246 protein-coding genes and 3 tRNA genes (2 of these 249 running past the window's edge) are annotated in these 220,144 nt (G+C 68.4%); 120 read left to right on the forward strand and 129 right to left on the reverse strand.

Annotated features, from left to right (window positions below):
* On the forward strand, window positions 1-273 hold the 3' end of the coding sequence (locus HUG12_RS13885; RefSeq protein WP_179269342.1) for a M14 family metallopeptidase. It extends 537 nt beyond the left edge of the window; only the last 273 of its 810 coding nucleotides appear in the window; its start codon lies off the left edge, out of view; its stop codon occupies window positions 271-273.
* Between the two features lie 51 nt (window positions 274-324).
* On the opposite strand, the gene HUG12_RS13890 is transcribed toward HUG12_RS13885, so the two are convergent.
* The 4 genes from HUG12_RS13890 to HUG12_RS13905 all read right to left on the reverse strand — a co-directional run bounded on the left by HUG12_RS13890 (window position 325) and on the right by HUG12_RS13905 (window position 3,125).
* A complete protein-coding gene (locus HUG12_RS13890) occupies window positions 325-582 on the reverse strand; it encodes a hypothetical protein (protein ID WP_179269343.1) in 258 nt (85 codons plus the stop codon).
* Window positions 583-845: 263 nt separating this feature from the next.
* Window positions 846-1,130: a translation initiation factor eIF-1A gene (locus HUG12_RS13895; protein WP_179269344.1), complete on the reverse strand. Its 285-nt coding sequence runs from the start codon at window positions 1,128-1,130 to the stop codon at window positions 846-848.
* 113 nt (window positions 1,131-1,243) lie between these two features.
* On the reverse strand, window positions 1,244-2,281 hold the full coding sequence (gene trmB / locus HUG12_RS13900) for an HTH-type sugar sensing transcriptional regulator TrmB (protein ID WP_179269345.1): 1,038 nt from the start codon (window positions 2,279-2,281) through the stop codon (window positions 1,244-1,246).
* A gap of 88 nt (window positions 2,282-2,369) precedes the next feature.
* Window positions 2,370-3,125 (reverse strand): proteasome assembly chaperone family protein, encoded by a 756-nt coding sequence (locus HUG12_RS13905; protein WP_179269346.1) that lies wholly within the window; start codon window positions 3,123-3,125, stop codon window positions 2,370-2,372.
* 223 nt (window positions 3,126-3,348) lie between these two features.
* Here HUG12_RS13905 and HUG12_RS13910 point away from each other — a divergent pair, with 223 nt between their 5' ends.
* Window positions 3,349-4,332 (forward strand): mechanosensitive ion channel family protein, encoded by a 984-nt coding sequence (locus HUG12_RS13910; RefSeq protein WP_179269347.1) that lies wholly within the window; start codon window positions 3,349-3,351, stop codon window positions 4,330-4,332.
* A 74-nt stretch (window positions 4,333-4,406) separates the two neighbouring features.
* Here HUG12_RS13910 and HUG12_RS13915 read toward each other — a convergent pair whose 3' ends face one another.
* The 8 genes from HUG12_RS13915 to HUG12_RS13950 all read right to left on the reverse strand — a co-directional run bounded on the left by HUG12_RS13915 (window position 4,407) and on the right by HUG12_RS13950 (window position 9,895).
* On the reverse strand, window positions 4,407-4,607 hold the full coding sequence (locus HUG12_RS13915) for a dodecin (RefSeq protein WP_179270652.1): 201 nt from the start codon (window positions 4,605-4,607) through the stop codon (window positions 4,407-4,409).
* 140 nt (window positions 4,608-4,747) lie between these two features.
* On the reverse strand, window positions 4,748-5,476 hold the full coding sequence (locus tag HUG12_RS13920) for a hypothetical protein (protein WP_179269348.1): 729 nt from the start codon (window positions 5,474-5,476) through the stop codon (window positions 4,748-4,750).
* Between the two features lie 61 nt (window positions 5,477-5,537).
* Window positions 5,538-6,203, reverse strand: a complete 666-nt coding sequence (locus HUG12_RS13925) for a hypothetical protein (protein ID WP_179269349.1) — start codon at window positions 6,201-6,203, stop codon at window positions 5,538-5,540.
* Window positions 6,200-6,841, reverse strand: a complete 642-nt coding sequence (locus HUG12_RS13930; RefSeq protein ID WP_179269350.1) for a hypothetical protein — start codon at window positions 6,839-6,841, stop codon at window positions 6,200-6,202. The genes HUG12_RS13925 and HUG12_RS13930 overlap by 4 nt, the downstream gene beginning before the upstream one ends.
* A gap of 57 nt (window positions 6,842-6,898) precedes the next feature.
* The gene (locus HUG12_RS13935) at window positions 6,899-7,837 is read right to left on the reverse strand and encodes a metal-dependent hydrolase (RefSeq protein ID WP_179269351.1); all 939 of its coding nucleotides are present in this window, start codon (window positions 7,835-7,837) and stop codon (window positions 6,899-6,901) included.
* A 145-nt stretch (window positions 7,838-7,982) separates the two neighbouring features.
* On the reverse strand, window positions 7,983-8,528 hold the full coding sequence (locus tag HUG12_RS13940; protein WP_179269352.1) for a mechanosensitive ion channel domain-containing protein: 546 nt from the start codon (window positions 8,526-8,528) through the stop codon (window positions 7,983-7,985).
* Window positions 8,529-8,595: 67 nt separating this feature from the next.
* Window positions 8,596-8,838, reverse strand: a complete 243-nt coding sequence (locus HUG12_RS13945; protein ID WP_179269353.1) for a DUF5816 domain-containing protein — start codon at window positions 8,836-8,838, stop codon at window positions 8,596-8,598.
* Between the two features lie 127 nt (window positions 8,839-8,965).
* Window positions 8,966-9,895: a DMT family transporter gene (locus tag HUG12_RS13950; protein ID WP_179269354.1), complete on the reverse strand. Its 930-nt coding sequence runs from the start codon at window positions 9,893-9,895 to the stop codon at window positions 8,966-8,968.
* Between the two features lie 186 nt (window positions 9,896-10,081).
* Here HUG12_RS13950 and HUG12_RS13955 point away from each other — a divergent pair, with 186 nt between their 5' ends.
* The gene (locus HUG12_RS13955) at window positions 10,082-10,567 is read left to right on the forward strand and encodes an Lrp/AsnC family transcriptional regulator (RefSeq protein WP_179269355.1); all 486 of its coding nucleotides are present in this window, start codon (window positions 10,082-10,084) and stop codon (window positions 10,565-10,567) included.
* A 45-nt stretch (window positions 10,568-10,612) separates the two neighbouring features.
* Here HUG12_RS13955 and HUG12_RS13960 read toward each other — a convergent pair whose 3' ends face one another.
* The 4 genes from HUG12_RS13960 to HUG12_RS13975 form a co-directional block, all read right to left on the reverse strand.
* A complete protein-coding gene (locus HUG12_RS13960; RefSeq protein WP_179269356.1) occupies window positions 10,613-13,033 on the reverse strand; it encodes a GAF domain-containing protein in 2,421 nt (806 codons plus the stop codon).
* Between the two features lie 176 nt (window positions 13,034-13,209).
* The gene (locus HUG12_RS13965) at window positions 13,210-13,578 is read right to left on the reverse strand and encodes a HesB/IscA family protein (protein WP_179269357.1); all 369 of its coding nucleotides are present in this window, start codon (window positions 13,576-13,578) and stop codon (window positions 13,210-13,212) included.
* 82 nt (window positions 13,579-13,660) lie between these two features.
* Window positions 13,661-14,947, reverse strand: coding sequence for a histidinol dehydrogenase (gene hisD, locus HUG12_RS13970; RefSeq protein WP_179269358.1), 1,287 nt, complete (start codon window positions 14,945-14,947; stop codon window positions 13,661-13,663).
* Window positions 14,948-15,086: 139 nt separating this feature from the next.
* Window positions 15,087-15,824 carry a protein sorting system archaetidylserine synthase gene (locus HUG12_RS13975; RefSeq protein ID WP_179269359.1) on the reverse strand — a complete coding sequence of 246 codons (738 nt, stop codon included), beginning with the start codon at window positions 15,822-15,824 and terminating at the stop codon, window positions 15,087-15,089.
* A 127-nt stretch (window positions 15,825-15,951) separates the two neighbouring features.
* Between HUG12_RS13975 and HUG12_RS13980 the strand changes: the two genes are divergently transcribed.
* Window positions 15,952-16,365, forward strand: a complete 414-nt coding sequence (locus HUG12_RS13980; RefSeq protein ID WP_179269360.1) for a plastocyanin/azurin family copper-binding protein — start codon at window positions 15,952-15,954, stop codon at window positions 16,363-16,365.
* Between the two features lie 136 nt (window positions 16,366-16,501).
* Here HUG12_RS13980 and HUG12_RS13985 read toward each other — a convergent pair whose 3' ends face one another.
* The 4 genes from HUG12_RS13985 to HUG12_RS14000 are packed head-to-tail and all read right to left on the reverse strand — an operon-like array spanning window position 16,502 to window position 19,078.
* Entirely contained in the window at window positions 16,502-17,152 is a 651-nt protein-coding gene (locus tag HUG12_RS13985; protein WP_179269361.1) for a 30S ribosomal protein S3ae, read from the reverse strand.
* The gene (locus HUG12_RS13990; RefSeq protein WP_179269362.1) at window positions 17,145-17,471 is read right to left on the reverse strand and encodes a KEOPS complex subunit Pcc1; all 327 of its coding nucleotides are present in this window, start codon (window positions 17,469-17,471) and stop codon (window positions 17,145-17,147) included. The genes HUG12_RS13985 and HUG12_RS13990 overlap by 8 nt, the downstream gene beginning before the upstream one ends.
* Window positions 17,468-18,607 (reverse strand): exonuclease RecJ, encoded by a 1,140-nt coding sequence (locus HUG12_RS13995; protein WP_179269363.1) that lies wholly within the window; start codon window positions 18,605-18,607, stop codon window positions 17,468-17,470. The genes HUG12_RS13990 and HUG12_RS13995 overlap by 4 nt, the downstream gene beginning before the upstream one ends.
* Window positions 18,608-18,613: 6 nt before the next feature.
* Window positions 18,614-19,078, reverse strand: coding sequence for a 30S ribosomal protein S15 (locus HUG12_RS14000; protein ID WP_179269364.1), 465 nt, complete (start codon window positions 19,076-19,078; stop codon window positions 18,614-18,616).
* Between the two features lie 279 nt (window positions 19,079-19,357).
* Here HUG12_RS14000 and HUG12_RS14005 point away from each other — a divergent pair, with 279 nt between their 5' ends.
* The 4 genes from HUG12_RS14005 (at window position 19,358) to HUG12_RS14015 (ending at window position 23,300) form a co-directional block, all read left to right on the forward strand.
* Window positions 19,358-20,707: a hypothetical protein gene (locus HUG12_RS14005; protein WP_179269365.1), complete on the forward strand. Its 1,350-nt coding sequence runs from the start codon at window positions 19,358-19,360 to the stop codon at window positions 20,705-20,707.
* 104 nt (window positions 20,708-20,811) lie between these two features.
* Window positions 20,812-20,883: transfer RNA gene (locus HUG12_RS14010), tRNA-Ala, on the forward strand.
* Between the two features lie 741 nt (window positions 20,884-21,624).
* A complete protein-coding gene (locus tag HUG12_RS21740; protein WP_246308055.1) occupies window positions 21,625-22,317 on the forward strand; it encodes a hypothetical protein in 693 nt (230 codons plus the stop codon).
* Entirely contained in the window at window positions 22,317-23,300 is a 984-nt protein-coding gene (locus tag HUG12_RS14015) for a DNA polymerase domain-containing protein (RefSeq protein ID WP_246308207.1), read from the forward strand. The genes HUG12_RS21740 and HUG12_RS14015 overlap by 1 nt, the downstream gene beginning before the upstream one ends.
* 288 nt (window positions 23,301-23,588) lie before the next feature.
* Here HUG12_RS14015 and HUG12_RS14020 read toward each other — a convergent pair whose 3' ends face one another.
* Window positions 23,589-24,017, reverse strand: a complete 429-nt coding sequence (locus HUG12_RS14020; RefSeq protein ID WP_179269367.1) for a chemotaxis protein CheW — start codon at window positions 24,015-24,017, stop codon at window positions 23,589-23,591.
* A 6-nt stretch (window positions 24,018-24,023) separates the two neighbouring features.
* A complete protein-coding gene (locus tag HUG12_RS14025) occupies window positions 24,024-24,965 on the reverse strand; it encodes a methyl-accepting chemotaxis protein (RefSeq protein WP_179269368.1) in 942 nt (313 codons plus the stop codon).
* A gap of 428 nt (window positions 24,966-25,393) precedes the next feature.
* On the opposite strand from HUG12_RS14025, the gene HUG12_RS14030 reads away from it, so the two are divergent.
* Complete coding sequence (locus HUG12_RS14030; RefSeq protein ID WP_179269369.1) at window positions 25,394-25,819, forward strand: response regulator; 426 nt, start codon at window positions 25,394-25,396, stop codon at window positions 25,817-25,819.
* Window positions 25,820-25,858: 39 nt separating this feature from the next.
* Here the strand turns inward: HUG12_RS14030 and HUG12_RS14035 are convergent, their stop codons facing one another.
* The gene (locus HUG12_RS14035) at window positions 25,859-26,128 is read right to left on the reverse strand and encodes a transcriptional regulator (protein ID WP_179269370.1); all 270 of its coding nucleotides are present in this window, start codon (window positions 26,126-26,128) and stop codon (window positions 25,859-25,861) included.
* A 1,875-nt stretch (window positions 26,129-28,003) separates the two neighbouring features.
* On the opposite strand from HUG12_RS14035, the gene HUG12_RS14040 reads away from it, so the two are divergent.
* Together HUG12_RS14040 and HUG12_RS14045 are read left to right on the forward strand one after the other, a co-directional pair.
* A complete protein-coding gene (locus tag HUG12_RS14040; RefSeq protein WP_179269371.1) occupies window positions 28,004-28,603 on the forward strand; it encodes a hypothetical protein in 600 nt (199 codons plus the stop codon).
* A gap of 195 nt (window positions 28,604-28,798) precedes the next feature.
* Window positions 28,799-29,224, forward strand: coding sequence for a CBS domain-containing protein (locus tag HUG12_RS14045; RefSeq protein ID WP_179269372.1), 426 nt, complete (start codon window positions 28,799-28,801; stop codon window positions 29,222-29,224).
* A 167-nt stretch (window positions 29,225-29,391) separates the two neighbouring features.
* Here HUG12_RS14045 and HUG12_RS14050 read toward each other — a convergent pair whose 3' ends face one another.
* The 3 genes from HUG12_RS14050 to HUG12_RS14060 all read right to left on the reverse strand — a co-directional run bounded on the left by HUG12_RS14050 (window position 29,392) and on the right by HUG12_RS14060 (window position 32,343).
* Window positions 29,392-30,030 carry a phosphoribosyltransferase gene (locus HUG12_RS14050; RefSeq protein ID WP_179269373.1) on the reverse strand — a complete coding sequence of 213 codons (639 nt, stop codon included), beginning with the start codon at window positions 30,028-30,030 and terminating at the stop codon, window positions 29,392-29,394.
* A gap of 510 nt (window positions 30,031-30,540) precedes the next feature.
* On the reverse strand, window positions 30,541-30,894 hold the full coding sequence (locus tag HUG12_RS14055; RefSeq protein ID WP_218836323.1) for a hypothetical protein: 354 nt from the start codon (window positions 30,892-30,894) through the stop codon (window positions 30,541-30,543).
* A gap of 186 nt (window positions 30,895-31,080) precedes the next feature.
* Window positions 31,081-32,343, reverse strand: a complete 1,263-nt coding sequence (locus HUG12_RS14060; protein WP_179269375.1) for a cation:proton antiporter — start codon at window positions 32,341-32,343, stop codon at window positions 31,081-31,083.
* Between the two features lie 359 nt (window positions 32,344-32,702).
* Here HUG12_RS14060 and HUG12_RS14065 point away from each other — a divergent pair, with 359 nt between their 5' ends.
* Complete coding sequence (locus HUG12_RS14065) at window positions 32,703-32,876, forward strand: hypothetical protein (protein ID WP_179269376.1); 174 nt, start codon at window positions 32,703-32,705, stop codon at window positions 32,874-32,876.
* Between the two features lie 370 nt (window positions 32,877-33,246).
* On the opposite strand, the gene HUG12_RS14070 is transcribed toward HUG12_RS14065, so the two are convergent.
* From HUG12_RS14070 to HUG12_RS14080, 3 genes are all read right to left on the reverse strand, one after another.
* Window positions 33,247-33,762: an Lrp/AsnC family transcriptional regulator gene (locus HUG12_RS14070; RefSeq protein WP_179269377.1), complete on the reverse strand. Its 516-nt coding sequence runs from the start codon at window positions 33,760-33,762 to the stop codon at window positions 33,247-33,249.
* Between the two features lie 128 nt (window positions 33,763-33,890).
* Window positions 33,891-34,229, reverse strand: a complete 339-nt coding sequence (locus HUG12_RS14075) for a DUF7344 domain-containing protein (RefSeq protein WP_179269378.1) — start codon at window positions 34,227-34,229, stop codon at window positions 33,891-33,893.
* Between the two features lie 569 nt (window positions 34,230-34,798).
* Window positions 34,799-35,227 carry a DUF7539 family protein gene (locus HUG12_RS14080; protein ID WP_179269379.1) on the reverse strand — a complete coding sequence of 143 codons (429 nt, stop codon included), beginning with the start codon at window positions 35,225-35,227 and terminating at the stop codon, window positions 34,799-34,801.
* A gap of 384 nt (window positions 35,228-35,611) precedes the next feature.
* Between HUG12_RS14080 and HUG12_RS21745 the strand changes: the two genes are divergently transcribed.
* The 3 genes from HUG12_RS21745 to HUG12_RS14090 all read left to right on the forward strand — a co-directional run bounded on the left by HUG12_RS21745 (window position 35,612) and on the right by HUG12_RS14090 (window position 37,009).
* Window positions 35,612-36,085, forward strand: coding sequence for an AI-2E family transporter (locus tag HUG12_RS21745; protein WP_246308056.1), 474 nt, complete (start codon window positions 35,612-35,614; stop codon window positions 36,083-36,085).
* A 290-nt stretch (window positions 36,086-36,375) separates the two neighbouring features.
* Window positions 36,376-36,582: a hypothetical protein gene (locus tag HUG12_RS21750; protein WP_246308057.1), complete on the forward strand. Its 207-nt coding sequence runs from the start codon at window positions 36,376-36,378 to the stop codon at window positions 36,580-36,582.
* Window positions 36,583-36,697: 115 nt separating this feature from the next.
* On the forward strand, window positions 36,698-37,009 hold the full coding sequence (locus HUG12_RS14090; protein ID WP_246308058.1) for a DUF5789 family protein: 312 nt from the start codon (window positions 36,698-36,700) through the stop codon (window positions 37,007-37,009).
* 369 nt (window positions 37,010-37,378) lie between these two features.
* Here the strand turns inward: HUG12_RS14090 and HUG12_RS14095 are convergent, their stop codons facing one another.
* Entirely contained in the window at window positions 37,379-37,621 is a 243-nt protein-coding gene (locus HUG12_RS14095) for a hypothetical protein (protein ID WP_179269380.1), read from the reverse strand.
* A gap of 146 nt (window positions 37,622-37,767) precedes the next feature.
* Here HUG12_RS14095 and HUG12_RS14100 point away from each other — a divergent pair, with 146 nt between their 5' ends.
* Both HUG12_RS14100 and HUG12_RS14105 read left to right on the forward strand, forming a co-directional pair.
* A complete protein-coding gene (locus HUG12_RS14100) occupies window positions 37,768-38,532 on the forward strand; it encodes a competence/damage-inducible protein A (protein WP_179269381.1) in 765 nt (254 codons plus the stop codon).
* Window positions 38,533-38,600: 68 nt separating this feature from the next.
* Entirely contained in the window at window positions 38,601-39,371 is a 771-nt protein-coding gene (locus HUG12_RS14105; RefSeq protein WP_179269382.1) for a DUF7289 family protein, read from the forward strand.
* A 1-nt stretch (window position 39,372) separates the two neighbouring features.
* Here the strand turns inward: HUG12_RS14105 and HUG12_RS14110 are convergent, their stop codons facing one another.
* From HUG12_RS14110 to HUG12_RS14155, 10 genes are all read right to left on the reverse strand, one after another.
* On the reverse strand, window positions 39,373-40,854 hold the full coding sequence (locus HUG12_RS14110) for a DUF7289 family protein (RefSeq protein WP_179269383.1): 1,482 nt from the start codon (window positions 40,852-40,854) through the stop codon (window positions 39,373-39,375).
* 61 nt (window positions 40,855-40,915) lie between these two features.
* A complete protein-coding gene (locus HUG12_RS14115) occupies window positions 40,916-41,407 on the reverse strand; it encodes a DUF7266 family protein (protein ID WP_179269384.1) in 492 nt (163 codons plus the stop codon).
* On the reverse strand, window positions 41,404-42,339 hold the full coding sequence (locus tag HUG12_RS14120) for a hypothetical protein (protein ID WP_179269385.1): 936 nt from the start codon (window positions 42,337-42,339) through the stop codon (window positions 41,404-41,406). Before HUG12_RS14120 ends, HUG12_RS14115 begins: the two co-directional genes overlap by 4 nt.
* Window positions 42,327-42,917: a DUF7288 family protein gene (locus HUG12_RS14125; RefSeq protein ID WP_179269386.1), complete on the reverse strand. Its 591-nt coding sequence runs from the start codon at window positions 42,915-42,917 to the stop codon at window positions 42,327-42,329. The genes HUG12_RS14120 and HUG12_RS14125 overlap by 13 nt, the downstream gene beginning before the upstream one ends.
* Window position 42,918: 1 nt before the next feature.
* Window positions 42,919-43,455: a DUF7287 family protein gene (locus tag HUG12_RS14130; protein WP_179269387.1), complete on the reverse strand. Its 537-nt coding sequence runs from the start codon at window positions 43,453-43,455 to the stop codon at window positions 42,919-42,921.
* Window positions 43,452-45,485, reverse strand: a complete 2,034-nt coding sequence (locus HUG12_RS14135; RefSeq protein WP_179269388.1) for a type II secretion system F family protein — start codon at window positions 45,483-45,485, stop codon at window positions 43,452-43,454. The genes HUG12_RS14130 and HUG12_RS14135 overlap by 4 nt, the downstream gene beginning before the upstream one ends.
* Window positions 45,486-48,575 (reverse strand): type II/IV secretion system ATPase subunit, encoded by a 3,090-nt coding sequence (locus HUG12_RS14140; protein WP_179269389.1) that lies wholly within the window; start codon window positions 48,573-48,575, stop codon window positions 45,486-45,488.
* Window positions 48,576-48,769: 194 nt separating this feature from the next.
* Window positions 48,770-49,387 (reverse strand): HdeD family acid-resistance protein, encoded by a 618-nt coding sequence (locus HUG12_RS14145; RefSeq protein WP_179269390.1) that lies wholly within the window; start codon window positions 49,385-49,387, stop codon window positions 48,770-48,772.
* A 252-nt stretch (window positions 49,388-49,639) separates the two neighbouring features.
* Window positions 49,640-49,712 (reverse strand) — tRNA-Arg (locus HUG12_RS14150).
* Between the two features lie 54 nt (window positions 49,713-49,766).
* Entirely contained in the window at window positions 49,767-50,069 is a 303-nt protein-coding gene (locus HUG12_RS14155) for a Sec-independent protein translocase subunit TatA/TatB (protein WP_179269391.1), read from the reverse strand.
* Between the two features lie 147 nt (window positions 50,070-50,216).
* On the opposite strand from HUG12_RS14155, the gene HUG12_RS14160 reads away from it, so the two are divergent.
* The 27 genes from HUG12_RS14160 (at window position 50,217) to HUG12_RS14290 (ending at window position 66,435) form a co-directional block, all read left to right on the forward strand.
* Window positions 50,217-50,363 carry a hypothetical protein gene (locus HUG12_RS14160; RefSeq protein WP_179269392.1) on the forward strand — a complete coding sequence of 49 codons (147 nt, stop codon included), beginning with the start codon at window positions 50,217-50,219 and terminating at the stop codon, window positions 50,361-50,363.
* Window positions 50,356-50,823: a hypothetical protein gene (locus HUG12_RS14165; protein ID WP_179269393.1), complete on the forward strand. Its 468-nt coding sequence runs from the start codon at window positions 50,356-50,358 to the stop codon at window positions 50,821-50,823. The genes HUG12_RS14160 and HUG12_RS14165 overlap by 8 nt, the downstream gene beginning before the upstream one ends.
* A 176-nt stretch (window positions 50,824-50,999) precedes the next feature.
* Window positions 51,000-53,105, forward strand: a complete 2,106-nt coding sequence (locus HUG12_RS14170) for a minichromosome maintenance protein MCM (RefSeq protein ID WP_179269394.1) — start codon at window positions 51,000-51,002, stop codon at window positions 53,103-53,105.
* A 2-nt stretch (window positions 53,106-53,107) separates the two neighbouring features.
* Window positions 53,108-53,323 (forward strand): hypothetical protein, encoded by a 216-nt coding sequence (locus HUG12_RS14175; RefSeq protein WP_179269395.1) that lies wholly within the window; start codon window positions 53,108-53,110, stop codon window positions 53,321-53,323.
* Between the two features lie 3 nt (window positions 53,324-53,326).
* Complete coding sequence (locus tag HUG12_RS14180; RefSeq protein WP_179269396.1) at window positions 53,327-53,680, forward strand: hypothetical protein; 354 nt, start codon at window positions 53,327-53,329, stop codon at window positions 53,678-53,680.
* The gene (hjc, locus tag HUG12_RS14185) at window positions 53,680-54,144 is read left to right on the forward strand and encodes a Holliday junction resolvase Hjc (RefSeq protein ID WP_179269397.1); all 465 of its coding nucleotides are present in this window, start codon (window positions 53,680-53,682) and stop codon (window positions 54,142-54,144) included. Before HUG12_RS14180 ends, hjc begins: the two co-directional genes overlap by 1 nt.
* Window positions 54,141-54,458: a hypothetical protein gene (locus HUG12_RS14190; protein ID WP_179269398.1), complete on the forward strand. Its 318-nt coding sequence runs from the start codon at window positions 54,141-54,143 to the stop codon at window positions 54,456-54,458. Before hjc ends, HUG12_RS14190 begins: the two co-directional genes overlap by 4 nt.
* Window positions 54,455-54,688, forward strand: a complete 234-nt coding sequence (locus HUG12_RS14195; RefSeq protein WP_179269399.1) for a MarR family transcriptional regulator — start codon at window positions 54,455-54,457, stop codon at window positions 54,686-54,688. Before HUG12_RS14190 ends, HUG12_RS14195 begins: the two co-directional genes overlap by 4 nt.
* A 148-nt stretch (window positions 54,689-54,836) precedes the next feature.
* Window positions 54,837-55,409, forward strand: coding sequence for a hypothetical protein (locus HUG12_RS14200; RefSeq protein WP_179269400.1), 573 nt, complete (start codon window positions 54,837-54,839; stop codon window positions 55,407-55,409).
* A 106-nt stretch (window positions 55,410-55,515) separates the two neighbouring features.
* Window positions 55,516-55,686, forward strand: coding sequence for a hypothetical protein (locus HUG12_RS14205; RefSeq protein WP_179269401.1), 171 nt, complete (start codon window positions 55,516-55,518; stop codon window positions 55,684-55,686).
* Between the two features lie 332 nt (window positions 55,687-56,018).
* Window positions 56,019-56,234, forward strand: coding sequence for a hypothetical protein (locus HUG12_RS14210; RefSeq protein ID WP_179269402.1), 216 nt, complete (start codon window positions 56,019-56,021; stop codon window positions 56,232-56,234).
* Window positions 56,234-56,386, forward strand: a complete 153-nt coding sequence (locus HUG12_RS14215; RefSeq protein WP_179269403.1) for a hypothetical protein — start codon at window positions 56,234-56,236, stop codon at window positions 56,384-56,386. The genes HUG12_RS14210 and HUG12_RS14215 overlap by 1 nt, the downstream gene beginning before the upstream one ends.
* Before the next feature lie 3 nt (window positions 56,387-56,389).
* Window positions 56,390-56,917, forward strand: a complete 528-nt coding sequence (locus HUG12_RS14220) for a transposase (protein WP_179269404.1) — start codon at window positions 56,390-56,392, stop codon at window positions 56,915-56,917.
* 3 nt (window positions 56,918-56,920) lie between these two features.
* Window positions 56,921-58,249, forward strand: a complete 1,329-nt coding sequence (locus HUG12_RS14225) for a hypothetical protein (protein WP_179269405.1) — start codon at window positions 56,921-56,923, stop codon at window positions 58,247-58,249.
* The gene (locus HUG12_RS14230) at window positions 58,249-58,539 is read left to right on the forward strand and encodes a hypothetical protein (protein WP_179269406.1); all 291 of its coding nucleotides are present in this window, start codon (window positions 58,249-58,251) and stop codon (window positions 58,537-58,539) included. The genes HUG12_RS14225 and HUG12_RS14230 overlap by 1 nt, the downstream gene beginning before the upstream one ends.
* Window positions 58,536-60,425, forward strand: coding sequence for a hypothetical protein (locus tag HUG12_RS14235; RefSeq protein WP_179269407.1), 1,890 nt, complete (start codon window positions 58,536-58,538; stop codon window positions 60,423-60,425). Before HUG12_RS14230 ends, HUG12_RS14235 begins: the two co-directional genes overlap by 4 nt.
* A 78-nt stretch (window positions 60,426-60,503) precedes the next feature.
* Complete coding sequence (locus tag HUG12_RS14240) at window positions 60,504-61,715, forward strand: hypothetical protein (protein WP_179269408.1); 1,212 nt, start codon at window positions 60,504-60,506, stop codon at window positions 61,713-61,715.
* Between the two features lie 6 nt (window positions 61,716-61,721).
* Entirely contained in the window at window positions 61,722-62,108 is a 387-nt protein-coding gene (locus HUG12_RS14245) for a hypothetical protein (RefSeq protein WP_179269409.1), read from the forward strand.
* Window position 62,109: 1 nt separating this feature from the next.
* A complete protein-coding gene (locus tag HUG12_RS14250) occupies window positions 62,110-63,291 on the forward strand; it encodes a phage major capsid protein (protein WP_179269410.1) in 1,182 nt (393 codons plus the stop codon).
* Window positions 63,292-63,318: 27 nt separating this feature from the next.
* On the forward strand, window positions 63,319-63,606 hold the full coding sequence (locus HUG12_RS14255; protein WP_179269411.1) for a hypothetical protein: 288 nt from the start codon (window positions 63,319-63,321) through the stop codon (window positions 63,604-63,606).
* A complete protein-coding gene (locus tag HUG12_RS14260) occupies window positions 63,603-63,821 on the forward strand; it encodes a hypothetical protein (protein ID WP_179269412.1) in 219 nt (72 codons plus the stop codon). The genes HUG12_RS14255 and HUG12_RS14260 overlap by 4 nt, the downstream gene beginning before the upstream one ends.
* Before the next feature lie 98 nt (window positions 63,822-63,919).
* Window positions 63,920-64,285 carry a hypothetical protein gene (locus HUG12_RS14265; RefSeq protein ID WP_179269413.1) on the forward strand — a complete coding sequence of 122 codons (366 nt, stop codon included), beginning with the start codon at window positions 63,920-63,922 and terminating at the stop codon, window positions 64,283-64,285.
* A gap of 7 nt (window positions 64,286-64,292) precedes the next feature.
* Entirely contained in the window at window positions 64,293-64,736 is a 444-nt protein-coding gene (locus HUG12_RS14270; protein WP_179269414.1) for a hypothetical protein, read from the forward strand.
* Window positions 64,733-64,972, forward strand: a complete 240-nt coding sequence (locus tag HUG12_RS14275) for a hypothetical protein (protein ID WP_179269415.1) — start codon at window positions 64,733-64,735, stop codon at window positions 64,970-64,972. The genes HUG12_RS14270 and HUG12_RS14275 overlap by 4 nt, the downstream gene beginning before the upstream one ends.
* Window positions 64,969-65,436, forward strand: a complete 468-nt coding sequence (locus HUG12_RS14280; RefSeq protein ID WP_179269416.1) for a hypothetical protein — start codon at window positions 64,969-64,971, stop codon at window positions 65,434-65,436. The genes HUG12_RS14275 and HUG12_RS14280 overlap by 4 nt, the downstream gene beginning before the upstream one ends.
* Window positions 65,437-65,467: 31 nt before the next feature.
* Window positions 65,468-65,929, forward strand: coding sequence for a hypothetical protein (locus HUG12_RS14285; protein WP_179269417.1), 462 nt, complete (start codon window positions 65,468-65,470; stop codon window positions 65,927-65,929).
* A gap of 2 nt (window positions 65,930-65,931) precedes the next feature.
* The gene (locus HUG12_RS14290; RefSeq protein ID WP_179269418.1) at window positions 65,932-66,435 is read left to right on the forward strand and encodes a hypothetical protein; all 504 of its coding nucleotides are present in this window, start codon (window positions 65,932-65,934) and stop codon (window positions 66,433-66,435) included.
* A gap of 134 nt (window positions 66,436-66,569) precedes the next feature.
* Here HUG12_RS14290 and HUG12_RS14295 read toward each other — a convergent pair whose 3' ends face one another.
* On the reverse strand, window positions 66,570-66,893 hold the full coding sequence (locus tag HUG12_RS14295) for a hypothetical protein (RefSeq protein WP_179269419.1): 324 nt from the start codon (window positions 66,891-66,893) through the stop codon (window positions 66,570-66,572).
* Window positions 66,894-66,935: 42 nt separating this feature from the next.
* Between HUG12_RS14295 and HUG12_RS14300 the strand changes: the two genes are divergently transcribed.
* The 6 genes from HUG12_RS14300 to HUG12_RS14325 all read left to right on the forward strand — a co-directional run bounded on the left by HUG12_RS14300 (window position 66,936) and on the right by HUG12_RS14325 (window position 75,978).
* Window positions 66,936-68,045 (forward strand): hypothetical protein, encoded by a 1,110-nt coding sequence (locus HUG12_RS14300; RefSeq protein WP_179269420.1) that lies wholly within the window; start codon window positions 66,936-66,938, stop codon window positions 68,043-68,045.
* 3 nt (window positions 68,046-68,048) lie between these two features.
* Window positions 68,049-68,906, forward strand: a complete 858-nt coding sequence (locus HUG12_RS14305; RefSeq protein ID WP_179269421.1) for a hypothetical protein — start codon at window positions 68,049-68,051, stop codon at window positions 68,904-68,906.
* Window positions 68,903-71,803, forward strand: a complete 2,901-nt coding sequence (locus HUG12_RS14310) for a carbohydrate-binding protein (protein ID WP_179269422.1) — start codon at window positions 68,903-68,905, stop codon at window positions 71,801-71,803. The genes HUG12_RS14305 and HUG12_RS14310 overlap by 4 nt, the downstream gene beginning before the upstream one ends.
* 159 nt (window positions 71,804-71,962) lie before the next feature.
* On the forward strand, window positions 71,963-73,522 hold the full coding sequence (locus HUG12_RS14315; RefSeq protein ID WP_179269423.1) for a glycosyl hydrolase family 28-related protein: 1,560 nt from the start codon (window positions 71,963-71,965) through the stop codon (window positions 73,520-73,522).
* Window positions 73,523-73,785: 263 nt separating this feature from the next.
* The gene (locus tag HUG12_RS14320; RefSeq protein WP_179269424.1) at window positions 73,786-75,024 is read left to right on the forward strand and encodes a glycosyltransferase 87 family protein; all 1,239 of its coding nucleotides are present in this window, start codon (window positions 73,786-73,788) and stop codon (window positions 75,022-75,024) included.
* Between the two features lie 66 nt (window positions 75,025-75,090).
* On the forward strand, window positions 75,091-75,978 hold the full coding sequence (locus tag HUG12_RS14325; protein ID WP_179269425.1) for a sulfatase-like hydrolase/transferase: 888 nt from the start codon (window positions 75,091-75,093) through the stop codon (window positions 75,976-75,978).
* Between the two features lie 252 nt (window positions 75,979-76,230).
* On the opposite strand, the gene HUG12_RS14330 is transcribed toward HUG12_RS14325, so the two are convergent.
* From HUG12_RS14330 to HUG12_RS14350, 5 genes are all read right to left on the reverse strand, one after another.
* The gene (locus HUG12_RS14330; protein WP_179269426.1) at window positions 76,231-76,494 is read right to left on the reverse strand and encodes a hypothetical protein; all 264 of its coding nucleotides are present in this window, start codon (window positions 76,492-76,494) and stop codon (window positions 76,231-76,233) included.
* Between the two features lie 88 nt (window positions 76,495-76,582).
* On the reverse strand, window positions 76,583-76,873 hold the full coding sequence (locus HUG12_RS14335) for a hypothetical protein (RefSeq protein WP_179269427.1): 291 nt from the start codon (window positions 76,871-76,873) through the stop codon (window positions 76,583-76,585).
* Between the two features lie 613 nt (window positions 76,874-77,486).
* Window positions 77,487-77,759: a hypothetical protein gene (locus tag HUG12_RS14340; protein ID WP_179269428.1), complete on the reverse strand. Its 273-nt coding sequence runs from the start codon at window positions 77,757-77,759 to the stop codon at window positions 77,487-77,489.
* Window positions 77,747-77,926, reverse strand: a complete 180-nt coding sequence (locus HUG12_RS14345) for a hypothetical protein (protein ID WP_179269429.1) — start codon at window positions 77,924-77,926, stop codon at window positions 77,747-77,749. The genes HUG12_RS14340 and HUG12_RS14345 overlap by 13 nt, the downstream gene beginning before the upstream one ends.
* A gap of 523 nt (window positions 77,927-78,449) precedes the next feature.
* Window positions 78,450-78,734 (reverse strand): hypothetical protein, encoded by a 285-nt coding sequence (locus HUG12_RS14350; protein WP_179269430.1) that lies wholly within the window; start codon window positions 78,732-78,734, stop codon window positions 78,450-78,452.
* A gap of 152 nt (window positions 78,735-78,886) precedes the next feature.
* Here HUG12_RS14350 and HUG12_RS14355 point away from each other — a divergent pair, with 152 nt between their 5' ends.
* Window positions 78,887-79,063: a hypothetical protein gene (locus HUG12_RS14355; RefSeq protein ID WP_218836324.1), complete on the forward strand. Its 177-nt coding sequence runs from the start codon at window positions 78,887-78,889 to the stop codon at window positions 79,061-79,063.
* Between the two features lie 469 nt (window positions 79,064-79,532).
* Here the strand turns inward: HUG12_RS14355 and HUG12_RS14360 are convergent, their stop codons facing one another.
* The 9 genes from HUG12_RS14360 to HUG12_RS14400 all read right to left on the reverse strand — a co-directional run bounded on the left by HUG12_RS14360 (window position 79,533) and on the right by HUG12_RS14400 (window position 82,207).
* A complete protein-coding gene (locus tag HUG12_RS14360) occupies window positions 79,533-79,790 on the reverse strand; it encodes a hypothetical protein (RefSeq protein WP_179269431.1) in 258 nt (85 codons plus the stop codon).
* A 210-nt stretch (window positions 79,791-80,000) separates the two neighbouring features.
* On the reverse strand, window positions 80,001-80,138 hold the full coding sequence (locus HUG12_RS14365) for a hypothetical protein (protein ID WP_179269432.1): 138 nt from the start codon (window positions 80,136-80,138) through the stop codon (window positions 80,001-80,003).
* Window positions 80,135-80,548, reverse strand: coding sequence for a nucleotidyltransferase domain-containing protein (locus HUG12_RS14370; RefSeq protein WP_179269433.1), 414 nt, complete (start codon window positions 80,546-80,548; stop codon window positions 80,135-80,137). The genes HUG12_RS14365 and HUG12_RS14370 overlap by 4 nt, the downstream gene beginning before the upstream one ends.
* Before the next feature lie 166 nt (window positions 80,549-80,714).
* Window positions 80,715-80,873: a hypothetical protein gene (locus tag HUG12_RS14375; protein ID WP_179269434.1), complete on the reverse strand. Its 159-nt coding sequence runs from the start codon at window positions 80,871-80,873 to the stop codon at window positions 80,715-80,717.
* 2 nt (window positions 80,874-80,875) lie between these two features.
* Window positions 80,876-81,061 carry a hypothetical protein gene (locus tag HUG12_RS14380; protein ID WP_179269435.1) on the reverse strand — a complete coding sequence of 62 codons (186 nt, stop codon included), beginning with the start codon at window positions 81,059-81,061 and terminating at the stop codon, window positions 80,876-80,878.
* Window positions 81,058-81,336 carry a hypothetical protein gene (locus HUG12_RS14385; RefSeq protein ID WP_179269436.1) on the reverse strand — a complete coding sequence of 93 codons (279 nt, stop codon included), beginning with the start codon at window positions 81,334-81,336 and terminating at the stop codon, window positions 81,058-81,060. Before HUG12_RS14385 ends, HUG12_RS14380 begins: the two co-directional genes overlap by 4 nt.
* Window positions 81,329-81,658 carry a hypothetical protein gene (locus HUG12_RS14390; RefSeq protein WP_179269437.1) on the reverse strand — a complete coding sequence of 110 codons (330 nt, stop codon included), beginning with the start codon at window positions 81,656-81,658 and terminating at the stop codon, window positions 81,329-81,331. Before HUG12_RS14390 ends, HUG12_RS14385 begins: the two co-directional genes overlap by 8 nt.
* Window positions 81,655-82,005, reverse strand: coding sequence for a hypothetical protein (locus HUG12_RS14395; protein ID WP_179269438.1), 351 nt, complete (start codon window positions 82,003-82,005; stop codon window positions 81,655-81,657). The genes HUG12_RS14390 and HUG12_RS14395 overlap by 4 nt, the downstream gene beginning before the upstream one ends.
* Window positions 81,983-82,207 carry a helix-turn-helix domain-containing protein gene (locus HUG12_RS14400; RefSeq protein WP_179270654.1) on the reverse strand — a complete coding sequence of 75 codons (225 nt, stop codon included), beginning with the start codon at window positions 82,205-82,207 and terminating at the stop codon, window positions 81,983-81,985. Before HUG12_RS14400 ends, HUG12_RS14395 begins: the two co-directional genes overlap by 23 nt.
* Before the next feature lie 365 nt (window positions 82,208-82,572).
* Between HUG12_RS14400 and HUG12_RS14405 the strand changes: the two genes are divergently transcribed.
* From HUG12_RS14405 to HUG12_RS14420, 5 genes are all read left to right on the forward strand, one after another.
* Complete coding sequence (locus tag HUG12_RS14405) at window positions 82,573-82,731, forward strand: hypothetical protein (RefSeq protein WP_179269439.1); 159 nt, start codon at window positions 82,573-82,575, stop codon at window positions 82,729-82,731.
* Window positions 82,728-82,862 carry a hypothetical protein gene (locus HUG12_RS21895; protein ID WP_281362301.1) on the forward strand — a complete coding sequence of 45 codons (135 nt, stop codon included), beginning with the start codon at window positions 82,728-82,730 and terminating at the stop codon, window positions 82,860-82,862. The genes HUG12_RS14405 and HUG12_RS21895 overlap by 4 nt, the downstream gene beginning before the upstream one ends.
* A gap of 108 nt (window positions 82,863-82,970) precedes the next feature.
* On the forward strand, window positions 82,971-83,165 hold the full coding sequence (locus HUG12_RS14410) for a hypothetical protein (protein WP_179269440.1): 195 nt from the start codon (window positions 82,971-82,973) through the stop codon (window positions 83,163-83,165).
* Window positions 83,162-83,353 carry a hypothetical protein gene (locus tag HUG12_RS14415; protein WP_179269441.1) on the forward strand — a complete coding sequence of 64 codons (192 nt, stop codon included), beginning with the start codon at window positions 83,162-83,164 and terminating at the stop codon, window positions 83,351-83,353. Before HUG12_RS14410 ends, HUG12_RS14415 begins: the two co-directional genes overlap by 4 nt.
* Window positions 83,354-83,508: 155 nt before the next feature.
* On the forward strand, window positions 83,509-83,679 hold the full coding sequence (locus HUG12_RS14420) for a hypothetical protein (protein ID WP_179269442.1): 171 nt from the start codon (window positions 83,509-83,511) through the stop codon (window positions 83,677-83,679).
* Between the two features lie 4 nt (window positions 83,680-83,683).
* On the opposite strand, the gene HUG12_RS14425 is transcribed toward HUG12_RS14420, so the two are convergent.
* Entirely contained in the window at window positions 83,684-83,941 is a 258-nt protein-coding gene (locus HUG12_RS14425; RefSeq protein ID WP_179269443.1) for a type IV toxin-antitoxin system AbiEi family antitoxin domain-containing protein, read from the reverse strand.
* A 296-nt stretch (window positions 83,942-84,237) separates the two neighbouring features.
* Between HUG12_RS14425 and HUG12_RS14430 the strand changes: the two genes are divergently transcribed.
* From HUG12_RS14430 to HUG12_RS14465, 8 genes are all read left to right on the forward strand, one after another.
* Window positions 84,238-84,765 carry a DUF7344 domain-containing protein gene (locus HUG12_RS14430; protein WP_179269444.1) on the forward strand — a complete coding sequence of 176 codons (528 nt, stop codon included), beginning with the start codon at window positions 84,238-84,240 and terminating at the stop codon, window positions 84,763-84,765.
* A complete protein-coding gene (locus HUG12_RS14435) occupies window positions 84,762-84,908 on the forward strand; it encodes a hypothetical protein (RefSeq protein WP_179269445.1) in 147 nt (48 codons plus the stop codon). Before HUG12_RS14430 ends, HUG12_RS14435 begins: the two co-directional genes overlap by 4 nt.
* Complete coding sequence (locus HUG12_RS14440; protein ID WP_179269446.1) at window positions 84,905-85,684, forward strand: DNA polymerase sliding clamp; 780 nt, start codon at window positions 84,905-84,907, stop codon at window positions 85,682-85,684. Before HUG12_RS14435 ends, HUG12_RS14440 begins: the two co-directional genes overlap by 4 nt.
* 7 nt (window positions 85,685-85,691) lie before the next feature.
* Window positions 85,692-86,255 carry a hypothetical protein gene (locus HUG12_RS14445; protein WP_179269447.1) on the forward strand — a complete coding sequence of 188 codons (564 nt, stop codon included), beginning with the start codon at window positions 85,692-85,694 and terminating at the stop codon, window positions 86,253-86,255.
* Entirely contained in the window at window positions 86,256-86,399 is a 144-nt protein-coding gene (locus HUG12_RS14450) for a hypothetical protein (protein ID WP_179269448.1), read from the forward strand.
* Between the two features lie 88 nt (window positions 86,400-86,487).
* Window positions 86,488-86,754 carry a hypothetical protein gene (locus HUG12_RS14455; protein WP_179269449.1) on the forward strand — a complete coding sequence of 89 codons (267 nt, stop codon included), beginning with the start codon at window positions 86,488-86,490 and terminating at the stop codon, window positions 86,752-86,754.
* A complete protein-coding gene (locus HUG12_RS14460) occupies window positions 86,751-87,143 on the forward strand; it encodes a hypothetical protein (protein ID WP_179269450.1) in 393 nt (130 codons plus the stop codon). Before HUG12_RS14455 ends, HUG12_RS14460 begins: the two co-directional genes overlap by 4 nt.
* Window positions 87,140-87,307, forward strand: a complete 168-nt coding sequence (locus HUG12_RS14465; RefSeq protein WP_179269451.1) for a hypothetical protein — start codon at window positions 87,140-87,142, stop codon at window positions 87,305-87,307. The genes HUG12_RS14460 and HUG12_RS14465 overlap by 4 nt, the downstream gene beginning before the upstream one ends.
* Here the strand turns inward: HUG12_RS14465 and HUG12_RS14470 are convergent.
* A complete protein-coding gene (locus HUG12_RS14470; protein WP_179269452.1) occupies window positions 87,274-88,551 on the reverse strand; it encodes a site-specific integrase in 1,278 nt (425 codons plus the stop codon). The genes HUG12_RS14465 and HUG12_RS14470 overlap by 34 nt on opposite strands.
* A 614-nt stretch (window positions 88,552-89,165) precedes the next feature.
* Here HUG12_RS14470 and HUG12_RS14475 point away from each other — a divergent pair.
* The 3 genes from HUG12_RS14475 to HUG12_RS14485 all read left to right on the forward strand — a co-directional run bounded on the left by HUG12_RS14475 (window position 89,166) and on the right by HUG12_RS14485 (window position 92,860).
* Complete coding sequence (locus HUG12_RS14475; RefSeq protein WP_179269453.1) at window positions 89,166-89,999, forward strand: HD domain-containing protein; 834 nt, start codon at window positions 89,166-89,168, stop codon at window positions 89,997-89,999.
* A 153-nt stretch (window positions 90,000-90,152) separates the two neighbouring features.
* A complete protein-coding gene (locus HUG12_RS14480) occupies window positions 90,153-91,457 on the forward strand; it encodes an MFS transporter (protein WP_179269454.1) in 1,305 nt (434 codons plus the stop codon).
* 239 nt (window positions 91,458-91,696) lie between these two features.
* Complete coding sequence (locus tag HUG12_RS14485) at window positions 91,697-92,860, forward strand: glutathione-independent formaldehyde dehydrogenase (RefSeq protein ID WP_179269455.1); 1,164 nt, start codon at window positions 91,697-91,699, stop codon at window positions 92,858-92,860.
* Between the two features lie 59 nt (window positions 92,861-92,919).
* Here HUG12_RS14485 and HUG12_RS14490 read toward each other — a convergent pair.
* The 6 genes from HUG12_RS14490 to HUG12_RS14515 all read right to left on the reverse strand — a co-directional run bounded on the left by HUG12_RS14490 (window position 92,920) and on the right by HUG12_RS14515 (window position 99,540).
* A tRNA-Gly gene (locus HUG12_RS14490) sits at window positions 92,920-92,991 on the reverse strand.
* 113 nt (window positions 92,992-93,104) lie between these two features.
* Window positions 93,105-94,208 (reverse strand): NAD(P)/FAD-dependent oxidoreductase, encoded by a 1,104-nt coding sequence (locus HUG12_RS14495; RefSeq protein ID WP_179269456.1) that lies wholly within the window; start codon window positions 94,206-94,208, stop codon window positions 93,105-93,107.
* Window positions 94,209-94,232: 24 nt separating this feature from the next.
* Complete coding sequence (locus tag HUG12_RS14500; RefSeq protein ID WP_246308208.1) at window positions 94,233-94,874, reverse strand: class I SAM-dependent methyltransferase; 642 nt, start codon at window positions 94,872-94,874, stop codon at window positions 94,233-94,235.
* Window positions 94,875-94,984: 110 nt separating this feature from the next.
* The gene (locus tag HUG12_RS14505) at window positions 94,985-97,144 is read right to left on the reverse strand and encodes a type II secretion system F family protein (protein ID WP_179269458.1); all 2,160 of its coding nucleotides are present in this window, start codon (window positions 97,142-97,144) and stop codon (window positions 94,985-94,987) included.
* Between the two features lie 3 nt (window positions 97,145-97,147).
* A complete protein-coding gene (locus HUG12_RS14510) occupies window positions 97,148-98,896 on the reverse strand; it encodes a type II/IV secretion system ATPase subunit (protein ID WP_179269459.1) in 1,749 nt (582 codons plus the stop codon).
* Between the two features lie 113 nt (window positions 98,897-99,009).
* Window positions 99,010-99,540 carry a DUF7549 family protein gene (locus HUG12_RS14515; protein WP_179269460.1) on the reverse strand — a complete coding sequence of 177 codons (531 nt, stop codon included), beginning with the start codon at window positions 99,538-99,540 and terminating at the stop codon, window positions 99,010-99,012.
* Window positions 99,541-99,665: 125 nt separating this feature from the next.
* On the opposite strand from HUG12_RS14515, the gene HUG12_RS14520 reads away from it, so the two are divergent.
* From HUG12_RS14520 to HUG12_RS14535, 4 genes are all read left to right on the forward strand, one after another.
* A complete protein-coding gene (locus HUG12_RS14520; protein ID WP_179269461.1) occupies window positions 99,666-100,139 on the forward strand; it encodes a DUF5793 family protein in 474 nt (157 codons plus the stop codon).
* A gap of 96 nt (window positions 100,140-100,235) precedes the next feature.
* Window positions 100,236-100,865 (forward strand): uracil-DNA glycosylase family protein, encoded by a 630-nt coding sequence (locus HUG12_RS14525; RefSeq protein ID WP_179269462.1) that lies wholly within the window; start codon window positions 100,236-100,238, stop codon window positions 100,863-100,865.
* Window positions 100,866-101,161: 296 nt separating this feature from the next.
* Window positions 101,162-102,175: an MBL fold metallo-hydrolase gene (locus HUG12_RS14530; protein WP_179269463.1), complete on the forward strand. Its 1,014-nt coding sequence runs from the start codon at window positions 101,162-101,164 to the stop codon at window positions 102,173-102,175.
* Between the two features lie 26 nt (window positions 102,176-102,201).
* Window positions 102,202-102,498, forward strand: coding sequence for a DNA-directed RNA polymerase subunit L (locus HUG12_RS14535; RefSeq protein WP_179269464.1), 297 nt, complete (start codon window positions 102,202-102,204; stop codon window positions 102,496-102,498).
* 21 nt (window positions 102,499-102,519) lie between these two features.
* Here the strand turns inward: HUG12_RS14535 and HUG12_RS14540 are convergent, their stop codons facing one another.
* The 3 genes from HUG12_RS14540 to HUG12_RS14550 all read right to left on the reverse strand — a co-directional run bounded on the left by HUG12_RS14540 (window position 102,520) and on the right by HUG12_RS14550 (window position 105,439).
* Complete coding sequence (locus tag HUG12_RS14540) at window positions 102,520-103,071, reverse strand: DUF1684 domain-containing protein (protein WP_218836325.1); 552 nt, start codon at window positions 103,069-103,071, stop codon at window positions 102,520-102,522.
* Between the two features lie 107 nt (window positions 103,072-103,178).
* Window positions 103,179-103,994 carry an imidazole glycerol phosphate synthase subunit HisF gene (gene hisF, locus HUG12_RS14545; protein WP_179269466.1) on the reverse strand — a complete coding sequence of 272 codons (816 nt, stop codon included), beginning with the start codon at window positions 103,992-103,994 and terminating at the stop codon, window positions 103,179-103,181.
* A 173-nt stretch (window positions 103,995-104,167) separates the two neighbouring features.
* Window positions 104,168-105,439: a hypothetical protein gene (locus HUG12_RS14550; protein ID WP_179269467.1), complete on the reverse strand. Its 1,272-nt coding sequence runs from the start codon at window positions 105,437-105,439 to the stop codon at window positions 104,168-104,170.
* Window positions 105,440-105,640: 201 nt separating this feature from the next.
* On the opposite strand from HUG12_RS14550, the gene HUG12_RS14555 reads away from it, so the two are divergent.
* On the forward strand, window positions 105,641-105,796 hold the full coding sequence (locus HUG12_RS14555; RefSeq protein ID WP_179269468.1) for a DUF7550 family protein: 156 nt from the start codon (window positions 105,641-105,643) through the stop codon (window positions 105,794-105,796).
* Here the strand turns inward: HUG12_RS14555 and HUG12_RS14560 are convergent.
* The gene (locus HUG12_RS14560) at window positions 105,793-107,106 is read right to left on the reverse strand and encodes a hypothetical protein (protein ID WP_179269469.1); all 1,314 of its coding nucleotides are present in this window, start codon (window positions 107,104-107,106) and stop codon (window positions 105,793-105,795) included. The genes HUG12_RS14555 and HUG12_RS14560 overlap by 4 nt on opposite strands.
* A gap of 64 nt (window positions 107,107-107,170) precedes the next feature.
* Window positions 107,171-109,315, reverse strand: a complete 2,145-nt coding sequence (purL, locus tag HUG12_RS14565) for a phosphoribosylformylglycinamidine synthase subunit PurL (RefSeq protein ID WP_179269470.1) — start codon at window positions 109,313-109,315, stop codon at window positions 107,171-107,173.
* A 118-nt stretch (window positions 109,316-109,433) separates the two neighbouring features.
* On the opposite strand from purL, the gene HUG12_RS14570 reads away from it, so the two are divergent.
* Window positions 109,434-110,117, forward strand: a complete 684-nt coding sequence (locus HUG12_RS14570) for a PHP domain-containing protein (protein WP_179269471.1) — start codon at window positions 109,434-109,436, stop codon at window positions 110,115-110,117.
* 1 nt (window position 110,118) lies between these two features.
* Entirely contained in the window at window positions 110,119-111,201 is a 1,083-nt protein-coding gene (locus HUG12_RS14575) for an asparagine synthase C-terminal domain-containing protein (RefSeq protein ID WP_179269472.1), read from the forward strand.
* A 153-nt stretch (window positions 111,202-111,354) separates the two neighbouring features.
* On the opposite strand, the gene HUG12_RS14580 is transcribed toward HUG12_RS14575, so the two are convergent.
* Both HUG12_RS14580 and HUG12_RS14585 read right to left on the reverse strand, forming a co-directional pair.
* Complete coding sequence (locus HUG12_RS14580; RefSeq protein WP_179269473.1) at window positions 111,355-111,834, reverse strand: NUDIX domain-containing protein; 480 nt, start codon at window positions 111,832-111,834, stop codon at window positions 111,355-111,357.
* 113 nt (window positions 111,835-111,947) lie between these two features.
* Window positions 111,948-112,928, reverse strand: a complete 981-nt coding sequence (locus HUG12_RS14585; RefSeq protein WP_179269474.1) for a transcription initiation factor IIB — start codon at window positions 112,926-112,928, stop codon at window positions 111,948-111,950.
* A gap of 236 nt (window positions 112,929-113,164) precedes the next feature.
* Between HUG12_RS14585 and gatC the strand changes: the two genes are divergently transcribed.
* From gatC to HUG12_RS21900, 3 genes are all read left to right on the forward strand, one after another.
* A complete protein-coding gene (gene gatC / locus HUG12_RS14590) occupies window positions 113,165-113,467 on the forward strand; it encodes an Asp-tRNA(Asn)/Glu-tRNA(Gln) amidotransferase subunit GatC (RefSeq protein ID WP_179269475.1) in 303 nt (100 codons plus the stop codon).
* A complete protein-coding gene (gene gatA / locus HUG12_RS14595; protein ID WP_179269476.1) occupies window positions 113,468-114,739 on the forward strand; it encodes an Asp-tRNA(Asn)/Glu-tRNA(Gln) amidotransferase subunit GatA in 1,272 nt (423 codons plus the stop codon).
* Window positions 114,740-115,051: 312 nt separating this feature from the next.
* Window positions 115,052-115,183 (forward strand): DUF7503 family protein, encoded by a 132-nt coding sequence (locus tag HUG12_RS21900; RefSeq protein WP_281362302.1) that lies wholly within the window; start codon window positions 115,052-115,054, stop codon window positions 115,181-115,183.
* Here HUG12_RS21900 and HUG12_RS14600 read toward each other — a convergent pair whose 3' ends face one another.
* The 5 genes from HUG12_RS14600 to HUG12_RS14620 all read right to left on the reverse strand — a co-directional run bounded on the left by HUG12_RS14600 (window position 115,184) and on the right by HUG12_RS14620 (window position 122,636).
* A complete protein-coding gene (locus tag HUG12_RS14600; RefSeq protein ID WP_179269477.1) occupies window positions 115,184-117,238 on the reverse strand; it encodes a caspase family protein in 2,055 nt (684 codons plus the stop codon).
* Between the two features lie 150 nt (window positions 117,239-117,388).
* Entirely contained in the window at window positions 117,389-119,029 is a 1,641-nt protein-coding gene (locus HUG12_RS14605) for a TrkH family potassium uptake protein (protein ID WP_179269478.1), read from the reverse strand.
* A gap of 104 nt (window positions 119,030-119,133) precedes the next feature.
* Window positions 119,134-120,636, reverse strand: a complete 1,503-nt coding sequence (locus HUG12_RS14610) for a TrkH family potassium uptake protein (RefSeq protein ID WP_179269479.1) — start codon at window positions 120,634-120,636, stop codon at window positions 119,134-119,136.
* Window positions 120,633-121,970: a Trk system potassium transporter TrkA gene (gene trkA, locus HUG12_RS14615; RefSeq protein ID WP_179269480.1), complete on the reverse strand. Its 1,338-nt coding sequence runs from the start codon at window positions 121,968-121,970 to the stop codon at window positions 120,633-120,635. The genes HUG12_RS14610 and trkA overlap by 4 nt, the downstream gene beginning before the upstream one ends.
* Before the next feature lie 105 nt (window positions 121,971-122,075).
* A complete protein-coding gene (locus tag HUG12_RS14620) occupies window positions 122,076-122,636 on the reverse strand; it encodes an SRPBCC family protein (RefSeq protein ID WP_179269481.1) in 561 nt (186 codons plus the stop codon).
* 171 nt (window positions 122,637-122,807) lie between these two features.
* Between HUG12_RS14620 and HUG12_RS14625 the strand changes: the two genes are divergently transcribed.
* The 4 genes from HUG12_RS14625 to HUG12_RS14640 all read left to right on the forward strand — a co-directional run bounded on the left by HUG12_RS14625 (window position 122,808) and on the right by HUG12_RS14640 (window position 128,295).
* The gene (locus HUG12_RS14625; RefSeq protein ID WP_179269482.1) at window positions 122,808-123,968 is read left to right on the forward strand and encodes an ABC transporter substrate-binding protein; all 1,161 of its coding nucleotides are present in this window, start codon (window positions 122,808-122,810) and stop codon (window positions 123,966-123,968) included.
* A 94-nt stretch (window positions 123,969-124,062) separates the two neighbouring features.
* Window positions 124,063-125,214, forward strand: coding sequence for a FecCD family ABC transporter permease (locus HUG12_RS14630; RefSeq protein WP_179269483.1), 1,152 nt, complete (start codon window positions 124,063-124,065; stop codon window positions 125,212-125,214).
* Window positions 125,211-126,095 carry an ABC transporter ATP-binding protein gene (locus HUG12_RS14635; protein ID WP_179269484.1) on the forward strand — a complete coding sequence of 295 codons (885 nt, stop codon included), beginning with the start codon at window positions 125,211-125,213 and terminating at the stop codon, window positions 126,093-126,095. The genes HUG12_RS14630 and HUG12_RS14635 overlap by 4 nt, the downstream gene beginning before the upstream one ends.
* A gap of 118 nt (window positions 126,096-126,213) precedes the next feature.
* Window positions 126,214-128,295 carry an ABC transporter ATP-binding protein gene (locus HUG12_RS14640; RefSeq protein WP_179269485.1) on the forward strand — a complete coding sequence of 694 codons (2,082 nt, stop codon included), beginning with the start codon at window positions 126,214-126,216 and terminating at the stop codon, window positions 128,293-128,295.
* An 83-nt stretch (window positions 128,296-128,378) separates the two neighbouring features.
* On the opposite strand, the gene HUG12_RS14645 is transcribed toward HUG12_RS14640, so the two are convergent.
* From HUG12_RS14645 to HUG12_RS14660, 4 genes are all read right to left on the reverse strand, one after another.
* The gene (locus tag HUG12_RS14645; protein ID WP_179269486.1) at window positions 128,379-128,666 is read right to left on the reverse strand and encodes a GYD domain-containing protein; all 288 of its coding nucleotides are present in this window, start codon (window positions 128,664-128,666) and stop codon (window positions 128,379-128,381) included.
* A gap of 133 nt (window positions 128,667-128,799) precedes the next feature.
* Complete coding sequence (locus HUG12_RS14650; RefSeq protein ID WP_179269487.1) at window positions 128,800-130,122, reverse strand: hypothetical protein; 1,323 nt, start codon at window positions 130,120-130,122, stop codon at window positions 128,800-128,802.
* Complete coding sequence (locus HUG12_RS14655; protein WP_179269488.1) at window positions 130,119-131,930, reverse strand: S8 family serine peptidase; 1,812 nt, start codon at window positions 131,928-131,930, stop codon at window positions 130,119-130,121. The genes HUG12_RS14650 and HUG12_RS14655 overlap by 4 nt, the downstream gene beginning before the upstream one ends.
* A gap of 21 nt (window positions 131,931-131,951) precedes the next feature.
* Window positions 131,952-133,565: an LVIVD repeat-containing protein gene (locus HUG12_RS14660; protein ID WP_179269489.1), complete on the reverse strand. Its 1,614-nt coding sequence runs from the start codon at window positions 133,563-133,565 to the stop codon at window positions 131,952-131,954.
* 373 nt (window positions 133,566-133,938) lie between these two features.
* Between HUG12_RS14660 and HUG12_RS14665 the strand changes: the two genes are divergently transcribed.
* Window positions 133,939-134,736: an FAD-dependent oxidoreductase gene (locus HUG12_RS14665; RefSeq protein ID WP_179269490.1), complete on the forward strand. Its 798-nt coding sequence runs from the start codon at window positions 133,939-133,941 to the stop codon at window positions 134,734-134,736.
* A 172-nt stretch (window positions 134,737-134,908) separates the two neighbouring features.
* Complete coding sequence (locus tag HUG12_RS14670; protein ID WP_179269491.1) at window positions 134,909-135,115, forward strand: cold-shock protein; 207 nt, start codon at window positions 134,909-134,911, stop codon at window positions 135,113-135,115.
* A 231-nt stretch (window positions 135,116-135,346) separates the two neighbouring features.
* Here HUG12_RS14670 and HUG12_RS14675 read toward each other — a convergent pair whose 3' ends face one another.
* On the reverse strand, window positions 135,347-135,616 hold the full coding sequence (locus tag HUG12_RS14675; protein ID WP_179269492.1) for a DUF7571 family protein: 270 nt from the start codon (window positions 135,614-135,616) through the stop codon (window positions 135,347-135,349).
* A 235-nt stretch (window positions 135,617-135,851) separates the two neighbouring features.
* Here HUG12_RS14675 and coaBC point away from each other — a divergent pair, with 235 nt between their 5' ends.
* From coaBC to HUG12_RS14745, 14 genes are all read left to right on the forward strand, one after another.
* Window positions 135,852-137,027: a bifunctional phosphopantothenoylcysteine decarboxylase/phosphopantothenate--cysteine ligase CoaBC gene (gene coaBC, locus HUG12_RS14680; protein WP_179269493.1), complete on the forward strand. Its 1,176-nt coding sequence runs from the start codon at window positions 135,852-135,854 to the stop codon at window positions 137,025-137,027.
* A gap of 126 nt (window positions 137,028-137,153) precedes the next feature.
* Entirely contained in the window at window positions 137,154-138,194 is a 1,041-nt protein-coding gene (locus HUG12_RS14685; protein ID WP_246308059.1) for a monovalent cation/H+ antiporter subunit E, read from the forward strand.
* 3 nt (window positions 138,195-138,197) lie between these two features.
* A complete protein-coding gene (locus HUG12_RS14690; protein ID WP_179269494.1) occupies window positions 138,198-138,473 on the forward strand; it encodes a cation:proton antiporter in 276 nt (91 codons plus the stop codon).
* Window positions 138,474-138,854, forward strand: a complete 381-nt coding sequence (mnhG, locus tag HUG12_RS14695) for a monovalent cation/H(+) antiporter subunit G (RefSeq protein ID WP_179269495.1) — start codon at window positions 138,474-138,476, stop codon at window positions 138,852-138,854.
* Complete coding sequence (locus HUG12_RS14700) at window positions 138,851-139,384, forward strand: DUF4040 domain-containing protein (protein ID WP_179269496.1); 534 nt, start codon at window positions 138,851-138,853, stop codon at window positions 139,382-139,384. The genes mnhG and HUG12_RS14700 overlap by 4 nt, the downstream gene beginning before the upstream one ends.
* Window positions 139,381-139,875 (forward strand): MnhB domain-containing protein, encoded by a 495-nt coding sequence (locus tag HUG12_RS14705; RefSeq protein WP_179269497.1) that lies wholly within the window; start codon window positions 139,381-139,383, stop codon window positions 139,873-139,875. The genes HUG12_RS14700 and HUG12_RS14705 overlap by 4 nt, the downstream gene beginning before the upstream one ends.
* Window positions 139,872-140,228, forward strand: coding sequence for a cation:proton antiporter subunit C (locus HUG12_RS14710; RefSeq protein WP_179269498.1), 357 nt, complete (start codon window positions 139,872-139,874; stop codon window positions 140,226-140,228). Before HUG12_RS14705 ends, HUG12_RS14710 begins: the two co-directional genes overlap by 4 nt.
* On the forward strand, window positions 140,221-141,693 hold the full coding sequence (locus HUG12_RS14715; RefSeq protein WP_218836326.1) for a proton-conducting transporter transmembrane domain-containing protein: 1,473 nt from the start codon (window positions 140,221-140,223) through the stop codon (window positions 141,691-141,693). Before HUG12_RS14710 ends, HUG12_RS14715 begins: the two co-directional genes overlap by 8 nt.
* A complete protein-coding gene (locus HUG12_RS14720) occupies window positions 141,690-143,435 on the forward strand; it encodes a cation:proton antiporter (protein WP_179269499.1) in 1,746 nt (581 codons plus the stop codon). The genes HUG12_RS14715 and HUG12_RS14720 overlap by 4 nt, the downstream gene beginning before the upstream one ends.
* Entirely contained in the window at window positions 143,432-145,177 is a 1,746-nt protein-coding gene (locus HUG12_RS14725; protein WP_179269500.1) for a Na(+)/H(+) antiporter subunit D, read from the forward strand. Before HUG12_RS14720 ends, HUG12_RS14725 begins: the two co-directional genes overlap by 4 nt.
* 116 nt (window positions 145,178-145,293) lie before the next feature.
* Entirely contained in the window at window positions 145,294-145,860 is a 567-nt protein-coding gene (gene hpt, locus HUG12_RS14730; protein ID WP_179269501.1) for a hypoxanthine/guanine phosphoribosyltransferase, read from the forward strand.
* A gap of 102 nt (window positions 145,861-145,962) precedes the next feature.
* Window positions 145,963-146,409 carry a hypothetical protein gene (locus HUG12_RS14735; RefSeq protein ID WP_179269502.1) on the forward strand — a complete coding sequence of 149 codons (447 nt, stop codon included), beginning with the start codon at window positions 145,963-145,965 and terminating at the stop codon, window positions 146,407-146,409.
* 49 nt (window positions 146,410-146,458) lie between these two features.
* Window positions 146,459-146,704, forward strand: a complete 246-nt coding sequence (locus HUG12_RS14740) for a hypothetical protein (protein WP_179269503.1) — start codon at window positions 146,459-146,461, stop codon at window positions 146,702-146,704.
* On the forward strand, window positions 146,704-147,243 hold the full coding sequence (locus tag HUG12_RS14745) for a hypothetical protein (RefSeq protein WP_179269504.1): 540 nt from the start codon (window positions 146,704-146,706) through the stop codon (window positions 147,241-147,243). The genes HUG12_RS14740 and HUG12_RS14745 overlap by 1 nt, the downstream gene beginning before the upstream one ends.
* Window positions 147,244-147,318: 75 nt before the next feature.
* Here the strand turns inward: HUG12_RS14745 and HUG12_RS14750 are convergent, their stop codons facing one another.
* The 10 genes from HUG12_RS14750 to HUG12_RS14795 form a co-directional block, all read right to left on the reverse strand.
* Window positions 147,319-147,579, reverse strand: a complete 261-nt coding sequence (locus HUG12_RS14750; protein WP_179269505.1) for a hypothetical protein — start codon at window positions 147,577-147,579, stop codon at window positions 147,319-147,321.
* 74 nt (window positions 147,580-147,653) lie between these two features.
* Window positions 147,654-148,118 carry a hypothetical protein gene (locus HUG12_RS14755; protein ID WP_179269506.1) on the reverse strand — a complete coding sequence of 155 codons (465 nt, stop codon included), beginning with the start codon at window positions 148,116-148,118 and terminating at the stop codon, window positions 147,654-147,656.
* Window positions 148,108-148,587 carry a hypothetical protein gene (locus tag HUG12_RS14760; protein WP_179269507.1) on the reverse strand — a complete coding sequence of 160 codons (480 nt, stop codon included), beginning with the start codon at window positions 148,585-148,587 and terminating at the stop codon, window positions 148,108-148,110. The genes HUG12_RS14755 and HUG12_RS14760 overlap by 11 nt, the downstream gene beginning before the upstream one ends.
* A 3-nt stretch (window positions 148,588-148,590) precedes the next feature.
* Window positions 148,591-149,991, reverse strand: a complete 1,401-nt coding sequence (locus HUG12_RS14765) for an ABC transporter ATP-binding protein (protein WP_179269508.1) — start codon at window positions 149,989-149,991, stop codon at window positions 148,591-148,593.
* Entirely contained in the window at window positions 149,961-151,118 is a 1,158-nt protein-coding gene (locus HUG12_RS14770; protein ID WP_179269509.1) for an ABC transporter ATP-binding protein, read from the reverse strand. The genes HUG12_RS14765 and HUG12_RS14770 overlap by 31 nt, the downstream gene beginning before the upstream one ends.
* Before the next feature lies 1 nt (window position 151,119).
* Entirely contained in the window at window positions 151,120-152,079 is a 960-nt protein-coding gene (locus HUG12_RS14775; RefSeq protein WP_179269510.1) for an ABC transporter permease, read from the reverse strand.
* A 2-nt stretch (window positions 152,080-152,081) separates the two neighbouring features.
* Window positions 152,082-153,071, reverse strand: a complete 990-nt coding sequence (locus tag HUG12_RS14780; RefSeq protein WP_218836327.1) for an ABC transporter permease — start codon at window positions 153,069-153,071, stop codon at window positions 152,082-152,084.
* A gap of 107 nt (window positions 153,072-153,178) precedes the next feature.
* Window positions 153,179-155,215 carry an ABC transporter substrate-binding protein gene (locus tag HUG12_RS14785; protein ID WP_179269511.1) on the reverse strand — a complete coding sequence of 679 codons (2,037 nt, stop codon included), beginning with the start codon at window positions 155,213-155,215 and terminating at the stop codon, window positions 153,179-153,181.
* Between the two features lie 144 nt (window positions 155,216-155,359).
* Entirely contained in the window at window positions 155,360-155,641 is a 282-nt protein-coding gene (locus tag HUG12_RS14790; RefSeq protein WP_179269512.1) for a hypothetical protein, read from the reverse strand.
* Between the two features lie 132 nt (window positions 155,642-155,773).
* Window positions 155,774-156,052 (reverse strand): transcriptional regulator, encoded by a 279-nt coding sequence (locus HUG12_RS14795; RefSeq protein WP_179269513.1) that lies wholly within the window; start codon window positions 156,050-156,052, stop codon window positions 155,774-155,776.
* A gap of 115 nt (window positions 156,053-156,167) precedes the next feature.
* Between HUG12_RS14795 and HUG12_RS14800 the strand changes: the two genes are divergently transcribed.
* Window positions 156,168-157,136, forward strand: a complete 969-nt coding sequence (locus HUG12_RS14800; protein ID WP_179269514.1) for a sugar phosphate nucleotidyltransferase — start codon at window positions 156,168-156,170, stop codon at window positions 157,134-157,136.
* A 100-nt stretch (window positions 157,137-157,236) separates the two neighbouring features.
* On the opposite strand, the gene HUG12_RS14805 is transcribed toward HUG12_RS14800, so the two are convergent.
* Entirely contained in the window at window positions 157,237-157,755 is a 519-nt protein-coding gene (locus HUG12_RS14805; protein ID WP_179269515.1) for a CNNM domain-containing protein, read from the reverse strand.
* Window positions 157,756-157,851: 96 nt separating this feature from the next.
* On the reverse strand, window positions 157,852-158,589 hold the full coding sequence (locus HUG12_RS14810) for a diphthine--ammonia ligase (RefSeq protein ID WP_179269516.1): 738 nt from the start codon (window positions 158,587-158,589) through the stop codon (window positions 157,852-157,854).
* A 109-nt stretch (window positions 158,590-158,698) separates the two neighbouring features.
* On the opposite strand from HUG12_RS14810, the gene HUG12_RS14815 reads away from it, so the two are divergent.
* The gene (locus tag HUG12_RS14815) at window positions 158,699-159,670 is read left to right on the forward strand and encodes a M48 family metallopeptidase (RefSeq protein WP_179269517.1); all 972 of its coding nucleotides are present in this window, start codon (window positions 158,699-158,701) and stop codon (window positions 159,668-159,670) included.
* A 188-nt stretch (window positions 159,671-159,858) separates the two neighbouring features.
* Window positions 159,859-160,341, forward strand: coding sequence for a hypothetical protein (locus HUG12_RS14820; RefSeq protein ID WP_179269518.1), 483 nt, complete (start codon window positions 159,859-159,861; stop codon window positions 160,339-160,341).
* A gap of 158 nt (window positions 160,342-160,499) precedes the next feature.
* Here HUG12_RS14820 and HUG12_RS14825 read toward each other — a convergent pair whose 3' ends face one another.
* The gene (locus HUG12_RS14825; protein ID WP_179269519.1) at window positions 160,500-161,468 is read right to left on the reverse strand and encodes a phosphoadenosine phosphosulfate reductase family protein; all 969 of its coding nucleotides are present in this window, start codon (window positions 161,466-161,468) and stop codon (window positions 160,500-160,502) included.
* Between the two features lie 240 nt (window positions 161,469-161,708).
* On the opposite strand from HUG12_RS14825, the gene HUG12_RS14830 reads away from it, so the two are divergent.
* The 4 genes from HUG12_RS14830 (at window position 161,709) to HUG12_RS14845 (ending at window position 163,624) form a co-directional block, all read left to right on the forward strand.
* Window positions 161,709-161,948, forward strand: a complete 240-nt coding sequence (locus tag HUG12_RS14830; protein ID WP_179269520.1) for a HalOD1 output domain-containing protein — start codon at window positions 161,709-161,711, stop codon at window positions 161,946-161,948.
* Between the two features lie 114 nt (window positions 161,949-162,062).
* A complete protein-coding gene (locus tag HUG12_RS14835) occupies window positions 162,063-162,413 on the forward strand; it encodes a TRAM domain-containing protein (RefSeq protein WP_179269521.1) in 351 nt (116 codons plus the stop codon).
* A gap of 119 nt (window positions 162,414-162,532) precedes the next feature.
* On the forward strand, window positions 162,533-162,829 hold the full coding sequence (locus tag HUG12_RS14840) for a hypothetical protein (protein ID WP_179269522.1): 297 nt from the start codon (window positions 162,533-162,535) through the stop codon (window positions 162,827-162,829).
* Between the two features lie 24 nt (window positions 162,830-162,853).
* Window positions 162,854-163,624: an SDR family NAD(P)-dependent oxidoreductase gene (locus HUG12_RS14845; protein ID WP_179269523.1), complete on the forward strand. Its 771-nt coding sequence runs from the start codon at window positions 162,854-162,856 to the stop codon at window positions 163,622-163,624.
* A gap of 32 nt (window positions 163,625-163,656) precedes the next feature.
* On the opposite strand, the gene hisD (HUG12_RS14850) is transcribed toward HUG12_RS14845, so the two are convergent.
* Together hisD (HUG12_RS14850) and HUG12_RS14855 are read right to left on the reverse strand one after the other, a co-directional pair.
* Window positions 163,657-164,937 carry a histidinol dehydrogenase gene (gene hisD, locus HUG12_RS14850; RefSeq protein ID WP_179269524.1) on the reverse strand — a complete coding sequence of 427 codons (1,281 nt, stop codon included), beginning with the start codon at window positions 164,935-164,937 and terminating at the stop codon, window positions 163,657-163,659.
* An 81-nt stretch (window positions 164,938-165,018) separates the two neighbouring features.
* Window positions 165,019-166,320 (reverse strand): amidase, encoded by a 1,302-nt coding sequence (locus tag HUG12_RS14855; protein ID WP_179269525.1) that lies wholly within the window; start codon window positions 166,318-166,320, stop codon window positions 165,019-165,021.
* Window positions 166,321-166,473: 153 nt separating this feature from the next.
* Between HUG12_RS14855 and HUG12_RS14860 the strand changes: the two genes are divergently transcribed.
* The gene (locus HUG12_RS14860; protein ID WP_179269526.1) at window positions 166,474-167,529 is read left to right on the forward strand and encodes a hypothetical protein; all 1,056 of its coding nucleotides are present in this window, start codon (window positions 166,474-166,476) and stop codon (window positions 167,527-167,529) included.
* Window positions 167,530-167,627: 98 nt separating this feature from the next.
* Here HUG12_RS14860 and HUG12_RS14865 read toward each other — a convergent pair whose 3' ends face one another.
* The 12 genes from HUG12_RS14865 to HUG12_RS14920 form a co-directional block, all read right to left on the reverse strand.
* A complete protein-coding gene (locus HUG12_RS14865; protein ID WP_179269527.1) occupies window positions 167,628-169,031 on the reverse strand; it encodes a short-chain fatty acid transporter in 1,404 nt (467 codons plus the stop codon).
* A gap of 252 nt (window positions 169,032-169,283) precedes the next feature.
* Window positions 169,284-169,850, reverse strand: coding sequence for a DUF7110 family protein (locus tag HUG12_RS14870; RefSeq protein ID WP_179269528.1), 567 nt, complete (start codon window positions 169,848-169,850; stop codon window positions 169,284-169,286).
* Between the two features lie 241 nt (window positions 169,851-170,091).
* Complete coding sequence (locus HUG12_RS14875; RefSeq protein ID WP_179269529.1) at window positions 170,092-170,439, reverse strand: glutaredoxin family protein; 348 nt, start codon at window positions 170,437-170,439, stop codon at window positions 170,092-170,094.
* A gap of 103 nt (window positions 170,440-170,542) precedes the next feature.
* Window positions 170,543-171,193 carry a transcriptional regulator GfcR gene (gfcR, locus tag HUG12_RS14880; protein WP_179269530.1) on the reverse strand — a complete coding sequence of 217 codons (651 nt, stop codon included), beginning with the start codon at window positions 171,191-171,193 and terminating at the stop codon, window positions 170,543-170,545.
* Window positions 171,190-172,251 carry a glucose 1-dehydrogenase gene (locus HUG12_RS14885; protein WP_179269531.1) on the reverse strand — a complete coding sequence of 354 codons (1,062 nt, stop codon included), beginning with the start codon at window positions 172,249-172,251 and terminating at the stop codon, window positions 171,190-171,192. Before HUG12_RS14885 ends, gfcR begins: the two co-directional genes overlap by 4 nt.
* A 104-nt stretch (window positions 172,252-172,355) precedes the next feature.
* A complete protein-coding gene (locus tag HUG12_RS14890; RefSeq protein ID WP_179269532.1) occupies window positions 172,356-172,808 on the reverse strand; it encodes a GNAT family N-acetyltransferase in 453 nt (150 codons plus the stop codon).
* A gap of 133 nt (window positions 172,809-172,941) precedes the next feature.
* A complete protein-coding gene (gene psmA, locus HUG12_RS14895; protein ID WP_179269533.1) occupies window positions 172,942-173,703 on the reverse strand; it encodes an archaeal proteasome endopeptidase complex subunit alpha in 762 nt (253 codons plus the stop codon).
* A 10-nt stretch (window positions 173,704-173,713) separates the two neighbouring features.
* Window positions 173,714-174,190 carry an Rpp14/Pop5 family protein gene (locus HUG12_RS14900; RefSeq protein WP_179269534.1) on the reverse strand — a complete coding sequence of 159 codons (477 nt, stop codon included), beginning with the start codon at window positions 174,188-174,190 and terminating at the stop codon, window positions 173,714-173,716.
* Window positions 174,187-174,909, reverse strand: a complete 723-nt coding sequence (locus HUG12_RS14905; protein WP_179269535.1) for a class I SAM-dependent methyltransferase — start codon at window positions 174,907-174,909, stop codon at window positions 174,187-174,189. Before HUG12_RS14905 ends, HUG12_RS14900 begins: the two co-directional genes overlap by 4 nt.
* On the reverse strand, window positions 174,881-175,603 hold the full coding sequence (locus tag HUG12_RS14910) for an RNase P subunit p30 family protein (RefSeq protein WP_179269536.1): 723 nt from the start codon (window positions 175,601-175,603) through the stop codon (window positions 174,881-174,883). The genes HUG12_RS14905 and HUG12_RS14910 overlap by 29 nt, the downstream gene beginning before the upstream one ends.
* A complete protein-coding gene (gene folP, locus HUG12_RS14915) occupies window positions 175,600-178,101 on the reverse strand; it encodes a dihydropteroate synthase (protein ID WP_179269537.1) in 2,502 nt (833 codons plus the stop codon). Before folP ends, HUG12_RS14910 begins: the two co-directional genes overlap by 4 nt.
* A gap of 86 nt (window positions 178,102-178,187) precedes the next feature.
* Window positions 178,188-179,171, reverse strand: coding sequence for a DMT family transporter (locus HUG12_RS14920; protein ID WP_179269538.1), 984 nt, complete (start codon window positions 179,169-179,171; stop codon window positions 178,188-178,190).
* A gap of 225 nt (window positions 179,172-179,396) precedes the next feature.
* Between HUG12_RS14920 and HUG12_RS14925 the strand changes: the two genes are divergently transcribed.
* Window positions 179,397-180,191 (forward strand): helix-turn-helix transcriptional regulator, encoded by a 795-nt coding sequence (locus HUG12_RS14925; protein WP_179269539.1) that lies wholly within the window; start codon window positions 179,397-179,399, stop codon window positions 180,189-180,191.
* A 98-nt stretch (window positions 180,192-180,289) separates the two neighbouring features.
* On the opposite strand, the gene purH is transcribed toward HUG12_RS14925, so the two are convergent.
* Window positions 180,290-181,879: a bifunctional phosphoribosylaminoimidazolecarboxamide formyltransferase/IMP cyclohydrolase gene (gene purH / locus HUG12_RS14930; RefSeq protein ID WP_179269540.1), complete on the reverse strand. Its 1,590-nt coding sequence runs from the start codon at window positions 181,877-181,879 to the stop codon at window positions 180,290-180,292.
* 168 nt (window positions 181,880-182,047) lie between these two features.
* Here purH and purB point away from each other — a divergent pair, with 168 nt between their 5' ends.
* On the forward strand, window positions 182,048-183,442 hold the full coding sequence (gene purB, locus HUG12_RS14935; protein ID WP_179269541.1) for an adenylosuccinate lyase: 1,395 nt from the start codon (window positions 182,048-182,050) through the stop codon (window positions 183,440-183,442).
* 187 nt (window positions 183,443-183,629) lie between these two features.
* Window positions 183,630-183,875, forward strand: a complete 246-nt coding sequence (locus tag HUG12_RS14940; RefSeq protein WP_179269542.1) for a hypothetical protein — start codon at window positions 183,630-183,632, stop codon at window positions 183,873-183,875.
* 213 nt (window positions 183,876-184,088) lie between these two features.
* Here HUG12_RS14940 and HUG12_RS14945 read toward each other — a convergent pair whose 3' ends face one another.
* From HUG12_RS14945 to dapA, 8 genes are all read right to left on the reverse strand, one after another.
* Entirely contained in the window at window positions 184,089-184,442 is a 354-nt protein-coding gene (locus tag HUG12_RS14945) for a helix-turn-helix transcriptional regulator (protein ID WP_179269543.1), read from the reverse strand.
* A 26-nt stretch (window positions 184,443-184,468) separates the two neighbouring features.
* On the reverse strand, window positions 184,469-185,230 hold the full coding sequence (locus HUG12_RS14950) for an NRDE family protein (protein ID WP_179269544.1): 762 nt from the start codon (window positions 185,228-185,230) through the stop codon (window positions 184,469-184,471).
* A 116-nt stretch (window positions 185,231-185,346) separates the two neighbouring features.
* Entirely contained in the window at window positions 185,347-186,492 is a 1,146-nt protein-coding gene (locus HUG12_RS14955) for a M20/M25/M40 family metallo-hydrolase (RefSeq protein ID WP_179269545.1), read from the reverse strand.
* Window positions 186,489-187,397, reverse strand: coding sequence for a diaminopimelate epimerase (gene dapF, locus HUG12_RS14960; protein WP_179269546.1), 909 nt, complete (start codon window positions 187,395-187,397; stop codon window positions 186,489-186,491). The genes HUG12_RS14955 and dapF overlap by 4 nt, the downstream gene beginning before the upstream one ends.
* Complete coding sequence (gene lysA, locus HUG12_RS14965; RefSeq protein WP_179269547.1) at window positions 187,394-188,629, reverse strand: diaminopimelate decarboxylase; 1,236 nt, start codon at window positions 188,627-188,629, stop codon at window positions 187,394-187,396. Before lysA ends, dapF begins: the two co-directional genes overlap by 4 nt.
* Window positions 188,626-189,465, reverse strand: coding sequence for a 2,3,4,5-tetrahydropyridine-2,6-dicarboxylate N-succinyltransferase (locus HUG12_RS14970; protein WP_179269548.1), 840 nt, complete (start codon window positions 189,463-189,465; stop codon window positions 188,626-188,628). The genes lysA and HUG12_RS14970 overlap by 4 nt, the downstream gene beginning before the upstream one ends.
* Window positions 189,462-190,226: a 4-hydroxy-tetrahydrodipicolinate reductase gene (dapB, locus tag HUG12_RS14975; RefSeq protein WP_179269549.1), complete on the reverse strand. Its 765-nt coding sequence runs from the start codon at window positions 190,224-190,226 to the stop codon at window positions 189,462-189,464. The genes HUG12_RS14970 and dapB overlap by 4 nt, the downstream gene beginning before the upstream one ends.
* The gene (gene dapA, locus HUG12_RS14980; RefSeq protein WP_179269550.1) at window positions 190,223-191,167 is read right to left on the reverse strand and encodes a 4-hydroxy-tetrahydrodipicolinate synthase; all 945 of its coding nucleotides are present in this window, start codon (window positions 191,165-191,167) and stop codon (window positions 190,223-190,225) included. Before dapA ends, dapB begins: the two co-directional genes overlap by 4 nt.
* A 432-nt stretch (window positions 191,168-191,599) precedes the next feature.
* On the opposite strand from dapA, the gene HUG12_RS14985 reads away from it, so the two are divergent.
* Together HUG12_RS14985 and HUG12_RS14990 are read left to right on the forward strand one after the other, a co-directional pair.
* Window positions 191,600-192,298 (forward strand): phosphoribosyltransferase, encoded by a 699-nt coding sequence (locus tag HUG12_RS14985; protein ID WP_179269551.1) that lies wholly within the window; start codon window positions 191,600-191,602, stop codon window positions 192,296-192,298.
* Window positions 192,299-192,319: 21 nt separating this feature from the next.
* Window positions 192,320-193,276, forward strand: coding sequence for an AEC family transporter (locus HUG12_RS14990; protein ID WP_179269552.1), 957 nt, complete (start codon window positions 192,320-192,322; stop codon window positions 193,274-193,276).
* Window positions 193,277-193,352: 76 nt separating this feature from the next.
* Here HUG12_RS14990 and HUG12_RS14995 read toward each other — a convergent pair whose 3' ends face one another.
* From HUG12_RS14995 to HUG12_RS15005, 3 genes are all read right to left on the reverse strand, one after another.
* Complete coding sequence (locus tag HUG12_RS14995) at window positions 193,353-194,777, reverse strand: MATE family efflux transporter (protein ID WP_246308060.1); 1,425 nt, start codon at window positions 194,775-194,777, stop codon at window positions 193,353-193,355.
* A 131-nt stretch (window positions 194,778-194,908) separates the two neighbouring features.
* On the reverse strand, window positions 194,909-195,697 hold the full coding sequence (locus HUG12_RS15000) for a formate/nitrite transporter family protein (RefSeq protein ID WP_179269553.1): 789 nt from the start codon (window positions 195,695-195,697) through the stop codon (window positions 194,909-194,911).
* A 156-nt stretch (window positions 195,698-195,853) separates the two neighbouring features.
* Window positions 195,854-197,149, reverse strand: coding sequence for a 5'-deoxyadenosine deaminase (locus tag HUG12_RS15005; RefSeq protein ID WP_179269554.1), 1,296 nt, complete (start codon window positions 197,147-197,149; stop codon window positions 195,854-195,856).
* Window positions 197,150-197,457: 308 nt separating this feature from the next.
* Here HUG12_RS15005 and HUG12_RS15010 point away from each other — a divergent pair, with 308 nt between their 5' ends.
* Both HUG12_RS15010 and mtnP read left to right on the forward strand, forming a co-directional pair.
* Window positions 197,458-199,083, forward strand: a complete 1,626-nt coding sequence (locus HUG12_RS15010; RefSeq protein WP_218836329.1) for a sensor histidine kinase — start codon at window positions 197,458-197,460, stop codon at window positions 199,081-199,083.
* Between the two features lie 161 nt (window positions 199,084-199,244).
* Window positions 199,245-200,108 carry an S-methyl-5'-thioadenosine phosphorylase gene (mtnP, locus tag HUG12_RS15015; RefSeq protein WP_179269555.1) on the forward strand — a complete coding sequence of 288 codons (864 nt, stop codon included), beginning with the start codon at window positions 199,245-199,247 and terminating at the stop codon, window positions 200,106-200,108.
* A 37-nt stretch (window positions 200,109-200,145) separates the two neighbouring features.
* Here mtnP and HUG12_RS15020 read toward each other — a convergent pair whose 3' ends face one another.
* The 3 genes from HUG12_RS15020 to HUG12_RS15030 all read right to left on the reverse strand — a co-directional run bounded on the left by HUG12_RS15020 (window position 200,146) and on the right by HUG12_RS15030 (window position 204,983).
* Complete coding sequence (locus HUG12_RS15020; RefSeq protein ID WP_179269556.1) at window positions 200,146-201,027, reverse strand: segregation and condensation protein A; 882 nt, start codon at window positions 201,025-201,027, stop codon at window positions 200,146-200,148.
* On the reverse strand, window positions 201,020-204,610 hold the full coding sequence (smc, locus tag HUG12_RS15025) for a chromosome segregation protein SMC (protein WP_179269557.1): 3,591 nt from the start codon (window positions 204,608-204,610) through the stop codon (window positions 201,020-201,022). The genes HUG12_RS15020 and smc overlap by 8 nt, the downstream gene beginning before the upstream one ends.
* Before the next feature lie 64 nt (window positions 204,611-204,674).
* On the reverse strand, window positions 204,675-204,983 hold the full coding sequence (locus HUG12_RS15030; RefSeq protein ID WP_179269558.1) for a DUF7518 family protein: 309 nt from the start codon (window positions 204,981-204,983) through the stop codon (window positions 204,675-204,677).
* A 247-nt stretch (window positions 204,984-205,230) separates the two neighbouring features.
* On the opposite strand from HUG12_RS15030, the gene HUG12_RS15035 reads away from it, so the two are divergent.
* Both HUG12_RS15035 and HUG12_RS15040 read left to right on the forward strand, forming a co-directional pair.
* Window positions 205,231-206,304, forward strand: coding sequence for a presenilin family intramembrane aspartyl protease PSH (locus HUG12_RS15035; protein ID WP_179269559.1), 1,074 nt, complete (start codon window positions 205,231-205,233; stop codon window positions 206,302-206,304).
* Entirely contained in the window at window positions 206,304-207,179 is an 876-nt protein-coding gene (locus HUG12_RS15040) for a presenilin family intramembrane aspartyl protease PSH (protein ID WP_179269560.1), read from the forward strand. Before HUG12_RS15035 ends, HUG12_RS15040 begins: the two co-directional genes overlap by 1 nt.
* 45 nt (window positions 207,180-207,224) lie before the next feature.
* Here the strand turns inward: HUG12_RS15040 and HUG12_RS15045 are convergent, their stop codons facing one another.
* Window positions 207,225-207,698 carry a PUA domain-containing protein gene (locus tag HUG12_RS15045; protein WP_179269561.1) on the reverse strand — a complete coding sequence of 158 codons (474 nt, stop codon included), beginning with the start codon at window positions 207,696-207,698 and terminating at the stop codon, window positions 207,225-207,227.
* Complete coding sequence (locus tag HUG12_RS15050; RefSeq protein ID WP_179269562.1) at window positions 207,695-208,192, reverse strand: LabA-like NYN domain-containing protein; 498 nt, start codon at window positions 208,190-208,192, stop codon at window positions 207,695-207,697. The genes HUG12_RS15045 and HUG12_RS15050 overlap by 4 nt, the downstream gene beginning before the upstream one ends.
* Window positions 208,193-208,251: 59 nt before the next feature.
* Between HUG12_RS15050 and HUG12_RS15055 the strand changes: the two genes are divergently transcribed.
* From HUG12_RS15055 to HUG12_RS15075, 5 genes are all read left to right on the forward strand, one after another.
* Window positions 208,252-208,518 carry a hypothetical protein gene (locus HUG12_RS15055; protein WP_179269563.1) on the forward strand — a complete coding sequence of 89 codons (267 nt, stop codon included), beginning with the start codon at window positions 208,252-208,254 and terminating at the stop codon, window positions 208,516-208,518.
* A 126-nt stretch (window positions 208,519-208,644) separates the two neighbouring features.
* Window positions 208,645-209,631, forward strand: coding sequence for a PhzF family phenazine biosynthesis protein (locus HUG12_RS15060; RefSeq protein WP_179269564.1), 987 nt, complete (start codon window positions 208,645-208,647; stop codon window positions 209,629-209,631).
* 184 nt (window positions 209,632-209,815) lie between these two features.
* Window positions 209,816-212,179: a phosphoenolpyruvate synthase gene (gene ppsA, locus HUG12_RS15065; protein WP_179269565.1), complete on the forward strand. Its 2,364-nt coding sequence runs from the start codon at window positions 209,816-209,818 to the stop codon at window positions 212,177-212,179.
* Between the two features lie 240 nt (window positions 212,180-212,419).
* The gene (mfnA, locus tag HUG12_RS15070; protein WP_179269566.1) at window positions 212,420-213,502 is read left to right on the forward strand and encodes a tyrosine decarboxylase MfnA; all 1,083 of its coding nucleotides are present in this window, start codon (window positions 212,420-212,422) and stop codon (window positions 213,500-213,502) included.
* 90 nt (window positions 213,503-213,592) lie between these two features.
* On the forward strand, window positions 213,593-214,147 hold the full coding sequence (locus tag HUG12_RS15075) for a YqaA family protein (RefSeq protein WP_179270660.1): 555 nt from the start codon (window positions 213,593-213,595) through the stop codon (window positions 214,145-214,147).
* Window positions 214,148-214,408: 261 nt separating this feature from the next.
* Here the strand turns inward: HUG12_RS15075 and HUG12_RS15080 are convergent, their stop codons facing one another.
* The 4 genes from HUG12_RS15080 to HUG12_RS15095 all read right to left on the reverse strand — a co-directional run bounded on the left by HUG12_RS15080 (window position 214,409) and on the right by HUG12_RS15095 (window position 216,717).
* Window positions 214,409-215,467, reverse strand: coding sequence for a DNA-methyltransferase (locus HUG12_RS15080; RefSeq protein WP_179269567.1), 1,059 nt, complete (start codon window positions 215,465-215,467; stop codon window positions 214,409-214,411).
* Between the two features lie 96 nt (window positions 215,468-215,563).
* Window positions 215,564-215,905 carry a winged helix-turn-helix transcriptional regulator gene (locus HUG12_RS15085; RefSeq protein WP_179269568.1) on the reverse strand — a complete coding sequence of 114 codons (342 nt, stop codon included), beginning with the start codon at window positions 215,903-215,905 and terminating at the stop codon, window positions 215,564-215,566.
* Between the two features lie 59 nt (window positions 215,906-215,964).
* On the reverse strand, window positions 215,965-216,234 hold the full coding sequence (locus HUG12_RS15090) for a hypothetical protein (RefSeq protein ID WP_179269569.1): 270 nt from the start codon (window positions 216,232-216,234) through the stop codon (window positions 215,965-215,967).
* A gap of 6 nt (window positions 216,235-216,240) precedes the next feature.
* Entirely contained in the window at window positions 216,241-216,717 is a 477-nt protein-coding gene (locus HUG12_RS15095) for a YbaK/EbsC family protein (RefSeq protein WP_179269570.1), read from the reverse strand.
* A 287-nt stretch (window positions 216,718-217,004) separates the two neighbouring features.
* On the opposite strand from HUG12_RS15095, the gene metG reads away from it, so the two are divergent.
* Window positions 217,005-219,107 (forward strand): methionine--tRNA ligase, encoded by a 2,103-nt coding sequence (metG, locus tag HUG12_RS15100; RefSeq protein WP_179269571.1) that lies wholly within the window; start codon window positions 217,005-217,007, stop codon window positions 219,105-219,107.
* 53 nt (window positions 219,108-219,160) lie between these two features.
* Here metG and HUG12_RS15105 read toward each other — a convergent pair whose 3' ends face one another.
* Window positions 219,161-220,144 carry the 3' portion of an acyl-CoA dehydrogenase family protein gene (locus tag HUG12_RS15105; protein ID WP_179269572.1) on the reverse strand. The gene runs 174 nt beyond the window's last position, so the window shows 984 of its 1,158 coding nt (coding positions 175-1,158); its start codon lies off the right edge, out of view — the gene reads right to left on this strand; it ends in the stop codon at window positions 219,161-219,163.

Below are 220,144 nucleotides of genomic sequence, written 5' to 3' on the forward strand. Positions count from 1 at the left end.
GCGCCGACCGTCGAGGAACCCGCCGGTGCCGCCGGCGCGGACCCGGGGGCGGTCGACGTCTTCCGACTCCGCCAGCCGGTCGGCAAGCCGCCGGCCGAGGAGTACGAGGTATTCGCACACAACTTCGAGCGCGTCGACGTCGGCGAGCGGTTCGCCGTCGCGGACGGCGAGACGTTCACCGCGGACGAGCCGTTCTACCCGGTGTTGATGTCCGCGCGCGGCTACGCGGACGCGTTCGGCTACGCGGCCGAGAAGGTCGGTACGATGGAGTAACCGTCCGCCGGCCGCCCGCCGCTCCGCCGGACCGGGTCCGAGCGGGACCGGTCAGGCCGGCATCTCGTCGAGCTCCTCGAGGTCCTCCATCTCACCGTCCCCCCTCCCGCCGAACTTCTTCACCCCGACGGCGAGCAACGCGAGCAGGACGAGGACGCCGAACGCCTTCATCCCCGTCCGGCCGCTCGAGCCGGACTCCTCGTCCGCGACCGTTTCGTCGTCGTCCCCGCCGGACCGGGAGCCGATGGAGCCGGTCGGGCTGAAGTCGAGGCCGTCGTTCACGTGGAGTTCCAGAAGGGTGACGTCCATGGAAAACCGTACGGCGACCAGTGGCTTATCCGTTGGGGCCGCTTCGCGTCCGGCCGGGCGTGCCGTCGGCCCCGAAGCGGCGACCGGCCGGGCACGAGGCCCCGGCCGTGAACGTTCGCGGCGGTCGTGATCGTTCGCGGCAGTCGTGAACTATCGCGGGCGGAACGTCACCTCGAACGGAGCGGGTGGTTGGTCGTGGCCGTCGCTCCTCGTTGCGTTCGTGTGACCGACGCGTAAAGTTCGCCCTCAGGCGGACCGGACGGTCATTCGATGTGCCCCTCCTCGCGGAGCTGCTGGGCGTCCTCCTCGGAGTACCGCCACTCGACGTTGGCCTTCTCGTCCTGCCAGTCCCACGGCTCGGCGATGACGACGTCCCCCTCGTTGATCCAGGTCCGGTACTTCATCCGGCCGGGAATCCGTCCCATCCTCGTCTTCCCGTCCACACATCGGAGTCGAACGTGGTTCCCCCCGAGGTGTTCGGTCACCACGGCGAACACCTGATCGCTGTCGGGCATCCGGAGGTTCCGGCGCCCAGATTCTTCACTCACGCCTAGTGGTTGGCGCGTAGGACGGATAAGTCATTGGAGTCTTCCGCTAACGTTTGACACGGGGTACGGAGGGGGACGACCCGGTGGTACCCGGGGTCCGTTCCGACCGGCGGTCAGGCCCGGTCGAGTCGTATCTCCTGGCCCTCGACGTCCTCCAGAGCCGCGACGAGGCCGCCGATGCTCACACGGCCGCCCTCCGGGTCCTCGACGGTGATGGAGGCGACCTGCTCGGACTCGTCGAACTGGTACTCCACGACCGGCCCCTCGACGCGGACCTCGTTGCCGGTCTCCACGTCGCGTCCCGTGATGACCGCGCGGAAGTTCCCGTCGAGCTCGTGGACGTCCTTCACCGCGCGGCGGATGGACGCGTACGTCCGGGGGAACGGCCGCCCCTCGCCGTCGGTCGCGATCCCCTCCGCGGTGCTCCACAGCACCGTGCCGAAGAAGCCCGACACCAGAAAGCCCAGCGCCGACCGGTTGAAGATGACGCCGTAGCGGTCGCGGTCGTCCCGCAGGGCGTCCTGGGTCGCGTACACCGAGTACTCGCCGTCGGCCACCGCGATGACCGGCGTCGTGATGCCGCGACGGCCGCGCACCTCGGTGGCGATCGCGTCGTACTCGAACTCCTCCGGGGAGGGTGCGCGCGAGGCGGGCGTCACGAGCAGTTCGATGGCGATGCCGTCGGCGATGCGCGTCGCGAGGGTCTCGCGGAAGCGGCGGAGCAGGTCCGGCGTGAGCGAGACGGTGAGTTCGTACTCCGCCTCCTCGATCACCTCCTCGATGTACCGGAGGATGGTCGAGCGGGACTTCACGAGCGACACCGCCTCGGTGTCCCGCGTCGGCGCGGTGTACCGCGCCTCGAGTTCGTCGACCATCTCGGCCAGCGACGACCGGATGTCCCCGAACGCCTCGCCGGGGTCGACCGCGACGATCTTCATCGGGCGCGACTCGCGCAGTTCCACGAGCCCCCTGTCCGAGAGGCTCCGGACGGTGTCGTACACCCGCGGCTGCGGGATGTCCGTCTCGCCGGCGATCTCGCTGGCGGTCAGTTCGCCACGTTCGAGCACGGCGAGGTAGGCGTCGATCTCGTACTCGCCGAGGTTGAACCGTTCCCCGACGCGCTCCATCGTCGAGCGCAGGTCGTCGGCCATACGCTATCCATCGACCGCTGGTATAAGGTATTTACTGACTCGCGAGTAGTACCTGTTTCCGAAACGTGGTCCTCCCGTTCCGGTCCCGTCACATGTACATCCGGTCGAGCGGCTGTTCCTCCTCGCTCTGCTCCTCGAACCTGTCGGCGAGGTTCTGGTAGTACTGCTGGACCTCCTCCGCGAACTCCTGTAACGGGTCGGTGTCGATCCCGAGCCCGTACACCGACTCGGCGGCGTCGAGCAGCCTGATGGTCGCCTCGACGTCCGGGGCCAGCGCGTGGACCGGCGTGACGTAGACGCCGACGCCGAGGTCCGACTCCATCCCCCGGGCCATGAGGGCGGCGTTCGTCCCGTCGAGGAAGCCGGCCCCCATCGGCGGCACGTCGGCCGCGGCGTCGCCGGAGAAGTGATCGGCCACGTAGTCGTCGCTGGCGACGTAGAACGCGCGGTGGTCGTTCGGCCCGTGGGGGAACGGCACGCCCGAGAGGACGGCGATCTCCTCGACCCCCTTCGACCCGGTCCAGTCGAGGATGGCGTTCGAGAACGGCTCCGCGATGGGGACGGGGACGAGCAGTTCGCCGACGAGCACGGTCACGTCGAGGTCCGACCGGGAGTAGAGCCGCGTCGGATAGCGCGGCTTCCCCTCCTGGAACGGGGTGATCGTCGGGAGCCCCTCCGCCCGGATGTGGCCGGTCTGCTCGAGTTCGAGGTGGTCGACGAGGTAGTCGACCGCCGTCAACCCCGCGAGCCCGAACCCGGAGAACCCGGCGAGCACCGTCGCCGCGGGTTCGGTTCGGGTGTCGACGTGGAAGGTCGCTCCGCCGTCGGTGCTGGGATCAGCCATGTCCCGTCGTACGACGCGTTCGGAGTTAGTGATACCGCCCGTCGCGACGCCGCCGGGTTCGATCGCGTTCGCCCCGGTTCGACCGCGTTCGCGCCCGAGGCCCGAGGGAGCCGTGGATCCTGAGGTCGACGGGGTTCCCGATCCGGTCGGCCGGTTGCCGTGCTCCGCCGACGGCCGCGTGCGGAGGGGAACGCTTTTTCGCCGGGCCGCCCTCGCCCGCCGTATGCAGGCTGGGACCGCGACGCCGACCCGGACCGAGGTTCCAGTCGACGGACCCGCCGGGTCGCTCCTCGGGTTCTACAACGAACTGCTCAACTTCCCAGGGGCGAGGGCCGCGGTCGTGCTGCTGTTCCTCGCATTCGGGGCGGTGGTCTCCCGCTACGCGATCAGGCTGCTCGGCCGACCCATCGCGCGCCGGTTCGTCAGACAGAGCGTCGCACAGACCGTCCTCCGCGGCGTCCACGTCGGCATCATCCTCCTGTTCGGCTTCGTCGGCCTGGGGGCGGCGGGGATCGAACTGGGGAACATCGTCCTCTCCGTCGGGGTGTTCTCCGCGGTGGTCGGTATCATCCTCGCGCCCATCGTCGGCTCCATCATCAACGGGCTGTTCGTCCTCGCGGATCAGCCGTTCGAGATCGGCGACATGATCGAACTGGCCGAGGGGACCACGGGGTTCGTCGACGACATCACCCTCCGGTACACGAAGGTGTTCACCATGGACAACACGTTCGCGGTCATCCCCAACTCCGTCATCCGTGACGACCTGGTGAAGAACTACTCGGCCGAGGACGAGCGCACCCGCCTCCAGGTGGACGTCGCGGTCACCTACGAGTCGGACGTCGAGACGGCCCGCCGCCTCATCGAGCGCGCCGCCGCCGACTGCGAGGACGTCATCGAGGGCGGCCCGGACATCCGCATCGGGACCGCGCGCTACCCGGCGAAGCCGACCTGTTACATCGACCAGTTCGGCGACCACGGCATCCACCTGCGGCTCCGCTACTGGGCGCGGCGCCCGTACAAACTGCTCACCGTCAGGTCGAAGGTCCAGACGGAGGTGTGGCGCCTGCTAAACGAGGAAGGGGTCGACGTGACCATCCCCTACCCGCACCAGCACCTCGTGTTCGACGAGACGAGCGGCGTCGCGGACGTCCGCGTGGACGCGAGTCAGGAGCCGAGCGACCGGTCGGGACCCGCCGACCGGAACTGAACGCCGACCGGAACCGAACGCCGCCGCGCTGCTCGCCCCGCTCGTTCGGCGCCCCTCGCGGTCACCCCGGCCGCTCACTCCTCCAGTTCGAAGGCGACCTCCACCTCCGCCTGGTACTCCCGTCCCTCGACGCTGGCGATCTCGACGCCGAACTCGGTCACCGTCGCCCAGTGGACGTTGTCCAGCGTCTCCTCCGCGCGGTCGAGCGCGTCGTCCACCGCGCCGTCGAAGCTCTCTGTACTCCGGCCGATGAGGTCGATCTTCTTGAACACCATCTCCTCGTGCACCCGGTTCCCCTTGGGCCGCTCGCGTCGTAAACGCTGGGTCGGAACCGAGCCCCCGTCGCCGAACTGTTGCCGCCCGTGGGTCGGTCGGTGCCGCGCCGGACGGGCCTCCCGGCTTCCCGGTCGGGACGCTACGGTTCGTCGACCTCGCTTCCGCTGCTCCCCCCGTCACCGTCCAGGACGAGCCTGTCGACGCCGACCATCGCGAGGACGATTCCGGCCGTCGCCAGGAGGTGGACGAGCACCACCCCGAACACGAACCCGACCACGACCGCGGCCGAGCGGTCGGGCCCGAGGACGAGGCTGCCGCCGTCCCACCCGAGGTACGCCCACACCGCCGTCGGGAGGAGCGAGAGGTACGGCGACTGCGGGAGGAGCCTGCGGAGTTCCGGGCCCCTCGTGAACCCCTCGTACTGCTCCTCCCTGGAGACGAACGCCCAGTAGACGAAGATGAGCGTGTACATGATGCCGGACGCGAGCACGTCGGCGACCTCGCCGGGGTATCTGGTCTCGATGATCCGGAATATCGACACCGTCAGGAAGAATAGCGCGTACATCAACAGCGCGTGGGGAAACACCCACAGCTTTGACTGGGCGTCCGGGTGGTGCAAGACCCGCTCGGTCGCCCTGTACGCCCGGACGACCCCCGCGACCGACGAGACGAGAAACAGCACGAGCGCGGCGCCGATCCCGAGCCTGACGGCCCCCGTGTCGGCGTCCGCCAGGTCCGAGAGGTACACCGACAGCGCGGCGAAGACGCTGATCATCGTGAACAGCCGGTAGTTCTCGTTCATGAACGCGGTGACGGTCACCGGCGGCCCCCGGTCGGCCCGGCCGTCACCCTCGTCCTCCCCAGTCACGTCCCCCGCTCGTCGCTTGAGACCTGTAGCCCTTCTCCCGGCACCGGCCGGGGCGTCCCGGTCAGGACCGGGACCGGCGCTCGTCGAGCCGTTCGGTGAGCGCCCCGGTGATGTCCGTGAGGTGGGCGGTTCCCCAGACGGCGACGATGATGCCCCCGATGGTGTCGAACACCAGATCCAGCAGCGTGTCCTCCAGCCCGTACTGGGTGAGCACGGACGTCGTGCCGAGCGCGAGCGCGATCTCGGCCAGGGCGAACTCGAGCACCTCCCAGAACACCCCGAACGCCAGCACGAACAGGAGGATGAACACGAACATGAACCGCGGGGGGAGCGAGACGGCGTCCGAGTGCTCCTCTATCGCCCGCGTGACGGTGTACCCGGTCGCGGCCACGACCGACGACGAGAGCGCGTGAGTGAGGTGGTCCCACCACGGGACGTTCCGGTAGAAGTTCTCCGAGGCGCCCGGCAGGCCGACGGTGCCGAGCGCGTGGAGGAATATGGCGCTCGTGATCCACAGGGTCAGCCCCGCGTCCATCGGGAGGTCGTACTCCCGTTCGAGCAGCGCCGGTAGGTACGAGACGGCGAGCGCGACGCTCGCGTTCACGATGATGCCCGTGCTCCCGCGCTCCAGTCCGATGAACAGCAACCCGACGAGCACGATCTGCATCAGCCGGGTGAGCCGTCGCTGGCGGGCCGGCGAGATGCGGAGGCGGTCGCGCAGCCTCACAGTTCGGACACCTCCACGTCGATCCGGGTGTCCGCGTTCGACTGCCGCCGGAAGTAGAACTCGAACAGGAACCCGGCGACGACGCCCGCCACCGTCGCGGCGACGAAGTCGAGCATGAGCGCCCGCTCGACGACCTCCTCCGGCCGCCCGTCCAGCAGGAACCCCGTTCCGATCAACGCGTCCGAGGCGTATCTGAGCACGGCCCAGACGCCCGACGCGGCCATCGTCGCGATGGTGACGAAGAAGACCGCGAACCCGTGACTCATCCTGACCGGCGTGAACACGTCGAGCTCGACCGCGACGATGAGCGCGACCGCCGCCACCGCGAGATACGTCGTCACCCGCCCGGAGAACGTGATCCCCGCGACCGTCTCCCCGGTAAGCAGTACCCTCCCGACGGCGGGGAGGCCCGCGAGAAGCAGCAGTTCCCACGGCAACATGGCGGTGGCGTCGCGGAACGCGACCGCCGGTACGACCGCGATCGCCACGACGAGCAGCACGAACACCCCCCAGACGGCCTCCCCGCCCGTGAGGAGTTCCCCCAGCGCGCCGACGGTCATGACCGACAGCAGGAGCCAGCCACCCCAGGCGTTGAGTCGCTGGTCCTCGAGGACATCGCGTAGCCTACGTGCCTCCATGCGGGGTCCTTGAGACGGATGTGACAAAAACCGTTCCGTCACCCCCTCGGCGGTCGGTCACCCGAAGAGCGAGACGTACGCCACCGCGTAGGCAGCCGCGGCGACGGTCACCGCCGACAGCCCGGTGTAGGCCGCCCGCTCCGGCGCCGGCCGTGCGAACTCCCGTCTCCGGATCCGGACCCGCGGCGCGACCCCGACGAGCCCGACCGCGAGGACGCTGAACACGAACGGGTACGACAGGTCGAGCGTGGGCGCAGGGATGAGGAACGCGCTGGCGGCGTACCCCGCGCCGGCGGCCGCTCGGGCGTCCACGCGCGGCAGCGACCGCCCCTCGCGCAGTCGGGTCCAGACGAGCAGCGCGGCCCAGACGGTCGCGAGTTCGAGGCCAAACGCCCCCAGCAGGTGGAGCGTCGGGTCGGGGTGGAGCGTGACGGTCTCGATCGACGGCGACGCGAACGGGTAGAACAGCGCCGGGGGCTCGCCCGTGAACACGTCGCCGAACGGGTGGCTCGCGAGGCCGACGAGCGCCAGCGCGAACGTCCCCCGGGGGCCGAGGTCCGCGCGGCGGAGAACGACCTCGGCCACCGCGAGACAGGCGAGCGCGAAGGCGATCGCCACCAGGCCGGCGAGCACGCCGGAGAGGACGGCGGTCGTCGCGACCAGCGCCCCCGTAACCGCGACGCCGAGCGCGCGCGCCGGCGTCCGCCCGTCGACCCACGCAGCCGCGGCGAGCGCGGCGACCGGCGCGACGACGAGCGAGTGGGTCATCCCGCGGTGGACGACGTTCCCCGTCTCCCAGAACGCGGACGCGAGCTCGAGCGGACCGCCGCCGAGCGCGCCGGCGAGGCCGACGACGGCGTAGCCGATGTCGACGTCGGGAACGGCGGCGAACGCGGCCGCCACGGCGCCGAACACGAGGGCCCGACGCGGCGACTCGAACCGTGTGGCCGCGCCGGCCACCAGCGCGAACGCGAGGAGGGCGTGCCCGACGAACATGGCCCGATTTCGGGGCGGGGGGAGATAAGCCTCGTGCCCCCACCCGGGGGTCGGGCTACGGGATACGGGACGGACGCAGCGGAGGCTCCGGACGCTCGGGCGGGCAGTTCCGCCCTTCCAGTCGCTCAGCGGGCGGTCGGGTGACCTACGCGTCGTCGGCCAGTTTCGTCCACTCCTGCTCGATCCGGGAGTTCCCGCGGACCACCGTATCCCCCTCGACCCGAAGCCGCGTCTTGCGGAGTTCGATGGACCGCACCTCGCCGACCGTCCCGTCGACGTCGACCCGGTCGCCCGGGTTGAAGTCGGGGTCGCGGAGGAGGTAGACGCCCGCGACCGCGTCCGCGATCATGTTCGACAGGGCGTACGAGACGCCGAGCGCGAGAAAACCCGCCGCCGTACCGAGCGACCGGGCGATGCCCTCGAGGCCGACGACCGAGAGGAACGAGAGCCCCACGGCGAACCAGAGGAACAGGCCGACCAACGTCGCGAGGAACTGGCGGTACACCGGCGACTCGCCAGGCAGCGCCCTGCGGAGGACGGCCCGGACGAGGGACAGCAGGAGTTTCACAGCGACGACGGCCAGCACGAGGAACACGACCCCCGCGATCAGTCGGGGGAGCGCGGCCTCTACGTCGGCGAGGAACGCCCGCAGCGCTTCGTCCACGACCCCGGCGACCGACAGCAGGAACATGGCCTGCCCTGCTCGCGGCTACCGCATAAATGCAGTCCCGGGCGTCTGCCCGATCCCGACGGAGCGACTACTCGTGGGCCGCGTCCCACTCCTCCGGCTTCCGGATGTTGCCACAGACGTTGCACTCGATGCGGCCCATCGAGTCCATCGCGTTGTCCACCGTCTCGCAGTTGCCGCAGAAGTACCCCCAGCGGGTCTCGCCCGCCGGGTCGGCGTAGACGTGGAAGAAGGGCGCCTCGGCGCCGCGCTCGCCCGCGGACCGGTCCACGTAGCGGTCGCCGTCCGGCGTCTCGATGACGGTCAGGTCCATGGTCCGGGATGCCGGTCGCCGCGGAAAACCGTTCCGGGGCGGTTCGAACGCGGGCCGGCGCGGACGGGTCGGTTCGAACCGGTTCGATCCTCCGGGTCGGACGGACCCCGCCGCGTTCGGCGCCGGCTCAGACGCCCGCGACGCGTCCGCGGACGCCGCCGAGCAGGCGCCGGAGTTGGACGTGTTTCACGAGCGCGAAGCCGCCGAGGATGCAGCCGAAGCCGGCGAGCGTCCGCGGGCCGACGACCTGCCCGAGCAGGACCCACGACAGCGCCGCGGCGACCAGCGGTTCGACGTAGCCGACGAGGTTCAGTTCCGTCGGGCCGACGGCCGCCAGCAGGTGGAAGTAGAGGAGGAACGCCACCGCGCCGGCGAGCACCGTGAGGTACGCGAAGGCGACGATGGCCTCGGGCGTCCAGGAGACGGACCCGATGGACTCGCCCCTGGCGAGCGCCCAGACGTGGAGCAGCGCGGAGCCGCCGAGCATGGCCCACCCCTCGGTCGTCCGCAGGGGGAGCGAGTCGCCCTCCGGCGCGAGCACGGTCCCGAGCGCGTACGCGACCGACCCCCCGAGCACGAGCAGGACGCCGCCGGTGTGGTTGCCGGCGAGGCCGGCGGGGCCGACGCCCGCGACGACGGCGACCCCGAGAAAGCCAAGCAGGACGCCGACGACCCGCGGCGCGTCGAACCCCTCGCCGCGGTGGAGCGCGGCCGCGAAGCCCGCGGTGAACACGGGCGTGAGCCCGATGAGCACCGCCGCGACCGCGCCGGAGACGTGCTGGATGCCGAGGAACAGCAGGCCGTGGTACGCGCCGATGACGAAGACGCCCGTGACGGCGACGGGGAGCCACTCCCGGCCCCGGGGGCGCCACCGGTCGACGGTCGCCGCGGCGTACGCCACGACGAGCAGTCCGGCGACGTCGTAGCGCAACGCGGCGAACGACAGCGGCGGGAAGTAGTCGAGTCCGACTTCGATCCAGACGAACGAGCCGCCCCACAGCGCCGCGAGGAGAGCGAACAGCGCCGCCGGGTGGACGGCGCGGAGGTCGTAGTTCATGTGAGAATCGAACGTGGCGTAGATTGTTAAACCTGACTACAATGATCGGCGGTGAAACTGAGTGGCACGCCCCCTACGTCCCATTCTTCACGATTTTACGGCTGCAATTCGTCGAATCGTTGGAGTTCGCTCCAACTCGGCGAGCCGGAGACTATTTGCCGCCCGGGCCGAGTGAGTCCGTAGCGAATGGACGAGCGCGACGTCACCCTCCTGAAGGCCATCGCGGACCTCGAGACCGGGAGCCCCGAGCGACTCCACGAGGAAACCGGCATCCCCGTCTCCACCATCCACTACCGTCTGAACAACCTGAAGGAGGACGGCATCATCGAGAACGACCTCTACGACTTCGACCTCGAGGCGGTGGGGCTCGGGGTGACGGTCGTGCTGGAGGTGCTGACCGACTACTCCGGGACCCACCACGACATCGGGGAGAAACTGGCGGACATCGAGGGGGTGACGCAGGTGTACTTCACGATGGGCGAGACGGACTTCATGGTCGTCGCCCACCTGTCGGGCCGGGAGATGGTCGAGCGACTCATCACCGACTTCGAGCGCCTGGAGGAGGTCGAACGGACGAACTCCACGTTCGTCGTCTCGACGGTCGCGGACGCGAACTCGGCGCTCCAGAGCTACGACCTGGAGACGCTCGTCGAGGAACTCGTCGACGAGTGACCGGCGACGCTCCCCGGTCTCCCGAGCGCGGTCGACGACACGCGACTACCCATCGAGAACGTCGACGCCGCTGATCTCGACGCGGACGCCGCCGTCGACCCCTTCCGTGACGGCGACCTCCCACCCGTGCGAGTCGGCGATCCGCTCCACGATCGGGAGCCCGAACCCGGTCCCGCCCTCGGCCGTCGAGTACCCCATGTCGAACACGTCGCCGCGCCGGTCGGGGGGGATGCCGGGTCCGTCGTCCTCGACGTAGAACCCGTCGTCCAGCCCCCCGACCCCGATCGTGACGGTCGGACCGGCGTGTTCGACGGCGTTGCGGACGAGGTTCTCCAGCAACTGCTGGAGCCGACCGGCGTCCGCGTGCACGACCAGGTCCGCGTCCGCGACGAGCGTCGCGTCCGCCGTGTCGACCGTCCGCCGACACGTCTCGACGGCGTCGCCGAGGTCGACGGGCCCCGTCTCGATGGCCGTCCGACCCTCCCGCGCGAGCGTGAGCAGATCGTCGATCAACGTCCCCATCCGGTCGTGGGCGCGGGCGACGTCGTCGAGGTGCTCGCTGTCGCAGTCCTCCCGAGCGAGCGACAGCCGTCCCCGTGCCACGTTCAGCGGGTTCCGTAGATCGTGGGAGACGACGCTCGCGAACTCGTCCAGCCGCTCGTTCTGTCGACGGAGCGTCCGTTCCTTCTCCAACTGGTCGAGCGCCTGCGCCGCGTGCGAGACGAGGAGCTCGGCGAGCTCCCGGTCGTCCGCGTCGAACGCGTCCGTCCGTTCGCTGACGGTCTGGAAGACCCCGTGGTCGCCGATCGGGATGCTGAGCGCCGCCCGGTACGGGCCCTGCGGGTTCGCCTCCTCGGCCTCCCGGACGTCGGCGAGGAGGATCGACTCGCCGGTCCGGTACGTCCTGCCGACGATCCCCTCCTCCACCGACATCGGCGTGACCCCGTCGGGCGGCATGCCCGACGAGATCGCCGCGATCGGGAGCATGCCGTCCTCCTCGAGGTTGATGACGCACCGGTCGAACTCCAGGAGCGTCTCCGCGACCCCGATCGTCCGCCGACAGACGTCCTCGGGGGTGTCGAACGTCGTGATGTCCGTCGCGATGTCGTGGAGCTCCTTGAGCGTCGACTCGTACTCGTTCCGTCGGGCGTTCGAGAGGAGACGCAGGACCTGGTCGGCGATCTCGCCGACGAACCTGCGTTCGTCGTCCCGCCACTCCCGGCGGTCGCCCACGTGTTCGTGGCAGACGACGCCGACGACCTCGCCGCCCGAACGGAGGGTCGCGTCGAGCAGCGATCGGATGCCGAGCGGCTCCAGGTACGGGTCGGAGAGTTCCGCAGTGCGCGGGTCGCGCCGCGCGTCGGCGGCCTCGATCGACCGATGCGTCTCGAGCGCGTCGAAGTAGTCCGGATGCTCACTGGCGACGAGTTCGCGCCCCGACTCGTGGGCGTCCGTCGACCGCTCGTACAGGTCGACGTTACGGAGGACGGCGTTGTCGTCCTCGAACAGCCAGATGCCGACGCGGTCGACGTCGAGCGTTTCGGCGGCCGCCTCCGTTATCGTGCGCGCGCCCTCCACGAGGCTCCCGCTCGTGATCGACTCGTCGACCGAGACGTCGACGATCGCCCGCCGCTGCTTTCGCGCTCGCTCCCGGCTGCGGTACCCGTCCGTGACGTCCCGGAAGACGATGACGACGCCGACGAGGTCGCCGTCCCCGTCCTCAATGGGGGCCGCGCTGTCGGCGACGTACCGTTCTGACCCGTCCCTGTCGATCAGGATCGTGCCGTTCGCGAGGCCGACGGTCTCGCCCCGCTCGATCACCCTCCGAGCGGGGTCCTCCTCGGGTTCGCGGTCCTCCTGGCCGACGATCTCGAAGACGTTCGGGAGCGGCCGGCCGACCGCCTCGGCCGTCGTCCACCCCGTGAGTTCCTCCGCGACGGGGTTCATCCTGGTGACCCGCCCCTCGACGTCGGTGGTGATGACGGCGTCGCCGATGGACTCGAGGACGATCCGGAGGTTCTCGTCGCGTCTGTGCAGCTGCCGTCTGGTGCGGTCGTGTTCGACCTCCTGTTCGATCGCCCGTGCGAGGGCGCCGTGCTGGGACGACGGGTCGCCCCCTTTCCGGACGTAGCGGTCCGCGCCGAGGTTGAGGGCGTCGATCGCCACCTCCCGTCGACCCTTCCCCGTGAACATGACGAACGGGACGTCGTCGCCGTGACGCGAGCGGATCGATTCGAGGACCGCGAGCCCGTCGAGTTCGGGCATCTGATAGTCGCAGACGACCGCGTCGAAGTCGCGCTCCTCCAGCATTCGGAGCCCCTCCCTCGGCGACGGGGTGGTTTCGACGTCGAACGCGGGCCTGCGGGACTCCAGGACGGACCGAGTCAGCTCGAGGAGCTCCCGGTCGTCGTCGATGTAGAGGCAGCGTACCGTCCGTTCCGACCCGTTGCTCCTCGAGGTCGTCATTCCTCAGTGCACTTCGATGAATCGACAAAAACGTTCCCCTAAATTACGCGACGCTTTCGGGGCAAGCCACGGAGAACGCCGTCGAACGCGGCGCCGGGAGTTCGCGGTACGTCGGGACGAACGGGGGTTCGATCCTACCGTCCGTTCCCGCCGCGGGGGGCCGACGTCGGCCGCCGTCACGTCCGGAACGACTCGCCGCAGCCGCACTCGCTCTCGACGTTCGGGTTCTCGACGTGGAAGCCGGCGGCCTGCAGGCCGGACTCGTAGTCCAGTTTCGCGCCGCCGACGTAGTTCATCGACGCCGGGTCGACGAACACCCGGAGCCCGTGCTGTTCGGTCACCTGGTCGTCCTCCTCGGGTTCGGTGTCGAACCGCATCCCGTAGGAGAGCCCCGCACAGCCCCCCTGCTGGACGAACAGCCGGAGCCCGCTCACGTCGGTGTCCATCCCTTCGCCCTCGAGGAGCGAGAGCGCCTCTCGGGCGGCGTCGGCGGTCACCGTCACCGGTACCCCCGTCGCCTCGCCGCCGGACGCGTCCGTGCTCATGCATGGTGCTATCGCACGGAGGGGGTTAACTGTGACGCCGATCCACCCGTTCCGAGGGTCCACTCCTCGGCGGTCGGCCGGTTCAGTCCTCCAGGCGCTCGCGGACGCTCGCGGCGTGGGCCTCCAGCCCCTCCGCCTCCGCGAGCGTCGTCACCGTCCCCGAGAGCTCCGCGAGCGCGTCCGCGGAGAGCCGCTGGACGGTCGAGGAGCGGAGGAACGTGTCCACCGAGAGCCCGCCGAACGCCTTGGCCCCGCCGTTCGTCGGGAGGACGTGGTTCGTCCCGGAGGCGTAATCGCCGGCGGCGACCGGCGTGTGCGGCCCGAGGAACGCCGATCCGACGTTCGTGATCCGGTCGAGCAGCGCCTCGTCGTCGGCCGCCTGGACCGAGAGGTGCTCCGGCGCGTACTCCTCGGCGAACAGCACCGCCTCGGACATCGAGCGCGCGTACAGCACGCCCGAGGCGTCGTTCGCGAGCGCCGCCTCGATGGCGTCGGCCCGCTCGCGCTCGGGGAACCGCTCGCGGACCGCGGCGACGACGTCGGCCGCGAGTCCCTCGTCGTCCGTCACGGCGACGACGCTCGCCTCCGGGTCGTGTTCGGCCTGCGCGAGCAGTTCCGCGGCGACGAATCGGGGCTCCGCCGTGTCGTCGGCGAGGACGAGCACCTCGGAGGGGCCGGCGAGGAAGTCGATCTCCACGTCGCCCCGGACCTCGGCCTTCGCCGCGGTGACCCACTTGTTCCCGGGGCCGACCACCTTGCGGACCGACGTGACGGTCTCGGTCCCGTACGCGAGCGCGGCGACGGCCTGCGCGCCGCCGACCGAGTAGACCGCGTCGGCGCCTGCCTCGTGGATGGCCGCGAGCGTGACCGGGTTCACCTCCTCGGCGGGCGGGGTCGCGACGGCGACGTGCTCGACGCCGGCGACCGTCGCGGGGACGACGCCCATGATGGCCGAGGAGGGGTAGGCCGCCGCGCCGCCGGGAACGTAGACGCCGATCCGGTCGAGCGGGCGGAACCGCCGGCCGAGCGTCCGCCCCTCGGAGAACTCCCTCGTCCAGTCCTCGGGGAGCTGTGCCTCGTGGAACTCCCGGACGTTCGCGATGGCCTCCCGGACCGCGGCCATCGTCCCGTCGTCCACCTCGGCGGCGGCGCGTTCGGCCTCGTCGGTCACCTCGAGGTTGCCGACCTCGACGCCGTCGAACTCGCGGGAGAACTCCCGGAGCGCGACGTCGCCCTCCTCGCGGACCTGCCCGACGACGTCCGCCACGTCGTCGCGGACGCCCGCCACCCCCGCGTCGCGATCGAAGAACGCCCGGCGCTCGTCGGGGGAGAGCTCCGCGACGGCGCGGGCTTCGAGGTTCGATGTCATGTCGTCGGCTCCGGTCCGCCGCGGAAAAGACGTTCCGGTCCCGCGAGCGGCCGTCTCACGCGGTCGGACGCCGCGCCGGCCGGCCGGCGGAGAGCCCGCGGGAAGCCGACGTCCGGGAGCCGTACCGAAGAGCCCGTTCCTACGCGCCGGTTTCGCCGTCCGTGTGCTCGGCGGCCGCCCCCTCCCCGCCCGCCTCCCGCCAGTAGAACCGCGGGCCGAGACTCATGTAGCCGAGCGCGAGGAACAGCAGCGCGAACGCGAACACGTCGCCGGGGCGGCCCGGGAGGAGGATCGCGCCGGCCTGCACGGCGCCCATGACGAGCGCGTCCCGCCAGTGGAGGTCCGGATACCGGATGGGCGTCACCATCAGGACGGCGAGTACCGTCGCGAGTCCGAGCAGCAACGTGGGCGAGCCCATCCCGGCCAGCGTTCCCGCGGCCACGATGGTGGCCGCGAGGGTCGTCTGTACGCCGTGGGTCGTCTTCTCCCCCTCGTCCTCCACGTTGTACACGCCGAGTCGGACGACCGCCATCGAGACGAACAGCGCCGGCACGACCGCGGAGGCGACGAACAGCGCCGGCGAGCCCGCCCACGTCCACTCGCCGGTGGCGACGACCGCGACCAGGACCGCCGGGGCGACGCCGAAGGAGGCGACGTCCGCGAGCGAGTCGAGGTGGGGCCCCACCGGCGTCCCGCCGTACTTCCGGGCGAGCACGCCATCGAGTCCGTCCGCGACGGCGGCGAGGAGGACGAGTCGAGCCGCCGTGGCCGGGTCGAACGTCGCGGCCAGCGCCGCCAGGAGCCCGAGCGCGGCGTTCCCGGTCGTGACGAGGTCGGCCACCCCCAGTCGCGAGACGAACCGCGGCCGCCGGGACATGTTCCCCCGGTGGATGAGGCCGGATTTACGTCTTTACATCCCGCGTGCCCGTTCGGCAGGCCCCGCGAGCCGCCCCGCACGCCCCGAAATCGGGGGCCATATATCCCGTCGGCACCGATCCCCGGCCATGCGACGACGACGGTTCCTGGCGACCGCCGGCGCGGCCGCGACGCTCGCCGTCTCGGGCTGTCTCGGCGACGCGCTCGCCGAGGACGACTACGACGTCGGCATGACCGCGGAGGCGTTCCGCCCGCGGGAGTTCACGACGACCGTCGGCGAGGAGGTCGTCTGGGCGAACACCTCCTCGCGCGCCCACTCGGTGACCGCCTACGAGGACACCCTCCCGGAGGGCGCCGACTACTTCGCCACGGGCGGGTTCGACTCCGAGGCCGCCGCCCGCGACGCCTGGGACGGGAACGACGGCGCCATCACGAGCGGGGAGACGTTCTCGCACGCGTTCGAGGTCGCCGGCGAGTACTCCTACCTCTGCATCCCGCACGAACGGGCGGGGATGGTCGGGACCGTCGTCGTCGAGGAGTAGACGCCCACGCGTTTCTACCGGATTGGAGCGGTTTCCACGCGGAAACCGTTCGGCAGCGACGGAGTCGCCGCTCGCGTCGTCTGCCGCCGAAAAACGTCGAAATCGAGTCGCTATGCGGTGGACGGCGTCCGTGGAGCTACGCCTCGTCGCCCTCGACGGCGACGTCCTCCTCGTCCACGTCGACGGCGGCCTCCTCCTCGGCGGCGACCTCCTCGGGCCGGGCCTCGAGCGAGAGCTTCTGGACCTCGACGCGGCGAAGCGGGTAGATGGTCTTCGCCTCGCCGTAGATGGCCGAGGAGAGTCGGCCCTCGACGACGGAGTCGACGAGCCCCTCGAACGTCCGGTCCGCGGCGGCCTCCTCGACGATGTCGGTCATCACCGAGCGGATGGCCTGCTCCTGGGAGCGGTCGGCCTTCTTCGTCGTGAACGCCGCGGGCTGGAGCCGGACGCGGTAGTCGTCGGTCGTGCGGACCGTGAGGACCGCGTCGACCTTCGAGGCGCCGCGGCGGACGAGCGAGCGCAGGTAGTCCCGCGCCAGTTCGTGCTCGATGAACTCGGTGTACGCCGAGTCCGAGCCGACGTCCGTGATCTTGAACGTCAGCTTCGTGTTGTTCTTGCTCTGGTCGTCGGTCAGGTCGCCGAGGGTCGTCTCGACGGTCCGTCCGATGACCTGGTTCGGTTCCTCGGCGATGGTCTCGCCGAGCTCGGCCCTGTCGAACTGCTCGGGCGCGAGCACGGTGTACCACCGCTTGCCCTGTCGCTGTCGTGAGACTGATCGTTCACTCATGTGTGTCGTTGTGTTCGCTAGATTCGCTGTGGTCGCTGCCGTCGCCGCGTTCGGTCCCGTCGTCCACGTCGCGAGCGCTCGCGACGACCGCGTCCGCCGCGGCGACGTTCACGAGGTAGTCGTCCGCGGAGGCGTGGAGCCCGCCGGTCGTGTCCCGTTCGATCCGCGTGCGGACGACGTCGCCGTCCGCCTCGGTGCGGATCTGCGGGGTGTTGTCCGGCGCGAGCGCGGCGGCCACGGTCCGCGCGGCCGCCGCGTCGGCGTGGCGCGTCTCGAACGTCGCGGTCCGGGGTTCCTCGGTCCGACTCCGTTCGCTCATAGCGCCCCCCTGAACCCGCCCACGAACGACTCGACGTCGCCGTCGAACCTCGCGTCGCCGAGCCGGGCGTCGCCACTGGCCGTGCCGTCCCCGGCCGCTTCCCGGAGTGCGGCCGTGACGTCCGTCGTCCCGTCGACGCCGGCCGCCGCGGCAGCGCCGTCGGCGACCACGAGCGCGACCGGCTCGGGCGACGCGAAGTCGCGCGCCAGCCGCGCCGCGGTCGCGAGGACGGCGTGGCCGTCCGACTCGCCGTCGATCCGGACGACGAAGGCGCCGTCGTAGCGGCTCGTCGACGGGTCGTCGAGCAGGCCGTGTGCGGCGGTCGCGTGCGAGCGCCAGGCGTCGAGCGCGGCCTCGCGGGCGACGTCGTTGCCGAGCGCGAGCGCGACGCCCAGCCCTGGCGCCTCCCGTGCGGTCGCCGAGAGCACGTCCGCGTACCCGCCGAGGGTCTCGAACGGGCCCTCCGGCGTCGCGTACGGGTGGAGCGCGCGGCCGACCGCCTCGGCCGCCCGCGGCGGCGCGTCGGCGGTCGCGTCGAGCGCGACCGCGGAGGCGAGCCGGCGTCGGTCGTCGTCGTCCGGTTCCGCCGGGTAGTCGAGGTCGGCCAGCAGCGCGCGCGCCGCCTCGGGGTCGCCGGAGAACGGCGCCCGGAACAGCGCCGAGCCCGCGAGCCCGTCGGCCGGGTCGGCGGTCGGCACGGCGACGCCGGGCCGACGCTCGACCGCGTCGCGACGCTCGGCCGACTCGAGGAGCGAGCCGCTCCCGTCCGCGCCCGGCGCCGACTCGGCGGCGACGACCCCCGCGAGCCCCACGACGGGGTCGGGGTCGGCGCCGAGTTCCGCCACGACCTCGGCCGCGACGACCGACACGGGCCGGTCGCCGGCCGGGACGAACGTCGCGTCGGGCGCAGTCCAGCCGAGGGCGACGGGCGTCCCGTCGCCGTCGGGGGCCGTCCCCGCGCGGGTCGTTCGGACGTGGAACGGCGTGCTGGCCGAGCGGAGCGCGCGTGCGAGCAGGCCGGCGGCCGCGAGCGCGTCGCCCGTCGGGCGGGCGCAGAGGCGGACGAACTCGGCCTCGCGCAGCGTCGCCGCTACCGCGTCGGGGGCTGGCGGGTCGGCCGCGCGGGACGTGGACATCGTGGTCTACTCGAGGAGCCGTTTCGCGGCGCCGTAGCTGTACTTGAAGTCCTCGTCGAGTTCGTCGCCCCGGTAGTAGTTCACCAGGCGACGGATCTTCGACTCCGTGTTCTGGAGCGCGCGCTTGTTCTGTGCGTCCTGCGCGTTCTCGTCCACGTGCTCGCGCAGGCGGACGGCGCGCTCGAGGAGGTTCCGCAGGTCCTCGGGGAGCTCCGGCGCGGCGTCGTTCTCCTCGAGGATCTCGGTGACCTTCTTGCCGGTCGCGAGCTTCACGTCGGGGACGGGCGTGCCCTTCACGCCCTCGTCGCGGAGCGCCAGGCCGATCCGGCTGGGGTCGTGCCCCTGCTCCGCGAGTTCGACGACGCGTTCCTCGACGTCCTCGGCGTCTACGTCGCTCCACTCCGGGGGTTCGTCTGCCACCGGGTGGTCCGAACCGGACGAACCGCGGCGGCGTGTGTGCATTCGTGCCATATTACTGGTTGGAACGCACGCACCGCAGAAGCGAGCCGCCGCCGGCACCTAGCGCGTCCGCACCGTCGCCGTGACGGCGCGGATACGGCTGGCCGACGGGGGCACCTCCGCAATCTCGAAGCCCACGGCGGGCGAGTCAGATTTGCGGCCGTGCTGTTCCCATCCGCACGTGCTCCCGCGACGGGTTAAACCGTTTCGGGTCGGTCGCGGCACGCGCCGGACGTCGGGTGCTGGTACCGCCAGTACGGTTTTCCTCCGCGGCGTCCTATGGTTTCGTACATGGTCACGACGCGACCGCTGGTGACGCTACGTGGACTCCGCGCCGAAGTCGCGTGGCTGCTCGTCGTCGTGCTCGTCGCTTGCGCGGTTCGGTTCCTGACGCTCGGGGAACTGGACTGGGCCGTGTTCGTCGCGCTCGTCGTGGCCGTCGCGGTCGTTCCGCCGGCCATCGAACGCGACCCGGCCGTGACGATGCCCTGGCCCCTGCTCGCGCTGGTCTCGGTTCCAGTTCTCCTGCGTGCGGCCGGCGTGGTGAGCGCGGCCACGCCGTTCCTCGTGATGGCGGGGCTGGCGCTGCTCGCCGCCATCGCGCTCGACTCGTACACGTCGCTCGCGCTGACCCCCCGCTTCTCCGTCGTCTTCGTGATCGTCACTACGATGGCGTTCGCGGCCGTCTGGACCGTCGGTACCTGGGCGTCCGACGTCCTCCTCGGGACCGAGTTCGTGGGCGGACAGACGGAGCTCATGTGGGACATCGTGGCCGCGACCGGGGCGGGCGTCGTCGCCGGGTTCGTGTTCGAGGCGTACTTCCGGCTCTCGGATCGCCCCGACCGTCCCGACGCACCGACTGGCGACACCCGAGTCGAGGGGGTCGCCGAGGAATCGGACGACGACGGGTCCGCGGACGATGCCGGATCCGCGGACGACCGCGCCGAACGCTCCGACCACGACGGCCGCCACGAGCGGCCCAATCGACGGGACACGGCCGAGTCGAAGGTGGATCTCCCCGGCGACCGTCGCCAGCAACGGTGGGCGGTTCACGCGATGCGCTCGATCCTGGCGCTCATCGCGGTCGTGGGCGCCGTCCAGTTCAACGTCGGAATGTTCCTCAACGGCGCCGTCACGCTGGCGGTCACGTTCGCCCCCGCCCTCCTCAGGCGGGAGTACGGCTACCCGATGGGCGTCGGCCTGACGCTGTGGGTGACCGCGGCCGTCGGCCTCCACGCCGTCGGCGTGATCGGACCGTATCGACAGTTCGGCTGGTACGACTCGGTCGCGCACGCGCTGTCGGCGACGCTCATCGCTGGCATCGGCTACGCGCTGGCGCGCGCCGTCGAACTCCACACCGACGCGGTCGACTTCCAGCCCACGTTCCGGAGCGTGTTCGTCGTCCTGTTCGTCCTCGCCGCGGGCGTCGCCTGGGAGCTCCTCGAGTTCGCGAGCGGCGGCGTCGCGGCAGTCTTCGGGGGACGAGCGGCGCTGGCTCAGTACGGTACCGGCGACATCGTCAACGACCTCGCGTTCAACGCAGCGGGCGGCGTGCTGATCGCGGTGCTCACCGTCGGCCGTTTCGAGGCCGTCGCTCGGTCGCTCGCGAGTCGGGTCGGCGTTTTCGCGCGGAATCAGTAGCGTCGGGTTCCGGCGGTCGTGGTCCCGTGGGGCCGTCACTCGTTCGCAGACGGCGACGTGAACCGAGGGGTTTATGCCCGAACCTCGGTTACGGAGGAGTGCGAGGGCTCGTAGATCAGTGGTAGATCACTCCCTTGGCATGGGAGAGGCCCCGGGTTCAAATCCCGGCGAGTCCACTCCGATTCCTGCGCCATACCCAGGGTCCACGACCGCAAGGTACTGACTCTGAGGCGGCCGGATTCGCCACTTCTGGGCTGACGACCGCTCCCTCAGCTCCGGGAGTTCAACACTTTTTCAGACGCGGGTCCCCGCCTGCTCGCGGTTTCGTGAGGGAACGAAGGTCGTCGGCGTGAGCGTTATCGACCTCCTCCTCTGCGACGACTGCGGGGGCGAGATCGAGGAGGACCAGCGATGCCCGGCGCTCGACGATGGGAGGTGCCGTCCATGACGGGTAAGCCGTGCGATCACTGTGGCGAGCCCGCCACCGATGCCTTCCTCGGGGCTCCCATCTGCGAGCTGTGCGTCTTGGACGGCGACGCGCGTGCCGACTATACCAGTACGGGCGACAAGTCGACGTCCGAAGAACCGTCCAACGGTTTAGATAACGAGGCTGAAACGCCCGACTGCGTCGGGGAAGGGTCGACGGATTCGGCGGAAACCTGCCCTACGTCGGCGGCATCCGTCGGTAAGGCACGAACTCGGGGAGGAGAATTCAAGGAAGCGGCTGATGCGCGCGCCCAGGCGTGCTTCCGCACAGCCCTGGAGTGGTTCCACGCCCGCCTCGACGACCCGATACGCGACCATGGCCCCGACGGGGACCACCCGAGCGGCCCGATACGGCCCGGGAGTACTTCTGCGACTGGCGCGGGTGGACGCCAGAGACTGTCGAGGCGAAACGGCTGGGGTGGGCTCCGCCCGTGGACGAGGACGGGGATAGTGACGCATCCAGCCTCCTCCGGCACCTCCGGCAGGCGGGCTTCAGCGACCCGACCATCCTCAAGACGGGGCTGTTCACGGCCGACCTCCGGCCACTGTGGCAGGGGCGGTACGTATTCCCGTACTTCGACGTGGACGGGGAGCCTGTTTATGCTATCGCGCGCGTGACCGGTGGCGAGCGGGGCGGCGCGGACGGCGGCGAGGGCCATCCGGCCGACTTCATGTCCGGAAAGTACGCGAAGCCCGCGCACACGAAGGAGTACGTCTCACTGTCCGAGCCGATATACGGTCTCGATACACTCCGCTCGGACGAGCCCGTGCTCATCACCGAGGGAATGCCGGACGCGGTGAGCGCCCACGAGGACGGATACGCGTGCCTCTCGCCGGTGACCAGGCAGTTCAAGAACTCCGACTACAAGTCGCTCCTCGACGCACTCGATGCGCACGACGTGGAGCGCGTCTACGTCGTCCAGGACGCCGAGGAGGCCACGAGCGACCATGTCGACGAGCGCGAAGGGTGGCGCGCGCTCTCTCACCCCCAGCGGAGTTCAGGGCTCGCGGGTGCCCTCACGACCGCGGCGCTTCTCGCCAAGCATGGGGTCGACGCCCGCGTGGGCGACCTCCCGAGCCCGAGCGGGAGGAAGGGTATCTTGGCGACGTCCTCGGTCCGCTGATCGACGATCGCGATGAGATTAAGTCGGCCATCAAGACGACCGACGACCCGGCAGAGCGAGCAGCGCTCGAGGATCGCTCGGCAGCGTTGAAGTGGATCCTCGTCGCGTGCTTCGGCTATCAGGGCCACGCGAACGCGAAGTTCGGACGGATCGAATGCCACGAGACGATCAACGCCTACGCCCGCGAGATCCTCCTCGACGCCAAAACAGCGTTGGAAGATGGAGGGTGGCGAGTGCTCCACGGGATCGTGGACTCTATCTGGGTAACGCCGGCGGCGGACGTCGACGTTGAAGACCGCCGGCCACTTGAGGAGATTACGGCGGAAGTCTCGCGAGAGGCCCAGATCGAACTTGAGTACGAGGCAGCATTCGACTGGGTCGCCTTCTGCCTGCTCCGGGATTCAGACGCTGGCGCACTCACGAAGTACTTCGGACGACGCAGCGGCGAGGTACTTCCATCCAATCCTGCCGAGGATCAGGGCGAAGCGGTGAAGCTCCGGGGGATCGAGTGTCGCCAGCACGACACCCCCCTGTTCGTTGCCTGCGTCCAGCGAGGTTTTATCGCGACGTTCGACAGGACGCACGACGTCGACGCCGTCCTCGGCGTCTTAGAGAGATGGCTCACCAAACTCGCTGCCGGGGACATCCCTGTAGAGCAACTCGAAGTACAGCAGCGCGTTTCGAAGGACGTCGAGCAATCCAGTCAGGAGACACTCACAGTCTGTGCGCTCCGGCGGATGAAACGCCAAGGAACCCCACTCGCGCCTGGACAGCAGGTCGAGTACGTCGTCGTAGACGCTGACGGGCGCGGGACGGAACGCGTTCGACTCGCCCGTGAGCACGTCGACGACTATGATGCCGAGTGGTACCGCGAGCAGTGTATTAGTGCTGCGGTGAGTGTCCTCTCACCAGGCGGGTGCAGCGAGGCGGATATCAAGTCACATCTTGCAGAGAGTGAGACGCCGCCGATCCAGGCGTATTAACGAGATCGAGAGTGAAGTGACTATTTGACCAACAGTTTTCATTATATATCGACTGGCCCACCAACGATGTGGGCATGCCCAGGGGATGACAGGGGTATCCCGAACCGGCTTCATCCACCGAATCTCTCGTGGAGCCGGCTCCCCCACTTCCGAGAATGGCCGATCGAAGGATGATTGGCTATGTTTGACATCTTTTGTTGTAATCCTGGATTAAGTTCCTTGGTCCTCCTGACTACGATCGGTCGGGTTGATTCGCCAGGGCGAGAGGCGACCGATCCGGAACTCTTCTCAACTCACGTTCTGCGGATCTACCAAGACGGTGAATCCTTCATCGGCCTTCAGTACCCCCTGAACAGGTCCGTCCGCAACTGAGTTGTCGATTGCGTCTTCACCAACGCTCACTACCCGATTGACCGCGTCGACGAGCCATCCTCTCGTTCCCGAGCCCTCTTCCGACAGTACAACGACGTATTCACCCACACTGCCTTCGTCGTTGGCCCCACCTGCATCGAAAATGGCCCGCGGATCCAGCACACTCGTTGTGCGTCCCCGGAGGTCCATCACACCGAGCACTGACCGGTCCGCGTTCGGGAGCGGCGTCAGCGACCCATCCATTGTCACGACTTCCTCGACGCTTTCGAGTGACACACAGTACTCCTCACCGCCGACCTGGAACTCGAGCACTTCGAGCTCTGTTTCAGTCGAATTCGCGGTCATAGCGACTCACCGCCCCGTTTCCAGGCCATCCTCCGCGACATCGTTGATCGTATCGACGTGATCGCCGGCGTTCCGGATGGCGTCCGACTGCTCGCGCACCGCGGCGTCGATCTCGCGGGCCTCCGTGAGGATCCGGTCCGCGTTCTCGGCCGTCTGGTCCACCATCGCGGAGATCTCCTCGGCGCTCGCGGCCTGCTGGTCGGTCGCGGTGGCGACCTGGGTGACGCCGACGTCGAGTTCGTCGACGGAGTCGGAGATGTCCTCGAGATTCTCCATTGCATTATCGACTTCCTTGATTCCGTCTTCGACCCGCTCGTCGCTCTCGTCGAGCGCGTCGACCGCCGAGGACGTGTCGGACTTGATGCCGTCGAGCGTCGACTCGACGTCGGCGGCGCGCTGCTGGGACTCCTCCGCGAGCGACTTGATCTCCTCGGCGACCACCGAGAATCCGGCGCCGGCCTCGCCCGCCCGAGCGGCCTCGATGCTCGCGTTCAACGCGAGCAGGTTCGTCTGGTCGGCGATGCCGTTGATGACGTCGATGATGACGTCGATCTCGTCGACGCCGTCGTCGATCTTCCGGACGCGCTCGGAGACGGTGGTCGAGGCGTGTCGGACCTCGTCCATCGCGTCGATGACGTTCCTGGCCGACTGGCGGCCCTCGCTGGCGAGGTCGCTGACCTCCTGGCTCTCGGCCGCGACCTCCTCGGCCGAGGAGGCGACCTCCTCGACGGCGGCGCTCATGTCCGTGACCTCCGAGCGAACCTCGCCCATCCCCTCGCTCTGTTCGCGGCCGAGGTCCACGATCGCGTCGGTCCTGCCGGCGATCTCCTCGGAGGCCCCCTGGAGTTCTGCGAGCGCGTCGGAGACCTCATCTTCGACATCCTCGAGTTCTTGTTCGACGTCCATTGCTTCCGTCTGCTGCCCATCGTCCACGGGTTGGGATGACATCGGTTGGACCCGAGGGGAGTCTGTATAATATTGTATCCCTCGAATTACACATTCTGGTTCCTTCAGGCTTAATTTTCTACTTAGATGTTAATTACTCGATTTGAAGGAGAATTATTCCATGCAGCAAAGTGCTAGAAACGGATTCCTTGCTGGAGCTACGGCTTTCGGAAGGTGAGAATAACCAAATTTCTTATAATCCTCTTGGGTTCTGCCAAAGGACTTCCGAGAATACCCCAGTCGCGGCAGTCATCCTTTCTGAATTGTCCTGTTCACTTCCTAATACGATGCTACTGACCCAGTTATATTCAACAATGAGTGTCTGAATCTATCGCTAAGCAAGTCTGCGAGTTCAACGATGACCTAACCAGTTAGACCCAGGTCTTATCCCCACTAGTACTCTGGAAGCCCTATAGAAGTCCCAAATTTAGATGACCATTGACGTCCTCCTCGTCGAAGACGATCCTGCTGACGCGCGACTAGTCGAAGAAGCGTTCAACTCAATTGAGCGCAGTACTTCGATTTCCGGTGTCACGACACGTCAAGAGGCGATCGACTTCCTGACCGAGCGCGTGGATGGGAAGTCGACCACTATTCCTGATATCCTTCTGTTAGACCTGAGCCTTCCGGACGACGACGGATTCGCCGTGCTTCGGGAGGTAAGGGAGAATCCTGATCTCGTCGGACTCCCCGTCCTCGTGTTCACGAACTCCGACGCCGAGGCCGACGTTCACCAGAGCTACGAGCTCCAGGCGAACGCCTATCTCAGAATGCCCGATAATCCAGATAAATACGAGACGGTCGCACGAGAGGTCATTACCTTCTGGGTCGACTACAACCGCTCACCCCCGGGGTAGCACTCTACCCAATTCACGGGAGACCCGTTTTCACCTGTCTCAGTCGATCTCAGGATACGACCAGTCCTCCGGCAACTCATCTGGATGGTCATCGATGAGTCGGATGAGTGGCCGCACGTCCTCGAACTTCGGCCCACGGGTGATAGTGTCAGAGTCACGGTCCCAGCTGATGATCCCGGCCCGCTTGAGGCGCGGGAGATGCTTCCGATTGAGTTCAGCTTTGAACAGCTCCCAGTCCTTCTCCTCCGTGTTGAACCTGGGAGCGGTGAATTCCTCAATATCACGTCGATTGTACTCGTAAAGCGTCATCATGATCCGACGACGAGTCGGATGGCTCAGACAGATGAACACTTGGTCGAGTGCAATGCATCCCATTGGGGAAGTGTCTGTGAGGTTGGACATTGGTTCCGGGGACGCATTCCTCCATTCATTAGGTCCGTACTATAGAGGATTAAGCGTTTGGCACTGATTGACACGCAAGCGTTGGAATCCGACCATAATCTCCACCATCTTTCCTTCAGTTTCTATCAAATTCTAATTGTGAGTAGTTGTAGACCCGGAATAAAGGTGGGGAATCCACTCCTTTGGGAATACAACGCTGGCATGGAAGTTGATTCAACTCACATTCGAAGAGTGCGTTCATGCCAAACTATCATTGTCACAAGTGTGGACGACAATTTTTCGTCAAGGTGGAGAACGACTACGGCACCTATGAATTCAGACGATGTCCGCACTGCAGGAGCGCGAAGACTACGCTTGCATGACGATGTTGGTTCGCTCCCTCGGGGGTATGCCAGTAGTTAAGAAGCGATAAACACTTCTCTACAGAATAACTCCAAGTCCTCCATCATCGAGAGGCGAGATGGACCCTGACCCACAACCTGGACATGTCTTTTCGAATGCAGAGATAGCGTATCTTGCATTGCAATCGTCACACCAGACTCGTGGCATCAGTTAACACCTGATCCAACGCTATCCATTTGGCGAAGCACACTACCGAATATCCGATTCATCAGTTGTTACCCCTCTCGGAACGGTGGAGGTCAGTGCCCCAAGTCAGTCATCCCAGCAATAGCAAGTACCGACAGGTGGAGATCTGGAGGGTCAATTGAAACCACCTCCGGCACCACGAATCGCTTATGAATACGTTAGTGCCAGTCAATGATGTAAACCACATCTCGAATTCTACTCGCTGTGAGCTACCTTGACAGCGACCTACCGGGTCTCGTCTCATCGCAAGCGATGTGGTTCTGATATTGCCCAGTATCAAGAGTTGTCACTCTCCGTTTTAGAGCCGGAATCGCCCTCGTTTGGTTTGAAGTCCGATGAGTGTTGCTCCGATAAGGAGACTGATAATGCCGAGGAGGATGATCCAGCGCGTCGGATCGCTCAGATGGACCAGGAGCTCGTCGAGCGTGGGACAGCTGGTCTGTGGGCGGTTGTTAGAGTCCGTCATGGCTGCGTGGCTCTTCGGAAACGGGAGAGCGAATGTAACGTTCCGCGTATCAACCACACGAAGCGACCAAGGCGACCGATCATCCGGTTCAAGCGACCACTCCATCATCGGGGCCAAACGCACAGGGCAGTATCGTGTTTCCGTGGAAGGACGGAGGTGCTTCAGCCAGATAAGGGGGGAGATGGATTAACCGGTTTGCACTGAAACGGAGTGAGTCAGGGGGATCTCTTCCCACTGATTCGTTTCTAACCTGTACATTGTGTTCCATCAGTCAGCCGCACGAAGTCACTTCCGAGACTCACCTAGTCGCGGTAGCCGTCCATCTGAATTAGCCTGCCCACTGCCAAACACAATGCGACTGGCCGATTACCTTCAACTACTGATGCCTGAATTAGCCATTAAGTAGGTCCGCGAATGTATAGACGCATATTTAAACTAGAACAACTCCGGAGAATAACGGAGAAGTGTTGCTTCGGCGCTAGATCAAGGAAGGGACGAGGGAGGGTACCCAACTTTTGACACTCGTCGTCGAACTCCTTCGTTACTCGCTTATCTGTCAAGCGACGTCGGTAAAATCGTTTTGGGAATTGGACGTATAGCTTCCTATGCGTTCCATCGCCTTCCTTTTATTACGACCGGCCGATTAAGATCCTGACGCCCGGTCGTGGCGATGTGGCGTAGAGTCGTTGTCCCGTTCACGAACAGTCACCAGTTTCCCGCCCAAAACCATGGCAACCACTGAATCCCCCGTCGACCAGCAGACCGTCGAAGAGATCATCAGAGACTGGCCGAACGAGCCGACGGAGATCGCAGAGCGCGTCATCGAGCGGTACGGATGGCCGGACGAGGCAGCGCCGAGCGAGTTGCTCTGGTATGATAACGGCTCGTGGAAGCGGACGGAGTTGTACCGTGACGGCATCCCGCACAACTTCCCGAAGGAGCACACTGACTATCTCAAGCAGGTCATCGACTATCGTGTCCCGCCCGAGAAGTTCGACGATCTCGGGCGGTTCGACGGTAGCGTGTACGTTGACCGAACCAACGGCGAACTCGCCTCCAAATGCGATCAAGAGGCGGCGAACGTCTTGGCGCTCAACCTCGCTCACGATATCATCACCGGCAAGATGTCAGTGGACGACGCTCGCCAAGAATATGCTGTCACGATGGTCAAGTCGAGGATGGGTGGATCCCCAGAGTATACTCAAAGGCTCCAGTTCTCCCTCCCCCAGGACAAGCAGCGCGACCCCGACGAGTCCATCGTCACTGACGCAATGAAAGAGGAGGTCAAAGACCAGCTTGAGGACGTCACCACGGCCGAAGGGGGGTAGCACCCACGGGAGACCAACCGCTTGATCTTTCCCATTTCATGGTCAATGACGTCCTCGACTATCACCCATCTGCCCTGGGAACAGAGGGATACGCTCCCGTTGCTGCCAACTACATTGAGTATGAACGTGGGTTAGACGACTTCCTAGCGAAAGCCCTAGCTTGTTGAGACAGCATTAGCTAGCTGAGATGTACTCATGCCAGTTGGACATCTAGGTCCAGACGATGTCGTAACCGAAGGTCGTGACGACACGCTGGGCGATGTCGCCGAGACGCTCGACTCGGAGGGCGTGGGGGCTGCCGTCATTGCCGAGGACAACGAACCGGTTGGTATCGTCACCGACCGCGATATCGCCCTCTCCGTCACAGACGGTGACGATATCGCCGAGCGACCGGTCGAGGACGTGATGACCAATGACCCTGTGACACTGCGCGAGGACGAGGAGGCAATCGAAATCGCGCGGACCATCGGTGAGCATAACGTGCGGCGGATTCCCGTCGTCGACGATAGTGGGGACCTGACGGGCATCGTCACACACGACGATGTCGTCGCCACCGTCGGCGAGCAACTCGATGAAATCGCCGATACAATCGAGGTTCAATCACCCGAATATAGCCCATAATCCGACTCCGCTTTCCTTTTTTCAGTTCACGGACGATGCGAGGGTTCGTCCGATCCCTCGCGGACGGCAATCGAACCGCGGACGATACTTGACATCCGGATTTGTGCGCCCAACAGCTGGCGAAGCGGGCAGTCAACCGACGCCCGCCGATCAGTAACCGATCCCTTTTAGCTTGACGACTGCTCGTCGTCGAGATACGCCATAGCCTCCTCGTCGGAGACCTGTCCGAATTGCTCGTAAAACTCCCCAACTGCACTGAAATGGGGCGGACTCTCGACGGCAATGACGTTGTCGGCGTCAGTTTGGAGCTCCTCGATCACATCGGGCGAGCCAACGGGGACCGCCAGGACCACACGCTCCGCACCAGCCTCATCTACGTGTCTCAGACACGCTCGGACCGTCGCCCCAGTGGCGAGCCCGTCATCGACAATGACGACCCGATTCCCAGCTAGCTCCGGAGGGTCACGATCGCTCCGATACTGGTCGGCTTTCTGACGCGCGTTCTCCGCCTCCCGCTCGCGTACACGCTCGATGTACTCGTCCGGGACGTTCAGTTGCTCAATGAGGTCGTCGTTCAGCCAACTGCTGCCATCGCTGGCGACGGCACCGATGGCAAGCTCCGAGTTGCTCGGGGCGCCGATCTTGGACGCGGCGACGATATCGAGCGGTACGTCGAGCGCATTGGCAACGGGCCGTGCGACGGGAAGCCCGCCGCGCGGGATTCCGAGGACAATATCGGCCTCGACGTCGTCCTGGTCGAGAACGTCGGCGAGTTGGCCACCGGCGTCCGTCCGCTCTTGGAACATGGCGTGGTCACCCGGGCGCGTTACGGGCCTCGCACGTTAGTGGTTGCCGCAGGAAGGGACGGTATCTCGGAGACCACTCCCGTAATCGAATCATGGTCGGTGCTACAGACGTCGTTTGCGATATCAGCTGTGGGTGAGACGGCCTCGTGAACTCAGGAGCTACTCTCCTTACTGGGAGGGACTTTGCGGTCACGGTGGCGACATTTTTGCGCTTGTTGCGATGCTGGACCACGACGCCGGAGCAGCTAGCCCCGTTCACTTCGTGAAGCTGCCGCGGTGCTTTCGACTCCGTTATCGATACATGACGAAGTGACCAGTGTCTATTGATCCGACTTATCGTAGTCGTGCTCATGGTAACGGGCAACCTCATACGCTGTGCAGATCCCGGTGACCGCGAACGATATCTGACGATCTGTCAAATGCTCTCTCCCCGAAGTACATTACTCTCCGACCTCTACTCGCCAGGTGTTTTTCCGACACTAGGTCAACTGGATGAGTAGCTTAGACTGATCACTGCGTGCCTTCCTCGTGAAAGAAGAGATTGACCAGAAGGACGAGAAAGACGAGCGTGAGGAGGCTTGCGGTTTGGTCGATTGGCTGGCCCCAGTCGCCAATGAGGAGCGAAAACAAGGTGAGGATGGCGACGAGCGGTGCAAAGACGAGATATAATATCGGTTGCCAGTAGTGCGTGAAAAAGGCGATCAGCCACATGACGAAGACGATCCACAGTACGAGATAGTTCCCCCCTCCCTCTGTCCACCACAGATAAAAGTAGACTGCAAAAAGCACTACTGCAACTACGATAGCAGTCAAATTAAATTTATACCCTGGCTGATTTTTCCAATCCAGTCTGGGCACGACCATGTCTGTAAATCGACTCGCGATGTGCTTAAATCGCGTGACCAATAGGGAATCTTACTTATCGGTTATTTTCAACCATCGCTATCTTGTCCCTGGATGCACCTATACAATATTGAAAGCCCGAACCGCCAACTCCACTCTCTGTACTGGTTACTGAGGGCCAGGGGGGAGAGTCCTCTTCACCAAGGGTCATTTAAGTACCCGCATCACAGGGGTGGCCAGCACGCCGTGAAGCACGATAGAGACAAGTACCACGAAGCCGACGAACGCCCAGAGCTCGTCACCGCGAGCGAGGAGTTGTGCCTCCCGGAACGACGCCTCACTGAGGGCATGCGAGAGGTAGAAAAACGAACCGATACCGCGGATGCCGAACAACGAAATCACGAGCCGTTCGGCCCACCCCAACGGCGATCCAACCAAGCTCACGACCCCGGAGAGCGGACGGACGACGAACACGAGCGCAAGGGCGACGGCGGCGCCCATCGGCGAGAGCGGCCTGAGCAGCCCGCCGGCGAGCACGCCGCCGAACAGGACGAGCACCGCCGCCATCAGCAGCCGCTCGGTCATTACGGCGAAGTCATGGAGCGCGAAGTGGTAGTCGTGGTCCCACTCGTAGTGGCGGAGCTCGCGCGCGGCGACGAACACCGCGATGAAACCATATCCGTGGACGAGCTCGGTAACTCCGTACGTGATCAAGGTCGTAGCGAGCGCCTCCGCGCCGTTCAGGATCTTGTCGTACTCCGACGTCGCCGCCCCGCGGAACACGAACGATGCCATCAGCCACCCGGCGCCGTAGCCCGCGAATAGACCGATGGCCACTTTGTATACGACGTCGACGAGCAGCCAGTCGGTCACCCAGCCGGTGGACGCGAGGGTGGCGGCGCCGGCCATGGCGATGGCGAGGTTCGTGAACGGGAACGCAAGCCCGTCATTGAGCCCGGCCTCCGAGGTGAGCGCGAACCTGACGTCGTCCTCTTGGTCGCCCGGCGCGACTGTCTCGTCGGTCGACTCGGTCGGCGCGGTGGTCTGCACTTCGGACGCGAGCACGGGGTCGGTCGGGGCGACGACTGCCCCCAGGAGCACTGCGACAGCGGGGAGCGCTCCGAGCACCCAGTAGCCGAGTAGCGCAGTGAGCGCAATGGTAAGCGGCATCGCCACGCCCAGGAGTCGCCAGGTCATTCCCCACGACCAGAGGTCCAGCGGGCGGTCGATTTTGAGGCCCGCCCCCATGATGGAGATAATGACGACCAGCTCCGTGAGTCGCTCCGTGACCTCACTCTCTGCGATGGGGTTCGGAGGTTGGACGCCCAGCGGGAGCGAGAACAGCACAAAGCCCGCGGCGACGTAGATGATGGGGATCGAAAGCGGCTTTCCGGACAGGAACCGGGGGAGGACGACCGCAGCGAGGATGGCGACGCCCGCAACGATGAGCCCAACCTCGTAAGAGACCATGAGAGAACAGGTGTAAGGGCTGTTCACCTAAATTGGATGTGTCCGTGAGAGTGAAGACTATTTGCTTCGTTTGTCGCAACCAGCGAGCATTTGCTCGCACGAAAGCGAATGCTATGTGACCGTGTAATCTCAAACGTACAGTTGGCTCAAGAATCTCTCACTACAGATACCGTACATAGCGTTCCATCAGTCAGCCGCATAGGACCACTTCCGAGAATACCCCAGTTGCGGTAGCCGTCCTTCTGAATTGGCCGGTCCACTGCCAAACACGACACTATTGGCCGGTTATTTTCAACTACGATTGTCCGAATCAACCGTGAGTAGGTCTGCATATCAAGCAGTCAATACGCCCTGGGACGATGACTAGTACAGACGAGCGGCATTCGCCCGTGGTCGTCCTCGACGCGGGGGTGTTGGTCGTGAACCCAGTCGTTGACGACTTCCACGGGGTCAGCCCCGAGGTTGATTACACGCTCACCGCGGTCACGGTTCTTCAGCGGCGTTCCCGGGGCGTGATGCAGCACCGTCCGTGATCGGTCGGGTTCTCCGGCCCCCGAATCCACCTGCGTGGGAACGTGAACGGTGTCCTCTTCCGAACTCGATTAGAGCAGTTCGACGAGGAGCGTGCGACGGTGTTCGTTCGCCAGCGCATCGAAAGTGTAGTCGTTCTTGATTCTCGAGGGGGTCCCAAAGTGGGGCCGGTCGGCGAGCCGGCCGGCCTCACTTCCTCACCGTGCGGTTCGAACCGGCCCACGATAACGGTGTTGTGAACGCAGGCAACAACGTTCGAGAATCCACAGTAAACAGGGAACGAACTGTTTATTCTGGTTCCATCGGCGTGGTTATCATCGATGTGTCTCCAGTGTTCTGCGGAAACCACAGCCGTATCGAGAAGGGGTTCGCTCACGAATCGGCGTCGTCTACGTCCCCTCCGCCGTGCGCGTCCCTCCGGTCTGTTCCCTGCAGGAAGAAGTGGTTGAACGGCTGGACGTGCCGGCGTCGCATCATCTCCGAACTCTCGATTTCGACGCCCAGATCGTGGATCGCGTCGGTCATTCGGGTGATGTCGGCCGTGCTCGTCCCGACGACGTCGACGTGGACGTTCCGGCGGCCGGTGAGCATCTCCCGGACGTCAATGACGCCCTGGATGCCCCGGATCTGCTCCGAGATGTCGGGAAGGTTGGCGGGTGATGCGCTGATGACGAACGTCATCTGCAACGGGAGGTTGGCCGCTTCGTAGTCGATCTCCGGGTGGTAGCCCTCGATGGTGCCGTCGGCTTCGAGTTGGTCGATCCGGTTGCGAACGGTGCTGGCGGAGACGCCGGCGGTATCGCCGATCTCCTGTGCCGTCGTGTTTCGGGCGTCCCCCTGGAGCAGATAGAGGACGCTCCGGTCGACTTCGTCCAGGTCACGGCCCATAGCTGACCCACGGCGTGAGGACTCCTAACACGTTCCCTCCTCGCGCTGGAACGCTGTCGCGTCGTTGTTTCATCCTGCCAGTGGATTTCCAGGAGAATCGGCCGGGATCTACCGGGCGGGAGACCCGGTCAGAACTCCGAATCCATCCGTCGGTTCGCAGTCCGGAGGCCATCTAAGAGGGACTCCAGCTCGGTATGCCCTCGATACTGGACCGTTTTTGATGGCGCGTCATAGTTCACGACACTGGCGTCCGCGAGCTTGGGGAGAATCGCGTGGTGTAACTGGATGGTGACCTGGTCTACCTCCCTATCGGCTTGCGTACCGAGTGCGTTCGCGATGTCACCGACGGAGAACACGTCCGTCGACTCCTCTCTCATGTAGGTGAGTGCACTCCGGCAGTGTGAGTTCGCGAGGAGACTCAGTAACTGGTCTACCGTCTCAGTGCGGATTGCTTGTTGGTGGTCCATGGTAGGGGTCGATCGGAACAGTGACCGGATCAAATCTGTATGCGAACCACGAGGCGATCCTCGGGAATGGACGGCAGTCAAGCCTTCAGTACCACGTTCACTGCCCGTGAGAGCGGACGCATACTGTGATATCTCGGCAGCTGTGGATGAGTCATACGTGCGTCAGACGATGAAGAGCGGCTTTCACCCACATCCTCACGGTAGTGTCAGCAGTTGACCGGATTGTTCACCCATACTGATCATCGAGCGACACGAACCTACGCCAGATGGGGATTCCCGACGAACCCGGGATCCTCCCCTTTGATCGGCATCACGTGCCATCGTGAATGGGCGAGACGCTTGACATGAGGAGTACGCTACGCTCCGTTACGAACTTCATCACGTGCGCCTCCCCCGAGTTAGAGGATGTTGGACCCGTCGAGTTCAACAGGTTCGAAGGCGATGTGGTGCGGGGGGCAAAGTTCGACGAGGCCCGTCCGATTCTCGAGGCAATTGACGAAGAACCTGGGCGTTACTCAGTGACGTGGGGTGTTTCACTCGCGACGTGGAAACGGATCCCAGTCGGGAGGTCACCTCTGGGCTTGACGGATGAACTCGTCGAGTTCTTCTCCGATCAGTGTCGCGACGCGCTCGCTGTACTGCCACAGTGCTGCATTGAGTCGCTCTTCGGTCTCGTCGTCGAGATCGTCACCTCCCTGAAGGACGGAGTCCGAGGTGATCTGGGGGTGGTACACGCAGACGACGCCGATCGAACTGGCCGAACTCGTGGACCCGCCGGTGTGGATCCCGTACTGGTCAGTCCCCCACACGCCATCGCCACCCTGTCGCTCCATCGCCGAGTCGAGCGCATCGAGGAGTCGAACTTCCTCGGAGGTGAGGACCGGGTCGTCACCGTCGAACAGTTCGTCGTACGCCCGGGTCCGGGCGCTGTTCGTCCATTGTTCCAAGTGTGATCGCGCCAGTACGACGAGCTGTCGCTCGTCCGGGAACTCGGCCATGCGTCTAGGACGACGTGCAGATCAATCAACGTTCGTACGACGCCTCCGATCGGCGGACGTGGGGGCGGCGGTACCGACCGCCGAGCGATACGACCCGAATCACGCACGGACGCCCGGAGAAACGCGATTCCGAGGACGGTGGCGCCTGACAGAAGCGCCACGGATGAGTCCGGTACGACAGTTCGATCGGTGATGGTTCACGATCCGGCGCGATTGCACCCGTCTCGATGACCGCAGCGCCCGAGATCGTTGATGGTCACTCGTGGGGGATTCGATTCCGTACACACGAACCAAGAACGTGGATGTCGTTATGGGGATATGACTGATCGGGGTGACCGACAACGTTGGTTTTCGGATCGTGTCGGATCATCGATTTTGGCGGCGGTGAGCAGCGTTCTCGCCGCGCTCCTCGTACTCACACAGCATCAATACGTCTCGCTCGCGAGCGTCCTCGCATACGTTCTCGCACCCGTACGGCGGAGGCTCGAGCGTCGGATGCGCTCGGATACGGCTGCCCTCACCCTCATCTCGCTCGCGACATTCGTGCTTTTCATTCCGGTTGCATACATCCTCACGGTCGCGATTCAGCAGGGACTGGGGCTCCTAACCGCCATCCGGGAAGGGGAACTCAGTCCTGACACGATTCAGGGCCGGATCGAGACCATTGGCTACGTGATCGACTTCGATCTGTTGTATGCGACGTATCAGGAACCGATCGCCACCGGGGTGCAGCGTCTCGCGACCGGCGCAATAACCGTCATCGGTGGCCTCCCCGGCGTGCTGATCGGGCTCACCGTGACGGTCTTCGTACTTTTTGCGTTGTTGCGAGACGGTGAACAGTTCGTCACGTGGCTATGATCGGTAGTCCCCGTCTCCGATCGTGTACAGCGGGAACTGCTCGAAGAACTTGACGCTCTCATGTGGGCGTCCGTTATCGGAAACGTCGCTGTCGCGGGGGTTCAGGCGGTACTGCTTGGCATCGGATTGGTGCTCGTAGGCATGCCGGGCGTCGTGTTCTTGACCGTGGCGACGTTCATCCTCACGCTGCTCCCGCTCGTCGGGCGTTCGGCGTCTGGCTTCCGGTTTCGGGCTACTTGCTCGCGATCGGTCGCCCCCTCGCAGCGGTCCTTCTGTTCGTATACGGATCGGTGGTCAGCGCATCGGACCTCTACCTACTCCCGGCGATCATCAACCGGAGCGGAGCGCTCAACGTAGCGACCATCGTCGTGGGAATCTTCGGAGGAATCGTCCTGTTCGGGGCGGTCGGCCTGTTCGTCGGCCCCGTCGTCCTCGGCGGAACGAAGGTCGCCCTCGACCAGTTCACCCGGGAGCAGATGAACCCGACCACCGACTGATTGGAATCGTCCCCGCCGTCGATTCTCTCGTGTCGACCAGCTGAGGTTGCGTCACCCATATCGGTGGGCGACCACACCGTTATCCGAGTCGGTCTCCGATTGCATGGGATGGTAGATGACGAACAGGGCCGAGACGACCAAGCGGACGACGAAGAGGGACACCGGCGAAAGCGGAAGCGAGGGGAAATACGCGATCGTACCGACGAAGACCTACCGATGCCCGGCGACCCCGGTGGGCGGCTCGGTGACCTCGATGACGCGCTCGATACCCACGACGGATGGATTGGTCGAGGCCTCTGTCGACTATGCGATCGATACGCAGGGCGGGGAGGAATCCCTCGAGGAAGTGCTTGCCCCAACTGACAACCAGACGTACGACTCCGCCGACGACGTTCGCAGCCGAACACTGGGACTAGTACATCGCTGATGAGTACGCCCCAACCATCCCCCGTCTCGCCAGTTGGACGTCCCGAGCTCTGGTACGTATCTCCGCTGTTGTCACCGTTACATCAGTCAGCCGTAAGTGGATCGCTTCCGAGAATCGATCCCTCCCGGCACTCACCACCGTCCGAGCCCCGACGCTTCGAGGACGGGGCCTCTCACGCCGATCGGACCGATCGAACTAGCTACGGTTCCGGAACGTAACCAAGCGGGTCGGTAAGAGGGACTTCATCAGTCCGTCCATCGTGTCCGGATAGTCCATCGGAAGGAACCAGTCTCGTTCGTAACAGGTCCACTCGCAATTCGCTCCGAGAGGAGGATGCACGCATCCGCTGTAGCTACGTTCGCACGGAACCTACCCCTTGATTATCAGGATTCCGTCGTTCGTCGTCACCTCCCTCGCGTCCTCGGGCACGTCGAACTCCAGTTGCCGGTCGCCGGCCACGACGATGGCCGTCTCGCCGACGCGGTCCAGCGTCGCCTCCACGCCCGGGCCGAAGTCGACGATGATCTCGCTCCCCTCGTCCGACTCTCGGGTGGTGATCGTGACGTCCTCCTGGCGGTCGGCCGCGGACCGGAGCTGTCGTGGCATCTCCATGGTACGAGGGTCGGCCGAGACGCACCTAAGGGCTGTGTCCGGTTGGCGACCGCTGGTTGTCCCGACGGCGTCGTGGGATCGAACTCGACGGGGTCACGCAGGTTCGCCCCGAACCCTTTTCGCCGCCACGTGCGACCACCTACACCGTGCAGGTCGCCATCCTCACGGTCGGCGACGAACTCCTCGCCGGCGAGACGGAGAACACGAACGCCTCCTGGCTCGCCCGCCAGCTGGCCGAGCGCGGGGCGAGCGTCGCTCGCATCCTCGTCGTCCCCGACGACGCCGACACCATCGCGACGTACGTCCGCGAGTGGGCCGCCGAGTTCGACGCGGTGCTCGTCACCGGCGGGCTCGGCGGCACCCACGACGACGTGACGATGGACGGCGTCGCGGCCGCGTTCGGCCGGGACGCCGTCGTCGACGCCGACGCGCTGGAGGCCGTCACGGAGTCCGCCCGCGCGTTCGCCGACGCGAACCCGGACGTCGTCGACGAGTACGACCTCGATCTCGACCTCGAGGCGTGGGCGCGGATGCCCGAGGGCGCACGGATGCTTGACAACCCGGCCGGTCTCGCGCAGGGGTGCGCGGTCGGGACGGTCTACGTCCTCCCGGGCGTCCCCGAGGAGATGCGCGCGACGTTCGAGGGCGTGGCGGGGGAGTTCTCGGGCGACGCCGTCTCGGAGACCGTGTACACGCCCGCCCCCGAGGGGGCCCTGGTCGCGACGCTCGCGGAGCTCCGGGACCGGTTCGACGTCGTCGTGGGGAGCTATCCGGCGCCGCGCGGAACGCCCAACCGGGTGAAGGTGTCCGGATCCGACCCGAAGACCGTTCGAGCGGCGATCGACTGGCTGGAGGATCGCGTCGAGACCGTTCCGCCCCCCGAGTCGGACCGTCGACCCGGCGACGCCTGAGTTATTGAGGTTGAAAATCCGTCCGGATAGAAGGCATGCTTAACACCCGGGGTGTCGAACGGGGGAGCGTGTTCAGGGGGGAAGCAACCGACCGGGCCGTCAGCGAGACGATCGGGTTCGTCCTCGTCTTCTCGCTCGTGGTCTCGTCGGTCGGTATCGTCTACGTGGTGGGGTTCCAGGGGCTCACGGAGGCCCGCGACGGCGAGCGCGTGGACAACGCCGAGCGCGCGTTCGAGGTGCTCGCGCACAGCATCGAGGACCTCACCCGCCGCGGCGCCAGCAGCAGGGCGACGGAGATACGCGTCGCCGACGCCGGCATCCGGGCGGGCCAGCCCGTGCTGATAAACGTTACCGGCGACTACGACACGGACGACCCGAACTCCGCCGAGGACTTCGTCACCGGGAACGTGAGCGTCACCCCGATCGTCTACGAGACGACCGCGGGGGGTGACCGCGTCCGGTACGTCAACGGGGCCGTCCTCAGAGGCACGGACGACGGGATGGCCATGCGCGAACCTCCCAACGTCGTCGTCGACGACAACCGGACGGTGATTCCGATCGTACAGACGAGCGTGTTCGGGACCAAGCGGATCGACGGGAGCACGACCGTGCTGGTGAGAACCGAGCGGACGCTCTCGGACGTGGTCATCGCCGAGCGCGGTACGTACGACGATGTGACGGTTCGGATGCACACGCCGAACACCGACCCCTGGCGGCGGTTCCTCACGGCGCAGGGGATGACGTGCTCGGTTCCGAACGAGGGAACGCTCCGGTGCAACGCCGAGGACGTGAAACGGCTCTCCCTGGTCGTGTACGACGTCGACGTCACCTTCGAGTGACTCACCGGAACTCGACGCGTACCCTGTTCTCGGTGACGTGGAGGTAGGTGATGTACTGTGGACCCTGGGCGGTCTCGTACCGGAGGGAACCGTACGACATGTCGTTGTTGAGTCGGAGACCGTTGCCGTTCCCGCCCGTCGAGTAGTACACCACGAGGTCGATGTCCGGCGCGAGGTTTGCCATGTAGTGCCGCACGAGATGCCGGCTGGTGGTCTCGTTCCCGTCCTCGACGTCCATCGGTTCGCCGTCCTGCTCGTGGCCGAAGTGGACCGAGTCGTTGATCTGGTCGTCCCAGTCCCGCTCGAGGTCGTCGTTCGAGACGGTGTGATCGCCGTACGTCAGGTTCGTCCCGCCGGTGAAGTCCACTGCAAGTTCCACGTCGTTCCCGTCACACTGGAACCTGATCGGCCCGGAGTCGGTCTCGACGCTGTCGTTCGTCCAGGCGTGCACGTCGTCGTGGCCGTCCCCTCGATAGAGGATGTCGTACACGATGGGTGACGTCTGCTGGACCTCACCCCCGGAACACTTCGGGTTCGTCCCCGACGGCGTGTGGATCATCATCTCGTACTCCTTCCCGTCCGACTCCCCGTGGAAGGCGAAGTACATGTTGTTGAAGTTCCCGTTGTCCGACTCCAGCGTGATCGAGAAGTCGTCGACCGAGTGGCCGTCGGCGATGCCTCGCGCCTCGACCGCGTTCGACCGCGACGGGAGGCGGAAGTCGCCCACGTCGCCGCCCGTCTCGAGTTCCACGTGTGCGGTCCGGTTCCCGTGGTAAATCGTGACGTTCCCTTCGGTCCGCGTGTCGAAGTAGCGCCCCCACGCCTCGTAGTACTCGCTGTGGACGGTGAGCACGACGGTCCCGTTCCGGACCGGGTTCAGGTACGGCCGGCCGTCCGGATCGGGATACGACCGTGAACTGTTGGGGTAAATCGACTCCGTCGCGCCCTCCTTCCTCACGTACGCCGTCGGCGCCCCGCCCGCTCCGCCGCTACCGACCGTCCGAACCACCGGCAGCGTCAGCGTCGCGTCGCGGTAGGTCACCTCCGGGGGCGAGACCATCATCGACCCTCCGCCGTCGGAGCGCCAGACGCCCCCGCCCTGGTAGGCGACGGTCGTATCGCCTTCGGTGTACCGGACGGCACCCAGGCTCTCGTTGTAGACCTCGTGGTCGTCGCCGTCGCTGTAGTTGTGATGCGTGACGCGGATCCAGCCGGCGTCCTCCTCGACGCCGTAGGTCCCGTCGCCGCCGTCGCCGAACTCGACCCGCTGGGATGAGGAGTCGCCGAGCGCGACCATCGAGGTCCGGGAGTCGAACTGCGTCATCGCGTTCTCCACGCGGTCGACCGTACTCGTGCTCCTGCTGTCCTCGAGCGCCTGGCCGCCGAGGCCGACGACCGCCCCCGCGCCGGCGATGGTGATCGCGACGAGTAGCACGAACCCGATCGTGGTCGACTGAGCGCGGTCGTCCTTTCCACCTGTCACATTTACTTTCATATATCTTCTCCCGTATCAAATACTCGGCGAGTCGGTACGCTCTGGGTCATCAGTCCGGATTCACCTCCCCGTTCGTGACGAGCGATAGGTGGTCCCCACCCTCGTCATCGAGCACGACGACGACGGTTCCACCCGCCACCTGTGTTTCGGCCATCGGGACCTGCGTCCGGACGGTTACGTTTCGGGACACGTCACTCACCGGACTGGAGAACGTCAGCACGTACTCGCCCGGCTGGTCGGTCGGCGGTGCATTCTCGGAAACGCGGATGAGGTAGCCACTCTCGGCGACCGAACCCGGAAGCTGTACGGCCACTCGAAGCTCGTCCGCACCGGTGGCGGCCATCGAATCCGTCTCGGCGATCCCCGTCGCCAGTTGCTCGCCGAGCACGTCGAACTCCTCGCGCGTCACCGATTCCTGTCTGTTCTCGAGGAACGTCCCGCCGGCCACGAGCAGCCCCGATACGAGGATCGCGCTGAGCGCGAGCGCGATGACGTAGTTGACCGTGACCGAAACGGCGCGGTCCTCGCGTCGGCGCGTCATGCCGCCACCTCCGCCGCGTTCGGCGCGACTGTAACCTCGCTCCGGTAGTACACCGTCGGACTGCGGTACACTACCTCGATGTCCGCGGAGTAGATGGCCGTCGAGCGGAACGGGCCGTCGCCCCCGTAGGCCACGAAGTTCGATCCGGCGAGGTCGTCGTGGCGGACGCTCGCCGTCAGGGAGTAGGTCCCCGACACGTTGTCCGCGTTGGCGTACCTCACCTCGTAGTCTCCCTCCAGCGTCCGATAGAAGTCGAGGGCGTCACAACTGCTGCCGTTCGCGGTTCCGGCGGCGAAATCGATCCTCACCGAAGGACCGGGCCTGTCGCAGGTTCCGACCACCGACCCGTCCCCGTCCGTCGTCCGGATTTCGACGCCGGAACCCGGGTCGTACATCCGGACCGAGTAGGTAGCAGATCCGTTGTCGAACGTGACGTTGAACGCGTTCGTTGCGTCGCCGGCCAGCCCTCCATCTTCGACCGCCATCGTGTAGTTGCGCGTCCGCACGTCGGTCGCCAGCGTCCAATCCTCGGACGCCGACGCGTCGGTGAAGTTCCGGGTTTCGTTCTGGACGATTCGCGTTCCGTTCGTCACGGACGCCACCTCGGTGCTCGGCGCGTCGCCCTCCGACGCGTACTGTCTGGCCGTCCCGTCGTCCCAGTCGCCTATCGCCGCGGTCACGTTCCGGTGTATGGAGTCGTAGGAGTCGTTCCCCCCGACCGAGACGCGGTCGATGGTGCCGGCGGTCGCCTCGGTCGCCGCGTTCCCGTAGCCGACGACGTCGACCGCCTCCACGCCCGTCCCCCTGCTGGCGACAGTCTCGGTGTAGATGGCCGTGTTCAGGAGGAACGCGAACGAGACGAACAGCACCGCGAGCGCGAGCGCGCCGACCAGCATGAGTTGGCCCCGGTCGCTCCCCCTCAGATGCGCCATACGACCACCTCGATCCGAAGTACGTTGTACACTGGGCTGTCCGGCGACACGTCGTCGGCGTAGAAGTTCTCCGTCTCGTCCAGCCGGGGGCCGGTCGGGTTCCCGTCGGCGTCGTGAACGCGGTCGTCGTCGTACAGCGTGACCGTCGTGGTTGCGACCGCGGAGTTGTCGCTCGGCGCGCCCAGATTCACGAGCGGCACGGCGTCGACGCGGTCCAGGTCGGTCCCCCGCAGGAACGTCACGGTGACGTCCATCGCGACGCCGCGCGAGCGGAACGTCTCGTTCAGCGTCCCGCCGAACGGCGTCGGCGGTCCGCCGTTGAGGTAGCCGTCACGGGTGGCCCCGTGGAAGGTCCCGGCGGTCCCGTTCCACGCCAGGAGCGTCGGCTTCAGGGTCCCGTTCGCGGCGGCCGTGTCGAGTACCCCCTCGGCCATCGCCGCCTGCTGGTTCTCGATGTGCTGGTTCGACGTGCTCCCGGTGAGGGGCGTGACCGCGGTCACCTGCAGGGCGAACGCGACCGTCGAGAGCAACAGTATCCCGGCGGTGACCGCCTCGAGGGTGTGGGCTTGCCCGCGCATATTACCACACCCTCGCGACCAGCCTGTAGGGTTCGTCGTCGATCGATACGACGCGCCGACCGCTGGTGACCGACTGCGTGTCGACGGGCGTCGGACCTGCCGCGAGCGTGACGTCGCTCTCGTCGGGGTCCTCGATCGTGGCGACGCCGCCGTCGAGATGCTCGACCGTGACGTTCATCGACAACCCGTTCTCGAGACCGAACAGCACAGCCGGTTCGTCGACCGTCGTGTCGTATCGGCAGTCGTCGGGGTGGTCCCCGAAGTCGTCGTCGGTCAGCCCCTCGAAGAACGCCGTCGTACACGCGGCGTTGAGGACGAACGGCGTCGCCGGGTCCCCGAGTTTGTCCGTCGCGAGCGAGGCGGCGACCCGGTCGGCAGTGCCGACCGTGCTGGACCCCTGGAACGGCACGAAGATGTCGGGGACGAACAGGACCACGAACGTGGTCGCCAGGAGGAACACGCCCATCCCGATGGCGAAGTCGATCGTCGTCTGGGCGCGGGTTCGGTCCTGCCCCCGATCGACCCTCACGTCGTTCATGCCACCACCACCCACACGCCGAGCGCGAGCGTCAACAGCACGACGACGAACTTCACGCCCGAGACGATCCTCGCGTCGCGGATGTAGCCGCTGATGAACCCCGAGATGATCGCCTGGATCGTGACGGCGTGGAAGAACAGCAGCGAGAGGACCGCGGGGTCGATGCCGCCGCCGAAGCTCATGCCGCCCGCGGCCCCTCCGCCGCCCCCGTCGCCCGCCTGGTCGGTGAGCCCGCCCATCACGTCGATGAACTGCGTCTGGAGGATGGCCATCACCCCGAGCAGCGTGACGTACGTCATCAGGATGATCGCGACCTGCATCCTGGCGCGCGACTTGCGTTCCCGGTCGATGTCGTCCTGGTTCTCGGAGGCCTGCGCGGCGGTCGTCAGCACGTCCGTGATCTGGCTGGAGGCCTCCTGGGCCTCCGAAACCAGCTTCACCGTCCGGGCGAGCCGCGGGATGTGGTACTCGTTGTTGAACTCGACGAGCGCCTCGCGGACGCTCATCCCGTAGTTCACCTTCGCGTACATCACCTCGAACTCGTCCGCGAGCCGTCCCGAGGAGGTGTCGGCGACCGTCTCGATCGACTCCAGGAGCGTCTGGCCGGTGTCGTTCGCCGACGAGAGCTTCCGGAGGTTGTCCGAGAGCTTCCCGGTGATCCCGGCCCGCCGTCGGACGTTCCACTCGTGGAAGACGGCGAGCGGGAGGAGCGTGACGTACGCGGGGAAGTACACCCAGAGGAACGTTCCCCAGATGGGGTTCCCCACCATCCCATCCCACGTCAGCGGCGCGCGTCCGGACGCGACCGCGATGGCGAGGAACACGAGCGCGGCCGGCGCCGTCAACGCGAGCGTGAACGCGGGGTTGTTCCGGAAGAAGACGTGTGGCTTCCGCAAGAGCCCCTTGGTCCGGTGGGTCCCCTCCTTGCTCTTGATCCGGTCGAAGACGCCGTACGGTCCCACGAACGACTCCACCAGGCCGAGGTGGACGAGCCCCTCCCGCTGGGTCTGGGCGAACTGGTCGTCGACCCCGGACGGGTCGAGGTAGCCGTCCCCGATCTCGTCCTGCTTGACCGTCGAGACGAGGACGAGGAAGCCGACGCCGATGAGCGGGGTGAGCAGGTAGACGGTCGCGTACAGCAGGAAGTCCTGGCCGTCCCCCAGCATCGACATGATGACGAGGATGATGATGAGCAGCAGCGGGAACAGCGAGAGGGTCATGTACATCTCGCCGAACAGCTCCAGCGTCTCCAGGGTGAGCTCCTGCTGCTGTTTGGCGGTCCGGAGGTGTTTCTCCTTCTTGTCCCGGAGGAACTGCTCCATGTCCCCGCCCGAGTTGATGATCGAGAGCATGTCGGTGAGGAACTGCGACAGTTCGGCGCTCGGGGTCTCGATCGCCTGCTCGCGCACGGCGTTCCGGTAGTCGGTCCCGAAGTACTCCGTCTCCTGGACGATGCTCTGGAACTCCCGCGCGACCTCCCCGTACGTGTCGTCGGCCTTCGCCATCGACTCGAGGATCTCGAGCTGGTTCAGCCCGCCGACCGACAGCGCGTACATGAACGAGACGGAGTCCGCGAGCAGCATGTTGATCTCCCGCTCGCGGGCGCTCGCGCGCTGGTACGGGATGGCCAGCAGCGTCCCGAACCCGAGGCCGAACCCGATGGAGCCGAAGACGACTCCGCTGACGAGCACCCCGACCGGCATCGTGAGGCTGTCGAGCAACTGCGCCTGGCCCGACGACGAGACCGGGATCCCCAGCCCGACCGTCTCGGTCGTCACGATCCCGAACGCGAACAGCGCCCAGCCGAGCAGCGCGCCGACGAGCCAGAGCGCGCCCCCGACGAGGACGCCGACCCCGAGCGCGCGCGAGACGTACAGTTCGACCGGCTTGTTCATCCGCGCCTCCGTCAGCTTCTCCTCGACGTTGGCGACGAAGTCGCCGTCCTCCCCGAAGAGCCGACGGAACAGGGGGTAGAAGGCGTCCGCGAACCCCCGCGCGTCGCCGAACCCGTCGCCCGTGTCCAGGCTCATCTATCCGTCCCCGGGGTTCTCGACGTCGCCGAACCCCCAGTCCTCGATGGTCTCGTCCGACGCGTCGTCCTCCGACTCGTCCCCGTCGAGCACCTCGGCGTCCGCCGGGTGGGTCGACCCGTCTCCGCTGCCGAGTCCGCCGCCGGGTCCGTTCCCGTCGATTCCGTCCGCTCCCACTCCGGTTCCGTCCGCGAACCCGTCGTGGCCGTCGTCCGGGCCGGCACCCCCGCGGTCGCCGTCGGTGAACTGGTCGACCGCGTCGAAGGCGCTCCGGGCGCCCCCGCCGGAGTCCTCCCCGCCGGCGTCCGTGCCCGACCCGACCTCGTGGGGTTCCTCCTCGAACCCGTCCGCGAAGAACCCGGTCTCGGACCCCCCGGAGTCCGTCGCTGCGGGTTCGAACTCGCCCCCGTCGTCGGGGTCGGCCTCGACGGTCCGCTCGGGTTCGACGTCGCCGAGCGCCGAGAGCACGCTGCCGGCGGGCCGTCCCCGGTACTCCGCGAGGAGGTCGTCGGCATCGTCGAGCACGTCCGTCGCCTCCGCGGCCGTCCGTTCGGTCGGGTCCGGGCGGGGGACCATCTCCTCCTTGTCGGGGTCGACGTCGATGAGGACCGACTCCATCTCGCGCAGGTCCTCGAGCGACGCTTCGAGCTCGTCGTTCGCGATCAGCGCGAGGATGGTGTCCGGGTCGTTGATGAACGCCTGGAGGGTGGCCGCGACCTGGGTGTACGTGTTCAGTCCGCGGTCGATGAGGTACGCGAGCACGACCCGCCGCTTCCGGAGTTCCTCCTGGAGCGTCCCGTGGGACCAGCCCCGGTCGAACGCGATCTCCTCGAGCGTGTTCGACTCGCCCATCTTCAGGAACGAGTCGCTCTCGGCCTGCCACTGGTAGACGTCCTGGACGTTGATCTCGTCGTTCTCGGCGTCGTAGTGGTTGATCTCCGTGAGCGACTTGTTCCGGCGGACCTTCCGCCCTTGGACGCGCGTCGACGTCTGGACGGAGACGAGATCGAGCGCCGAGAACATCGTCTTCGAGACGTTGATCGGGTCGGTGGTGAACCGTTTGAGCACCTCGCCGACGCTGTCGGCGTGGAACGTGGTGTAGGTCGTGTGCCCGGTGGACATCACCTGGAACAGCGTCCGGCCCTCCTCGCCCCTGATCTCGCCCATCACGATGTAGTCGGGCCGCTGCCGAAGCGCGGCCTCGAGCAGGTCGAACTCGTCCACGTCGCCCTTGTCGTCCTCCGAGAAGGACGGCCGCGTGACGGAGGCGATCCAGTTCCGCTGGGGGAGTTCGACCTCGCGGGTGTCCTCGATGGAGACGATCTTCGAGTTCGACGGGATGAACAGCGAGACGGCGTTCAGGCTCGTCGTCTTGCCCGACGCGGTGCCGCCGGCGAAGATGAGGCTCTTGTGGTTCTCGATGCAGAGCCAGAGGAACGTCATCTCGTCGAGCGAGAACGTCGTCCAGTTGACGAGGTCGATGGGGGTGAACGGGACGTCCTTGAACTGTCGGATGGTGTAGTTCGTCCCGTGGTCGGACACCTCCCGGCCGAGCGTGAGCTGGGCGCGCGAGCCGTCCGGGAGCGTCGCGTCCACCTGCGGCCGGCGCTTGGAGATGCCTTTCCCGGAGCGCTGGGCCAGTTTTACGACGAAGTCGTCGAGCTCCGTCTCCCCGTGGTAGACGTTCGAGATGATCTGCTCGTAGTCGCCGTGGTAGACGAACACCGGCGAGTTGTAGCCGTCACAGGAGACGTCCTCGACGTTAATGTCGTGTTTGATGCCGTCGATGCGCTCGTAGCCGATGAAGTCGCGCCGGAGGTAGTACAGGAGCTTCCGGACGGTGTACTCGGTCAGCGTCTCCGGGTCCTCGGCGACGACCGCGGGCTCCGGACGCGCGCTGATCCCCTCCAGTTCGTCGTCCGGGACCGGTTCCTCGTAGCCGAGCGCCCTGACGAGTCTGCCCGCGATCCCGTCGTCCGGGTCGACGTCGAACCGGTCGGCGAGCGCGTTCCCGAGCGCCTCGCCGCCCTCCCGCTCGTAGAGGTCGTACCGCTCCAGCAGTTCGTACGTCTCCTCGCGGATCACCTCCCTCCGGTGGGTCTCCTCGCCCGCGACCACCCCCTCGTCGGCGTACTTGATGGCCGAGCGGAGCTTCCCCTCCAGGAACTCCGTGAGGTCGTCCTCGATGGGGTTGCGGTACGGTTCGACCACGTAGTACTTCTTCTCGTTCTCCTTGGTCGAGTGGAACACGACGACGAACGAGTACGGCTCGTTCACCCAGTAGCGCTCCACCTCGCGGAAGTGCGTCTTCTTCGCCATCGGAACCGCCTTCTCCAGGTCGTACCGGTTCGTGACGGTCGTCGTCCCGTCGGGGTCCGAGAAGAACGCGTCCTCGTCGAGGTCCTCGTTGACGTTCACCGTCCGCTCCTCGACGACCTCGTCCAGTTCGGGGGCGCGCTCGCTCAGGTGCCCCAGCACGTCCTCGATCGCGTCCGGGTCGAACCCCAGCGCGTCGGTCCTGTCCCCGTGGGTGAACTCCTCGGGTTCGCCCTCCTCGTCCGTCGGCGGGTTCCCTTCCTCGTCGAGGAAGTACTCCTCCTCGTAGTGTTTCCACGTGTAGATGTCCTTGTAGACCGGCGTCTCGTCGTAGCCGATCAGCGGCGACTGGTCGGTGACGTGCCGGGCCACGTCGGACGCGCTCGACGCACGGTCGGGAACCTCGTCGGGGTCGTACCCGAGCAACTCGGCCGGGTCGACGCCGACCGCGCGAACGTCGTCCGCCGTGAGCGGCCGTCTCCGGGGCGGGACGTCGGACGGGTCGCCCTCGCCCGGCCCGTCGACGTCGCCGTCGCTCCCGACGTCGCGTTCTGCGTCGGCGTCGCGTTCGGCGCCGTCGCCCCGTTCGGCGCCGTCGTCGACGACTGCCCGATCGTCCAGTTCGTCGGCCCGTGCGTCGTATCCGTACTCGCGAAGGAGATCCGCCCACGTGTACTCCCCAACGACGACCTGCGTCCCCCCGCGTGGCGACCCCGCGTCGGCGAACTCGTCGAGCTCGCCCGGCGGCGTCACCTCCGCGTCGTCGGTAGCCATTGGGTACCCGTCGCTCCGCTGGCCACCTTAAATCCACCCTTCGAATATCAGTTACGATAACGAACCGTTCGCGGGACACGGGGGCTCTATCGCGAAATTTCCGGTCGACCTTCTAAAATTAAAATGCGGTGAACGGCCCGTATGTACGGTCTCCGCTCCGTCGTCGCGGTCCCGACCCCGGGAGGGCAGTTCGATCAGCCCTTCCCGGGTTCCGGGTTGGCCATCGACCCGGCGTCCCGTCCGCCCACGCGCCGGCGAACGCCGCGCGCGACGACGATCATCGAGAGGCCGGTCGAGAGCAGGTGGACGCCGACGATCACGCCGAGCGCCCACGGGACGACGGCGAAGAAGCCGACCCAGAGCAGCCCGGCCAGGACGACCGAGAACGTGCCGCTCGCGATCACCCACGCCCAGCCCTCCTCCTCGCGGAACGCCGCCCCCATCGCGATCTCGACGAGCCCCGAGACGAGGAGGTACGCGACGAGGAGCACGGTGAGCGTCACGACGCCGATCACCGGGTTCGAGAGCAGCGCGATCCCCCCGAACGCGTAGACGACGCCGAGCAGCGCCTCGAGGAGGAACCCGCGCCACTCCCGGGCGCGGAACGCGTGCGCGACGTGGACCAGCCCCCCGACGACCAGCAGTCCGCCGAACACCACCGCGACCGAGACGGTGGCGACGAGCGGGAACAGGAGCGCGAGGAGGCCGAGGATCGCGACGACGATGCCCCCGACCTCCAGCGAGCGCCAGCTCGTCTCGAGTCCCGGCGTCGATGCTCCCGGTTCCGTCCTCCTGGGTTCGCCGGTGCTCATTGGTGGTCTCCGGAGGTGCTTCCACGCCGAGTCGGATTGTTATGGATCCGGAATCGAGCCGTAAGTCCGCTCAAACGAACGGTGGGCGGTCGGGGACGCCCGTGATCGATCGTAAGCGCCTCCTACCGACGACCTCCCGGTCGGCGTAGGCCGTCCGGGTAGTCACGTCCGGAACTGGAACGGGTCGCCTGCCGGGTCTCGTCGCGGGCCGGTTCGCTCGTCGCTCCGGGTCTCGCTGCCGTTCGACCGCTACGGGCGTGACGGGATTCGAACCCGCGATCTAGAGGTTAGGAACCTCTCGCCGTGTCCGCTTGGCCACACGCCCCGCTCGTAGGTGCGGGTGGCCGGTAGAAAAACGGTGCGGGAGCGGGCCGGCGTCTCAGTTCGTCTCGGTCTCGGCGTCTGCGTCCGCGCCGATCTCCGGTTCGGGCTCCGAGGCGCCGTCGGCGCTCGTCTCGCCCGTCGTGTCCGTCTCGCCCGTCGTGTCCGTCTCGCCTTTCATCTCCTGGAGTTCGTCCTCGATCTCCTCGCGACCCTTCTTGAACTCGCCCATCGCCTGCCCGGTCGACCGGGCGAGCTTGGGGATCTTGTTCGCGCCGAACAGCAGGACGAGCACGAGGAGGATGATGAGCATCTCCGGCCCGCCCGGGATCGCACCGAACAGGGGTGCTGTGGTGAGCATCTCTACGTTCGCCTAACCCGGTGGCGATTATAGGCTTTTTGGAGAAATCAGCCGGGCAGTAATCGCCCCCCTCGCCACCGAGATCGGCAGTAACAGGCCGTCAGTCGGACCCGGCCACTGTAAGATTACCGACCAGGAGGTGGCCGCATGAGCACCGCCGTCCTCGAGGGACCGTGGTGCTCCGCGCTCGGCTGCCGCGATCCCGCAGACGTCGTTATCGACCACCCCGAACACGGGCACCGGACGGTGTGCGACGACTGTGCCGGCGATCACGAGGTGGTTCGCGATGTCTGAAGAGTCGGACGTCCGCCCGGAGGACGCCCTCCAGGTCGCCCAGCGAGCGCTCGCCGTCGCGAACGAGACAGCCGCCATCGAAGACCGCGTCGAGGAGTTGGAGAACGAGGTAACAGCGCTCCGGCTGAAGTACGGCGACCTCGACGAGGGCCGCGAGTACGACGCACTCACCCGTGACGAGAAGATCGGGCGCGTCCGCAACCGCGCCTTCCAGCGTGCGACCGGCTCGAACGGGCGGGCCGCCCTCGACTACAACGACATCCGCTGGGACGTCTTCGAGGGCGAGCCGAGCCCGATGCACTGCTACGACCTCATGAAGTGGGCCGCCGAGGCGCGCGGATTCGACCACCAGACGCCCTCGCAGGGGAACGAGCACCTCGCGGTCGACGCCGACGAGGCGAAGCTCGGCGTCGTTTATTCCGCGAATAAAGAGAGTTCGTCGGAGGGTCGTTCAGCATGACCCGATTCGTCCGCGGAATCCCACCGCCGTTGTACTCGTCTGAAAACTCGGTTGTGTAGTTCCTGTAAGCAAGATGCGGACAGTCGCGGGTACACCGACCAGGACGCCGCCGCACGCCTTGTGTGGCGGCTTGGACGGCTCCGGTCGCGTTTATTCGCGGCGAAAAGACCGACACGATGTCAACGACAACCCAGGCGGCACGAGACGAGACGGAGGAGCTCATCCGGTTCCTCCGTGAACGCTACGCGGACGAGGTGGCACGCCTCGCCCAGCGATACCCGAAGGAACAGACGGCGCTGGAGGTCGACTACACCGACCTCTACGCATTCGACCACGACTTCGCCGAGGACGGCCGCGTCACGCTGCTCGACCAGCCCGACACGGTCCTTCGCCAGCTGAACGAGGCGCTCCGCCAGTACGACCTCCCGGCGGACGTCACCATGTCGGACGCCCGCGTACGCGTCCACAACCTCCCCGCCGACCGGACGTACTACCCGGGGGAGTTCTCCCCCACGGACGAGGCGGGCACCTACCGAGCCATCACGGGGGAGATCTCCCGGGCGACCGACGAGTACAGCAAGGTCGTCGAGGCGGCATTCGAGTGCGAGCGCTGCGCGACGATGACGTACATCCCCCAAGTGGACACGGGGTTTCAGGAGCCTCACGAGTGCCAGGGGTGTGAGCGGCAGGGGCCGTTCCGCGTTGATCACGACCAGTCGGAGTTCATCGACGCTCAGCAGTTCCGCATCCAGACGCCGCCGGAGATCGCCTCCGGCGCGGGGACGGAAATCGACGTGTTCGTCGAGGACGACCTCGCCGGCGAGGTCACCGTGGGCGACCGCGTCACCGTCACGGGCATCCTCCACATCGAACAGCAAACGAAGGGGCGCGAGAAGACCGGAAAGTTCGAGCCGTACATGGACGGCGTCCACATCGCGCTCGAACAGACGGACCACACGAGCCTGGACGTCGCCCCGGAGGACCGCGAGCGCATCCACGAACTGGCGGGCGGCGAGGCGGGCGACCCGCTCGACCTGGGCGCGGCGTCGATCGCGCCGAAGATCTACGGCTACGACCAGATCAAACGGATGGGCATCCTCGCGATGGTCGGTGGGTCGCGCGTGGAGTACCCCAGCGGGGACGCCGACCGCGGCGAGTTCCACATGCTGCTGCTGGGCGACCCCGGGACGGCGAAGTCGAAGCTCATCGAGCGCATCGAGGAGCTCGGCTGGCGGACGGTCGGCATGTCGGGGAAAGGAGCGACCATCGCGGGGACGACCGCGACGGCCGCCCAGGACGACTTCGGCGATGGTGACTGGACGCTCGACGCGGGCGCGTTCGTGAAGGCGAACAAGGGGACGGTCTGCATCGACGAACTCGACGACATGCCCGCGGACGTCCGCGCGGCGATGCTCGAGCCGATGTCGAAGCAGACCATCCACATCAACAAGGCTGGCATCAATACGCGGCTGAACACGCGGACGGCGGTCATCGCCGCTGGCAACCCTGAGCACGGCCGATTCAACGAGTACCAGCCGGTTCAGGAGCAGTTCGACCTCGGGTCGACGCTGCTCTCGCGGTTCGACCTCATCTACGTGTTGAAGGACAAGCCCGAGGAGGAGCGCGACTCCACGCTCTCGGGGCACATCCTCGACTCGCGGGACGCCGGCAAGTGCCTCCAGAACGGCGAGGACGTCGCCGACGCCGACGCCGAGACGGTGACGCCGCCGGTCGCCCCCGACATCCTCCGGAAGTGGATCGCGCTCGCCAAACAGCAGCCCGAGCCCACGTTCGCGAGCGAGGCCGTCCGGAACTCCATTCAGGAGAGCTTCACCACCATGCGGGGCATCAACGGCGATGACGAGGACAGCCCCGTCCCGCTGACGTTCCGGAAGCTGGAGGGTATCGTCCGCATCGCCGAGGCGGCCGCGAAGTTCGAGTTCTCCGAGGAGATCACCGAGCGCCACGCCCAGATCGCCACCGAGGCGGTGGGCGAGTCGATGCGCGACTTCGGGATGGACCAGGACGGCAACTTCGACGCTGACGTCCAGGAGACAGGCACGTCGAAGACGCAGCGCGACCGCATCCGACTCGTCGCGGAGACCATCACCGAGTTGGAGGAGACTGCGGAGAACGCGGAGGCGGAACGCGACGACGTCGTCGAGGCGCTCTCGGACGAGTTCCCCGAGCACAAGATTCGCGACACGATGGCCACGATGCAGCGGAACGGCGAGGCGTCCGAGCCGAGCAACGGCACCATTCGCTACCTGGGGAAGGTGTGACCATGACGGGCGAGGACCTCCCGGACGACGTCGGCCTCGCTGGCAAGGCATGCGGCTACACGCCCACCGGAGCAGACGGACCGACTCCGGGCGTCATCCGCGGGAGCATCCGCGAAGAGGACCCCGAGACGGGAGTCGAACGGGCGCGCGTCCTCGTGGACCCCGAAGGGAAGGATGTACTCGTGAACACGGACCGGACGCGGGTGGAGGTGTTCTGAGCCGTGTCGCAAGCCACCACCCGGAAGGAGCGAAAGGCGGTCTACGAGGCGGTGCTCCGCGTCGTCGACGCGCAGACGTCACCCGAACAGGCTCCGGGCATCCGCCGGACCACCATCACCCGCCTGCTGACCCCGCCCGAGGGCCCCCACGACCTCGACGACGTCCGGTCGGCCATCCGTGCCGCGCGGGAGAACGACGAGCTGCTCTCGTGGCCGGACCACGCCGGCCGTCGGCGCTACTCGCTGGCCGACGTCGAGAAGTTGCGCCGGGTGGCCGAGTGGGAAGGGGAGCGAGAGCACCCGAGGCCGGCTGTCGTCGGGTGGGCCAACCGGATGGTCGCGGAGGTGTCGGACTGATGGGCAAAGGAGAGCACTACGAGCGCGAGCTGATGGACCGCCTGAAAGCGGAGGGCTTCGCGTACACGCGCACCCCGGGTTCGGGCGGGAAGACCACGGAGGCACGCCCGGACATCGTCGCCGGCCACCGCCACCTCGACGTCACGATCGCGACGGAGGCGAAGTTCCGCTCCGGCGGGTCGTGTCCGTACAAGAGTGAGGAGATCCTCGGCCTGGAGTCGTGGGCGCTGAAGTTCGGCGCGACACCGCTGCTGGCAGCCCGCTTCAGCCGGGACACGACGTGGTACTTCCTGCCGCCCTCCCAGGCCAACGAGACGCCGAGCGGGAACCGAAGCATCCGGAAGGCCGACCGGGATGACGCCCTCACGCTCGAGGACATCATCACCGGAGACCTCCCGCCGATCGAGGAGTGCCTGACCCGCTGGGACGTCGAGTCCTACGCCGAGCGCTGGAGGACAGCATGAACTGCCACTACCCCCCGCCGACCAACGGCGCGACCTGCACCAACTGGCAAGTGTTCGAGTCGTGCTGGCGCCTCTACAAGCGCGGCGAGACGGGGCCGATGGAAGGGGGCGTCCTGCCCAGGACCCTCGCCGACGCCGTCGACACCACGCGAAACGTCATCCAGAAGCGTTGCACCGTCCTCGTCGCCCGGGGCGTCCTCGTCAAGCTGGACACTCTCGCGGGCGACCCGCTCCGACCCGTCGTGTCCTGGGCGCCCGCCGCGCTGGTCGAGGAGTCGCCGAAGCCCGTCGTCCCCGGAGGGCCACTCCGATGACGATCACGCTCCCCCCGGCAGTCGTGGATGCCAGCGCGTCGGAGAAACTCGTCTGGGTCGTCCTCGACGAGTCGGGGCCACTGTCCGCGGCGGAATTGGCGGCCCAGACGGGCCTCTCGCAGTCGGGCGTCTACAACGCCCTGGGCGAACTCCGGAGCCGGGAGACGGTCGAGAAGCGGCGCGACCCCACCGACTCCTACACCCACCTGTTCCACACCATCCAGGGGTGACGGATTCCACTATGCTGCAACGAACTGAGGTATTTTATGACCAGAGCGCCGTCTACGAGATAAGCGACGCCCCAACCAGGCACCCCGTGACCGGGCTGTTCACAGCAGCCCGCGACCGCACAGCCCTGCGTGTGGGACTTTTCCACCCATGTCAGTTCAAGCCCTGAGCCAGGCCGACATCCGTGAGTACATCGACCAGGGCCAGCAGGCCCGGGCCTACGAGTGCGCCTACTGTGGCGGTAACCGCGGGAAGCACACGTCCGTCCGCGGCTCCTACTGTTCGTGGGACTGCTACGACAACGACGAGCGCGAGAAGGCCGCCCGGGACGTCCTCAGAACACTGGCGAAGGACCACCGCTACTGCCGCACATGCTTCCGGAAGACGAAGGTGGTCGAGACGCCGGACGACGCACGGGACTACCCCGACGCCGTCTGTGGCTACCAGTACCCAACGCCCGACGCCGAGGAAGTGTGGCGCGACAAGCGCGGCCGGCAGGCGACCGGGCTGGGCTGTACCTGCGGGAACTGCCAGCACTCCCACGCGGATCCCGACGTCCAGCGCCGATATCTCGTGACGGCCGTCTACTTCCTCACTGAGGCCGTCGCGACACTCCAACATGAGGACAAGCTCGACCACCACCTCGACCGGGAGCAGCTGTTTCAGGCTGCCATCGACACCGGAGCCATCCGCCCCGCGCTGGAGGTCGCGATCCAGGTATGACTGAGTACAAGACGTGGGTGTGTCCGAACGACCACCGCACACATGAGCCAGAAGAACCGTCCGATCCATGCATCCACTGCGGGATCGACAACTGGAGCGTCAGGGAATGACCATCCCCGAACGCGTCCGGTTCACCTTCGGCGATCGGGACATGGTCGGCCGCGTCGTCGACGCGGAACCCACGGGAACACTCCCCGGCGGCCCGGACTGGCGGCTCCGTGTGGACGTCGACGGCATCACCTACCCGACGCTCGCCTCCGAGGCCGAGGCGGTCTGACCTGCGTCCCGATGACCCTGCTGCCGGAACAGTAGGCGAGGACCCCCCCTTGTACCGCTTCCCGACCGGCCGGCACTAACCCCATTCGGACCTTCCGACACCAACGAGCACGACACCGCCGGCCGCCCCTGAGCCCGCGACAGTCACGCTCCGAGCACGCTACCCCACGGACAACGTGGGCCGTGCGACGGGCGCCGGGGCGCAACTCCCCGACGGGCTCCTTCGCAGTACCACTACGAAACAGCGTCAGAGCCATGCATGAGCCACGGACCACACCCACCGATCCGAAGAATCGTGCCCAGATCGAACTCCTCGGCCTCGCGAGGGCCCTAATGCCGAAGACCGACACCTACCCCGGCCGGAAGGCCGTCGCCATCATCCTCGTCACCACGTGGTCGCTCATGACCGTGGCGATGAGTCTCGAAGGCGTCGCCACCGTCACGCCCCCCTTCTACGGCGCGTTCACGGCACTGGTGTTCCTGCTCGTGGGGCGCCTCTGGAACCTCGAAGTCGAGGAGATGCTCCCCGGGACGTCGGGCGGGAAGTGATGCCGGAGTTCACGACCGACACGGGTGAGACGCGAGACGTCCCGCCCGTCGAGGAGCGTATGGAACCCTGCCAGTTCTGCGGGGATGACGTCTTCATGGGCCTCCTCGAGGACCACGAGGCCGTCTGCACCGAGAACCCGGCGAACCAGTAACTCATGGCTGACGACGTCTGCGGCTACGAGGACACCCACTCCGGAGAGCCGTGCAAGCGGGCAGCCGGCTGGGGCCGGGACGCCGACACAGGCTACTGCCGGACCCATGCTGATGACGATGACGCGGACGGCCCGCCGGCCCACCGGGAGACGAAGCTCACCAAGGAACGCCAGGAGGGAATCGCGGCGGCCATCGAGAGCGGGAAGTCCATCGCGTCGGCCTGCCGCATGCACGGCATCCAACCGGCGACGTTCTACAACTGGATGGACCGCGGCGAGGGCGAGGACGAAGGCCCGTTCGCGGACTTCTTTGACCGCATCGTGCGCGCGAAGGGCTACGGCGAGGACCACTACGTTCAGCCCATCATCGAGATCGCGAAAGAGCAGGGCGACCTCGCGACGCTCATGTCGCTGCTGAAGCAGCGCTATCCCGATTCGTGGGGCGACGTCGACAGGGGCGAGCAGGCCGGTGGCATCACCGTCACCTCCGAAGTCGTCGAGATCTCCGAGGACTCACCCGAGGTGCAGTAGCCCATGGCAGCGACGGCCGACACGAACGGAAACGGACTCACGCTCCGCTGGAAGCTCTCACCGAAACAGCGGCAGTTCTTCGAGTCCGACGCGAAGTACCGCACCCTGGCGGGTGGGCGGCGCTTCGGCAAGAACACGGTCGGCCTCGCCTCCCAGATCGACTTCGCCATCCGGCCGCACGCCTACCGGTGGGGGCGGGACGAGGGCGTCGTCACGTGGTGGGTCGCCCCGACCTACAACCAGGCGAAGAAGTACGGCTTCGAGAAGGCGCTCGAGATGCTGCCCGACCGGCTCATCGACGGCGAGCCGAAGCGAACTATCCCGTTCGAGATTCCCCTGGTGACCGGGTCGCAGCTGGAGTTCTACTCTTACGACCGGCCGGAGTCCCTCGACGGCGCGGGCGTCGACGACATGACGATCGACGAGCGGGGCTACATGGACGACGACATCTGGGAGTCGAACCTCGCGCCGATGCTGCTCGACACGGACGGCCGGGCGGCGTTCATCGGCAAGGCTGCCTACTCCGAGCACTTCGTCGCCTGCTTCGAGCGGGGCCAGCGTGACCACCCCGACGACGTCGAGTACGCCTCCTGGCAGGCGACGACGTACGACAACCCGTTCATCCCGGACGAGCGGGTGGATGACCTGTTCGGCGACCTCCCTGAGCGCGTGTTCAACCGGGAGATCATGGCTGAGTTCGACGCTGGCGGCGACTTCCTCACGCGGGACATGCTCGAGTTCGTCCACGCCGAGGACATCCCAGAAACCGAACTCTCGTGGCACGTCGTCGCCGACCTCGGCGTCGAGGCGGACCCGTCGAAGGCCCGCGAGAACGACACGGACTTCTGGGCCGCCGCGGTCGTCGCCTACGACAGCCTCCAGCAGCAGGCGTACCTCATCGACGTCACCCGGACGCGCGGCATGACGAAGGACCAGGGCGTCGGGTGGCTCGCCGCCATCATGGACGGTGTCCCGACGAAGCGCGTCGGCGTCGAGGCGGTCCAGGCGCAGGTGTGGTTCGTCCAGGACGCCCAGAAGGCGGGGCTCGACGCCTACCCCATCGAGAACGACCGCCCGAAGGAGGAGCGCCTCACCTACCTCAGCGTCCCGTTCTCGAACGGGCGCGTCAAGCTCGTCAACCACGACGATCCCGACGACCGCGGGCCTGGTCAGGAGTTCGACCCGCGATGGAACGAGTTCGTGAGCGAGTGGCTCTCGTTCCCGACTGGAAGCCACGACGACATGCTCGACGCGACCGAGATGACGCTCCGGCAGCTGAACCTCGGCGGGTCGGTCGAGGCGTACAGCGGCCACGCGTACGGTGATCGCTGATGCCGGACCTGCCCACCTTCTCCGAGGCGAAGGAGGCCATCGAGGACGTCCAGGAGCACGGCCGGACGCTCCTCCCGTGGCTTCCCGACCCGCCGACGTGCGAGTGCGGGGCGCTCATGTACGCCAGCGAGACGTTCGCGCCGAAGCAGGCAATGTACGTCAACTCGTGGGAGTGCCGCAACGGCGCCTGCGACGCGCCCGACCGCTACCGCGACGACCCCGGCGTCCCGGACCCCGAGCCACCCAGCCGGGGCGCCACGCAACTCTGTGAGGTGTTCAACTCCAAATGAGTCAGGACGATACCGACACACGACGCTTCCACCGACTCCGTAGCGCAGCCTCGACGACGAGACGCCTCGCCGGCGCCTGGGCGGACGCGAAGACCGCCAGGCTCCAGGCGGCCGTCGAGACGCCCCAGAGCTGGGTCGACGGTGGCGGCGACGCCAGCGAGGATCGCTGGCAGGACCGCCGCGCGAAGCGGAAGCAACTCAAGGAGTACCACAAGGTTCGACGGGACGGCGGCATCGTCGCGACGCTCCTCGAGGCGCGGGCGCTGATGGTGTTCGGCCCGGGCGGGAAGTTCACCTCCGAAGACGACGAGGTCGCAGACTGGCTCAACGACCAACTCAACGACCGGGATAACCTGACCTACGACATCGGCCTCGACACGTACTTCTTCGGCTACGCACTGGGCGAGCCGATCGAGACGACCGGCGGTGACTTCTCTCATATCGAACTGATCGAGCCGTGGACGACCGTCCCCCAGCGAAACCGGAAGGGGGAGATCGACCAGTGGGAGCAGGAGATCACCGAGCACGGCGGAAAACACACTCAGACGTTCGACCCGGACGACATCGTCCACTTCAAGACGATGAAGGCGAGCGGCCGGGACCGCGTCGGCATGTCGCTCCTCGGCCGGAGCATGGACGAGGCGGAGGCCTACCGCGACAACCAGCGCGCCATCAAGAACGCCGTCCAGATGCAGGGCTTCCCCAAGTTCCACGTCAAGCTGGGGCGGGAGGGCGGCGCCGTCATCGACGACAACGAACTCCGACGCGCTCGCCCGCAGTTCGACAACATCCACGAACTCACGAAGTGGGTGACTGGCCAGGACGTCGACATCGACGTCATCGAGGCCGAGAGCTTCGAGTTCGAGGGCATCACCGAACACGACCTCTCGAAGCTGGCGATCGCGTTCATGCTCCCCGTCGAACTCACGCAGATCGGTGGGGGTGACGGCCTCGGGACGGGCTTCCCCGCGAAGCTCCGGCGGCAGTTGTTCCTCCTGGGCGCGCGCTCGCACCAGCGCCTGCTCGGCGACCAGCTGGTCCAGCAGGTGGGCCGGCCGCTCCTCGAGGAGTACAGCCCGTTCGACGCCGACACGCAGATCGAGTACACGTTCAACGACCCCATCACGGACGTCGAGGAGTTGCAGACGGTCACGCGCGCCATCGGCGACGACCTGACGTCGAACGAACGGCGCGAACTGTTCGACTTCCCGCCCCACGACGATGACGACATCGGTGAGTCGTACGACGCGCCGGGCGAGTCCGGTGGCGAGGACGGCAACGGCCTCGACTTCTTCTCAGAGCACGCGCTGGCCGACACCGACGAGGACGTGTGGATGCAGCTCTACGAGGAGAAGCTGTGGACCGACGAGACGGACCAGCGCCTACTGGCGTTCAGTGATGCGGAGGTCCCCCAGTTCGTGCAGGAACGCCTCCGCGAGGCCATCCTCGGCGGCGCACTTTTCCCTGACTTCGACGGCGTCGACGATCTGATGGACCTCCGGATGGAGTTCGTGGAGACACTCACCGAGGACGGGTGGTCCATCGCCGAACTCCAGGACCGCATCTTGGAGATAGAGCCCGACCTCGCCGAGCACGAGGCGGAGCGGATCGCCCGGACGGAGACGCAGGCCGTCGTCAACGACGCCCGGGAGATCGGCTACCGAGAGCGCGACGACTTCGAGGACCTCCGCTTCCGGTGGGCGGGGCCGGACGACCACCGGACGACCGAGACGTGCGAGGCGATCAAGGATCAAACCCCCGAAGAGGGACTCTCGCTGTCGGAACTCGAGTCCCTCGTCGAGGAGGTGGCCCGCGAGGAGGGTCACGACCCGCGGAAGTGGACGCCGCACATCCAGTGTCGGCATACGTACGTCCGAGACGTATAGCGACGGAATCTGGCGACGCCGGCCACGGTCAAAACGGGCGGGGTGGTGGCTTGGGCGACGGCGGGACTGACTTCACGAATGGACGCACCAGACGACGAACTGAGAGACATCGCGACGGTCCACGACCTCGCCGACGTCCAGGATCCCGGCCGCATCGAGCGCGTCGAGCAGGACGGCGGCACGGTCCGGTACCGAAACATCCTCATGCTCGCACCGGGCGTGTGGGGAGACGCCGGCAGCGGCCGGCACATCTACTACTCGCCCGAGGGCATCGAGAACTCGGCTGACAACTGGGAGGCGTCGACGGTCAACCTGTTCCACGAGCGGGACAACGAAGTGACCGACGTCGGCGACGTTGACACGGACACCGTCTTCGTCGATGAGGAGGGCGGCCTGTACGGCGATATCGTCCTCCACATGGACAACGCGGCGAGTCAGTTCGCCGACGACGCCCTCCAGAACGCCCTCGAAACCGACGGTCGCGAGGGGCTGCAAGGCCCGAGCGTCGAGCTTCGTGGAGACGAGTACCGCTTCAACGAGGAGTACGGAACGCACGAACTCGTCGAGGGGACGTTCAACGGCCTCGGTCTCGTGGGGCTGGGCGTCTCGCCCGGCCCCGGATCGAAGGACGCTGCGTTCGCCGAGCAGACCCAGGAGCGAGCCGTCGCGCTGGCCGGGACGGACGACCCGGCGTTGCTGACACTCCAAGACCATGACCAGACAGCCATGACCAGAGACGAACAGATCGCGCTCCTGGCCGAGCACGGCATCGACCTCGACGACGACGTCGACGACGATGACGTGCAGGCCCTGATGGACGCGCTCGAACTACAGGACGAAGACGGCGAGGAGGAGGACAACGAGTCCGAATCCGAGGACGGAGAAGACGGCGACGGTGGCGAGGACGGTACCGAGGAGGAGGATGACGACGAAGACGTCGACATCAACCTCGAGGAGGTCGCCGGCCGCGTCGACGACGTCGCGGAACAGGTGCAGACCAACGCGGAGCGCATCGAAGCGCTCGCAGAGGCGACCGAGGCGCTCCAGCAGGACGACGTCGACCTCGCCGAGATGTCCGAGTCGCTGTCCACGCTGGCCGAGTCGATCGACGACATGGCCGACGCGGAGGCAGTTGCAGACCTCGAGTCCCGGCTCTCGGACATCGAAGACGAACCGGAGGAGTCGACCAGTCTCGCCGACGTCGGCGGGGCGGAAGTGACGGACAGCGACGAGAAGTACCTCGTCGAGATGGGGCCGAACGCGACCCAGAAACCCGCGTTCACAAGGTGACAACCAATGAGTGACGTGTTCGTTGGTGGGCTCGAAAACCTCGATGGCGACCTCGTCGCCAACGGGTCCATCAGCGCTCGAGACCAGGTGGAACTGACCGGAGACAACCAGGTGGAAGCCGTCGCCTCCGACGGCGTGGCCGGCTACGGCGTCGCGATGTACGACGCCGTGAGCGGCGACGCGGTGGCGGTGGCGACGACCGGCGCGAAGGTCGAGGTGAACTCGACCGGCGTGAGCGCCGGCGACTTCGTGACTGGCCACGGCTCGACGGGCGACGCCGGGCAGGTCACGACCGCCGACGGCACTGGCGATGAGATCCTCGGCGAAGCCCTCACCGGCACCGCCGACGGGACGTGTGAAGTGATGATCACGCTCGGCGGAGAGGTGAACTGACATGACGAGACTCGACGCACAACGGAAGCTGCGGCAGCACGGACAGACGGGGAACTGGCGGTTCAAGGGCCTTCTCCTGGCCAACCTTTCGGGAACCGGCGTCAGCCGGCAGGACGTCGCGAAGGCGTGGCCCACCAAGCCCTCGGAGTACCGCTTCCTCCAGGCCAACCCGGGCTACAGCCCGGAGCAGGAGGCGACCCGGACGGCCATCGTCGAGGAGGGGTCCGAAGAGCACCACATGCTCTCGGACTACGCCGACGACGAACTCGAGGAGGTCGACCACGAACTCCACGAGGCACACGTCGACCGGTCCATCCAGCACATGCTGTTTGCGACCTCGACGCCCGAGGAGGTGGACGTCCTCTTCCGCGACCAGCTCGCTGACGTCGTCGCCGAGGGCGCGCGCCAGCGGCAGATGGCCCGCAACGGCTCGTTCATCTTCAACGCCGACACCACGGAGGGGACGATCACGGTCGGAGAGGACGACGAGTACAACTACGAGAGTGGGTCTGGCGGCATCGCCGAGGGTGGTGCCATCCGGGACGACAGCGAAGACCCCTCGACGGTCAGCTGGGACTGCAAGAAGGTCGGCCGGGGGGCCAGGATCACCGACGAGATGACGCGCCACGCCCGGATCGACATCATCGAGCGGGAGGTGCAGCGTCTCGGCCGCGTCACCGAAAACGACATGAACCGCATCTGGCTGAACGAACTCGTCGACGGCGCCAACCAGAACCACGACACGGCGGGCTCCGATCAGGGCGTCCCCGCGCTGAACGGTGGCGTCACCGAGGTCGACAAGCAGGACTTCATGCCGGACACGTTCGTGTCCCACCCCGAGTTCCGGGGCGTGCTCTTCGACGACTCCAATCTCGTCGAGGTCAACCGCGCTGGCCAGGACGCCGAGCTACGCGAGCGCGAACTGGCTCGGGTCATGGGCATCGACCACCTGCCGATGACCGGGTCGGCCTACGACTCCAGTACGAACTCGTGGAGTTACGACACCGACGGCGACTACGGTGCGGTCGTCTACCAGCAGGAGCACATGTGGCTGGTCATCGAACAGGACATCGAGATCAAGGACTACGAGGACCCCATCCGGGACCTCCAGGGCGTCAACGCCCGGGCGTGGGTCGACGCGGACTACGCACAGACCGACGCTGCAGCAACCGTCGAATATTAAGCGGCCTACCGAGGCCGGAGACCATCCATGAAATTCCCACGGTCGACGAAGGGGACCAGATCCCTCGACGAGCGGTGGCACCGGAAGGCCGAACAGGCGAAGCGAACCACAACCGGCCTCGACGAGTGGTCCGACCGAGAGATCGAACGCTGGGACCTGGACGACCCCGCCCGGAAGCCGACGGGCCGGAAGCACCCGGAGACGTGGCGCTACGACAAGCCACTCCGCCGGGTCAATCGGAGTTCGGGCGGCGATCGGCGGCGTGACGCCCGCGAGAACCAGGACATCGGCGACGCCGAGGAGGACCGCGCATGACTGACGTCCTCCCGACGACGGTCCACAACCTCGAACGCGACGACCGCTCGCCGTGCTGTGACGCACAACTCGTGCTGGTGAGCCCGCCGAACGGCTACGAGTGTCGCGAGTGCTACGAACGCTACGACCTCGATGACGGACCGGACCAGTGCCAGACCGTCATGGACAACGGCGAGGTGTGCGGGAGAGACCGCCCGTGTCAGTACCATGACTGAGGTGACACTCTCGTGTGGCTGCCGGACCATGCGAACCGACGCCGAGAACTTCGGCACGCTCGTCTGCCCCAGGCACGGCGAGCAGGGGTTCACAACTCATGGTTGAGGTCGACGACATCCAGGCCGTCTACGGCGAGCAGGAGCCGGCGCTCAGCACTGACAAGAAGCAGGAACTCGCCGATATGGCCGGCCGCATCCGGACGACCGTATTCGGCGGGCGGGTGACGCGTCAGTCCGAGCTCGAGGGCAACCCCGACGACTTCGAGGCGTACCTCGGCGCGCACCTCTGGGAGATCGCGGAGGGCGGCGAAGCCCAGTCGCAGTCCCAGACGGGCGGGAGCGTCAACTTCCAGCACCTTCAGACGAACGTCGAGAGCACGCTCAGCGAGACGCGGTACGGCCGCGTCTGCCTGATGATGCTCCGGTCGAACGCCTCCATCGGCATCGTCCGAGCCGACTACTGACACCCTCATGCTCTCGACCAGCATCCGAACGAGGCGGACGTCGAACCTCGGCCAGAAGGTGTCGCGTGGCGTTCGCCGCGGGATGCGTGAGGCGGCCGACGTCGGCTACGCCGTCTCACAGGACGAGGCCCCGAAAGACCGCGGTGCTGGTGGCGGGCTCATGGGCTCGGGCGTCGAGCCCACCTGGGTCGGCGACACGCTCGTGTGGGGCTACACGGCCGAGCACGCCCGCCCGGTCGAGGACGGGACCGCGCCGCACTATCCCCCGATCGAGCCGCTGAAGGGCTGGGCCAGGCGCGTCCTCGGCGACGAGGGAGCGGCGTACGCGGTCCAGGAAACGATCGCCCAGGAGGGTACCGAGGCCCAGCCGTACGTCGAGCCGGGCTTCGAGGCGAATGCCGCGGAACTCAGACAGCGCGGGCTCACAGAGCACATCGACGGCGAACTATGAACGACGACCAGGCCGACCAGGTTGTGCAGTGCCTCGTCGGCATCGGCGCCGAACTCACGGCCATCCGGCAGGAACTCCAGCGCCTCAACGACGAGGTGCCCGAACCTGGGCCGGACGTCGAGACGTTCGAGTGCCGGTTCTGCGACCACGTCCCACACGGCGAGGGCATGGCCGAGCGGCACGCCGTCGACGGCCACAACGCGCCCCATAGCGCGTGGGAGGAAACGTACGAATGAGCGCCACCTCTGCGTCCGACGACCCCGTGCAGACGGTTATCGACCTGCTCTCAGGGACCGCCGAGGCCGACTGGCCCGGTGGGATCAAACCCGACCCGATCGAACCCCAGTGGGAGTCGGACTTCCGGACCAAGTCGAACCGGAGCGCCCCGGCGGCGTACGTGTACAGCCCCGAAGACGGGTCTCGAGAGCAGTTCGGCGCCGAGTACGAGACGGTCGACCAGACCGAGACCGTCCGGGTCGTCGTGTGGGCGCCCGACGAGACCGCCACGAACGCCGTGTCGAGCGACGCCATCGCCATCCTCGAGGACTACGCGAACGACACTCGCGAGAACACGGAGTGGGTGACGATTCGCCCCTCGCCTGTCGACGACCGTCGAGCGGAGATGCTGGCCCGGCGGGCGGACCAGGCCGTCGTCGCGGTCGACGTCGAACTCCGCCGCGACGATAGCACCGGCACGTAACCGACCGATTCCAGATACAGAGACACAACACATGGCAGCACAAGCCTACTTCGGCGACAGCATGACCCTCACGGTCACAGCCCCCGACGGGTCGACTGACGTCCCCGTCGCCGGGCTCCAGGGCGTGTCGTTCATGCTATCCGCCGAACACATCGAACTGTTCACCGCCGACTCCATCGAGTGGGAGGCGGTCAAGAAACGAGAACTGAGAATCCCCACCGAGGTGGAGTACGCGAAGTTCGACGAGTCGTTCGCCCAGTGGTGGATGGGCGTCGACAGCGCCGGGACGTCCGTCGAGGACACCTCGGACGTTGCGTTCTTCCAGATCGACGGGACGATCACCAGTTCGGACGGCAGCTCCACCATCGAGGCTACCGTCGACGACGTCTACTTCGAAGAGCTACCGCTCTTCGAGGCTGAGGAGGGCGAGTGGATCGCCCAGAGCCTCTCGGGGACCGGCAAGACCGTGAGCAACTTCGCCCCGCAGGCGTGACCATGGCCCAGGAACTGCCGGACGAACTCACGAACCTGAGCGAAGAGGAGAAGGAGGCACGCAAGCAGCGCCTCCTCGACGAGTCACGCCAGACGCGCCAGGACCTCGAAGCCGAGCAGCAGGACCTACTCGACTCGCTCGGCGAGGAACACGGCGGCGACCTCATCGAGACGACCGTCACGCTCCCTGGAGACAACGTCGCGACCATCGAGGTGCTGATCAACGGCGAGTTGATCAATCGGATGTCGCGGGTCGAGTCGATGCTATCCGCGCTCGACGACCCCCAGCCGGGCGATCTTGAGAAGATCGAGCGGGCGATGGACGACGCCGCGGGCGTCCTTGCCGACATGACTGTGGAGGCGAAGTACAGCAAGGAGGTGTTCTACGAGGTCTACCGGCTGCACGGTCCCGAAGCCCTGGGGACCCACGTCGAGGCGGCGTTCGACGCCATCGAGGCGGAAATGGAGCGGAGGTCCGGAACGGCCAACGGGTTTCGCGAGGAGTAAGCGCGGCCTCGTGCTCGCGCTGGCGTGTGACCTCACGGGGAGCTGGCCTGCGGAGGCCATGGAACGAAGTCAGACCGAGTTGATGCTCACCGCCCGGCTGGCGTCCCGACTTCGGAACGAGGAATCGAAGCGGTTCAGGAACTGAGTGAGGGGTCTGCTGCTGTCCGATCCTTCTTTTTGTACACACTGTACAGGAACCCCCCACTCACGGCAGCGACACCCCCGAAGAAGATGACGCCGAATGCGGCCGTCGACAGCGCCGCCCCAGAGAACGGGAGGAGGACGCTAATCAGCGCGATGGTCGCGGAGATCGCGAACACCGGATAGCAGACGAGCGTGATGATGCCACCGGAGAGTTTCCCACGATTGCCGGGCTCGAACCCGCATTCGGGGCAGCGAGCCGCCTCGGCATCGATCGCCGACCGGCACTTCTCGCACGTGGCGGTTGTATCGCCCATACCTAACGTCGGAAACAAAACACAATAAGCGTTCCCGCACTAATGTCAACGAGCGAAGCATACGAACTGGCGGTACAGATGCGGCCCGAGGGCATCGGCGAAACCCAGAGTGGCCTCGAAGGCGTCGGAGGGCAGTTCGACGAGACGGCCGGGAGCGTCGGCGACTCCGCATCGGAAATGGAGGGCTTCTCGCAGGCGTGGGCCGGCGCTATGTCGGCCATCGTCGCTGGGCTGGCCGTCGCCGCGGCGGGCCTGCTCACGCAGGTCCCCGTCATCGGCGAGCTGATGGCCAGTCTCGTCAGCGTCATCCAGGCGGTGGCGTTCCAGATGGACGGGGTCCTCCGGCCCGTCATCACTCCACTCGCGGACTTCTTCTACCAGCTCTCGGCAGCCATCTTCGAAGCCGAGGGTATCATGGGGACGATCATCGGCGTGGTCGCCTCCGTCGCGGCCATCCTGACGACGGTCGTCGGCGTCATCGCTGCTGTAGGCGCACAGCTGGGCGTGTTCGCCTCGACGGGGGCGGGCGTCATCTCCATCCTCGGATCGATCGCGAGCGCAATCGGGACCGTCGTCGGCATCATCGCGGCTGCCATCGCCTCGATCGGCGCGCTCGCAGCCGCGGTGGTCGTCGCGGTCGCGGCGATCGTCGCCTTCGCGGCCGCCTACCTGACCAACTTCCGCGGTGTCCGTGACAAGACCGACGCGTTCGTCGCCGACATGGCAGCCGCCATCTCCGGATTCGTCAGCGACGCCGTGTCGGCTCTCGCGGGCCTCGCCGGGGACGCGCTCGACTGGATGCAGGGCATGGCCTCGAACATCGGGGACGTGTTCACCGACCTGCTCGACAGCGCCCGCGAGTGGGGTGCGTCGCTCATCACGCGCCTCGTCGAGGGCATCCGATCCATGATGCCGAACCTACAGGGGATGCTGAACCAGAACGTCGTGGCGGGCGTCTCCGTCGGCGACGTCGTCGGGGGCATCGGGAGTGGGGCCAGCGCGGCCGGACAGGCAGCGGGGAGCGCCGCCAGCCAGGCCAGACAGTTCGGCGCCCAGCGCAACGTCACCATCACGAACCAGATGGACGGCCGGCGCGTCGACCGCGCCACTGGCCGGTACGGGAAGGACCGCGGCGTCCGACGGGGGCTCTAACGCATGGAGGCGACGCTGGAGCGCGGCGACACGAGCATCGCGCTCCCGCTCGTCGAGGAAGGCGGCGGGAGCCCGCTCGTCGCAGTCGACATCGGGAAGCCCGAACTCGACGTCCACTCGTCGGGCGTCCTGGACCCACGGACGATGGACCAGTGGAGCGGCCTCGAGCAGTACACGCTGTTCGTCAAGTTCTACGACAGCAATGCCTACGATGACGCGATCGTGCTCGCCGACCTGCTCAAGTCCTACTCGGGGGGCGATCCGCTGCTGCTCAACATCCCGATGAGCGAGTTCGACAGCGACATCGAGGTCGCTCCCGCGGCCGGCCAGGACGAAGCCACCAGCATGACCTACCCGCCCGGCATCCGCGACTACGTCGAGATCGACCTCAGTCTCACTCGGGTCAGCAACACGTTCGGCGAGGGGACACAGGACGCGTCCACACCCACCGCGACCGGGTCGGGGCCGATCGAACTGGCAGACGGGAGCACGACCGTCGAACTCTCCACGGGCGTCGAGGTCAGCCGGTCCGTCGGCCGGCCGAACAGTTCCACACGTCGCTCTACCAAGCAGTTGCCGACCTACCGCGACAAGCGCAAGGCGGCTCACGACGCGTTCGAACTCAGTTTCGAGTTCGTCGACGGCGCCGTGTCGGACGTCACCGCCATCGCGGACCTGTTCCGAACGAAGTTGGGACGCGACTCGCTGACGCTGGATTTCAACGGCCTCTACGGCCTGGGCTCGTTCGCCGTCGTCCCCGACGGGTCGAACGCACTTCGCCACACCCGCTCCAGTGGCGAGCAGGGCGTCACGCTTGTTCCGTCGGTGAACCTCCGCCGCGTCCATGAGGAATCTGCATGACCGTCTGGCTGGTCCAGCTCGGCAACGGTGAGTACGAGCCGAACCTCTTCGACGTCGAGATCTCCGACACGGCGAATCCCTTCGGCAACTACGCTGTCGCCTACATCGACGACCAGTCGGGAGACCGCTACGACGCCTACCCGTACGGGACGCGCGTTGACATCTACTACGCCGAGGAGGAGGACGTCGACGCGCTCCTCGAGGTCGAGTCGGGCGAGACCTACACAATCGAGGCGGGCGAGACAGAGGAGTACCAGATGGCGCTCGTCGACGGCACGCTCGAGGTCGATGGCACGCTCGAACTCACTGACGAGGGATTCGAGCGGCGGTTTACGGGATACGTCGTCGAACGCCGTGAGGGTGACCGGAACGGCGCCGACGAGCTGGAGGTCACGGTCCACAGCTTCGACCAGTTCCTCCGGCGGAACCGCGTCTCAAACGACCAGTCTGGGAACACCATCGAGGAGGCGCTCGAAGACATCATCACGACTGACACGCCAGTTGCGTACGCCGCTGCAAACGTCGACGTCGTCGATAACCAGACGCTCACCCAGAGCTATCGGGGAGAGAAAGTCGAGGACGTCCTCCGCAGCCTAGCGTTCAAGTCCGGCGACGAGGGGTTCGGCGTTGACTCGGCCGTCGAGTTCTTCTTCCGGCCCAGAGAGGCCGAGGCTGCACCGCGCGGCATCTCGAACTCGCAGTGGACCGACTACGACATCCCAGAGGTTGGCAACGAGGCCATCAACGAGGTGACGGTCTTCTTCGATGGTGGTGATGAGTCGGTGACGGTCGACGCAGGAGATGCCAAACTCGACCTCCAGGAGAGTCTCCGGCTGGCCGGGCCAGGCACCCAAAGCGAGGAAATAACCCGCGAAGAACTCACCGACATCGCCGACGCGCAGGCGGTCGGTGAGCAGTACCTCCGATACCGAAACACCACGTTGACGGGGGAGGTCACGACCTTCGGATTGAACGATGCCGAGCCGGGAGACGTCATCAACATCCAGATCGACGAGCGCGGCATCGACGACGACTTCCGAATCGCGGCGAACGAGATGCGCTGGGGCGAGGACAGCAACACCCTCACGATCGTCGAGAAGCGAGGGGACCAGGACGACCTGCTCGTCCGGCTGAGCGATACGCTCGACCGCGTCGAGTCGCGGGAGGCAAACCGAGACGGCGTCAACAACCGGGTGACGAGCACGACCGCCGGAGCGATTATCGACGTCACGGGAGAGATCGACGCCAGCGGCGGCATTGACTCGGCGTCCGACCGGTGGGTGAACGCTGGCTTCCGACTCGTTCGCGATGCGTGGAGCAGTCGGGGTAGCCCCATCGACATCGCTGAGATAGCCGTCGGTGACGACGCAAGCGGGCTCTCTCGGACGAACGATGCACTGGCGAACGAGACGGCACGGAACGCCGTCACGGAGACTTTGTCGGGTGACACAGGCGTTGAGTATGCAGCTGACTTCGACGTGGCTGACGTCCGTGAGGCCGGCCTCTTCGACTCGGCTGGCGTGATGGTCTGTCGGGCGGTGTTCGATAGTGCTGGCGAGGGGTTAAGCGGGACGAACGAGGTGGCAGTCGCGCTCGATGTGTCCAACGATGAGAGCGTCTCCAGAGGCGTGTTGACCGATGCCGGTCAGGAGGCAGTCCGGGACATCATCGCGGATAACTCCCCCAGCCTCCCAACACAGTACGCCTACGGGTCCGATAACACCGCGCCACTGACGAGTGATACAGCCCTCGGGAATGAGGTGGTCACACGCGATCTCGATAAACTGCTGATACAGAGTGCGAGTGATGCGTCGAGTTGGGTGGCTGTCGTTGGTGAGGCCGACGAGACAACACCACTGACGAACACCGCGGGGGATCACGAGGCACTGCAATCCAACTTCGTCTTCGAGGCTGAAGACGCCGACACGCGGGACGCCGGCATCAATATCGAGTCGGATAGCAGCGCCTCCGGGGGAGAGGCGACCATCTGGATCAACACCGAGGGGCGGGGGTCGACGTGGGAGTTCGAATCCGACTACGTCATCCCAGCAGACGAGTTCTTCGTCGCAGTACGAACGTCGAGTACGGGCACAGCGACGCCGACGATAACGGCATATCTCGACCGGGGTGCGACCGGGACTAATCTCGAAGAACTCGCCCCCGTCGGCGTCGCAGGGGGGACCTTCACCTGGCAAACCCGCACACCAACCCTTGCGGATAATCTCGACTCCGGAACGCACGCGCTCCGAATCGAGGTGACGGAGGTCTCGGAAAACGACGAGGACAACTTCTACTTCGACGTCGTCTCAATCGGCGATAACCGCTATAGCTACACCTTCGACGACGACAACGGCGGGTCCAGTGGCTATCTCGACGGGCCGGAACTCTACCCCGAACTCCAAGAGACCGAGTTCGAGACGGCAAGCACGCGGCGAGACGTCACCGAGGCGTCCGTCGAATCCGACTGGAACGACACCAGCGGCGAGCAGTACATCGAACTCGCGAACGACCCTGACGGCGAGGGGTACCTCAAGACGGAGAATAGCGACACAGCGAGTGAGACGTTTGCCGGGGCGCAGACCGACGTCAACGTCCGCATCGGAATCGGGCGCTACGGCACGAGGTCCGACGCCACGCCCCAGGAAGGGTTCAACGGGCAGGCGGTCGACTGGTTCGACCTGTTCGCGAATCCGGACGCGATCACGCCGGAGAGCACGAACTCCGCGTCCGTCCGGTCGATCGTCGGCCCTGGCGAGATCGTCGGCGAGACCATCCGCGAGGCGGGTCAGTTGGCTGCTGATGACACGGCGCTCACGCGGTCGGTCATGGCCGAATTCACGGTTGGATCAGGACAACGGGTCGAGTCCAGCGAGACCGTCACCTGGCAGAACGACTGACCGGGTGGGCATGATGCACAGGCGCATGGCCCAAGCATTATTACTGGCTGCTGAGGGGTTGCTTGTATGCCACCCTCTCGCCGAGCTTTCGCCCAGGCACTCCCTGCTGTGGCTCTCCTCGGTGGGGGCAGTACCACGACAACGACACGAGACACAACCATGACAACATCAATCGACGGCGACAGCGTTCGCACCGACCCGACGCACATCGATGACACGGACAGCCCCTACACCACGCAGGACGAGAACCTGCTCTACGTCGACACCTCCAGCGGGAGCGTCACCGTCACGCTCGCGACGGCGGACGCCCGCAATGGCCACTCGGTACGAATCGTCGACGTGGGTGGCAACGCGGGAACGAACGCTATCACGGTCGAGACGGAGAGCAGCGAGGTCATCAACCCCGATGGAGAGGGCTCGAAGACGATCGACGCGGACTGGGGCCAGCTCGAGGTCCAGTCTGACGGTGACGACTGGTTCGCCCAGACAGGAGGTGGCGGGGGCGACGTCGCCAACCCGATGGAGGAGGACCTCGACGCCGGCGGAAACGATATTACGAACGCCGGCGCGATGGACGCAGACGAGGCAAATAGCAAAGAATCGCCGCGGGTCAACGTCAAGTGGTTTGGGGCAGTTGGAGACGGGTCGACCGACGACACCTCAGCGATTGATTCGGCAGTGGCTCACGCGAAGAGCATTGGTGCAACAGTCTACTTTCCCACTGGAGACTACCCGTTCACGAACCAGATTGTCGTTGACTGGATTGGTGGTGGGGTTGTGGGCGATGCATTTGATTCATCCACACTCACATATGACGGAGATGCCGATCGTGGCATAGTCCCGGCAAGCACCAACCTGACGTTTAGGAATTTCACGCTTTCCGTGGGGTCAGGAGCCCATTTGCATGGTATCGCTAACGATTCAGCGACGTATAGCGATAGTGGCCTGAGTCAAACGGTATTCGATAGTGTGCGAGTCACTGGATTCAATAATTCAGGTGGCGCGTGTTACCGATTCGAAGAAACGGATCAGGTTGACCTGTTCGGCTGCGATGCCTATTCGGGACATGACGGATTCTGGTTCGACAGTAACGGCGGGGATAACTGCCTGTTCGGGTGTTCGAGCCGACAGCACAACAACCACGCTGCGGACATTTCAACGAGTGGGTCAACGACCATTATTGGCGGGAATTATGCGAATAGCGACTCCGGTATTGTCCTCGGGACGGGACAGCGTGACTTTGCCACGTTCATTTATGGGACGTATCTCGAAGGGAACACAGTCGCCGATATCGAGGTCGCGAATGCCACCGCTGCGGAAATCGCGCCGGGATTCTCCGCGAGCGGCGTGGGCGTGCTGCTGCGCGACGCTGTGGACTTCAAGGTCAACCCGCGCGGGAGGTTCACCAACGCGACGGCTGCCCTGCAGGTTGGCGATGCGTCAAACTCGGCGATCAGAGGGAAAATCAATAGCGGGATTCGGCAAGACGGCGGCGGGACAGACGTTGATATCGTCGACGCAAACGCCGTCACGTGGGAGACGTGGGAATACACATGGGAGCTGGGGACGGACGTTCAGTATTTCAACCGATGGCTGTCTTCGACGCCATCCCCTGACGCGTCGAACGCGCTGTACGTCGACGACGGGACGAACACGGGAGACTCGAACCCCCACTGGCGGGTCACGACGGACGGAGGAACAAGCTGGAGCGATATGTGACTTGAGGGTGTGCAGAGTTGTCAACTCCATTCTGAGGGGAGCCGGTGCCAGTTTGCCGGTCATTCACTCTCTTTTGCTTTCGACCCGTTAATGTAATTCTCACCCCAACGGCCGGCAGTGGTGTTTCTAATGAATTCCAGACGTCTGCGAGAAATGGACTGAATCACAGTCAACACGACGAACGCCAACGACGGCGGGGCCGCTCTGTAACCGGTGCGAACATGTGTGTAAACAATTAAACAGAGTGGGGAAAGTTCGTCAGTATGGACCAGTACCTCCCATCGCCTTGGACGGATCTGCCGGCATCGACTCGCCACTGGATTCTCATTGGGTTGCTATTCGTTACTCCAGGTGCATTCCTCATCAACAGCGGCTCAATTGCAAACTGGGGGAGTGCTGCCGCAAGCATCATTCAGGGCGAATCAGTCTATAGCATCGTCGACGTGACCAGTGATGGCCGCCCTGTTTCTGCGTATCCGTATCTCCCCTCGTTCGCTATCCTCCTCACAGTTCCGTTCGCCCTTTCGTGGGTGGCATTTCATTCGCCCATTGGCCTTCCGCTCTCCCCGTCGACGTCGTTACTGAGTGTCGCGGTCACCTCAATCGGTGCGTATCTCCTCCTGCTGGCCTCCGCAGGGTGGTACTGGCAGGATCGCGATGCTACTCCGGCCAGTGGGGGGATGCTCCGGGCCGATTTCGCTGTCATCGCACTCGTGGCCTACGTCCCGCTCTGGATACGGGTTGGGTTCCGCGGAGCTGATGTCTTGGTCGCAGCACTCTGTTTGCTGTCGGTCGTGCTTTTTGACCGCCGCCGGTTCGCCCTGGCAGGGATAGCGATCGGGGTTTCGACGTTCAAATTCACTGCACTCCCTGCGGCACTCGTCCTTACCGGCGTCGTGTTTCTCGAACATGGAACGGATAAAGAGACGCGGCGATTCATCGGCGGCGGTGTAATCAGTCAATTGCCGAATCTTGGCTACTTCGCCCTTCACCCCGGCGACCTGATGTTGCTCATCGAGAACCGAGGGGCGGTGAGTCGGCACGCTGGCGAGGGTGGAAGTGGGTTCGCGGGCCTATTCCAACCGATCGGTCCTTACTACGAAAGCCTCGTGTTTCCACTCCTGCTCATCGTGTTCGTCGGTTTGGGGATCTATGTTGCAACCTCGAACGAACTGTTGGCGGGGATGGCGGTCGGGTTCATTCCGATGGTCTTTTTCATTCCGGCAGAGGTTCGCTACCTCCCGTTCGGCGTGTTCCTGCTTGTCCTCCTCGCAGGAAAGTGGGGTTCAGTGCTGGGGGCGGTTTCCACCGGGCTGATTCTCACGACAGGTGCGTACACCACGCTCAGCAGTAAACTCGGCAGCGGTGATCGGTGGGGGATGCTGTGGGAAATTGGCGGGATCTCGAAGGTTCATCTGCTGGTGTTGGCTGTGTGTTTCGTTGGACTCCTACTATCCCATCGTTTGCCAAGGTCCCCGATCTTCGACCTTTCCCCCGAGTAAAATTTCTACCTTTCTGTTTCAATCATCGAAACAGATAACCGTTCAGAAGCGACAGCATTTCGAAAAATGGCCCTGCGTGAAAAGATGAAGAGAGCGGTAGAACAGCCGGATTTGGTATTCCAGCCACTAAACAGGCTGTACTACAACGTCACCAATGAAACCGAATTCAATGACCGCGGTATCGATGTTCTCCAAGAGGATTGGGACAATCTAATTATTTTAGACGCGTGCCGGTACGACTTCTTCGAAGAACACTGCACACTCGACGGCAACCTTGAAAAGCGAATTTCCAAAGCAGCAGCCACTGAAGAGTTCCTCCGAGCGACGTTTGGGAACCGCACGATCCGCGATCTCGTGTATGTCTCGTCAAATCCGCAGTATGAACGGTTGAAAACTGAGATCGATGCGGAAGTATTCAAATACATTGCGACCGAGAAGGACGCACTTGACGGGCTTTCGGTTTACCCAGAGACCGTTACGGACGACGCGTTGGACGCCGCCGAGGACCATCCTGACAAACGCCTCATGGTCCACTATATGCAGCCCCACCAGCCCTACCTCGCAGGTGGCGGTGAGGAAATCGACTATGGAATGGGGTTGGTGGCGACAATGAAGAAGAATGATCTTACGCAGGCGGAGGTTCGAGAGGCGTACCGGGCGAATCTCGACTATGTTCTGGAGGAAGTGACTCGCCTCATCGACAGCCTTGAAGGGAAGACAGTCATCACCGCAGACCATGGAGAAATATTAGGAGAACGGCAACGGCCGTTCCCCGCGCGAACATTCTCGCACCCCACTGGAATCTATATCAAGGAGACGGTTGAGGTTCCCTGGTTCATCGTGGACCGTGGCGAGCGCAAAGACATCGTTCCAGAGGCTCCGGTCAGAGACGAGGTGGAGGAGAGCGTCGAAGAAGTGGACAGCCACCTCCGCGACTTGGGGTATCTCGATTGATCGGACCGAGACTGAGGAACTGATCGAGACCGATTCTCTTCTACCAGTGCGAAATTGAGTGATGGAGTTCATCGGCCGACGAGGTGACTCACGCCCCGTCGGCCGGGGCGCGGGACATCCCACGCCCACGCGCGATTCAACGCAGACTCGCAGAAGTCTGCGTGTTGATTTGGACACCACTTTTCCCATGCTCGCCCCCGCCCTCGCTTCTGTCCGGGGCTGGGTTACGGTGGGGAGGGTAGACAGCGGCGGCTACCGCCGACTCTCGACGAGTCGTTCCGTCTGCTCCTTCCGGTCGACCCCGCGGATCGTGAGCGTACGGTTGACCGCCTCGTCGGCGAGCGTCAACTGCGCGTACGCGGTATCGACGTACCGCGGTGCGTGGGCCTCGGGGTCGGAGACACGAATCCGGTTCAGGGCCGAGGCGACGAGTTCGCGGGCGTCCTCGATCTCTTCGGCCGCCGCGACGAGCTCCTCGGTATCGACGTCCGGGTGGACTGGGGCACAGTTGTCCATGGAATCGCACTCCCGTCACCGCCGGGAAAAGGTGCGCCTCACCCGCGCGGTGAAAGTGGGCGAATCGGTGGAAGTAAACCAGCGACAGCTATCGCGACTGGAAGAGCGCCACCGCATCCGTGACGACGTCGGCCGTCCCGCTGGGGAGTCGGAGCGCCTCCAGCTCCTGGTCGAACTGTTCGACCGGCTCGTGGAGGAGTAACACTGCGGGCCGCTCGGCGGGCTCGCCCGTCAGGTCGGCCGTTCCCTCGTGGCCGGCGGTACGCCACTCGATCCGGGCGCCCGTGTCGTCGGGGAACACCTCGACTTCGATGCGTGCTTCGTGGCTGTCGCCGTCAGTGCGGATCCACGAGACCGGGCCAAGTGAGGTAGGAGTCATTCTTGAGTGTGGTACCGGTTTGAAGGGCCCGACGTACGGGGGCGGTTCAGTCGTTGGGCGCTATTCGGGCTGTTGTCATCCTCTTCTGAGTGCCCTAAGAGATGTACATTCACCCACGAATCAGTGGGCCGAATGTACCGCTCAACCACCCAGAAATAGGAGGCTATCAGCAGGACGCCGGGAATAGTAATGCCATACAAATACGCCACACCGTTCACAGCATATCCCGTGGCTGCTACCCCACCAACAAGGCTCACGATGAATAATTTCCCGCCCTCTAAGAGGGCCTCACGTAACGTGTAGGTCATACAGCGGACCACAAGCTCCCTCGAATTAGTCTATTCGACACTGCACGGGGTTCGGTGGAAGTGTAGGAAATGGTGGAAGTAGTCGTTGGAAATGATTCGTGCAGGCCTGCACAACTGCCGACAGCGATTATAAGGGAGGACAACCTCGTCGCTACTGTCATGAAAGAACTGACACAACACGTGCTGTTGCACCTGTTCGAAGATTTGCGAATAGATCCAGATGCCACCTTCAGTATGCCTCTTTGGAATGAGGCCTTAGGAGTCGCCGACTGGCTATTCCACTTCGCTGGATTGGTGTAGCGGCGCTACGCGTCCACGCACGCCTCGATGAACTCGTCCAGGCTGTCCCACTCGTCGGGGTCGTAGGCACGGAGCGCCTCCAGACCCTCCTCGGTGACGCGGTCGTCTTCGTCGGTGAAGGCATGGGTGCGGCGGAGCTTCCGCTGGACCGTCGCGGGGTCGAGCGGCAGCTTCTCGTTCAGTTCGACGTCGGCCCAGTGGTGCTCGCCCTCGAGGAGGTCGAACTCCTTCTCGGGTTTGTCGTTGGAGACGTCGTGTCTATTCGTCACGACTCCCATATCCTCCCGCACTCACCTCGGCAGATGAACGCCATGCCGTGGTACTCTCTGTGCTCAGGGTGGGTTTCTTCCATCTCGCCGCCGCAGTTAGGACACGTAGCTTCGGTCATGTTTCTTGGTTTTCCTGTTGGGTGATTAATCTCCCCCTCCAATTCGTCGCCTTTCATGGTCTTACTAATGTCCGGATGATGTTTCGGCACCCCTCACAGAGGATGAGCCGGTGGCGTTGCGATTTGATGAGCAATAGGTTCGGGGGCCCACCGCACCAGTCGCAGAACTCCTCGACTTTGTCCGGGTCGTGGATCTCCACCTCGTGCATCGAGATTCCGACTTGAGCGTCGTGATGTTCGCAGACGCCTCCCAATCCACCGTCGTGTCTATCCATCGAATCCCTCCGCGTCCGGGTCCGAGATGAGGTCCTCCGGAGCAATCTCGATTCTCATGGGGCCGTGGAACCATTCGCCCACGATGATTCGGTCAGTCCCACCGTCTCCCGAAGTTACTCGCCAGGCGTCAAGGTCGGGGCGTTCGATTTTTTCAGTGGTGGTCATAGGTCGTACCGTTGATTGTAGTCGTCCAGGCAGACATCACAGAGCAGCTGGTCCGTCCCTGTGGGTCCCCGAAGCAACGACGGTGCCGCTCCGCACTCGTCGCACCCGCGACGGGTCGGTTCGTGTCTATTCGTCACGGTCACACCTTACAGACGTACACTTTCTGTGTATCGCCGTTGGGGCTCATGTGCCACTTTGACGTCCGCCAGCTGTACCAGAGGTCGAAACATGCAGCACCGTCCCAGCCGCCCTTGACCTTGTACCAGTCCTCGTAGTCCGGACCCATCTCCGGCATCTCTTCGGCCTGCTTCGCCCAGGAGTCAAACTCGCCCCCGTAGTTGGTGACGATCTTGTCGCCAGATTCGAGCGAGAGGCTGCTCCCCACGAACTGTTTCGACCTGGCCGAATGGGTTGTTGCGCTCATACTACAGTATAATGTAGCCATCCACTTATAGATTACGGTATATTGTAGCCTACAGTATTCGGTAGGTTTACGGAGTTCCGTAGCCTACCGGAAACTGTAACATGGACGCGACGGCAGACGCTGTTATGTCTGAAGACGGCCCGCGTGGCCTGATGACAGATCGTGAAATGGAGATTCTACTCGGTGAGGCGGACGTCTCTGAGAAGTACTACGGCGTCGTCGTGACGCGCGTTAGGAAGCGGATCAACAGGCTCGGCGAGAGCGAGTTGGAGGCGCTCGAAGCCCATGACACCCTCGCGGACGAGCTACGCGACGCGGTCTGCGAGTAAATTCCTGCTCGCAATTAGCTCCCGTCACAGATACCACCCCCACGATTGAAAGGCGGTGTACGCCACGTCAAGCCAAAACAACATCGCGGATAGCAGTACGAATATCGGTGCCCACTCTCGGAGCTGTTGAATCAGTTTCATTGGTGGAATCCGTGTGGATCATAGAGCAACACCGAACAATCGCTGTTCGTACAGTGGTGTTCCGCTGTATTTTCGAGCGCCAGCAGATTCGGCTCCCCACTGCATGCTGGGCAAGGGACGGCCTCTACGCCGGTGTCAGACATAGCTCTCAGCCTCCGAAATGGGAACTAGGCCATCCGTGAGATTGTGCCTGGTTTCCTCACCGCAGCGCCGGCACTCGTGATCCGCACTGCCGATGGGGAACATCACGGAGAGCCGGACGCTAAGGCTGCACTCCTTACAGGAGTACGTCCCAACGTGACGACTTCCTCCTTCGTAATCCGCACGCTCAGACATCGTACCCCTCTTCGTCGCTGTTCTCCTTCGCTCGGACAAGGGCGGCGTGCCAATCGGGGTGTTCGCTCCCCGAAGCCGTCCCGCGGTCCTTGCCGTTCGAGGCTTCGAGCCCGCGGCGTAGGTGTCCGACGAGCGCCCCCGCGACGGCGGGGTGTGCCTCTCCGAGCGCGTTCTGTAGGTCGCGGAGCGTCTTCTCGCCGCTGTCATGGTTCGCGGAGCCGCAGAGGGCGAGGAGTTCCGCGACCGTCATGGACTCGCTCGCCTCGGTGGGGCGACGATTTCCTGTGTCAGAGTCTGCATCGTTCACGCTGACCACCCCCGAGGTGCGGCGCAGTCGTGGTCCGGGATCTCGTCGATGCCTCGAACACGGTGCCGCAGCCGCTACAGAACGGATACCCTGGCGGGCACTCGGGGTCCCCTCCGAACTCGCGCTGAACACCAGATTCTAATTGGTCGCCGCTCATTGGACCGGGACACCTCCGCCGAACAACAGCGCGTTCAGGAGGAGCAAGGCAACCCCCATCCAGAGGAGCTGATTAACGACGGCCAGCACATCGTTCATCAGCTGAAGACCTCCCGCGTTGTCTACGTCGCTCACAGTACCACCTCGCCCTCAGCGGCGTCCGACCACGTGGGATAGCACTGCGGGTCAACGTAGCCGAACGGAGCGCCCCCGGCCACTTCCGTCGTGACCGCGTGCTTCAGCGTCTTCGCGATGACGCTCGCCGTCTCTTCATCGAGGGCGTCCGTGTCGAGAATCACCCGGAGGTCGAGGTCGCTGAACGTCTCCGTCGCCTCGCCCTCGGCGAAACTGCCGTAGACGTAGACTTCGTCGACGGTTAGATCCGGGTCGAGCGGCTGGAAGTTCCGGCGGATGCAGTCCTCGATGGCGTCGCGGACAGCCTCCCGGTGCTCCTGATCGACGTCGTCGATGTGAAGCCGCGGCTTGCTCTCCCGAATCTGGTTGACTTCATTCCGGTGGATTGCGGCGGTAGATTCCTCACTCATACAGTACCGTCCTCCTCACCGGTGGCGCAGTCCGGACAGCGAGTGATCTGGGCCGGCCCGTCGCCGATGCGTTCCCAGACCCACACGCCCTTCGCATCCTGGTATTTCTCCGACTTCCCGCACTCCCAGCACCGGAGTTTCGGATTTCCTCGACAGACAGCCATCGTTACTCCACCGACCCCCTGTCGGGGTCGTACGAGTCCATCAGGATGTTCTCTCCGCACCCTCCGCACTCGTAGATGTTGTTCTTGATGTCCTCGGGGTCCGCATCCTCCGAGAACGACGTCAGGTCACCACAGTTCGGACACTCGAATCCCAGTGTCATCGTTAGTTTACCTCCACGTCGACGATCTCGTCCTTCTCCGTCGGTCGCTCACCGAGGAACTCGCCCCAGTAGTTCCAGAAGTAGTCTTCGGCGTGCTCGGCCTCGACGAGGTCGCCCGGCACCTGGAACTCCCTCTCGATGGTGACGGCGACGGTGTGCGGATCTTCGCTCTCGTGTCTGTCGCTCATGCTTCCTCCGCGGGCGCGTACTTCTCGACGAGCTGCTGGCCGTGCTGTCTGGAGACGTGCCGCCGGGCTTTCTCCAGGCTACTGAACGGCGACGTCGAACAGTGCTGGCAGTACCACTCGGTGCGGCGACCGATGACGCGGTCGTGGAGTTCCTGATACTCGTCCGTAGACCACGCCTCCGGCGGCTTCTCCGGGGCGTCGTACTGGAAGCCCTCGTTGTTCTCCTTCCAGACGTCCTGCGGACTTTCCGACGCATGTCCTGCACGCTCAGACATCGTCGTCCTCCATCTTCCACTCCTCCGGCAGTTCCTCGACGAGGCCGTGCTTCTCCACCAGGGCGCTGAACCCGGTGTTGAGCATGTCCACGCGGTCGTACGACTTCGTGACCTTCGTGTGACGCACGTACTCGTCTTCCAGGTCGTCCTCGGGGTAGTGGTACCACTCGCCGCCGACCATCGCGACGAGCTTCGGGTACTTCCCGTCCCGTAGTTCAGCGACGAGGTAGACCTTCTCGCCGTCGATCTCCCCGTACGCCTCTTTGTCTTCCCAGCGGTCGCGGTTCCTCGCCTCCAGAATCATGTCGTGGTTCTCGTTCATGCCGGCACCTCACGGTCGAGGAAGCCGTCCTCGTCCTCGACGTCGATCACTTCGATGCTGTCCTCGTGTCCGAGTATCCAGTTCTTGATCGACCGTTGCTCGTGCTCGTCGTGCATGTCTGACCCCTCGGGGAACTTTCGGACGCGCGTCGAGACGATCTCGAACATCGGCGTCCCGCCTGCACAGTCGCCGATGTAACGAGCTGCCGTGCGGGCGTCGCCGTCGTAATCGTAGTTGCTCGTGTCCTTCGGCGCCCGGAGCGCTTTGGACCGGTCGTCCTTGATCTGCTGCAATACAGCGGTGGCGTTTCGGTCGTGTGTGTCGTTATCCTGATTCGTTTGGCTCATTGTTCCTCGGGTCACTCTGGAACTCGTACAGCCCGTAGCCGAGCGAGCGCACGTGCTCGTGGCGTCGCAGGTCGGCCAGTCGCTCGCGGATGTACTGCTTGGAGTAGCCAAGCTCGTCAGCGAGCAGCGGGGCGTTGTATCGGTTCTCCTTCAGTGCGTCCAGGATTCGCCCATCAACCTCGCGGAGGTCTTCGGCTTTCATGGACGCGAGTTCTGTGCTCATCCGCATATGTGTGGTGATTGGCACCCACCATTAACCTATGGCCGTCACCCACGATGCTAACACCGCATGACTTTAGTCTACAATCCGTAGGTTTATGATACTGGAGTATAGACTATAGAGTAGGAAGCACCGGATGGCCGCTTCAGAAAGTGGCCGCGTGCTGGAGACACGCGACCGGTGCTTGCCATCCGAGCAAGCATGTCAACGCAAGCCCGCGCGGGAGTTAAGTCCCGCGACACGACGGACGAAGAGCACGAAACCGACCGCGGAACCGCGACGGCACCGCACCCGTTCGGTGAGGAGATCGCCGAACTCGCACCATTCGCCAGTCGCGGGAGGGACGCATGAGCGCGACGTTCCCCACGGAGGTCTCGATCGAGGCGTTCGCGGCCTCGACGCCGTCGGTCCCCGCAGCGGAGCTCGACTGCTCGGACTGCGGCGTGACGTTCCTGGGCGACCCCGACGGCCCCGTGACGTGCCCGCAGTGCCGGAGAGCGGCATGACCGTCCGCACGACCTATCGCGTCGACCTGCCCGGCCGGCGCCCGATCGAGACCGAGAGCGCACGCGCGGCGCAGGCGTTCAGTGAGGACGGCGCGACCGTCACCGCGGTGTCGCGCGGGGTGGAGGCATGAGCCGGTGGGACCGCCAGTCCGAGGAGGAGTTCCGCCTCGACGTCGCCTACGCCTTCGGCGAGGGCATGAGCCCGCTGGACGTCCTCGGCCGGGACTGGGGTGGTTCGCGTGAGTAAGTACGAGTACGTCTACGAGTCGTTCCGAAAGTCGGACGGGCGGATCGAGATCCCCGAGGAGGCGGTCGGAATCACGACCGACTACTTCGGCGACCTCGCGACCGTTCACTACCTCATGCCCGTGGAGGGGCAGATCGACCGCGACGACCGCCCGCCGACTGAGGACGACTTCAACGTGGGGCCATGAGATCGTTCTCCGAACCCGAGACGGAGTTCGTCCTCGAGAAGGGCAACAACGGCAAGCCAACGGGCGTGGTGATTTGCGCGCACTGCGGCGCCGGCCACCTCACCGTCGAGGAGATCCCGCACGACAACGACTGCGACCAGCGTGGTGTTGTCTCCCACTGGTGGGAGCAGACGTTCGCGGCCGACTAACCCCCTGTTCACTTCCACTCGCCAGTATTTGTTTCACTATGGTCGACACTGTATCCCCATCAGGCGGTTACCCGTTCGCCGGGCGACCAGTTTCACTTTCGCCAAGCCCCTCCGGATGGCCACTAAGTCGGATGGCGACCACGTGTCAACCGGGTATGGACCCCAACCAGGTTCCCGCCGGCTCTCCGTGGTGGTCGCGGGCGGAGTTAGCCCGCGGGCTAACAGAGCACGACGGCGTCGAGCAGCTTGCCGAGGCGTGGGGCTGTTCGGAGAAGACGATCCGGAAGTGGGCCGACAGGCACGGCCTCGAACTGGAGGCGGTCTAAGATGTTAGTCCCGCGGCTCGAGCTCGCTGGCGTCGAGCTCCTCGTCGAGGTAGGCGAGCCCTTCGTCGGTGATGGCGTACAGGCCGCGGTGGATTTGATCGAGGAGCCCATGCCGAGAGAGTTCCTTCGCACGTCGGCTGGCGTGGTCGGCGACCGGCCCGCCGAACGCCTCGATCGCGCCAGGCGTGAGGTTCCCATTTTCTCTAATAAGTTCGAGAATTCGGTCATCTGCGGGAACCATCCACTCCGCAGGCTGGCGCATTGTACCCGTGTCTGCGGAAGAGCATGGCATATCTCCACCGATGACAGACGGTTTGACAGTATCACTTATGAATATATCGCCATTCCCGAGTATTCTGACCGTACTTCTGATTAGCTGCTCAGTAATCCTGAGCAAGAACTATAAGGCATGGCTTCTAACATGCTAATCAGCCCACCTGTCCGGACTTCCACCTATACGGGCTCCAGAAAGTCCGTGGAAAGTGAAAGTCCGGCGCGTAGGAGCGCGCCGGGTGGGTCGCCGAAGACCCCCAACCAGGGGTTGAGCACGACTGACCCATGAGCACATCAGACGACAGGGCACTTAAACAAAGCCCCACGAGAAACAGTAGCACAGTAAACAGGTCTGAGAGCGACGGTGTCGGAGGCGAGGAGGCCGAAGAGAACCCGCAGGTGTTGGGCGGCCTCCAGAGCGGCAATGATCCCGAGGACCTCTGGGACACGATGGGCTCCCAGCGCCGGAGACGGTCCGTCGAATACTGCGCCACGCGCGAGGGCGTGATGATCGGCGACCTCGCCGACCACAACGCCGCGCTGGAGAACGACTGTCCTGCCGACCAGCTCGACGCCCAGCAGCGCAAGCGCGTCTACATCGCGCTCCTTCAGAACCACCTCCCGCTCCTCGACGAGGCGAACATCATCGACTGGGACGGTCCCCAGGATACGGTCTCGCGTGGCGACGAGTTCGTCACCGCACACCTCGCTGTCGAGACGATGCAGGAGATCGACGCCGGCGAGTTCCGCCGGCAAAACGAGCCGGCCGGACTCGTCGGTGGGCTAAAGGCGAAGCTGTGGGGGTCCGCATGAGCACCTCGAGCGCGTTCAAGCAGGTCGGCGACCACACGCTCCAGCATCTCTACCAGCGGCTCACCCCTGAGTGGGACTGCATCGACTGTCCGGAGCGGCACGAGAACCCCGAGGACTTCGAGGACGTGGGGTGCTCGGCATGAGCGTCGCCGAACAGCGGGAGACGTTCGAGGCGATCATCGACGCACAGGTGCTCCAGCAGACCATCGACACGCTTCAGGCGGTCGTGCAGGAGGCCATCTTCACACTCGACGAGGATGGCATCCGGGCGGCCGCGGTCGACCCCGGAAACGTCGCCATGACGCGCGTCGATCTCGACGCGGCGGCGTTCGAGTCCTACTGGGCGGACGGCGGTCGCATCGGCGTGAACCTCACGCGCCTGGACGACATCGTCAGCAAGGCGAACGCGGACGACATCATCCATCTCGAACTTGACGAGGAGACGCGGAAGCTCAACATCCGTTTCCGGAACGTCGATGTGAGCATGGCGCTGATCGACCCCGACGCGATTCGGAAAGAACCCGACCTTCCGAATCTCGACGACAAGTGGCACGCCGACCTGCACGTCGAGGCGGCCATGCTCTCGGAGGCGGTCGACATTGCTGACCTCATTTCGGACCACGTCCGCTTCCGCAGCGTCGCCGACGAGGGAGTGCTGCACGTCGAGGCGCAGGGCGACACCGACGACTCGGACGTGACCGTCGAGGGGGATGACCTCCTCCCGGGGAGCGAAATCGGCGAGGACTGCAACTCGCTTCTGTCGCTGGGTTACTTCACCGACCTGTTCAAGCCGGTTCCGAACGACGCCGAGGTGCGTCTGCGACACGGGACGGAACACCCGGTGCTGTTCGAGTACGAATTCGCCGACGGTCACGGGTTCGCTGAGGGCTTTCAGGCCCCGCGGGTCGAGGCGAGGTGACCTGGATGTGTCTACTACTGCATCCGAGCCTCAATACGTCCTCGGCGAGGCAGCACCCCAACAGGACACGTGCGCCCGCTTCGAGACAAAGGGCGGCCACGGATCGGGCGCTGGCTACGAGCGCTGGCGGAGTTATGAGTTTCGCCCGCACACCCCCCGCCGCGGCAAGGAGGACGTGTACGTCCCCCACCACCGCCTACTGGCGGTCGTCGCGTGCTACCCGCCGGACATGCCAATCGAGGACATCCTCGCGGATCTCGACGGGAAGGACGTCCACCACTCGTCGCCTGAGGTCGAGGGTGACCGTGGCGTCAAGTGGGACAACCGACCGTCGTGCCTGCACGTCATCGACCACGCAGAACACTCGTCTATCACGAACGCGCAGGTTCGCGCGTGGGCCGAGGACGACAAGGCTCGCCGGGACTCTCCCGACCCCGAACCGGACGCCGATGCATGTGTCGTCTGTGGGGCGACGGAGGAACCGTTCGGCCGGTCGCCGGACTGGGACGGCCTTCGGTGCCTGCCGTGCGCCAAGGAGGCGTCCGAGGGGGCGCCAATCGAGGTGGTCTAAGTGACTGAGCAGGTTCGCGAGCACCTCCAGCGGGCGCTCGACGCTGCGGTCACGTCCGACGCCGATCTCGACGAGGCGGAGGAGGCGTTCGATGAGTTCAAGGGACGCATCGACGACCTGCGCGTCGTCCGAGGGGAGGCATGACGCTCTCCACCTGGCAGGCGTTCGGCCTCGTGTGGGCGGTCACGCTCGGCTGCTTCGGTGCCATCGTCACCGCGGTGGTGATGCTCGGATGAGCGCCAACGAGGACCTCGTCGAGTGCTGCCCGGAGTGCGGGCGGGCGCGGATCTATAAGCTCAAACGGTCGCTCAACGGCGGCCACGCCGACCACGAGTTCGCCTACTCGTGTCGGATCTGTTCCCACAAGTTCGACGACCCCGACGAGCGGGAGCCGCGGAACGATGGCGGGATGGACCCGAACTCGCTCGCCGCCCGTCTCGACCGCGCCAGCCCGGAGGACATCGGCCTGTCGCCCGTTGGCGACCGGGGGGACGCATGAGCGCCGCCCCTTCCCGGCAGGACGAACCCGTCATCGCCGCGGGCGAGTACCCGCTCCCCGCCGTCCCGAGCCAGCACCTCCGCGAGGACCGCTGGCCATCGCGGGGCGGATCCGGCGAGGACATCCACGTCGCATGGCGCCGCGCCCGCCGGCTCGACCTCCGGCACGCCGAGGACGGCATCGAGCGCGTCCCCGCCCACGACGAGGCCCGCTACGACGACGTCACCGAGGCGGTGCTGTTCCGCCGAGACGACACGCTCACGACGTGCTACAGCGTCCGGCTGGAGCTCATCACGAACGACCACGGCCGGGCGGTCCGCGAGGCCGTCCGGGAGCAGTTCTGGCGCGATGGACAGTCGCTAAATCACCATGAGGTTCACGAACCATGAGCAAGTCCGCACAGTCAATCGAGGCCGTTCAGGCCGATACGACCGACCAGTGGATACAGGAGCACAAGGCGGAGATCGACCGCGAGGCCGACAGCGACGGCCCGCACGCCTGGGTGTTCCAGCGCATCCGTCAGGAGTCGGACTGCTGGGAGGGCGACTCGTGAGCCCCCAGCATGCTGGCGTCCTCGTCGAGGCGCTGGAGCGACTCGGAGAGGAACGCCCGCCGCTCCTGCTCGGAGAGGTCGGCCATGGCGTCTGCGAGCGAGCCGATGGCCTGCTGTTTCAGACGCCGCGTCGCCCCGTCAGCGGGCTCACCACACCGGTTGCAGTACTGGTGACCGGGAGCGAGTGGTTCGCGACAGTTCGGACAGGGGATGCGCTGGCGGTCCGGCCCGTCCTCGTCCTCCTCGACGATGCCGGCGTGGCGCCAGATCGCCTCGTTGTGCTGCTCGCCGGAGATGTGCTCGTAGGTGGCCCACATGTCGGTGTCGACCGACCAGTGGACGCGGTGCTCGATCTCGCCGCGGTCCCAGCCCTCGCGACGCATCCGCGTGATTGCCGAGTGGCGGAAGTTGTGGGGGTTGACGGGCTTGTCGATCCCCGCGTGGTCCGCGGCCTTCCGCAGCTGCCCGCGGATGTTCTGCGGGGAGATGGCACCGGCGTCGTCCTCGTCGGTGTTGTGGTTCCCGCCGATACGGTGGAAGAAGGCGACGTCCTCACGCTCCGGGCGCGGGTGCGTCGACCGGAGGTAGGTCTGGAGGATGGTCTTCGAGTCGATGATGGGGTAGGACATGACTGTCGCGCCCTTCAGGCCGGTCGCGTTCGGGTTCGGCGAGTAGGTGGCGCGGACGCCCTCGAGGTCGACGTCGCCGACGCGGAGCGACCCGACGAGCGAGAGGCGGGCGCCCGTGTCGGCGAGGAACTCGATGAGCGCGATGTCGCGGAGGTTGTTCGCCCCCTCGGCGAGTGCGGCGACGTCCTCGGGAGTAAGCATGTCCTCGGGTTCGACGTTGTTCTGTGGGGGTGCGACGAGGTCGTAGTCCTCGACCCACTCCGCCTCGACGTCGATCGTGTCGAGGAACTTCGTCACGGCGAACTGGTAGTTGCGGATGGTCCCCTCGGAGAAGCCTGGGTCGTCACCCTGCCCGAGCGCGGGATCGCGTCGCCAGTCGAAGACGTAGCTGTCGAGACCCGCCTCGTCGAGGTCGATGAGGGGCTCGTCGGTGAGGTCGGAGACACGGCGGAGATTCCGGAGGTAGACAGCGAGCGTCGACTCGGCGACGTGGCCGTCGATGGCGGTGACGAACCGCTTGATGTAGGGTCGGTCTACCTCGTCGTGGTCGTCGACGGCGTCGAGCTCCTTTCGGAGTTGCCGGCCGAAGTTCTGGAAGTCCTCCAGGTTGCCCATGGACCCGCCGACTCAGAAGAGACTTGTAAAGGTGAGCTTTGGAAAAATAGGCTTTTTGGACGTCCCAGGCCGAGGCGTATCCCCGACGAGCCGTCGGATTTCCCGGCCGCTGGTCGAAACGGGCCGGCCGTCGACTGGCGGTCTCGGGTCCACGTGGTTACGGAACGTGGACCAGTTCGTGGACTCCCGGAACTCGCTCCGCCGGCAGGTCCACGCCCGGTCGGGGCCGTCCCAACCGTGCTGGTGGCTCTCGCGGAATCGGGGAGGAACGGTAGGGGTGGGATTCGAACCACACGAGGCCGGAGTTCCGGCCTTCACCGTTTCGCGTATCGGTGATGCTCTTGCCAACGAGCGACCCTACCTCGGCGGATGCTACTCCGTGGGGCGTCGTGTTTGTTATTACGTCGGTACCGACGGTTAGAACGCGCCGTAACGGGGTCACCGGGTTCCGCTCGTCGCCGTCGCGGATTCGCCCGCTGACCGGTCCGACCGACCCGGTCGGTCCGTCCGACCCGGCCGACCCCACTGGCTGGGGGACTGGGGACTGAACGTCGTCGGAGACGCGTATCACGACAGGGGAGCGTTTTTGCGGCGCGACCACGTTTGGACGACGTATGAGCGAGGACGCCCAGGCCGCCGCCGGCGCCGCCGGCGGGCGACGATACGATCCCGACGCCGAGCACGCCTTCCCCGACGGGAAGTTGAACGAGGTGTTCGAGGCGATCCGCGACGACCCGGAGATCCACACCTACCTGCGCGCACAGAACGTGAACGCGGTCACCCGGAAGGGGTACAACGACCACGGCGCGAAACACATCGAGATCGTCCGCAACCACGCCCTGCGGCTGTACGACCTGCTGAAACGCGGCGGCGTGGAGTTCAACGGCGCCGCCCAGCAGGGGCTCGCGGAGGCCGACGAGGCGGTCATCATCGCGCTCGCGGCCACCCTCCACGACATCGGCCACGTCGTCCACCGGGACGAGCACGCCTACTACTCGATCCCGCTCGCGGCCGACGTGCTCGACCGGTTCCTCGAGCAGTTCTACGACACGTCCGAGGCCGTCCGCATGAAGGGCGAGGTGCTCCACGCCATCCTCTGTCACCACACCGAGGAGGACCCGCTCACCCGCGAGGCGGGCGTCATCCGCGTCGCCGACGGCCTCGACATGGAGCGCGGCCGGTCCAGGATGCCCTACGAGAAGGGCGGGCGCGGGATCAACACCCTCTCCTCGCAGGCCATCCGTCACGTCGAACTCAACCCCGGCACCGGCGAGAACGAGGACGTCCCCGTGTTCGTCGACATCGAGATGGTGAACGCCGCGGGCGTCTATCAGGTCGACAACCTCCTGAAGGCGAAGCTGAAGGACTCGCTCATCGACGAGTACGTCCGCATCGTCGCCATCAACACGAAGGCCGACGACCAGCTCGTCGAGCGCATCGAGCTGTAATCCCGAACCGGCGCTCCGTCCGACCCGTTCTCCCGCGGAGGCGTTCTTCGGTCGGTCCCCCGACCGCACCTCATCGAACCCCCGCGGCTGCCGCCTCCGGGACCCTTTTCAACGGCCGCGCGGTGTTTCGAACCGAAACGAGGATAGCCACAGGTGGCACGCTTCGGCAACTCCGTCGCGCTCCTCCGGAACAGGGAGTTCGCGGCGCTCGCGGGGACGGCGTTCGCGCGCAGTCAGGCGTACTCGACCATCCTCATCGCGCTCGCGCTGTACGCGGAGGCGTTCGGCACGACGGGGTTCGTCGAGGGGCTGTTCGGCACGGCGTTCGCGCTCGTCCAGCTCTGCATCGTGCTCCCGCTCGGCCGAAAGGTCGACACGGGGAACGCGAAGCGCTACCTGCTCGCCGGCTTCCTCGTCAACGTCGCGACGTTCGTCGGGTTCGTGCTCGTCCAGAGCCCCGAACACGTCATCCTCGTCCGGATGGTCCAGGGGCTCGGCGCGTCGATGCTTTGGATCACCGGCGCGACGGTCGTCGGCGAGATCAGCCCCGACGGCGAGCGCGGGCGCTGGCTCGGCTCGTACAACCAGTTCGCCTCGGTCTCCTCGCTCGCGGGCGATCTGCTCGGCGGCTACCTGCTGTACGCGTACGGCTTCACCGAGACGTACGTCGTCCTCACGCTCATCACGCTGGCGACGTTCGTGCTCGTCTACGCCTTCCTCCGGGACGACCCCGGCGGCCGGAAGGACCCCGAGGAAGCGGGGGGGATCGAGACGTTCCGCTCGCTCGTCGGCCTCGGGATGCTCCGCGCGCTGGTCACCTTTCGGTTCACCTTCAGCGTCGGCAAGATGGCCGTCATCATCTTCCTCCCCATCTACGCGCGGACGGAGTTCGGCATCTCCGCGTTCGCCATCGGCTGGATCATGGCCGGCGGGAAGGCGACGAAGGCGCTGACGCAGGGGTTCGTCGGCGACCTCACCGACCGGCTTGGCCGGAAACACCACTTCGTCGCCGTGGGGGCGCTCACGTACGGACTCGGGACGGCGGCAATCCCGCTCGCGGCCCACTTCGAGGGGACGCTCGACCCGGTCGAGATCACGTACCTCGGGGACACGCAGGTGCTCGGCGGCGCGTTCTTCGCGCTGTTCGCGGCCTACTCCGTCCTCGGTATCGCCGACTCCATCCGCCTCCCGGCGAGCATGGCGCTGTTCGTCGAGGAGGGCGAGCAGTACGACTCCGTCGCGAGCGCGATGTCGCTCCGCTCGATCTCCTGGAAGGTCGGACAGGTCGTCGGCCCGGTCGTCGTCGGCACGGTGATGGACATCGTCTCGACGGAGGCCGGGTTCCTCCTCGCCGCGGGGTTCATCGGCTTCGCGACGACCGCGTTCGTGATCCAGTCGCGCTTGGCCGCACGGGCGGAGCGGCGGGCGGCGGCCACCTCGGCCGTCGGCGACGACTGAGACGCACGGCCCGCTCGCCGATCGTACGAACCGACCCGGGCCACGTCGGCGCCTCGACCCCCCTGGGAACGGCGCCCCGGGGTTCGGTGGCGTCCGGCCGTCGACCACCTGTTTGCGGAACGCGTCCGGTCGTCGACACGGTGCGTTCCGCCTCCACGTGTCACTTTCCGTGAGTTCTAGCGCAGTCACCGACAATCGTTAACACGGGATTTCGCGTCTAGGATGGCGGGAGGACACACATGGGAACCGACGCCGTCGTGTACCACGACCCGTACGACGTATCGGTCGAGGAAGTCGAGGACCCCGAACTGGAGGGGCCCAACGACGCGCTCGTCGAGGTGACGACGACGGCCATCTGCGGGTCGGACCTCCACATGTACGAGGGGCGGGCGGGCGCCGATCCGGGGATGGTGTTCGGCCACGAGTTCATGGGCACCGTCCGGGAGGTCGGCGAGGGGGTCGAGACCCTCTCGCCGGGGGATCGCGTGGTGCTCCCGTTCAACGTCTCGTGTGGTCACTGCCGCAACTGCGAGGCGGGGTACACCGGGTTCTGCACGAACGTGGAATCCGACTCCCCGGGAGCGGCGTACGGCTACGTGAACATGGGCCCGTACCGGGGCGGCCAGGCCGAGAGCGTACGCGTTCCGTACGCCGACTTCAACGCGCTCGAACTTCCGGAGGGCGACGAACACGAGGACGACTTCATCCTCCTCGCCGACGTGTTCCCGACGGGCTGGCACGGTACGGAACTCGCCGACCTGCAGCCCGGCGAGTCGATCGCCGTCTACGGCGCGGGGCCGGTCGGCACGATGGCCGCCTACAGCGCCAAACTCAGGGGCGCCTCGGAGATCTACGTCGTCGACCGCGTCGAGAGCCGGCTCGAGATGGTCGAGGAGCACTGCGACGCCGTCCCGATAAACTTCGAGGAAGACGACCCGGCCGAGCGGATAAAGGAACGTCACGGCGGCGGGGTGGACAGGGGCGTCGACGCCGTGGGGTACCAGGCGATCGAGGGGGACAGGGAGGGGGACAGCCCCTACGACGCCGCCCGCGAGAACCCCTCGATCGTCCTCAACCACCTCGTCGACACCGTTCGCGCGACGGGGAAGATCGGCGTCGTCGGCGTGTACGTCTCCGCGGACCCGAACGCGCCCGAACAGGTCGAGCAGCAGGGGAAACTGGACCTCGCGTTCGGGAAACTGTTCGAGAAGGGGCTGCGCTTCGGCACCGGTCAGTGTGACGTGAAGCGGTACAACCGGCGGCTCCGCGACATGATCGTCGACGGGGTCGCGGAGCCGAGCTTCCTCGTCTCACACCGCGTCTCCCTCGAGGACGCGCCGGAGATGTACGAGCGGTTCGACGAGCGCGAGGAGGGGGTCACGAAGGTCCTCCTCACGCCGTGAACCGCGGGGGGCGCGTCGCGGCGACGTGGATTGCTCCGTACCTCGCTTCGCCCGGGGAGTGCGCCGGCCGGGATTTGAACCCGGGTCGTTGGCTTGGAAGGCCAAAGTCATACCAGCTAGACCACCGGCGCTCGACTTCCGCGCTCGCGCGCCGGGATCGACGAACCGACGGGTTCGCTCGCCACCGGCGCTCGCGAGTCGTTCGAACGTATCGGCAGCAGGAATAAGGACCTTCCCCTTTCGGTCAGTCGTCGGCGGCCGCCTCCTCCGCGTCGACCTCGGTCCGGGGACCGGCGGCGTGGCCCTCGTGGGCCACAGCGGTCGCCAGCAACTCCGGCGAGATGGCCGGGACGTCCGACTCGTCCACCGGCCCGAGCCGCTCGATCTCCTCGGTCGAGCGCGGGAACGGCCGGAGGTCCATGTGGATGGCGATGCCCGCCTTCGCGCCCTCGCCCATCGCGACCGGGATCTGGTTGTGGCCCGGCGTGAGGTCGCCGACCGCGTACACCCCGTCGCGGCTCGTTCGTCCGTGGTCGTCGACCTCGATCGTGCCGCCCTCGGTCCGCTCGAGGTCCAGGCCGTCGGCGAGGTCGGCGTTGTACTCCGACCCGTACATCGGGAACCCGCCGCGGTACTCCCGGGTCGTCCCGTCCGCGAACTCGAACGACTCCAGCCAGCCGTCCCCGTCCTTGTTCATCCCCGTGATCTCCTCGTGGACGACGCCGACGGGGTGGTTCTCCAGCATCGTCGCCGCGTCCTCGCTCCACGTCGGCTCGTCGCCCCGCGTGAGCACGTCCACACGGTCGGTGAAGTTCAGCATGATCATCGCGACGTACGCCGCGGAGTCGCCCGCACCCATCACGTACACCGGCTCGTCGACGAACATGTACGCGTCACAGTGGAGACAGTAGTGGAGCCCCCGTCCCGTCGGGGGAAGCGGCGGGTCCGGCCGCCGGTCGGAGAAGCCGGTGGCGAGCACGACCCTGCGGACGGCGTACTCCCCGTCACCGGCGACGACGCGGAAGCCGGCTTCCCCCGCGCCCTCGTCGCCCTCCTCGAGGCCGCTGCCGTTCCCCCCGTCGCGAGCGGACACGTCCTCCACGAACGTCCGTTCGTAGTCGGCTCCGTACGACTCCACCTGTTCGCGCGCCGTCCGCAGGAACTCGGCGCCGCTCGTCTCCTCGGTGACGCCGACGACGTTGTGGGTGTCCCGCATCATCGCCGCGCGCCCGCCGCCGCGGTCGAAGACCGCAGTGTCGAGCCCCAGTCGAGTCGTGTACAGCGCCGCGGTCAGCCCCGCCGGGCCGCCGCCGACGACGACGACGTCGTAGTCGAACTCGTCGCTCATACGCCACCGTTCGGGCGGCCACGGTTAAAGTCGCGTCCGTCCGTGCGCCGGCCCCGGGCAGCCGTCACCGGGGGGGGCGACGACCGCGTAGCAGTTCCCGCTGGAGACGAACGCCTCGACCGTCCGGAGGGCGCTCGCGTCGAGGTCGGACCGGAACTCGTCGGGGTCGTAGACGTGGTAGTACCGGGGGACCGTCTCCCCGCCCGGGAGCGTCCAGTCGACGGCCGTGTCGAACCCCTCCTCCCGGTCGAACCGCTCGCTCTCGGTGCTCCACGCGCTGACCAGCCCACGCCCGCCGGGAGCGAGCACCCGCGAGAGTTCGGAGAGCGAGCCGACCCGGCGCTCCCGCGTCCCGAGGTGGTGGAGCGCGGCGACGTAGACGGCCACCTCGAACGCGTCCTCGCGGAACGGGAGCGTCGCGGCGTCCCCCCGTACCGCCGCGAACTGCCCGAGGTAACTCCGCTCCCGGGCCCGGTCGACGGCCTCCCGGAGGAGCCCCCCGCTCACGTCGACGCCCACGACGTGCTCGACGCGGTCCGCGAGCGCCTCGACGTGGCGTCCGTTCCCGCAACCGACGTCCAGGCCGCGGCGGGCCGTCCGACCCTCGAGGAACGACTCCACCTCCGGCCACGGGTACGCCCTCGTCTCCGCGAAGTGGGACGCGATCCGGTCGTACGTCGCCGCCGTCGAACGGGGCGTCGAGTCGACGCCTTCCGCCGCGTTATCGGCGGTATCCGCGTCGTGGTTCCCCGTGGTCTCCGCCTCCCGGTCGTCGCTCACGGGCCGATCACCGCGAAGGTGACGTATGCCGCGAGGAGCATCACGCACGCGTGTTTCACGCCGTCCGCGGGGCGTCCCTCGCCGAGCTGGCCCGCGACGAGCCCCGAACAGATCGCCTGGACGACCGCGGCGTGGTAGAACAGGAGCACGTACGCCCCGGTCGGGACGTCCTCGATCCCGCCGAAGACGCCCATCGACGTCCCCGGAACGCCGCCCGTCGACCCGGAGAGCCCGGCGTTCTCGATCGCCGGGACGAACGAGACGGACAGCGCGGCCACGATGCCGAGGAACACGGCGAACGAGACGTAGATGACGAGCAGGTAGGTGACCATCACCTGCCGGCGCTCCCTGCGCAGCCGCTGGGTCGCGCGCGTCTCGTCGGCGGCGATCTCGAGCACCGGCGCGACGTCGTCGCTCGCCTCGATCGCGTTCGTGACGAGCGCGACCGCGCGGGAGACCGCCGGCGAGTTCACCCGCCCCTCCATGCGTTCGAGCGCCGTCGAGACGTCGGCACCCCACTGGACGTCGCGCCAGGTCCGCCGGAGTTCGGGCGTCAGGGCCCCGAGGTCGGTCCGCGTGAGCCGTCGGACGCTCCCGACGACGGTGAGGCCGGCCTCGTTGACGCTCGCCATCCGATCGAGGAAGTCGGGCACCGCCCGTTCGATCGCCCTCGTCCGCCGCTTGTCGAGTTCGTAGGCCAGTCCGAAGCCGACCAGCACGAACAGCGTCGCCTCGACGGCGGGCGAGTCGAGCGCCCGGAGGGCCGAAAGCGGCGAGAGCGGGATCGGTTCCGCCCGGAACCACACCCACCAGAGCCCGACGGGGACGGTGAGCAGCGCCGTCGTCGCAGGCCGGTCGAGCAGGGTCTCCCCCGGTCGGCGGAGCAGACCGAGTAGCCGATCGAACCGGTCGTAGGCGGCGAGTCGCTCCCGATTCGCGGTCCACCCGTCGGTCCCGTTCGCGTCACGTCCGGCGGCTCCGCCGTCCGCCCTCGTGGTTTCCGCGTCGGCCGCGTCGGCCGCTCCGGCCGCCTCCCCGTCGCCCGTCGCCCGGACGTTCGCCGCGAGGAGGCGACGCGGGTCGGGGTCGGCGTCCGACCGCCGACCGCCGGAGGCGTCCCGGGTGATCGAACCGACGTAGAGGACGAACGCGGCGCTCGCGACCGGGAGGCCGCCGTAGACGATCGCCCGGAGCAGGTCGGTCGTGTCCTGGAGGACGAGGCCGACGACGACGAGGATGGTGACGAGAAACAGCGGGCCGGCGACCAGCACCGTGACGTACGCCTCCGCGAACGTCGAGAGCAGTTCGAGATACCGTTCCTGCCGGGACTCCGCCTCGTCCTGGTAGCGCTCGTACTGGCCCTCGAGGAACTCGGAGAGGTTCCGACCGCTCCCGAGCACCGACGAGAGGTTCTCGCCGAACTCGGCCATGTTCGTCGACGGGGTCCGCCGCGCCATCCGTTCCATCGCGGTGAGCACGTCCGTCCCGAAGTCGTTCATGTCCCGCACGGCGACGCCGAGTTCCCTCGCCGCCTCGCCGTAGGCCGCCTCGTTCTCGGCCAGGGTGTCGAGCACGGCCGGGAACGACATGCCTGACCTGGAGAGCGCGTAGACGAACGCCACCGTCCGGGGGAGCGTCGCCTCGATCCGCCCGGCCCTGACGTCCGCCCGATGGTCGAGCCGGGTCCAGCGGAGGGCGTAGGTCGCGAGCGCCGACCCGGCGCCGACCGTCGCCGCCGAGACCAGCAGCAGCGGGAACAGGTCGACCATCCCGAGTTCGTCGACCCGCGTGAGGTCCGCCAGGAACGACAGCGCCGCGGGAAGCGCGCCACGGAGCGCGTCGCCGCCGACGCTGAGCGCGGCGAGCAGGAGCGCCATCCCGTAGACGCCGAGGACGCTCCCTGCGACGCCCGCGATGCCCGCGTACAGCAGCGTCTTCGACGCGTACGCCCGGTGCGTGACGCCGGCGTGAGCCGCACGGAGCCGCTCCAGTTGCTCGCGCTTCCGGGGGCTCTCGTCGGCGACGTACGTCCCGAAGAGCGCGAGCGATACCCTCGTCAGCGACAGGTCGACGCGCGGGCTGAACCGGGCCAGCGCCACGGGGGCGGAGACGAGGGCGACGAACACGAGCGGCAGGACGACGGCGACACCGACCATCGGTTACCCGCCGCGGTCCCCCGCGTCGTCCGTCCCCGGCTCCCGTTCCGGTCCGTTCGTTCCGCCGTCCACCCCGCCGGGCCCGTGCTCGTCGGGTTGGACCCCCTCGGACCCGGACTCGGCCCCGACCGTTCCCAGGGGCTCGTCCGCCTCGAGCCGTTCCATCACGCGGTCGGCGTCCGCGTAGTACTCGTTGACGAGCGCCGTGAAGCGGCGGTAGTCGTTGACGCCGCGTTCCCCCAGGCGTTCGAGGAACGCCTCGCGGTTCCGGAGTTCCCGGAGCAGTTCGGCGCGGGACCACCCACGTTCGTCCTGGATCTCCGCCAGGAGGTCCGACTCGTTCGACCGGAACGAGTCGGACTCCGGGTCCCACGCGAACGACGAGGAGTAGTCGAGTTCTCCGGTCCGCTGGTCGATGCCGCCGATCTCGCCGACGGTCCGTGCGCGTCGGACCCGCCCCTCGTCGAACCGGGTCAGCGTCTGGACCGAGAGGACGTCGAGGCTCTGAACCATCGCGCGGGGGACGTTGATCGGGTCGTTCTCGAGGCGGTTGATCACCGTCTCGATGGAGTCGGCGTGCATCGTGGAGAACGTCGTGTGGCCCGTGTTCATCGCCTGGAACAGGGTGACCGCCTCCGCGCCCCGCACCTCGCCGACGACGATGTACTCGGGCCTGTGGCGGAGCGCGGAGCGCAGCAGGTCGTACATGTCGATGTCCGTCCCCTCGTGGAGGCGCTCGCGGGTGACCGAGGAGAGCCAGTTGTCGTGGTACAGCGAGAGCTCCCGGGTGTCCTCGATCGTGAGCACCTTCGAGCGCGGCGGGATGAACATCGACACCGCGTTCATCGAGGTCGTCTTGCCCGAGGCCGTCCCCCCGGCGAATATGAGGCTCTTGTTGTGCTCGATGCAGAGCCAGAAGTACGCCATCTGCTCGACGCTGAAGGTGCCGTACTCGATCAGGTCGATCGGCGTGAACGGCTCCTCCGCGTACTGGCGGATGGTGAACGCCGATCCCCGCGGGGTCACCTCCTCGCCGAGCGCCAGTTCCGCGCGGGAGCCGTCCGGCAGCGTCGTCTCGACGATGGGGTCGCCGACCGAGATGTGTCGCCCGGACTGCTGGGCGAGCCTGACGACGTAGTCGTCCAGTTCCTCCCGGCCGAACGCGACGTTCGTCCGGACGTCGGTGTACTCGTCGTGGTAGACGAAGATCGGCAGGTCGTAGCCGTCACAGGAGACGTCCTCGATGTGCCGGTCGTTGAGCAGCGGGTCGATCCTGCCGAACCCGCGGAAGTCGCGCGCGAGGTAGTACAGGACGGAGTGGAACGTCCGCATGTCACACTCCACGCCGTACCCCTCGAGGAGCGCCTCCAGTTCCCCCCGGAGGACGTTCTCGTAATCCGCCCCGTCGTCCGAGCGGTACAACAGCGGGTCGCGGATGTCGTCGACGACCCGCCGCAGGAGCGACAGTTCGAACCCGTCCAGGTCCGGTTCGACGGCGTGATAGCGGTGCTCGCTCGCCTCCGAATCGTAGCTGACGACGACGTAGGCGTACGGTGCGTTCACCCAGTAGCGCTCGATCTCCTCGTGCGCGTCCGGGAGCGTGTGCGAGGCGAACGGACCGTCATCGCCGGGGTCGAGCGGCCGGACGTCGACGTCCGTCCCGCGGAGCATCTCCACCGTCCGGCCGATGCGGTGGCGGAGCTCGGCGAGCCGACCCCCTCCACCGTCGCCGTCAGCCAGGTCCCCCGACATGCGGTTGTCGTCGGCGGTTCGGCGCACCCCTACTTAAATCCGGCACCACGTCCGGCCGTCGCGTGGGGCCGGACCTGGCCGTTCGTCGCCGGCGGGGACGACGCTGGTTCGGCTCAGGTGACCTGCTCGGCCCGCAGTAGCACGGCCCCGAACGCGAGGTAGAACGCGACGCCGACGGGGATCGAGATGCCGTCCAGCCCGCCGCCGCCGAGGTCGACGCCGAGGACGCCCCCCACGAGCAGCGCCGACGCGGCCGCGAAGACGACGCCGCAGGCGACGAGCAGGCCGCCGAGGACCGACACCGGGTCGACCGGCCACGACTCGGCCCGTTCCTCCTCCCGGTAGTAGTACGCCGAGACGGCGAGCGCGACGGCGAGGAGCGCGGCGCCGACGAGCCACGCTGCGTAGGCGTCCGCGACGGGCTGTCCGGCCTGGAGCCGGTAGGCCGAGACGGGGTCGCGGACGCTCGTCGCCTCGGTGAACGGGACGCCGAACGCGTACTGGATCTCGAGCAGCGGGAACCGGACGAGCAGGACGCTCCCCCCGAAGGCGTCCCCGTACAGGACATTCCAGGGGATGAGCGCGGCGAACCACGTCGAGACCACCGCGAGTTCGCCGGCGTACTCGGAGCGGACCCAGACCATACGTCGCCGGGAACGCCGGGTGACATAAAACCGCCCGAACCGCTCCCACCCGGGGTCCAGGCGGCTTCCCGGCCCCGCCAGCGGCGGTACGTTCATACCCACGTACGCCAATTCTCCGGTACGGAATGAGGCGCGACTACTTCGAGCTGGACGTGGAGCAGGTCGACTGGGTCGACACCGACGGGGAGCCGCGGCAGCCCCGCGTGTACATCGACTTTCACGGTCCGGACGGGTTGCTCAGGGACCGTCTCACCGGCTCGGACGGCGAACTCCTCGAGGCCGAGGAGACCGACGTCGCGTTCCGCCTCCGGGAGTCACACGAGGGGAACCCGAGTGCGAAGGGGGTCGTCGGCGTGACGAACCGCATCACGGGCGACTTCGTGCTCGAACTCAACGAGGAGGCCGACGACGTCCTCCGGTTCATCCGCGCTGCCCGGGAGTACGGTCGCCACGACGCGAGCGACGGAAGCTACCGGGTCGAGATCTCGGTCGACGGGGAGCGGCTCGTCACCTACGAGAAGCGGACGTTCCTCGTGTACGACCGCGAGGGGAACCTGCTCCGCCGGGAGAGTCTCATCCCGCCGGGCGTCGAACTGTAGCGGCGTGGAGACGTCGCGCCGGGTTCCCCCGCGGGACCTCCCCGGCTCCGGTCGGAACCGCAAGGTCCATCCCGCCCTCGGCGCGTACCGGCGTGCGTGAAGAACGTCACCGACCGCGTGTCGAACCCGTTCGGGATGAGCCCGGACTGCGACCGGTTCGTGCCGGGCTACGGCGACGCGAACGCCGACTTCCACGTCGTCGGTGACCACCCGGGCGCCCACGGCGGCGTCGAGACGGGGGTGCCGTTCACGGGGACGCCCGCGGCCGAACGCCTGCAGGACGCGCTCGCGGAGGGAGGGCTCCTCCGGGCGACCGGCGACACCCCCGAGGTGGCGTCGACGTTCCTCTCGTATCTCCACATGTGCGTGCCCGACGGCGAGCCGACGCCCGCGGCGTACGCCGACATGGAGCGCTTCTTCGACGCGGAACTCAGGGCGATCGCGGCCCACGTCCTGCTCCCCGTGGGCGAGCGGGCGACCGAGCACGTCCTCGAGACGTACACCGCGCAGGCCTGGAAGACGGACGTCGACATGGCGGAGCTCCACGGGACCGAACTCCGGGGGTCGGGGTGGCTCGTGCTGCCGATCCGGGACCCGCGCGAGTGGGACGGGACGGACGGCCCCGAACTCGTCGAGTCGCTTCGGACCCTCCGGTCGACCGACTTCCGGCGCGTCTCCGACCTCGGCCGGTTCCTCCCGGGCGAGGACCCGTACCTCGTTCGGTGAGCGGCCCTCGGTCGTCAAGTATTGTCGCTCCACCACGGTTATTTGTGACTCCCCCACCCACCGACTCACGGCGGTCATCCGGACGCGTCTGACTGTCAGACCGCACGCGTACCGACGAACTGACCGTCCGCGATTGGTGCTCGCCGGCCGATTCCGGCCGGCACCCGCTTTACCGTCGCCGTCCCGAACCCCACAGCACGGCGTTTCCCCGTTCCGGACGCGTCGCGGCCGACGGGGAGTCGGCTACCTCCACCGGGATGGGAACCCTCTTGCGGCAGGGTGATCCATCCGACCACATGGAGCGAATCCGGCTACACAACACCGTCTTCGAGGGGATGAACGACGTCTACCTCCTCGACGGCGAGGAGACGGTCCTCGTGGATTCGGGCGTCGCCCTCCCCGAGGTGCGCGCCGACCTCGAGGACGGCCTCTCCGAGCACGGCGTCGCGCTCGCGGACGTCGACAGGCTGTTTCTCACGCACTGGCACCACGACCACGCGGGACTCGCGGGCGAGATCCAGGCGGCGTCCGGCGCGACCGTCCACGTCCACGAGGCCGACGCCCCGCTCGTCTCGGGCGGGGAGGACGTCCTGGCGGCGAACCGCGAGCAGCAGCGGGAGGCGTTCGAGGCGTGGGCCATCCCGGACGGCCCGCGGGAGGAACTGGCAGCCACTCTGGACGGCCAGTCCGACGTCCTGGGCGAACCCGTGGACGTCACCCCGTTCTCCGACGCCGACGCGTTCGCCGTGAACGGGCGGACGCTCGAGGCGGTCCATCTCCCCGGCCACGCCGCCGGCCTCACGGCGTTCGCCGACGGGGACGCCGGCGAGGCGTTCGTGGGCGACGTCATCCTCCCGAAGTACACGCCGAACGTCGGCGGGGCCGACGTCCGCGTCGACGGCGCGCTCGGCCTGTACGTCGACAGCCTCGTCGAGGTGATCGAGCGGGACTGGGACGTCGTCTGGCCGGGCCACCGCGACCGCATCGACGACCCGGCGGGTCGCGCGGCGACCATCCTCCGACACCACCGCGACCGGACGCGGAACGTCGTCGGCGTCCTCGAACGCCGGGGGGCGAGCACGCCCTGGAAGGTGAGCGCGGACCTGTTCGGATCGCTCTCGGGCGTCCACATCCTGCACGGTCCGGGAGAGGCGTACGCCCACCTGGACCACCTCGCGGGGGCCGGGGTCGTCGAGCGCGACGGGCGCGAGTACCGACTCGTCGAGTCGGACCCGGACGTGGACGCGCTGTTCCCGGACGTGGGCATCGAGCGCGTCGTCGAGTTCGAGGCGTCGGGAACACAACACTAAAACGCGCCCTCGGCCAACCAGTGGCCATGGAACTCCGCGTGCTGGACAAGACGGACGAGGAACTCCGCATCGAGGTCGCGGACGAGGACCACACGTTCATGAACGTCCTCAAGGGCGCGCTGCTCGAGTCCGACGACGTCGGGGCGGCGACCTACGACATGAACCCCGAGCAGTCGGGCGGGCAGACCGAGCCGATCCTCTCGATCAAGACCGAGGACGGCGTCGACCCGCTCGACGCGCTGGAGGAGGCCGCGAACTCCGTCAGCGACCGGATGGGGACGCTGTACGGCGAGATCGAGGACGCGTTCGCGTCGGCGGCCTGAGGAACGGCGGGTCTCGCGTCTCTACGTCCCGGCTTCGTACTTCTCACCGGCCTCCACTGCCACGTCGAGCCAGTTCTCCGTCGGAACGAGCGGGCACTCGTACGCCTCCGAGTACGCGCAGTAGGGGCTGTACGCCCCGTTGAAGTCGAGCACCCAGTCGCCGTCGGCCGTCCGGTCGGCGGGGTCCTCGAGGTCGAGGTACCGCCCGGCCGGGTACGTCCCCTCGCCGCTCGTCGCGTCGCGGAACGGGACCCACAACCGGCGTTCGTCGCCGGGCGATCGGTACGCCTGGAGCGTCACCGCCCCGCCGTCCAGTTCGAACCGGAACTCGCCGACGTTCCGGTAGCGTCGCTCCCCGTTCTGGGTCGTCTCGACGGTGATCTCCCCGGGGTCGTCGTGCTCGTGCAGGGGAGCCTCGACGCGGTAGGCCGGATCCGGGTCGAAGTACGGGAGCCCCTCGAACCCCGCCCGCCGATCGCTCGGGATCGGCGACTGCGGGTGTTCCGCGAGGAACTCGTCCTTCCGTCGTCGGTGCTCGCGGACCGCCTCGACGTAGTCGGCGTCGTCGCTCACGCGTCCGTCTACGCACGGCTGCGGCATGAAGGTGGGTCGTGAGTGTCCCGGCGATACACGACTGTCGAGCGGTGGCTCCGGGCGACTCCGGCGGGCGGATGGCGACCCTACAGCCGAATGGGGAGTCCGTGCTCGTGGAGGTACGCCTTCGTCTCGTCGATGGCGTACTCGTCGAAGTGGAAGATGGAGGCCGCCAGGGCCGCGTCGGCGCCGGCGTCCGTGAACACCTCGTACATGTCCTCGGGCCCGCCACACCCGGAGGAGGCGATCACCGGCGTCGAGACGGCGTCACAGACCGCCTTCGTGAGGGGAACGTCGTAGCCCTCCTCGGTGCCGTCGGCGTCGATGGAGTTGACGAACAGCTCGCCCGCGCCGCGCTCCTCCGCCTCGACGGCCCACTCGACCGCGTCGAGGCCGGTTCCCTCGCGGCCGCCCTTGACGGTGCACTCGAACCAGCACGACTCGCCGTCGACCTCGACGTAGTGTTCGCCCCGCTCGTCGAAGCGGCGCTTCGAGTCGACCGAGATGACGATGCACTGGCTCCCGAACGACTCGGCGCCCTTCGTGATCAGCTCCGGGTTCGCGATCGCGCCGGAGTTGATCGAGACCTTGTCCGCGCCGGCCCGGAGTGTCTCCCTGACGTCCTCGCGGGTCCTGATCCCGCCGCCGACGGTGAGCGGGATGAACACCTCGTCGGCGACCGCAGAGACGGTGTCCAACATCGTCTCGCGCCCCTCCGCGGAGGCGGTGATGTCCAGAAAGACGAACTCGTCGGCCCCGGCCTCGTTGTACTTGCTCGCCAGTTCGACGGGGTCGCCGGTGTAGCGGAGGTTCTCGAAGTTGACCCCCGTGTAGACGGCGGCGTTCCCGTCCCCGTCGAGGTCGACGTCGATGCAGGGGATGACTCGTTTGGTCAGTGGCATGTCGGGTACGGACTCCGTTCCGGGACGCAGTCCCGTGGTTCCGTTTCACCTCGAAACACGCCGCTTTCGGGTATTAGCCTGTTGGTCGCGGCACGGGTCGACGCGACGCGGAAGCGGGCGGGTTGCGGATGTCACTGCCGAGCGGAGGCCCGGTCGACCATCCCCGGACCCGATTACCGCCCGTTCCCGCGACCGTTCCCTCGCCCCCTCGACTCTCCGCTGCGGCCGCTCCCGCGGTCGCCCCGTCCGTCACCTCCGGATTCTTTCCCCCCGTCGCCGCGACCGTGCCCCCGTCCACGGCCCTTTTCGTCGTCATCGTCGTCTTCCTCGTCATCGTCGTCGTCCCCATCGTCATCGTCCTCATAGTCGTCCTCGTCTTCATCGTCGTCGTCATCGCCCCGGTCTCGGTCCTTCTCCCTGTCGTCGTCTTCCTTGTCGTCATCGTCCTTCCGGTCCCCATCTCCGTCGCGGTCACCATCTCTGTCCTTCCTGTCGTCATCGTCGTAGTCCCCGTCCTTCCGGTCGTCATCGTCGTCCCGGTCCCGGTCGTGGTCCTCGTCGTCGCGGTCGCGGTCCCGGTCGTCGTGATCCTCATCCTTTCGATCGTCGTCCTCGTCCCGGTCTTTCTTCTCGTCGTCCCCGTCCCGGTCCTTCCGACCGTCGCACGAACCGTCACGGATCGTTACCGGTCGGTCGAGCGCGAGCGAGGTCCGCTCCGGGTCGTCGCGGCCGTTCGGGAACGAGAGGACCTGCCAGTCGGTGATCGGGTCCTCGGCGTAGTGTTCCCCCCAGAGTCCGGCGAGTTCGTTGAACGCGGGGTCGACGGTGACCTCGAACCCGTCGCCGAGCGGGCCGAGTGCACCGCCGTCGGTGCCCGCACTCCCCCACGTCCAGTCGATCACGTGGGTCGGCCCGTCGACGTCCCACCCGTCGTAGTTGTTCTCGGCGGGTTCCCCGGTGTCGGGGTCGAGGTACAGGTCGTCCTTGACGGCCCACGCCGCGTCGGACGGCACGTCCTCCACCGTCCAGGTGACCGACCCACCCTCCCCCCTGCTGTCGCCGTTCGTGTCGTGGACCGTGACGAGGCTCAGTCCGCCCGGCCCGTCGTAGAGGAAGGTGATCGTCGTGTTCGGCCGCTGGAGGTCCGTCGTCCCGTTCGACTGGTAGTACGGCCCCCCGTCGTCTACGGCCCCGTTGTCGCCGACGAACCGGCCCGGGATCTGGAGGTCGTACAGTTCCTCGACGGTCCGGTCGCCCGAGAGCGGGACGACCGGAACGCAGTCGTCCCCCTGGACGGCGGCGTACCCCTCGCTTCCCGCCGACCGATCAGTCCCGGCGGCGTCCCCGGCCAGCGCGGCGAGCGCGAGGGTTCCTCCTACCGACTGCAGGAACGCCCGTCTGTCGGCGACGGCCCGGTCCCGCGTGTCGCTCCGTAACGGTCCCATGTGCGGTTCAGAACGGTCCCGCTACGGATTGTTATGAGTCGCTTGGTCGGAACCGGCCGCTCCAAACGGCGGCTTACCCGTCGGCCGCGACGACCCGGCGGGCAAGCCGGAGAGGCGCCCTACGCCGACGGGTGGCGACTAACCGGTCGCGGCCGATCCGTATCACGAGCGATTAAGTGCCGCCGCGCGTCAGGTGGGGGTATGGCCGACCACCACGATCACGACCGCTACCGCGAGTTCGAGGACGAACGCGTCACCTCCCCCATGCAGCCGTTCACGACCGGGCAGGTGCTCACCGGCGCCGTCGTCGCGGCCGTCGGAATCGCCCTCGCGTTCGGGCTCCCGTTCCTGTTTTAATCGGTCCCGTCGATCCGGACGGTCACGGTCCCGTTCTCGCCGTTCGAGGACGCCCGGGCGGATTCGACGAACGACTCGCTGCCGAGGAAGACGACGATGGTCTCCCCGTCGATCCGAGCCGTTCTGACGGGGTCGTTCGCGTCGCGGGCGCCCTCCCACCCGTCGAACGCCGCCGAGAACTCGGTGGCGTTCGCGGCGTCGTCGAACCGGAGCACCCAGGCGTAGCCGGTGCCGCGCTCGCCCTCCCCGGCGTTCGCGAACGCGATGCGCTCGTCGGCGCCCCACCCGTCGGCGCCGGCGGCGGCCGCGGACTCGTTCAGTTCGCTCCCGAGCACGACGCGGACGAACAGTTCGCCGAACCGGTCCCGGGCGACCGGTTCGTGCTCCCAGTTGCCGCCCGCCTCGGCGTCGACCACGAGGTCGGCGACGGGTTCGGAGTCCGGATCGAGCCCGTGAACGAGCTGCTCGCTCGTCCGGGGCGGATCGGTGTACAGCACGTCGATCTCCTCGGGCCCCTCCAGCCGACCGTCGGCGTAGCGCGCTCCGAAGTAGTACGGCGCCAGGCCGAGCTTCGACGCCCCGCTGTTGTTCCGGTATCGTTGCCCCATCGACTCGGTCGCGTTCGGGTCGGCGAGGTCGTACAGCGCCGCGTACTCGGTCTCGACGTACGTCGCCGACCCCTCGGTGATGCTCCGCTGGACCATGAAGCCGTCAGTCGTCGGCCGCCCGACGGTCACGTCCGCGGCCGTCCGGCGGAACGCGTCCGTCCGGAACTGGACGACGTGGACCGACTCGTGGGCGAGCGTCCGCTCGGTCAGCTCGCTCCGGTCGAGGATCCGCCGGTTCACCGTCACGGTGTCGGGCGACTGGACGTACGCCGCGGCGGTCAGGGTCCGCGTGCGGTCCTCCGGGACGGTAATGCCGAGGAGGCGGTAGAACTCGGGGTAGCGCGTGGCGCCGACGTCCATCCGCTCGTCCGGTTCGATCCGGACCCGTTCCGGCGGTTGGGTGTGTCGCGCGTCGAGCATCGACACGACCCTCGCGTGGACGAGCGCGTAGTCGACCGGGAGCTCCCCGCCCTCCGTGTCGATGTCGTACGAGGCCGCCAGCGACTCGGGGGAGGCGGGGCGCTCCGTCCCCGTCGGCGTGTCGGTCGGCGTCGGCGTCTCGACGTTCGGGGTCGCCAGGGCCGCGTCCTTGGGGCCGACGGGCGCGGTCGCCTCGGCGGCCGGCCGTTCGGTGAACGACACGCCCGAGCTACAGCCGGCGAGCACGAGGAGGAGGACGACGAGCGGCGTCGGCGTGCGCATGCCGTTACCATTGGACACGAATCACCGTAAGGCTACGGGGGGCCCGGAAGGACGCGCGGGCCCGCTACGCGAGCTCCCGCCCGATGATCCCGCGGAGTTCCTCGATCCGGTCGGCGTCGTACCGGATCGGTTCGTCGCCGACCGTCGCGGCCAGGGTCCCGTCGGCGGTGGCCTCGCCGATGCGTTCGACGGGCGCGACGCCGTCGAAACGTGCCTCGACGGCGTCAGGGTCGGTCGTCTCCACCACCGCCCGTCCGGGCGTCTCGTCGAACAGCGCGACCGCGTCGTCGACGGCGACGTCGACGCCGGCGTCCGGGGTCACCATCTCCGCGAGCGTCACCGCGAGCCCTCCCGTGCTCACGTCGTGAACGGCGAGCGTCCCGTCCCGGTCCGCCACCGTCGCGAGCGCCTCCAGCACGGCCGGGGCGTCCGGCCCGAGTTCGGGGAACCGGTCCGTCCCGCCCGCGTGCGCGAGGTACTCCGATCCACCGAGCGCCCCGCCGGCCTCCCCGACGACGAGCAGTTCGCCGTCGCCCGTCACCGACGCGGGCGGTGCGTCGTATGAGTCCTTCGTCCCGATCATCGCGACCGTGGGCGTCGGGGGGATCGGTCCGGTGACGGAGTCGTTGTACAGCGAGACGTTGCCCCCGACGACCGGGACGGACAGGTCCGCGCACATGTCCGCGAGACCGTCGACCGCGGCCGCGAAGCCGCCGTACACGTCGGGCTTCTCCGGGTTGCCGCCGTTCAGGCAGTCCACCGCGGCGAGCGGTCGTGCCCCCTTCGCGGCGAGGTTCGTCGCGTTCTCCAGCGCGATCGCTCGGGCCCCCTCGTACGGCGCCACCTCGGTCCAGCGCGGCTCGGCGCCCGCAGAGAGGGCGACCCCGACGCCCGCCTCGCGGACGGCGACGATGGCCGCGTCGTCCCCGGGACCAACCCCGGTCCGCGTCCCGACCTCGTGATCGTACTGGCGGTACACCCAGCGCTTGCTCGCGGTGGTGGGGCTGCCGACGACGGCCTCGAACGCCGCCGTCGGGTCCGGGTCCGGGAGGTCGCGATCCGGTTGCGCGGGGGGCTCGCGGTCGAGGTCGTTCGTCGGGGCGCCGTCGGCGAGGAACTCCGCCGGGACGTCGACGACCGTCTCACCTCGGAACGAGCAGACGTAGTTCCCCTCGGCGACTTCCCCGATGACCGAGCAGCCGAGGTCGAAGCGGTCGGCGATCTCGCGGACGCGCTCGACGTCCACGGGCCGTACCTCGTAGCACATCCGCTCCTGGGATTCGGCCAGCAGGATCTCCAGAGCGTTCATGTTCGGTTCGCGCTGGTGGACGGCGTCGAGTTCGATCTCGGCGCCGAGCCCGCCCTTGGCGACGAGTTCGGAGGACGCGCCGCCGAGCCCCGCCGCCCCGAGGTCGCGCGCGGACACGAGCAACCGTTCGTCCAGCAACTGTTCGTTGGCCTCGACGAGCCGCTTCTCGGCGTAGGGGTCGCCGACCTGGACGGCGGGCCGGTCCTCGGTCTCAGCGTCCTCGGCGAGGTCCTCGGAGGCGAAGGAGGCGCCCCCGAGCCCGTCCCGTCCCGTTCCGTTGCCGACGAGGACGAGTTTGTTTCCCGGCTCCTCCGCGACGGCGGTCACCATCCGGTCGGCGGAGGTCAGCCCGAGACACGCGACGTTGACGAGCGGGTTCCCCTCGTACCCCTCGTGGAAGGCGACCGAACCGCCGACCGTGGGGACGCCGATGCAGTTCCCGTAGTGGCTGATCCCCTCGACGACGCCCTCGAAGAGGTACCTGGAGTGTTCCCTATCGAACCCTCCGAAGTAGAGCGAGTCGGTCAGGGCGATGGGGTAGGCCCCCATGCTCAACGTGTCGCGGACGATCCCGCCGACGCCCGTCGCCGCGCCGTCGAACGGGTCCACGTAGGAGGGGTGGTTGTGGCTCTCGATGCCGAGGGTGACGTAGGTGTCGGCGTGGTCCCCGTCGGTCCGGGAGTCCGTACCGGCCGACGGAAGCGCGACCACGGCTGCGTCGTCGCCCGGGCCGACCACCACGTCCTCGCTCTCGCTCTCGAAGGCCCCAAGCAGGGGCCGCGAGGAGCGGTATGCGCAGTGTTCGCTCCAAAGGTTCTCGAACAGCGCGGCCTCTGCGGTCGTGAGGTCCCGGCCCAGTTCGGCAGTCACGAGCTCGCGGTCCTCGGCGGGGAGGCTCATCCATAGTCACGTTCAGAACCACCGGCAAAATGGCTTTCCATATGCATGGACGTGGTCACGGCGCGGGACGAAATTCCGGACCGCGTACCTTTTCTACCGGCCGCGACAAGCCTACCCCGTGCTATCGGTCGAGCTGCACAGTCACTCGGAGCTCTCACACGACGGGCGCGACCCGGTCGACATGCTCCTCGAACAGGCAGCCGCCGTCGGGCTGGACGCGCTCGCGGTCACCGACCACGACGAACTCGGCGCGAGCCTCGAAGCCGCCGATCGGGCCGACGAGCACGGCCTGGTCGGCATCACCGGGATGGAGGTGACGAGCGCCGCCGGTCACGTCCTCGCGCTCGGCATCGAGGAGCGGGTTCCCGCCGGACTCCCGTTCGACGAGACGCTCGACCGGATCGCCGAACAGGGGGGGCTCTCGGTCATCCCCCACCCGTTCCAGAAGTCGAGACACGGCGTCGCACCCCACGTCACGAACGACCAGCTCTCGGAGGCCGACGCCATCGAGGTGTACAACTCCCGGCTGTTGACCGGCCGTGCGAACCGGAAGGCAGAGACGTTCGCCGTCAATCACGGCGTTCCGATGACCGCCGGCAGCGACGCCCACATCGCGGAGATGGTCGGACAGGCCGTCACCGAGGTCGGCGCGAAGCGGCGCTCGACTAACGCGGTACTGGACGCGATCCGCGACGGACGGACGAGCGTCGTCGGCCAGCGGACGCCCTGGCACATCTCCTTCCGCCAGGCGGCCGGCGGCGCGAAGCGCCGGTTCCGGCGCGGACTGGGCGAGTTTCTGTAGCGTGTCCCGCGTCGACGGCGCTCCCGCCGAACTCGTTCGCGACGCTCTCGACGACGGCGATCCGTTCCCCGGGACGGGAGGGTTCGCGGGGAGGATCGACGGCCGGCTCGTCCGTGACGTGCTGGGCCGGCGACCCGTCTTCTCCGAACCGGGGGACCCGAACACGTGGAGTTTCGATCCCACCGACCTCGCCGATCCGCGTCCGGTCCCCGCCGGCGCCGTTCGCGGTTCGAACGGCGACGAACTGCAGTGGTCGCTCCCCGACCCGGATCCGGCATCCCACGACGATGCCCAGGCGGCCGTCACCGACGTCGTGGGGGCGGCGCTCGACGACGTCGTCCCGTCGAACCTCGCCGTCGCCTTCTCCGGCGGCGTCGACTCGGCGCTCGTCGCGACGGGCGTCCCCGACGCGCCGCTGTTCGTCGCCGGATTCGACGGTGCACACGACGTCTCCGCGGCGCGGGAGGCCGCGAGGCTGATGGGGCGTGACCTCCGGGTCGTGGAACTGACCCACGGGGACCTCGAACGGGCGATTCCCGAGGTCGCGGGCGCGACCGGACGGACGAACCCGATGGACGTCGCCATCGCGCTCCCGCTCCACCTCGTCGCCGAGCGCGCGAGGAACGCGGGGTTCGACCGGCTCGCCGTCGGGCAGGGCGCGGACGAACTGTTCGGCGGGTACGCGAAGGTCGTGGAGCCCGCCTCGGACCGTCGGGTCGAGGCGGACACGGTCCGCGGGGCGAGACGGGAGACGGTGCTGTCGCTTCCCGACCAGCTCGAGCGGGACGTGCTCGCGATCAGAGCCGCCGGCGTGGAACCCGTCGCGCCGCTGCTTCACGACCACGTCGTCGAGGCGGCGCTCCGGCTACCTGCCGAGTTGATCGCCACCGGCGACGAGCGGAAGGTCGCGCTCCGTCGCGCGGCTTCGGGGCTGGTACCTGACCCCGTCCGGGAAGCGGACAAGAAGGCGGTCCAGTACGGCACGTACGTCTCGCGGGAACTGGACCGACTCGCGCGCCGTGCCGGCTTCAAGCGACGTATGGAGAACCACGTCGGGCGGTACGTGGAGTCGCTGCTGGAGTGACGTCGTAGGGGCCTCCGAACGTGGTCGGAACGACGCGTGGCTGGCGAACACGCGGTGCGGGCTCCCGGACGGCGCTGCACCGCGCAACCGCGTGGCGCCGCCCGATCGTCGTCAGGTCACGGGGGGTCTGCTCCCGTCTTCGTACTTGAACCTTCAGCGGGCGCCCGAGACGACCTCGATCGCCTCGATCCCGATCTCGGTCGTGTCGGCGTCGACGTCGCCGGCCCGTAGCCGTTCGGCGTCGTACCACTCCCACGCCTCGGGCGGCGCCTCGTTCGCGGGGGCGGGTGGCGCGATCGCCCGCGATCCGACGTGCGCGAAGTAGATGAGGTCGACGTGCTGGTGGCCCACGGAGCCGTCCTCGTGGACGTTGATGTCGTACAGCATCGTGTGGCGCGGATCCGGCAGCGTCCGACCGGCCGGCGCGTCGACGGGGTCGGTGTCGTCCACTAGTTCCGGTTCGAGCCCGGTCTCCTCGTACGCCTCTCTGAGCGCGGCCTCGTGGGGGAGTTCGTCGCGGTCCAGGTGGCCGCCCGGCGGGACGTGGATGCCGAGTTTCGGGTGTTCGTGCAGGACGGTCGCGCCCTCGTTGACGAGGTAGACGGTCGCCGTGATGTGGCGAGTACACTCCATGGCTACCGCTCTCGCGTGCGTGACTTCTGGGTTGCGAACTCGGCCTCGCGATCACGAACGGGGAACGACGAACCCACGAATCCGGCCCCAAACCGTCGGAACGGCCGCCGTCGTCAGTCGAGTCGGACCTCCTCCTCGGCCTCGAGCAGCTCGTGGTAGCGGTTCCTGATGGTGACCTCGGAGATGTTCGCCACCTCGCTGACCTCGCTCTGTGTGACCTTCTCGTTGGTGAGAAGCGACGCCGCGTAGACGGCGGCCGCCGCGAGCCCCACGGGCGACTTGCCCGAGTGGACGCCCTGGGCCTTCGCGGTCGAGAGGAGCTTGCGGGCCCGCCGCTCGGCCTCCTCCGAGAGCTCGAGTTCGGAGGCGAACCGGGGGACGTACTGCTCCGGGTCGGCCGGCTGGATCTCGAGGCTCAGTTCGCGGACGACGTAGCGGTAGGTCCTGGCGATCTCGTCCTTCTCGACCCGCGAGACGCTCGCGATCTCGTCGAGCGAGCGCGGCGTCCCCGCCTGCCTCGCTGCCGCGTACAGCGCGGAGGTGGAGACGCCCTCGATGGACCGGCCCGGAAGGAGATCGTCGTTCAGCGCGCGGCGGTAGATGACCGAGGCGGTCTCGCGGACGTTCTCCGGGAGGCCGAGCGCGCTGGCCATGCGGTCGATCTCGCCGAGCGCCTGCTTCAGGTTCCGCTCCTTCGAGTCCCGCGTCCGGAACCGCTCGTTCCAGGTCCGGAGCCGTTGCATCTTCTCCCGCTGGCGGCCCGAGAGCTGGTTGCCGTAGGCGTCCTTGTTCTGCCAGCCGATGTTCGTCGAGAGCCCCTTGTCGTGCATCATGTTGGTCGTGGGGGCGCCGACGCGGCTCTTCTCGTCCTTCTCGGCGGCGTCGAACGCGCGCCACTCGGGCCCGCGGTCGATCTCGTCCTCCTCGACGACGAGCCCGCAGTCGCGACAGACGGTCTCGCCCCGCTCGGAGTCGGCCACGAGGTCGCCGCCGCACTCCGGGCACGCCTCCCGCTGGCGCTCCTCGCTCGTCTCGGATCGTTCGTCCTGTCGTCTCGTACGGTCGTCCGCGTCGTCTCGGACGTTTTCGCTCATTATGAATGGTTGGGGACCGGGGAGATGGGTCTCAGCCCTGTTCGTCGTATACTGTGTCGTATCGCAGGCGACTTAACTGTGGCGGCAGATTACGGCTCGGCCCTGCCGGAAAGCTTGCGTCCGAACGCGAGCGGGGGCTCTCGAACGTGGCCATCCCGGAGGTGGAACACACCGTCCGAAGCGGGCGGATGCAAGCTATCGAAACCCTTACTCCCGGTCCGGGACAGCCTTCGACAATGACGGACACCGCCGACGCGGGGGACGCGGACGACGAGGTGGACCCCGATGCGGTCCGCCACGTCGCGGACCTCGCCAGGGTCGACCTGACCGACGCGGAGGCCGCGGAGTTCGCCGAGCAGTTCTCGGACGTCCTCTCGTACTTCGAGGCGCTCGACGAGGTGCCGGCCGTCGAGGACGAACCCGACCTCGTGAACGTGATGCGCGCCGACGAGGTCCGCGAGGGGCTCACCCAGGAGGAGGCGCTCGCGAACGCCCCGGAGTCCGAGGAGGGGTACTTCAAGGGCCCCCGGGTGTCGTAGATGGCCGACTACAACGCGTTCGTCACCAAGACGACCGTCGAGGGCGCCGACGAGGGGCCGCTGGCCGGGACGACCGTCGCCGTCAAGGACAACATCTCCACCGAGGGCGTCAGGACGACGTGCGGGTCGGCGATGCTCACCGAGTACGTCCCCCCGTACGACGCGACGGTCGTCGAGCGCCTGAAGGACGCCGGCGCGACCGTCGTCGGGAAGGCGAACATGGACGAGTTCGGGATGGGCGGGACGACGGAGACGTCGGCGTTCGGTCCCGTGAAGAACCCGGCGGACCCGGAGCGCGTCCCGGGTGGCTCCTCCGGCGGATCCGCCGCGGCCGTCGCGGCCGGCCAGGCCGACGTCGCGCTCGGTTCGGACACCGGCGGATCCGTCCGGAACCCGGCGGCGTTCTGCGGCGTCGTCGGCATCAAGCCCACCTACGGGCTCGTCTCCCGGTACGGCCTCGTGGCCTACGCGAACTCCCTCGAACAGATCGGCCCGCTCGCGCCCACCGTCGAGGAGGCGGCCGCCCTGCTCGACGTCGTTGCGGGCCCGGACGGGAACGACTCCACGACCCGGGAGGAGGGCGCCGACTCGAACTACGCGGCCGCCGCGGACGGCGACGTCGAGAGCCTGACCGTCGGCGTCCCCGCCGAACTCGCGGAGGGGGCAGACGAGGCGGTCGCCTCGACGTTCGAGGACGCGCTGGCGGACCTCGAATCGCGGGGCGCCGAGACGGTCGAGGTGTCGCTCCCGTCGGTCGAACACGCCGTGCAGGCGTACTACGTCATCGCGATGTCGGAGGCGTCCTCGAACCTCGCGCGGTTCGACGGCGTCCGCTACGGCGTCTCCGGCGGGGAGGGCAACTGGAACGAGTCGTTCGCGCGCGCCAGGGAGGAGGGCTTCGGCCCGGAAGTGAAGCGACGTGTCCTCCTCGGGACGTACGCCCTCTCGGCGGGCTACCACGACAAGTACTACAAGAAGGCCCAGGACGCCCGCGCGTGGGTGAAGCGGGACTTCGACGAGGCGCTCGCGGAGGCCGACGTCCTCGCGACCCCCACGATGCCGGTGCTCCCGCCGAAGCGCGGCGAGAGCCTCGACGATCCGCTCTCGCTGTACCTGATGGACGCGAACACCGTCCCGGTGAACCTCGCGAACCTCCCCGCCGTCTCGGTGCCGGCCGGCGAGGCCGACGGCCTCCCCGTCGGGATGCAGTTCGTCGGGCCGAAGTTCGGCGAGGAGACGATCGTCCGGGCCGCGAGCGCCGTCGAGTCGTAACCCCGCCCCCGTTCGACGATCCTCCCACGTGCAGGTTTCAGCGGCCCTCGAACCGTTTCTAGCGGGCTGCTCGCTTCGAGTTCGTTCGGCCCGATCGATGAACGCTATTGAAATCTCTGATATCTAGTAAGAAATGAATAACATTCCTTATGTACTCCCGGTACTTTATTTGAGAATGGGGCTGTGGCGGTCTGAAACCGTCGATTCTGACCGACCTTCATCGAATCCTGAGTTTTCAAATCGATTCAGTTATCGAAGTGGCAGGAATATTTAGGTAATTATTCCTCTGTATCTCCCCCCGAACGAAACGTCATGTCCGACAACCCGGTCAAGACCTACCTCGCATCGCACCCGAGAGCCTGCGGCGCCGTCTTCATGATGTGCATGCTGCTCGCCAGCGCGGGCAACGCGGCGGCGACGGCGTCCTGCTTCAACGGCCCGTAATCATATCTTCGAGAAGTCGAGTTCGTCCGACCACTGCAGTTCGTGATCGATAATTAACGGCGTCCGCTTCTGTTTGGTAGTCGATTGAAGGTTTTCCCTTTCTATCGTCAGGGTCGGCGGCCTGCTACCGAGGAGATAATACGCCCCGTCCTCGTCGAAGTGATCGACGAAGAAGCTCCCGGCGCCGTAGCTCCGGTTAGGGACGACTCGATGAGTGATCTCGAATCGGTCCTCCGAAGGTTTGTTCCGCGTCATGATCTCGACCAACGTCGGGGCACCGCTATCAGCCTGACACAGCGTCACCCCGGCGTCGCCGACGACCGAGTACGCCCCGCCGACGACGTGGACCTTCTTCACGACGTCGAGGACGCCGTGGAGGTCGAAGCCGTAGTCGAGCAGTCGCGCCATCGTCCGGCCGGCGTTCGTCGCCATGATGTTGCCGACGTCCGTCGTCGTCACCAGCCCGCCGATGCTGCCGGCCCGGACGAGTTCCATCCCCTGGGTGTAGGAGGTGCAGGCGTTCAGGAGGAACGCCTTCACGCCGGTCCCCTCGAGGGTGTGGAGGTCCAGATACCCGTCCGAACACTTCATCCCCTCGGCGTCGACGTGGCCGACGAAGTGGAGGAAGTCGTGTTCGGCCGCGAGCAGCTCGCGCAACTGCTCGCACGTCAGGTCGAACGCGATGTCGATGTCGAACTCGAGGTAGTCGCGGAAGCCGTAGAGCTGTTCGGTCTCCTCGCGCATCTCGTCCTCGTTGCAGACGACCTGGACGTCGATGACCCGCGACTCCGAGGCAGGCTGGTCGAGCCGTCGGCGGTACGAGCCGACCGTCGGCTTCGAGGCGCCCACGGGGTAGCCGTCGCCGACCCAGACGTGCCCCACCGTGTCGACCGGCTCGGGGGTGACGACCGTCTCGTCCTCGAAGGCGTCCCCGTCGACCCCGACCCCGCCCTCGTCCTCGGATCGGTAGAAGTCGCCCAGCGAGTCCTCCTGCCGCTCGGCTGCCGCCGGGATCGCCTCGGGGTTCCTGATCGCCGAGAGGTCGTTCACGACGAACGGGAGCAGCTCCGCGCTGGAGGGCTCGGGCGCCACGTCCGCGGTGAGGTGCCAGTCGAGGAGCCCCGAGAGATCGTCCGTCGGGACGTCGACGTAGGCGGCGAGACGCTCGTCGAGCGGGAGGTCGTACAGCCGGCCGAGGTCCAGGTCGACGCGCTCGTCGACGACGCGGCGCTCGTGGAGGTCGACGTCGTAGAACCCCTCGGTCCGGACGACGCAGTCGAGCAGGAACACGTGTTCGAGGAACTCCCTCGTCTCGGCCGCGAGGCCCCCGCCGTCGAGACGGTGGGTCGTCCCGGCGGCCGTGACCGCCGGCGCGTCGCCGGGAACCACCGTCGCCCCGAGGTAGTACGCGAGCGTCGCGACGGTGTACACCGCACCCCACTCCTCGGGGACGGCGATCCTGACCCCGGTCCCGGGCGGGGCGGCGAACGACGGAATCTCGCGCTCGTCCCCGAACGAGACGAGCGGCGGGTGCCCACGCAGCGTGGGGAACGAGCGTTCGGGGGAGGTGGTTGCGAGCGCCGACCCGAACGTCGAGACGGCGTCCATCAGGCCCCGTGGCGTCTCCGGTACCGTGACCGTGCCCGCGGGCCGCCCGTGGAACGACCGGGCGCCGACGCGGACCGTCCGGGTCCCGTCGTACTCGAACCGCGTTCGGTCCCCCTCGCTGTCGATGCGGAACGGGCCGTCCAGCCGGAGGTACAGCTTCATCGGGGCGGACGACACCTCCAGTTCGTACCGTCCCGCGTCGATCGCCGTACACTGTCCCGGCGGACAGGAGTCGACCGGCGACCCGTCCTCCCGGACGTACACGGCCACGGGCTTCCGGAAGGCGAGGTGGTCGGTCTCCACGGTCACGGCCGAGTCGACGGGGAACACGAAGCCGTCCGCGTCGGTCGCGCGTCGGCCGGCGCCGCCCGCGTCGACCCTGAACGACACGTCCTCGATGTCGTCCCGGACCAGCAGGTCCTCCCCGTCCCGTTCGAACCGTATCACCGTCGGCGCCCCCCGCACGGTCGACACCGGCGACGGCCGCCCTCGTCGTCCCCCCAACGTCGTCGCATTCGGGATGGACAATCCTCCAGATCGTATTAAAGCGTTACGCGCCGTCGCTCCGACGTCGACTCCCGATTCCGCCGGAGCCGACTAGCGCCGCCAGAACTCCGGCGTGAGACACGCCAGCACCGGGATGATCTCCAGCCGGCCGATCCACATGAGGACCACCATCAGCAGCTTGGCCGGCGCGGAAAAGCCCAGATAGCTCCCCATCGGGCCGACCGCCCCGAACCCAGGACCGACGTTCCCGAGGGTCGCGGCGACGGCGCTCATCGTGGCGAGCACGCTCAGCCCCTGTCCGACGCGAGCGGCGTCGAGGAACAGGACGAGGGTACCCAGGAAGAACAGCACCAGGTACAGCGCGGTGAACGCGAACACGCCCCGGATGCCGTCCTCGTCGAGCGGCCGGCCGTTGAGCCGGACGGGGCGGACCGCCGCGGGGTGGGACGTCGTGAACAGCTCCCGTCGGACGGTCTTGAGGACGATGTACCACCGGACGACCTTCACGCCGCCGCCCGTCGAACCGGCCGACCCGCCGACGAACATCCCGAACAGGAGCGCGTACTTGAGCACCGGGCTCCAGGCGTTGAAGTCGGTGTTCGCGTAGCCGGTCGTCGTCACGATGGAGACGACCTGGAACAGCGCGTGACGAATCGACGGCTCGACGCTCGCGCCGACTGCCGCCGCGACGTCCGTCAGATACGCCGTCTCGAAGGTCCCTCCGCTCGGCGCGGTTTCGACGAACCCCGAGCCCGTGAAAAGCACCGCGGAGACGATTGCTCCCAGCACGCCCAGCACCCCCAGGAACGCCCGCCACTCCTGATCCTCGAACAGCCGCGTCCGGTCGCCGGCAAGCGCGTGCCAGAACAGCGCGAAGTTCGTCCCGGCCACGACCATGAACGGGATGACGACCCACTGCACCGCCGCCGAGAACGCCTCGATGGACCGCGCCTCGGGGGAGAACCCGCCGGTCGGCATCGTCGTGAGTCCGTGTGCGACGGCGTTGTAAAGGTCCATGTTCGGCGCTAGCCCGGGCATCCCGAGCGGCGGGCCGACGACGTGTAACCCGTACAGCAGGCCGATCTCGATCGCGGTGAAGCCCATGTACGCGGCCCAGAGGATGCGTGCCGTCCTGGCGATCCGTGGCGTGAACTTCTCGATTCCGGGGCCCGGCGCCTCCGCGTCCATGAGCTGTGCGCCCCCCACCGACAGTTCCGGGAGGATGGCGACCGCGAGCACGACGATTCCCATCCCGCCGAGCCACTGGGTGAGCTGTCGCCACAGCATGACGCCGCGGGTGTGGGAGTCGAACGAGATGTCGCCCAGCACCGTCGCGCCCGTCGTCGTGAACCCGGACATGGCCTCGAACAGCGCGTTCGCCGGGTTCCCGAGCGTCGAGTCCGGGTGGATCGGAGCCATCAGCCCCGGGACGCCGTGCGCCTCGACGAGATACGGCACCGACCCGACGACCGCGACCGCGAACCACGTGAATGCCACCATCAACAGCCCCTCACGGGCGCCGAGGTCCGGGTCGGGATCGAGCCGTTCGAGGGCGGTGCCGAGTCCGGCGGTGAGGAGGACGGCGACGACGAACGGGACGACGCTCTCGGCGTAGTACAGCGAGACGAGGAGCGGCACGAGAAGCGGGATCGAGAGGTACCTGAGCACGGTCCCGACCAGACTCAGACTGGCCCGGTACCGTACCGTGACCGCCCAGGCCCTTCGCGACATACTCCGGGCCACTCGACTGACCGGTATGAATTCCCCGTTTCTGACTCGCGGCGGGACGCTCCGGGCCCGTCGGGAGCGTCCGGCCGGCGATCCGGACGCCCGCGTCAGGACCGCCAGTACGCCGGCGTCAGCAGGACGAGCACCGGGATGATCTCCAGCCGGCCGATCCACATCATGACGACCATCAGCAGCTTCGACGAGCGCGGGAACGGGGCGTAGCTGTCGAACGGGCCCGCGAGCCCGAACGCCGGCCCGATGTTGAGGAACGTCGACGCCGCGGCCCCCATCGCCTCGAACTCCGAGAGCCGGAGCCCCACGCGAGCGGAGTCCACGACGAGCAGCACCGCCCCGAGGAAGAACCCGATGATGACGAGGAGCGTGTACGCGTAGATGTCGCGGACGGCCTCCTCCGGGACGGCGCGACCGCCCAGGCGCACGGGCCTGACCGCGTCGGGGTGGACGGTCGTGAACAGGTCCCGGCGGAACGCGCGTCCGATGACGAGCCAGCGGAGCACCTTCACCGAACACGTGGTGCTGCCCGCCATCCCGCCGGCGAACATGAGCATGAAGAGGACGTGTTTCGCGGACGCCGGCCACACCGTGTAGTCCAGCGTCGCGTAGCCGGTCGTCGTCACGATGGAGACGACCTGGAACACGGAGTCCCGGAGCGTCCTCTCGGAGACGCCGTCGGCGCCCGGCGTCACGACCAGCAGCACGAACACGAGCGCCGCCGCGCCGGCGAGCACGCCGACGTAGAAGCGGAACTCGTCGCTCCGCCTGATCCGCTCGAGGTCCCGCTGGAACAGGTGATACAGGAGGACGAAGTTCGTCGCGCCGACGACCATCACGAGCACGAACGTCCACTGGACGACCGCCGAGAAGGCGCCCGCGCTGTCCGGCCGGGGCGAGAACCCGCTCGTCGAGATGGAGGTGAACGCGTGGGCGACGGCGTCGTAGAACGTCATTTCGGGGGCGACGCCGATCAACCTGAGCGCGAACAGGAGGCCGATGGTAGCCAGCGTGAGCAGGACGTACAGCCCCCAGATGATGCGGGCGGTGTCGATGAGCCGCGGCGTGAGCTTGTTGACGTCGTCCAACTGCGACTCCGTCTCCATGAGCTGTGCGCCGCCGACGCCCAGCGTCGCCAGCACGGCCGTCGCGAGCGCGAGGATGCCGAGGCCGCCGAGCCACTGGAGGAACGACCGCCACAGCAGCAGCGACCGCGGCTGGGCGCCGAAGTCGACGAGGACGGTCGCGCCGGTCGTCGTGATGCCGCTCATCGCCTCGAAGAGCGCGTACTCGGGGGTGGAGAGCTCGCCCGCGCCGCCGAGGACGAACGGGACGGCCCCCACCAGCGCGATGCAGAGCCAGACGAGCGAGACGGCGAGGTACGCCTCCCGGGCGCCGACGTTCTCGGTGTCCCACCGGCCGACGTACTCCAGCACGGATCCCGCCGCGAGCGAGACCGCCGACGCGACGAGGTAGGGGACGAGCGTCTCGCCGTACCACAGCGCCGCGGCGACAGGCACGGCAGGCGCGAGCGCGAGCCAGCGGAGCACGCGACCCAGCAGGGCGATGCTGACGCGCCAGTCGACGCGGAGCCTCACAGTTTGGCCGTGAGGTCCGCCACCACGTCGGCCGGCGCGAACGCGACGACGTGATCGCCCGTCTCGATGACGGTGTCACCGCGGGGCGTCACGAACGAGTCGTTCCGGGTGATGGCACCGAAGACGACGCGCTCCGGGAGTTGGGCCACCGACTCCTGGATGGTCCTGCCTGCGAGGGGGCTGTCGGCCTCGATCTCGATCTCGATGACCTCCGCCTTGTGGGACTCGATGAGCGCCACGTTCTCGGCCCGGTTCTCGCGCGTGAACCGGGTGATCTCCTCGGCGACGACCGCGCGCGGGCTGATGGCGACGTCCACACCGACGGTCTCGAACAGTTCGATGTACGGGTCGCTGTCGACGATCGAGACGGTCCGTCCGACGCCGAGCCGCTTCCCGAGCAGGCACGCGAGCAGGTTCTTCTCGTCGGCGTCGAGCGCGCTCACGAGCACGTCCGCGTCGCCGACGTGTTCCCGCTCCAGGAACTCCACGTCGGTCGCGTCCGACTGGAGCACGACCGAGTCGGGGAGCAGCTCCGCGAGTTCGCGGGCCCGATCCGGATCCTGCTCTATGACCCGGACCGAGATGCCCCGGTCCTCGAACAGTCGGGCGACGTGGTAGCCGATCTCCGAGCCGCCGACGACGACCAGTTCGGACACCTCGGCCTGCTGTTCCCTGCTGGCGACGGTCGGCGCGAACCCGCGGACGCTCTCGGGGCTCCCGATGACGACGAGCCTGTCGCCCCCGCTGATGACGGTCTCGCCGGTCGGGATGACGACGTCGCCGTTCCGGAGGACTGCGACGAACGTGAGCGAGTCGAACCGGTCCGCCTCCGCGACGGTCTCTCCGACCACCTCGCTGTCGGAAGCCACCTCGAACTCGGCCATCTGTACCTTCCCGCCCGCGAAGGGGTCGACGTCCAGCGCCGCCGGGAGGCCGACGACGCGGACGACCGACTGTGCGGTGAGCAGGTTCGTACACACCATGAAGTCGATGCCGAACGCGGTCTCGGACCGGCGCCAGGTCTTCAGGTACTCGGTCGCCTTCACGCGCGCGATGGTGAACGCGTCGGTGATCGCTTTCACCGTCGAACAGGCGACGATGTTGGTCTCGTCGTCGTCGGTCGAGGCGATGACGATCTCCGCGTCCGCCACGCCGGCCTCCTCCAGCGTGTCGACCGACGTCCCGTCGCCGTTGACCGTCAGCACGTCCAGCGAGTAGGTCAGTTCCTCACACCGCTCCGAATCGCGCTCGACGACGACGACCTCGTGGGTGTCGTCGAGGTCGTCGGCGATGGACTCCCCGACCTGTCCGGCGCCGATGATGACGACGCGCATCAGGCGACCACCTCGATCATTACGTGGTGTGTCAGGCGGGGGCAGTATGAGGGTTCCGACCCCGCGACGGCCGTGACGCCCGAGAGCGCGGCCACGGTGGTCCGGTCAGCGCGTCCCGCCGTCCCCGGACGGGCCGTCCTCCGACCGCACGTCGAGTCGAACCTCCCGCTCCCTCCCCTCGAGTTCCCGGACCGCGCGCCGGACGACGCGTTCGGCCTCCTCACGGACCAGCGGCCGTACACGGTCCAGCACCCGGCCGAAGGAGACGAACCGGGGGAGCGACACGGCCGACTCGTCGGCGGACTCGGCGTCGAACCGGACCTCGAAGGTGACCCGGCTCCCCTCCTCGGCGTCGGCGGGCGCTTCAGCTGGGAGGGGCTCTAGCGGTTCGACCAGCCAGGAGCCGTGCGCGTCGACGTCCTTCGTCACGCGCCAGTCGATGCGGGTCGGGGGCTCGACGTCCGTCACCTCCGACCGGGCGGTGTAGGTGAGCTTCCACCACGAGAAGCGGAACGCGTACCGGCTCCCGGGTCCGCCGTCGCCGTGGGTACAGGACACGCGGTCGAGGTACTTCGTGTACTCCGCGTAGCTCTCGAAGTCCAGCAGGAACTCGAACGCCTCGGCCGGCGACACGTACACGTCGGTCGTGACGGCCAGTTCGTCCACGCGGGGAGGTTCGTCGGGTTCCAGGTAAGCGTTCCGGGCGGCGGACCGCCGGAGGGCGTCCCCTCCGGGACGTCGGCGGCGGACGGCACCGGCGGAAAGCGACCGCCGGGAGATTGTTAGGCCCGCCGAAAAACCGACGGGCTTATGAATGTTTAGGCAAGCCGAAAGAGCATGCATCGACGGGAGTTCGTCGCCGTCGCCGGCGGCGCGCTGACGACCGGACTGGCCGGGTGTGCGGGCTCGACCGACCCCGAAGCTGGTTCGCCCACGGATGGATCGGGCGACGGATCGACTGGGACCCCCCAGGAGTCGTCGAGCGGCTCCGGAACCGACGCGGACGGCTCCTACAGCGTCTCGATGGAGCCGGTCGGCGAGGTCACGTTCGACGAGGTCCCGGAGACCTGGGTCGCGAACAACGGAAGCTGGGCCGACATGGGCGTCGCGCTCGGGATGGAGCCGCCGAAGGGGGTCTGGCTCACCAGCCGGTACCACACGCAGTACTACGACGACATCGACGGGGTGTCCGTCGACGCGAGCGGGATGGTGGACCTGTACCAGGACGGCGTCGACAAGGAACTGTTCCTCGAACTCGACGCCGACGTCCACGTCATCGACCCCAACTTCCTGATGAACCGGTTCAAGGGGTGGGATCAGGATGACGTCGACGAGATCAGCCAGGGGGTCGCGCCGTTCTTCGGGAACAGCATCTTCTCGACCGGCTACGCCTGGCACGAGGACTACGAGTACTACGGCCTCTACGAGGCGTTCGGCAAGCTCGCGGAGGTGTTCCAGCGCACGGACCGGTACGGGGCGTTCGCGTCGCTCCACGAGGAGTTCCAGGCGTCGCTGGCGGACGTCGTTCCCCCGGAGGGCGAACGGCCCGCCGTCGCCATCATGTGGGCGGACGGCGACGAACCCGAGACGTTCTCGCCGTACCTCGTCGGCGAGGGAACCAGCTTCAAGCAGTGGCGCGACCTGGGCGTCCGGGACGCGCTCGCGGAGACGGACGTGCAGGACTTCCACAGCAACCGAGGCCGGATCGACTACGAGACGCTGCTGGAGATCGACCCCGATGTGCTGCTCTTCCGCGGACAGGAGGCCAAGACCGGGCGGGAGTTCCGCGACACCGTCGTCTCGTTCATGGAGGACCACGACGTGGCGAGTTCCCTCACGGCCGTCCGGAACGGCGACGTGTTCCGCGGCGGCCCGCTCTATCAGGGCCCCATCACCAACCTGGTCCTCACCGAACGGGCCGCCGGGCAGGTGTACGGCGTGGAGGACGAACTGTTCGACCGGAACCGGGTCGCCGGGATCGTTAACGGCGACGTCTGAGGGGCTCCCCTCGCCGGGACCTCCGGACCGAAGGCCTTTTGCCGAATTAGGGTCGCCTAAACACCATGCACTGTCGGACGGGGAGTGACCGGTGATGGCCGGGGGGACCCGGTCGCTCCGGACGGGCGCGGTGCGGGACCGTCTCACGTGGGTCGACGGCCCGCTCGTCACCGTCGTGCTGGGGAGCCTTCTGATCGCGTTCTCGGCCGGACTCGTCCAGGTCAGCTTCGGCGACTACACGATGTCGATTCCCGCCGCCTGGCGCGCGGTGTTCGATCCGGTCGTCTGGACGAACCCGCAGTTCTTCCTCCGCCTGTTCCTGGGCGACGCGCTCGGAACGGAAGTCGCGCGGGCGGTCGGCCTCTCGACGGCGGCGGTCGAACTGTCCCGGGAAACGCTGGTCGTGTGGCGCATCCGGATGCCCCGCGTCGTGGTCGCGGCGTTCGTCGGCGCGAACCTCGCCGTCTCCGGCGCGGTGTTCCAGGCCGTGACCCGGAACGAACTCGCCTCCCCCTACATCCTCGGCGTCTCCTCCGGCGCGGGGCTCGCGATCCTCCTCACGCTGATCGTCTTCAGCACCCTCACGCGGTTCCTCCCGCTCATCGCCGCGCTCGGCGGCATGCTCGCCTTCCTGGTGGTGTACGCCATCGCCTGGAGGGGCGGGACCAGCCCCGTCAGGCTGGTGCTCGCCGGCGTGATCGTCTCGACCGTCTTCCAGTCGCTCCAGACCGGCCTGTTCCTCGTCGCGGACGACCTGGCGGTGGTCCAGACGGCCATCGCGTGGACGACCGGATCGCTCACCGGCGTCGACTGGGAGCAGGTGCGGATCTCGCTTCCGTGGACGGTCGTCGCGCTCGCGCTCGCGCTCGTCGGTTCGCGACAGCTCAACGTCCTCCTCCTCGGCGAGCGCACCGCGAGGTCGCTCGGAATGCGCGTCGAACGGACCCGCTTTCTGCTGTCGGGCGTCGCCATCCTCGCCGCCTCGACCGCGATCGCCGTGGCCGGGATCGTCAGCTTCGTCGGCCTCATCGTCCCGCACATGGTCCGCCAACTCGTCGGAAGCGACTACAAGCGGCTCGTCGTCGGCTGTCTGTTCGTGGGTCCGGCGCTGATGACCGTCGCCGACGCGGGCGCCCGGCTCGCGCTGCCCTCCGGGCAGGTTCCGGTCGGGATCGTCACGGGTCTCATCGGCGGCCCGTACTTCCTCTACCTGATGCGGAGAACGGAGGCGCTGGGGGACCTATGAGTTCCCTCGGCGACCCCGACGGCGACGACGCGACCGGGGCCGACGGCGGCGGGACGACCCCTCGGAACCGTCGCGGAGCGGCCGACAGCCCGGAGCTGTACGTGGACGACGTCGCGCTCTCCTACGGGGCCGGCGAGCCGGTCGTCGAGGCGGAGACGCTGGTCGTTCCTGCGGGCGAGGTGACCGCCCTGGTCGGCCCGAACGGGAGCGGGAAGTCGACGCTCCTGCGGGCGATGGCCGGGGAGAAGGGACCCGACCGCGGGTCGGTGCTGCTCGACGGCCGCGAGGTGGACGCGTTCGGCGCCAAGGAGCTCGCCCGCACGCTCGGCATGCTCTCCCAGGAGAACGTGGCGCCCGACTCGACGTCCGTCCGCGAACTCGCGATGCACGGCCGCTACCCGCACCGGAGCTTCTTCGAACCGGTCGACGAGGGCGACGAGCGCGCCGTCGACCGCGCGCTGGGGCTCGTCGGGGTCGAACCGCTCGCGGACCGGGCGGTGGGCGACCTCTCGGGCGGGCAGAAACAGCTCGCCTGGCTCGCGATGGTGCTGGCACAGGAGACGGACGTGCTGCTGCTGGACGAGCCGACGACGTACCTCGACCTCCACCACCAGCTTCGGGTGCTCGAGGCCGTCCGCGAACTGAACGACGAGCGCGGCGTCACCGTCGCGGTGGTCCTCCACGACGTCGGCCAGGCGGCCAGGTTCGCGGACAACCTCGTCGCGCTGAAGGACGGCGAGCCGTACGACTGGGGCCCGCCCGACGAGGTGGTGACGACCGACCTCGTGCGCGAGGTGTTCGGCGTCGAGGCCGACGTCGGGTTCGGACCCGAGGGGCCGACGGTCACCCCCCGGCGCCCGCTCGGCGAGGGGTCGGACTGACCGTCCGTCCGACCGACCGTCGGCGCGCCCCGCCCGTCCCTCGACGAGCGCCGGGCGCCGTCCGTCGAGTGAAAGCCGGGGAACATAAGGCGGTCCGTCGGGTTTCGATTCGTAACGGATGAGCGCGGACGACGCGAGCGTCTTCGACGTCTACCGGGACCGCGTGAGTCGTCCCCTCCATCGGCTGTTCACGGAGTACGGCACCGACGAGTGGCGCTGGCTCGTGCTGGGGATGACCGCGAACGTCGTCGCCCGGGCGGCCAGCCTGCTCCCGCCGGTCGTGCTCGGCGCCGCCATCGACAGCTCCTTCCAGGGCGACGACCCGTACGCGCTCCCGCTGGTCCCCGCGTCGCTGCTCCCGACGGACGCGCCCGACGCCGAACAGTTCTGGTTCTCGGCGGCGCTCATCGTCGGGGCGTTCCTTGTGACCGCCGTGCTGACCTGGGTGTACGGCGTCGCCGCGAACAACTTCGCCCACAGCGTGATGCACGCGGTCCGAACCGACTCGTACGCGAAGATGCAGGACCTGGACATGTGGTTCTTCGACGGCAAACAGACCGGGGAGGTGATGTCCGTCCTGAACAACGACGCGACGAACCTCGAGCGGTTCCTCGACGACGCGCTTCAGAACTCCGTCCGCATCGGCGTGATGCTCGTCGGCATCGGGATCGTGCTGTTCCTCGAGAACGCCCAGCTCGCCGCGCTCACCCTCGTCGCCGTCCCGGCGATGGTCGGGTTCACCTACTGGTTCATGAAGGCGGTCGAGCCGCGCTACGCCGCCCAACGCGAGGCGGTCGCCGACCTCAACACCCGACTGGAGAACGCGCTCGGCGGCATCCGGCTCGTGAAGTCGACGGGGAGCGAGGCGTACGAGACCGACCGCGTCCGCCGGAGTTCGCTCGCCTACTACCGGAGGACGCTCTCGATGCTCCGGCTGAACTACGTCTACCGGCCGGGGATGGAACTGCTGGCCGGCGTCTCCTTCGCGGTCACCTTCGTCGTCGGGGGCATCTGGCTCATCGGCGGGACGGCGCCGGGGCCGCTCTCCGGCGATCTGACGGCGGGCGCGTTCGTCACGTTCCTCTTTCTCTCCCAGCGGTTCGTCACGCCGCTGGCGGAGGTGTCCAACATCGTCTCCCAGTACGAGAACGCGAAGGCGTCGTGTGAGCGCGTGTTCGGCCTGCAGGACGTCCCGCGGCGGGTGACCGACGAGCCGGACGCGCTGGAACTGGACGACGTCGAGGGCGCCGTCGAGTACGACGGCGTCTCGTTCCGGTACGCGGACGGCGACCCCGCCGACGCCGGGTCGACCCCGGTCGAACCGGCGCGTGCGGACGGCGGTTCCCCGGAAGACGGTCCCTCCGAGGGCGGCCCCCGGGAGGACGGGCGTACGGACGGCGGCGACGACTGGATCCTTCGGGACGTCGACTTCGCGGTCGAGCCGGGCGAGACGGTCGCGCTCGTCGGGCCGACCGGGGCGGGGAAGTCGACGCTCCTGAAGCTGCTGTTGCGCCTGTACGACGTGAACCGCGGCGCGGTCCGGGTGGACGGCCACGACGTGCGCGAGGTGACCGCGCGGAGCCTCCGCCGGTCGGTGGGCTACGTGAGCCAGGACACGTTCCTCTTCGACGGGACCGTGGCCGAGAACGTGCTGTACGGCACGTTCGGTTCGGCGGGCGCCCGGGGCGGGAACGGAGAGGTCGCCGAGGTGCAGGGGGACGTCGAGGCCGCCGCGAAGGCCGCGGAGGCCCACGAGTTCATCCGGAACCTGCCGGAGGCCTACGACACCGAGGTCGGCGAGCGCGGCGTGAAGCTCTCGGGCGGCCAGCGTCAGCGGCTCTCCATCGCCCGGACCGTCCTCCAGGACCCCGACGTCCTCGTGCTCGACGAGGCGACCTCCGCGGTGGACACCGAGACCGAGCTGCTCATCCAGCGCTCGCTCGACAGGCTGGCGGCCGACCGCACCACGTTCGTCATCGCACACCGGCTCTCGACGGTGAAGGACGCCGACGAGATACTCGTCCTCGAGGGCGGCGAGGTGGTCGAACGTGGGGTGCACGAGGAACTCCTCTCGGCGGACGGGCTGTACGCGAAGCTCTGGGGCGTGCAGGCCGGCGAGATCGAGTCGCTCCCCGAGTCGTTCGTCCAGCGCGCCAGGGAACGGCAGGCGGAGACCGTCCCCCCGAACGAGGACGACTGAACGTGTCGAGCGGGGGCCGTTCGTCGGGCGGGTACGGACGGGTGGGAAGGTGACGGGTGGACGACCGGGGGCGCTCCCCCGGTTCAGATGTCGTCGACGAGTTCGCCCAACCGATCGGTGGGGATCGCGCGCATCGTCTGGGTGTCGAGCCCGTGTCGCTCGATCGCCATCGCGATCTGCATGGCCGCGTCCTCCTCGTCCACCTCGAAGGTGACGACGAAGTCGTACCCGCCCACGAGCGCGTAGCTGTCGAGGAGTTCGCCGCCGAGCTTCTCGACGTCCTCGCGGATGTCGCCCCAGATGGACACGAGCTCCTGGGGGTTCTGGAACTCCTGTTCGTTCACGTCGGCCAGCGCGATGTACGTGGACACGTGCCGGAAGTCGGTCCCCGGAATCATATGTCTTGTTTCCCCGAAACGACACTCGAGGAGGCGTTCCCGCACACGCCGCCGGGAAGCGGAGGGCGAACCGATCGGCGGGTCGCGCCGGCGGGAACCCGTCCGGCTACAGCGGCTTCCCCATCGTCCCCGTCAGCACGTCGTCGGGGCCGAGTTCCTCGTCGGCGTCCCAGCTCTGCTCGCCCGGCGTCTCGTGGTTCAGTTCGAGCACCGTCAGCCCCTTCCCGATGTCCGACCCGACGGTGTACCGACGGGGGCCGGCGGTCGGGAGGTCCACGGCCGCCCAGTAGGCCGTTCCGGGGGCGGCGAACCCGGCGAGGTGTCGGGGGTCGCCTGGGTCCTCGATGTCGTAGGCGTGGATCCCGCCCTGGTAGAACGACGCGAACACCTTCGAGTCGGTCACGTCGAAGTTGTGGCTCGTGCGGAGCGCGTCCGCGGGGCGGTCGGGCGCGGGGATGTATCCGACGTGCCCCTCGTGGGGATCGCCCGGTTCCGAGTCGGTCGACAGGTCGCCGGTGTCGAAGATCCGGATTCCGCCGTGGTCGCCCGGGACTACCGCGTCCTCGTACGGGCCCGGGAACGTCTCCGCGCCCACGAGGGTGTACTCCCCGTCCGGCGTCGGCCGGACGTAGTGGGCGTTCGTCTCGTGGCCCCCGAGGTAGCGCTCGTACTGCTCGACGGCGTCCTCCGGTCGCTCGCCGGCGTCGTCGGCCGCGCCGAAGTGGGCCACCGCGCGCGGGTCCGTCGGGTCGGAGACGTCCGCGACGACGACGCCCGCGTCCCAGAAGCACATGTACGCGAGGTCGTCCTGGACGTAGATGTCGTGGATCGGGTTGACCCCCGCGTCGGCCATGTCGGGATGGCGGTCGCGCAACATCCACGCACCCCCCGATCCTCGTTCGTCACCCTCGAGGCTCACGGGGTTCTCGGGGTCGGAGACGTCCACGATCACCATTCTGGCGTACGCGAAGCTGTCGTTGATACAGAGGTACGCGTAGTCGTCCTCGAGATAGCAGTTGTGGACGCCGCTCGCGGCGTCGTAGAACGAGAGTTCGACCGGGACCGCGGGGTCGCTCACGTCGAAGAACGTCACCCCGCCGGCGCTCCCATCGTCCGCGAGGCCGGCGACGTCGCCGGCGACCTTGACGTCCTTGTTGTCGTCGCCGTGGCCCGGCGCCGTCCCGCCGAGCAACGGGGCGGTCGGATCGGAGAGGTCGACCGTGGCGATGGACGCGCCGTTGGCGGTGTACGCCCAGTCGTCCTGCACGACGACCTCCTGTGCGCCCGCGTCGAGTGCCTCGCCGGCGAGTTCGTAGTTCCAGGTCGATTCGCCCGCGACGCTCCCGCTGGCGGCGGTCGCGCCCGCGAGCGCGACGCCGGATGCCTTCAGGAACGTACGCCTGTCGAAGTGTCTTGAGTGCTCAGTCATGATTCAGTGTCCGTGAGTTCGACTTCGTCGAAGTCGGCGAATTCGCCCCGTTCGGCCCGCCGGACCGCGGCCTCCGCGTTCACGAAGCCCGCGCCGACGTTCCAGGGGGTGTACGATCCGTGGACGGCCTCGGCCGTCGCCTCGAGGACGTTGATCACGTCCACGGGCGACCACTCGCGACCGTTCATCCTCGCGGCGTCTATCAGCAGGGTGGCGACGCCCGCGGTCACCGGCGTCGCCATCGACGTGCCGGTCATCGGCGTGTAGTAGGGCTCCTCGTCGGGTTCGAGTGCGTCCAGCGGGTCGGTCGGTCCGACCGTGGACACCAACGAGTTGCCGGGCGTCCCGACGGCCGGCCGGTACACCCCGACCGGCCGGAACTGCTCGGGTTCGCCCCTGATCTGCTCGAAGCCCTCGTAGTCGATCTCGTAGGTGACGGCGACGTTCGCGGCGGGTTCGAGCTCGATCCAGTAGGTCTCGCCCCCGGTGACGTCGGTCGTCAGCGTGTAGTGCTGGTAGACCGGCTCCTCGCCCATCTTGCCCACCTCGGTGCCGTCCCGGCTGCCCTCGTGGACGGTCACCGTGATCTGCTCGCCGTCGGGGGTGAGATCGAGCGTCAGCGCCAGGACGTCGGCCCCGTTCGGGGCCTCCCAGGCGTGGTAGTCGCTCCCCGTCCCGGAGGGTCCGAGTTCGCCGTCCCACGTCCCGGAGTCGAGGGTGCGCTCTTCGTTGGTCATCGCCGCGTGGAACCGGCCGAGGTTTCCCAGCGCCGTCCGGCGGTCGTAGTTGGTCTCGCGGTCCTCGTCGGGGGTGCGGCCGCGCGAGGAGAACTCCGTCACCTCCCGGTCGTCGTCCGTCGCGGCGACGCAGAGCACGTGGGGCGCCTTCGCGAACCGGTTGAGCGTGTCGACGGCCGGGCCGTCGTTGCCCGCGGCGAACGCGACGACCATCCCGCGGCGGTACGCCTCCCAGGTGGCCACGTTCACCGGGTCGTCGGGGTTGTACCGGACGTCCCGGGCGACCCCGTAGGAGTTCGAGACCACGTCCGGGTCGAAGTCCACGTCGGGGTCGTCGGCACGCGCGAGGACGTGGTCCCACGCGCCGACGACGTACGGCAGGTACTGGGTGGCGTTCGTCGAGTACACCGACAGGCGCGCGCCGGGGGCCATCCCGCGGTACCGGCCGTCGCTCGCGCCCCCGTCGCCGGCGATGGTCCCCGAGACGTGGGTCCCGTGACCCAGGTCGTCCGTGTCGGCGTCGGCTCCGAGGTCCACCCAGTCCGCGTCCGGACTCCCGAGCGGGTCGTCGACCCACTGCCAGTTCGACTCGATCCGCCCCTCGAAGTCCGGGTGCGGTCCGCTGAACCCGCTGTCGATGACGGCCACGTCCACGCCCGATCCGTCGTAGCCGAGGTCGCTGGCGGCATCGACCCCCACCAGGCCGCGCGCGTCGTCGTCGTAGTACTCCAGTTCGACCGCCTTCCGGACCCGCCGGACGCCGTCCCAGCCCGCGACCGTCCGAACCTGGCCGCTCGTCAGGGCCGTGTAGGCCATCGACAGCATCCGATACTCGTAGATCCCCTCCCGGAGGTCGAGGTCCCCGGACAGCCGGGCGACCGACTCGTCGTCGGCGAAGACGACGATCACCTCGTGGAGCGCGTCCGAAGCCGAGAGGTCGAGCCGGTCGTCCACGGTCCCGGCGGCCCTCGCCGTGTCCGCGGCGAGCGGCAGGGCCGCCGTGGCACCGAGCGCGCCACCCGCTTTCAGCACCGTGCGTCTGTCGTATCGCCTGCGCGGCTCGTCAGTCATGGCGGGCGGAGGAAACCGGCCTCATTCGTCGACCCTCTCGAGCACGTCGCCGACGCGGTCGCTGTCGCGGGTGAGCAGGCCGCCGAGCCCCGCCGCACCCGCCGCCAGTCCGAGCCTGCTCTTGAGGTCGTCGCCGCTGCTGTCGGGCTTGAACCGGAGCGCGTAGACGCCTGTGTTGGCGTCCGAGACGTAGGTGACGCCGTTCTGCGCGACGGCCGCCCACGTGAACGGCGCGGCGTGGTTCAGCCCCTCCATCTTCGACTCCTCGGGGACGGCCTCGGCCGCCTGGAAGTAGCCCTTCTCGGCCAGCGTCCAGTCGCCCTCGTCGATCCGCAGGAACCGCGTGCCGCCGTGGTAGTGGCCGAGGTGGACGTACCCCCGCTCGGTGACGTTGAAGTTGTGTGGGCTGAGGGTGAAGTTCTCGAACGTCACGTTCGACTTCCACTCCCACTCGTCGAGTTTCTCGACGTTGTCCGAGCCGTCGAACCCGTCATCGAGTCCGTCGGCGTCCAGCAGGTACACCTTCCCGCTGGAGCCGTCCTCCTGACCGGAGATCTCCTGACCGGCGACGACGACCCGCTTGCCGTCGACGTACGTCGGGGTCGGCTCGGCGTAGTGGGCCGCGCCCATCGAGAAGTGCCCCAGGGGCTGGATGTCCGTCGGGTCCGAGAGGTCAAGCGCCCACAGTCCCTGGTCCCAGTAGGAGAGGTAGCCGACGGGCCCGTCCAGCCGCTCGTCGTCCTGAACCGTGATGTCGTGAATGTAGTTCGTACCGCCGGTCCCCAGGTCGGGGAGGTTGCCGTCGACGTTCCACTCGTTGACGAGCACGAGCGCCCCCGTCGTTCGGTCGAACCGGAACACGTAGAGGGCGGCCGACCCGTCGTTTAGGTCCTTCACGCCGAACACGTACTCCGCGCCGCCGATGCGGTGGTACCAGGAGTTGTGCGGCCCGGTGTCCCAGCCGTCGTACGTGCCCACGACGAGGGGATTCTCCGGGTCGGAGACGTCGACCGCCTGCAAGGCGGCCGCGCTCACCGTGGTGGCGTCGCCGTCGTCGGCGTCGGCGGTCGGGTCGGTCTCGCCGAACAGCGCGGTGTAGGGCTGCTTGCTGATGAAGACGTAGTCGCCGTCGTCGCTGACCTTCACGTCCATCACGGCCGAGGCGTCGTTGTCGTTCCGGAGGAACGAGACGACCTCGAGTTCGGCCTCACGGAGTTCGCTGGCGTTCTCGGCGTCCTCGAACGCCGAGACGTCGAGGATCGCGAGGCCGCGGTTGTTCGTCGGGTCCTTCGAGGAGAAGACCGAGACGTAGGCGTGGTCGCCCTCGACCCGGATCTCCGAGAGCGCGCCGTAGTGCGGGCTGGTGGCGCGCCCGCTCTCGCTCGAGGGGCCCACGTCGCCGACGCTGTGGTAGTCGAGCAGGTCGACGTTGTTCGTCGCGCCGTGGATCCCCCCGTCCGCGTGGCCGTGGTCGCCGTCGTCGGTCGACTCGCCCGACGAACCGTACTCGTGGGCGCTCGCGGTACCGGTGGTCGCGGCGAGCGCCACCCCGACCGTGCCCGCTCGAAGCAGGTCGCGTCGCGCGATCCCCGGTTCGGTCGGTCGGCCGTCGCCCCTCGCGGCGGGTTCACGCATCGATCGTCCCCCCCTGCGTTCGCCCCGCGGTTCGCCACGACGGGTCGTCCCCCGCGGAGCGACGGCCACGTGTACGCGGTGCTCGACGTGCCCTCGACCGCCCCGTCGCTACCGGACGAGACCGACCGGACGCCCGCCGGCGTACGGGACTCCGGTCCACGATTCCCCCCTGTTCCGGGACCGTCCGTCCATCGGTACCGGGAGTGTTCCCCAGCATCGACCGCTGATCCCGCTCCAAGGACTTAAAAACAACTGAAGAAAAGTTAAATGTAATTCCACCGTCCGTCTCAGTTTCGGTCGTCGCGACCGCCGACGATCGGCCGGCGCCGATCGGTGGTCACACCTTTGTCGGTCCCCTCGAACCGGTCGAACCATGACGGACGTCACCACCGACGATGCCACCGCCGACTGCGATGTTCTCGTCGCCGGCGGCGGGGTCTCCGGGCTCACCGCGGCGACGTACACGGCCCGTGCCGGCCTTCGAACGCTCGTCGTCTCGGGCGAAGAGTCGATCCTCCGGCGCAACGCTCACCTGGAGAACTTCCCCGGCTTCCCGGCCGGCGTGAACCCGCGGCTGTTCGCGGACATGCTCCGCGACCAGGCCGGGCGAAACGGCGCCGAACTGGTCGGGGGGACCGTCGAGGACCTCGCGGGCACGGAAGGCGAGTTCGTGGCCACCCTGTCCGACGGGAGGACGGTCACCGCGGCGCGGGTCGTGGCGGCGTCGTGGTCGGACGCGGACTACCTGGACGGACTCGGCGTCGAGATACGGGACGCCGGGAGCAAGCGCTACGTCGCCGTCGACGGCGTCGGCCGGACGTCGGTCGCGGGCGTCTACGTCGCGGGGCGACTCGCGGAGAAGTACCACCAGGCGGTCGTCGCGGCCGGACACGGCGCCGAGGCGGGGATCACGCTCGTCCACGACGCGGAGGTTCCCTACTACCACGACTGGGTCGCCCCCGAAGGGTACTTCACGGACCGCGGGCGGGAGGTGCCGCCGGGCTGTGAGGAGATCGACGCCGGCGAGCGGGACCACAGGGAGGCCGAGTCCCGCGAGACGATGCGCGAGTACTTCGCGGAACCGCACGACCAGCGCCAGCGCACCCACCCCAGTCTGGTCGACGACGAGCGGGGGCGCGTGGACGCCGACTGGGAGGGGGACGACGGCTGATCGGCACCCCTCGAACGCCGACTGATCACCCGGCGACCGTGCCTCACGAGCGTCCGACCGGCGACGCTCCGCCGTCGAGTCGACCGGCGGTCGTGCGTATCGCGCGATCGGTGGTCGTGGTACCTCGGCCCTCGCAAGTGTTATCCCCGACTCGGGACTACGTTCGTTCGCAATGGCAAACGGTAAGGTTGACTTCTTCAACGACACGGGCGGTTACGGTTTCATTTCGACTGACGACGACGGCGTCGACGACGACGAGGACGTCTTCTTCCACATGGAGGACGTCGGCGGCGACGACCTCGAGGAGGGTCAGGAAGTCGAGTTCGACATCGAATCATCCCCCAAGGGACCGCGCGCGACGAACCTCGTCCGCAAGTAACGACGAACGTCGCCCGTCGCTCGCGGCGACGGCTGATGACTCAGTTCTTTCGCGCCACTACGTGCCGTAGCTGAGGGTGTTCGTCCGCTCCGTCGTCGTCCGCTCCCGACCGGCGTGTTCGAATCCGTCCGAGGGACCGCCTCGAACGACGCGTCCCCTGGAGCGGATCCCCGCTTCCGCCTCCCTCAAGTGGCGATGGTGGCGGACCCGTCGTTCGGGGGTGGGTGCCGTTCAGGCGGACGTGGAACCGCGATTCCAGCCGGGGTCGTGCCCGGTCTGGTCGATGAGGTCGGACCGGCACGCCGGGCAGTAGTCGGGGGTGACCGACTCCCCCCGGGGGACGTACACCGCGCCGCCGCACTTCACGCACGCGTCCGCGACGATGGTCGCACAGTCCGCACAGACGTTGAAGTCGTCGACCGTGAGATCGCGCAGGGGTTCGAGTTGTTTGTCCAGAGTGTACTCGTCGATGACCGCCTGGCAGCGTTGGCACGGTTTCATGGCGATGCACGTGTCCCAACGTGGCCGCACCCTAAATACCTGCTTCCGGAAACCGACGGACCCACCGTCCCCGGTTCGAGCCGTCCCGTTTCGAGATCCACGCCGAGGGAAGGGACGGCGGTGCGGTCCGCCGCCACGGCTCCGGCGACGGGTGCGGGGACGGCGCGGTTCCGACCGCGGGGCGGACCCCGCGGAGAGCGACGATTTAACACCCGGTCGGGAGTAGGGGCGGGTAATGACCGACCTCCTCGCGGACGCGAACGTCGCGCTCGGCGTCTCCGGGAGCATCGCGGCGGTCAAGACCGTCGAACTCGTCCACGAACTCCGCAGGCGGGGCGCCTCGGTTCGGGCCGTGACGACCGAGGCGTCCCGCGGCATCGTCCACCCGTGGGCCCTCGAGTTCGCGACCGGGAGCGACGTCGTCACCGAGATCACCGGCGCCGTCGAGCACGTCGAACTCTGTGGCACCGACGGCTGGGCGGACGTCCTGCTCCTCGCGCCCGCGACGGCGAACACCGTCGGGAAGGTGGCCGCCGCCGTCGACGACACGCCCGTGACGACCTGCGCGACGACGGCGCTCGGCGCCGGCGTCCCGGTCGTCGTCGCGCCCGCCATGCACGAGCCGATGTACGACCACCCCGGCGTGCTGGAGGCGATCGAGCGCGTCGAGTCGTGGGGCGTCGAGTTCGTGGAGCCGCGCGTCGAGGAGGGGAAGGCGAAGATCGCGGGCGAGGAGGCGATCGTCACCGCGACCGCCCGCGCCGCCCGTTCCGGCGAGGACCGCCCGCTCGCGGGCCGCCGCGTCGTCGTCACCGCCGGGGCGACGAGCGAACCCGTCGACCCCATCCGCGTGCTCACGAACCGCGCGTCGGGGCGGACCGGGCGGGCGGTCGCGCGCGCCTGCCACGTGCTCGGAGCCGACGTGACCCTGCTCCACGACGGCGGCGAGGTGCCGTACGCGGACGTCGTGTCCGTCGGGACGGCCGCCGAGATGACCGACGCCGCGCTCGAAGCCTGCGCGGACGCTGACGCGCTGGTCTCAGCGGCGGCCGTCTCGGACTACACGGTCGAGCCGGCAGCGGAGAAGATCCGGTCGGGCGAGGAGTCGCTCACGCTCGAACTGCGGCCGACGCCCAAGCTCGTCGACGCCGTGCGCGAGGCGCGCCCCGACCTGGCCATCGTCGGGTTCAAGGCGGAGACGGACGGCGACGACGAGGCGATGGCCGAGGAGGCCCGCGAACTGCTCGGCCGCGTCGGCCTCTCGTTCGTCGTCGCGAACGACGCGTCGGTGATGGGCGGGGAGACCACCCGGGCGCTGTTCGTGCGGGAGACCGACCTCGCGGAGTACGAGGGGACGAAACACGGCCTCGGCGTGCGCGTCGCGACGGAACTGTCCGGGGAACTCGGCTGACCGCCGCCCGCCGGATCGACCTCGACACGTGTATCCCGAATCACAACGATTTTGATTGGCTCATCCGAACCTTCGCCCAACGAACGTGATTGCCACTAGCTACCGTTCTGCGGCTCTATCGACGCGGTGCCAGAACCGTTCCGTCCGGAGGGGGTCACGGTGACCGGGGGGGCCGTCCTCGTTCCGGTCGAGGAGTCGACCACGCTGCGGAACACCGTCGCGCACGTCCTCCACGAGGCCGCCGAGTCGGAGGCGGCGACGCCGGTCGTCCACTTCGTCTACCCCCTCTCCAGCCGCGGCCGCCTCGGCGACGAGGACGAGGAGGCCCGCGAACTGCTGGAGCGGATCGAACTGTGGGCCGAGGAGGACCTCGGCGAGGACGACCGGCGGGTCCGGGTCGTGACCGCAACGGTCGGCGAGGACGAGTACCTGTTCAGCCCGGGCGACTACGCCGACGTGCTGGAGCGATACGCGAGCCAGCACGACGTCGAGTCGGTCGTCCTCGACCCGGAGTACAACCCGACCGGGGCGACGCCGCTGCTCCCGGCGCTCGAGTCCGAGATCCGCGGAACCGGCCTCTCCGTCGAGGAGGCGCCGGTGGACCGGCCGACACGCCGGAGCCGGCTCGTCCGACGCTCCGGCGCCGGGCAGTTCCTCCTGCTGTTCGGGCTCTCGACCGTGTTCTACCTGTTGCTCGCCTGGTCGCTCGCCCCATATGACCTCGTGACGGGCGTCGTCACGGGTGCGGTCGTCTCGACGGTGCTGTGGCACGTCTCGCTGACCGGTCCGATCCAGCCCCGTCGCCTGTTCGGCCAGATGGGTCGGCTGTGTCTGTACGTCCCGTTCCTGCTGTGGGAGATCGCGAAGGCGAACGTCGGGATCGCGTACGTCGTCCTCCACCCGAAGCTCCCCATCGACCCGGAGGTCGTCGAGTTCGACGCAGCCGTCTGGTCGGAGATCCCGGTGGCGACGCTCGCGAACAGCATCACGCTGACGCCCGGCACGCTGACGATCGACGTCGAGAGCCGGCACTTCACGATACACACGCTGACGGCGGGCGCGCGCGAGGACCTGTTCGACGGGTCGCTCGAACGCGCCGTTCGGTTCGTCTTCTACGGTCGCAACGCCGCGCGAATGCCGACGCCGTCGGAACGCGAGGGGCGATAGCCCGTGACCCTGATCGTCGACGCCCTGCTCGCGGCCGCGGCCGGGTTCCTCGTCGTCACGCTCTCGGTCCTCTACCGGGTCGTCCGCGGCCCGACGATGCAGGACCGCGTCATCGCGGTGAACGTGATCGGCTCCAACACCGTCGTCGTGGTCGCGCTGCTCGCGGTCGCGACCGGGAGCCCCGGCGTGCTCGACATCGCGCTCGTGTACGCCCTGTTGAACTTCCTCATGAGCATCGCCATCTCCAAGTTCACGGTCGAACGCGGGGGGGTGCTGTAGATGGTCACCCTCAGGGAGGCCGCCGTCATGGCGCTGCTCGGCGGCGGCCTGTTCTTCGCGCTGGTCGCGGCCGTGGGGCTGGTCCGGCTTCCGGACCTCTACACCCGCGCCCACAGCGCCTCCAAGAGCGACACTCTCGGCGCCGTGCTCACGCTCGGGGCCGCCGGGATCGCGCTCGGCCCGGAGCCGGGAACGCTGAAGGTCGGCCTGCTGCTCGTGTTCATGTTCATCACCAACCCGACGGCGGCCCACGCCATCGCCCGCGCCGCCGCGGACCAGGGGATCGAGCCATGGACCGACGAGGACGCGTCGGCCGAGGAGGGGACCCCCGCGGTGGACGAGGGGCCCCCCGCGGCGGACGAGGGAGGTGAGCGGGCGTGACGCCCCTCGAGGTCGCGTTGCTCCTGTTCGTCCTGGCCTGTGCCGTGACGACGGCGCTGCTCAGGGACGTCCTCGGCGCGATCATCGCCTTCGCGGCCTACAGCCTGGGCGTCGCCATCGTCTGGGTGATCCTGCGGGCGCCCGACGTCGGACTCACGGAGGCCGCCGTCGGCGCGGGCGTGGTGACGGTGCTGTTCCTGTTGACCATCGCCAAGACCGTTCGGCCGCCGGGCGAGGACCTCCTCGTCAGCGTCGACTGGCCGGCCCTCGGCGTCGCGGCGGTCCTGGTCGGCGCGTTGCTGACGACGCTCGGGGCGCTCCCCCGGGTCGGGGCGGACACGACGCCCGTCGCCACCTCGGCCGTGACCGAGTACTACCTCGCGAACGCCTACCCCGAGACGGGCGTCGAGAACGCCGTCACCGCGGTGCTGGCCGCCTACCGCGGGTTCGACACGCTGGGGGAGGCGGTCGTCGTGTACGCGGCGATCGTCGGGATCCTCGTCGTCCTCCGACGGGAGGTGGCGATATGAGCGCCTGGACGGGGACCGACGACGACGGCGAGGGGTCCCGTTCCCGCCGCCCGTACGTCGAGAGCCCCATCATCATGGCGACGGTCAGGATCGTCGCGCCGTTCGTGTTCACGCTCGGACTGTTCGTGATGTTCCACGGCGCCGACTCCTCCGGCGGCGGCTTCCAGGGCGGGGTCATCGTCGGCACGGTCGTGTTGATGCTGGCGATCGCGTTCGGCGTCGGCCCGACGCGGGGGTGGCTCTCCTCGACGCTGCTGGTCGTCCAGCTCGTCGTCGGGGTCGGGCTCTTCGTCGGCGTCGGCCTGACGGCGATGGCGTTCGGCGGGGCGTTCCTCGAGTACTCCGCCGTTCCGGTCCACCACGCCAGCAAGTACGGCATCGAACTGGTCGAGTTCGGCATCGGCATCATCGTCGCCGGGACCGTCGTCGGCCTGTTCTTCGCGCTCGCGGCGGGCCACGAACTCACCGAGGAAGAGGAGGTGGCGGAGTGATCGACGCGTTGGCGGGACGGGCGTACTACGTCGCCGCGTTCCTGCTGCTCGGGATCGGCGTGTACATGATGATCGGAAACAGGAACCTCGTGAAGAAGGTGATCGGCATGAACGTGTTCCAGACGGGGATCTTCCTCTTTTTCATCTCCTCGGCGTACCTCGACGGCGGCTCGGCCCCGCTGCTCTCGCAACCTGCCCCGTACGTCAGCCCGCTGCCCCACGTGCTCATCCTGACGGCCATCGTCGTCGGGGTGAGCCTCACCGCGGTCGCGCTGGGGCTCGTCGTCCGCATCTACAACGAGTACGGCACGCTCAGTGCCGACCTCGTCGAGGAGGTGAACGGCGGTGAGTGACCTCCCCGCGATGCTGGTCGTGGTTCCCATCGTCGGCTCGCTGGTCGCGATGCTCGCGGGCGCGTTCCGCCCGCACACCGGCTGGTACGTCGCGCTCGTGACCGCCGTCGTGCAGGTCGCGATCGCGACGACGGTCGCCGTCCGGGCGTTCGTCGACGGGCCGATCAGCTACGCGGTCGGCGACTTCGAGCTCCCGTTCGGCATCGAACTCGTCGTGGACGGGCTCACGGCGTCGATGATCGTGCTCGTGGCGGTCGTCGCGCTCGGCGTGCTCGCGTACGCCCGCACGGCCGGCCCGCGGTCGAACGGGTTCTACGCGACGTACCTGCTGCTCGTCGCCGGCCTCTCGGGGATGTCGGTCACGGGCGACGTGTTCAACCTGTACGTGTTCCTCGAGATCACCGGCCTCACCGCGTACGCCCTCGTCGCGAGCGGCGAGGGCGGACGCTCCGCCGTCGCCGGGCTGAAGTACCTCATCGTCGGGACGTTCGGCGCGTCGCTGTACCTGCTCGGCGTCGGCTACGCCTACGTCGCCACGGGCACGCTGAACATGGCCGACCTCTCGACCCAACTCGCGGCGGTCGGCTACGGCTCGCCGCTGGTCCGGACGGCGTTCGTGCTCGTCGTCGTCGGGCTGTTCGTCAAGGTCGCGATGTTTCCGCTGCACACCTGGCAGCCGGAGGCGTACGCCGGCGCGCCCGACAGCGTGAGCGGGCTCATCGCGGCGCTGGTGTCGACGGTGAGCGCCTACGCGCTCGTGCGGGTCGTCCTGACGGTGTTCACCCCCGAGTTCCTGGAGGCGACGCCGCTGGCGCGCGACCTGCTCGTCGCCGTCGCGACGGTGAGCATCGTCGTCGGGAGCGGCCTCGCGGTGGCCCAGACCGAGGTGAAGCGGATGCTCGCGTACTCCTCGGTGTCGCAGTTCGGGCTGATCGTCGCCGCGCTGTCGGTGACGAACGGGACGGCGCTGGTCGGCCTCTCGGTCCACCTCGTCGGCCACGCCGTGATGAAGGGCGGGCTGTTCCTCGCGGCCGGGCTCGTCGCGACGGGCACCGGCGCGCGCACGGTCGCCGAGTACGACGGGCTGGCCGACCGGATGCCCGTCGCGGCCGGGGCGTTCGGCGTCCTCGTGCTGGCGATGGTCGGGGTGCCGCCCGCGATCGGCTTCCTCGGCAAGTGGTACATCGTCATCGGCGCCATCGAGGCCGGGGCGTGGACGCTCACGGCCGTCATCCTGCTCTCGACGCTCCTGACGCTCGCGTACTTCGCCAGGATCGTGGAGCGGATGTTCTTCCGGGACGCCCCCGGAGTGGCGTCCCACGTCGCGGCGACCGACGGCGGGCGCGCCTCGCTCGGGATGTACGCGGCAGTCGTGGGCGCGGCCCTCCTCGCAGTCGGGCTTGCCGTGGGCGTACCGTCGTTCGAACAGCTGCTCCAGCCGACCGTAGAGAACCTCCTGCAATGACCGAGATACTCTCTCTCCGACCGCTCGCAGCCGTGCTCGTCTCCGCCGTCGCCATCGGGCCGATCCTCGCCACCGGCCGGCGGCCGAACCTCAGGGAATCGTGGACCGGCGTCGCCGCGCTGGCGAAGTTCGCCGTCGTCGCGAGCATGGTTCCGGGCGTGCTCGCCGGCGACTCGTACGTGACCGACCTCGGCACGTTCCTCCCCGCCGGGGGGGAGACCGGAATCCGGTTCGCCCTCGAGGTGGACTCGCTCGGACTGCTGTTCGGACTGCTCGCCAGCGGCCTCTGGGTCGTCACGAGCTGTTACAGCGTCGGCTACATGCGCGGGCTCGACGAGGGGTCACAGACCCGCTACTTCGCGGCGTTCGCCGGCAGCCTCTCGGCGGCGATGGGCGTCGCGTTCGCGTCGAACCTCGTCGTCCTGTTCGTGTTCTACGAGCTGTTGACCGTGGCGACGTACCCGCTGGTCGCCCACGACGAGACCGACGAGGCGCGGGCGGCCGGCCGCAAGTACCTCGCGTACACCTTCGGCGGCGGCGTCGCCGTCCTCGGCGGCACCGCGCTCGTCTACTGGCTCACCGGCTCCGTCGCGTTCACGCCGGGCGGCATCGCCGGCCTCTCCGCGGCCGACCCGGCGCTCGCCCGCCTGGCGTTCGCGCTGCTGATCGCCGGCTTCGGCGTGAAGGCCGCGCTGATGCCGCTCCACTCCTGGCTCCCCGACGCGATGGTCGCGCCGACGCCCGTCTCCGCCCTGCTGCACGCGGTCGCGGTGGTGAAGAGCGGGGTGTTCGGCATCGCGCGCGTCGTCCTCGACACGTTCGGACCGGAGACGGTCGCGGACCTCGGCGCAGGACTCCCGCTCGCGGCCGTCGCGGCGTTCACGCTCCTGACCGCGAGCGTCATCGCGCTCCGGCAGGACAACCTCAAGCGCCGGCTCGCCTTCTCGACGGTGAGCCAGCTCTCGTACATCGTGCTCGGGCTGGCGGTGCTCGACCCGACGGCGCTCGTCGGCGGATTGTTGCACATCCCCGCCCACGCGTTCATGAAGATCACGCTGTTCTTCTGTGCGGGCGCCATCCACGTCGAGACCCACACCGACGACGTCTCGGAGATGGCCGGCATCGGGCGACGGATGCCGCTGACGATGGCGGCGTTCGCCGTCGCCGCGGCGGGGATGGCCGGCATCCCGCTCGTCGCCGGCTTCGTGAGCAAGTACTTCCTGCTCATCGGCTCCGTCTCGACCGGCGGGACCGTCTTCGCGCTCGCCCTGCTCGTCTCGGGCGTGCTGAACATCGCCTACTTCTGGCCGGTGGTCTACACCGCGTTCTTCGAGTCGCCGGGCGAGGACGACCCGAAGCCGATCGTCGAGGCGCCGCTCGGGGGCCGGTGGGGGGAGGTCCTGTCGGGCCCCGTCGGGGGGTCGGAGGCGACCGGCGGCACCCCCGCGGCGGACGGGAGCGGGGTCGTCGACGCCGAACCGTCCGACGGCGTCGGTGGACCCGACGAGCATGACGCGCACGAGGACCACGACGTGCACGAGGGTCACGGGGCCCGTGGCGCCCACGCCGACGGCTGGGAGCGCCGCGGCTGGACCGGCGGTGAGTCGACCTGGTTCATGCTCGGGCCGATCCTCGTCGTCGCGGCCGGGTCGATCGTGCTCGGCGTCGTCCCCGACGGCTTCGTGTTCCTGCGGGTCGTCCGCCTCGTCGTCGCGGGCGTCACGGGGGTGAGCGTCCCATGATAGACCCGCTCGTCCCGCCGTTCGTGCCGGTGCTCGCGGTCGCACTGTTGCTCCCGCTGGTCGGGCGCCGGACCGGCCACGCACTCGGCGTGCTCGCGACCGCGCTCGTGGTGCCGTACGTCTGGCTCGTGCCCGGCGGCGAGCACCTCCCGACGCTGCTGTTCGGCTTCGACGCCGTCCTGTTCAACGTGGACGGCTTCTCCCGGGTGATGGGCGTCATCTTCGGGTTCATCGGCTCCGTCGCGGTGCTGTACTCGTGGGCCAGCGACGCCGACGCGGTCCAGACCGCGTTCGCGCTCGGCTACGTCGGCACCAGCCTCGGGGCGGTGTTCGGCGGCGACTGGCTCACCCTGATCTTCTTCTGGGAACTGATGGCCGTCACGAGCACGCTGCTCGTGTGGCACTACGGCGGCCGCGCGGTCCGCGCCGGCTTCCGGTACGCGCTGTTCCACGGCATCGGCGGGACGCTGCTGCTGGGCGCGGTCGTCTGGCACTACGCGGAGGCGGGGACGTTCCTGTTCACGGGGGCGGGGATGGCGGGCGTCGTCGCGCCCGTCCTCGCGGCGGTCGGCATCGGCGTCAACGTGGGGTTCGTCGGCCTCCACGCGTGGCTGCCGGACACGTACCCGCGCCCGCACGTCGCCGCGAGCGTCTTCCTCTGCGTGTACACGACCAAGACCGGCGTGTACGGCATGTTCCGGGCGTTCCCGGACGGCGAGCTCGCGATCGCGTACATGGGCGGGCTGATGGCGGTGTTCGGCGCGTCGATGGCGCTGCTCCAGGGCGACATGCGCCGCCTGCTCTCGTATCACATCCAGTCGCAGGTCGGGTACATGATCGCCGGCGTCGGCCTCGGCGGCGCGCTGGCCACCGCTGGCGCGTTCGGCCACGTGTTCAACCACATCCTCTACAAGAGCCTGCTGTTCATGACCGTCGGCGTCGTCATCTACCGGACCGGCGAGGAGCACCTCGACGACCTCGGGGGGCTGGCCGGAAAGCTCCCCGTCACCGCGGGGGCGTTCCTCGTCGCGGCCCTCTCGATCGCCGGCTTCCCGGGGTTCAACGGCTTCGTCTCCAAGGGGATGGTCATCGCCGCCGCCCACGAGGAGCACCTCGACGTCCTCTGGTACCTGTTGCTGGCCGGGGGCGTCGGGACGTTCCTCTCGTTCATCAAACTCGGCTACTACGTCTTCCTCCACGGCGAGTACGAGGGGGACGTGGAGGTCGCGAACCGGGGCCAGCAGGTCGCGATGGTGTCGGTCGCCGCGCTGTGTGTGCTCTACGGGCTCTACCCGTCCGCGCTGTACGCCCTCCTGCCCGGTGCGGACTCGCTCGAGTACACGGCCTACACCCTCGGCCACGTCGAGGAGGGGCTGATCCTCGCCGCGCTCGGGGTCGTCGGCTTCGCGGTCCTGAAGAAGCCGCTGAACAGGATCGGGAAGGTGCCCGACGTGGACAGCCTGTACAACCCGCTCGCGCTCTACGGTACCCGGGCGCTCGTCGTCGGCGTGACCGAACTGTACGCCGCGGTCGACGGGGCGGTCGTCGCGTTCACCAGCGCGGTGTCCCGGTCGGTGCGCGACCCGGAGACGCTCGTGGACCGTCTCGGCGCGGGCGGACGGGGGTCGGCCGAGGCGACCGACGACTCGGACGGGGCGACGGGCGACCTCCGTGCGGGCGTCGGGACGAGCATCCTGCTCGTCGCGGTGATGGTCGTCCTCGCGCTCCTCGTCGTCCTGTGATCCCGCCGGGGGCGTGACCCGACGGGGGCGGTTCGGTCCGGCCCGGAACTCCCCCGATTCCCGGACGACCACCCTCAATCCGTCAGGTTTTACCGGGGAGTCGCCGTCCCCACGACATGGACCAACTGCGCCAGTCCTTGCTCGACGCTCCCATCATCGAGAAGGGGGACTACCAGTACTTCGTCCACCCGATCAGCGACGGCGTCCCGATGCTCGAGCCGGAGCTGCTGCGCGAGATCGTCATCCGCATCATCCGGAAGGCCGAGATCGAGGACGTGGACAAGATCGTCACCCCCGCGGCGATGGGCATCCACATCTCCACGGCGCTCTCGCTCATGACGGACATCCCGCTCGTCGTCATCCGCAAGCGGGAGTACGGACTCGACGGGGAGGTGGCGCTCGCCCAGGAGACCGGCTACTCGGAGTCCGAGATGTACATCAACGACGTGTACGAGGGCGACAAGGTGCTCGTCCTCGACGACGTGCTCTCGACGGGCGGGACGATGAAGGGCATCCTCGACGCGCTCACCCACATCGGGGCCGACGTGGTCGACGTCGTCGCCGTCATCAAGAAGGCCGGCCCGAACAAGCTCGACGACACGGACTACTCCGTGAAGACGCTCGTCAACGTCACCGTCGAGGACGGCGAGGTCGTCATCGTCGACGAGTTCGGCGACGGCTGAGCGGGCGCATCGGGGCGGACGAACTCCCGAGAGGCTCTTCGGGGCGTTCGCCACGCGGCCCGCGACGGGAACCTTTTCACCCCGCCGGGACGAGGCTCTCGCATGGTCTCGACCCGGTTCTACGGGCTGATCAGCACGGTCCTCCTCGTCGTCGGCGCGCTCCTCGTCGGCCAGGGGTTCCACCTCTCGCTCGTCACCGGCGAGATCGCCCTCGCCTCGCCCGCGTTCGCCCTCCACCTCGTGCTCGGCTCCGTCCTGATCGCGCTCGGCTACCGGGCGCGGCGACCCGTCGCGGAGGCGTACGACCTGACGAGCGGCGACGCCGGCGAGGGGGAAGCCTCCCGCCGGGAACCGGACCGGGGCGACGGGACGCCCCGTTCCGGGGAGGACGCGGAGTTCGACCCGAGCATGAGCCCCCTGGGCGAGGCCGCCCCGGGCGACGCCGAACGGGAACGGGGCGGGCGCCCCGACGGGGAGTCGACGCCGGACGAACGGGACGAACGAAGCGGACGCGCGCCACGCGACGGGACCGCCGCGGACGAGCCCTGAAACCGGAACGGGAGATATATTAGGTGGGACGGTCGTGACTGTGGTAGCGATGTCCACGGAACGGCGTATCCCGGACCGACTCGTGGGTCCGCTCGGGGGGCTGTCGCTCCTCGTCGGCCTCGCGAGCATCGTCCTGGCATACATCTTCATCATCATCGGAACCACCCTCTACTTCGATATGAACGGCCTCGACGGCGTCACGAGGACGGACTCGATCATCGTCCTCGTCACCGGCGTCCTGCTCGTCGGTGTGGCGTACGCCGGCTACAAGGGGTTCATGCGGTTCGCGACCTGATGCCGATCGACATCCGCGACCATCCCGACGCGCCGTCGCTGGAGGAGCTCCGGGAGTTCACGCTCGTCCCGGTCGCCCGGGAGGAGATCGAGTCCCGCCGGGCGGAGGGCCAGGAGCTCCGGGAGCTGAACCTGCAGGAGGAACGGAACGACGTCTCCGCGTCCCTCGACGTCGAACCGGGGTCGGCGGGGAGGAGCCTCGACGTCGGCATGGTGCTCTACCGGCTCGTCCAGCTGTTCGGGACGCCGCAGGTCCCCGGCTTCGAGGCGGGCGGCGACGTGAGCGGCCGCGAGGACACGACGTTCAAGTACCTGTTCAGGCTCGTCCGCGAGGCCGACGTCGACGGCTCGCTCCCGGAGGAGTGGCTCGTCACCGTCTTCGACTCGCACGTCGACCTGGGCGTGGGCCTCGCCGCGTGGACGGGGGACGGCGTCGACCCCGCCGACTACGGCGACGACGTCGTGCTCGTGACGCTGGCGCTCGCGACCAACGTCGTCACGGAGCCGGTCACCTGCGTCTACGGGGACCGCTGGTACTGACGCGGCGCCGACCGGAACCGATCGGTCGCCCCGCCGCGGAACTCGTTTTCGACCACGGGGCGGGTCCGCCGTCCCCTACCTGCCCGTCAGGACGTGCATGAGCGCGAAGACGACGACGAGCGAGCCGACCAGCAGGCCCGTGAAGACGGGGATCACGGTCGACTCGGGGTAGAGTCCCTCCCAGTGGCCCGCGTAGGCGACGACCACGAACGTCGGCACCGACAGGAGGAAGAACAGCGAGGAGGCGTACGACGCGACGGTCGGGTCGCCGCCGTGCTTCGCGTAGGTCCCCCGCTCGCGGACCGGCCTGTCCTCGGTGGGGAGCTCCTTCGGCATGGGTGCGGGTTGCGACGCCGCCGGGAAAGCTCTGTCGCCCCCCGGGACCGGACCCGAGCGTCCCGATCGTGCGCTCAGGCCCTGGCTCCGTCGTACACCACGCCGAGGACGTACCCAAGGAACTGGAGCGGGAACTGTTCGCCGACGAACGCGAGCACGGCCCGGCCCACCGGCCGGACGACCGCGTACCCCCCGATGGTGTCGATCCCGAGGAGGTAGTAGGGCGAGATCTCGAAGCCGACCGAGAACCCGAGTCCGGCGAGACACGCCACGAGGACGGCGGCGGCGCTGGTTCGCATCTGTTGGGCGAGCAGCTTCGTGAGCACTCCCGAGACGACGACGAGCGCGAACGCGGGGGCGGACGCGACCCACCCCGGCGCCAGTTCGGCGTGGAGGGTCACGTAGTGGGCCATCGACGCGAGCAGGCCCGTGAGGACGCCCACGTGGAGGACGACCACGAGTCGCTCGCGGGGCGAGCCCTGGGACGCCCGCGCCGGGCTGGCGACCGTCGACCGGAGCGTCGAGACGCTACTCGACACGGATATCGAACTCCTCGCCCGCCATCCGCGCGGTCAGCTGCCCCCGGCTCGACGCGTCGCCCGCCGCCAGCGCCCGTCGCGTCCGGTCCACGTCGTCGTCGTGAACGTCGGCCTCGACCCGGAGCGTCCTCGTCTCGCCGGCCCCGAGGGTCACCCGTTCGACGGTCGCGGTGCGCGGCACGCTGAGTCGGTCCCCGGTCTCGGGCGGCGGGTCGCCCTCGAAGACGAGTAGCCGGACCGTGGTCAGCTCGATCGGCCTGTCGAGGGGGTTCCCGACCCGGAGGTCCGCGACGACGCGGTGCCCCTCGTCCGTCCCGGAGAGCGAGAGGTCCGTCACCGCGGCGTTCACCGAGTCCCGCTGGTGCCAGTCGAGTTGCGCGTCGAACGTGAGCCCGAACGCCGTCCCGGTGGCGACGAGCAGCAGCGCGAGCAGCGCCGAGAGGAGGGTTCCCGAGCGCGGGACCGCCACCGTCTAGTCCTCCGAGGCGACCGGATCGACCGGCGCGGCGCGGTCCACGCCGGAGTCGCCGTCCGCGCCGTGGCCCTCCCCGTCGTAGCGGTGACAGGCGACCTCGCGGGTCGCGACGGTGCGGGGGTCGGGGTAATCGGTCTCACAGACCGTCGTCACGACGCGCTCGAGGTCGTCTGCCGCGGCGTCCGGCTCGCCCTCGAGCGCGACCTCGGCCGCTTCGAGGAGGGCGTCGCGGGCGGCGGCCGGGAGGTCGAGTTCCCGGAGGGAGACGCGGTGCCCCCCGGACTCGACCTCCGTCCCCGTCTGGAACTCCTCGGGAACGTCGAGGGTGAGCCCCCGTTCGAGCAGGGCGCGTGCCGGCTCGGGCGAGTCGGGCCCGACGGACTCCGGTTCGACGTCGCCGCGCCGCAGCTTCAGCTTGAACTGGTGTGCGCGCCGGAACGACTCCTGGCTCCCGGCCCAGTCCTCGGGCGGGATCACCTTCGCACACCGGGGGTTGTAGCGACAGCCCGGCGGGGGGTCCCGCGGGGAGGGGACCTCGCCGGTCGCGTTCGCCCGCCGGCGGTCGGCGCCGAGTTCCACGTCGGGGACCGCGTCGAACAGCGCCTCCGTGTAGGGGTGTTTCGGGTCGTCGACGACGTCGCCGGTCGGCCCCCGTTCGACCATGTTCCCCAGATACATGATGCCGGCGCGGTCGCACATGTACCGGATGAGCGAGAGGTCGTGGCTGATGAACAGGTACGTCAGATCGTACTGCTCCTGGAGTTCCTTCATCAGGTTCAGCACGCCCGCCCTGATGGAGACGTCCAGCATCGACACCGGCTCGTCACAGACGACGAACTCGGGGTCGACGACCAGCGCCCGGGCGATGGCGACCCGCTGCCGCTCGCCCCCCGACAGCTCGTCCGGGAACGCGTCGAGGTACACGTCCGCGGGGGCGAGCCCCACGTCGTCGAGCACCTCGCGGACGCGCTCGCGACGCTCCTCGTAGTCGCCGACGATCCCGTTGATCTTCAGCGGCTCGGCGACGGTGTCGAAGACCGACATCCGCGGGTTCAGCGACTCGAACGGATCCTGGAAGATCATCTGGACCCGCTTGCGGAACTCCGACTCCTCCCCGGTGGACATCGACGTGACGTCGGTGCCGTCGAACCGGATCGTCCCCTCCGTCGGCTCGTACAGCTTCACCAGCAGTTTGCCGAGCGTCGTCTTCCCGCAGCCCGACTCGCCGGCGATTCCGACGATGTCGCCCCGCTCGATGGTGAACGAGACGTCGTCGACCGCGCGCACCGGACGGGGCTCGCGCCCCAGAAGGGTGTCGACGACGCCCTGGGACGTGCCGAACAGCTTGCTGACGTTCTCTACTTCGACTAGCGGTTCTCGATCTCCTGTGCCGTCCATGTTTCCTCCTGAGTGGCGTCCGTGCGAATCGATTCGAGTTCGTCGACGCGGTAGCACGCGGACCGGTGGGCCCGCTGGTCGCCCGCCTCCAGACGGCGGCCGTCGGCCGCGGCGGCCTCCACGTCGTACATCGGCGGGTGCGTCGCGTGACACTCCTCGACGACGAATGGGCACCGTTCGCGGAACCGGCAGCCCTCCTCGGGGTCGCGCAGCGTCGGCGGCGTCCCCGGGATGGAGACGAGCGACTGCTGGGCCTCCGTGATCGTCGGGAACGAGTTCTTCAGCCCGAGGGTGTACGGGTTCGCGGTGTCGTCGAAGATGTCCTCCTTCGGGCCGCTCTCCATCACCTTCCCGCCGTACATGACCGCCATCCGGTCGCAGATCTCGGCCATCACCGAGATGTCGTGGCTGATGACGAGGATGGACACTCCGAACTCCTCCTGGAGCTTCTCCAGTTCCTCCAGGATCCGGTCCTGGATGATGACGTCCAGCGCCGTCGTCGGCTCGTCGGCGATGAGCAGGTCGGGGTTACACGCCATCGCCATCGCGATGACCGCCCGCTGTTTCATGCCGCCGGAGAACTGGTGGGCGTAGTCGTCGGCCCGTTCCGGCTCGATGCCGACCCGTTCGAGCAGGTCGCGGGCGCGCCCGTCGGCCTCGCGCTTGCTCGTGTTCGGTTCGTGTCGGAGGATCGCCTCGACGATCTGATCGCCGACCCGGTACACCGGATTCAGCGCGTTCATCGCGCTCTGTGGGATGAGCGCCACGTCACGCCACCGGACGTCCCTTATCTGCTCGGTCGAGAGCGCCGCGAGGTTCGTCATCCCGTCCGCGCGGACGGGGTAGCTCTCGTCCTCGATTATCTCGGGTCGGGGGTCGCCGTTCCCGTCCTCCCAGGCGGGGAGCGTGGCGTCGAGCCACACCTCGCCGCTCTCGATGTAGCCGTTCGAATCGAGCAGGTGGACCAGACTCTTCGCGAGCGTCGTCTTCCCGCAGCCGGACTCGCCGACGAGCCCGTACGTTTCGCCGGGTTCGACGCTGAAGGAGACGCCGTCGGCCGCGTGTACGGACGAGCCGTCCTCGACCGCGTACCGGATCGAGAGGTCGTTGACTTCGAGTAGTGTCATGTTATCGCTGTGGGTTCGTCACGTCCTCCATCGAGAAGCCGATGAAGTAGAAGGCGGCCGCGAGCAGGGTGATGGCGAGCCCCGGCGGGATGAGCCACCACCACGCTTCGAACACGTACCCCTCCGCTTTGATGTTCTCGAGCATGATGCCCCAGGAGATCGCCGTGAAGTCGGCGAGCCCCAGATACGCGAGCGCCGCCTGCGCGAGGATGGCGCCCGCCGCGTCCTGTGCGAGGAAGACGAACGACAGCGGCAGGATGTTCGGCATGATGTGCCGGAAGATGATGCGCGTGTCGCTCGCGCCGGCGACCTTCGCCGACTCCACGTAGGAGCGCTCCCGCAGCGAGAGCGTCTCGCCGCGGATGGTGATGCAGTTGTTGAGCCAGGAGGTCACCGCGATCCCGATGATGATGTTGGTCGTCGAGATGCCACGGATGGCGACCAGCACGATGAGGAACGGCAGGAACGGCAGGCCGTACATCACGTCGACGACGCGCTGGATCGTCTCGTCGATCCAGGTGTCGCCGTAGAACCCGGAGATGAGCCCCAGGGGGACGCCGACGAGACTGGAGAGCAGCCCCGCGGCGATGCCGATGTACATCGCGTTGCTCGCCGAGTAGATGACGAGCGTCAGGATGCCGAACCCGTGTGAGTTGGTCCCGAGCGGGGCGAAGAACGGGTCGCCGAACGCGGGCGGGTGGGGGAGCGTCCGGATCTGCTCGCCCGTCAGCCTGGCGTCGTGGGGCGGCTCCCCGAGGTAGGCGACCCACTCCAGCGAGTGGGGCGCGAAGAAGCCGGGCGCGATCGACCACAGCGAGTAGACGAGGATGATGAGGAGCCCCAGGACCCCCATCTTGTGCTCGGTGAACCGACCCCAACTCCGGCGGAACCGCTCGATCCGCGGCTCCCAGCGTTTCTTGAACGATTCGAGGTTCGAGGCGTCGCGTTGTTCGGTCGCCATCGTCAGGATTCCTCGCCGAATTTGATCCGCGGGTCGAGGTACGTGTAGACGACGTCGGTGAACAGCCGCATGATGACGACCAGCACCGCGATCATGAAGAACGTCGCCTGCGCCACCGGGAAGTCACGGTTGAGCACAGCGTCGACGATCAGCTGCCCCATCCCGGGCCAGTTGAACACGTTCTCGATGATGATCGAGCCGTCGATGAGGAACGCGAGGCTGATGATCGCGCCGGTCACGACCGGGATGAGCGCGTTGCGGGCCGCGTGCTTTATCATCACGGTCCGTTCCGAGAGCCCCTTCGCACGCGCGAGGAACACGTACCCCTCGTCGGTCACGTTGTTCATCGTCGGCCGCATGATGAGCATCGAGCCGACCCACCCGATGAAGACGAGGCTCATCATGGGCAGCGCCATGTGGTACAGTACGTCACGCATGATCGTGAAGGCCGTCCACTCGAACTCCGGGAACTGCGTGAACATGTACGCGCTGGGGAGCCAGCCGAGTTCGTAGTTGAACACCCAGATGAACAGCCAGGAGATCCAGAACGCGGGCATGGAGTAGACGAACAGCGAGGTGCTGAAGATGCCCTTGTCCTTTGTGCTGCCCCGCCACCAGCCGAGGTACATCCCGACCAGCGGGCCGATGACGAAGCCGACGAGGAACGTCGACCCGAACAGCACGATCGTCCGGGGCATCCGTCGGATCACGAGGTCCCAGACCTGGGCGTTGTTCGTCGGCGAGCGCCCGAAGTTGCCAGTCTGGTAGTTCACCATGAAGTTGACGTACTGTTTCCACAACGGTTCGTTCAGTCCCCACTCCTGTCTGATCCGCTCGACCTGCTCTGCGGTCATTCCGGGGTCGATCATGCTCGAGACGAACGAGCCCGGCATACTGCGGAGGAGGACGAACAGGAGCGACATGATGACGAGGAGCGTCAGGTACGAAACGACGACCCGCTTCGCCAGGTATCGTCCACTAATTCTAGTCATACGTTGTCAGACCGCTCGTGTACGCGAACATCGAAATGGATTCGATATGAATCTGTTGACTCGGTGCGTCGGGCGTCAAAAGGCCGGTTCTCGGGAAACCGGTCGCGTTACTCCGCCTGGTAGACCTGCTCGAACTGCGTCCCCAGGTACGTGGAGCCGGGGCCCGGGATGTTGCCGACGAAGCCGTCCCAGTCGGCGTCGTTGACGGGCCACTTGACGATGTCGTAGCTCGTGACCAGCGAGGGCATGTCGAGGTAGATCTGCTCGACGGCCTGGCGGGCCAGGTCGTTACGCGTGTCGGCGTCCATCTCGGTCCGGGCCCGTTCGATGAGGTCGTCGGCGGTCGCGTCCTCGAAGAGGCCGTACCCCATCGGGTTGTTGTAGTCGGTGTCGGAGTTACCCTCCGAGTGGTCGTCGGCGTTCGCGCTGTGGAACAGCCCGTACAGCGTGCTGACCGCGAACGGCGACAGGTTGACCCAGCCCATCGGGTAGAGGTCGAAGTCCTCCTCGACGTAGACGCTCGTCAGCATCGTGTTGAACGTGTTGACCTCGCGCTCGACGGGGATGCCGATCTCGTGGAGCGTGCCGATGAAGTTCTCCATCATCTGGGCGGCCTGCGGGCCGTCCTCCGCGGGGGTGATGTAGAACGTGAGCGGCTCGCCGTCCCGGAGTTCGGTGACGGTCTGGCCGTCGATGCGGATCTCCTGGTCGGCGCCCGCGTCCGCGAGGACGCTCGATTCGACCTCGCCGAACGTGTACTCGTACTTCGACTCGGTCTGGCTCGCCGTGACGCCGGTGTGGCTACCGGGGTACTGCCGTCCGGCGAACTCGCCCTCCTCCCCGGAGATGACGTCGCCGTTCGTCAGGAACTCGCGGACCCCCTCGACGTCGACGACGCCGGGTTCGGACTCGCGGAACGCGAACGCCTCGGACGCGTCGGCGGTGAGCACGTCGGTGTCGGAGGAGGTCTCCGGTCGGACCTGGGTGTAGCCCGGCGGCATGACGAAGTCGCCCGACTGAAGGTACCCCTGCCCGAGCCGCTCGGTTCGGTAGATCTCGTCGTACGCGAAGCCGATGATCTGCCGGAACGTGACGTCGTCGAAGGGGGCGTTCCGGAGGTTCATCGAGTAGTGGCTGTAGCCTGTGTCGTACCCGTCGACGAGGCTGAGCCCCTCCGCCTCCTCCACGTCGCTGATGCGGGAGGTGTTGATGCCGTCGTACATCGAGTCGATCTCGCCCTGGAGGAACGCCTGGTTGAGGGCGTTGTCGCTGCCGTAGACGAAGACGCGGACCGCGTCGACGAACGGGCCGCCGGCGATGAGGCCGTTGGTCTCCTCCTTCCAGGCGACGTCCGAGAGGAGGTACTCGCCCTCGCGGTCGGCGTAGCTGATCTCGATGGACGTGTCGGGCTCGTACCGGGTGAGGACGGCCGGACCCAGGCCGAGCAGTTCGCCGTCCGCGTCGGGCGACGGCTCGTACGTCTGGTAGTCGTCGACGTCGCTCCACTCGCTCTCGGCCAGGATCGGGATGAACCCGAGCTGGGTCGAGTCGTAGGTGCCGAGCGGCTGGTTCAGGATCATGTCGACGTCCCAGTCGCTCGAGTCGGACTCGGAGACCTCGAGGATGGGGTCGATGTAGGAGACGTACGCGCCCGGCTGCTGCTCCATCACGTAGTTGTACGAGAAGACGACGTCCGAGACGGACAGCTCGCTGCCGTCGTTGAACGTCAGCCCGTCGCGGACGTTGATGCGCACGCGAACGTTGGACTGGTCGTTGTCGCCCGTCTCGTCGAGCTCCTCGAACTCCCAGTCGGTGAACACGGAGGGCACGACCTCGGAGGTGACGGGGTTGACGCTGGTCCCGTAGCCGTGGATCTCGTTGAGGATGAGGCTCGAGTACGCCGAGTTCGTGTTGAGGACGTTGATCCCGTCCGGCTCCTGGGACATGCCGATGTTGAACGTCCCGCCGGTGGGGACGTCCCCCTGCGGTTCGTTCGACGTCGGCGTCCGGTCTTCGGTGGGGGTGTCCTCCTCGGGGGTGTCGTCCCCGCCGCCGCTACACCCGGCGAGGCCGAGCGAGACGGCTGCTGCACCGGTCCCCTTGAGGAACCGACGACGGTTCGATCCGGTCTGACTGTCGGACATACGAGGCTTCGTTATGTAATATCATACTTAAGCTTGTGGATTTCACTCATGAGGAATCAATACATACCCGGAATCGGACGCACTACCGGGGTAAGGTCCCCGTACTCGCGTATCACTCGTCCAACCGGTCGCCCGGCCGTCCTCTCAATCTCGGCGTGTGAACATCGTTTCGTGTGTCCGTATTCCGAAATAGAGCGCCAGCGTGACCGCCGCCATCCCCCCGGAGAGGTACGTCTCGGCCGGGGTGGTCGCCTCGCCGCGGCGTGCGAGTTCCATCCCGAGGAACGCCCACCCGCCGGCGAACAGGAAGCCGACGGTGAGACAGAGCAGCCCCGGACCCGTCCGGTCGGTCGCGTGGAGGGCGGTCCCCACCGACAGGAAGACGACCCCGACGATGGCGAACACCGACCGGGTTTCGAGTGCCATATCCGCGGTGGGCGGCGTGGGGGTAAAGAAACAACGTATGTACGTCACGCGTCGGGGGCCAGGACGATCGGGCGGCGGTCCGCGCCGTCCGGGTTCGGTCCCACCGCCGTGCCACCGCCCGCGGTCCCGAGGTCACTCGATCGTGAACGTCGCCTCCTCGAGGCTCTCGCTCCGGCACTCCGGGCACCTCGACGGGTTGCCGGCCGGCCGATCGAAGCCGGAGAAGCCGCAGTCGCGACACTCGGGCGGCGCGACGAGCAGTTCCTCGCCCTCGAGGGTTCGAGCGACGTGTCGAACGTGTTCGTACACCTGGGGTGCCGGGACGGCGAATCGATCCGCGAGTTCGCCGGCGGTCGACGGGTCCTCGCGGAGCCGATCGGCGATGCGCTCCCGGGTGGTCCGCTCTGGCATGTCCGGCCGAAGGCGCCCGACCGACGAGACGCTTTCGCCGCCGACGCCCCCCGATGGGGACACCCCGGCACACGAGAGGAAAAAGGACTTACCTTGGCCGACTAATTCGCCCGCCATGAAGGCAGTCGTACTCGCCGGCGGATACGCGACGCGCCTGTGGCCCATCACGCGCCACCGGCCGAAGATGTTTCTCCCCGTCGGCGAGGAGACGGTCATCGACCAGATCTTCGCCGACCTCGAGGTCGACGACCGCATCGACGAGGTGTTCGTCTCGACGAACGAGCGGTTCGCCGAGCGGTTCGAGGAGTACCTCGCCGAGTCGACCTTCGAGAAGCCCCGACTCTCGGTCGAGGACACCTCCGAGGAGTCGGAGAAGTTCGGGGTCATCGGCGCGCTCGCCCAGCTCGTCGACCGCGAGGGGGTCGACGACGATCTGGTCGTCGTGGCCGGCGACAACCTCATCTCGTTCGACGTCGGTGAGTTCGTCGACTTCTTCGAGGCGAAGGGGGCACCCTCGCTGGCCGCCTACGACGTCGGCTCCAAGCGCCTCGCCAAGGAGTACGGGCTCGTCGACCTCGACGGCGACCTCGTGGTCGACTTCCAGGAGAAGCCCGACGACCCGAAGAGCACGCTCGTCTCCATCGCGTGTTACGCGTACCCGCGCGAGACGCTCGACCTGCTCGAGACGTACCTCGCGGACGGCAACAACCCGGACGAGCCGGGCTGGTTCGTCCAGTGGCTCCAGAATCGCGAGGACGTGTACGCGTTCACGTTCGACGGCGCGTGGTTCGACATCGGGACGCCCGAGTCGTACCTCGACGCGGTCGCGTGGGAACTCGACGGCGACAACTTCGTGCACCCGGACGCGACGGTGGAGAACTCCACGCTCGGCCGGAACGTCCACGTCATGGCGGGCGCGGAGGTCGTCGACTCCTCGCTCGACGAGTCCGTCGTGTTCGACGGCGCGACCATCCGCGACGCCGACATCCGGCGGTCGATCATCGACGAGGACACCACGGTGTCGGGGCTCGACCTGGCCGGCGCGCTCATCGGGGCACACTCGACGCTGACGAACGGCACCTGAACCCCGCCGAACGACGTCCGAGCGGGGGAGCCGAGCGGAAGCGACTGCGACGCCCCGACCGGGTGTGCGAACGGGGCGACCACGAACGACGGGACCGGCGCTACTTCTCGGCCACCAGCCGCTCGATGTCGCGACTCCCGCCGATCGCCTCGGCGATGGAGCGGGTCACGACGTCGAAGGCGGTCACGAGCGGGGAGAGCGCCCGCTCGACGAGCCTGATCGGACCCGCCACGCGGAGCCCCCACGTCTCCCTGTTCCCAAGCCCGTAGGCCTTCGGGACGATCTCGCCGAACACCAGCACGACCGTACTCACCAGAACCGTGGCCACCGCCACGGCGATCCCGCCGGGGAGCGACGAGGTCAACAGCAGGGTGACGACGCTGGAGACCGCGACGTTGACGACGTTGTTCCCGACCAGGATGGTCACGAGCAGTCGGTGGGGGTCCCCGCGCAACGACTCCAGCACCGCCGCGCGCGGATCGCCGGCGTCGGCGCGCTCGGCGATCCACTCGTCCGGGAGCGAGAACACGGCGATCTCGCTGCTCGAGAAGAACGCGCTACACGCCAGCAGGACGACCGTCACGGACACGCCCGCGAGGAGCGTCGGGAGTTCGACCATGAGTCGTGGTCCGCCCCGACCGCAATGAACCCGGCGCGTGCCCGTCGGTCCCCGGGGGACGGTCGAACGTCGCCCCGGACGGAGGATCCACGGAGCTCATCGCAGTCGGGCGTCGGTCACGCGGATCCGACCGCGGGAGCCGTCCCACTCGGTGTCGTACGTCAGGTCCACCGCGCGGTCCATGTGGGGTCCGTCGGTGACGAACGTCTCGAACTCCCCGCCCTCCCCGAGGACGTGGACGCCGTACTCCTCGTGGAGCTCCGCCAGTTCCGCCAGCGCGCCGCGGTCGAGCGTTCGCCCGAGCCACGACTCGTCGAGGCCGGCCGCCGCGACCTGGAGGATCGTGATCTCGAAGCCGGCGTCCAGCATGGCCTCGCCGAGTTCCAGCGGGTCCCGCTGCCAGAGCGGCGCGAACAGGCCGATCCCCAGGCGGTCGCACATCGCCTCGATGCGGGACGTCTGGAACTCGCTCTCGACCGCGCCGGCGGTGACTCCCGCGAGCGGGAGGTCGTCGGCCAGTTCCGCCAGCGCCGCCTCCATCGGCTCCAGTTCGGCGTCGCCCTGCTCGCCGGCGTCGACGACGTCGTCCGCGCCGAACGCCCCGGGTTCGACCTCGAGGAGCGGGACGCCGACGCTCTCGGCCGCGAGCGACGCCAGCCGCGTCTCCGGGACGTGGTACATGTAGGAGTCGCCCGCCGGGTGGACCGTCAACAGGCGCTCGACGGGGAGCCCTTCCTCGAGCGCGCGGTGGAGCGCCCACGAGGAGTCCTTGCCGCCCGAGAAGAGGCTCACCCACGCGCCCCCCTCGCGCGTGTCGGCCGTGTCGGTGGACATGTGCTGTGTACGGGCCGTTCCGGACTTACGGGTGACGGTTCACGGCGTCGCGTCCCGTGCCCGCCGGGGCGACCGACATCGTTTCGGACCGACCGACCCAACCGCCGGCATGGAACGGCACGGTCCCGGGATGCGCGTCGCCATGGCGGTCGTCGGCCTGGCGACGCTCGGGTTCTACGCGGTCGCGGCGCTCCTCGTCTATCTCGGGGCGCGGGCCCTCTGGGCGAACCGGCCCGACCCGGTCGCGTTCGCGGTCCTGCTCGCGGCCGCTGCGCTCGCCTCCGGCCTCCTCACCTACCGGCTGGGTCCCCGGAACGCGCTCGAGGGGCTGGACGCGCGGGAACTCCCGCCCAACAGGGCACCCGCCGTCTACCGCATCCGCGATCGGCTCGCGGGCGCGACGAACGTCCCTCCGCCCCGGGTATACGTCGCCAGGCTCGGCGAGCCGAACGCGCTGACGCTCGGCGGCCGGACGCCCGCGCTGGTGGTCGACTACTCGCTGTTCTCGCTGCTCGCGGCCGACGAGTTCGAGGCCGTCCTCGCCCACGAGTTCGCACACCTCGAGGTCGGCGACGGACTGTTCCAGACGCTCGCCTACAGCGTCGTCCACTCGCTGGTCGGCGTCGTCGCGCTCGCGCTCGCCCCGCTGGGGTTCGTCCTCCGGGGGTTCGGGGTCGGGATCGCGCTCGTCGGCGGCCGGCCGGGCGACTGGCGGGCCACGCCGCCGGGACGGCTGCGGACCGCGCTCGAGCGGGCGCTCACGCTCCTGCTCGTCGGACTGACGGCGCTCGTCCGCGCGCACTCGCGTCGGCGGGAACACGCAGCCGACGACCGCGCGGCGGCGGTGACCGGGAACCCGCTCGCGCTCGCCCGGGCGCTCCGCAAGATCGACCGGTCGACGGGGTTCCGGTTCCCGTTCGCCCCGCTGTCCCCGCGGCGGAGGGAGTCGGGCCCCGTCGGGCGCCTGCTGTCGACGCACCCCTCCGTGGACGAACGGATCGAGCGGCTCGAGGCCGCAGCGGCCCGGATGGAGCGGGAACGCCGTGAGCGCGACTGGACGAGGATTCCGGTGCGGGACTGAGCCCTCAAGACGGGGCACCATGACTGGAACGGCTTCTGGAACGGTCCGAGAGTGGGAGCGGTGGCTCTTTGAAATCCTTGTGGGGAGAGACCGGTACCCCTCGACGCTCGGTACGGACGGTCCGTGTCTCGAACCGTCGCTGCGAGTGGTACTCCTTATGAGCGTGTGGAGATGATCGTCGTGGGATAATGGCCACGTCACGGGCGATCGGCCGATGGACGAGCGGGAACGTCGGCTATCTCGGGGCCGCACTCGCGTTCCTCGTCGCCAGTATCCACCTCTTTCATCCCCAACGCGGCTTTCTCCGACTCGCCACGTTCGTCACGACGGGGAACGCGTCGTTGCTCGTCTCCGACCCCCGCCCGGTCGCCTTCGTGCTGTCCGCGCTTGCCATCCTACTCGGCATCAATCTGGTCGTCGCGAACGTCGCACGGAAACGCGTGTACGCACTCGGGATGGCGCTCATGGTGACCTACTTCGTCGGCTACTTCGCCTGGCACCTGTCGGGGCACGGCGGCTTCCTCCCCGGACGAGAGCCGCTGTACCACGGCCTCCATCCCGTCGAGGCCGTCATCTCCCACCTCGTGAACGACCCACTGGCGGCCCTCGCGAAATCCGCGGAAGCAGCCCTGTTCGTCGTGCTTGCAGTCCTCTACCGGACGGAATCGTGAGCCAGGGCCAGCGACGGGTTCGCAAACTCCATCGTGCGACTATTTCACATCGTTTTGTATCGGAATGAATCGCTCTCGAGGGAGCCGAAGCGGAAGAATCGAGTCGGTTTCGGACAGTCTGACCGTGGCGGACCGACCGAGTTCGTCTCAGCGAGCCTTCACATGTAGCCGAGGTCGCGGAGGCGCTCCATCAGGTCCTCCTTGTCCTGGGCGCGACCCGCGCGCTCGGTCGTGTTGTCGAGGTCCTGGAGCCACGCCGGGTCGTCGGCCGACTTCTTCGTGCTCACCTCGCTCCCGAGCGACCGGAAGCCGGCGAAGTACTTCGGCGAGATCGGGACGTCGTCCTGGGTCAGCCCCTCGGGGAGGTCCGCGTCCGACTGCGGGACGTGGCCCTCCGGGTAGCCCTCGACGGTGTCCGGGACGACGAAGTGCCAGAACGCGTCCCAGACGGACCGTTCGTCGAAGTGGAGGATCGGCTGGATGCGGTCGTGTGGCGGGTAGATGTCGGGGTCGTGCCGCGGGGAGAAGAACGTCTCGTCGGCGCGGGCCTCCTGCTCGTCCCAGCGGACGCCCGAGAGGATGCCGTCGATGTCGTACTCCTCGAGCGCGTCGTTCAGCGCGACGGTCTTGAGCAGGTGGTTGCCGACGTACGTGTCGAGCAGGAAGGGGAACGTGTCCTCCTCGTACTCGAGGATGTCCCGCACGTGGTGCCGGTTGTGCTCGGAGAGCTCCGAGATGGGGACGTCGTCGCCGGGTTCCAGGTCGTTCTCCTCCACGTAGTCGCCGACGTCCTCGTTTCGCGCGTAGATGACCTCGAGGTCCCACTCGTCCGCCCAGCGCTCGACGAAGTCGTGGATCTCCTGGAAGTGCTGGAAGTGGTCGATGAACACCGTCGGCGGCAGTTCGAGGTCGAACTGCTCGCAGACCTCCTTCACGAAGTAGAGGGTCAGCGTCGAGTCCTTCCCGCCCGTCCACATCACGGCGGGGTTCTCGTACTCCTCCAGGCCGACTCGGGTGACCTCGATAGCCTTCTCGATCTTGTGCTCGAGCGAGGGGTAGTCCTCGGGCGACTCGCCCTCGCCGTCGGCGTAGTCCACGTCCAGGTAGTCGGGGAACTCCTGAGCCATGGTAATGAGATATAATTACTTCGTAAAAGGTCTTGTGCCCGTTCCGTCGACGCCGCGTCGACGGCGTGCCGTGATCGCCGCCGTTCCGGGTGCGGGCGTCGGTCGGGACCCGCCGGGAACGACCGGAACGGCGACCGGCGGCGATAGAGGTTCGATTACGCCGTTGGGCTCCCCGGATTCACATGAGCTTCGTTTTTAAGCCCGGAGGGAGTACAACGGGTACCGTCCGGTACATCTCTCATGACTACGCCAAGCACCCGAGTCGTCGAAGCGGTCGCGGAGTTCCGGGACGTCGATCCGGCGGAACTCCCCCCGCTCTACGACGTGGTGGACCCCGACGCTCTGGACGCGCTGTTCGACTCGACCGGGACGAGTTCGTCCCGCCGCGAGGGAACGGTCGAGTTCGTCTACGCGGGGATATTCGTGCGAGTCGACGCGAGCGGCGGCGTCGAGCTCACGTCGGCGGCGGATCCGGAGTAGCCGTTCGGGCCGATCCCCGCCTCCCTCGAGCCACGCCGCACCCCGGTCGCTCCCCCGGCTGGGTGGAACACGAACCGCGTGGAATTTTATCCGGCGCTCCCGTGGGATCACCGCATGGAGAGTATCTGGCTCGTCGCGGGGGGAGGAGCCGTCGCCGTCCTGCTCGTCGGTCTGCTGCTCTCGCGGCGGGGGTCCCGGGACGAACGGGAGTCGCGTCGCGCCCACGAGGCGGCGCGGTCCCGGGCCCCGCCCGTGGAGATCGGGGAGACGTACGAGTTCGGCGTGACGGAGTTCACGGACCACCACTCCGGCGACCGGGTCGCCGTCGGGAAGGTGGAGGGGTTCGTCCTGTTCGCCGAGGACGTTCCCGAGGCGGTCGACGAGGGCGACGTGATCCGCGCGAAGGTGCTGTCGTTCAACCGGGGGCACACGTCGGCGGACGCGACGTTCGTCGGGCGGTCCTGAGGACGTCCGGCGTGGTAACGGAACGGGTCCCGGGCGGGATCGATCCCCTTCCCCGTCCCGCCCCCGCGTCCCGATCGACCGGTACACCGATACCCCCGGCGCGGGAAGTCCGTCCCGAGATGGCAGGGGACACGGCGCCGACGGCGCCCGACGGCGACGGGGGCGGCCCCGAGGCCGACCCGCGACCGGGACGGATCGGCATCGCGCTCGGACTCGTCCTCGCGGGGACCGCCCTGTGTGTCGGCGTGGTCTGGATCGCTCGGCTGGCGACCGGGGGACCGGCCGTCGCGGACGGACTGCTGTTCGACCTCCTCCCGCCGGCGCTGCTCGTCTACCTCGGCGCACGACACCTCGGTACGGTGCGGCGACGGCTTCGCGCGGACCGGACCGGGGAGGGGGACGGCGGGGACGTTTAACTGCTCGCCTCGAGAGCGGTACGTATGGACGGACTCACCGCGTTCGTCACGGGCGCCAGCCGGGGGATCGGGCGGGAGATCGCCCTGGCGTTCGCCCGGGAGGGCGCGAACGTGGCCCTCGCGGCCCGAAGCGACGGGATCGAGGGGACCGCGGACCTGATCGACGCCCCGGAACGGACGCTCCCCGTCCGCACCGACGTGACGGACGAGTCGTCGGTGCGGGAGGCGATCGACCGGACGGTCGCGGAGTTCGGCGGGCTCGACGTTCTCGTCAACAACGCCGGGATCGCTGGGCCGACGGCGCCGGTCGACGAGGTCGACCGCGACGACTGGGACCGGACGATGGCGGTCAACGTCACCGGGGCGTACCTGACCACGAAACACGCCACACCCCACCTCCGGGGGAGCGAGCGCGCCAGCGTGATCAACCTCTCGTCGATCAGCGGCAAGCGACCGCTCGAGAACCGGACGCCGTACGTCGCCTCGAAGATGGCGGTCGTCGGTCTCACCCGGACGCTCGCGTTCGAACTGGGCGAGGACGACGTCACCGTGAACGCGATCTGCCCGGGCGCGACGAGGGGACCACGGATCGACGACGTGATCGAGGCGCAGGCGGAGGCGCTCGGCGTGGGGTACGAGGAGGCGAAGCGTCGGGTGTTCACCGACGACACGGCGCTCGGAACGCTCGTCGACGCGAGCGACGTCGCGGCGATGGCGACGTTCCTCGCGAGCGAGGACGCACGGCACGTCACCGCACAGGACGTCAACGTCGACGGCGGCGCGACCTGGTACTGACGCGCGGGACCGTCGGCCGACCCGTCCGCCGGCTACCCGTCGGGGGGCCCGAACCGCTTCTCCGCGGAGATCCGGTGGGCCTCGGTTCCCTCCAGTTCGCAGATCTTCGCCGCGTGCGGCGCCACGCTCGCGGCGCCCTCCGCGGTCAACTCCTGGTGAGTGACCGCCTTCAGGTACGTCCCGACCCAGATGCCGCCGGTGTACGTCGCGACCTCCAGGGTCGGCAGACAGTGGTTCGTCCCGACCGCCTTGTCCCCGAAGACGACGGGTGAGTGGTGGCCGAGGAACAGCGACCCGTAGTTCCGGAGTCCGTCCACGTACGCGCGCGGGTCGTCGCTCATCACCTGCAGGTGCTCCATCGCGTAGTCGTTCGCGACCTCGACCGCCGCTTCGCGGTCCGGAACGACGATCACCTCGCCGTTCGCCTCCCACGAGGCGCGCGCGGTCTCGGCCGTCGATAGTTCGCCGAGCTGCCGCTCGACCTCCTCGATCGTCGCCTCCGCGAGCCCCTCGTCGGTCGAGACGAGCACCACGCGTGACTCCGTGTCGTGTTCGGCCTGCGCGAGGAGGTCGGTCGCGACGAGCGCCGGGTCGGCGCTCTCGTCGGCGACGATCAGCACCTCGGTCGGGCCCGCGAGGAAGTCGACGCCGACGTGCCCGTACACCTGGCGTTTCGCCTCGGTGGTGTAGACGTTCCCCGGCCCGGTGACGACGTTCACCGCCGGAACCGACTCGGTGCCGTACGCGAGCGCGGCGATGGCCTGTGCACCGCCGACGCAGTAGATCTCGTCGGCCCCCGCCTCGTCCATGGCGTACAGTTGTGCCGGCTGAACGTGGCCGTCGGCCTGCGGGGGCGCGCACGCGACGATGTCGTCGACGCCGGCGACCACCGCGGGGACGATGGTCATCGCGGGCGACGCCACCAGGGGGTAGCGTCCGCCCGGGACGTAGACGCCCGCCCGTTCGACGGGGAGGACGCGCTGGCCGAGCGTCACGCCCGGCCGGAACTCCCGCTCGAACCCCTCGACGTGCTCGCGCTGTTCCTCGTGGAACTCGCGGACGTTGGCGATCGTCGCGTCGATCGCCTCCCGGTCCTCGGCGGAGAGCGACTCCCGGGCCCCCTCGATCTCCCCGTCGGTCACGCGGATCGACTCCCGGGAGACGCCGTCGAACTCCTCGGTGAGTTCGCGGATCGCGTCGTCCCCGTCGCGGCGGACGGCGGCGACGATCTCGGAGACCGACTCGGTCACCTCCGGGGGAAACTCGAGCGACGGTCGTTCTGCGCCCTTGACGTGCGTGCGATCGGCTCCCATACGTGGCGAACGGCGCTCGGCGAGTTAAAATGACGCCCTCGCGGCGGGTGGGAAGGATGCCCGAAGCGGAGGGGAGCGGTGTCAGTCGAAGGCGCCCGACAGCTCCCGGCACCAGGATAGCAACCACTCGTCGAAGCCGAACCGGGCAGTACACTGAACCCCCATCGGCAACCCGTCGTCGGTCTCGGAGGCCGGGAGCGTCACCGTCGGCAGCCCAGCGTGGGTCCACGGGAGGTTCATGACGGGGTCACCGGTCGAGGCGATCCCCTCGGGGGCCGGCCCGGGCGCTGCGGGGCTGACGATCAGGTCGAACTCCCCCTCGTCCATGCGGTCGTGGACGCGCTCGCGTAGCGCCGACCGACCGGCGCGGGCGGCCGCCAGTTCCTCGACCGACACGTCGTGGCCCTCGCGGATGAGGTCGGCCGTCGCCGGGGCGTAGCGGTCGCCGTGCTCCGGGAAGAGCCCGGCGTGCGAGAGCGCGGTCTCGGCGGCGACGAGCCGTTCGTGGCGTCGGTTGACGTCGTCCACGCGGGGGAGGAGCTCGACGCGTTCGACGTCGTATCCAGCGGCCTCGAGGGCCCCGACGTGGGACCGGAAGTGCTCCCGCCCGGCGTCGGAGGCCTGATCGAGGTACGGGCCGTCGACGGCCGCGATCCGCACGGGCGTCGGCGCCTCGTGGCCGCCGCGCCAGCCGTCGTACAGCACCCCCGCGGCGAGCGCCGCGCCGGCGACGTCCTGGGTGAAGTAGCCGACGGTGTCCACGGACGGGGCGACCGGGAGCACGCCGTCGACGGGAACCCGGCCGTAGCTCGGCTTGACCCCGACGACGCCGCAGAACGCCGCCGGCCGGTTCACGGAGCCGATCGTCTGGCTGCCCAGCGCGAGCGGACACAGCCCCGCGGCCACGGCGGCGGCCGAACCGCTGCTCGACCCGCCGGGGGTGTGGGCCGTGTCGTGTGGGTTCCGCGTCGGTCCGGGTGCGAAGTACGCGAACTCGGTCGTCACCGTCTTGCCGAGGACCACCGCACCGGCGTCCTCGAGGGCGGTCACCGTCGAGGCTTCGGGACCCGCCAGTTCCTCGGGCGGCACCTTCGACCCGGCACGGGTCTCGAACCCCTCCGCGTGGAAGATGTCCTTGACGCCGACGGGGACGCCGTACAGCGACGGACGGTCCGCAGGGTCGGGGTGTCGGGCCTCGACGGCGGACGCGTCGCGCTCGAGGCGTCCCCACCTGTCGTCCTCCGGGACCATTGCCCGGACCGTCGGATCGACCGACTCGACCCGGTCGCGGACCCGGTCGAGGTGCGCGGGCGGGGTGAGGTCGTCGGTCCGGAGTCGCCTGACGAGCGGGGCCAGCGGCGCGGTCGCGGTCGTGGACGTCACGGTGACGTGTTCTTCGACCGCGTCGGGATAACAGTATGTGGTGGCGCTGTTTCGGCACCCGGAACGGGGCCCGTGTGCGGCCGTCGTGAACGCCGGCGCCGAGTCGGCGACGAACGCACGCACGCTTTTCCGCGACCGTGCGCACTTCCGTGCATGAACGCGGACGGGAACGGCCCCGATGCGGACGAGCGGATCGACGAGGAGACGAGTCGGAGCGATCTCGTTCACGAGCGCCTTCACGAGTCGCCGGTCCGGCGGTGGGTGTTGCTCGACGGGAACCGGTACGCGATCACGGGCCTGTTCTCGGGCGTCGTCTTCGCCGCCGTAGCCGGCATCGGCGCGGCCGGTTACATCCCGGTCGCCGACCCCGACACCGCGACGACGCTGGTCGCGTCGATCGTCGGCGGCACGCTGCCGTTCATCACCATCGTGCTCGCGATCAACCAACTGGTCCTCTCACAGGAACTCGGCTGGCCGGGCGACCTCGCGGAGCGGTTCGAGGGGATGGTGAACTTCCGCCACGAGGTCGAAACCATCGCGGGGACGCCGGTCAGCCCGGCGGCGCCCGCCGACTTCCTGCAACTCGTCGTCGACGCGGTCGTCGATCGGACCGAACGGCTGCGAGCGGAGACGGACCGAGCGGCCGGTCCGGACCACGCCGATGCCGTCGGGCAGTTCGTCGAGGCCGTCACGACCGAGGGCGGGATCGTCTCCGAGTCGCTCGAGGACGCGGACTTCGGCACGTTCGACGCGCTGTCGGCAGTGCTCGGCCACTTCAACGGGGCGCACCTGTACGCGGCCCGGCGGATCCGGACGCGCCACGCGGACGAACTCTCGGACGACGCACTCGAGACGCTCGAGTCGCTCGTCGAGTTGCTCGGCAACCTCGCGATCGCCCGCCAGACGTTCAAGACGCTGTACATGCAGTACGAACTCGCGCACCTCTCGAAACTGCTGCTGGTTGTCGGCTTCCCGACGCTGCTCGGCGGCGGAATCTTCATGATGTCGTACCCGACGATCGTCGGGGCCGTCGACGCGCCGGCGGTCCTGCTGCTCCTCGTCAGCGTCGTCGTCACCCTCGTCTTCCTCCCGTTCACCGTCCTGCTGTCCTACACGTTCAGGATCGCGTCGATCGCGTCCCGCACCGCCGACTTCGGGCCGTTCGTCCCGCGGGTGGAGTTCGAGGAGGGGACGGAAGGGACGGAGTGATCGGGAGGCCGTATCCCGGACGGTCGTTCGGTCCGGCAGGTCGGCCGCTCGGTTCGGCGGTCGGTCGTCCGGCAGCGGAGTCGGTTCGTCGGCGGCGCTCAGTAGGGCAGGAAGTACAGCCCCAGCGCGAACACCGGCGCGAGCGCGATCATGAGCAGCAGCGTGTACCCGAGGATGTCGCGCGCGCTCACCTTCGTGATGCCGAGCAGCGGGATGGCCCAGAACGGCTGGAACATGTTCGTCCACATGTCGCCGACGCCGTAGGCGACGATCGCCTGACCGGCGGGGACGCCCAGTTCGTTCGCGGTCCCGCCGACGATGCCGCCGATGATGCCCCACTCCCCGCCGCCCGAGGGGACGAAGATGTTCATGAACCCGCCGAGCAGCCACGCGATCACCGGGAACGTCTCGGGCGTGGCGATCGCGAGCATCCCCTCCGCGATGATGTCCGAGAGGCCGGAGTTCTGGATGATGCCCAGGATGCCGGCGTAGAAGGGGAACTGCAGGATGATGCCGGCCGCGCTCTCGGTCGCGTCACGGATCGCTCCCATGTAAGCCGCCGGCGTCCCGTACAGGAACAGGCCGAGCGCGACGAACAGGAAGTTGAACACGTTGAGGTCGAGCGCCTCGCCGATCCCGGCTGTGGCGAAGTGCTGGACGATGTACGCCATCATCCCCAGGCCGACGACGTAGGAGATGATCCGGCTGTCGTTGAGCCGGTCGGCCGGCAACCGACCGGTCTCCCCCCGCGTCTCGTCGGCACCGGCGCCGTTCGCTGCGGCCTTACGGTCGCCGTCGATGAGTTCCGGTGCGTACTCGCTCATCCCCACCGCGTTCTCCTCCTCGGGTGCGAGCAAGTACATCACGGGGACGACGGTGAGGAACACCAGGATCGCGATGCCGAACGCGTAGAGCGTGAACACGGACTCCGAGAGCGGGACGACGCCGATGACGTCCTCGAAGACGTGCCCCTCCGTCGCGGACAGCAGTCCCGCGCTCGTCGAGGGGCCGACGTGCCAGATCACCTGGCTGGTGTAGCCCGCCGCACACAGGAGCGGGTAGTGGAACGTCATCCCGCGCTCGAGGCCCGCCCGCGCGACGAAGATGGCGAAGATCGCGCCGACGATCAGTCCGACCCCCCAGTGGAAGTAGCCCCCGACCATCGCCACCGCGGCGACGTACGCGGCCGCCTGGGCCCCGTTTTTCGGCAGCGACGCGATCCGCGTGAGCACGCCCCCGACCTGCCGGGAGTCGGCGACGGCGTACCCGGTGACCAGCACGAGCACCATCTGCATCGCGAACTCGAGCAGCGACCAGAACCCGTCGTACCAGTTGATGACGTTCGCCAGCGGGCCGTCCGGCGTGAACGCCAGCGCGGCCGCGTACGCGATCAGCGTGAGCAGGATCGCGAAGATGAACGGGCTCGGGACCCACCGTTCCGCCCAGTTGGCGACGCCCTGTCCGAGTCGCTGTACTCCGCCCTGTGAACTGGTGGCAGCCATGGGGCACGGTACTTTCACTCATACATAACCGTACCGGAGAGTCCGGAAGGGGACCGTTACTCGACCCCGCTCGGTTCGTACGGACGTCGGCGTGGACGCAGTCGCGGTCGTCCCGGGACGCGAGCGTCGACGGCTTCGACGCTCGCCGTCGACCTATCGGAAGGACTCTAGGATCGTCACGTCTCCCGCTTCACGCTCCCCTTCCCGAACGACGTCGTCGCGTCGAGGAGATCTCCGGCGGCCGGTCGCGAATCAGTCGCTGATGAACTTGTTGTCCCGCCAGTTGACGGCGCCGCCGTTGCCGCCCTCGCCGCGGGGGCTCTCGACGACCTCGACGCTCGCGGAGCGCTCCTCGCCCTCCACGATGCGGGTGGCGCGGAGTTCGTCGTCGGACTCCGTGATGGCGGTAAGGGTCCCCTTCTCGGAGAGCAGCGCGATGTCGCGGAGCACCTCGAACATCGGGTACTGGAGGGCGGTGTTCTGGAGCACGGTCTCGCGGTCGCCCTTGAAGCAGGCGAACTCGACGAGTTCGCTCGGGATCTCCTCCTCCTCCTCCTGCATCCAGCCGCCGCCGGTCTTCGGCGGCTCCTCCTCGTACACGCGCGTCTCGGAGACGCTCGCTTTCAGCTGTGCGGTCGGGGTGTACTTGCTGAGGCTCTCGTCCTCGGCGACCGCCTTGATGATGAGCGTGTTGTTCCGCCGGGTGATGTCCACGTCCTCGACGCCCTCCGGGAGGTCCGGGTCGCCGTCGAAGTAGTCCTCAACGTCTTCAAGCGGCAGTTCGAGCGTCGAATGGAGTCGGAATACGCGGCCTGTCATGGATGGATTCGAGAGGTGGGGAGTCGTCGGGTCGGCCCGTGGTCAGCAACGTTCTCGTCGATAGATACGTGCTCCGGGCTTATATGGTCTGCCCCTCGCGTCGGCCGAGGGCCGCCCCGGGAGGCCCGGGGCGACGGAACCGGACCCCGCGGTCGGACCGATCCGGCCACGGTCCGTCCGGTGACGGTTCGCCCGGTCGGCCCTCGCCCGGGCACGCCTCGAACGGGGGCTCCTCGTTCGGTCACGCCTCGCCGGCCAGCGTGTCGCCGAGTTCGCCGCGCTCCTCGAGTTCGGCGAGGACGTCGGACCCGCCGACGAACTCGCCCTCGACGTACGTCTGGGGGATGGTCTCCCAGCCGCTGTTGGCCTCCAGGGCCTCGCGGTAGGCGGGAAGCGCCGGGAGCACGTCGACCGTCTCGAACTCCTCGACGTGCCCGGAGATCAGCTCCAGGGCGCGCTTCGAGTAGCCGCACTGGGGCATCAGCCGGTTCCCCTTCATGAACAGCACCACGTCCTCGCTCGCGAGTGCCTCCTCGACGCGCTCTCCGGCCTCCTCGGCGGAGAGTTCGCCCTCGGGTTGGAACGTCATACCAGCCCCTAGGTGGCTTTGCCTCAAAGACGTTGCGCCCCGTCGCCGGGCCGGGTTCGCGTCCGGCGCGGGGCGAGCGTCGCTTCGAGGTCGGAGCGACCGCTCACTCCCGTCCGACGCCGACGACGTTGATGAGCGAGTACACCGGAACCCCCGCCACCTCGTCGAGCCCCTGCTTGTCGACGATTACGCCACACGCGACCGGCTCCCCGCCCTCCTCGATCACCGCTTCGACCGTCTCGGTGAGCGTCGTCCCGCTCGTCACGGTGTCGTCGACCACGTAGCACTCGCGGTCCCGGATCGACGCGAAGTTGCGGGAGAAGCCGCCGCCGCGGTCGTCGATGTCGCCCTCGTTCCACTGGTGTTTCGCGGGCGCGTACGCCGCGAGGTCCGTGTCCAGTTCGCGCGCGATCGTCGTCGCGAGCGGGGTCCCCGCCTTCTCGATGCCGACGGTGAGATCGACGTCCTGCCCCTCCTTGGCGAGCAGGTCCGCCATCGCGCGGCCGACGTGGGTGAGCCGCGTGCTGTCCCGGCCGACGGCGCTCCAGTCGACGTGGATGTCGCTCGGACCGCCGGTCGGTTCGGCCCCCTCCGGCGCCGCGTCCGCGCTCCCCGGAGCAGTCGCGCCGGCGCGTTCGACCAGCCACGACGCCGTCTCGCGCGACACGTTCAGTTCGTCAGCGATCTCGCCCCTCGACAGTCCGCGCTCGGCCAGCGCCGCCGCGTCCTCGATGAGGTCGTCGACGTTCTTCATCTCGTCGCGAGTTCGACCGCCGTCTTGATAGTGGTGTCGTCCTCCGCGAACGTCCGCTCGAACTCGTCGAGGCCGTACACTCCGGTGACCAGATCGTCGAGGAACCGGTCGGGGAGCCCGTCGAGCGTGTCCACCGCTCGTTCGAACTGCCGGGCGTTGGAGTTCACCGAGCCGACGACCGCCTTGTTCTGAAGTACGAGTTCGCGGTGGAGTGCCCCGCCGTCGACCTCGAACGTCCAGGGCTCGGGCACGCCGAGCAGCGCCGCGACGCCGTTGGGCGCCAGCGCCCGGATCGACTCGAACGCGTGTTTCGCGTACCCCGTCGCCTCGTAGACGAGGTCCATCCCCTCGTGGACCGCGGGGACCTCCGACACCGGCGTCTCGCGCGAGTCGACGTACGTCCCGCCGAGGTCCTCGATGATCGAGATCGTCGGGTCCGGGCGGTCTCGGCGTCCCAGACAGTAGAGGCGCTCGAACTCCCCGCGGAGCATCGCGAGGGTGAGCAGCCCGAGGCTCCCGTTGCCCAGCACCAGCGCCGACTCGGGGGACCACTCGAACGCGGACCGGGAGGCCCGCGCGTGCTCCATCGCCTTCACGGTGATCGAGATCGGCTCGACCAGGAAGCCCAGTTCCGCGAGTTCGGGCGGCACTTCGACGAGCGACCACTCCGGGCTCGTGAAGTACTCGGCCATGAAGCCGTGCGCCCCCGAGATGCCGCGCTCGTGGTACTGACCCTCCGGCGCCATGTCCGGCTCGCCGCGCTCGAAGTACTCGTTCGGGCCGTTCGGCGGTCGCCGGACGGTCGGCACGACGACGTCCCCCTCGGCCAGCGACGTCCCGTTCGGGTCGACGACCACGCCGACGGCCTCGTGGCCGATCACCAGGTGGTCCTCCCCCTCCGGGAACCCGCCGTGGGCGCCCAGCAGCACCTCGTGGTCGGTCCCGTCGACGCCGACCCGGAGCGTCCGGACCAGCGCCTCCCCCTCCCCCGGTGCCGGCCGCGGTTTCTCGACGAGGACCGGGGTCGTCTCGCCCCGCCGTATCACGATCGCCTTCATACCGGACGGTTTCGCGGGCGCGGATAAAAGGTTTATTCCGTCCCGAGTAAACGTCGGTCCGAGGGGGGAGGAGCGGTCGATCCCTGTGCCGTACGACCAGTCCGTCACTCGACCCGGTAGTACATCCCCTTCGAGGCGGGGCGCGTCTCGGCGAACCCGAACCGCTCGTAGAAGCCGTCGACGTCGGCCATCAGGTTCACGTACGCGCCCGACGGCGCGTCCGCGTCGACGAACGCCATCACCGCCTCCATCATCTCCGATCCGATCCCCCGGCCCTGGTGGTCCGGATGGACCGCCATGTCGCAGACGTGGTAGACCGATCCGCCGTCCCCGACGATGCGGGCCATTCCGACGGTCCCGTCGGGGCCAGCACCCGCCGTCCCGTCCACGGCGCTGTTGGACCCTGATCCCGCCGTCTCGACCGCGTGGACCGCGTACACGCTGTTTCCCAGTCCACGCTCGACGCCCTCGCGGGGACGGGGTGCCATCCCCGCGACCTCCCGGAGGCGAACGAAGTCGTCCACCGAAGGGGGCCCGTCCCGGAGTTCGTAGCTCATGGTCGTCGCTACGGGATGCGGGACTTCAATCCGGCCGGTCCGGAGGCGGCGGTTCGTCGAGAACGGACGGGGCCGACCGAGCGGGAAACGGCGACCGACGACGGTCGGGCGGGCGACGCGGCGGTCGCGTCGGCTACTCCGCTTCCTCGTCGCCCTCGCCGTCCTCGGCGAGGAGTCCGAACTCGTCGAGGTACTCCCCGACCCGTTCGGCGTCGTGGTCGACGTACTGGGGCTCGGCCGCCTCGATGGTCGCCAGCCCGACCCCCTCCGGTTCGAGGCCGTCCTCGCTCGCCTCCGCGAGCGCGCCGAGCGCGAGTTCGATGCCGTCCTCCAGACCCAGTTCCCGCTCGTACCCCTCCTCGAGGTAGTCGCGGACGTCGGTGCGGTTCGCCCCGATGGAGAGCGCCTTCCACTCGTAGGGCGTCCCCGACGGGTCCGTCTCGAAGAGGCGGGGCTCACCGTTCTCGATGCCGCCGACGATGAGCGCGACGCCGAACGGGCGCGCGCCGCCGACCTGCGTGTACTGCTGGATGTGGTCGGTGACCGTCTTGGTGAGCGTCTCGATGCCCATCGCCTCGCCGTAGCGCAGACGGTTGATCTGGGCCTGTCGGCGGGCGAAGTCGATGAGCTGTCGGGCGTCGGCGACGTGGCCGGCGGAGGCGATTCCGACGTGGTCGTCGGCCTTGTGGAGCTTCTCGACGGATGCCGGCTCCATCAGCGGGGAGCGCGACCGCTTGTCGGCCGCGAGCACGACCCCCTCCTCGGTTCGGACCCCGATGCTCGCAGTCCCTCGCTTGACCGCCTCGCGCGCGTACTCGACCTGGTAGAGGCGACCGTCCGGGGAGAAGATGGTGATACCCCGGTCGTACGCCTGCTGTTGGGCTTGTCCCTGCATGGTAGTGTCCTTATATGTCGGCGTCCGTCGCGCCCACGAACCCCCGCGGCGTCTCGACGTCGACGACGCGCTCGCGCACGTGTCCTCGCCGGGGTTCGCCCTCGAACACGACGTCTCTCTCGTCAACGAGTCCGCCCGCGCGTCCTAAATACCTTTCCTCACACGCCCGAATCGTCCCCGAGACGCCGCGGACGCGGAGGCCGACCGGGCGGCCGTCGACGTCGTCGACGCACGCCAGCGCGGCCCGGCCCGCCCGCACCTCGTCGCGCCGGACCCGGAGCAGCGCCTCCCCGACCCCGTCGCCGTGCCGGAAGCGGACGACCGTCAGGTCCGCGTCTGCGCTCCCGGGGTCGCCGAGCAGGTTCTGTGCGGCGTACCACACCTCGCGCTGGAACGCCCCGCGGGAGAGCGTCGCGTCGGGCCACGTCTCGATGCCGACCGCGAGGTAGCGCCACCGGGGGCGGAGATGTTTGGGGAGGTGCTTCACCGGCTCCCCTCCCCGGTCGGATCGCGGACGGAGACGCGTTCGGCCGTGATCACGCCGACCTGGTCGTGGACCCTGTCGACGCTCGTCACCGCGTAGCCCACGTCGGTGAACGTCTCCACGAGCGAACCGACCGTCGACGGGTCGTCGACCTCGGGGCTGTAGAACGGTTCGTCGGGGTCCGGCGAGCCGAAGAACATCACGTCGCCGAGGACGACGCGGCGCGGGCCCGGCGTCGAGTCGGGCGCGACCTCCCCCGGCGCGTCGTCAGGGACGGTGACCCCCGAGCCGCCGCCGGTGGCGTCCCGTCCGCCGTCGAGGGCCGCGACGGTTTCGATCGCCTCCCGTTTCTCGGCCTCGCCCAGGTGGTGGAGCGCGAAGTTCGACGTGACGACGTCGACGGGGCCGTCGTACTCCGGGTCGCGGAACTCCCCGTAGCCGAACTCGACGTTCCCGAGGCCGCGCTCGTCGGCCTTCCGGCGCGCCTCCGCGAGCATTCCCTCGCTGATGTCGCGGCCGACGACGCGGTCCGCGTCCGCGGCGAGAGCGAGCGCGATGGCGCCCGTGCCACACCCGAGGTCGAGCACGGCGTCCGACGCCGTCGGGCGGGCGCGCTCGACGACGAGGCCGGCGCAGGCCTCGTACTCCGGGGTGGTGTCGTCGTCGTACTCCGCCGCGAGCTCCGAGAAGCGCTCAGCGTGCTCCTCGATCGTCCGCTTCATACCGACCACGTTCGACCCCCGGGGAGATGAACTCCCCGGAGAGCCGCTCCCGGTTCCGCTCTGCGAGTCGGCCCCACTCGGCGAGCCCCTCGCGGACCCGCTCGGCGGCGAACCCGATCTCCTCGCCCACGGCGACGAGTTCCCGCGGCGCGCGGAGTTCGAGGTGCGAACGCGGCCGGGCGCTCACGACGAACGGGGCGTCGTACTGGACCACCATCTCGCGGAGCTTCCGGAGCCCCTTCAGCGCGCGCACCCTGGCCCCGCCCGACTCCCGGAGGACCGGCCCGAAGTCGAACTCGACCCGCGTCCCGTGCTCGCGCGCCGCCTTCGCCAGCACGTGGTTGACGTCGCCCTCGCCCGCCATCGGCCGGGCGAGCACGTCCACCCGGTCCTGCTCGACGGCGAACCGGTTGAGCGCGTTCGTCCCGCCCCGCACCAGCACCAGGGGGAAGTCGGGGCGGAAGTTGCCGACGCTGCCGCTCGCCGAGGGCGGGTCGTCCGCGACGACCTCGACTGCCGGCACCACGTCGAGGCCGGTCGAATCCGCGAGTTCCGCGGGGTCGAACTCGGCCTCCCGCGTCCGTATCACGACCCCGCCGAAGCCGTACTCGCGCCCGGCCACCGCGTACCGCGAGGCGGTCGACTCCCCCTCCGGGTGCGCGAAGACGGCCTCGTACGGCGGGGCGTCGCTCACGGGTCGGGCCCTCCTCCCGGTTCGGCCCCTTCCGTCCCCTCGACCGCGTCACGGTCCGGGGCGTCGAACCCGTCCGGGTCCCGGGTCGCCTCGACGATCCGTACCGCGCGGGCGTTCTCGACGACGTCGTGGACCCTGACGATGTCCGCGCCGTTCACGGTCGCGATCGCGGTCCCGGCGACCGTCTCCGCGGCCGCGTCGCCCGCCTCCCCGCCGACGAGTTCGTACATCGACTTGTGGGAGTGGCCGATCAGCACCGGACAGCCGAGCGCGTGGAACTCGTCGACGCGGCCGAGCAGCTCGAACTCCTCCCGCCTGGACTTCCCGAAGCCGAGCCCCGGGTCGACGATCACGTTCTCCCGGGGGACGCCGGCCTTCTCCGCGAGCAGGACCCGCTCGCGCAACTGGTCGATCACGTCCTCGACCACGTCGTCGTACTCGACCTCCGTGGACGGGTCGACCGGCGCGTCGATGCTGTGCATCACGATGACCGGCACGTCGCGCTCGGCCGCGAGGAACCGCATCTCCGGGTCCTCCAGCCCGGTCACGTCGTTGAGGACGTCGGCGCCGGCGTCGAGCGCCGCCTCCGCGACCGCCGCCTTCCGGGTGTCGACCGAGACCAGCGCGTCGGCGTCCGCGACGGCCTCGACGACGGGGACGATGCGGTCGATCTCCTCCTCGACCGGCACCGTCTCGGCCCCCGGGCGGGTGCTCTCGCCTCCCACGTCGACGATGTCCACCCCAGCCTCGACGAGTTTCTCCGCGTGCGCGAGCGCGTCGCCCCGGTCGAAGAACTCGCCGCCGTCGTGGAAGGAGTCCGGCGTCACGTTCAACACGCCCATCACGGCGGTGCCGTCCTCCCAGGGGTAGCCGCGGGACTCGGCCGATCCGCCGAGGCCGACGTCCTCCCTGACGTCGTCAGCGAGTGCCGGGAGGCCGTTCCCGTCCGCCTCGAGCGCGTCGACGAGCGCTCGGAACTGTCCGAGCGTGCCCGTCAACACCACGTCGTGGAGTTCCCCGGCGCTCGCGAGTCCCGACGTGACGCACCTGCCGCCGGCCGCGAGCATCTCCCGCTCGAGGACGTCCGCCTCCCCCGCCGCGACGCGGGTCTTCAACACCCGGTGGACCGCCTCCTCGCCGGCGCGCCGGGCGTCTTCCGGCGTGGCGTTCGCTCCGCGGAGCGTCGACGTCGCCTCCGGGACCGACTCCACCCGCTTCCGGATCCCCGTCCGCGTCCACTCCGCCCGCGCCTCGGCGACGCAGAACAGCGACCCGGTGAGGAGCACGCAGTCGTCGGGGGCCGCGGCCTCGCGGGCGGCCGCGAGCGCGCCGGCGACCGACGACTCCGCGTGCACCGCCGCGTCGGTTCCGCGGCGGAACACCTCGGCGAGCACCTCCGGGTCCTCGGCCCGGTCGAGCGTCGGCGCACACGTCCGGACCGAATCGGGGTCGGGGAGCGTGGCCACCATCTCGTCGTGGTCCTTGTCGTGCATCGCGCCGAAGACGAGGTGGAGGCCGTCGTGCTCGAGTTCCGCGAGCGTGTCCGCGAGCGTCGCGCAGGCGCCGGGGTTGTGCGCGCCGTCGAGGACGACGAACGGGTCGGCCGCCATCACCTCGAAGCGCCCCGGCCAGTGGGCGTTCCGGAGCCCGCGGGCGAGCGTCCCGCCGTCCTCGACGCCGAGCTGCCGGACGAGCGCCGCGGCGACGCCGGCGTTCCTCGCCTGGTACGCGCCGAGCAAGGGGAGGCGGGTCTCGACCGACCAGCTCGCGCCGGCGAGCGACACGGCCGACTCCTGGTGGCTCACCGCACCCCGGTAGTCGGCGGTCACGTCCGCGTCCGACCCGGCGTCTCCGACGGTCACCACGTCTCCGGCCACCTCGCGCACCGTCTCCAGCGCGGCGCCCTCGGTCGCGGTGACCAGCGGCGCGTCCGCGGGCGCGACCTTCGCCTTCGTCCGGGCGATCTCCTCGATCGTGTCCCCGAGGACGCTCGTGTGTTCGAGCGTCACGTTCGTCACGCAGGCGGCGACGGGGTCGACGACGCTCGTCGCGTCGAGTTCCCCGCCCATGCCGACCTCCAGCACCGCGACGTCGACGTCCGCCCGGCCGAACCGCCAGATTCCCATCGCCGTGACGACCTCGAAGAACGTCAGGGGCTCGCCGTCGGCGGCGCGCTCGACGAGCCACGGCTTCGCCTCCGCGACGAACGCGGCGACCTCGCCCCGGGGGACCTTCCGCCCGTCGACGCGGATCCGCTCGCGGAGGTCCTCGAAGTGCGGGGAGGTGTAGAGGCCGACGGTCCGGCCGTCCTCCCGGAGCACGGACTCGACCATCCGCGCGACGCTCCCCTTCCCGTTCGACCCCGCGACCTGCACGAACTCGACGTCCTCGTGCGGGTCGCCGAGGTGCGCCAGCAGGTCACGCACCGACTCGGTGCCCGGCTTGACCTGGAAGCGACGGAGGTCGAAGAGGAAGTTCGCCGCCTCGTAGTACTCCATACTCGTGGGACCCACGGGGACCGCTTTAGGCTAACGGGTCTCCGTGAGGGTGAGCGGGCTACGGTCCGATGACCGCACCGCGACCCTCAGTCCGACTCGTGGCCCCGCAGTTCGCGGCGATCGCCCAGACTTCCGTCGGACTTCGCTCGGTCGGTGAGGAGCGCCGGGAGGGCCGACCGGACGTCGATCGACTCGCTCCCGAGCACCGCGAATCCGGAGAAGATGGTGAGGAAGCCGGCGATCGCGAGCGGGGAGATCGACTCCCCGAGGAGCGCCCACCCGCCGAGCGTCGCGACGACCGGCACGACGTAGAAGACGAGGTTCGCCCGGATGGCGCCGGCCTCGTCGATGAGCGAGAAGTACGTGATGTACGCGACGGCGCCGGCGAACACCCCGACGTACCCGAGCGCGACGATCGCCTCGGGAGCCCACGTGATGGCCGCGGTCGTCTCGCCGGCGGACAGCGAGAGGAGGTGGCACAGGAGCGCCCCGAACGGGAGCCCCCAGGCGGTTCGAACCGTGCTCGACAGGGTCCCGTCGGCCCGTCGGATGAGCACGCTCCCGAGCGCCCCGCACGTCGCCCCGGCGAACAGCAACGCCTTGCCGACGACGCCGCCGCCGAGGAGGTTCGCGGGGTCGGGGCTGACGACGAGTCCGACGCCCACGAGGCCGAGGAGCATCCCGGCCGACCCCCGCGCGGAGAGGCGCTCGTCCGACAGGGCGACCGCCGCGAACACGGGCGTCAGGATGGGGTTGAGGCTGAAGACGATCGACCCCACGGCGCTGGTGGCGTACTGCTGGCCCACGAACAGCAACGCGTTGGCGGCGCCGATGACGAGGAGCCCGGTCGCGAGGATTCCCACCGCATCGCCGCGCGTCCGCGGGAGCAGGTCCTCCCGCGACGCCGTGAGGAGGGCGTAGCCCGCCAGCGCGACGGCCGCGACGTCGAACCTGAACGCGACGAACAGCAACGGGGGGAAGTAGTCGAGCCCGGCCTTCGCGGCGACGAACGTGCCGCCGAAGAGGACGGCCGTGACCGCGAAGAAGGCGAGCGAGCGCCGGTCGATCACCGGCACCCCTCCGTCCGGTGGGGAAGGATCGAGAAAGCAGCTCCGGGGGAAAACTGCGAGGGAGACGAGTGAATCATCGTACCAGTCGGTACGGGAGCCGCACGTATAGTTTCGTTCAGAAATCATTTCATGGGAAGAAAGAGCCGGACTCCGCGGAAACCGCTCGGGCGATGAAATCGTTTCACGGTGCGAAAACGGTTTACGGCGACGGGTGCCAGGGGAGCCATGGAATCGGCGCTGGAGACGATCGAGTTCCTCGCGCTCTCGTCGAATCGGGTGGAGGTGCTCCAGCTCCTCGCGTCGGACCGGCGGACGCGCACCGACCTCGCCGGGGAGACCGGCGCCTCGCAGGCGACGCTCGGTCGGATCCTCGGCGACTTCGAGGAGCGCTCGTGGATCAGGCGGGAGGACGGCGAGTACGTGGCGACGGCGACGGGGCGACTCGTCGCGTCGGGGTTCACCGACCTGCTGGGGATCGTCGAAACCGAGCGGAAGCTCCGCGACATCGTCCGGTACCTGCCGACGCACGCGATGGACTTCGACCTCGGCCGCCTCGCGGACGCCACCGTGACCGTCCCGAGCGGGACGAGGCCGAACGCGCCGGTACAGCGCGTCGTCGACCTGCTCCGCGACGCGGACGACGTCCGGGTGTTCTCCCACGCGTTCAACGAGCAGAGCCTCACCGCCGTCCAGGAGCGGGTGGCCGACCCCGACCGGACGTTCAGGGGCGTCTTCTCGCGGAACGCCATCGACGCGCTCGCCGACGACTCGGGGTTGCGTCGACGGCTGAAACGGCTCCTCGAGTCCGACGGCGCGGGGATGCGGATCCACGAGGAAGGGGTTCCACTCGCGGTGACGATCGCGGACGACGTGGTCCACCTGCTGTTGCGCGACGAGAACGGAGTGCTGCAGGCGTCCGTGGACACCGACGACCCGGCCGTCTACTCCTGGGCCCACGACACGTTCGATCACTACTGGCGGACGTCGTCGCCGATCGATCCCGACGAGTTCTCGTCCTGAACGCCCGAAGACGGGATGCTGGCCGTCGGACGCCGATACCCACCTCCGGGACGGTGCGAAAACGCAGCAGTTAGCCGCCCGGAACGGCAGGCTCGCCTTCAGTCGTGCCGGAACGACCGCGAACCGGTGAACGCCATCGCCATCCCGTGCTCGTCGGCCGCCTCGATCACGTCGTCGTCGTTGACGGAGCCGCCGGGCTGGATCACCGCCTCGATGCCGGCCTTCGCCGCCTCCTCGATGCCGTCCGGGAACGGGAAGAACGCGTCCGAGGCCATCACGGCCCCCTCCGCGGACTTGCCCTCCGCGTCCTTCTCCGCCTTCATCGCCGCGAGCGTGACCGCGTCGACGCGGGACACCTGGCCCATGCCGACGCCGACCGTCTCGGTCCCGTCGGCGAACAGGACGCCGTTCGACTTGACGTGCTTGAGGACCTTCCAGGCGAACAGCATCGTCTCGACCTCCTCGTCGGTCGGTTCGCGCTCCGTGACGAACTCCAGGTCCTCCCGGGTCGGGGACTGGAGGTCGCGTTCCTGGACGAGCCGCCCCCCGACGACCGGCTTCTCGGTCAACGTCTCGCCGGTCCTACCCGGTTCACCGAGTTCTCCGACGTCGAGCACGCGCAGGTTCTTCTTCCCGGTCAGGACGTCGAGTGCATCGTCCGTGTAGCCCGGCGCGACGACGACCTCCTTGAACGAGTCGACGACCCGATCGGCGGTCGCGGCGTCGCACTCGCGGTTCAGCGCGACGATGCCGCCGAACGCGGACTTCGGGTCGGTCGCGAGCGCGTCGGCGTACGCGTCCGCGAGGGTGTCGGCCGTCGCACAGCCCGCGGGGTTGGTGTGCTTGATGACCGCCGCGGCCGGGTCGTCGAACTCCTTCACGAGGTTCAACGCCCCGTCGGCGTCGTTGTAGTTGTTGTACGAGAGCGCCTTCGCCCCCTCGTTCAACTGGTCCGCGGCGACGACGTTCGCCTCCTCGCACGTCGTGTCGGCGTACAGCGCGGCGTCCTGGTGGGGGTTCTCGCCGTACCGGAGTTCCCGGACGCGGTCGTCCGAGACGAGCCGACGGGCCGGGAACGCGCCGCCCGCGTCGTCCTCGACGGACACCCGCGCGGCGTCCGCGTCCACCTCGACGCGTCCCTCCGCGAACCACTTAACCGCGCGCGGGTAGGCGGCGAACTCCGCCTCGCGGAGGACGCGCTCCTTCAGGTCGGCCGCGTCGTCGCCCTCGAACACCGGCACCGGCTCCTGGGTCACGATGGGGCCGTCGTCCACCTCCCCGGTGACGACGTGTACCGTACAGCCGGTCGTCCGGACGCCGGCCGCCAGCACCTGCTCGTGGGCGTCGGTTCCGGGGAACGCGGGGAGCAGCGACGGGTGGACGTTCAGCGTCGTCGGCGCGTTCGCGAGGAACTCGTCGGTGAGCACGCGCATGTAGCCGTCCAGACAGATCAGGTCGAACTCGTGGCCGTCCAGCGCGTCGAGTACCCGGCGCTCGTGCGACTCGCGGGGCTCGTCCGGGTCGCGCTCGACGACTTCGGCGGGCACGCCGCGCCCCGCCGCCGCGTCGAGGACCGGCGCGTCGGCGTCGTTCGTCAGGACGACGGCGAGTTCGACCCCGCCGGGCGCCCGGTCCGCGATGTTCAGCAGGTTCCGTCCGCGGTTGCTCGCCAGGCCGGCGATCTTCATGGTCGAGGTGACCCGCGCCGTCGGAAAAACGGTTCCGGTCCGGTTCGCCGTTCTATGCACGTTCACGGGTCGAAACGAGGAACTCGTCCGCAATATACGCGTGAAGTATACACGACCGTGGTACGTTCGACCGGAACGCCTTTGCCCGCGGCTGCGGCAGGGACGCGTATGAACGTGCCCCGCGAGGACCCGCTCGCCGCGGTGTCGCCGCTCGACGGCCGGTACGCCGGGCGGACCGCGCCGCTCGTCCCGTACGCGAGCGAGGCCGGACTGATTCGCGAACGCACACGGGTCGAGGTGGAGTACCTGCTCGCGCTGGCCGACGAACCGGGCGTCGACCTGACGCTGTCGGACGACGAGCGCGACCACCTCCGTTCGCTCGTCGCGGGGTTCGACGCCGAGGACGCCCGACTCGTGAAACGGCTCGAGACGGAGGGCGCCGCGGGCTACCCGGCGACGAACCACGACGTGAAGGCGGTGGAGTACTTCCTGCGGACGGAGACGACCGACCGTGTCCATCCGTGGATCCACTTCGGGCTGACGAGCGAGGACGTGAACAACCTGGCCCAGCGCCTGCTCGTGAAGCCCGCCGCCGAGGAGGTGCTTGTGCCGGCGCTCCGGGACGTGCGGGACGCCCTCGCCGACATGGCCCGCGAGCACCGCGACGTGCCGATGCTCGCGCGCACCCACGGCCAGCCCGCGACGCCGACGACGTTCGGCAAGGAGATGGCCGTCTACGCGGCCCGCCTGGGGAGGGCGCTCGGACGGATCTCCGGGGCCGCCGGGGGGCTCTCCGGAAAGCTGGCCGGCGCCTCGGGCACCTACGCCGCACACCGAGCCGCGTACCCCGACGTCGACTGGCGGACGTTCTCCGGGGAGTTCGTGACCGGGCTGGGGCTCGATCACACCCCGCTCGCGACGCAGGTGAACCCCTGCGACGACCTCGCGGCCCTGTTCGACGCGCTCCGCGGGGCGAACAGCGTCCTCCTGGACCTGGACCGCGACGCGTGGCTCTACGTCTCGGACCGCTACCTCGGACAGGACGCCGCGGCTGGCGAGGCCGGGTCCTCGACGATGCCCCACAAGGTCAACCCCATCGACTTCGAGAACTCGGAGGGGAACCTCTCGAAGGCGAACTCCGACCTCACATTCCTGGCCGACTACGTCACCACCTCCCGGCTCCAGCGGGACCTCTCGGACTCGACCGTGAAGCGGAACGTCGGCGCGGCGCTGGCCCACTGTCTCGTCGGGTACACGAAGACCGCCGCCGGCCTCGAGACGGTCACGCCCGACGAGCGGGTCATGCGCGAGGAGCTGGAGGCGAACCCCGAGGTCGTCGGCGAGGCCGTCCAGACCATCCTCCGACGCGAGGGCGACACGGAGGCGTACGAGCGCGTGAAGGAGCTCACCCGCGGGAGTCGAACCACCCTGGCGGACTTCCGCGCCCTGTTCGAGGACCTCGACGTCGACGAGGCGACCCGGGAGGAGCTGAACGCGCTCACGCCGGCGGGCTACACCGGCTACGCGAGCGAGCTCGTGGACGAGCTGGACGGGGAGGACTGACCGAGCGCCGACGGCGGGAGGGTCGAACGGGAACGGGACCCGTCGTGTCCGTCACCGGCGGGCACTTCCGGACGTCGAGTCGCCCCTCGACGACGAACCGTTCGGTCCTAGTCCGTTTCCTGTTGATAAGGGGCAAGCACATACAGGCAGTAGCCCTCTACTCGAACGGGAACATGGTACACGTGCGATGGCACGGAACTTCACGGACGACGATCGGGACAAGCACGTGGTCACCTCCGAAGGCACCCGCATCGGCACGATCCGCGACGTGAACGACGACCGCGCGACGGTCGAGCGAAGCGACGACGACGAGGGGCTCACGGACAAGGTCAAGGACATGCTGGGCTGGGACGACGACGACTCGAACGAGATCCGGGACGAGCACGTCGACTCCGTGAACGACGACGAGGTCCGACTGCGCGACCGACGGTGACCTGAGCCGCGAACGGCCCGCTTTTTTCGGCGCCGTATCGGTCCCGGTATTCGGGTTCCTTCCGCGTCGGTTCGAACGGGGAGCGGGAAGCGATCGTCTCGAATCGGTACACGTCGAGGCGTTCCATTGCCGCCTCGGGTCAGTACACCTCGGCGGTCTTCTGGTACCGCCTCGGGTCTGTACACTCGCACGGCCACCCGGTGCCGTGCGGGGTCAGTACTCCTCGTACGCCAGGTTCATCAACCACTGCGTGAACGCGTCGCCGTTCGGGTCGATCTCCTCCTCGCCGATGAACGGCGAGAGCAGGTCCCCCGCCATCAGCAGCGAGAAGTCCAGATCGGCGGCGGTGGGTTCGAGGTAGTAGGTGTTGTGACCGTTGTACACCGCGTTCTCGCGTTCGATGAGCCCCAGTTCCGAGAGCCTCTCGGCGATGCGGCTGCCCTTCCGCGAGGAGACGTCGAGCTCCTTCCAGAAGTCGCTCTGGTGGATTCCGCCCGTGTCACGGACGAGTTCGAGCCCTGCACGTTCGTCGTCCGACAGGTCGGCTTCGGCGTCGGCGGCGCTCATACCGTGTCACACGACGCCGTCCCCGTTTAACTTTGGCCTTCGCCGGCGTCCGCCGGGGACGTTTCCACCACCGTCCGGTACTCGGTCCGGCAGGGCGGCCCGTCGGCGAAGTCGTACCGGCGGCTCCCGTCCGCCCCCAGCACGAGGAGCGACGACGAACGCGTGCCGTAGCCGTTCTCGTGGATGCAGACGCCGAACTCGTGGTCCCCGAGCGCCTCCCCCGCCCGTTCGATCCACTCCGCGGGCGTCTCGTCTGGGTAGTGGCGGAGGTGTTCGGCGAGCCGTTTCGCGTTCCTCGCCTGCCGTCTCGCGATCTCCGGGCGCTCCGGGGGTTCGTAGTACGTGCCGTCGTAGCCGACGTTCCCGACGACGTGGATGCCCTGACGGAGCTCCGTGACCCGCAACGTCCCGTCCCACTCCAGCAGGAGCGCGTCGTCGGCGTCCGCGAGCACGAGGTTGAACCCATCGTAATCGTGCTCCGCACAGGAGTCCTCGACGAGGCTCGCGGCCTCGTCGGCCGACCGGCATCGGAGGCAGTCCCGGACGAGCAGTCCGCGCGAGCGTCCCGCGTTCAGCCCCTCCACCCAGCGGTTGGCGATGCCGACGAACAACCCGTCCTCGTTGTAGCCGATCCAGGTCCCCCCGGCCACCGCGTCGCGCGGCCCGACGACGCCCGGTTCGAGCTTGCCCGGCGGTTCGGAGGGTCGGTCGGCCGCCTCGTCCCGGTTCGCCGCGACGACGACCGGGGCCTCGGCGAACGTCCGCCACGCGAGGGTGAGCGTGCACATGTCCGTCCGTACGCGGCCGGCGGGGAAAAGGACGGGCGGTCCGGTAGCCCGCTGCCGGACGTCGGCCATCCGTCAGGTCGACCGAAGTCCGGAGCGGCCCGGATAGCCGCCCCGGTTCAGCCGACCAGTTCGTCGACCGCCCGCGTCGCGGCCGCCGCGGCCGTCCTGACCCTGTCGAGTCGAACGTACTCCCGGTCGGCGTGGGCGACAGCGCCCTCGTCGTCCGCGAGGCGGCCGGGGCCGAACACGACCGTCGGCGCCGGCGCGAAGTACGACGCCTCCGTCGCGGCGCCGAACGGTCGCACCTCCCCGTCGCCGCCGGCGCCGACCGCGGCCGCCGCGTCCGCGACCGCCCGGACGAGGTCGTGCTCCGGGTCGGTGTCGAACGCCTCCAGGAACGGGGTTTCTCGCTCGGTGAGCGCGAACTCGACGCCGACGTCGTCGGGAGCCGCCTCGCGGACGGCCGCCGCCAGCGACGCGCGGAACCCCTCGGCCGTCTCGGGCGGGACCGAGCGCCGGTCCAGCGTCATCCGCGCCTCGGCGGGGACCTGGTTGGTCGCCTCCCCGCCCGAGACGCCCGTGGCGACGAGCGTCGGCGGGCCGAGCCGGGGGTGGGGCTCCCGTCCGTCGTCGAACCGGTCGACGGCGGGGAGCGCGTTCCCGAGCGCGGCCACAGCGTTCACGCCGGATTCGGGTTCGGCGGCGTGGGCCGCGCTGCCCGAGAGCGTCAGCGTCCCCTCGAAACGGCCCCGGGCGGCGGTGCAGACGTCGCAGTCGGTCGGCTCCCCGACGACGAACAGGTCCCCGTCGAGGGGGTCGACTCTCGCGTCGCCCGTGCCGGGGCCGCCGACCCCGACGGCCTCGCCGGTCACCAGCGCGTGGGCCCCCGTCGAGTACGTCTCCTCGTCCGGGGTCACGGCGAGGGTGAGCCGACCGCCGGAGGGTTCGACGGCGAGGAACGCGGCCAGCAACGCCGCGAGCGGCCCCTTCGCGTCGCAGGCGCCGCGCCCGCGGAGAACGTCGCCCTCGCGCTCGACCGGCAGCCCCGGCGGAACCGTGTCGACGTGGGTGTTGAGCACGAGGTGGGGTCCCCCGTCGTCGCCCTTGCTCGCCCGGACGTTCCCGGCGGCGTCGACGACCGGGTCCTCCCCGGCCTCCGCAAGCGTCTCGACCAGGAACTCGCGCATCGGCTCGACGGACTCGTGTGAGTCGATCGGGACGGCCCCGGTCAGGAACCCGACCGGATCGAACGCGCGGGTCACGGCTCCGCCTCGAGGGTTCCCTCGGCCTCCCGTTCGGTCGGTCCGGCGAGCGTCGCCGACCCATCGGCCGGCACGGTGACCCGGAGCTCCCCGCCCGGCGGCGACACGGTCGCGGACTCGCGGTCGGTCCGGCCGGTCCGGCGCGCGGCCGCGAGGACGGCGACCGCGCCGGTCCCGCAGGCCCGCGTCTCGTCCTCGACGCCCCGTTCGAACGTTCGCTGACGGAACTCCGCCGCGCGGGCGCCACCGGCGTCGGCTTCGTCGGCCGCGACCGGTTCGGCGAGCGTGACGTTCGCGCCCTCGGGGAACGCGTCGGCGTGGCGGACCGGCGGCGCGACCGACGCCAGGTCGACGGCGTCGAGGTCGTCGACGAACGCCACCGCGTGCGGGACGCCGGTGTTCACCGCCGTGACGGTCAGGCCTTCGACCGACCTCCCGACGAGCGGCCCTCCGCCGGCCAGCGGGACGTCGGCCGGCGCGAACGACGGTCTCCCCATCTCCACCTCGACGCCGTCGTCGCCGACGACGGCCCGTCGGTCGCCCGCCGGGGTCCCGATCACGAACTCGCTCGCGCCGGTCCGATCGGCGGCCCACGAGGCGACACAGCGCGCGCCGTTGCCGCACATCTCGGCGACCGAACCGTCCGGCTGGACGAGCGTCATCCGAACCCGGACGGGGTCGTCGGGCCGGCCGTCGCCGTCGCGACCGGGGGCGTCGGCGGCTCCGGCGTCGAGACCGAGGAACAGGACCCCGTCGGCCCCCCGACGTGCCCCCGCGTCGACGCCGGTCTCCCGGTCGCAGCGGGCCACCGCGAACGCCGCCCGGTCCGGGACCGGTTCCTCCGCGTCGACGACGAGGAAGTCGTTCCCGGTGCCGTGGTACTTCGTGAAACCCACCCTCGTCATCGTTCCAGCCTCGTGAGGTCCGCGAGCGACTCGCGCTCCCTGAGCACGTCGCCCGACGGCGTGACGTCCGCGGGACGCGGCCGGGAGTTGTACGTCGAGGCCATCTCGTGGCCGTACGCTCCCGCGTTCCCCAGCGCGAGGAGATCCCCCCGCTCGGGGACCGGAAGCGGTCGGCCCTCGCAGAAGACGTCGCCGCTCTCGCAGATGGGGCCCGCGACGGTGACGGGGGCCTCCTCCCGGTCGAGGGAGTCGGGTTCCAGCGAGCGAATCTCGTGGTAGGCGTCGTACATCGCCGGCCGCAGCAGGTCCGTCATGCCGGCGTCGACCCCCGCGACCAGTTCGTCCGACGCCCCCTTCACGGCGTTCACCCTGGTCAGGAGCACGGCCGCGTCTGCGACGACGTAGCGCCCGGGTTCGAGCGCCAGCGCCGCGTCGAGTCCGTCGAGTTCCTCCCGGACCGCCGCCGCGACGGCGTCCAGGTCGAGCGGCTCCTCGTCGTCGCGGTAGGGGACGCCGATGCCGCCGCCGACGTTGACGTACTCGAGGTCGTCGACGGCGGCGGCCAGTTCCGCGACGCGCGCGAGGAACTCGCGGTGGGCCGCCAGGTCCGCCTCGCCGTGGATTCCCGATCCCGCGTGGGCGTGCACGCCGACCACGTCGAACGCCGTCCTCGCACTGGCGACCACCTCGCCGACGCGGTCGGCCGGCACGCCGAACTTCGCCGCGCCGCCGGTGCGGACCTTCTCGTGGTGGCCCGCGCCGACTCCGGGGTTGACCCGGACGCAGACCCGGCCGTCGTACCCGCGCTCGCGCAGGCGGTCGAGCGCGTCCGCCGCGCCGACCGTGATCGTGAGGTCCGCGCCCTCCTTCCACCACTCGACGACGGCGTCCAGATCGCGGGCGGGCGGGTTGACCGCCGTGTAATCCACGTCGGCGCCGTCGAAGCCGGCGTCGAGTGCGCGACGCACCTCGCCCGCCGAGGCACACTCGGCGCCCAAGCCCGCTTCCCCAACCGCTTCCAGCACCGCGCGGGCCGTGTTCGCCTTCACCGCGTACCGCAGGTCGGCGTCGGGGAACGCCGCGCGGAGTCGGGCGCAGTTCTCGGCGACCCGGTCGAGGTCGGTGACGTAGAGCGGGGTCCCGTGCTCGTCGGCGAGTTCGGAGAGCCGGGCCGCGTCCCAGTCCGCGAGCCGGCGGACGGCCGGCGAGTCGGCGAGGGGAGCGTCGTTCATTCCCGGAGCGCGTCCTCCCGCCGGGTCGCCTCGAGCGTCTCCTCCTCGACGTGCGTCGCCACGACGGCCGGCTTGTACGCGCCGCCCTCGAAGAGGTCGTGGTCGGAGACGCTCGACTCGACGAAGCGTGCGAACGCGCGGCGGTTCTCGGGCAAGTGGCCGTGGATGACCTCCTCCTCGACGAGGTCGTACACCGGGATCCGGGGGGTGAGCAGCGTGTTCTCGCCGACGACGGAGTTCGCGCCGACGCGGAAGCCGGACGTGACCCGGCAGCCCGCGCCGAGCGAGACGCCCTCCTCGACGATCACCGGCGCGTCCTCGACCGGTTCGAGCACGCCGCCGACGAGCGTGTTCGCGCCGAGCTTCACGCCTTCGCCCAACTGGGCGCACGAGCCGACGGTGTCACAGGAGTCGACGAGCGTCCCCTCGCCGACGTACGCGCCGACGTTGACGAACGACGGGCTCATCATGATGGCGTCGTCGCCGAGGTGGGCGCCCCGCCGGAGCACGGTCCCGTCGGGCGTGTTTCGCGCCCCGCCGGCCGCGAGGTCGTCGGTGTCCCGCAGCGGGAGCACGTCGTAGTAGCCGACCCCGCCGTACTCGCGTCGTTCGGTCTCGCGGAGCCCGAAGTTGAGCAGGACGCCGCGCTTCACCCACTCGTTCGCGACCCAGTCGGTCACGGAGGCGCCGGTCTTCTCGGCCGCGCGGACCTCGCCCGCCTCCAGCGCGTCGAGGAACGCGTCGAGGACGGCCCGGTCCCCGTCGGTCACGTCGCCGGCCGTCAGGCCGTCGTCGTAGCGGTGCCACAGGTCGTCGACGTCGGATTGCAGACTCATTCGAGTACCTCCGTGAAGTCGTAACGGCCGGGTTCGCGCCCGGCCAGCCACGCGGCCGCGTCGAGCGCGCCGGCGGCGAACACCCGTCGGGAGCCGGCCCGGTGGGTGAGTTCCAGCACGTTGTCCTCGCCCGCGAGCAGCACCTCGTGCTCCCCCGCGACGTCGCCCGCGCGGCGGGCGTGGACGCCGACCTCCCCGGGCGAGCGCGGGGCGTCCCCCTCCCGGCCGTACGTCCGCTCCTCCAGGTCGTCCCGCTCGGCCTCGATGTCGTCGAGAATCGTCAGGGCGGTCCCGCTCGGGGCGTCCCGCTTGCCGTCGTGGTGGGTCTCGGTCACCTCCACGTCGTAGCCGGGGAGCGCGACGACCGCCTCCCGGACCGCGCGGCGGAGCGCGGCGATCCCCCGCGAGAAGTTCGACGCGCGGAGGACGGGCACGTCGGCCGCGGCCTCCGAGAGCGCCGCCAGTTGCTCCTCCGTGAAGCCGGTGGTTCCGACGACCGCCGGCACGCCCGCCTCCGCGCAGGCCGCGACGCGCTCGACGCTCGACTCCGGCCCGGTGAAGTCCACCAGGGCGTCCGGGTCGTGGTCGGCCAGCAGGGCCGGCAGGTCGGCGGCGTCCCGGACCTCCACGCCCGCGATGGCCCCGCCCGGCGATCGGCTCACGGCGACGGCGACCTCGAACCGGTCGTCCTCGCCCGCGGCCTCGATCACCTCGCGCCCCATCCGGCCGGTCGCGCCGGTCACGGCGATCCGGGTGGTCACCGCTCGGCCACCTCCGCTTCCGCGTCGTCCCCGCGGACTCGCTCGCCCCCGTCGGCCGCCTCGAGGTCTGCGAGCAGTTCAGCCAGGACCTCGCGGGTCTCGTCGGTCGCCCGGGTCAGCGGCGGGCGGAGGTCGGCGGGGCCGTACCCGCGCACGTCCATCGCCTCCTTCACCGGGATCGGGTTCGTCTCGCGGAACAGCGCCCGGCACAGCGGCGACAGTTCGTGGTGGAGTTCCCGCGCGCGGTCGGACTCCCCGTCCAGCGCCGCGCGGACCATCGACCCGACCCGCTCGGGTTCGACGTTCGCGGCGACGCTGATCGTTCCGGTCCCCCCGACCGACAGGATCGGGAGCGTCATCCCGTCGTCGCCCGAGAGCACGTCGAACGCCTCCCCGCGGGTGCGCTCGACGATCTCCGAGATCCGGTTCAGATCGCCGGATGCGGCCTTGTACCCCCGCACGTTGGGGTGGGAAGCCAGGTCGACGACGGTGTCCAGGTCGAGGCTCTGCCCGGTCCGCGAGGGGACGTTGTAGACGACCTGCGGGAGGTCGACGGCGTCCGCGACCGCCGCGAAGTGCTCGTACTGTCCCCGCGGTTCGGGCTTGTTGTAGTACGGGGAGATGAGCAGCAGGGCGTCCGCGCCCGCCTCCGCCGCGCGCTCCGAGAGGTGGAGCGCCTCGCGGGTCGAGTTCGAGCCGGTGCCGGCGACGACCGGAACGTCGACCGCGTCGACGACGGTCTCGACGACCTCCGCGTGCTCGTCGTGGGTGAGCGTCGCCGACTCCCCGGTGGAGCCGACGGGCACGAGGCCGTCGGTGCCCGCGGCCTCGAGCCGTCGGGCGTCGGCTGCGAGCTGTTCGTGGTCGACGTCGTCGCTGTCCGTGAACGGCGTGGTCATGGCCGGGTAGGCCCCGGCGAACGTGTCGTGGTGTATCGTCATTCGGTGGTGGGTCGGTGGTGTCGCGTGTCGGTTTGCGCGCGTCGCGTGCGTCCGGAGTCGCCCGGGACGGGGGTGCCACTCCCGCCGCGAGCGTGCTACGCGCGTTTCGGTTTCCGACCCGAGAAGGCGGCCGACACGCCGCGCTCGTGGGGGGCGGCCCCAGCGCGGCGCGACGTGTCTCGCATACTCGTGTACCGGAGTGGCGGCTACTAATGCGTTGCGCCACGGGCCGATGTTGCTCGTCGGTCCGGTCGGATCGTCACAGCACAGTTCCCGAAAGCCCCGTGGCTGTCGACTCCGGAATCCGTTCGGTCGTCCCCCGCCGGGAGCCGGTCGTCACACTGAAAGGGAGGACGACGACTCCGAATCCGGCCCTGACCCGCGAACGGACCTGTAAACCCTTTTACCGGGGCACGCGTCATACCCGCTGTAATGAGCGACCTCCCGGACGACTTCAGCTGCACCATCACCAACTGGGAGTACATCTACGACCTCTGTCGACAGGTCGCCGACGAGGTGAAGGCGGCCGACTTCGAGCCGGACGTGGTGGTGGCGCTCGCCCGCGGCGGCTGGTTCGCCGGCCGGTGCATCTGTGACTTCCTCGGCATGGACGACCTCACGAGCCTGAAGATGGAACACTACGTCGGCACCGCGGAGAAGTCCGGCGAGCCGACGGTCCGCTACCCGATGCCCGAGGGGAGCGTCCAGGGGAAGGACGTGCTCATCATCGACGACATCGCCGACACCGGCGGCTCCATCAAGCGCGCCCACGAGTACGTCGACGAGCGCGACGGCGGCGAGATTCGGACCGCGACGCTCCAGCTGCTCCGCAGTTCCACGTTCGAACCCGACTTCATCGGCGAGCGCCTCGAGGAGTGGACCTGGATGGTCTACCCCTGGAACTTCATCGAGGACATGGTCGATCTCGTCTCCGGCGTGATGGAGCGGGCCGACCAGGAGCGGTTCACCGCCGAGGACGTCCGCCACTACCTCTCGGAGTTCCACGACGTCGATCGCATCGGCATGGAGATCGCCCAGCCCGGCCGCCTCGACGAGGTCATGGACGAGATGGTCCGCCGCGACGTCGTCCGCGAAACCGACGGCGGCTACCGGCTGCTCGAGGGCGAGTAACCCGGTCCACACGACCAGTCCGTGGCGCTGCTCGACATCTTCGTCGGCGCGATCCTCCCCATCGTCGCCATCGCCGGCGCCGGGTTCGTCCTCGGACGCCTGCGCGAGGTCGACCCGGGGCCGCTGAACACGGCGGTCGTCTACGTCCTCGTCCCCGCGCTCGTCTTCCACAGCCTCGCGACCGCACCGCTCTCGGGCGAGACCATCGCCAAACTGACCGCCGCGGTGACGGCGTACGTCCTCGGCATGGTGGTCGTCGCGGAGGGGGTCGGCAGGCTGCTGGGCGAGTCGGAGCCGGGTCTCTCGGCGCTCGTGCTGGCGGCGACGTTCCCCAACTCCGGCAACTACGGCATCCCGCTCTCCGACTTCGCGTTCCCCGCCGGCGGACGGCCGACGGCGGTGCTGTATCTCGCCATCCAGTCCGTGCTGATCTACACCGTCGGCGTCTACGTCGCCTCCCGCGCCGGCGGCAGGGGCGGCCTCTCGGGCGTGAAACGGGTGCTCTACGTGCCGCTGGTGTGGGCAGTTCCGCTGGCGCTCGGCGTGCGGTGGCTCGGCGTCGTGCCCCCCGTCGACGGCTCGGCGATGAGGACGCTCCAGCTCGTCGGCGACTCCTCCATCCCGGTGATGCTGCTCATCCTCGGGATCCAACTCGCCCGGACCGACTACGGCACCGCGCTCTCGCAGGCGTGGGTCCCGTCGCTGTTGAAGATGGGCGTCGCGCCCGCGCTGGCGGTCGGCGTCGCGCTCCTCGTGGGCTTCTCGGACCCGACGGTCGCCCGGGTGTTCGTCCTCGAGTCGGCGATGCCCGCGGCGATCACGCCGGTCATCCTGGTGGCGGAGTTCGCCGGCGAGGGCCGCATCGGCGGCGTCTCGATCGCCGAGTACGTGAGCACCATCGTGCTGGTGACGACGCTCGCGTCGCTGCCCGTCCTGACGGGGCTCATCGCGCTGTTGCAGAGCGGCCTCGTGTTGTAAGGGCGCCTCGCGTCCCGGGAGGGCTCGCGTCGCATCGGTGGCTCGGGGTGGCTCGCGTCCGCCGCCCGGTCCCGGCCTAGTCGTCGACTGCCGCCGTCTCGCCCGTGTCCACGACCGCGGAGGCCCAGGTCCCCCGCAGCAGCCACGCGAGGACGACGGTCGCGCCGACGACGTCGCCGAAGACGACGGCCCACCAGATTCCGGTCGTCCCCCAGCCGTACTCGAACACGAGCAGGTACGTCGCGGGAACGCGGACGCCCCACAGCGCGATCAGGGAGAACGCCAGCGCGGTCGTCGTCCGACCCGCGCCGCGTAGCGCCCCGCGCCCGACCTCGAAGGCGCCCGTGAACGCGAACATGATCGCCGCCGTCCGGAGGTAGGTCGTGGCGTAGCCGATGGTCTCGCCCGCGTCGGGGGCGTCGGGCGGGAGGAACACCTCGACGATGACCCCTGGGAACGCCGCCGCGAACAGGCTCACCGGGATCATCACCCCCACGATGACCGAGAGCGAGGCCCTGACGGCACGCCACGCGCGGTCCGCGCGTTCGGCGCCGAGGTTCTGCCCGACGACCGTGTTCGTCGCCTGCGAGAGCCCCATCGCCGGCAGGAACACGAGCGAGATGAGCCGGTTGCCGAGGCCGTACGCGGCGACGATGCCCGGCGGGAACGTGGCGACCATCGAGGTGAGCACGACGAACGCGAGCGCGGTCCCGGACTGTTCGAGCGCCGACGGGACGCCAAGTTTCACCACGTCCCCGACGATGCCGAGGTCGGGGAGCAGGTCCCACGGCCGGACGTCCGGCCCCGCGGAGGTGCCGAACAGCACGTACCAGCCGATGACGGTCGCGACCGCGCGGGAGGCGAACGTCGCCCACGCGGCGCCCTCGATGCCGTACGCGTCGAACGGCCCCAGGCCGAAGATGAGGATCGGGTCGAGCGCGACGTTCATGGCGACCGAGACGAGCATGACCCGGAGCGGCCCGCGCGTGTCCCCGTAGCCGCGCATCAGCGCGACGAACACGTAGAAGCCGAACAGGAACGGCGTGGCGAGGAAGAACACGCGCATGTAGGCGGCCGCGAGCGGGACGACGTCCGTCGCGGTGTCCGGGTCCGCCGGGAGCAGCGAGAGCATCGGCTCGACGGCGACGTAGCCGACCGCGGCGATGGCGAGCGAGACGAGCATCACGAATCCCAGCGTCGACCCGGCGACGCGGCCCGCCTTCCGGTCGCCGCCCGCGCCGGTGTGCTGTGCGACGAGGATGGCGCCCGCGGCGGTGAAGCCGCCGCCGACGCTGATGAAGAGGAAGACGAGCGGGAACGCGAGCGAGAGCGCGCCGACGGCGTCCGCGGAGAGGCGGCCGAGCCAGAACGTGTCCGCGACGTTGTACATCACCTGGAGGAGCTGGATCACCACCAGCGGCCAGGCGACCCGCAACATCGGCCGGAGAAGCTCCCCCTCCGTGAGTTCGTCCGCGCCGCTCTTCGTGGAGGGGCCGTCCATGGCCCTTCGAAGCGATACACCCATTTGAACCCTCCTAACACGTGGTAACTCAGACCACACGACCGGATACCGGAGGTAAGCGATCCCTATCGAGCTCGGTCACTCCGGACCGTGCTCGTTCGCCGCCGTGCTCATCCCCTCGACCCCCGCTCGCCCCGTATCTGGGCGACGTGGCTCAGCGTGACCAGGCCGAGACCGCCGACCAGGTTCCCGGCCGTCGTGACGGCGGTCGTGGCGGCGAGGGCGCCCACGCCGACCTCGGCGCCGACGAGCACGCCGAAGAGGACGTGCAACACGGTGACGACGACGTGGTCGAAGGGGCCGAGCGTCAACAGCACGCCGACGACGTAGGCGACCGCGATCCGTGCCATCGAGCCGTCGACCGACGCGAGCATGAACGAGAGGAGCGAGACGAGCGCGCCCCCGGTGATCGCCTTGACGAACTCGGCCGCGTGTGGACGGTGGGCGATCTCGGCGGCCGTCTCGGCGAGCACGCGGCCCGTGCCCGCCGGCAGGGCGCCCTCGACCGACAGGACGCCCACCAGGAGGGCGCCGCCGACGACGTTGAAGGCGAAGGTGAGGACCCACAGCCTGAGCAGTCGCGGGACCAACCACGAGCCGTCCCGCTCGACCGCCGTCGCCATGGGGTCGAAGAAGTTCTCGTTGAACAGTTCCGCCCGACCGACGACGAGGAACACGACGCCGGGTCCGAAGGCGAGCGCCCCGGCGACGCCCGCGATCGCGCCGAACCCGGAACGGAACGCCGCCTCGACGATCCCCAGGGCGACGATGCCGAAGACGATCGTGAAGCCGGCGATGAAGCTCGTCGCGACGAGTTCGAGCGTCGACTGGCCGAGGCGTCGCTCGCCCTCCTCGACGGCCCGCTCGAATACCTCCGAGGGCGTCGGCGGGACTCCCACGCTCAAGCGTCGCTCCAGACGGGGAAAACGTCCGGCCCTGCAGGCCACGGGTGCCGACGGTCCGCCGTGCGGTGACGGCCCGGCTCGGTTCGGGAGCCTGGAAGGGGTCACGGGGCGGGCGCGGGAATCGGGTTCGGGCCGTCGAAAGAACGGGATTCAGGCCGTCGGAACGTCGTACTCGCGCGCGCGGCGGCGGACGGCCGCCGCGTCGCCGGTCAACAGCTCGCCGTCCCGGTAGAGCACCTCGCCGTCGACCATCGTGAACTCGACGTCGTCGCCGTGGGCGGCGAACACCAGATGGGAGAGCGGGTCGTGGAGCGGGGTCGCCCTCGTCACGTCGGTCGTGAGGCCGACGACGTCCGCCTTCCACCCCTCCCGAAGCCTGCCGACGCGCTCGAAGCCCGCCGCGCGGGCGCCGTTCTCGGTCGCCATCTCGAAGACGAGTTCCGCCGGGGTCGCGGTCGCGTCCAGTTCCGACACCTTCTGGAGCAGGCTCGCCTGCCGCATCTCCGTGAACGGGTCGAGCGTGTTGTTACAGGGCGGCCCGTCGTTGCCGAGCGCGACGTTGACCCCCCGGCGCACGTAGTCCGGGACCGGCGCGATGCCGGAGGCGAGTTTCATGTTCGAGGACGGGCAGTAGGTGACGTGGGTTCCGGTCTCCGCGAGGAGTTCGCGCTCGGACTCGTCGGTGTGGACGCAGTGGGCGAGCACCACGTCCTCGCCGGTGAGTCCCACCTCGTCGAGCCAGTGGACGTTCCGCATCCCCGTGTCCTTCTCCACGGCGGCGATCTCGTCGCGGTTCTCGCTGGCGTGGGTGTGGATCCGCACGCCGTCGTGTGCGTCCGCGAGTTCGCGCGCGCCGCGGAGGCACTCCTCGGTGCAGGAGACGGCGAAGCGCGGGGTGACCGCGTACCTGATGCGGCCCCCGCCTTCGCCGTGATAGCGCCGGATCAGCTCCTCGGACTCGGCGAGCGCCTCGTCGGCGTCCTCGCGCAGGCCGTCGGGGGAGTCGCGGTCCATCAGCACCTTCCCCATCCGCGCCCGGATGCCGAGTTCCTCGGCCGCCTCGAACGCCTCGGCGGCGTGGTGCACCGAGAGGTGGTCGATGACGGCGGTGACGCCGGACTCGATGCACTCGAGGTAGCCGAGTTCGGCGCCCAGCCGCATCCCCTCGGCGTCGAGGCCCGCCTCCATCGGGAGCACGTGGTCGAACAGCCAGTCGAGCAGCGGGACGTCGTCGGCGATGCCGCGGCCGAGCGACTGGACGGAGTGGACGTGGCCGCCGACGACGCCCGGGGCGATCACGTCGTAGCCCGTACGCTCGTGGTCGGGGAACTCGTCCGCGAGCGCTGCTCGGTCCCCGACGGCGACGACGGTGTCGCCCTCGACGACCACCGCGCCGTCCTCGATGACCGTCTCCGAATCCGCGATGACCGTCCCCGCGAGTAGCATCCCTCCCACCGTCCGCCGGGGCGACCGAAATAGCTGTCCATTCGGCCACCCTGCACGGGTTCCGCCTCGGCCGGGCGAGAACTGACCTTCCGGCGCTCGCGACCGCCCCTCCGCCGCTTCACCTGCGAACCCGGGCATCCCACGACCCACGCGGGCGAGCGTCCGCGACGCGACGTCCGGCCCGACTGACCACGGGGTGGGACCGAAAGGGGTCAGGGGCTTTCGCGGTCGCGTCGTCAGTCATGCCCACCGGAAAGTCTCGGTTGAGACGCGTTTTCAGCCGGGACTGCTGGCGAAACTGCCGGTAAGTGGAGCCGCGTGTTCACTATAAGACGTCCGAGGACGGTCGTCGTCCCCTCAGACGTCAGTCCGGAGAGACCTCACGGACGGAAGATACCATCCGAACGGTTCGACCGTCGCGAACTCTTATACACGTCCTCGTGCAAAACCGCGGCATGCATGATTCCAGCCCTTCAGGGGATGGAACGATTCTCGACGTCTTCGCACGGTCACGAAACGAACCACTGACGACGTCCGAAGTCGCTACCATGGCTGGATGCTCCCCCCGGACCACCCGTGAGACGCTCGAAGCACTCGTGGACCAGGGTCGACTCCTGACGAAGGAGGTCGGACCGGACGAGGAAGTTTGGTGGTCACCCGATCACGACCGCGAGCACGACGGAAACACAGGGATTCTCGGGAGCGCCGGTGGCGCCGCCAAACAGTTACAGGAGATCAGCACCCGACTGATCGGGGAGGACGACATCGATGCACTCTACGAGGAGTTCCTCGAGGCCACGATCACGATCATGGACGCCGACTTCGGAAGCTTGCAGAAGTTCGATTCGGACCGAAACGAACTTCGTCTGCTGGCTCACGAGGGGTTCGATCCGGACGCCGCGGAGTTCTGGAAGTGGGTGGACCCGGAGTCGAGTAGCACCTGTAGCGTCGCCCTGGAGACCGACCAGCGGGTGGTCGTATCGGACGTCGAGACGTGTGAGTTCATGGCCGACACCGGGGACCTGGAGATGTATCTCCGGAACGACATTCGTGCGGTACAGACGACGCCGCTGATCTCCCGAAGCGGTACCACGGTCGGGATGATCTCGACGCACTGGCGAACGCCCCACGAACCGTCCGAGGATACGCTCCACCTTCTGGACCTGCTGGCACGGCAGGCCGCCGATCTGATCGAGCGCACCCAGGCCGAGCAAGCGCTGCGCGAGCGGGAACGGAGGCTCAAGGAATCCAACGAACGGCTCGAGCAGTTCGCGTACGCCGCCTCACACGACCTGCAGGAACCCCTGCGGATGGTCTCGAGCTACCTCCAGTTGATCGAACGCCGCTACGCGGACGAGTTCGACGATGACGGGAGGGAGTTCCTCGAGTTCGCGATCGACGGGGCCGATCGAATGCGCCACATGATCGACGGGTTACTCAAATACTCACGCGTCGAGACGGAGGGGAATCCGTTCGAGCCGACCGACCTCGATGCCGTTCTCATGGAGGCCCGGAAGGATCTCCAGCTACGAATCGAGGAGACCGATGCCCGGATCACCGCCGAGTCACTGCCACGCGTCAGCGGTGACAGACAGCAGCTCCGCCAGGTGTTTCAGAACCTGCTGGACAACGCGATCGAATACAGTGGCGGCGAACCACCCCGGGTGGAGATCTGGGCCGAACGAGGGGATGCGGAGTGGACGATCTCGGTCCGTGACGAGGGCATCGGCATCGACCCGGAGTACACCGACCGCATCTTCGAGATGTTTCGGAACCTCCACGAACCCGACGAGCATTCGGGAGCGGGAATCGGGCTGGCACTCTGTGAGCGGATCCTCGAGCGCCACGGCGGGCGTATCCGGGTGGAGTCCACGCCGGGCCAGGGCTCGACGTTCTCGTTTACGCTCCCGGAAGCGAGTGACGACGAGAAGTAGCCGACCCGCATCGAACGATTCGCGGTTCACGCGATCACCGCAGTGAGGAGCGACCGTGTCCCCGTCAGGACGCCCCCGGGTCCGCTGAACGCACCGCTCTCCGAATCCCCGACGAATACCACACCCTTTAGCGACGAACGACCGAACCGGACGGACGGACCATGACCATCGGCTTCATCGGCGGCAGCGGCATCTACGAGGCCCTCCCGCTGGAGAACACGCGCACGGAGAAGGTCACGACGCCATTCGGCGACCCCTCGGCACCGCTCGAGATCGGCGAGTTCGGCGACACGGGCAGGGAGGTCGTCTTCCTCCCCCGACACGGCCCGGACCACCAGCGCTCGCCGACGGACCTGCCGTACGGGGCGAACGTCTACGCGCTGAAGGAGGCGGGCGTGGAGTACGTCCTCGCCAGCAACGCCGTCGGATCGCTCCGGGAGGAACTCCCGCCCCGGACGCTCGTCGTCCCCGACCAGATCTACGACCGGACGAAGCGCCGGGACCTCTCGTACTTCGGGGACGGCGTCGTCGTCCACCAGCCGTTCACGCGGCCGTACTCGCCGAAGCTCGTCTCCCACCTCGCGGAGTCGGCCCGGGCCGCGACGGACGCCGACGTCGCCGAGGGCGGCACCTACGTCTGCATCGAGGGTCCGCAGTACTCGACGCGGGCCGAGTCGGAGTTCTACCGCGACCAGGGGTGGGAGGTCGTCGGCATGACCGCGATCCCCGAGGCCAAACTCGCCCGCGAGGCGGAGATGGCCTACGCGACGCTCGCGGGCGTGACCGACTACGACGTCTGGAAGGCGGACAGCGAGGTCACGCTGCAGGAGGTTCTCGAGAACGCGGCGGAGAACGAGGAGGCGATCAAGGAGACCGTCGAGCACGCGATCCGAACCTTCCCCGAGGACCTCGTGTGCGAGGCCCACGGGTCGCTGGAGGGAACAATCAACACGCCCCCCGAGGCGATTCCGGCGGAGACGCGGGAGAAACTGGAGCCGTTCATCGGGTCGTACCTCGACGACTGACGACGGGTCGCCCCGGGCCGAGGAAGTACGGGGTTCGTCAGTCCGCCGTCGCCTCGTCGCCGACCGTCGGCGCGCCGGCCTCGCGCACCCAGAGGTCGCCGAACAGGTCGTCCTGCCGGAGCGTGAGCGCCCCGCGGTGTGCGAGGAACAGCAGCGCGAGGTACGTCATGACGGGCGTCTCCGCGGCGTCGCCGCCCCGGAGTTCCCGGAACAGCACCTCCGTCCGCCCGCGGTCGTAGTGCGGGCGCAGGCGCCCCCGAACCTCCTCGATGATCGCCTCGATGTCCTCCTCGTGGGTCGCGCCGGTAACCTCGCCCTCCCCGGGTTCGCCCTCCCGACGGAGGTCGTCGCCGCCGTGGTACTCCAGCGTCTGGGTCCCCCGGGAGAAGCCGCGGGGCGACTCGCTGGTGTCGTACTCGCGCGACTCCTTCCACCAGGAACCGCGCTCGGCGTCGCGCAGTTCCCGGACGAGTTCGTCCAGCGTCTCCGGCGACCCGCGGGTGGACTTGCGCTCGATCCGCCGGTCCATCTCCTCCTCGAGCGCGTCGACCGGGTCGAACCCGGCGAACTGGCCGTCGCCCGGTTCGCCCTCGACCGGGCCGCGCTCGAACGCCTGCTCCCACGGCTCGATCTCCTCGGGTTCCTCCTCCTCGTCCGTCTCGAGCAGCACGTCCGACTTCATCCGGAGGAGCACGGAGGCGTAAAACAGCGCGCGCCCGCCGGTGCGGATGTCCGCCGAGTCGAGCTTGTCGAGGAAGGCGTCGGTCACCTCGACGACGTCGATGTCCCACGGGTCGATCTCGCCGTCCTCGGCGAGTTGGACCAGCAGTTCGACCGGCTCGACGGCGTCCTCGTCCGAGCCCGGCGACTTCCCGTCCGCCTCGACTCCGGACAGCACCTCGCCGGGGGACTCAATCATCCGCGCTCACCCCGGCGTTCGCGATGTCGCCGTCCTCGCCCAGCTGGATGCCCGTCACCGCCGACACGTTGTCGTCCTGCATCGTCACGCCGATCGCCCGCTCGGACCGTTCGAGCAGCGCCGAGCGGTGGCTGACGACGACGAACTGCGCCTCGCCCGCCAGCTCGTCCACCATCTCCCCGACGCGGTCGGCGTTGACCGCGTCGAGGAACGCGTCGACCTCGTCGAGCGCGTAGAACGGCGCCGGGTTGTGCCGCTGGATCGCGAAGATGAACGCCAGCGCGGTCAGGGACTTCTCGCCGCCGGACATCGCGTCGAGCCGCTGGACGGGCTTGTCCGCCGGCTGCGCCTTCATCGTCAGCCCGCCCTCGAACGGGTCCGCCTCGTCCTCGAGGACCAGCTCCCCGGTCCCGGCCGAGAGGCGCTCAAAGATGTCCCGGAACTGCTCGTCGATGGCCTCGAACGAGTCCATGAACGTGCCCTTCTTCTCGGCCTCGAAGCGCTCGATGCGCTCCTCGATGGCGTCCCGCTCCTCGGCGAGCACGCCCCGGCGCTCCCGCATGTCCTCGAGGTCCTCCTGCACCTCGTCGTACTCGTCGATGGCGAGCATGTTGACCGGCTCCAGCGCCTCCATCTCGCCCTCGAGCTCCTCGATCTCCGACTCGACGGCGTCGTGGTCGGGCACGTCCTCCGGGTCGTAGTCGCCGACCTGCGACTCCAGCTCGTCGATCTCCCACTCGAGGCGCTCCGCGGTCTCGCGCAGCGAGTCGAGCTTCGACTCGACGCGCTCGACGTCGGCCTCCTGTTCGTCGCGGGACTCGGTCGCCTCGCGGAGGTCGGCCTTCACGCCCTCCCGGTCCTCCTTGAGGTCCGCGAGCTCCTCCTCGAGCTCCGCGATGGCGTCCCGCTTGTCCTCGAGGCCCTCCTCCCGCTCCTCGATCTCCGCCTCGAACCCGGCGATGCGCTCCTCGGCGTCCGCCTTCTTGTTCTGTGCCTCCTCCACGACGTCGTGGAGGTCGTCGACGGCGTCCTCCGCGTACTGCTTCTGGAGCTGTAGCTCGTTGAGTTCGCCGTCGAGGTCGTCCATCCGGTCCTCGAGGTCGTCGATCTCCCCCCGGATCTCGTCGGCGCGTGCCGACAGCTGGGGGATCCTCGAGTCCTCCAGTTCGGCCTCGAGCTCCGCGATGTCGGCCTCGATCGACTCGATCTCGGCCTCGCGCCCGTCGATCTCCTCGTCGAGTTCGGTCATCTCCTCGTCGACCGACTCGCGCTCCTCTTGGAGCTCCTCGAGCCGGTCCCCGAGCGCGTCGATCCGGTCCTCCTTGGCGGCGACGTTCTGTTTCGCGAGTTCGAGGTCGCCCTCGACGTCCCGCACCTTGTCGGCCGCGTCGGCCGCCCGCGAACGCGCGTCCTCGAGGTCGTCCTCCACGTCCGAGATGTCGGATTTCAGTGCCTGCCGGTCGTCCTCCAGCGAGTGAATCTCCTCGGCGACCCGCTCCAGTTTCCCCTTCCCGGACTTCGAGAAGGAGTAGCGCGAGCCGCCGCCGGAGCCGCCGGTCATCGCGCCCGAGCGCTCCACGAGGTCGCCGTCGAGCGTGACCATCCGGAACTCGCCCATCAGGCCGCGCGCGGTGTCCATGTCCTCGACGACGAGCGTCGAGCCGAGCACGTACGAGAAGACGCCCTCGTAGCGGGACTCGTACTCGACGAGGTTCCGCGCGAAGTCGACGACGCCCGGATCGCTCGGCAGCCTTGGGAGCCCCCGTTCGTCCATCTCGGTGATGGGGAGGAACGTCGCGCGCCCGGCGTTGCGCTGCTTGAGGTAGTCGATACACTGGGAGCCGACGCCGTCGTCGTCGACGACGACGTTCGCCATCCTGCCGCCGGCGGCCGTCTCGCACGCCTTCGCGAACCGGGAGTCGACGGACGCGAGCTTCCCGACCGGTCCGTGGACCCCCGAGAACTCCGAGTTCGTGATCGTCGTCACCGCCCGCGGCCACGAGGAGTCGCCCGAGTCCGATGCGCGCGCCTCGAGCTTCGAGTACTCCTGCTGCTTCTCGCGGATGTCCTCCTCGACCTCGCTCAAGTCCCACTGGAGCTCCTTCTTCTCCGACTGGAGCTCCTCGATGGCGTCCTTCGCGGTCGCCTCGTTCTTCCTCGCCTTGTCCAGTTCGGAGTGGAGGTCCGAGACGCGGCGTTTCAGCTCGGGAATCTCCTCCTCGGTCTCGGTCAGTTCGGCCTCCACCTCCGAGATCTCGTTGGACCGCCGACGCGCCTCGTCGAGCAGCCGGTCCTTCTCCCGCTGGAGCTCGTTCTTCGCGGCCCTGAGCTCCTCCAGTTCCGCCTTCCGCTCCGCGAGTTCGTCCTTCAGCTCGTCGAACTCGGTGTCGGCGTCGTCGATCTCGGCTTCGACCTCGGCGAGCTCCGTCCGCTTGGTGGCAAGCGTCGACTTCCGGTTCGCCTTCTCGACTTTCACCTCGCGGACGTCGGCCTCGAGCTCCTCGATCTCCTCGCCCTTCCGGTCGATGTCGATGAACGCGCCTCGGCGCTCGTTTTCGGCCTCCTCGACGCGCTCCTCCTGGTTCTCGATCTTGCCCTCGAGCCGCGAGACCTCGCCCTTGATCTCCTCGATCTCGGCCTTGATGGCGAGCTGTTCGTCCTCGCCCTTCCGTTCGATCTCGCGGTTCAGGTCGTCGAGCTCCCCCTGCAGGTCGTCGACGACCGACTGGCGGTCCTCGAGTTCCGCGCGCAGGTCGGCGAGTTTCCCCTCGCTCGCGTCGACGCGGGACTCGGTGGAGTCGAGGTCGGCGCGTTTGTCCTCGAGTTCCGCCGCCTTCAGGTAGCCCTCGTACTCCTCCTTCTCGTCGCGGAGGTCCCTGTACTGCAGGGCCGTCTCCCGCTCGTCCGAGAGCCGGTCGAGCCGGTCCTCCTTCTCCTCGATGCGGAGGTCCGCCTCGTCGATGCGTTCCTCGACCGTCTCGAGTTCGGCGAACGCGTCCTCCTTCTTCGCGTCGAACTCGGCGACGCCGGCGATCTCGTCGATGATCTCCCGGCGCTGGAACGCGGTCATGTTGATGATCTCGGTGACGTCGCCCTGCATGACGACGTTGTACCCCTCCGGGGTGACGCCCGCCTGCGCGAGCAGGTCGCGGATGTCCGAGAGGTTAACCGAGCGGTCGTTCAGGTAGTAGTAGGAGTAGTAGTTGTCGTCGGTCTCCTTCACGCGGCGCCTGATGCTGATCTCCTCGACGTCCCCGACCTTGTCGGTGCCCGCCGCGTTGACGACCTGGGCCCGGTCGAGGGTTCCGTCGCCGTTGTTCAACACGACCTCGACGCTGGCCTCCCGCTGTCCCCCGTGGTCCGTGTCGCCCTCGTGGCCGGGGTTGTAGATGAGGTCGGTGAGTTTCTCCGCGCGTATCCCGCGCGTGCGTGCGAGGCCGAGCGCGAACAGTACGCCGTCGATGATGTTCGACTTGCCGGAGCCGTTCGGCCCCGTGATGACGGTGAAGTCCTCGTAGAAGGGGATTCGGGTCTTCCGCCCGAAGCTCTTGAAGTCGTCGAGGACGAGTTCCTTGATGTGCATGAGATGTACGATTGGACCCGTCTGGTGTGTTCTCGGGGACGGGTGACCCGTGTCGGAGCGGGGTTCAGGCGACGATGATGTCGTCGCTCTCCTCGGTTTCCTCGTCGGCGTCGGCGGCTTCCGATCCGTCCGCCTCCTCGGCGGCCCGTTCGGCGGCGTCCGGAGACGCGTCCTCGGCCGCCTCGGCCGTCGCCGAGGCGTTCGGCACGAACTCGGCGTGCGAATCGGTCCCCGGATCGGCGTCCGCGACGTCGCGTGCCGACTCCAGTTGGCTGATCCGCTCCTTCGTCTCGACCAGTTCCTCGGTCAATCCATCGACTGCCGCCTGCAGTTCCGCGACCTGCGTTTCCAGGTCCTCCACCCGGTTTCCCATGTACGGTGTGGGTGGTCCCGCACGTATAAACCTGTGTCAGACATCCGGACGACAGGTTATTGGCCGCATAACTCCCGAAATCGACCGATTCGAGGGTCGTGACGGGGTGTAAAGGACTGCAATTATAAACGGGTTATCGCGATACGGAATCCCACGTCCGTCGCGAGACGGCCGCTCCCCCCGCCTTCCGACGGGTCGCCGTTCCCCAACCACAACCACCAAACCCGGCCCCGCCGAACCGCCGTCGATGAACGCACGCACGCGCCGCGGCGTCGCGATCGCGGCACTCGTCTTTCTCGTCGTCCAGCTCGGGGCGGTTTCGCTCGTCCCCGCGTTCGACACGGCGGGGTATCAGGCGGTGGAGGACCCGCAGAACCCCACGAACAGCGTCGTCTACCTGCTCGCCATCCTCGTCGTCACGGCGCTCATGCTCGCGGCGTTCCGCTACGACCTCGACCGGGTCGTCCGCGCGGTCATCGTCCTCTCGTCGGGGCTGCTCGCGTGGTACGTCTTCTCGGTCGCGCTGCCCGCGACGGCCGCGCTCGTCGCCGCCGGACTCGTCGCGGTCGCGCTCTGGGTGTACCCCGAGTGGTACGTCATCGACGTCGCGGGGGCGCTGATGGGCGCCGGCGCCGCGGGCCTGTTCGGCATCAGCTTCGGGCTCCTGCCGGCCATCGTCCTCCTGGTCGCGCTCGCCGTCTACGACGCCATCTCGGTGTACGGCACCGAGCACATGCTCGACCTCGCGGAGGGCGTCATGGACCTGCACATTCCCGTCGTGCTCGTCATCCCGCTCACGTGGTCCTACTCGCTGCTCGACGAGGGCTTCGGCGAGGACGACGGGACGGACGCCGGGGGAGCGGCGGAATCCGGCGACGGGGCCGAAGCCGGGGAAGCTGCGGAACGCGGTGACGGCTTCGCGAACGGGGACGCCGACGCGCGAGCGAGCGAGGCCGGAGGGACCGACGCACGGTCCGACGGCGAACGGCACGTCGAGGGAGTGGACACCGACGACCGCGACGTGTTCTTCATCGGCCTCGGCGACGCGGTGATGCCGGCCGTCATGGTCGCGTCCGCGGCGTTCTGGTCGCCCGCGGCGTCCCTCGGTATCCCGGGCTTTCCGGCGCTCGGACTCCCGGCGCTTCTCGCGATGGCGGGCACGTTCGTCGGCCTCGGGATCCTCCTCCGGATGGTGCTAAAGGGGCGACCGCACGCGGGGCTCCCGCTGTTGAACGGCGGCGCCATCGGCGGCTACCTGCTCGGATCGGTGCTCGCCGGCGTCCCGCTGGCGACGGCGCTCGGCGTCGGCGCGTACCTGTGATGGATCGGCGCGTCCGCGGCGCGCTGGGGACCGGGGCGCTCTTCCTCTCGGTCCAGTTGCTCGCGCTCGCAGTCGCCCCCCGACTCGTCGCCGGCGGCGTCAGCTACGGCGACGGGGACGACGCGCTCGTTCCGCTGGTGCTGGGACTCGCGGTCGGGACGCTCCTCTCGCTGGCCGCCGTGCGCTATCGCCGGAGCGAGCGCCTCGTTCGCGCGGTGATGCTCCTCTCGGTCGGGGTCGCGCTCTGGGTCGCGGCGGCGGCGTTCCTCGGCGCGGTTCCCGGCGCGCTGGCCGCCGCCGTCGGCGTGGCAGTCGCGTGGCGAGTGCAGCGGTGGGAGGTCCGCAACCTCGTCGCCGTCGTCGCCGTCGCCGGCGCGGCGGGGCTGTTCGGCGCGAGCCTCTCGCCGCCGTACGCGCTCGTCGCGCTCGTCCTCGCCGCGGCGTACGACGCGTACGCGGTGTACGTCTCCGGTCACATGGCCACGATGGTCGACGCGAGCGCGCGCATGGGACTCCCGTCGGCGTTCGTCGTGCCGACGGGGGACGGCGTTCCGGACGGCGCCGTCGGCACGGGGGGGAACGGGACCACCGTCGCGACGCTGCTCGGTGCGGGCGACGCGCTGTTTCCAGCCATCCTGACCGCGAGCGCGGCCGTCGAGCAAGCGGCCGGGCCGGGTTTCGGCCACGCGCCGTCGCCCGTCCTCGGCCTCCCCCCCAGCGCGCTCGGGGCGCTCCTCGGGTCGTTCACCGGCTTCGTGGCCCTGCAGGTGCTCGTCCAGCGGCGGGGCGGGATGCACGCGGGGCTCCCGTTCGTGAACGGCGGCGCCGTGCTCGGCTATCTCCTCGCCGCGTCCATCGGCCCGGTACCCGTGTAGGGGCGGGTTAAGAGGGAGGCGGCCGGGAACTCGACCCCGAACCGGTCACTCCGTACCCGCGCCGTCGCGAACCTTCACGGCCATCCCGGCGTCGAAGTCCAGCATGCCCTCCGCGGACAGTTCCGCCCGACCGACGCCGAGCAGCGTGCCGTCCCCGTGGACGACGGCCACCTCGTCGTGGGGACGAACGGCGGGGTCGACCTCCGCGACGAACTTCGCGAAGACGTTCCTGCCCTCCCGGACGAAGGGGGCGCTCTCGTCGCCGACGACGACGCTGGCGGCCGGGTGTTCGAGCGCCGCTCGCAGGCGACGACCGCCCTCGAGTCCGAGCGTGAACCGGCCGTCGGTCCGGTAGGAGACGACGCGCTCTCCGTCGGCGACGACCTGCCGCGGGCGACCGCTCGTCGAGCGGCGGACCGTCACGGCCCCCGAATCGGGAAACAGCGCGGTCCCCGCGCCCGCCCCGAACTGGTAGTCCGCGACCGTTCGGAGGTCCGGGACGCCCGGCGTGGAACTCACAGGAGGAACGTCTCCTCGCGCTCGCCCATGTCGACGAACGAGTCCGCGGCCTCGATGAGTTCAGTGGCGGTCGAGGACTCGAAGCCGAGCACCTCGACGCGGACGCCCTCGTGGCGGAGGTGCGAGCAGAGCCGCGAGAAGTCGCCGTCGCCGCTGCAGAGGACGACCGTGTCGACGTGGTCCGCGAGCGAGACGGCGTCCAGGCTCAATCCCAGGTCCCAGTCTGCCTTCTTCGACCCGTCGCCGAACGTCTTGATCTCCTTGATCTTCGTCTCGAACCCGATGTCCCGGAGCGCCTCGAAGAACGACTCCTCGTCGGGCGAGTCCGCGCGGATGACGTAGGCGATGGCGCGCGTGAGGACCCGGTTCTGGACGGCCTTGTCCAGCAGCGACGAGTAGTCGATGTTCCGGGAGTAGACGCTCTGGGCGGAGTGGTACAGGTTCTGCGAGTCGGCGAGAACGGCGACCCGCTGTCCGTCGTGGATCTCGGTCATTACGTTCGACGTGTCGGACCTGCGGTTTAGTCGTATCGGGGCGGTGCGCGCGGTCGGCGGTGGGGTCGAGGCCGGTTCGGGCCCGCGAACGACCCCGTGAACCGGCACCGACACGCCGCCGGGGGCCGGAGGGACCGCGTGGACGAACTGCCGGCCTCGGCACCGTCGTCCGCTCGGTCACGGCCGAGTCGAACGCCGCGCTGTACGGCGGCGAGGGGTTCCCGCCCTCCGCCGAGGTGTACGAGCGGCTGGGCGCGGACACCGTCTCCGCCGGACCGGTGTTGCCGGACGCTGGCGCGACCGTCCACGAGGAGCTCCGGGGGTGACCGGATCGGACTGGTTTCTCCGCCGTTACCGGAGCGGAGGACCGAGTGCGACCGACGGTCCGTGGGGAACCGCGATCCGTGGAGAAAGCACGTAGCGTTTTACCCGATGACGCCACAGGTCGACCCATGACCGTGTCCGACGCCGGCGGGTCCGACCCGGAGCCGCGCGAGGCCAGCCTCGTCGACGCCTTCACGACCGAACCGCTCGCGGGCAACGCCGCCGGCGTCGTGCCGGACGCCGAGGGACTCACCGACGAGCAGATGCAGGCGGTCGCGCGGGAGCTCTCCGTCAGCGAGACGGCGTTCCTGCGCCCGTCCGACGGGGCCGACCGCGCCGTCCGCTTCTTCACGCCGACGACCGAGGTCGACCTCTGCGGGCACGCGACCGTCGCGGCACACGCCCGACTGTTCGAGACCGGCGCGATCGACGCGGGAACCCACACGCTGGGGACGAACGTGGGCGTCCTCGACGTCGAGGTGACCGACGGGGGGCGCGTCTGGATGACCCAGAACGAGCCGACGGTCCACGAGGTCGAGGCGTCCTACGAGCGGGTCGCCGACGCGCTCGGCTGTGACCCGAACGCGCTCCTGGACGTGGGCGCGGACCTCCCGCTGGCGTACGCCAGCACCGGCCTCCCGTTCCTCGTCGTCCCGGTGAACTTCCTCGAACAACTCGGCAGCGCGTCCCCCGATCCGGGTGCCGTCGAGGAACTGGCCGCGGAGTTCGACGCCGCCGGCGTGTACGCGTTCACGTTCGACGCGCTCGGCGCGGACTCCACGCTCCACGGCCGCTGTTTCGCCCCCGGCGCGGGCATCCCGGAGGACCCCGTGACCGGCACGGCCTCCGGCGCGTGCGGCGCGTACCTCGACCACTTCGCCGCCTTCGACGGCGGCGAGGACGGCGTCGCGGAACGGGCCACGGACGACCCGTCCGGGAGCGGGACCCCGGAGGAGATGGTCTTCGAGCAAGGCCACTACGCCGACCGGCCGGGGACCGTGCGCGTCCGCGCCGCCGGCGGCGGCCCGCCGACCGTCGGCGGCGATGCGGTCACCGCGTTCGAGGGGACGATCAGGATCCCCCCGGACGAGGGGGACGACATCGTCGTCGCGTGACCTCCGATTCGCCTCGGCGTCCGTCGGTTCGCGTCAGTCCGAACCCTCACCTCGCGACCGGCGGACGCGCCGTCGCCCGAGGGACACGTCCGCCCAGCGTACACTCGGGGGCGAGTAGTGCTTTCTCCGCCGCTGTGTGGGTCGGAACCTTCTTTATCGAGTCGGCGGTCTCCACGAACACGAAATGGCTGTACTTTGGCTGGACGACGTGTCGGCCGACGACCTGGAGACGGTCGGCGGCAAGGCGGCCTCGCTGGGCGAACTCACCGGCGCGGGCCTCCCGGTCCCGCCGGGCTTCGTGGTCACAGCAGGCACCTACCGGACGTTCATCGAGGAGGCGGGCATCGACGAGGAGCTGTTCGCCGCGATGGAGATCGACCCCGAGGACAGCGCCGAACTGAAGGCCGCCGAGGAGACCGCCCGCGAGCTCATCCTCGGAGCCGACCTCCCCGAGTCCGTCGCCGACGAGATCCTCGAGGCCTACCGCTCGATGGGCGGGGAGGAGGAGGCGTTCGTCGCCGTCCGCTCGTCTGCCACCGCCGAGGACCTCCCCGACGCCTCGTTCGCCGGACAGCAGGAGACGTTCCTCAACGTGCGCGAGGAGGTGCTCGTCCAGCGCGTGAAGGAGTGCTGGGCGTCGCTGTTCTCCCAGCGCGCCATCTACTACCGCCAGCAGAAGGGGTTCCCGCACGACGAGGTCGACATCGCCGTCGTGGTCCAGCGGATGGTCGACGCGGACAAGTCCGGCGTCATGTTCACGAGCCACCCCTCGACCGGGGAGCCACGGATCATCGTCGAGGCCGCGTGGGGCCTCGGCGAGGCGGTCGTCTCCGGCTCGGTCTCGCCCGACAACTACGTCGTCGACCGCGAGACCGCCACCGTCGAGGAGGTGACGATCGCCGACAAGAAGGTGATGATGGAGAAGGACCCGGAGACGGGCGAGACCGTCGAGCGCGACGTCGAGGAGGACCGCCGCGAGAAACGCGTGCTCTCGGACGGCGAGATCGAACGCCTCGTCGAACTCGGCCGCCTCGTCGAGGACCACTACGACACCCCCCAGGACGTCGAGTGGGCGATCTACGACGGGGACGTGTACATGCTCCAGTCGCGACCGATCACGACCATCTCGGAACCCGCCGGGGTCGACGATCGCGACCGCGCCGGCGACGTGGCCGAGGAGGCGACCGGCGGCCCGGGGTCGGCCGGCAACGCGGGCTCGGCGGGCAAAACGTCCGAGGCGGCCGGTGCGACCGACGGCGGCAACGGCGACGACGACGTCCTGTTGCGCGGGCTCGGGGCCTCCCCCGGCATCGTCTCGGGGACGGTCAGGGTCGTCACGAAGCTCGATCACCTCGACCAGGTCGCCGAGGGCGACGTCATCGTCACGGAGATGACGATGCCCGACATGGTGCCCGCGATGAAGCGGGCCGTCGGCATCGTCACCGACGAGGGCGGGATGACCTCCCACGCGGCCATCGTCTCCCGTGAACTCGGCGTTCCGGCGGTCGTCGGCACCGGCTCCGCGACGCGGACGCTCGAGGACGGGATGACGGTCACCATCGACGGCGACAAGGGAACGATCCGGAGGGGCTCGGCCGCCGAACGGGGGATCGAGGAGCACGAACCCGTGGAGGCGATGCGGCCGGAGACGCCCGTGAAGCCGATGACCGCGACGGAGGTCAAGGTGAACGTCTCCATCCCCGAGGCCGCGGAGCGTGCCGCCGCGACGGGCGCCGACGGCGTCGGCCTGCTGCGGATCGAGCACATGGTGCTCTCGCTCGGCAGGACCCCGGCGAAGTACATCGCGGACGAGGGCGCGGACGCCTACGTCCAGGAGCTCGTCGACGGGATGCGGACCGTCGCGGAGGAGTTCTACCCGCGCCCCGTGCGCGCGCGGACGCTCGACGCGCCCACCGACGAGTTCCGGGAACTGGAGGGGGGCGAGGACGAGCCCGCCGAACACAACCCGATGCTCGGCTGGCGGGGGATCCGCCGCTCGCTCGACAAGACCGACGTGTTCGAGAAGGAGCTCCGGGCGTTCCGGGAGCTGTGGGAGATGGGGTACGACAACCTCGAACTGATGCTCCCGCTCGTCAACGACGCCGAGGACGTCAGGCGGGCCAAGTCGATCATGCGCGACGTCGGCATCGACGTGGACAAGCGCCGCTGGGGGGTGATGATCGAGACGCCCGCCTCGGCGCTCGCCATCGAGGACCTCGCGGCCGAGGACATCGACTTCGCCTCCTTCGGCACGAACGATCTCACCCAGTACACCCTCGCTGTCGACCGCAACAACAGCAACGTCGCCGGCCGGTTCGACGAACTCCACCCGGCCGTGCTGGAACTGATCGCCGAGGTCGTCGGCACGTGCCGCGAACTCGACGTCGACACGAGCATCTGCGGCCAGGCGGCCTCGAAGCCCGCGATGGTCGACTTCCTCGTCGAGGAGGGGATCACCTCCATCTCGGCGAACATCGACGCCGTGCGGGACGTCCAGCACGAGGTCAAGCGGACCGAGCAGAAGCTGGTGCTCGACTCGGTTCGCTGAGCTCCGATTCCCGCTCCCCTCCCGCGTTTCCCCTCCGCGTGGCCGGCCAGCGACTGACCTCTCCACGTGGCGGTTCCTCGGCTGTCCGTTCGGCCCATCTCGCGGTACGGGTGACGGACCGACGTCGGACCGCGTGGTCGAATCGGGCCCCACCCGGTCGCCGTCGAACCGCCCAGTGATTCGGATGCGACCGGCACCGAAGCGGAACCGCTAAACGGGGACCAACCGTTCGGTTCCGGTATGCAGCCGTCGGTCGGCGAGCGTCGCTCGCAGTCGTTCGACCGGGTCCTGTCCTCGATGTGCACGGAGCCACACCCCGCCGCGCGCGCCGCGGCGGAGGCCTTTCTCGCGTCGAACCCCGGCGACCCGGCCACCTACGACGCCGTCGCGGAACTGGAAGCGGAGGCGGTCGACCTGCTGGGGGAGCTGGCGGGACTCGCCGAGCCTCACGGCTACGTGACCAGCGGCGGTACGGAGGCGAACGTCCAGGCGGTCCACGCGGCACGGAACCTGGCCGAGTCGGACGACCCGAACGTGGTCGCGCCGGAGTCGGCCCACTTCAGTTTCACCAAGGCGGCCGAACTCCTCGGGGTCGAGCTCCGGACCGTCCCCACCGACGGCGACCACCGGGCGGACGTCGACGCCGTCGCGGCCGCCGTCGACGCCGACACCGCGCTCGTGGTCGGCGTCGCCGGCAGCACCGAGTACGGGCGCGTCGACCCCATTCCGGCGCTCGCGGACCTCGCGAGCGACGCGGGGAGCCGGCTCCACGTCGACGCTGCGTGGGGCGGGTTCCACCTCCCGTTCTCGGGCCACGACTGGGGCTTCGACGACGCGGCGGTTGACAGCCTGACCGTCGACCCGCACAAGGTCGGGCGGGCGGTGGTCCCGGCGGGCGGACTGCTCGCCCGCGACGCCCGGACGCTCGACGCGCTCGCGGTGGAGACGCCGTACCTCGAGACGCCGACGCAGGCGAGCCTGACCGGGACTCGTTCGGGCGCCGGCGTCGCCGCCGCTGCCGCCGCGCTCGAGGAACTGTGGCCCGACGGCTACCGGGCGGAGTACGAGCGGGCGATCGACCTCACGGAGTGGCTCGCGGTCGAACTCGGGGGGCGCGGCTATCCGGTCGTCGGCCCGGAACTGCCGCTCGTGGCCGTCGACCTCCCGGACGCGCTGTTCGAGGCGGTCCGCGGGGAGGGGTGGAAGCTCGCCGGAACCGGGACCGGCGAGGCCCGTATCGTCGTCATGCCGCACGTCGACCGGGGGACGCTCGAGTCGTTCCTCGACGCGCTGGACCGCTTGGCCGGAACCGTCGGAGTTTAACCCCGCCGACCGCGATTCGCGAACGAACACGTGTCCTCGCTTCCCGTGCTGGCCGTCGATCCAGCCCCTTCCGTCGCCGGCACCGCCGTCCTGTCGTCGCTCCTGCCGGAGTTCGGCTGGGTCTCCTCGCTCGTCGAGAGCGCGACCGGGTGGGGCGGGCTCGGGATCATCTTCGTCTACTCGTTTCTCATCGCGTTCGCGCTCCCGGGGGTGAGCGAGATCGTCCTTCTCGCGCCGCTCAACCTCGGGTTGAACGCGGAACTCCGCCTGCTGCTCATCGTCCTCGTCTCCGGCGTCGGGAAGGCGGTCGGGTCGGTGTTCGCCTTCCACATCGGGCAGGAGGCGAAGGAGGCCGGACCCATCGTCAGGTGGCTCGAGCGCTCCCGGTTCGACGTCATCGAGTGGTCACAGACGAAGACGGTCGACATCGCCCGCAAGTACGGCTACGCGGGGCTCGCGCTCGCGCTCTGCGTGCCCTTCTTCCCGGACACCATCTCCATCTACGCGTTCGCCGTCCTCGAGCGGGATTACTGGAAGTTCGCGCTCGCGACGTTCGCCGGGAGCGTCGGTCGTCTCCTCGTCACGCTCGGACTCTGGGGCGTCGGCAACAACGCGGTCGCGCTGCTCGACTCGTTCCCCCTGTAGCCGTCCGGACCGGGGGGTCGAACCCCCGAATCACGCCGAGTGCTCGTCGGACGGTCGCTCCGATTCCGCGTCCCGTCTCCCGGTTTCGTCGTCAGGGTCGGCGTCCCGGGGGCGTCCGGCCCCCGTGAACCGTCGGGGTTCGACGGCGGCGCTCGCCTCGCGTTTCGAGCGGGACCGACGGCGGCCAGTCGGGGTTCGAGGGGGTATCGTGCCCCGTGGATTCGCGACCGAAACCCACGGACGGCGACCGGAATCGGAGACCTAGCTCCCGTCCAGCGCCCTGTGGTGGACGCGGTATCCGCCCGGCGCTCCGACGACGTCGGTCACACCGTACAGACGGAGGGAGCGCTCCCCCTTCGTGACCACGCGGAAGTCGTAGTGCTGGGCGTCGTACTCCGGCCGCGCGTCCCGGCCGGCGAGGAACTCGCGGTGCTCGCGGAGCCGTCGCCGACCGCGCTCCTCGGCCAGCGCCGAAAGCCCCCCGAGCGCGTCCTCGAACGCCGCCGCGAACCCCGGGTTCCGCTCGACGCCGACGGAGTTCCGAGCGGCGGCCATCGCGGCGAGCGACGTCGTTCCCGTCCCCCAGAACGGGTCGAGCACCGTGTCGCCGTACGTGGAGAACATCGAGACGAGTCGGTACGGGAGTTCGAACGGGAACGCGCCGGACCGGTCGCGGGGTGCCGCTTCGCCGAGCGTCTGGTCGACCCCCCGCAGGTCCTCCCACACGTCAGAGAACCACCGGTTCCGCTCCTCCCAGAAGTACGCGGCGCCGTACCGGTCCGCGTCGTGGGGCGGGAACTCACGGCGGCCGCCCCTCCGGAACACGAGCACGTGCTCGTGTTCGAGCGTGACGTACGCGTTGGGCGGGAGCGTGCCCGAACCCATGAACTTGGTCGGGGAGTTGGTCGGCTTCCGCCAGAGGACGCCGGGAAGCTGATCGAACCCGAGCGCGGCGAACGCCTCGGCGATGCGAGCGTGGTTCGGGTACAGCCTGAACCGGCCGTCGAGCGACCGCGTGGCGTCGCCGACGTTGACGCAGGCGACCCCGCCGTCGACGAGCACCCGGTCGAGTTCGGCCCAGGCGTCCGCGAGCACCGCGTGCATCCGGTCGAACGCCTCGTCGCCGTCGCCGCTCGCCAGCGCCTCGCCGATCGCCGGCCGTAGTTCCGCGAACGGCTCGTCCCACTGCTCGATCATCGGGTACGGCGGCGACGTGACGACGAGGTCCACCGAGTCGTCCGGAAGCGGCAACGCGCGGGCGTCGCCGACGCTCACGGCGTGTTCCGTCTCGCGCCGGGCCGGGAGGCGTGGGCCGCTCATCGAACGGGGAAGGTGACGCCCCCCGGTTAAATCCGGCTATCGGCCCCGCGTCCCGCGGTCGGCGATCGCGACGTCACCCGTCTCACCCCGACGTCCCTACTCGTCGCACGCCTCGAGCCACTCCTCGGCCCAGCCCTCGATCTCGGCGAGCACCGGCCCCAGCGACTCCCCCTTCTCCGTCAGCGAGTAGAACGTGGCGACCGGCGCGTCCGGCTCCATCCGCCGGTGGACGAACCCCAGTTCCTGGAGGTCGTCGAGCACCCGCGAGAGGGTCCGCGCGCTGGCGTCGGTCGACCGCTTGAGCTCGTTGAACCGCTTCTCGCCCCCGCGGAGGTCGTGGAGGACGACGAGTCGCCACTGGGAGCCGAGCTGTTCGAGCGCGTCGATCACCGGGCACGGCCCGGACTCCTTCCCGACGGGTTCCGCTTCGACTGCCATGGTCGCTGCTACGCCCGAGGGCTACATAGGAGTTCGGATCCGAACCGGGTATCAGACCGTTACTGCTCCCCGGCCCACGCCTTCAGCGCGTCGCGGACCGCGGCCAGGTCCTCCGGATCGCCCGCGTCGCGACGGTCGACGACCGTCCACCCCGCCGCCGCTTCGTATCCGAGGCCGAACAGCGTCCCGTCGACCTGCACCGCGAGCGCGCGGATCACGTCGTCCGCGACGCCCAGCGGGGCCGCCTCGACGATTGCCTCCGCCTCCCGGAGCGCGTCGAGCTCCGCGGCGCGGAGCGGGCGGCCCGGAAGCGATTTGATATAGCGCAATGTGATTTATCGGCCGTCGAAGGCGTCCACGGGCGTCGGATCCGCGAACCGTTCGAGTTCGTCCGGTTCGAGCGCGAACACGGCCGATGGCGTCCCCGCTGCGGCCCAGATGCGCTCGTGCGACCGGAGGGACCCGTCGAGGTACACCGGCACGTCGGTCTCGTGGAGGAACGGCGGGACCCCGCCGATGCTCCACCCCGTGGCCGACTTCACCTCCTCCGGGCCGGCGGTCCCCACGGCGTCCGCGTCGAGTTCGGCGGCGAGTCGGTCCTCATCGACGCGGTTGTCACCGGCGGTCAGCACGACGATCGGTTCCCCGTCCGCGAGGAACACGAGGCTCTTGACGATCTGTCCCACGTCACAGCCGACGGCCGCGGCCGCGTCCCGGGCGGTCTTGGTCCCCTCGGGGAACTCCTCGATCCGTGCCTCGAACCCGAGTTCCTCGTGCGTGCGCGTCGCGAATCGATCCGCCGTCGGATGCATGGGGGAAGAAGGCGGTCTCTCGCCGAAATACCCGGCGAATCCGGCAGCCCCGGTCGTGGGGTTTACGTTCCCGCCCGACCTCACTCCGTTCCGTGATCGGACGCCCGCCGCCCCCGATGCGCGTGCGACCCTTCTAGCGGCGGGTGGAACGTTCGTCCCCGACGGTCCCGAACTCGGAAGCGGGGGATCGTGAACCCCGGCGCCCTCGAGGAACGGCCGACCGACCGACGGGCGAGGGGTTCGCCCGATTCGGCGGGCTTTAGGCCCGCATCCACGACAGGACAACCATGAGCCACGAGGAGTTCCCGACGGAGACGCCGGCGGTGGTCACCTGTGGGTTGCCGTACGCCAACGGCGACCTCCACATCGGCCACCTCCGGACGTACGTGGGCGGCGACGTGTACGCGCGCGCCCTCGAATCGCTCGGCCAGCGGACGGCGCTCGTCAGCGGGTCGGACATGCACGGCACGCCGGTCGCCGTCAACGCGGAGAAGGAGGGGAAGGACCCGGAGGAGTTCGCGCTCGGCTGGCACGAGCAGTACGAGGCGACGTTCCCCCGGTTCTCCGTCGAGTTCGACAACTACGGCCACACGCACGACGCGACCAACACCGAACTCACCCGGGAGTTCGTCCGGACCCTGGAGGGGAACGGCCACGTGTACGAGAAGGAGATCATGGTGGCCTACGACCCCGAGGCCGACCAGTCGCTCCCGGACCGCTACGTCGAGGGCACCTGCCCGTACTGCGGGGCGAAGGCCCGCGGCGACGAGTGCGACGAGGGCTGCGGGCGCCACCTCGAACCGGGCGAGATCGAGGACCCCCGTTCGACGGTGACGGGGAACCCGGCGGAGTACCGCGAGCAGACGCACAAGTTCTTCCGCGTCTCGGAGTTCAAGGAGTACCTCTCCGGGTTCCTCGACAGGCTGGAGGGGACCTCGAACGCGCGGAACCAGCCCCGTGAGTGGGTCGAGGGCGAACTCCGCGACTGGTGTATCACCCGCGACATGGACTGGGGGATCGACTACCCCGATATCGAGGGCGAGGAGCCGACCGACCTCGTGTTGTACGTCTGGGTCGACGCCCCCATCGAGTACGTCGCCTCGACGAAGCAGTACACCGACCGGGTCGGCGCCGACGAGTACGACTGGGAGGAGGTCTGGCGGGACGGGGGGGAGATCGTCCACGTGATCGGCCGGGACATCATCCAGCACCACACGGTCTTCTGGCCGGCGATGCTGCGGGGGGTCGACTACAACGAGCCGCGCGCCGTGATGGCCTCCGGGTTCATGACGCTCGACGGGGACGGCTTCTCCACCTCCCGGAACCGGGCGGTCTGGGCCGACGAGTACCTCGAGGAGGGGTTCCACCCCGACCTGCTGCGCTACTACCTCGCGACCAACGGCGGCTTCCAGCAGGACGTCGACTTCTCCTGGGAGAAGTTCCGCGACCGCGTGAACAACGAACTCGTCGGCACCGTGGGCAACTTCCTCTACCGCTCGCTGCTTTTCGCCCACCGGAACTACGACGGGACGCCCGACGCCGAGGTGTCCGACGAGGTGCGGTCGCGCATCGAGGGAGCCATCGACGACTTCGGGGAGGGCGTGAACGACTACTCCGTCCGCTCGGTCGGCAACGCCACCGTCGACCTCGCCCGGTTCGGCAACGAGTACATCCAGCGGAACGAGCCCTGGAAGCTCGTCGACGAGGACGAGGGGGCCGCCGCGGGGGTCATCCGCGACTGCGTCCAGATCGCGAAAGCGGTCGCCGTGCTCTTCGAGCCGATCGCGCCCGGCAAGAGCCGGGCGCTCTGGGAGCAGCTCGGCGAGGACGGCAGCGTCCACGACGTCCCGGTCGAGGAGGCCCTCGAGGCCCCGCCGCGGGAGTTCGGCCACCCCGAAGAGCTGTACGAGAAGATCGAGGCGGAGCGCGTCGAGGAGCTCAACGAGAAGCTCGCCGCACGCGTCGCGGAAGCCGGCGGCGACGGGGAAGCCGACGACGGGGCCGGAACCGAAACGACCGAGTCGGACGCCGACGGTGACGACGACGTGAGCGAGTTCGAACCCATCGCGGACGAGCGGATCAGCTTCGAGGAGTTCCAGGGGCTCGACCTCCGGGTCGGCGAGATCGTGAGCGCCGAGCCGATCCCCGACGCCGACAAGCTGGTCAAGCTCGAGGTCGACATCGGCGTCGAGACGCGGAACGTCGTCGCCGGCATCAAACGTCTCCACGACGCCGACGACCTCCCCGGAACGAAGGTCGTGATCGTGGCGAACCTCGAGAAGGCGGAGCTGTTCGGCCACGAGTCGAACGGGATGGTGCTCGCCGCGGGCGAGGACGCGGACCTCCTCACCACCCACGGCGACAGCGTGCCCGGCACGAAGGTCCGATAGACGCCGCCGACTCCCCCCGATCGGTCCGGTCCACATCGACCCCCACCCGGACCCTACCTTCCACGCTCGAACGCCGCGTCGGCGACGGCGTCGCGGTGGACCTCGTTCGGCCCGCCGGCGATGGTGAGCAGTCGGGCGTCCCGCAGGTAGCGCTCGACGGCGCGGTCGCGCGTGTACCCGACGCCGCCGAGCGTCTGGAGCGCCTCGTTGGCGTTCTCGACGGCGGCCTCGGTGGCGTTCACCTTCGCGAGCCTGAGCGCCCGCCCCGGATCCGCGTCGCCCCTCCCGGCGTCGTCGCGCGCCCGGTCGGCCAGGTCGGCCGCCCGGAGCGTCAATAGCCGCGCGGCCTCGACGCGCTCGGTCATGTCGGCGACCCGCCAGCGGATCCCCTGGAACTCGCCGATGGCCCGGCCGAACTGCTCGCGTTCCTCGGCGTACGCCGCCGCGTCCTCGAGCGCCGCTCGGGCGAGTCCCACGGCCCGCGCGGGGACGTTCACGCCGGTCCGCACCCGCCCGCGCTCGGCGAGCGCCCCGTCGACGGAGCCGACGCGCCGGTCGTCGGGCACCCGGACGCCCTCGAGGGTGACCCGACACGTGGAGACGCTCCTGGCGCCGAGCGTGTCCCACCGCCGATCGAGTTCCAGGTCCCCGGCCGGCAGCAGGAACGCGGTCGCGTTCCCGGAACCGTCGGCCGGCCCCGTCCGGGCGTAGGTCAGGACGACGTCCGCCTCCTCGAAGTTCGTCACCCAGCGCTTGTGCCCGTCGAGCACCCACTCGTCGCCCTCGCGCCGGGCCGTCGTCGCGAGCGTGGACTTGTCGCTCCCCGCCTCGTCCTCGCTCAGTCCGAGCGCGCCGACCGTCCCCATTCGGGCCATCCCCGGGAGCACGTCCCGCTTCAGGTCGTCTTTCCCGAACCGCTCGACGACCGCCGCGACGCCGACGTGGAGACCGAAGGCGGCCGCCGCGGACATCAGCCCCGCCGAGAGTTCCTCCGTGACGAGCGCGAGTTCGACGAGCCCCCCTCCGCGCCCGCCGTA

It is taken from the genome of Halorarum salinum (assembly GCF_013402875.1).
In the GTDB taxonomy this organism is placed as follows: Archaea; Halobacteriota; Halobacteria; order Halobacteriales; family Haloferacaceae; genus Halorarum; species Halorarum salinum.

Bases quoted from the DNA above. Each gene is read 5' to 3' on its own strand.
- HUG12_RS13980 (WP_179269360.1), top strand. From the start codon at position 15,952: ATGCGACGACGACGGTTCCTGGCGACCGCCGGCGCGGCCGCGACGCTC.
- HUG12_RS14875 (WP_179269529.1), bottom strand. From the start codon at position 170,439: ATGACGTTCCAACCCGAGGGCGAACTCTCCGCCGAGGAGGCCGGAGAG.
- HUG12_RS14030 (WP_179269369.1), top strand. From the start codon at position 25,394: ATGACCATTGACGTCCTCCTCGTCGAAGACGATCCTGCTGACGCGCGA.
- HUG12_RS21900 (WP_281362302.1), top strand. From the start codon at position 115,052: ATGTCCGACAACCCGGTCAAGACCTACCTCGCATCGCACCCGAGAGCC.
- HUG12_RS14905 (WP_179269535.1), bottom strand. From the start codon at position 174,909: ATGAAGCGGACGATCGAGGAGCACGCTGAGCGCTTCTCGGAGCTCGCG.
- HUG12_RS13890 (WP_179269343.1), bottom strand. From the start codon at position 582: ATGGACGTCACCCTTCTGGAACTCCACGTGAACGACGGCCTCGACTTC.
- HUG12_RS14475 (WP_179269453.1), top strand. From the start codon at position 89,166: ATGAGCGAGGACGCCCAGGCCGCCGCCGGCGCCGCCGGCGGGCGACGA.
- HUG12_RS14145 (WP_179269390.1), bottom strand. From the start codon at position 49,387: ATGAGCACCGGCGAACCCAGGAGGACGGAACCGGGAGCATCGACGCCG.
- HUG12_RS13985 (WP_179269361.1), bottom strand. From the start codon at position 17,152: ATGAGTGAACGATCAGTCTCACGACAGCGACAGGGCAAGCGGTGGTAC.
- HUG12_RS14280 (WP_179269416.1), top strand. From the start codon at position 64,969: ATGAGCGCCACCTCTGCGTCCGACGACCCCGTGCAGACGGTTATCGAC.
- HUG12_RS14650 (WP_179269487.1), bottom strand. From the start codon at position 130,122: ATGACTGAGCACTCAAGACACTTCGACAGGCGTACGTTCCTGAAGGCA.
- hisD (WP_179269358.1), bottom strand. From the start codon at position 14,947: ATGACATCGAACCTCGAAGCCCGCGCCGTCGCGGAGCTCTCCCCCGAC.
- HUG12_RS14465 (WP_179269451.1), top strand. From the start codon at position 87,140: ATGAGCAAGTCCGCACAGTCAATCGAGGCCGTTCAGGCCGATACGACC.
- hisF (WP_179269466.1), bottom strand. From the start codon at position 103,994: ATGCCACTGACCAAACGAGTCATCCCCTGCATCGACGTCGACCTCGAC.
- HUG12_RS15095 (WP_179269570.1), bottom strand. From the start codon at position 216,717: ATGCATCCGACGGCGGATCGATTCGCGACGCGCACGCACGAGGAACTC.
- HUG12_RS14020 (WP_179269367.1), bottom strand. From the start codon at position 24,017: ATGACCGCGAATTCGACTGAAACAGAGCTCGAAGTGCTCGAGTTCCAG.
- HUG12_RS14305 (WP_179269421.1), top strand. From the start codon at position 68,049: ATGGAGGCGACGCTGGAGCGCGGCGACACGAGCATCGCGCTCCCGCTC.
- HUG12_RS15030 (WP_179269558.1), bottom strand. From the start codon at position 204,983: ATGGGAAACCGGGTGGAGGACCTGGAAACGCAGGTCGCGGAACTGCAG.
- HUG12_RS13990 (WP_179269362.1), bottom strand. From the start codon at position 17,471: ATGAGCGAACGGAGTCGGACCGAGGAACCCCGGACCGCGACGTTCGAG.
- HUG12_RS14370 (WP_179269433.1), bottom strand. From the start codon at position 80,548: ATGAGTGAGGAATCTACCGCCGCAATCCACCGGAATGAAGTCAACCAG.
- HUG12_RS13975 (WP_179269359.1), bottom strand. From the start codon at position 15,824: ATGTCCCGGCGGCCGCGGTTCGTCTCGCGACTGGGGGTGGCCGACCTC.
- HUG12_RS14335 (WP_179269427.1), bottom strand. From the start codon at position 76,873: ATGACTCCTACCTCACTTGGCCCGGTCTCGTGGATCCGCACTGACGGC.
- HUG12_RS14130 (WP_179269387.1), bottom strand. From the start codon at position 43,455: ATGAACGACGTGAGGGTCGATCGGGGGCAGGACCGAACCCGCGCCCAG.
- HUG12_RS13955 (WP_179269355.1), top strand. From the start codon at position 10,082: ATGGACGAGCGCGACGTCACCCTCCTGAAGGCCATCGCGGACCTCGAG.
- coaBC (WP_179269493.1), top strand. From the start codon at position 135,852: ATGACCGACCTCCTCGCGGACGCGAACGTCGCGCTCGGCGTCTCCGGG.
- dapF (WP_179269546.1), bottom strand. From the start codon at position 187,397: ATGACGAGGGTGGGTTTCACGAAGTACCACGGCACCGGGAACGACTTC.
- HUG12_RS14740 (WP_179269503.1), top strand. From the start codon at position 146,459: ATGTCCACGGAACGGCGTATCCCGGACCGACTCGTGGGTCCGCTCGGG.
- HUG12_RS14060 (WP_179269375.1), bottom strand. From the start codon at position 32,343: ATGGTCTCTTACGAGGTTGGGCTCATCGTTGCGGGCGTCGCCATCCTC.
- HUG12_RS14210 (WP_179269402.1), top strand. From the start codon at position 56,019: ATGCCGAAGACCGACACCTACCCCGGCCGGAAGGCCGTCGCCATCATC.
- HUG12_RS14320 (WP_179269424.1), top strand. From the start codon at position 73,786: ATGGACCAGTACCTCCCATCGCCTTGGACGGATCTGCCGGCATCGACT.
- HUG12_RS14035 (WP_179269370.1), bottom strand. From the start codon at position 26,128: ATGACGCTTTACGAGTACAATCGACGTGATATTGAGGAATTCACCGCT.
- lysA (WP_179269547.1), bottom strand. From the start codon at position 188,629: ATGAACGACGCTCCCCTCGCCGACTCGCCGGCCGTCCGCCGGCTCGCG.
- HUG12_RS14050 (WP_179269373.1), bottom strand. From the start codon at position 30,030: ATGTTCCAAGAGCGGACGGACGCCGGTGGCCAACTCGCCGACGTTCTC.
- HUG12_RS14225 (WP_179269405.1), top strand. From the start codon at position 56,921: ATGGCAGCGACGGCCGACACGAACGGAAACGGACTCACGCTCCGCTGG.
- hjc (WP_179269397.1), top strand. From the start codon at position 53,680: ATGGGCAAAGGAGAGCACTACGAGCGCGAGCTGATGGACCGCCTGAAA.
- HUG12_RS14515 (WP_179269460.1), bottom strand. From the start codon at position 99,540: ATGGTCTGGGTCCGCTCCGAGTACGCCGGCGAACTCGCGGTGGTCTCG.
- HUG12_RS14460 (WP_179269450.1), top strand. From the start codon at position 86,751: ATGAGCGCCGCCCCTTCCCGGCAGGACGAACCCGTCATCGCCGCGGGC.
- HUG12_RS14835 (WP_179269521.1), top strand. From the start codon at position 162,063: ATGGAGAGTATCTGGCTCGTCGCGGGGGGAGGAGCCGTCGCCGTCCTG.
- HUG12_RS14235 (WP_179269407.1), top strand. From the start codon at position 58,536: ATGAGTCAGGACGATACCGACACACGACGCTTCCACCGACTCCGTAGC.
- HUG12_RS14300 (WP_179269420.1), top strand. From the start codon at position 66,936: ATGTCAACGAGCGAAGCATACGAACTGGCGGTACAGATGCGGCCCGAG.
- HUG12_RS14640 (WP_179269485.1), top strand. From the start codon at position 126,214: ATGAGCGCGGACGACGCGAGCGTCTTCGACGTCTACCGGGACCGCGTG.
- HUG12_RS14785 (WP_179269511.1), bottom strand. From the start codon at position 155,215: ATGTCCGACAGTCAGACCGGATCGAACCGTCGTCGGTTCCTCAAGGGG.
- HUG12_RS14380 (WP_179269435.1), bottom strand. From the start codon at position 81,061: ATGAGCGACAGACACGAGAGCGAAGATCCGCACACCGTCGCCGTCACC.
- HUG12_RS15040 (WP_179269560.1), top strand. From the start codon at position 206,304: ATGGATCGGCGCGTCCGCGGCGCGCTGGGGACCGGGGCGCTCTTCCTC.
- HUG12_RS14070 (WP_179269377.1), bottom strand. From the start codon at position 33,762: ATGGGCCGTGACCTGGACGAAGTCGACCGGAGCGTCCTCTATCTGCTC.
- HUG12_RS14005 (WP_179269365.1), top strand. From the start codon at position 19,358: ATGGTCACGACGCGACCGCTGGTGACGCTACGTGGACTCCGCGCCGAA.
- HUG12_RS14345 (WP_179269429.1), bottom strand. From the start codon at position 77,926: ATGAAAGGCGACGAATTGGAGGGGGAGATTAATCACCCAACAGGAAAA.
- HUG12_RS14055 (WP_218836323.1), bottom strand. From the start codon at position 30,894: ATGGTCGTGCCCAGACTGGATTGGAAAAATCAGCCAGGGTATAAATTT.
- HUG12_RS14125 (WP_179269386.1), bottom strand. From the start codon at position 42,917: ATGCGCGGGCAAGCCCACACCCTCGAGGCGGTCACCGCCGGGATACTG.
- HUG12_RS14720 (WP_179269499.1), top strand. From the start codon at position 141,690: ATGACCGAGATACTCTCTCTCCGACCGCTCGCAGCCGTGCTCGTCTCC.
- purH (WP_179269540.1), bottom strand. From the start codon at position 181,879: ATGAAGATCGCCGGCCTGGCGAGCAACCGCGGACGGAACCTGCTGAAC.
- HUG12_RS14860 (WP_179269526.1), top strand. From the start codon at position 166,474: ATGAACGCGGACGGGAACGGCCCCGATGCGGACGAGCGGATCGACGAG.
- mfnA (WP_179269566.1), top strand. From the start codon at position 212,420: ATGCAGCCGTCGGTCGGCGAGCGTCGCTCGCAGTCGTTCGACCGGGTC.
- HUG12_RS14585 (WP_179269474.1), bottom strand. From the start codon at position 112,928: ATGAGCGAAAACGTCCGAGACGACGCGGACGACCGTACGAGACGACAG.
- HUG12_RS14815 (WP_179269517.1), top strand. From the start codon at position 158,699: ATGGAACGGCACGGTCCCGGGATGCGCGTCGCCATGGCGGTCGTCGGC.
- HUG12_RS14325 (WP_179269425.1), top strand. From the start codon at position 75,091: ATGGCCCTGCGTGAAAAGATGAAGAGAGCGGTAGAACAGCCGGATTTG.
- HUG12_RS14625 (WP_179269482.1), top strand. From the start codon at position 122,808: ATGCATCGACGGGAGTTCGTCGCCGTCGCCGGCGGCGCGCTGACGACC.
- HUG12_RS14190 (WP_179269398.1), top strand. From the start codon at position 54,141: ATGAACTGCCACTACCCCCCGCCGACCAACGGCGCGACCTGCACCAAC.
- HUG12_RS14120 (WP_179269385.1), bottom strand. From the start codon at position 42,339: ATGGCGCATCTGAGGGGGAGCGACCGGGGCCAACTCATGCTGGTCGGC.
- HUG12_RS14705 (WP_179269497.1), top strand. From the start codon at position 139,381: ATGAGCGCCTGGACGGGGACCGACGACGACGGCGAGGGGTCCCGTTCC.
- HUG12_RS14660 (WP_179269489.1), bottom strand. From the start codon at position 133,565: ATGCGTGAACCCGCCGCGAGGGGCGACGGCCGACCGACCGAACCGGGG.
- HUG12_RS14995 (WP_246308060.1), bottom strand. From the start codon at position 194,777: ATGGACGGCCCCTCCACGAAGAGCGGCGCGGACGAACTCACGGAGGGG.
- HUG12_RS14290 (WP_179269418.1), top strand. From the start codon at position 65,932: ATGGCCCAGGAACTGCCGGACGAACTCACGAACCTGAGCGAAGAGGAG.
- ppsA (WP_179269565.1), top strand. From the start codon at position 209,816: ATGGCTGTACTTTGGCTGGACGACGTGTCGGCCGACGACCTGGAGACG.
- HUG12_RS14505 (WP_179269458.1), bottom strand. From the start codon at position 97,144: ATGGTCGGTGTCGCCGTCGTCCTGCCGCTCGTGTTCGTCGCCCTCGTC.
- HUG12_RS14485 (WP_179269455.1), top strand. From the start codon at position 91,697: ATGGGAACCGACGCCGTCGTGTACCACGACCCGTACGACGTATCGGTC.
- HUG12_RS13960 (WP_179269356.1), bottom strand. From the start codon at position 13,033: ATGACGACCTCGAGGAGCAACGGGTCGGAACGGACGGTACGCTGCCTC.
- purB (WP_179269541.1), top strand. From the start codon at position 182,048: ATGAACGTGCCCCGCGAGGACCCGCTCGCCGCGGTGTCGCCGCTCGAC.
- HUG12_RS14890 (WP_179269532.1), bottom strand. From the start codon at position 172,808: ATGAGCTACGAACTCCGGGACGGGCCCCCTTCGGTGGACGACTTCGTT.
- HUG12_RS14765 (WP_179269508.1), bottom strand. From the start codon at position 149,991: ATGGACGGCACAGGAGATCGAGAACCGCTAGTCGAAGTAGAGAACGTC.
- HUG12_RS14635 (WP_179269484.1), top strand. From the start codon at position 125,211: ATGAGTTCCCTCGGCGACCCCGACGGCGACGACGCGACCGGGGCCGAC.
- metG (WP_179269571.1), top strand. From the start codon at position 217,005: ATGAGCCACGAGGAGTTCCCGACGGAGACGCCGGCGGTGGTCACCTGT.
- HUG12_RS14675 (WP_179269492.1), bottom strand. From the start codon at position 135,616: ATGAAACCGTGCCAACGCTGCCAGGCGGTCATCGACGAGTACACTCTG.
- HUG12_RS14520 (WP_179269461.1), top strand. From the start codon at position 99,666: ATGAGGCGCGACTACTTCGAGCTGGACGTGGAGCAGGTCGACTGGGTC.
- HUG12_RS14360 (WP_179269431.1), bottom strand. From the start codon at position 79,790: ATGACGGTCGCGGAACTCCTCGCCCTCTGCGGCTCCGCGAACCATGAC.
- folP (WP_179269537.1), bottom strand. From the start codon at position 178,101: ATGGAGTACTACGAGGCGGCGAACTTCCTCTTCGACCTCCGTCGCTTC.
- trmB (WP_179269345.1), bottom strand. From the start codon at position 2,281: ATGGCCGACGACCTGCGCTCGACGATGGAGCGCGTCGGGGAACGGTTC.
- HUG12_RS14840 (WP_179269522.1), top strand. From the start codon at position 162,533: ATGGCAGGGGACACGGCGCCGACGGCGCCCGACGGCGACGGGGGCGGC.
- HUG12_RS14950 (WP_179269544.1), bottom strand. From the start codon at position 185,230: ATGTGCACGCTCACCCTCGCGTGGCGGACGTTCGCCGAGGCCCCGGTC.
- HUG12_RS14550 (WP_179269467.1), bottom strand. From the start codon at position 105,439: ATGGGACCGTTACGGAGCGACACGCGGGACCGGGCCGTCGCCGACAGA.
- HUG12_RS14155 (WP_179269391.1), bottom strand. From the start codon at position 50,069: ATGCTCACCACAGCACCCCTGTTCGGTGCGATCCCGGGCGGGCCGGAG.
- HUG12_RS14270 (WP_179269414.1), top strand. From the start codon at position 64,293: ATGCTCTCGACCAGCATCCGAACGAGGCGGACGTCGAACCTCGGCCAG.
- HUG12_RS14385 (WP_179269436.1), bottom strand. From the start codon at position 81,336: ATGTCTGAGCGTGCAGGACATGCGTCGGAAAGTCCGCAGGACGTCTGG.
- HUG12_RS14825 (WP_179269519.1), bottom strand. From the start codon at position 161,468: ATGGCTCAGGAGTTCCCCGACTACCTGGACGTGGACTACGCCGACGGC.
- gatA (WP_179269476.1), top strand. From the start codon at position 113,468: ATGGCCGACTACAACGCGTTCGTCACCAAGACGACCGTCGAGGGCGCC.
- HUG12_RS14940 (WP_179269542.1), top strand. From the start codon at position 183,630: ATGGCACGGAACTTCACGGACGACGATCGGGACAAGCACGTGGTCACC.
- HUG12_RS14735 (WP_179269502.1), top strand. From the start codon at position 145,963: ATGGTCTCGACCCGGTTCTACGGGCTGATCAGCACGGTCCTCCTCGTC.
- HUG12_RS14985 (WP_179269551.1), top strand. From the start codon at position 191,600: ATGAGCGACCTCCCGGACGACTTCAGCTGCACCATCACCAACTGGGAG.
- HUG12_RS14375 (WP_179269434.1), bottom strand. From the start codon at position 80,873: ATGACACTGGGATTCGAGTGTCCGAACTGTGGTGACCTGACGTCGTTC.
- HUG12_RS14330 (WP_179269426.1), bottom strand. From the start codon at position 76,494: ATGGACAACTGTGCCCCAGTCCACCCGGACGTCGATACCGAGGAGCTC.
- HUG12_RS14865 (WP_179269527.1), bottom strand. From the start codon at position 169,031: ATGGCTGCCACCAGTTCACAGGGCGGAGTACAGCGACTCGGACAGGGC.
- HUG12_RS15060 (WP_179269564.1), top strand. From the start codon at position 208,645: ATGACCGTGTCCGACGCCGGCGGGTCCGACCCGGAGCCGCGCGAGGCC.
- HUG12_RS13995 (WP_179269363.1), bottom strand. From the start codon at position 18,607: ATGTCCACGTCCCGCGCGGCCGACCCGCCAGCCCCCGACGCGGTAGCG.
- HUG12_RS14405 (WP_179269439.1), top strand. From the start codon at position 82,573: ATGAGCGCGACGTTCCCCACGGAGGTCTCGATCGAGGCGTTCGCGGCC.
- HUG12_RS14355 (WP_218836324.1), top strand. From the start codon at position 78,887: ATGACAGATCGTGAAATGGAGATTCTACTCGGTGAGGCGGACGTCTCT.
- HUG12_RS14820 (WP_179269518.1), top strand. From the start codon at position 159,859: ATGGCCACGTCACGGGCGATCGGCCGATGGACGAGCGGGAACGTCGGC.
- HUG12_RS14310 (WP_179269422.1), top strand. From the start codon at position 68,903: ATGACCGTCTGGCTGGTCCAGCTCGGCAACGGTGAGTACGAGCCGAAC.
- HUG12_RS14215 (WP_179269403.1), top strand. From the start codon at position 56,234: ATGCCGGAGTTCACGACCGACACGGGTGAGACGCGAGACGTCCCGCCC.
- HUG12_RS14090 (WP_246308058.1), top strand. From the start codon at position 36,698: ATGACGAACAGGGCCGAGACGACCAAGCGGACGACGAAGAGGGACACC.
- HUG12_RS15085 (WP_179269568.1), bottom strand. From the start codon at position 215,905: ATGGCAGTCGAAGCGGAACCCGTCGGGAAGGAGTCCGGGCCGTGCCCG.
- HUG12_RS14455 (WP_179269449.1), top strand. From the start codon at position 86,488: ATGAGCGCCAACGAGGACCTCGTCGAGTGCTGCCCGGAGTGCGGGCGG.
- HUG12_RS14925 (WP_179269539.1), top strand. From the start codon at position 179,397: ATGGAATCGGCGCTGGAGACGATCGAGTTCCTCGCGCTCTCGTCGAAT.
- HUG12_RS13965 (WP_179269357.1), bottom strand. From the start codon at position 13,578: ATGAGCACGGACGCGTCCGGCGGCGAGGCGACGGGGGTACCGGTGACG.
- HUG12_RS14805 (WP_179269515.1), bottom strand. From the start codon at position 157,755: ATGGTCGAACTCCCGACGCTCCTCGCGGGCGTGTCCGTGACGGTCGTC.
- HUG12_RS13930 (WP_179269350.1), bottom strand. From the start codon at position 6,841: ATGGAGGCACGTAGGCTACGCGATGTCCTCGAGGACCAGCGACTCAAC.
- gatC (WP_179269475.1), top strand. From the start codon at position 113,165: ATGACGGACACCGCCGACGCGGGGGACGCGGACGACGAGGTGGACCCC.
- HUG12_RS13950 (WP_179269354.1), bottom strand. From the start codon at position 9,895: ATGAACTACGACCTCCGCGCCGTCCACCCGGCGGCGCTGTTCGCTCTC.
- HUG12_RS14845 (WP_179269523.1), top strand. From the start codon at position 162,854: ATGGACGGACTCACCGCGTTCGTCACGGGCGCCAGCCGGGGGATCGGG.
- HUG12_RS14630 (WP_179269483.1), top strand. From the start codon at position 124,063: ATGGCCGGGGGGACCCGGTCGCTCCGGACGGGCGCGGTGCGGGACCGT.
- HUG12_RS14800 (WP_179269514.1), top strand. From the start codon at position 156,168: ATGAAGGCAGTCGTACTCGCCGGCGGATACGCGACGCGCCTGTGGCCC.
- HUG12_RS14725 (WP_179269500.1), top strand. From the start codon at position 143,432: ATGATAGACCCGCTCGTCCCGCCGTTCGTGCCGGTGCTCGCGGTCGCA.
- HUG12_RS14770 (WP_179269509.1), bottom strand. From the start codon at position 151,118: ATGACACTACTCGAAGTCAACGACCTCTCGATCCGGTACGCGGTCGAG.
- HUG12_RS14425 (WP_179269443.1), bottom strand. From the start codon at position 83,941: ATGCGCCAGCCTGCGGAGTGGATGGTTCCCGCAGATGACCGAATTCTC.
- HUG12_RS14250 (WP_179269410.1), top strand. From the start codon at position 62,110: ATGACGAGACTCGACGCACAACGGAAGCTGCGGCAGCACGGACAGACG.
- HUG12_RS14810 (WP_179269516.1), bottom strand. From the start codon at position 158,589: ATGTCCACCGACACGGCCGACACGCGCGAGGGGGGCGCGTGGGTGAGC.
- HUG12_RS14175 (WP_179269395.1), top strand. From the start codon at position 53,108: ATGACGGGCGAGGACCTCCCGGACGACGTCGGCCTCGCTGGCAAGGCA.
- HUG12_RS14285 (WP_179269417.1), top strand. From the start codon at position 65,468: ATGGCAGCACAAGCCTACTTCGGCGACAGCATGACCCTCACGGTCACA.
- HUG12_RS14220 (WP_179269404.1), top strand. From the start codon at position 56,390: ATGGCTGACGACGTCTGCGGCTACGAGGACACCCACTCCGGAGAGCCG.
- HUG12_RS13935 (WP_179269351.1), bottom strand. From the start codon at position 7,837: ATGTTCGTCGGGCACGCCCTCCTCGCGTTCGCGCTGGTGGCCGGCGCG.
- HUG12_RS14495 (WP_179269456.1), bottom strand. From the start codon at position 94,208: ATGAGCGACGAGTTCGACTACGACGTCGTCGTCGTCGGCGGCGGCCCG.
- HUG12_RS14510 (WP_179269459.1), bottom strand. From the start codon at position 98,896: ATGTCGGGGGACCTGGCTGACGGCGACGGTGGAGGGGGTCGGCTCGCC.
- HUG12_RS14260 (WP_179269412.1), top strand. From the start codon at position 63,603: ATGACTGACGTCCTCCCGACGACGGTCCACAACCTCGAACGCGACGAC.
- HUG12_RS14045 (WP_179269372.1), top strand. From the start codon at position 28,799: ATGCCAGTTGGACATCTAGGTCCAGACGATGTCGTAACCGAAGGTCGT.
- HUG12_RS14535 (WP_179269464.1), top strand. From the start codon at position 102,202: ATGGAACTCCGCGTGCTGGACAAGACGGACGAGGAACTCCGCATCGAG.
- HUG12_RS14560 (WP_179269469.1), bottom strand. From the start codon at position 107,106: ATGCGCACGCCGACGCCGCTCGTCGTCCTCCTCCTCGTGCTCGCCGGC.
- HUG12_RS14430 (WP_179269444.1), top strand. From the start codon at position 84,238: ATGAGCACATCAGACGACAGGGCACTTAAACAAAGCCCCACGAGAAAC.
- HUG12_RS14340 (WP_179269428.1), bottom strand. From the start codon at position 77,759: ATGGGAGTCGTGACGAATAGACACGACGTCTCCAACGACAAACCCGAG.
- hisD (WP_179269524.1), bottom strand. From the start codon at position 164,937: ATGGGAGCCGATCGCACGCACGTCAAGGGCGCAGAACGACCGTCGCTC.
- HUG12_RS14795 (WP_179269513.1), bottom strand. From the start codon at position 156,052: ATGCCAGAGCGGACCACCCGGGAGCGCATCGCCGATCGGCTCCGCGAG.
- HUG12_RS14205 (WP_179269401.1), top strand. From the start codon at position 55,516: ATGACCATCCCCGAACGCGTCCGGTTCACCTTCGGCGATCGGGACATG.
- HUG12_RS14435 (WP_179269445.1), top strand. From the start codon at position 84,762: ATGAGCACCTCGAGCGCGTTCAAGCAGGTCGGCGACCACACGCTCCAG.
- HUG12_RS14040 (WP_179269371.1), top strand. From the start codon at position 28,004: ATGGCAACCACTGAATCCCCCGTCGACCAGCAGACCGTCGAAGAGATC.
- HUG12_RS14885 (WP_179269531.1), bottom strand. From the start codon at position 172,251: ATGAAGGCGATCGTGATACGGCGGGGCGAGACGACCCCGGTCCTCGTC.
- HUG12_RS14065 (WP_179269376.1), top strand. From the start codon at position 32,703: ATGACTAGTACAGACGAGCGGCATTCGCCCGTGGTCGTCCTCGACGCG.
- HUG12_RS14165 (WP_179269393.1), top strand. From the start codon at position 50,356: ATGTCTGAAGAGTCGGACGTCCGCCCGGAGGACGCCCTCCAGGTCGCC.
- HUG12_RS14160 (WP_179269392.1), top strand. From the start codon at position 50,217: ATGAGCACCGCCGTCCTCGAGGGACCGTGGTGCTCCGCGCTCGGCTGC.
- HUG12_RS14075 (WP_179269378.1), bottom strand. From the start codon at position 34,229: ATGGACCACCAACAAGCAATCCGCACTGAGACGGTAGACCAGTTACTG.
- HUG12_RS13910 (WP_179269347.1), top strand. From the start codon at position 3,349: ATGCAGGCTGGGACCGCGACGCCGACCCGGACCGAGGTTCCAGTCGAC.
- HUG12_RS14580 (WP_179269473.1), bottom strand. From the start codon at position 111,834: ATGGAGTGTACTCGCCACATCACGGCGACCGTCTACCTCGTCAACGAG.
- HUG12_RS14750 (WP_179269505.1), bottom strand. From the start codon at position 147,579: ATGCCGAAGGAGCTCCCCACCGAGGACAGGCCGGTCCGCGAGCGGGGG.
- HUG12_RS14200 (WP_179269400.1), top strand. From the start codon at position 54,837: ATGTCAGTTCAAGCCCTGAGCCAGGCCGACATCCGTGAGTACATCGAC.
- mnhG (WP_179269495.1), top strand. From the start codon at position 138,474: ATGGTCACCCTCAGGGAGGCCGCCGTCATGGCGCTGCTCGGCGGCGGC.
- HUG12_RS14395 (WP_179269438.1), bottom strand. From the start codon at position 82,005: ATGAGCCAAACGAATCAGGATAACGACACACACGACCGAAACGCCACC.
- HUG12_RS14775 (WP_179269510.1), bottom strand. From the start codon at position 152,079: ATGGCGACCGAACAACGCGACGCCTCGAACCTCGAATCGTTCAAGAAA.
- HUG12_RS14400 (WP_179270654.1), bottom strand. From the start codon at position 82,207: ATGAAAGCCGAAGACCTCCGCGAGGTTGATGGGCGAATCCTGGACGCA.
- HUG12_RS13915 (WP_179270652.1), bottom strand. From the start codon at position 4,607: ATGGTGTTCAAGAAGATCGACCTCATCGGCCGGAGTACAGAGAGCTTC.
- HUG12_RS14830 (WP_179269520.1), top strand. From the start codon at position 161,709: ATGACTACGCCAAGCACCCGAGTCGTCGAAGCGGTCGCGGAGTTCCGG.
- HUG12_RS14135 (WP_179269388.1), bottom strand. From the start codon at position 45,485: ATGAGCCTGGACACGGGCGACGGGTTCGGCGACGCGCGGGGGTTCGCG.
- HUG12_RS14115 (WP_179269384.1), bottom strand. From the start codon at position 41,407: ATGACGCGCCGACGCGAGGACCGCGCCGTTTCGGTCACGGTCAACTAC.
- HUG12_RS13905 (WP_179269346.1), bottom strand. From the start codon at position 3,125: ATGGCTGATCCCAGCACCGACGGCGGAGCGACCTTCCACGTCGACACC.
- HUG12_RS21895 (WP_281362301.1), top strand. From the start codon at position 82,728: ATGACCGTCCGCACGACCTATCGCGTCGACCTGCCCGGCCGGCGCCCG.
- HUG12_RS15035 (WP_179269559.1), top strand. From the start codon at position 205,231: ATGAACGCACGCACGCGCCGCGGCGTCGCGATCGCGGCACTCGTCTTT.
- HUG12_RS14245 (WP_179269409.1), top strand. From the start codon at position 61,722: ATGAGTGACGTGTTCGTTGGTGGGCTCGAAAACCTCGATGGCGACCTC.
- HUG12_RS14000 (WP_179269364.1), bottom strand. From the start codon at position 19,078: ATGGCACGAATGCACACACGCCGCCGCGGTTCGTCCGGTTCGGACCAC.
- dapA (WP_179269550.1), bottom strand. From the start codon at position 191,167: ATGACGATACACCACGACACGTTCGCCGGGGCCTACCCGGCCATGACC.
- HUG12_RS14275 (WP_179269415.1), top strand. From the start codon at position 64,733: ATGAACGACGACCAGGCCGACCAGGTTGTGCAGTGCCTCGTCGGCATC.
- HUG12_RS14230 (WP_179269406.1), top strand. From the start codon at position 58,249: ATGCCGGACCTGCCCACCTTCTCCGAGGCGAAGGAGGCCATCGAGGAC.
- HUG12_RS14265 (WP_179269413.1), top strand. From the start codon at position 63,920: ATGGTTGAGGTCGACGACATCCAGGCCGTCTACGGCGAGCAGGAGCCG.
- mtnP (WP_179269555.1), top strand. From the start codon at position 199,245: ATGACCATCGGCTTCATCGGCGGCAGCGGCATCTACGAGGCCCTCCCG.
- HUG12_RS14420 (WP_179269442.1), top strand. From the start codon at position 83,509: ATGGACCCCAACCAGGTTCCCGCCGGCTCTCCGTGGTGGTCGCGGGCG.
- HUG12_RS14470 (WP_179269452.1), bottom strand. From the start codon at position 88,551: ATGGGCAACCTGGAGGACTTCCAGAACTTCGGCCGGCAACTCCGAAAG.
- HUG12_RS14170 (WP_179269394.1), top strand. From the start codon at position 51,000: ATGTCAACGACAACCCAGGCGGCACGAGACGAGACGGAGGAGCTCATC.
- HUG12_RS13945 (WP_179269353.1), bottom strand. From the start codon at position 8,838: ATGGACCTGACCGTCATCGAGACGCCGGACGGCGACCGCTACGTGGAC.
- HUG12_RS14255 (WP_179269411.1), top strand. From the start codon at position 63,319: ATGAAATTCCCACGGTCGACGAAGGGGACCAGATCCCTCGACGAGCGG.
- HUG12_RS14025 (WP_179269368.1), bottom strand. From the start codon at position 24,965: ATGTCATCCCAACCCGTGGACGATGGGCAGCAGACGGAAGCAATGGAC.
- HUG12_RS14665 (WP_179269490.1), top strand. From the start codon at position 133,939: ATGACGGACGTCACCACCGACGATGCCACCGCCGACTGCGATGTTCTC.
- HUG12_RS14095 (WP_179269380.1), bottom strand. From the start codon at position 37,621: ATGGAGATGCCACGACAGCTCCGGTCCGCGGCCGACCGCCAGGAGGAC.
- HUG12_RS15080 (WP_179269567.1), bottom strand. From the start codon at position 215,467: ATGAGCGGCCCACGCCTCCCGGCCCGGCGCGAGACGGAACACGCCGTG.
- HUG12_RS14390 (WP_179269437.1), bottom strand. From the start codon at position 81,658: ATGAACGAGAACCACGACATGATTCTGGAGGCGAGGAACCGCGACCGC.
- HUG12_RS14530 (WP_179269463.1), top strand. From the start codon at position 101,162: ATGGAGCGAATCCGGCTACACAACACCGTCTTCGAGGGGATGAACGAC.
- HUG12_RS14655 (WP_179269488.1), bottom strand. From the start codon at position 131,930: ATGACTGACGAGCCGCGCAGGCGATACGACAGACGCACGGTGCTGAAA.
- gfcR (WP_179269530.1), bottom strand. From the start codon at position 171,193: ATGAAGAACGTCGACGACCTCATCGAGGACGCGGCGGCGCTGGCCGAG.
- HUG12_RS14970 (WP_179269548.1), bottom strand. From the start codon at position 189,465: ATGAGTCTGCAATCCGACGTCGACGACCTGTGGCACCGCTACGACGAC.
- HUG12_RS14605 (WP_179269478.1), bottom strand. From the start codon at position 119,029: ATGTCGCGAAGGGCCTGGGCGGTCACGGTACGGTACCGGGCCAGTCTG.
- HUG12_RS14315 (WP_179269423.1), top strand. From the start codon at position 71,963: ATGACAACATCAATCGACGGCGACAGCGTTCGCACCGACCCGACGCAC.
- psmA (WP_179269533.1), bottom strand. From the start codon at position 173,703: ATGCAGGGACAAGCCCAACAGCAGGCGTACGACCGGGGTATCACCATC.
- HUG12_RS14745 (WP_179269504.1), top strand. From the start codon at position 146,704: ATGCCGATCGACATCCGCGACCATCCCGACGCGCCGTCGCTGGAGGAG.
- HUG12_RS14670 (WP_179269491.1), top strand. From the start codon at position 134,909: ATGGCAAACGGTAAGGTTGACTTCTTCAACGACACGGGCGGTTACGGT.
- HUG12_RS14140 (WP_179269389.1), bottom strand. From the start codon at position 48,575: ATGGCTACCGACGACGCGGAGGTGACGCCGCCGGGCGAGCTCGACGAG.
- HUG12_RS14195 (WP_179269399.1), top strand. From the start codon at position 54,455: ATGACGATCACGCTCCCCCCGGCAGTCGTGGATGCCAGCGCGTCGGAG.
- HUG12_RS14555 (WP_179269468.1), top strand. From the start codon at position 105,641: ATGGCCGACCACCACGATCACGACCGCTACCGCGAGTTCGAGGACGAA.
- HUG12_RS14240 (WP_179269408.1), top strand. From the start codon at position 60,504: ATGGACGCACCAGACGACGAACTGAGAGACATCGCGACGGTCCACGAC.
- HUG12_RS15020 (WP_179269556.1), bottom strand. From the start codon at position 201,027: ATGATTGAGTCCCCCGGCGAGGTGCTGTCCGGAGTCGAGGCGGACGGG.
- HUG12_RS14415 (WP_179269441.1), top strand. From the start codon at position 83,162: ATGAGATCGTTCTCCGAACCCGAGACGGAGTTCGTCCTCGAGAAGGGC.
- HUG12_RS14350 (WP_179269430.1), bottom strand. From the start codon at position 78,734: ATGAGCGCAACAACCCATTCGGCCAGGTCGAAACAGTTCGTGGGGAGC.
- HUG12_RS13940 (WP_179269352.1), bottom strand. From the start codon at position 8,528: ATGTTCCTGCTGTCGGTCGCCGGGGTCGTGGACGAAGCGCTGCGGGCG.
- HUG12_RS14945 (WP_179269543.1), bottom strand. From the start codon at position 184,442: ATGAGCGCCGCCGACGCCGAAGCCGACCTGTCGGACGACGAACGTGCA.
- HUG12_RS14440 (WP_179269446.1), top strand. From the start codon at position 84,905: ATGAGCGTCGCCGAACAGCGGGAGACGTTCGAGGCGATCATCGACGCA.
- hpt (WP_179269501.1), top strand. From the start codon at position 145,294: ATGGACCAACTGCGCCAGTCCTTGCTCGACGCTCCCATCATCGAGAAG.
- HUG12_RS14080 (WP_179269379.1), bottom strand. From the start codon at position 35,227: ATGGCCGAGTTCCCGGACGAGCGACAGCTCGTCGTACTGGCGCGATCA.
- trkA (WP_179269480.1), bottom strand. From the start codon at position 121,970: ATGCGCGTCGTCATCATCGGCGCCGGACAGGTCGGGGAGTCCATCGCC.
- smc (WP_179269557.1), bottom strand. From the start codon at position 204,610: ATGCACATCAAGGAACTCGTCCTCGACGACTTCAAGAGCTTCGGGCGG.
- purL (WP_179269470.1), bottom strand. From the start codon at position 109,315: ATGAGCCTCCCCGCCGAGGACCGCGAGCTCGTGACTGCCGAACTGGGC.
- HUG12_RS14780 (WP_218836327.1), bottom strand. From the start codon at position 153,071: ATGACTAGAATTAGTGGACGATACCTGGCGAAGCGGGTCGTCGTTTCG.
- HUG12_RS14870 (WP_179269528.1), bottom strand. From the start codon at position 169,850: ATGACAGGCCGCGTATTCCGACTCCATTCGACGCTCGAACTGCCGCTT.
- HUG12_RS15050 (WP_179269562.1), bottom strand. From the start codon at position 208,192: ATGACCGAGATCCACGACGGACAGCGGGTCGCCGTTCTCGCCGACTCG.
- HUG12_RS15005 (WP_179269554.1), bottom strand. From the start codon at position 197,149: ATGCTACTCGCGGGGACGGTCATCGCGGATTCGGAGACGGTCATCGAG.
- HUG12_RS14790 (WP_179269512.1), bottom strand. From the start codon at position 155,641: ATGGCACTCGAAACCCGGTCGGTGTTCGCCATCGTCGGGGTCGTCTTC.
- HUG12_RS14295 (WP_179269419.1), bottom strand. From the start codon at position 66,893: ATGGGCGATACAACCGCCACGTGCGAGAAGTGCCGGTCGGCGATCGAT.